This is a genomic window from Allosphingosinicella deserti (assembly GCF_003012735.1).
GTDB lineage: Bacteria > Pseudomonadota > Alphaproteobacteria > Sphingomonadales > Sphingomonadaceae > Allosphingosinicella > Allosphingosinicella deserti.
Genome location: NZ_PXYI01000005.1, coordinates 55,454 through 286,139, shown reverse-complemented (window position 1 = coordinate 286,139; position 230,686 = coordinate 55,454). Strand labels below are relative to the sequence as shown.

At 66.0% G+C, this 230,686-nt stretch carries 189 protein-coding genes, 2 tRNA genes and 2 pseudogenes (2 of these 193 cut by a window edge); 101 read left to right on the top strand and 92 right to left on the bottom strand.

The window, feature by feature from the left end; genetic code table 11:
- The 7 genes in view from C7I55_RS16685 to C7I55_RS16660 are tightly spaced (at most 11 nt apart) and all read right to left on the bottom strand, a layout consistent with a single transcriptional unit that may run on beyond the window.
- Window positions 1-1,202, bottom strand: partial view of an FAD-dependent oxidoreductase gene (locus C7I55_RS16685; protein ID WP_106514144.1) — the 5' portion only. Its footprint begins 409 nt before the window's first position; 1,202 of the gene's 1,611 nt are visible here — the first part of the coding sequence; the start codon lies at window positions 1,200-1,202; the stop codon falls past the left edge of the window.
- Window positions 1,192-2,724, bottom strand: coding sequence for a polyamine aminopropyltransferase (locus tag C7I55_RS16680; RefSeq protein ID WP_106514143.1), 1,533 nt, complete (start codon window positions 2,722-2,724; stop codon window positions 1,192-1,194). The genes C7I55_RS16685 and C7I55_RS16680 overlap by 11 nt, the downstream gene beginning before the upstream one ends.
- Window positions 2,717-2,929, bottom strand: coding sequence for a DUF350 domain-containing protein (locus C7I55_RS16675; protein WP_106514142.1), 213 nt, complete (start codon window positions 2,927-2,929; stop codon window positions 2,717-2,719). The genes C7I55_RS16680 and C7I55_RS16675 overlap by 8 nt, the downstream gene beginning before the upstream one ends.
- A 10-nt stretch (window positions 2,930-2,939) precedes the next feature.
- Window positions 2,940-3,086 (bottom strand): hypothetical protein, encoded by a 147-nt coding sequence (locus tag C7I55_RS28540; RefSeq protein ID WP_199192856.1) that lies wholly within the window; start codon window positions 3,084-3,086, stop codon window positions 2,940-2,942.
- Window positions 3,086-4,435, bottom strand: coding sequence for a DUF4178 domain-containing protein (locus tag C7I55_RS16670; RefSeq protein ID WP_158266459.1), 1,350 nt, complete (start codon window positions 4,433-4,435; stop codon window positions 3,086-3,088). The genes C7I55_RS28540 and C7I55_RS16670 overlap by 1 nt, the downstream gene beginning before the upstream one ends.
- Complete coding sequence (locus C7I55_RS16665; RefSeq protein WP_106514140.1) at window positions 4,425-5,096, bottom strand: DUF4178 domain-containing protein; 672 nt, start codon at window positions 5,094-5,096, stop codon at window positions 4,425-4,427. The genes C7I55_RS16670 and C7I55_RS16665 overlap by 11 nt, the downstream gene beginning before the upstream one ends.
- Before the next feature lie 11 nt (window positions 5,097-5,107).
- Complete coding sequence (locus C7I55_RS16660) at window positions 5,108-6,106, bottom strand: SPFH domain-containing protein (protein ID WP_106514139.1); 999 nt, start codon at window positions 6,104-6,106, stop codon at window positions 5,108-5,110.
- Window positions 6,107-6,212: 106 nt separating this feature from the next.
- Between C7I55_RS16660 and C7I55_RS16655 the strand changes: the two genes are divergently transcribed.
- Window positions 6,213-6,518, top strand: a complete 306-nt coding sequence (locus C7I55_RS16655) for a YciI family protein (protein WP_199192855.1) — start codon at window positions 6,213-6,215, stop codon at window positions 6,516-6,518.
- Between the two features lie 7 nt (window positions 6,519-6,525).
- Here C7I55_RS16655 and C7I55_RS29270 read toward each other — a convergent pair whose 3' ends face one another.
- From C7I55_RS29270 to C7I55_RS16635, 4 genes are all read right to left on the bottom strand, one after another.
- A complete protein-coding gene (locus tag C7I55_RS29270; RefSeq protein WP_158266458.1) occupies window positions 6,526-6,759 on the bottom strand; it encodes a serpin family protein in 234 nt (77 codons plus the stop codon).
- Complete coding sequence (locus tag C7I55_RS16645) at window positions 6,756-7,832, bottom strand: serpin family protein (RefSeq protein WP_106514136.1); 1,077 nt, start codon at window positions 7,830-7,832, stop codon at window positions 6,756-6,758. Before C7I55_RS16645 ends, C7I55_RS29270 begins: the two co-directional genes overlap by 4 nt.
- Window positions 7,833-7,903: 71 nt before the next feature.
- Window positions 7,904-9,208: a Coenzyme F420 hydrogenase/dehydrogenase, beta subunit C-terminal domain gene (locus C7I55_RS16640; protein ID WP_233222256.1), complete on the bottom strand. Its 1,305-nt coding sequence runs from the start codon at window positions 9,206-9,208 to the stop codon at window positions 7,904-7,906.
- A 94-nt stretch (window positions 9,209-9,302) separates the two neighbouring features.
- Window positions 9,303-10,388 carry a polysaccharide pyruvyl transferase family protein gene (locus tag C7I55_RS16635; RefSeq protein WP_106514134.1) on the bottom strand — a complete coding sequence of 362 codons (1,086 nt, stop codon included), beginning with the start codon at window positions 10,386-10,388 and terminating at the stop codon, window positions 9,303-9,305.
- A 145-nt stretch (window positions 10,389-10,533) separates the two neighbouring features.
- Here C7I55_RS16635 and C7I55_RS16630 point away from each other — a divergent pair, with 145 nt between their 5' ends.
- The 3 genes from C7I55_RS16630 to C7I55_RS16620 all read left to right on the top strand — a co-directional run bounded on the left by C7I55_RS16630 (window position 10,534) and on the right by C7I55_RS16620 (window position 15,686).
- Window positions 10,534-13,875, top strand: coding sequence for a PAS domain-containing protein (locus C7I55_RS16630; RefSeq protein ID WP_106514133.1), 3,342 nt, complete (start codon window positions 10,534-10,536; stop codon window positions 13,873-13,875).
- 315 nt (window positions 13,876-14,190) lie between these two features.
- Window positions 14,191-14,445 (top strand): hypothetical protein, encoded by a 255-nt coding sequence (locus C7I55_RS16625; protein ID WP_106514132.1) that lies wholly within the window; start codon window positions 14,191-14,193, stop codon window positions 14,443-14,445.
- Window positions 14,446-14,651: 206 nt separating this feature from the next.
- Window positions 14,652-15,686, top strand: a complete 1,035-nt coding sequence (locus tag C7I55_RS16620) for an alpha/beta hydrolase (protein ID WP_106514131.1) — start codon at window positions 14,652-14,654, stop codon at window positions 15,684-15,686.
- On the opposite strand, the gene C7I55_RS16615 is transcribed toward C7I55_RS16620, so the two are convergent.
- Window positions 15,607-16,647 (bottom strand): DUF2332 domain-containing protein, encoded by a 1,041-nt coding sequence (locus tag C7I55_RS16615; protein ID WP_106514130.1) that lies wholly within the window; start codon window positions 16,645-16,647, stop codon window positions 15,607-15,609. The genes C7I55_RS16620 and C7I55_RS16615 overlap by 80 nt on opposite strands.
- A gap of 187 nt (window positions 16,648-16,834) precedes the next feature.
- Window positions 16,835-18,541 (bottom strand): methyl-accepting chemotaxis protein, encoded by a 1,707-nt coding sequence (locus tag C7I55_RS16610; RefSeq protein WP_233222255.1) that lies wholly within the window; start codon window positions 18,539-18,541, stop codon window positions 16,835-16,837.
- Between C7I55_RS16610 and C7I55_RS28535 the strand changes: the two genes are divergently transcribed.
- Window positions 18,540-18,719 carry a hypothetical protein gene (locus tag C7I55_RS28535; protein WP_199192883.1) on the top strand — a complete coding sequence of 60 codons (180 nt, stop codon included), beginning with the start codon at window positions 18,540-18,542 and terminating at the stop codon, window positions 18,717-18,719. The two genes, C7I55_RS16610 and C7I55_RS28535, sit on opposite strands and share 2 nt — an antisense overlap.
- Window positions 18,720-18,931: 212 nt before the next feature.
- Here the strand turns inward: C7I55_RS28535 and C7I55_RS16605 are convergent, their stop codons facing one another.
- From C7I55_RS16605 to C7I55_RS16580, 6 genes are all read right to left on the bottom strand, one after another.
- Complete coding sequence (locus C7I55_RS16605) at window positions 18,932-21,409, bottom strand: TonB-dependent receptor domain-containing protein (RefSeq protein ID WP_106514129.1); 2,478 nt, start codon at window positions 21,407-21,409, stop codon at window positions 18,932-18,934.
- A 298-nt stretch (window positions 21,410-21,707) separates the two neighbouring features.
- A complete protein-coding gene (locus tag C7I55_RS16600; RefSeq protein WP_106514128.1) occupies window positions 21,708-24,221 on the bottom strand; it encodes a TonB-dependent receptor domain-containing protein in 2,514 nt (837 codons plus the stop codon).
- Between the two features lie 562 nt (window positions 24,222-24,783).
- Complete coding sequence (locus tag C7I55_RS16595) at window positions 24,784-25,197, bottom strand: response regulator (protein WP_106514127.1); 414 nt, start codon at window positions 25,195-25,197, stop codon at window positions 24,784-24,786.
- A gap of 152 nt (window positions 25,198-25,349) precedes the next feature.
- Entirely contained in the window at window positions 25,350-26,000 is a 651-nt protein-coding gene (locus tag C7I55_RS16590; RefSeq protein WP_106514126.1) for a hypothetical protein, read from the bottom strand.
- 130 nt (window positions 26,001-26,130) lie between these two features.
- Window positions 26,131-26,874: a LytR/AlgR family response regulator transcription factor gene (locus C7I55_RS16585; RefSeq protein ID WP_106514125.1), complete on the bottom strand. Its 744-nt coding sequence runs from the start codon at window positions 26,872-26,874 to the stop codon at window positions 26,131-26,133.
- The gene (locus C7I55_RS16580; RefSeq protein WP_106514124.1) at window positions 26,871-28,910 is read right to left on the bottom strand and encodes a hybrid sensor histidine kinase/response regulator; all 2,040 of its coding nucleotides are present in this window, start codon (window positions 28,908-28,910) and stop codon (window positions 26,871-26,873) included. The genes C7I55_RS16585 and C7I55_RS16580 overlap by 4 nt, the downstream gene beginning before the upstream one ends.
- A 303-nt stretch (window positions 28,911-29,213) precedes the next feature.
- On the opposite strand from C7I55_RS16580, the gene C7I55_RS16570 reads away from it, so the two are divergent.
- Window positions 29,214-30,137, top strand: a complete 924-nt coding sequence (locus C7I55_RS16570; RefSeq protein WP_106514122.1) for an AfsR/SARP family transcriptional regulator — start codon at window positions 29,214-29,216, stop codon at window positions 30,135-30,137.
- A 68-nt stretch (window positions 30,138-30,205) separates the two neighbouring features.
- On the opposite strand, the gene C7I55_RS16565 is transcribed toward C7I55_RS16570, so the two are convergent.
- Window positions 30,206-30,281: transfer RNA gene (locus tag C7I55_RS16565), tRNA-Thr, on the bottom strand.
- A 178-nt stretch (window positions 30,282-30,459) separates the two neighbouring features.
- Between C7I55_RS16565 and C7I55_RS16560 the strand changes: the two genes are divergently transcribed.
- On the top strand, window positions 30,460-31,752 hold the full coding sequence (locus tag C7I55_RS16560) for a PAS domain-containing protein (protein WP_106514121.1): 1,293 nt from the start codon (window positions 30,460-30,462) through the stop codon (window positions 31,750-31,752).
- 128 nt (window positions 31,753-31,880) lie between these two features.
- Entirely contained in the window at window positions 31,881-36,542 is a 4,662-nt protein-coding gene (locus C7I55_RS16555; protein ID WP_106514120.1) for an NAD-glutamate dehydrogenase, read from the top strand.
- Window positions 36,543-36,555: 13 nt separating this feature from the next.
- Here C7I55_RS16555 and C7I55_RS16550 read toward each other — a convergent pair whose 3' ends face one another.
- From C7I55_RS16550 to C7I55_RS16530, 5 genes are all read right to left on the bottom strand, one after another.
- Complete coding sequence (locus C7I55_RS16550) at window positions 36,556-36,789, bottom strand: ribbon-helix-helix domain-containing protein (protein ID WP_106514119.1); 234 nt, start codon at window positions 36,787-36,789, stop codon at window positions 36,556-36,558.
- Between the two features lie 106 nt (window positions 36,790-36,895).
- Complete coding sequence (gene phbB, locus C7I55_RS16545) at window positions 36,896-37,618, bottom strand: acetoacetyl-CoA reductase (protein WP_106514118.1); 723 nt, start codon at window positions 37,616-37,618, stop codon at window positions 36,896-36,898.
- Between the two features lie 31 nt (window positions 37,619-37,649).
- On the bottom strand, window positions 37,650-38,657 hold the full coding sequence (gene hemH / locus C7I55_RS16540) for a ferrochelatase (protein WP_106514117.1): 1,008 nt from the start codon (window positions 38,655-38,657) through the stop codon (window positions 37,650-37,652).
- Window positions 38,654-40,870 carry a xanthine dehydrogenase family protein molybdopterin-binding subunit gene (locus C7I55_RS16535; protein WP_106514116.1) on the bottom strand — a complete coding sequence of 739 codons (2,217 nt, stop codon included), beginning with the start codon at window positions 40,868-40,870 and terminating at the stop codon, window positions 38,654-38,656. Before C7I55_RS16535 ends, hemH begins: the two co-directional genes overlap by 4 nt.
- Window positions 40,871-40,957: 87 nt before the next feature.
- Window positions 40,958-42,640 (bottom strand): class I adenylate-forming enzyme family protein, encoded by a 1,683-nt coding sequence (locus tag C7I55_RS16530; protein ID WP_106514115.1) that lies wholly within the window; start codon window positions 42,638-42,640, stop codon window positions 40,958-40,960.
- An 86-nt stretch (window positions 42,641-42,726) separates the two neighbouring features.
- On the opposite strand from C7I55_RS16530, the gene lgt reads away from it, so the two are divergent.
- The 5 genes from lgt to C7I55_RS16505 all read left to right on the top strand — a co-directional run bounded on the left by lgt (window position 42,727) and on the right by C7I55_RS16505 (window position 47,342).
- A complete protein-coding gene (gene lgt, locus C7I55_RS16525; RefSeq protein WP_106514313.1) occupies window positions 42,727-43,587 on the top strand; it encodes a prolipoprotein diacylglyceryl transferase in 861 nt (286 codons plus the stop codon).
- A 10-nt stretch (window positions 43,588-43,597) separates the two neighbouring features.
- Complete coding sequence (locus tag C7I55_RS16520) at window positions 43,598-44,653, top strand: class I SAM-dependent methyltransferase (protein WP_233222254.1); 1,056 nt, start codon at window positions 43,598-43,600, stop codon at window positions 44,651-44,653.
- A 1-nt stretch (window position 44,654) separates the two neighbouring features.
- Entirely contained in the window at window positions 44,655-45,179 is a 525-nt protein-coding gene (locus C7I55_RS16515) for a GNAT family N-acetyltransferase (RefSeq protein ID WP_106514114.1), read from the top strand.
- The gene (pgeF, locus tag C7I55_RS16510) at window positions 45,176-45,940 is read left to right on the top strand and encodes a peptidoglycan editing factor PgeF (protein ID WP_106514113.1); all 765 of its coding nucleotides are present in this window, start codon (window positions 45,176-45,178) and stop codon (window positions 45,938-45,940) included. The genes C7I55_RS16515 and pgeF overlap by 4 nt, the downstream gene beginning before the upstream one ends.
- Before the next feature lie 85 nt (window positions 45,941-46,025).
- Entirely contained in the window at window positions 46,026-47,342 is a 1,317-nt protein-coding gene (locus tag C7I55_RS16505) for a cystathionine gamma-synthase family protein (protein WP_106514112.1), read from the top strand.
- Between the two features lie 42 nt (window positions 47,343-47,384).
- On the opposite strand, the gene C7I55_RS16500 is transcribed toward C7I55_RS16505, so the two are convergent.
- A complete protein-coding gene (locus C7I55_RS16500) occupies window positions 47,385-48,065 on the bottom strand; it encodes an HAD family hydrolase (RefSeq protein WP_106514111.1) in 681 nt (226 codons plus the stop codon).
- A 74-nt stretch (window positions 48,066-48,139) separates the two neighbouring features.
- Between C7I55_RS16500 and C7I55_RS16495 the strand changes: the two genes are divergently transcribed.
- The 4 genes from C7I55_RS16495 to C7I55_RS16480 are packed head-to-tail and all read left to right on the top strand — an operon-like array spanning window position 48,140 to window position 51,667.
- Window positions 48,140-49,249, top strand: a complete 1,110-nt coding sequence (locus C7I55_RS16495) for an MlaE family lipid ABC transporter permease subunit (RefSeq protein WP_106514110.1) — start codon at window positions 48,140-48,142, stop codon at window positions 49,247-49,249.
- Window positions 49,246-50,100, top strand: a complete 855-nt coding sequence (locus C7I55_RS16490; RefSeq protein WP_106514109.1) for an ABC transporter ATP-binding protein — start codon at window positions 49,246-49,248, stop codon at window positions 50,098-50,100. Before C7I55_RS16495 ends, C7I55_RS16490 begins: the two co-directional genes overlap by 4 nt.
- Window positions 50,100-51,080, top strand: coding sequence for an MlaD family protein (locus C7I55_RS16485; protein ID WP_106514108.1), 981 nt, complete (start codon window positions 50,100-50,102; stop codon window positions 51,078-51,080). The genes C7I55_RS16490 and C7I55_RS16485 overlap by 1 nt, the downstream gene beginning before the upstream one ends.
- Window positions 51,081-51,085: 5 nt before the next feature.
- A complete protein-coding gene (locus C7I55_RS16480; RefSeq protein WP_106514311.1) occupies window positions 51,086-51,667 on the top strand; it encodes an ABC-type transport auxiliary lipoprotein family protein in 582 nt (193 codons plus the stop codon).
- A 370-nt stretch (window positions 51,668-52,037) separates the two neighbouring features.
- Here the strand turns inward: C7I55_RS16480 and C7I55_RS16475 are convergent, their stop codons facing one another.
- Window positions 52,038-54,440, bottom strand: coding sequence for a beta strand repeat-containing protein (locus tag C7I55_RS16475; protein WP_106514107.1), 2,403 nt, complete (start codon window positions 54,438-54,440; stop codon window positions 52,038-52,040).
- Window positions 54,441-55,296: 856 nt separating this feature from the next.
- Window positions 55,297-57,882, bottom strand: coding sequence for an aminopeptidase N (gene pepN, locus C7I55_RS16470; protein ID WP_106514106.1), 2,586 nt, complete (start codon window positions 57,880-57,882; stop codon window positions 55,297-55,299).
- 173 nt (window positions 57,883-58,055) lie between these two features.
- Between pepN and C7I55_RS29265 the strand changes: the two genes are divergently transcribed.
- The 7 genes from C7I55_RS29265 (at window position 58,056) to C7I55_RS16435 (ending at window position 66,092) form a co-directional block, all read left to right on the top strand.
- Complete coding sequence (locus C7I55_RS29265; RefSeq protein ID WP_269845221.1) at window positions 58,056-58,178, top strand: hypothetical protein; 123 nt, start codon at window positions 58,056-58,058, stop codon at window positions 58,176-58,178.
- A gap of 77 nt (window positions 58,179-58,255) precedes the next feature.
- The gene (gene gyrB, locus C7I55_RS16460) at window positions 58,256-60,778 is read left to right on the top strand and encodes a DNA topoisomerase (ATP-hydrolyzing) subunit B (RefSeq protein WP_106514104.1); all 2,523 of its coding nucleotides are present in this window, start codon (window positions 58,256-58,258) and stop codon (window positions 60,776-60,778) included.
- 298 nt (window positions 60,779-61,076) lie between these two features.
- Window positions 61,077-61,991, top strand: a complete 915-nt coding sequence (gene cysD / locus C7I55_RS16455; RefSeq protein WP_233222253.1) for a sulfate adenylyltransferase subunit CysD — start codon at window positions 61,077-61,079, stop codon at window positions 61,989-61,991.
- Window positions 61,991-63,910, top strand: coding sequence for a sulfate adenylyltransferase subunit CysN (gene cysN / locus C7I55_RS16450; RefSeq protein WP_106514102.1), 1,920 nt, complete (start codon window positions 61,991-61,993; stop codon window positions 63,908-63,910). Before cysD ends, cysN begins: the two co-directional genes overlap by 1 nt.
- Window positions 63,911-64,050: 140 nt before the next feature.
- Window positions 64,051-64,455 carry a GFA family protein gene (locus tag C7I55_RS16445; protein WP_106514101.1) on the top strand — a complete coding sequence of 135 codons (405 nt, stop codon included), beginning with the start codon at window positions 64,051-64,053 and terminating at the stop codon, window positions 64,453-64,455.
- Between the two features lie 313 nt (window positions 64,456-64,768).
- Window positions 64,769-65,794 carry a creatininase family protein gene (locus C7I55_RS16440; protein ID WP_158266457.1) on the top strand — a complete coding sequence of 342 codons (1,026 nt, stop codon included), beginning with the start codon at window positions 64,769-64,771 and terminating at the stop codon, window positions 65,792-65,794.
- A 109-nt stretch (window positions 65,795-65,903) separates the two neighbouring features.
- Window positions 65,904-66,092: a hypothetical protein gene (locus tag C7I55_RS16435; protein WP_106514099.1), complete on the top strand. Its 189-nt coding sequence runs from the start codon at window positions 65,904-65,906 to the stop codon at window positions 66,090-66,092.
- 81 nt (window positions 66,093-66,173) lie between these two features.
- On the opposite strand, the gene sciP is transcribed toward C7I55_RS16435, so the two are convergent.
- Window positions 66,174-66,473 carry a CtrA inhibitor SciP gene (gene sciP / locus C7I55_RS16430; RefSeq protein ID WP_106514098.1) on the bottom strand — a complete coding sequence of 100 codons (300 nt, stop codon included), beginning with the start codon at window positions 66,471-66,473 and terminating at the stop codon, window positions 66,174-66,176.
- Between the two features lie 107 nt (window positions 66,474-66,580).
- Complete coding sequence (locus C7I55_RS16425) at window positions 66,581-66,844, bottom strand: hypothetical protein (protein ID WP_106514097.1); 264 nt, start codon at window positions 66,842-66,844, stop codon at window positions 66,581-66,583.
- A gap of 104 nt (window positions 66,845-66,948) precedes the next feature.
- Between C7I55_RS16425 and mnmA the strand changes: the two genes are divergently transcribed.
- Complete coding sequence (gene mnmA, locus C7I55_RS16420) at window positions 66,949-68,055, top strand: tRNA 2-thiouridine(34) synthase MnmA (RefSeq protein WP_106514096.1); 1,107 nt, start codon at window positions 66,949-66,951, stop codon at window positions 68,053-68,055.
- The gene (locus tag C7I55_RS16415; RefSeq protein WP_106514095.1) at window positions 68,055-68,903 is read left to right on the top strand and encodes a pirin family protein; all 849 of its coding nucleotides are present in this window, start codon (window positions 68,055-68,057) and stop codon (window positions 68,901-68,903) included. The genes mnmA and C7I55_RS16415 overlap by 1 nt, the downstream gene beginning before the upstream one ends.
- A 7-nt stretch (window positions 68,904-68,910) precedes the next feature.
- Here C7I55_RS16415 and C7I55_RS16410 read toward each other — a convergent pair whose 3' ends face one another.
- Window positions 68,911-71,568 carry a TonB-dependent receptor plug domain-containing protein gene (locus tag C7I55_RS16410; RefSeq protein WP_106514094.1) on the bottom strand — a complete coding sequence of 886 codons (2,658 nt, stop codon included), beginning with the start codon at window positions 71,566-71,568 and terminating at the stop codon, window positions 68,911-68,913.
- A 177-nt stretch (window positions 71,569-71,745) separates the two neighbouring features.
- Between C7I55_RS16410 and C7I55_RS16405 the strand changes: the two genes are divergently transcribed.
- The 4 genes from C7I55_RS16405 (at window position 71,746) to C7I55_RS16390 (ending at window position 74,452) form a co-directional block, all read left to right on the top strand.
- The gene (locus C7I55_RS16405) at window positions 71,746-72,069 is read left to right on the top strand and encodes a polyhydroxyalkanoic acid system family protein (RefSeq protein WP_106514093.1); all 324 of its coding nucleotides are present in this window, start codon (window positions 71,746-71,748) and stop codon (window positions 72,067-72,069) included.
- Window positions 72,070-72,154: 85 nt separating this feature from the next.
- Complete coding sequence (locus tag C7I55_RS16400) at window positions 72,155-73,474, top strand: FAD-dependent oxidoreductase (RefSeq protein WP_106514092.1); 1,320 nt, start codon at window positions 72,155-72,157, stop codon at window positions 73,472-73,474.
- Between the two features lie 145 nt (window positions 73,475-73,619).
- Window positions 73,620-73,696 (top strand) — tRNA-Pro (locus tag C7I55_RS16395).
- 63 nt (window positions 73,697-73,759) lie between these two features.
- Window positions 73,760-74,452, top strand: a complete 693-nt coding sequence (locus tag C7I55_RS16390) for a Crp/Fnr family transcriptional regulator (RefSeq protein ID WP_106514091.1) — start codon at window positions 73,760-73,762, stop codon at window positions 74,450-74,452.
- Here the strand turns inward: C7I55_RS16390 and C7I55_RS16385 are convergent.
- The 5 genes from C7I55_RS16385 to C7I55_RS29260 form a co-directional block, all read right to left on the bottom strand.
- Window positions 74,445-76,019, bottom strand: coding sequence for a TRAFs-binding domain-containing protein (locus C7I55_RS16385; protein ID WP_158266456.1), 1,575 nt, complete (start codon window positions 76,017-76,019; stop codon window positions 74,445-74,447). The genes C7I55_RS16390 and C7I55_RS16385 overlap by 8 nt on opposite strands.
- Before the next feature lie 9 nt (window positions 76,020-76,028).
- Window positions 76,029-76,688: a hypothetical protein gene (locus C7I55_RS16380; protein WP_106514089.1), complete on the bottom strand. Its 660-nt coding sequence runs from the start codon at window positions 76,686-76,688 to the stop codon at window positions 76,029-76,031.
- A 59-nt stretch (window positions 76,689-76,747) separates the two neighbouring features.
- On the bottom strand, window positions 76,748-78,445 hold the full coding sequence (locus tag C7I55_RS16375) for a toll/interleukin-1 receptor domain-containing protein (RefSeq protein ID WP_106514088.1): 1,698 nt from the start codon (window positions 78,443-78,445) through the stop codon (window positions 76,748-76,750).
- Window positions 78,446-78,585: 140 nt separating this feature from the next.
- A complete protein-coding gene (locus C7I55_RS16370; protein WP_106514087.1) occupies window positions 78,586-87,237 on the bottom strand; it encodes a beta strand repeat-containing protein in 8,652 nt (2,883 codons plus the stop codon).
- Window positions 87,238-87,529: 292 nt separating this feature from the next.
- Entirely contained in the window at window positions 87,530-94,285 is a 6,756-nt protein-coding gene (locus C7I55_RS29260) for a tandem-95 repeat protein (protein ID WP_106514086.1), read from the bottom strand.
- A 427-nt stretch (window positions 94,286-94,712) separates the two neighbouring features.
- Between C7I55_RS29260 and C7I55_RS16360 the strand changes: the two genes are divergently transcribed.
- Genes C7I55_RS16360 through C7I55_RS16350 form a run of 3 tightly spaced genes read left to right on the top strand, consistent with a single transcriptional unit; the run spans window position 94,713 to window position 96,416 of the window.
- Window positions 94,713-95,240 carry a phage tail protein gene (locus C7I55_RS16360; RefSeq protein ID WP_106514085.1) on the top strand — a complete coding sequence of 176 codons (528 nt, stop codon included), beginning with the start codon at window positions 94,713-94,715 and terminating at the stop codon, window positions 95,238-95,240.
- A 56-nt stretch (window positions 95,241-95,296) separates the two neighbouring features.
- Window positions 95,297-95,839 carry a phage tail protein gene (locus tag C7I55_RS16355; RefSeq protein ID WP_106514084.1) on the top strand — a complete coding sequence of 181 codons (543 nt, stop codon included), beginning with the start codon at window positions 95,297-95,299 and terminating at the stop codon, window positions 95,837-95,839.
- 28 nt (window positions 95,840-95,867) lie between these two features.
- Window positions 95,868-96,416, top strand: a complete 549-nt coding sequence (locus tag C7I55_RS16350; protein WP_106514083.1) for a phage tail protein — start codon at window positions 95,868-95,870, stop codon at window positions 96,414-96,416.
- A 292-nt stretch (window positions 96,417-96,708) separates the two neighbouring features.
- On the opposite strand, the gene C7I55_RS16345 is transcribed toward C7I55_RS16350, so the two are convergent.
- The 6 genes from C7I55_RS16345 to C7I55_RS16325 all read right to left on the bottom strand — a co-directional run bounded on the left by C7I55_RS16345 (window position 96,709) and on the right by C7I55_RS16325 (window position 104,221).
- Window positions 96,709-97,245: a DUF4240 domain-containing protein gene (locus tag C7I55_RS16345; protein ID WP_158266455.1), complete on the bottom strand. Its 537-nt coding sequence runs from the start codon at window positions 97,243-97,245 to the stop codon at window positions 96,709-96,711.
- A 605-nt stretch (window positions 97,246-97,850) separates the two neighbouring features.
- Window positions 97,851-101,369: a tandem-95 repeat protein gene (locus C7I55_RS16340; protein ID WP_106514081.1), complete on the bottom strand. Its 3,519-nt coding sequence runs from the start codon at window positions 101,367-101,369 to the stop codon at window positions 97,851-97,853.
- A 232-nt stretch (window positions 101,370-101,601) separates the two neighbouring features.
- Window positions 101,602-102,144 (bottom strand): 2OG-Fe(II) oxygenase, encoded by a 543-nt coding sequence (locus C7I55_RS16335; RefSeq protein WP_106514080.1) that lies wholly within the window; start codon window positions 102,142-102,144, stop codon window positions 101,602-101,604.
- Between the two features lie 343 nt (window positions 102,145-102,487).
- Complete coding sequence (locus C7I55_RS16330; RefSeq protein ID WP_233222252.1) at window positions 102,488-103,168, bottom strand: sigma-70 family RNA polymerase sigma factor; 681 nt, start codon at window positions 103,166-103,168, stop codon at window positions 102,488-102,490.
- Between the two features lie 51 nt (window positions 103,169-103,219).
- Window positions 103,220-103,357, bottom strand: a complete 138-nt coding sequence (locus C7I55_RS28530; protein ID WP_199192854.1) for a hypothetical protein — start codon at window positions 103,355-103,357, stop codon at window positions 103,220-103,222.
- Window positions 103,358-103,426: 69 nt separating this feature from the next.
- Window positions 103,427-104,221: a response regulator gene (locus C7I55_RS16325; protein ID WP_106514079.1), complete on the bottom strand. Its 795-nt coding sequence runs from the start codon at window positions 104,219-104,221 to the stop codon at window positions 103,427-103,429.
- Between the two features lie 303 nt (window positions 104,222-104,524).
- On the opposite strand from C7I55_RS16325, the gene C7I55_RS16320 reads away from it, so the two are divergent.
- Window positions 104,525-104,734: a NepR family anti-sigma factor gene (locus C7I55_RS16320; protein WP_233222251.1), complete on the top strand. Its 210-nt coding sequence runs from the start codon at window positions 104,525-104,527 to the stop codon at window positions 104,732-104,734.
- Between the two features lie 27 nt (window positions 104,735-104,761).
- Complete coding sequence (locus C7I55_RS16315; protein ID WP_106514078.1) at window positions 104,762-106,351, top strand: sensor histidine kinase; 1,590 nt, start codon at window positions 104,762-104,764, stop codon at window positions 106,349-106,351.
- 50 nt (window positions 106,352-106,401) lie between these two features.
- Here the strand turns inward: C7I55_RS16315 and C7I55_RS16310 are convergent, their stop codons facing one another.
- Window positions 106,402-106,590, bottom strand: a complete 189-nt coding sequence (locus C7I55_RS16310; protein ID WP_106514077.1) for a hypothetical protein — start codon at window positions 106,588-106,590, stop codon at window positions 106,402-106,404.
- A gap of 544 nt (window positions 106,591-107,134) precedes the next feature.
- Between C7I55_RS16310 and C7I55_RS16305 the strand changes: the two genes are divergently transcribed.
- Complete coding sequence (locus C7I55_RS16305) at window positions 107,135-107,260, top strand: entericidin A/B family lipoprotein (protein ID WP_106514076.1); 126 nt, start codon at window positions 107,135-107,137, stop codon at window positions 107,258-107,260.
- A gap of 73 nt (window positions 107,261-107,333) precedes the next feature.
- Here the strand turns inward: C7I55_RS16305 and C7I55_RS16300 are convergent, their stop codons facing one another.
- Entirely contained in the window at window positions 107,334-109,340 is a 2,007-nt protein-coding gene (locus C7I55_RS16300; protein ID WP_233222250.1) for a putative bifunctional diguanylate cyclase/phosphodiesterase, read from the bottom strand.
- Between the two features lie 248 nt (window positions 109,341-109,588).
- On the opposite strand from C7I55_RS16300, the gene C7I55_RS16295 reads away from it, so the two are divergent.
- Window positions 109,589-109,939 carry a hypothetical protein gene (locus C7I55_RS16295; RefSeq protein ID WP_106514075.1) on the top strand — a complete coding sequence of 117 codons (351 nt, stop codon included), beginning with the start codon at window positions 109,589-109,591 and terminating at the stop codon, window positions 109,937-109,939.
- 249 nt (window positions 109,940-110,188) lie between these two features.
- Here the strand turns inward: C7I55_RS16295 and tatC are convergent, their stop codons facing one another.
- The 6 genes from tatC to C7I55_RS16265 all read right to left on the bottom strand — a co-directional run bounded on the left by tatC (window position 110,189) and on the right by C7I55_RS16265 (window position 114,907).
- Entirely contained in the window at window positions 110,189-110,989 is an 801-nt protein-coding gene (gene tatC, locus C7I55_RS16290) for a twin-arginine translocase subunit TatC (RefSeq protein WP_233222271.1), read from the bottom strand.
- Window positions 110,989-111,564, bottom strand: a complete 576-nt coding sequence (tatB, locus tag C7I55_RS29490) for a Sec-independent protein translocase protein TatB (RefSeq protein WP_106514073.1) — start codon at window positions 111,562-111,564, stop codon at window positions 110,989-110,991. The genes tatC and tatB overlap by 1 nt, the downstream gene beginning before the upstream one ends.
- 18 nt (window positions 111,565-111,582) lie before the next feature.
- Window positions 111,583-111,846 carry a twin-arginine translocase TatA/TatE family subunit gene (locus C7I55_RS16280; protein ID WP_106514072.1) on the bottom strand — a complete coding sequence of 88 codons (264 nt, stop codon included), beginning with the start codon at window positions 111,844-111,846 and terminating at the stop codon, window positions 111,583-111,585.
- A 309-nt stretch (window positions 111,847-112,155) separates the two neighbouring features.
- Entirely contained in the window at window positions 112,156-112,785 is a 630-nt protein-coding gene (scpB, locus tag C7I55_RS16275) for an SMC-Scp complex subunit ScpB (RefSeq protein WP_106514071.1), read from the bottom strand.
- Entirely contained in the window at window positions 112,782-113,546 is a 765-nt protein-coding gene (locus tag C7I55_RS16270) for a segregation and condensation protein A (protein WP_106514070.1), read from the bottom strand. Before C7I55_RS16270 ends, scpB begins: the two co-directional genes overlap by 4 nt.
- A 356-nt stretch (window positions 113,547-113,902) precedes the next feature.
- Window positions 113,903-114,907, bottom strand: coding sequence for a glycoside hydrolase family 5 protein (locus C7I55_RS16265; protein WP_233222249.1), 1,005 nt, complete (start codon window positions 114,905-114,907; stop codon window positions 113,903-113,905).
- Between the two features lie 289 nt (window positions 114,908-115,196).
- On the opposite strand from C7I55_RS16265, the gene C7I55_RS16260 reads away from it, so the two are divergent.
- Window positions 115,197-116,270 (top strand): alpha/beta hydrolase, encoded by a 1,074-nt coding sequence (locus C7I55_RS16260; RefSeq protein WP_106514068.1) that lies wholly within the window; start codon window positions 115,197-115,199, stop codon window positions 116,268-116,270.
- 88 nt (window positions 116,271-116,358) lie between these two features.
- Here the strand turns inward: C7I55_RS16260 and C7I55_RS28915 are convergent, their stop codons facing one another.
- Window positions 116,359-116,901 carry a hypothetical protein gene (locus C7I55_RS28915; RefSeq protein ID WP_233222248.1) on the bottom strand — a complete coding sequence of 181 codons (543 nt, stop codon included), beginning with the start codon at window positions 116,899-116,901 and terminating at the stop codon, window positions 116,359-116,361.
- A gap of 12 nt (window positions 116,902-116,913) precedes the next feature.
- Here C7I55_RS28915 and C7I55_RS28910 point away from each other — a divergent pair, with 12 nt between their 5' ends.
- The 5 genes from C7I55_RS28910 to C7I55_RS16235 are packed head-to-tail and all read left to right on the top strand — an operon-like array spanning window position 116,914 to window position 119,713.
- A complete protein-coding gene (locus C7I55_RS28910; RefSeq protein ID WP_233222247.1) occupies window positions 116,914-117,591 on the top strand; it encodes an AraC family transcriptional regulator in 678 nt (225 codons plus the stop codon).
- Window positions 117,592-117,603: 12 nt separating this feature from the next.
- Window positions 117,604-118,317 carry a CPBP family intramembrane glutamic endopeptidase, BDIM_20840 family gene (locus C7I55_RS16250; protein ID WP_106514066.1) on the top strand — a complete coding sequence of 238 codons (714 nt, stop codon included), beginning with the start codon at window positions 117,604-117,606 and terminating at the stop codon, window positions 118,315-118,317.
- Between the two features lie 14 nt (window positions 118,318-118,331).
- Window positions 118,332-118,544 carry a hypothetical protein gene (locus C7I55_RS16245; RefSeq protein WP_106514065.1) on the top strand — a complete coding sequence of 71 codons (213 nt, stop codon included), beginning with the start codon at window positions 118,332-118,334 and terminating at the stop codon, window positions 118,542-118,544.
- Between the two features lie 45 nt (window positions 118,545-118,589).
- Window positions 118,590-119,264 (top strand): hypothetical protein, encoded by a 675-nt coding sequence (locus C7I55_RS16240; protein WP_106514064.1) that lies wholly within the window; start codon window positions 118,590-118,592, stop codon window positions 119,262-119,264.
- A gap of 5 nt (window positions 119,265-119,269) precedes the next feature.
- Window positions 119,270-119,713 carry a DUF4952 domain-containing protein gene (locus C7I55_RS16235; protein WP_106514063.1) on the top strand — a complete coding sequence of 148 codons (444 nt, stop codon included), beginning with the start codon at window positions 119,270-119,272 and terminating at the stop codon, window positions 119,711-119,713.
- Window positions 119,714-119,860: 147 nt separating this feature from the next.
- On the opposite strand, the gene C7I55_RS16230 is transcribed toward C7I55_RS16235, so the two are convergent.
- Together C7I55_RS16230 and C7I55_RS16225 are read right to left on the bottom strand one after the other, a co-directional pair.
- Complete coding sequence (locus tag C7I55_RS16230; protein WP_233222246.1) at window positions 119,861-121,240, bottom strand: alginate export family protein; 1,380 nt, start codon at window positions 121,238-121,240, stop codon at window positions 119,861-119,863.
- 402 nt (window positions 121,241-121,642) lie between these two features.
- A complete protein-coding gene (locus tag C7I55_RS16225) occupies window positions 121,643-122,512 on the bottom strand; it encodes a LysR family transcriptional regulator (protein ID WP_106514062.1) in 870 nt (289 codons plus the stop codon).
- Between the two features lie 226 nt (window positions 122,513-122,738).
- Here C7I55_RS16225 and C7I55_RS16220 point away from each other — a divergent pair, with 226 nt between their 5' ends.
- From C7I55_RS16220 to C7I55_RS16210, 3 genes are all read left to right on the top strand, one after another.
- The gene (locus C7I55_RS16220) at window positions 122,739-123,650 is read left to right on the top strand and encodes a TolB-like translocation protein (RefSeq protein WP_106514061.1); all 912 of its coding nucleotides are present in this window, start codon (window positions 122,739-122,741) and stop codon (window positions 123,648-123,650) included.
- A complete protein-coding gene (locus C7I55_RS16215; protein WP_199192853.1) occupies window positions 123,640-124,095 on the top strand; it encodes a RidA family protein in 456 nt (151 codons plus the stop codon). Before C7I55_RS16220 ends, C7I55_RS16215 begins: the two co-directional genes overlap by 11 nt.
- 132 nt (window positions 124,096-124,227) lie before the next feature.
- The gene (locus C7I55_RS16210; RefSeq protein ID WP_106514060.1) at window positions 124,228-125,826 is read left to right on the top strand and encodes a hypothetical protein; all 1,599 of its coding nucleotides are present in this window, start codon (window positions 124,228-124,230) and stop codon (window positions 125,824-125,826) included.
- 36 nt (window positions 125,827-125,862) lie between these two features.
- Here C7I55_RS16210 and C7I55_RS16205 read toward each other — a convergent pair whose 3' ends face one another.
- Window positions 125,863-126,768, bottom strand: a complete 906-nt coding sequence (locus C7I55_RS16205) for an alpha/beta fold hydrolase (RefSeq protein ID WP_106514305.1) — start codon at window positions 126,766-126,768, stop codon at window positions 125,863-125,865.
- Between the two features lie 284 nt (window positions 126,769-127,052).
- On the bottom strand, window positions 127,053-127,421 hold the full coding sequence (locus tag C7I55_RS16200) for a putative quinol monooxygenase (protein ID WP_233222245.1): 369 nt from the start codon (window positions 127,419-127,421) through the stop codon (window positions 127,053-127,055).
- Between the two features lie 266 nt (window positions 127,422-127,687).
- On the opposite strand from C7I55_RS16200, the gene C7I55_RS16195 reads away from it, so the two are divergent.
- The 4 genes from C7I55_RS16195 to C7I55_RS16180 all read left to right on the top strand — a co-directional run bounded on the left by C7I55_RS16195 (window position 127,688) and on the right by C7I55_RS16180 (window position 130,517).
- Window positions 127,688-128,206: an alpha/beta fold hydrolase gene (locus C7I55_RS16195; protein ID WP_106514058.1), complete on the top strand. Its 519-nt coding sequence runs from the start codon at window positions 127,688-127,690 to the stop codon at window positions 128,204-128,206.
- A 577-nt stretch (window positions 128,207-128,783) separates the two neighbouring features.
- Window positions 128,784-129,536 (top strand): hypothetical protein, encoded by a 753-nt coding sequence (locus C7I55_RS16190; RefSeq protein WP_106514057.1) that lies wholly within the window; start codon window positions 128,784-128,786, stop codon window positions 129,534-129,536.
- Window positions 129,533-129,991: a hypothetical protein gene (locus tag C7I55_RS16185; protein ID WP_106514056.1), complete on the top strand. Its 459-nt coding sequence runs from the start codon at window positions 129,533-129,535 to the stop codon at window positions 129,989-129,991. The genes C7I55_RS16190 and C7I55_RS16185 overlap by 4 nt, the downstream gene beginning before the upstream one ends.
- Before the next feature lie 10 nt (window positions 129,992-130,001).
- Window positions 130,002-130,517, top strand: a complete 516-nt coding sequence (locus C7I55_RS16180) for a hypothetical protein (protein WP_106514055.1) — start codon at window positions 130,002-130,004, stop codon at window positions 130,515-130,517.
- Window positions 130,518-130,962: 445 nt separating this feature from the next.
- Here the strand turns inward: C7I55_RS16180 and C7I55_RS16175 are convergent, their stop codons facing one another.
- Complete coding sequence (locus C7I55_RS16175; RefSeq protein ID WP_106514054.1) at window positions 130,963-132,570, bottom strand: pentapeptide repeat-containing protein; 1,608 nt, start codon at window positions 132,568-132,570, stop codon at window positions 130,963-130,965.
- A gap of 478 nt (window positions 132,571-133,048) precedes the next feature.
- Here C7I55_RS16175 and C7I55_RS16170 point away from each other — a divergent pair, with 478 nt between their 5' ends.
- Together C7I55_RS16170 and C7I55_RS16165 are read left to right on the top strand one after the other, a co-directional pair.
- Window positions 133,049-133,603 (top strand): DUF4262 domain-containing protein, encoded by a 555-nt coding sequence (locus C7I55_RS16170; RefSeq protein WP_106514053.1) that lies wholly within the window; start codon window positions 133,049-133,051, stop codon window positions 133,601-133,603.
- 498 nt (window positions 133,604-134,101) lie between these two features.
- Window positions 134,102-134,467 carry a hypothetical protein gene (locus C7I55_RS16165; RefSeq protein WP_106514052.1) on the top strand — a complete coding sequence of 122 codons (366 nt, stop codon included), beginning with the start codon at window positions 134,102-134,104 and terminating at the stop codon, window positions 134,465-134,467.
- A 256-nt stretch (window positions 134,468-134,723) separates the two neighbouring features.
- On the opposite strand, the pseudogene C7I55_RS29485 reads toward C7I55_RS16165, so the two are convergent.
- Both C7I55_RS29485 and C7I55_RS16155 read right to left on the bottom strand, forming a co-directional pair.
- Window positions 134,724-134,933 (bottom strand): annotated as a pseudogene (locus C7I55_RS29485) (Imm53 family immunity protein); the annotation flags it as partial.
- A gap of 433 nt (window positions 134,934-135,366) precedes the next feature.
- Window positions 135,367-136,107 (bottom strand): SDR family NAD(P)-dependent oxidoreductase, encoded by a 741-nt coding sequence (locus C7I55_RS16155; RefSeq protein WP_106514050.1) that lies wholly within the window; start codon window positions 136,105-136,107, stop codon window positions 135,367-135,369.
- A gap of 89 nt (window positions 136,108-136,196) precedes the next feature.
- On the opposite strand from C7I55_RS16155, the gene C7I55_RS16150 reads away from it, so the two are divergent.
- From C7I55_RS16150 to C7I55_RS16140, 3 genes are all read left to right on the top strand, one after another.
- On the top strand, window positions 136,197-136,823 hold the full coding sequence (locus C7I55_RS16150) for a TetR/AcrR family transcriptional regulator (protein ID WP_233222244.1): 627 nt from the start codon (window positions 136,197-136,199) through the stop codon (window positions 136,821-136,823).
- A gap of 256 nt (window positions 136,824-137,079) precedes the next feature.
- On the top strand, window positions 137,080-137,832 hold the full coding sequence (locus C7I55_RS16145; protein WP_106514048.1) for an SDR family oxidoreductase: 753 nt from the start codon (window positions 137,080-137,082) through the stop codon (window positions 137,830-137,832).
- Window positions 137,833-138,063: 231 nt separating this feature from the next.
- Window positions 138,064-138,399: a hypothetical protein gene (locus tag C7I55_RS16140; protein WP_106514047.1), complete on the top strand. Its 336-nt coding sequence runs from the start codon at window positions 138,064-138,066 to the stop codon at window positions 138,397-138,399.
- 361 nt (window positions 138,400-138,760) lie between these two features.
- Here C7I55_RS16140 and C7I55_RS16135 read toward each other — a convergent pair whose 3' ends face one another.
- Both C7I55_RS16135 and C7I55_RS16130 read right to left on the bottom strand, forming a co-directional pair.
- On the bottom strand, window positions 138,761-138,964 hold the full coding sequence (locus C7I55_RS16135; RefSeq protein WP_106514046.1) for a hypothetical protein: 204 nt from the start codon (window positions 138,962-138,964) through the stop codon (window positions 138,761-138,763).
- An 870-nt stretch (window positions 138,965-139,834) separates the two neighbouring features.
- Window positions 139,835-140,098: a DUF6980 family protein gene (locus tag C7I55_RS16130; protein ID WP_106514045.1), complete on the bottom strand. Its 264-nt coding sequence runs from the start codon at window positions 140,096-140,098 to the stop codon at window positions 139,835-139,837.
- An 830-nt stretch (window positions 140,099-140,928) separates the two neighbouring features.
- Here C7I55_RS16130 and C7I55_RS27775 point away from each other — a divergent pair.
- Window positions 140,929-141,402 carry a hypothetical protein gene (locus C7I55_RS27775; protein WP_146151046.1) on the top strand — a complete coding sequence of 158 codons (474 nt, stop codon included), beginning with the start codon at window positions 140,929-140,931 and terminating at the stop codon, window positions 141,400-141,402.
- 1,891 nt (window positions 141,403-143,293) lie between these two features.
- Here the strand turns inward: C7I55_RS27775 and C7I55_RS29255 are convergent.
- Together C7I55_RS29255 and C7I55_RS16105 are read right to left on the bottom strand one after the other, a co-directional pair.
- Window positions 143,294-150,217 carry an autotransporter outer membrane beta-barrel domain-containing protein gene (locus C7I55_RS29255; protein WP_146151045.1) on the bottom strand — a complete coding sequence of 2,308 codons (6,924 nt, stop codon included), beginning with the start codon at window positions 150,215-150,217 and terminating at the stop codon, window positions 143,294-143,296.
- A 139-nt stretch (window positions 150,218-150,356) separates the two neighbouring features.
- Entirely contained in the window at window positions 150,357-151,214 is an 858-nt protein-coding gene (locus C7I55_RS16105; protein WP_158266454.1) for an AraC family transcriptional regulator, read from the bottom strand.
- Between the two features lie 311 nt (window positions 151,215-151,525).
- Here C7I55_RS16105 and C7I55_RS16100 point away from each other — a divergent pair, with 311 nt between their 5' ends.
- From C7I55_RS16100 to C7I55_RS16090, 3 genes are all read left to right on the top strand, one after another.
- On the top strand, window positions 151,526-152,185 hold the full coding sequence (locus C7I55_RS16100; protein ID WP_106514039.1) for a peroxiredoxin: 660 nt from the start codon (window positions 151,526-151,528) through the stop codon (window positions 152,183-152,185).
- A 6-nt stretch (window positions 152,186-152,191) separates the two neighbouring features.
- Window positions 152,192-153,241 (top strand): MBL fold metallo-hydrolase, encoded by a 1,050-nt coding sequence (locus C7I55_RS16095; protein WP_106514038.1) that lies wholly within the window; start codon window positions 152,192-152,194, stop codon window positions 153,239-153,241.
- Window positions 153,242-153,860: 619 nt separating this feature from the next.
- The gene (locus C7I55_RS16090) at window positions 153,861-154,844 is read left to right on the top strand and encodes a DUF5681 domain-containing protein (RefSeq protein ID WP_106514037.1); all 984 of its coding nucleotides are present in this window, start codon (window positions 153,861-153,863) and stop codon (window positions 154,842-154,844) included.
- Window positions 154,845-155,247: 403 nt separating this feature from the next.
- Here the strand turns inward: C7I55_RS16090 and C7I55_RS16085 are convergent, their stop codons facing one another.
- On the bottom strand, window positions 155,248-155,586 hold the full coding sequence (locus tag C7I55_RS16085) for a DUF952 domain-containing protein (RefSeq protein ID WP_106514036.1): 339 nt from the start codon (window positions 155,584-155,586) through the stop codon (window positions 155,248-155,250).
- A 211-nt stretch (window positions 155,587-155,797) separates the two neighbouring features.
- Window positions 155,798-157,618, bottom strand: coding sequence for a translation elongation factor 4 (gene lepA / locus C7I55_RS16080; protein ID WP_106514035.1), 1,821 nt, complete (start codon window positions 157,616-157,618; stop codon window positions 155,798-155,800).
- A gap of 738 nt (window positions 157,619-158,356) precedes the next feature.
- Here lepA and C7I55_RS16075 point away from each other — a divergent pair.
- Entirely contained in the window at window positions 158,357-159,316 is a 960-nt protein-coding gene (locus tag C7I55_RS16075; protein WP_158266453.1) for a cytochrome D1 domain-containing protein, read from the top strand.
- A gap of 118 nt (window positions 159,317-159,434) precedes the next feature.
- Here the strand turns inward: C7I55_RS16075 and C7I55_RS16070 are convergent, their stop codons facing one another.
- Complete coding sequence (locus C7I55_RS16070) at window positions 159,435-160,082, bottom strand: D-Ala-D-Ala carboxypeptidase family metallohydrolase (protein WP_106514033.1); 648 nt, start codon at window positions 160,080-160,082, stop codon at window positions 159,435-159,437.
- A gap of 386 nt (window positions 160,083-160,468) precedes the next feature.
- On the opposite strand from C7I55_RS16070, the gene C7I55_RS16065 reads away from it, so the two are divergent.
- On the top strand, window positions 160,469-163,597 hold the full coding sequence (locus tag C7I55_RS16065; RefSeq protein WP_106514032.1) for a hybrid sensor histidine kinase/response regulator: 3,129 nt from the start codon (window positions 160,469-160,471) through the stop codon (window positions 163,595-163,597).
- Window positions 163,598-163,811: 214 nt separating this feature from the next.
- The gene (locus C7I55_RS16060; protein WP_158266452.1) at window positions 163,812-164,600 is read left to right on the top strand and encodes an IclR family transcriptional regulator; all 789 of its coding nucleotides are present in this window, start codon (window positions 163,812-163,814) and stop codon (window positions 164,598-164,600) included.
- A gap of 99 nt (window positions 164,601-164,699) precedes the next feature.
- Here C7I55_RS16060 and C7I55_RS16055 read toward each other — a convergent pair whose 3' ends face one another.
- From C7I55_RS16055 to C7I55_RS16040, 4 genes are all read right to left on the bottom strand, one after another.
- Window positions 164,700-166,823: an outer membrane protein assembly factor BamB family protein gene (locus C7I55_RS16055; protein WP_106514030.1), complete on the bottom strand. Its 2,124-nt coding sequence runs from the start codon at window positions 166,821-166,823 to the stop codon at window positions 164,700-164,702.
- 286 nt (window positions 166,824-167,109) lie between these two features.
- Window positions 167,110-167,670 carry a DUF3237 domain-containing protein gene (locus tag C7I55_RS16050; RefSeq protein WP_106514029.1) on the bottom strand — a complete coding sequence of 187 codons (561 nt, stop codon included), beginning with the start codon at window positions 167,668-167,670 and terminating at the stop codon, window positions 167,110-167,112.
- Window positions 167,667-168,179, bottom strand: a complete 513-nt coding sequence (locus C7I55_RS16045) for an SRPBCC family protein (protein WP_233222243.1) — start codon at window positions 168,177-168,179, stop codon at window positions 167,667-167,669. Before C7I55_RS16045 ends, C7I55_RS16050 begins: the two co-directional genes overlap by 4 nt.
- The gene (locus tag C7I55_RS16040) at window positions 168,176-168,520 is read right to left on the bottom strand and encodes an ArsR/SmtB family transcription factor (RefSeq protein WP_199192851.1); all 345 of its coding nucleotides are present in this window, start codon (window positions 168,518-168,520) and stop codon (window positions 168,176-168,178) included. The genes C7I55_RS16045 and C7I55_RS16040 overlap by 4 nt, the downstream gene beginning before the upstream one ends.
- Window positions 168,521-168,675: 155 nt before the next feature.
- Between C7I55_RS16040 and C7I55_RS16035 the strand changes: the two genes are divergently transcribed.
- Window positions 168,676-169,428 (top strand): hypothetical protein, encoded by a 753-nt coding sequence (locus C7I55_RS16035; RefSeq protein ID WP_106514028.1) that lies wholly within the window; start codon window positions 168,676-168,678, stop codon window positions 169,426-169,428.
- Window positions 169,429-169,489: 61 nt separating this feature from the next.
- Complete coding sequence (locus C7I55_RS16030; protein WP_106514027.1) at window positions 169,490-169,948, top strand: hypothetical protein; 459 nt, start codon at window positions 169,490-169,492, stop codon at window positions 169,946-169,948.
- A 21-nt stretch (window positions 169,949-169,969) separates the two neighbouring features.
- Here C7I55_RS16030 and C7I55_RS16025 read toward each other — a convergent pair whose 3' ends face one another.
- Window positions 169,970-170,275, bottom strand: coding sequence for a hypothetical protein (locus C7I55_RS16025; RefSeq protein WP_146151044.1), 306 nt, complete (start codon window positions 170,273-170,275; stop codon window positions 169,970-169,972).
- 327 nt (window positions 170,276-170,602) lie between these two features.
- On the opposite strand from C7I55_RS16025, the gene C7I55_RS16020 reads away from it, so the two are divergent.
- Entirely contained in the window at window positions 170,603-171,319 is a 717-nt protein-coding gene (locus C7I55_RS16020) for an SDR family NAD(P)-dependent oxidoreductase (RefSeq protein ID WP_106514025.1), read from the top strand.
- A 9-nt stretch (window positions 171,320-171,328) separates the two neighbouring features.
- On the opposite strand, the gene C7I55_RS16015 is transcribed toward C7I55_RS16020, so the two are convergent.
- Window positions 171,329-172,207, bottom strand: coding sequence for an aldo/keto reductase family oxidoreductase (locus C7I55_RS16015; protein ID WP_106514024.1), 879 nt, complete (start codon window positions 172,205-172,207; stop codon window positions 171,329-171,331).
- A 91-nt stretch (window positions 172,208-172,298) separates the two neighbouring features.
- Here C7I55_RS16015 and C7I55_RS16010 point away from each other — a divergent pair, with 91 nt between their 5' ends.
- The 15 genes from C7I55_RS16010 (at window position 172,299) to C7I55_RS15940 (ending at window position 186,096) form a co-directional block, all read left to right on the top strand.
- Complete coding sequence (locus C7I55_RS16010; protein WP_106514023.1) at window positions 172,299-173,234, top strand: LysR substrate-binding domain-containing protein; 936 nt, start codon at window positions 172,299-172,301, stop codon at window positions 173,232-173,234.
- Between the two features lie 405 nt (window positions 173,235-173,639).
- Complete coding sequence (locus C7I55_RS16005; protein ID WP_106514022.1) at window positions 173,640-174,815, top strand: hypothetical protein; 1,176 nt, start codon at window positions 173,640-173,642, stop codon at window positions 174,813-174,815.
- On the top strand, window positions 174,812-175,405 hold the full coding sequence (locus tag C7I55_RS16000) for a peptidylprolyl isomerase (protein WP_106514021.1): 594 nt from the start codon (window positions 174,812-174,814) through the stop codon (window positions 175,403-175,405). The genes C7I55_RS16005 and C7I55_RS16000 overlap by 4 nt, the downstream gene beginning before the upstream one ends.
- Window positions 175,395-177,185 carry an OmpA family protein gene (locus C7I55_RS15995; protein ID WP_106514020.1) on the top strand — a complete coding sequence of 597 codons (1,791 nt, stop codon included), beginning with the start codon at window positions 175,395-175,397 and terminating at the stop codon, window positions 177,183-177,185. The genes C7I55_RS16000 and C7I55_RS15995 overlap by 11 nt, the downstream gene beginning before the upstream one ends.
- A complete protein-coding gene (locus C7I55_RS15990) occupies window positions 177,182-177,667 on the top strand; it encodes a hypothetical protein (RefSeq protein WP_106514019.1) in 486 nt (161 codons plus the stop codon). Before C7I55_RS15995 ends, C7I55_RS15990 begins: the two co-directional genes overlap by 4 nt.
- Window positions 177,668-177,682: 15 nt before the next feature.
- Window positions 177,683-178,444 (top strand): hypothetical protein, encoded by a 762-nt coding sequence (locus tag C7I55_RS15985; RefSeq protein ID WP_106514018.1) that lies wholly within the window; start codon window positions 177,683-177,685, stop codon window positions 178,442-178,444.
- Between the two features lie 105 nt (window positions 178,445-178,549).
- A complete protein-coding gene (locus C7I55_RS15980; protein ID WP_106514017.1) occupies window positions 178,550-179,119 on the top strand; it encodes a hypothetical protein in 570 nt (189 codons plus the stop codon).
- A gap of 2 nt (window positions 179,120-179,121) precedes the next feature.
- A complete protein-coding gene (locus C7I55_RS15975) occupies window positions 179,122-180,126 on the top strand; it encodes a hypothetical protein (protein ID WP_106514016.1) in 1,005 nt (334 codons plus the stop codon).
- Window positions 180,126-180,779: a hypothetical protein gene (locus C7I55_RS15970; protein WP_106514015.1), complete on the top strand. Its 654-nt coding sequence runs from the start codon at window positions 180,126-180,128 to the stop codon at window positions 180,777-180,779. Before C7I55_RS15975 ends, C7I55_RS15970 begins: the two co-directional genes overlap by 1 nt.
- Window positions 180,776-181,891 carry a hypothetical protein gene (locus C7I55_RS15965; protein WP_106514014.1) on the top strand — a complete coding sequence of 372 codons (1,116 nt, stop codon included), beginning with the start codon at window positions 180,776-180,778 and terminating at the stop codon, window positions 181,889-181,891. Before C7I55_RS15970 ends, C7I55_RS15965 begins: the two co-directional genes overlap by 4 nt.
- A 19-nt stretch (window positions 181,892-181,910) precedes the next feature.
- Window positions 181,911-182,555, top strand: coding sequence for a PASTA domain-containing protein (locus C7I55_RS15960; RefSeq protein WP_106514013.1), 645 nt, complete (start codon window positions 181,911-181,913; stop codon window positions 182,553-182,555).
- A gap of 57 nt (window positions 182,556-182,612) precedes the next feature.
- The gene (locus C7I55_RS15955) at window positions 182,613-183,521 is read left to right on the top strand and encodes a LysR family transcriptional regulator (protein WP_106514012.1); all 909 of its coding nucleotides are present in this window, start codon (window positions 182,613-182,615) and stop codon (window positions 183,519-183,521) included.
- A 156-nt stretch (window positions 183,522-183,677) separates the two neighbouring features.
- Window positions 183,678-184,940: an MFS transporter gene (locus C7I55_RS15950; RefSeq protein WP_233222242.1), complete on the top strand. Its 1,263-nt coding sequence runs from the start codon at window positions 183,678-183,680 to the stop codon at window positions 184,938-184,940.
- A gap of 59 nt (window positions 184,941-184,999) precedes the next feature.
- Complete coding sequence (locus C7I55_RS15945) at window positions 185,000-185,365, top strand: cupin domain-containing protein (RefSeq protein WP_106514011.1); 366 nt, start codon at window positions 185,000-185,002, stop codon at window positions 185,363-185,365.
- A 101-nt stretch (window positions 185,366-185,466) separates the two neighbouring features.
- Entirely contained in the window at window positions 185,467-186,096 is a 630-nt protein-coding gene (locus C7I55_RS15940) for a hypothetical protein (RefSeq protein WP_106514010.1), read from the top strand.
- A 25-nt stretch (window positions 186,097-186,121) separates the two neighbouring features.
- On the opposite strand, the gene C7I55_RS28205 is transcribed toward C7I55_RS15940, so the two are convergent.
- From C7I55_RS28205 to C7I55_RS15910, 6 genes are all read right to left on the bottom strand, one after another.
- Window positions 186,122-186,271 carry a hypothetical protein gene (locus tag C7I55_RS28205; RefSeq protein ID WP_158266451.1) on the bottom strand — a complete coding sequence of 50 codons (150 nt, stop codon included), beginning with the start codon at window positions 186,269-186,271 and terminating at the stop codon, window positions 186,122-186,124.
- Window positions 186,272-186,437: 166 nt separating this feature from the next.
- On the bottom strand, window positions 186,438-186,563 hold the full coding sequence (locus tag C7I55_RS15935; protein WP_106514009.1) for an entericidin A/B family lipoprotein: 126 nt from the start codon (window positions 186,561-186,563) through the stop codon (window positions 186,438-186,440).
- Between the two features lie 156 nt (window positions 186,564-186,719).
- Complete coding sequence (locus C7I55_RS15925) at window positions 186,720-187,229, bottom strand: DUF3618 domain-containing protein (RefSeq protein ID WP_158266450.1); 510 nt, start codon at window positions 187,227-187,229, stop codon at window positions 186,720-186,722.
- Window positions 187,219-187,662: a phage holin family protein gene (locus tag C7I55_RS15920; protein WP_106514007.1), complete on the bottom strand. Its 444-nt coding sequence runs from the start codon at window positions 187,660-187,662 to the stop codon at window positions 187,219-187,221. Before C7I55_RS15920 ends, C7I55_RS15925 begins: the two co-directional genes overlap by 11 nt.
- Before the next feature lie 328 nt (window positions 187,663-187,990).
- The gene (locus C7I55_RS15915; RefSeq protein WP_106514006.1) at window positions 187,991-188,518 is read right to left on the bottom strand and encodes a Dps family protein; all 528 of its coding nucleotides are present in this window, start codon (window positions 188,516-188,518) and stop codon (window positions 187,991-187,993) included.
- A gap of 319 nt (window positions 188,519-188,837) precedes the next feature.
- Window positions 188,838-189,155, bottom strand: coding sequence for a UrcA family protein (locus tag C7I55_RS15910; RefSeq protein ID WP_106514005.1), 318 nt, complete (start codon window positions 189,153-189,155; stop codon window positions 188,838-188,840).
- 102 nt (window positions 189,156-189,257) lie between these two features.
- On the opposite strand from C7I55_RS15910, the gene C7I55_RS15905 reads away from it, so the two are divergent.
- The 5 genes from C7I55_RS15905 to phoB all read left to right on the top strand — a co-directional run bounded on the left by C7I55_RS15905 (window position 189,258) and on the right by phoB (window position 194,783).
- The gene (locus C7I55_RS15905) at window positions 189,258-190,196 is read left to right on the top strand and encodes a LysR substrate-binding domain-containing protein (protein ID WP_106514004.1); all 939 of its coding nucleotides are present in this window, start codon (window positions 189,258-189,260) and stop codon (window positions 190,194-190,196) included.
- Between the two features lie 212 nt (window positions 190,197-190,408).
- A complete protein-coding gene (locus C7I55_RS15900) occupies window positions 190,409-192,745 on the top strand; it encodes a GH92 family glycosyl hydrolase (RefSeq protein WP_106514003.1) in 2,337 nt (778 codons plus the stop codon).
- Between the two features lie 221 nt (window positions 192,746-192,966).
- Window positions 192,967-193,248 (top strand): SEL1-like repeat protein, encoded by a 282-nt coding sequence (locus tag C7I55_RS15895; RefSeq protein ID WP_106514002.1) that lies wholly within the window; start codon window positions 192,967-192,969, stop codon window positions 193,246-193,248.
- A 134-nt stretch (window positions 193,249-193,382) separates the two neighbouring features.
- Window positions 193,383-194,090 carry a phosphate signaling complex PhoU family protein gene (locus C7I55_RS15890; protein WP_106514001.1) on the top strand — a complete coding sequence of 236 codons (708 nt, stop codon included), beginning with the start codon at window positions 193,383-193,385 and terminating at the stop codon, window positions 194,088-194,090.
- Window positions 194,091-194,783 (top strand): phosphate regulon transcriptional regulator PhoB, encoded by a 693-nt coding sequence (gene phoB, locus C7I55_RS15885; protein WP_106514000.1) that lies wholly within the window; start codon window positions 194,091-194,093, stop codon window positions 194,781-194,783. It begins immediately after the preceding gene.
- 117 nt (window positions 194,784-194,900) lie between these two features.
- Here the strand turns inward: phoB and C7I55_RS15880 are convergent, their stop codons facing one another.
- The gene (locus C7I55_RS15880) at window positions 194,901-196,355 is read right to left on the bottom strand and encodes a CYTH and CHAD domain-containing protein (RefSeq protein ID WP_146151043.1); all 1,455 of its coding nucleotides are present in this window, start codon (window positions 196,353-196,355) and stop codon (window positions 194,901-194,903) included.
- A gap of 243 nt (window positions 196,356-196,598) precedes the next feature.
- Between C7I55_RS15880 and C7I55_RS15875 the strand changes: the two genes are divergently transcribed.
- Window positions 196,599-197,267: a DUF4893 domain-containing protein gene (locus C7I55_RS15875; protein ID WP_158266449.1), complete on the top strand. Its 669-nt coding sequence runs from the start codon at window positions 196,599-196,601 to the stop codon at window positions 197,265-197,267.
- 70 nt (window positions 197,268-197,337) lie between these two features.
- Window positions 197,338-197,862, top strand: a complete 525-nt coding sequence (locus C7I55_RS15870; RefSeq protein ID WP_106513997.1) for a phosphoribosyltransferase — start codon at window positions 197,338-197,340, stop codon at window positions 197,860-197,862.
- Window positions 197,863-197,880: 18 nt separating this feature from the next.
- On the opposite strand, the gene C7I55_RS15865 is transcribed toward C7I55_RS15870, so the two are convergent.
- Both C7I55_RS15865 and C7I55_RS28200 read right to left on the bottom strand, forming a co-directional pair.
- A complete protein-coding gene (locus C7I55_RS15865) occupies window positions 197,881-198,264 on the bottom strand; it encodes an acyl-CoA thioesterase (protein WP_106513996.1) in 384 nt (127 codons plus the stop codon).
- A gap of 194 nt (window positions 198,265-198,458) precedes the next feature.
- Complete coding sequence (locus C7I55_RS28200) at window positions 198,459-198,605, bottom strand: hypothetical protein (RefSeq protein WP_158266448.1); 147 nt, start codon at window positions 198,603-198,605, stop codon at window positions 198,459-198,461.
- 143 nt (window positions 198,606-198,748) lie between these two features.
- Between C7I55_RS28200 and C7I55_RS15860 the strand changes: the two genes are divergently transcribed.
- The 4 genes from C7I55_RS15860 to C7I55_RS15845 all read left to right on the top strand — a co-directional run bounded on the left by C7I55_RS15860 (window position 198,749) and on the right by C7I55_RS15845 (window position 202,572).
- Window positions 198,749-199,432 (top strand): HAD family hydrolase, encoded by a 684-nt coding sequence (locus tag C7I55_RS15860; protein ID WP_106513995.1) that lies wholly within the window; start codon window positions 198,749-198,751, stop codon window positions 199,430-199,432.
- A gap of 163 nt (window positions 199,433-199,595) precedes the next feature.
- The gene (locus C7I55_RS15855; RefSeq protein WP_106513994.1) at window positions 199,596-200,717 is read left to right on the top strand and encodes an 8-amino-7-oxononanoate synthase; all 1,122 of its coding nucleotides are present in this window, start codon (window positions 199,596-199,598) and stop codon (window positions 200,715-200,717) included.
- The gene (bioD, locus tag C7I55_RS15850) at window positions 200,714-201,325 is read left to right on the top strand and encodes a dethiobiotin synthase (RefSeq protein ID WP_106513993.1); all 612 of its coding nucleotides are present in this window, start codon (window positions 200,714-200,716) and stop codon (window positions 201,323-201,325) included. Before C7I55_RS15855 ends, bioD begins: the two co-directional genes overlap by 4 nt.
- Window positions 201,322-202,572 (top strand): adenosylmethionine--8-amino-7-oxononanoate transaminase, encoded by a 1,251-nt coding sequence (locus tag C7I55_RS15845; RefSeq protein ID WP_106513992.1) that lies wholly within the window; start codon window positions 201,322-201,324, stop codon window positions 202,570-202,572. Before bioD ends, C7I55_RS15845 begins: the two co-directional genes overlap by 4 nt.
- A gap of 81 nt (window positions 202,573-202,653) precedes the next feature.
- On the opposite strand, the gene C7I55_RS15840 is transcribed toward C7I55_RS15845, so the two are convergent.
- Window positions 202,654-203,412, bottom strand: a complete 759-nt coding sequence (locus C7I55_RS15840; protein ID WP_233222241.1) for a competence/damage-inducible protein A — start codon at window positions 203,410-203,412, stop codon at window positions 202,654-202,656.
- Window positions 203,413-203,519: 107 nt separating this feature from the next.
- Between C7I55_RS15840 and map the strand changes: the two genes are divergently transcribed.
- From map to C7I55_RS15825, 4 genes and pseudogenes are all read left to right on the top strand, one after another.
- On the top strand, window positions 203,520-204,344 hold the full coding sequence (gene map, locus C7I55_RS15835; RefSeq protein WP_106514301.1) for a type I methionyl aminopeptidase: 825 nt from the start codon (window positions 203,520-203,522) through the stop codon (window positions 204,342-204,344).
- Window positions 204,345-204,441: 97 nt separating this feature from the next.
- Window positions 204,442-205,119 (top strand): hypothetical protein, encoded by a 678-nt coding sequence (locus C7I55_RS15830; RefSeq protein ID WP_106513990.1) that lies wholly within the window; start codon window positions 204,442-204,444, stop codon window positions 205,117-205,119.
- A 128-nt stretch (window positions 205,120-205,247) separates the two neighbouring features.
- Window positions 205,248-205,319: pseudogene (locus C7I55_RS29480) on the top strand (zinc-ribbon domain-containing protein); the annotation flags it as partial.
- A gap of 99 nt (window positions 205,320-205,418) precedes the next feature.
- On the top strand, window positions 205,419-205,958 hold the full coding sequence (locus C7I55_RS15825) for an OB-fold putative lipoprotein (protein ID WP_233222240.1): 540 nt from the start codon (window positions 205,419-205,421) through the stop codon (window positions 205,956-205,958).
- A gap of 21 nt (window positions 205,959-205,979) precedes the next feature.
- Here C7I55_RS15825 and C7I55_RS15820 read toward each other — a convergent pair whose 3' ends face one another.
- The 3 genes from C7I55_RS15820 to C7I55_RS15810 all read right to left on the bottom strand — a co-directional run bounded on the left by C7I55_RS15820 (window position 205,980) and on the right by C7I55_RS15810 (window position 209,058).
- Complete coding sequence (locus C7I55_RS15820; RefSeq protein WP_106513988.1) at window positions 205,980-207,002, bottom strand: hypothetical protein; 1,023 nt, start codon at window positions 207,000-207,002, stop codon at window positions 205,980-205,982.
- Between the two features lie 183 nt (window positions 207,003-207,185).
- Window positions 207,186-207,695, bottom strand: a complete 510-nt coding sequence (locus C7I55_RS15815; RefSeq protein ID WP_106513987.1) for a hypothetical protein — start codon at window positions 207,693-207,695, stop codon at window positions 207,186-207,188.
- 13 nt (window positions 207,696-207,708) lie between these two features.
- Window positions 207,709-209,058, bottom strand: coding sequence for a LysM peptidoglycan-binding domain-containing protein (locus tag C7I55_RS15810; RefSeq protein ID WP_106513986.1), 1,350 nt, complete (start codon window positions 209,056-209,058; stop codon window positions 207,709-207,711).
- A gap of 167 nt (window positions 209,059-209,225) precedes the next feature.
- On the opposite strand from C7I55_RS15810, the gene C7I55_RS15805 reads away from it, so the two are divergent.
- Window positions 209,226-209,960, top strand: coding sequence for a DUF6683 family protein (locus C7I55_RS15805; RefSeq protein WP_106513985.1), 735 nt, complete (start codon window positions 209,226-209,228; stop codon window positions 209,958-209,960).
- A gap of 40 nt (window positions 209,961-210,000) precedes the next feature.
- Here the strand turns inward: C7I55_RS15805 and C7I55_RS15800 are convergent, their stop codons facing one another.
- Window positions 210,001-210,990, bottom strand: a complete 990-nt coding sequence (locus C7I55_RS15800; RefSeq protein WP_106513984.1) for an SDR family oxidoreductase — start codon at window positions 210,988-210,990, stop codon at window positions 210,001-210,003.
- Between the two features lie 180 nt (window positions 210,991-211,170).
- On the opposite strand from C7I55_RS15800, the gene C7I55_RS15795 reads away from it, so the two are divergent.
- From C7I55_RS15795 to C7I55_RS15780, 4 genes are all read left to right on the top strand, one after another.
- Window positions 211,171-213,792, top strand: a complete 2,622-nt coding sequence (locus C7I55_RS15795; protein WP_106513983.1) for a glycosyl hydrolase 115 family protein — start codon at window positions 211,171-211,173, stop codon at window positions 213,790-213,792.
- 399 nt (window positions 213,793-214,191) lie between these two features.
- A complete protein-coding gene (locus C7I55_RS15790) occupies window positions 214,192-214,530 on the top strand; it encodes a P-II family nitrogen regulator (RefSeq protein WP_106513982.1) in 339 nt (112 codons plus the stop codon).
- A 152-nt stretch (window positions 214,531-214,682) separates the two neighbouring features.
- Window positions 214,683-216,095 carry a type I glutamate--ammonia ligase gene (gene glnA / locus C7I55_RS15785; protein ID WP_106513981.1) on the top strand — a complete coding sequence of 471 codons (1,413 nt, stop codon included), beginning with the start codon at window positions 214,683-214,685 and terminating at the stop codon, window positions 216,093-216,095.
- A 220-nt stretch (window positions 216,096-216,315) separates the two neighbouring features.
- Window positions 216,316-219,138, top strand: a complete 2,823-nt coding sequence (locus C7I55_RS15780; protein ID WP_106513980.1) for a M16 family metallopeptidase — start codon at window positions 216,316-216,318, stop codon at window positions 219,136-219,138.
- A gap of 36 nt (window positions 219,139-219,174) precedes the next feature.
- Here C7I55_RS15780 and C7I55_RS15775 read toward each other — a convergent pair whose 3' ends face one another.
- The 5 genes from C7I55_RS15775 to C7I55_RS15755 form a co-directional block, all read right to left on the bottom strand.
- Window positions 219,175-221,889, bottom strand: a complete 2,715-nt coding sequence (locus C7I55_RS15775) for an EAL domain-containing protein (protein ID WP_158266446.1) — start codon at window positions 221,887-221,889, stop codon at window positions 219,175-219,177.
- Between the two features lie 78 nt (window positions 221,890-221,967).
- Window positions 221,968-222,396: a PilZ domain-containing protein gene (locus C7I55_RS15770; RefSeq protein ID WP_106513978.1), complete on the bottom strand. Its 429-nt coding sequence runs from the start codon at window positions 222,394-222,396 to the stop codon at window positions 221,968-221,970.
- A 76-nt stretch (window positions 222,397-222,472) separates the two neighbouring features.
- Window positions 222,473-226,690, bottom strand: a complete 4,218-nt coding sequence (locus C7I55_RS15765) for a translocation/assembly module TamB domain-containing protein (protein ID WP_106513977.1) — start codon at window positions 226,688-226,690, stop codon at window positions 222,473-222,475.
- Window positions 226,690-228,714: a BamA/TamA family outer membrane protein gene (locus tag C7I55_RS15760; RefSeq protein ID WP_106513976.1), complete on the bottom strand. Its 2,025-nt coding sequence runs from the start codon at window positions 228,712-228,714 to the stop codon at window positions 226,690-226,692. The genes C7I55_RS15765 and C7I55_RS15760 overlap by 1 nt, the downstream gene beginning before the upstream one ends.
- Before the next feature lie 45 nt (window positions 228,715-228,759).
- Window positions 228,760-228,966, bottom strand: coding sequence for a hypothetical protein (locus tag C7I55_RS15755; RefSeq protein ID WP_106513975.1), 207 nt, complete (start codon window positions 228,964-228,966; stop codon window positions 228,760-228,762).
- Between the two features lie 137 nt (window positions 228,967-229,103).
- Between C7I55_RS15755 and C7I55_RS28525 the strand changes: the two genes are divergently transcribed.
- Window positions 229,104-229,274 carry a hypothetical protein gene (locus C7I55_RS28525; protein ID WP_199192850.1) on the top strand — a complete coding sequence of 57 codons (171 nt, stop codon included), beginning with the start codon at window positions 229,104-229,106 and terminating at the stop codon, window positions 229,272-229,274.
- Between the two features lie 18 nt (window positions 229,275-229,292).
- Here C7I55_RS28525 and C7I55_RS15750 read toward each other — a convergent pair whose 3' ends face one another.
- Both C7I55_RS15750 and C7I55_RS15745 read right to left on the bottom strand, forming a co-directional pair.
- The gene (locus C7I55_RS15750) at window positions 229,293-230,216 is read right to left on the bottom strand and encodes a hypothetical protein (RefSeq protein WP_106513974.1); all 924 of its coding nucleotides are present in this window, start codon (window positions 230,214-230,216) and stop codon (window positions 229,293-229,295) included.
- Window positions 230,216-230,686, bottom strand: partial view of a TIGR04063 family PEP-CTERM/XrtA system glycosyltransferase gene (locus C7I55_RS15745; protein ID WP_106513973.1) — the 3' portion only. Its footprint extends 732 nt past the window's final position; only the last 471 of its 1,203 coding nucleotides appear in the window; its start codon lies off the right edge, out of view; its stop codon occupies window positions 230,216-230,218. Before C7I55_RS15745 ends, C7I55_RS15750 begins: the two co-directional genes overlap by 1 nt.

Below are 230,686 nucleotides of genomic sequence, written 5' to 3'. Positions count from 1 at the left end.
TAGCCGAGCGACTCGCTGGTGGCGGAGACATTGTCCCAGGCGAGCTGCGCCCCCTTCCCCGTCGGCAGCCGGTCGACCGTGATATTGGCGACGAGCCAGGGGGCGTAGGTGAACGCCTTGTCGGCGCGGACCTCGCCCGGTGCGACGCGGGCGGCGACGAAGTGAGGCATTGCGAGTATCGCGGCGGTCGCGGTGGTGCGGACCGTCTCTTCGCGGGCGACATCGAAGCTGTCGATCCACATGCGATCGCCGTCCCGCGCGACAGCGTGGACGATCCGACCGCGGCGGATACGGCCCGGGACGCGCGCCGCCATCGCCCGCGCGAGCCGCGCATTGCCCTCGGGCCAGGTCAGCACCTTGTCGCCGGCACCGTCGGCCGCCCAGCCCCGTCGGCCGGCGAAATAATGGATCCCGGCCCACGCCGACACATGGTCGGGCTCGGTGCCGTAATCGTCGCGCATCGCGTAGCGCAGGTGCGCACGCAGCACCGGCGAATGCCACTCTCTATCGTCGAGCCAGCGACCGAAGGAGATCGTGTCGAGCACCAGCAGATCCGGATCGCGCGAACTGTAGGCGGCGGGGATGGTGAAGGCCGGACGGCCGTCGCGGCCGCGATGCGCCGCAAACGCGGTGACGGCCGCGTCGAACGCCGCGAGGTCGGCGCGATCCTGCGCACCGATCCCGTTCCGCGGGATCAGCCCCTCGTGCCAGCGCCCCTGATGGAACAGACGCTCTTCGAGGTCGGCGCAGATCTGATAGGGATCGTAGACCGGCAGCCCGCCCTTCTCGCCGACGATGATCCCGAGGCGGGTAAGCAGATGGCGCAGCGCTCTTGCGTCCTGATTGGCCACCGGCAAATAATGGGCGCCGAGCGGGTAAGCCGAGACGGCATTGCGCCCGGCGCGGGCATTGCCGCCGGTCTCGTCCTCCAGCTCGAACAAGGTGAAGCCGTCGAACCCGGCCTCGGCGAGGGTCCATGCGGCAGAAAGGCCGGCGACACCGCCTCCGGCGATCACGACGCCGGTCTCTTCGAAGCGGGTCGGGGCCGGGAACCCGCCTTTGGCGAGCCGGTGGCCGCGGGCCAGATCGGCACCGGCGAGCGTGCCGGGCGGCTTGCGGCGGCGCAGGGCTGCCCAGCCTCCGCCGGCAAGCACGGCGGCGCCCGCTGCGCCGCCGACCAGCGCCCGGCGGCTAAGCTTCATAGCGGCTCCACTCTTCGTCGAAGAGGCGGACAAGGGCCTGGTTGTCGAGCCGGTTCACCGGCGCCGGCCGACGCGCCATGTCCGGCGGAAAATCGAACATTCGGTTCGCAGTCGCCTGATCGAGGAAGCGGCCGGTGAGAACTGGCGCCGAGGGCGCGATCGGGCCGTTGGCTGCGAGGATGAATCCCCATTCGCCGAAGCTCGGCACATAGGCATGATAGGGCCGGATCTGCAGGCCGGCCGCCTCGAGCGTGGTCGCCACCGTCCAGAACGCCCGCGGCGCGACCAAAGGCGAGGTGCTCTGGACCGCCGCGATCCCGCCCGGCGCGATCAGCCGCTTGAGCTCACGATAGAAACTTTCGGTGTAGAGCTTGCCGACCGAGAAATCGACCGGATCGGGAAAGTCGACGATGACGGCGTCATAGCGCGTCCTGGCCTCGCGCGCCCAGCGGAAACCGTCTGCATTGATCACCCGCATTCGGGGATCGGTCAGCGCGCCGCGGTTGAGCGCCGTCAGCATCGCGGTTTGAGAGAACAGCCTGGTCACGTCCGGATCGAGATCGACCAGGGTCAGGCTCTGCACGCCGGGGTGACGCAGTACCTCGCGCGCGGCAAGGCCGTCGCCACCGCCGAGGATCAGCACGCTGCGGGGATTGGCGACGCGGGCGAGCGCCGGCTGCACCAGCGCCTCGTGATAGCGATATTCGTCGCGCGACGAGAATTGGAGATTGCCGTTCAGATACAGCCGCAGATCGTCACCGCGGCGGGTGATGACGATGCGCTGGAAGCGGCTCGAAACCGCATAGACGACCGGCTCCTGATAGCTCGCGACCTCGGCCCAGCGCTGCAGCCTCTCGGAGGCGATGAAGCCGGCGCCAAGCAAGGCGAGGACGAAGATCGCGGCCAGTTTCTCGAGCCGGAAGCGGCCGGCGTCGCGCATCACGAACAGCAAGGCCAGCGCCACGGCGGCATTGGCGATCCCGAACAGGAACCCGGTCCGGACCATGCCGAGATAGGGCATCAGGACGAGCGGAAACAGAAGCGAGGCGGCGAGCGCGCCGACATAATCGAAGGTGAGGACGCTCGACACGACTTCGCGGAACTCGACATCGCGCAGGATCCGCATCAACAGCGGGATCTCGAGCCCGACGAAGAAACCGATCGCGAGGACGAGCGCATAGAGCGCCACCCGGAAGTGATCGATCACCGGGAACAGCAGGAACAGCCCCGCCGCCGAGCAGCCGCCGATCAGAGCGATCAGCAGCTCGACCCTGACGAACAGGCGCAATTCGTTCTGCCGGACGTAGCGCGAGCACCAGCTGCCGATGCCCATCGCGAACAGATAGGCGCCGATGACGGTGGAAAATTGGGTGACGCTGTCGCCGAGAAGGTAGGAGGCAAGCGTGCTGGCAAGCAGTTCGTAGATCAGGCCGCAGGTCGCGACCACGAAGGCCGAGGCGAGCAGGGCCACGGCGGGAGCCGAGGCGCTGCTTGTGCTCCTCGGCCGGCCGGCATCAGCCATGGATTGCGGCGGCGACGATGATCGCGAGGCCGAGTGCAACGAGGCCGGCGAAGATTGCGACCGCATTGTTCTGCCTCTCGTTGATCTGCTCCCACAATTTCCCCGGGGTCAGCAGATCGAGGATGATGAAGCCGACGACGAAGACGACGATTCCGATTCCGGCGTAAAGCAGGGTGTTCAAGAGCACCGGCAGGGAGGTGACCATGTTCGTCTCCTTATTTGTGGGTGGGGCCGTAGGCGCCGACACGCGGCCCGACCCGGCCGCCGTCGGCGAACGGGGACCAGGCGTAGAAACCGGAGGCAACGAAGATGCCCGAAATCGCGAGGCACCAGAGGGCGTAGGCAAAGAAGCGGCTGCTCATCAATCGTCGTCCGAGCTGGTGAAAAGTCTTGCCATACCGGTACGCCCGACGTCGCTCTCATCCTGCCGGGCCTGCTCGAACTTCACGTGACGGTGCAGGAAGAACAGCAATGGCAGGAACAGGAGAATGAGCGCGATGAGGGCGTTCGAGCCGAAGAAGCTGCCGGAGCTTACGCGCACCGAGATCTCGCGTTGGTCTGGGGTGAGCGCCGAGACGAACCCGGTATTTGCCGACAGCCCGCTGTTCCAGCGCTGCGCCGAATAGTCGACGACGAGGTCATAGGTGCCGGCGGGCACGGCCGCGAGCTTGACCTCGGCGCTGCGGCTGCCTTCGCTCCAATCGCCATCGGAATCGCGCCCGGAGTAGCGCTCGGCGAGACCATAGGCTTCGTAGGAGGCCTGGGTCTTGCGGTCGACCAGCGCATAATCGAGGTCGACCCAGGCATTGTCGAGCTGCGGCACGTGCGCGTTGATGGCAATCGCCTGGTAAGGACGGGTGGCGGTGATCGGGCCAAGCGTGGCGGTTCGGCTGGTGCCGTCGAGCGCGTAGGGAAGATTGCCGCGCAAGAGCGTCGATCCGCTGCCCATCACGACCAGCAGCAGAAACACGAAAAGCGCGGTACCGACGCCGGTCCAGACCAGCTTCTTCATGTCGCCCGCATAAGGCGAAGGCTGGTGCGGGAGCGGCGGCCACGGCTTGCGCGGCGGCCGTACCCCGAACGCGCCGCGTATCTCTCTGGGCGACAGAAGCTCGGATACCGTCCAGCTCACCTCCTGCGCGTTCTGCTCGCGCGACAGCATGAAGCCGGGACGCACCCAGTCGTCGGTGACGACTTCCTCGCCGACGCGCACCCGCCAGTAGAATTCGCCGAGCACGTAATCGACCTGCGCCCGCCCCCCGCGGAAGAACGGCGCGTAGCCGTGGCCATCGAGCACGAGCGAGCCGTGGCCGGCGCCCGGCGTGCGGGTCAGCATTTCGCCGAAGCTCCAACCGCGGCCGTTTGTGATCAGCCAGCGATAGCCGTGATAGGGGTTGAACAGCAGATATTCGGACCAGGGATAGGCACCGCCCTCGGATCGCTCGACATAGCCGATCGCTTCCCATTCGACGCCCTTCAGCCGGCCGCGGGTGCCGAGGGGAATCTCGAGTTCGGCGGCCTGCCGGTGATATTCGGTGATCAGGCGGACATCGTCGTTGGCAACATCGAGAATGCTGCCGCAATAAACACAGGCGATGCTGACCGTATAGCCGGCCGCCTTCAGGCTGAGCGTGCCGCCGCAGGACGGACAGGACAGGGCCTTGGCCGCGGGCACCTCCGCCGCGGCCGAGATGATGGCTTCACTGGCCATAGGTCGGAACCTGCCAGCCTTCGATCCGGCGCAGCCCGGTCGGCGCCAGCTCGGCCAGGCTGACGTAGCGGCCGACATAGAGATCCGCCTGCTCGCCATCGCGCTGCAGGCTGGCGACGCTGCCGTCGGTACCGCGCAGGTCGACGCTGTAGATCGTCCAGTTGGCCGGCGCCGTGTACGGAAGCTCGCCCTCTGCGGCGATGCAGGTGGCGTCGCGGGCGTCGACGATGGTGAGCGGCCGTCCGTCCAGTTCGCCAGAGGTGCCCGCGGGCAGCCTTTCCCCGGCGGCGAGACGGCGGATCATCTGTGTCTGCACCCTGTCGAGCGGCCATTCCCGCAGCAGCAAATATTGGCCCATCGCCTCCCCGAGCCACGCATTGGAGCCGTCGCCGAACAGCAAGAGCCACTCGTTCCAGCTGCCGTCGGTCCAGCCCCAGCGCACGCGGCCGATCACCTCGAACGGCCGATCCTCGAAGCGCCCGCGCGTGCCGATCATGATCGGGCTGACGTCGAACGGGAGCACCGCCGCCTTGCCGAGCGCGTTCAGCGCGTCGCCCCTTCGCACGATCATCGACCGGCAATGATCGCAGATGCGAACCGGCAGCGCCGGCGAACGGAACGACACGTCCGCGCCGCAATTGGGACAGGCGAAAGTCTGCATGCGGGGCCGCCTTAGCGGATGCGCCCCATCAGCTCGGCTTTCTTGGTGTCGAACTCTTCCTGGCTGATGGCACCGATGGTGAGCAATTTGTGCAGCCGCTCGATCAGCGCGAACGGATCCTCGCCCTGGTGACCGCCGCCGGTCTGCGGCGCGGCGGCGCCGCCAAGCCCGCTTGCCATCGCCTGACCGATGGCCACCCCGGCGGCGGCACCGGCGCCGAGGCCCGCAATCCCGCCGGGCTGGGCCGCCGCGGTGCCGATCGCCTCGGCGGTCTGGAACTTGGCGTATCGATCGAGATCGCCGAGCACCCGCATCGAGCTGCCCTTGTCGAGATGCTTCTGCACCTCCTCGGGAAGCGACAGGCTCTCGACGAAGAAGCTGTGCACGCCGAGACCCCATTGCGCGAAGACCGGCGCCACTGCGGTCTTGATCGCTTCCGAGAGCTTGGTCTGATTGGCGGCAAGATCGAGGAACGCGATCTCGCCGCCGCCGAGCCCGGTGGCGATCGCGGTGGCAACGGCGGCGCGAAGCTGAGGCTCGACATCCTCGACGCGCAGCCGCTCGAGCGTGCCCATCAGCCGCACCGCGAACGCACTGACGTCCTCGATCCGGAAGGAATAGGTGCCGAAGGCGCGGATTCGAAGCGGCCCGAACTCCTTGTCGCGCACCGTGACCGGCTGCGAGGTGCCCCACTTCTGGTTGATCTGTTCTTTCTGCGAGAAGAAATAGACATCGGACTTGAACGGCGACCGGAAGGCCTTGTCCCAATTCATGAGGGCGGTGAGCACCGGCAGGTTGGCGGTGTCGAGCGTGTGAAGGCCGGGCCCGAAGATGTCGGCGACCTGGCCCTCATTGACGAAGGCCGCAACCTGCCCTTCCCGCACCGTCAGCTGCGCGCCGTTCTGGATCTCCCGGTCCTGCATCGGATAGCGGATGCCGAGATCGCCGGGCTGCTCGACCCAATCGATGACGTCGACGAATTGCTTCGAAAGGAAATCGAACATGCCCATCGGAATATCCCCACGTGGTGTGCTAGCATCCTAACACGGCGCGCACCCGGATAAACCTGTTTTTTGCGCGCGGGGCGGCTCGCGCGTACAACCCGGCGGAATGAAGATGGAGACAAAGATGTACGTCGTGCTGCTGGAGGACGATCCCGCTTTCGCCGATGCGCGCGCACGGCTGATGGAGGAGCATTTGCAATTCTTGGAGCGTAATGGCGACACCATCCGTAGCGCGGGACCTCTCCGCGACGAGATCGCCGACGCGGGGGCCGGCGGTCTCTGGATCGTCGACGCACCGGATCGCGAGACCGTTCAGGCGCTGGTCGAGGCCGATCCCTTCTGGCCGACCGGTCTCCGCAAGAGCGTCTCCATCCTGAGCTGGCGTCAGGTCTTCGCGGACGGGCAGAGACGGATCTGAGACCCGCTCATACGGGTGGAGGCCCGGCGTAGCGTCCGATGAACAGGATCGCGCCGGTGCGGACATCGCGCACAAGCAGCAGGAACGGATGATCGGCGCGAAAGACCACCGGCGGTGGCGGTGGCGGCCTGCGGCTCGTCCCGGTCACGATCACTTGGACCACTGCGGTGGCGGCCGCAGCTTCGGATCCAAATTCATCGACGTCCAGAAAGGTCTGGTGGATGATGGGCCCAAGCTTCACCGGATGATCGTTGGATCGGCGCTGTTCGTGTCGACCACTTTCATGGCGGAAAAATCCGCGGCGTCGGACAAGGCCACTTTGAGCCCGAGCGATGTGAGCACCGGGTTCAGTTCTCCTTTCCATTCGATCCGGAACTTAGGGAGAGTCAAAATGGTGTCGCGCGGAGATGCCTCACCGAGTTTGACCAGACAGGCCGCCAATGTGTCCGAGCCAAGCCGCTTCTCGACATGGGGCAGCCCTGCCGGGGACGATGGTAGAAGCACCAGCATCTCGAGCTCCCCGGGCTGGAACGGGAGCGAGGCAAGCTGCGCACCTTCGCACGAGGTGGTTTGGAAGATTGCGCGCTGGCGCATCAGCGGCGCCTGACGAATCGCGCCGTCGGCCAGCGTGAACGGGCCCTCTCTCGTATCGGCCTTGCTGAACTGCGAGGCCCATTGCGCCTTGAGGTAGATGGTGTTGACCAACACGGCCTTCGTGCTTTTCGAAACCGATCCTTGCGGGATCAGGTCACGGATTCGGTCAGCAGTCTGCTGCTCGACCCACTGGTTGATCTCCGCCCTCGCAGCTTCGGCGTCGGCTTCGAAGTCGACCCGCCCGAGGCCGGCGGAATAATGGCGCTCCATCTCTTCGACATATCCAGCCGATAGCCGCAGCCCGTTTTGGATCCACAGCCGGTTCGCGACGGACAATGTGCGGCCGGGCGCATCGATTCTCATCGTCCGCAGCACTTCGCCGTTCACGGCTGCGAACGCCGCCGGCGGCAGGGGGTAATGGAGGACCTTGCGTATCTCGTCCGCGGTCGCTCCGGCAGCCCCTCGATATGCGAGGCCGATCGCGGTCGAGACGCTCGCCGGCGAGAGAAAGAGATTGCCGTCACCCGCCGCCGAAGCCTTGTAGAAATCGAGCGAAAAAGCGTTCAGCCCGGCAATCGCGGCCTGGCCCTCAGGCCCGAGAACCGCCTCAACCGGCCAGTCGCCCTTCTCGACCGCCGCGAAGGACGGATCCTGCGCCGATGCGGCTGCGCCTGCTGCAAGCAGCGCCGCGCCTATCACCATTTCGAAGCGTTTCGCCATCCCGCCCCTCCAGAGGCGAGTTAACCGGCGAAATTGTCAAGGAGCGGTAAATGGAGCCGTATCAAGACGCCTCAGCGCTCCGGTCCCGATGCAAACGTCCGCTCGATGCGGTCGATTGCCGCGCCGATCCGCCCGCGCGAATAGGTCAGGCCCTGATAGAGCGCGAGCGTCGCGCGGCCCCACCCAATGTAGAGCGACGGCCGCTCGATCTCGCGGGCGAGGAAGAATATGCGGTGGCTCCAGGCGCTGATCCGCGCGCGCATCCAGTAGATGAGCTTGCGGCGGCGGGGCAGACCCGTGGTGGCCGCAGCGACTCGCTTGCGCGGCTGGATGCCGCGGCGGCGATGCGCCAGCCGCCAGGCGAGGCCCTCGCGGCGCTGGCGAAAGCCGGCGGCCTGCGTGCCGACGATGAAGTCGGCGTCGACGGCCTTGAGTTCCAAGCGCCCAGCGACCAAGGCCTCTTCGACGATCGCCTGCAACTCGGCCGAGCGGACCACGACGACATTGGTGCCGCGCCCGTCCGACGAATAGGGTTCGACCCAGGCGTCGCCGAACGAGATGTCCGCCGTCTCGGCGACAACGTCGTCGCAGAAATTGCACGCCGAATTCTGGAAGTAGCCTGCGCCCCAATCGCCGTCGACGAGATGCCACCAATCCTGCCAGACCTGCCGTCCGTCCTTCAGCGTCAGGTGGGCGGTGTACCAATTGGCCGGACGGTCGGCATTCTTCATCCGGTATTCGACCGCCTTCACCTCGTCTCGCGGCACGTCCAATTGCCACGCAAAGCTCTCGACGAAGCGGGCACTCTTCATGTGGCCGCAATAGAGGCCGAGGGTGTAGGCGATGCGATCCTGCAGCACCGGGTCCTCGGCGCGGAGCAGGTTCACGCTCTTTATGAAGCACGGAATGCCGACCACCGCATAGCGCCCCGGCACCGCCCGGATTTCGTCCAGAACCTGCGACAGTTCGATCGGATAGTAACGCGACTTGGCTCCGGCGCGGACGTCCGCGTCGCTCCGCGAGATGCGATAGCCGAAGAAGCGTCCTTCGGAATCGGGGTCCGTGGCCGGCGCGACGTGGGCGACGCCGTCGACGAGGCCGCGACGGAGAAGCTCGGCGGCGACCCATGTCACCATCCCGCCCGAACTGCCGGCCGCGCGAAAATCGGCTTCCGCGACGGCGCCGACATAGGCCTGCTCGAAACGACCGATGCGTGCGTCGACGACCCGCGCGTCCGGGTATAGTTCGCCGGCAATCCGGTCTTCGTCCCGGGCATCGGGCGAGAAGGGGCACAGGCGCGCGAACGTGGTGCTGCGCCGTGCGTACCAGGCGTCGGGCCCGGTAGGCTTCAGCTGGCCGTAGCGGTCCCATGCCATCGTCGCGCCCGACGACGTGGCCCCCGCAACGCAGGCGCCGCAGCCGATGCAAAGGCCCGAGGATACGATGTCGCGCGGCGCGAGCGGCCGTGCGTCAGGCGAGCGCATGCGCAAGATAGGCGTCGGATTGCTGTCGCAGCCCGACGATCCGCCGGCCGATGGCGGGATCGAGCGGCGTGCCGAGCAGGTCGCCGATGCGCGGCGCGTCTTCCGGATCCATGGTGAGATGCGGCTCTGCCCCGACGGTCCGCATCAGATCGCGAACCTTGTTCGATCGGTAAGCGGACGAGACGGCGGCGAACGGGCGGTCGTGAAGCAGAGCAAAGACGCAGCCGTGGAAAAAGTTGGTGGCGACTGCGGCGGCGCGGCCGATCAGCCGCGAAAAGTCCTCGGGCCCGGCGTCGATCGCCTGTTCGTCGGCATAAGCGCTTCGGTAGCCGATGCTGACGATCCGATACCCCCTGGAATCGGCCCAGGCACGCACCGCTTCACCATACCATTGGGGGAAATTGTGGCCGTAGAGCGCCACATAGGGGCGCTCCGTTTCCTGCTCTGTTTCGGGTACGACCGGCGGGAATTGCAGGCAGGGATCGAGCACCAGATCGGGCTCGACGCCGAGCGCGTCGCGCAGCAGCGCACGCGAATTGTCGTCGCGCACCGAGATCGCCGAGAAGCGGCGCAGCTTGTCGGCCCAGGCCGCGTCCAGCCCGTCCGACGCATCGTGGTTGCCGAAGCTCGCCGCATAGGATGCGAGGCGCTTGGCCTGAATGCCGGCACCGTAGAAGATCGGCTTTCCGCCATACCAGGGGTGACGCATGTTCCAGACTTCGTCGCTGCCGACGACGACGAGATCGTAACGCTCCATCGCGTCCGGTGCGTGTAACGAGAATCGGCGGGAGCGCGGCAGCCGGTCGACCGCATCGATGATCTTTCGCGCCTTCTTCTTGTACAGCGGGAAATCGCTGCGCGCCGAGCGCTCCGGCAGAAGCGGCTGAAACGCGCAGCGCCACTCCACGCGATTGACCTGTTCGCAATGATGATCGAGCAGCACGGCATCGTGGCCCCGGGCTCGCAGACCTTCCACGAGCGCGCGCGCCTGCCAGTAGGAGCCGTAATTGATGCAGCGATGGAAGGTGAGGATGCCGATCTTGGGAACAGCGGAAAGGGGTCGATCGGCCAAGCAGAACCTCGATGAGGATGGGAGGATATGACGGCGCGCCAATGCGCCGGCCCGTCCTTGGTTCCGCCGCTGTCGAACAGCTTCCCGCAGCGGCGTTTTCGTGTCAACAGGCAGCGGCCCTGACTGGGTTGGAGACGTCCATCGGATGAAGTCGCTGCGTCAGTATCTCGTTTCGGTCGCGATGTTCCTGGCTCTGCTGGTCTGCGCTGCTGCCGCGGCGTTGCTCTACCAGACCGATCGCTTCGGCCGAGCGCAGGCGGAGCGCCAGCTGCTGGACACGACGCGAGCCTTGTCGCTCGCGGTCGACGGCGAGCTCAAGCGCTACGAAGCGACCTTGTTCGCGCTCAGCAAATCGGACAGCATCGCCAGGGACGACTGGCGCGCCTTCGACGCCCAGGCACGCGCGCTGATCGGCGACCGAAACGCGTGGATCGTCGTTGGCGATCGATCCGGGCGCCAATTTGTCAACACCCGTTTGCCGCTCGGCACGCCCCTTCCGCAGGGTGGGCCTGCGCCGGCGATCTGGTCCGGCCTGGAATATGGCCGAAGCCGGATCTGCGATCTCGTGCGCGGCCGGCTGGAGCCGAACCTGATCTGCGTCGACGTGCCGTATCTCCGGAACGGACGCGTTCTTTATCACGTCTCGGCTATGCTGCGCCCCGAGCAGCTGCGGTCGGTGATCGGTCCCCAACGTGTTGCTGCGGGCACCTACAACAGCGTGCTCGACCGGCGCGGCATCGTCATCTGGCGCAATGTCGAACCCGAGAAATATGTCGGCACGCCGGGGACCCGCAACCTGGTGGAGGCGATGCGGACCAGGTCCGAGGGCGTCCTTGAAAGCAAATCGCTCAACGGGGTGCCCACTCTCGCCGCGTTCAGCCGATCGCCGATGTCCGGCTGGACCTTCGTGGTCGGGGTTCCTCGAAGCACGATCGGCGCGGGCACGGCCCGGGCGCTCGCCTACGGATCGCTTACCGCGCTTGCGCTCCTCCTGCTCGCCGGCGCGTTCGGCATCTACGCGGCGCGGCGTATCTCCGGGGCCGTCGGCACTCTTTCCGATGCCGCGGGCCGGATCAGGAGCGGCCACGCCCCGGGTTTCCGCGCCAGCGGGATCCTGGAGATCGACGAGGTCGGCGTGGCGCTCGAAGACGCCATCGAGGCCCGCGCGCTCAGCGACGAGCGCTTCGCTTTGGCGCAGGATATCGGCGGCATCGGATCGTTCGATTGGGACGTTCCCAACGACGAGGGCCACGTCTCCGAATCCTACAAGAGCATGCACGGGCTCTCGGCCCATTCCGGTCCGCTCAAACTGGCGCAGGTCCTCGCCGTGGTCCATCCGGACGATCTGTCGGCCTACCAGCACCGGCTGGAGCTCGCCCGGCGGAGCGATGGCGCATCGACCAGCGAGTATCGCGTGGTCCATCCAGACACGTCGGTACGCTGGATCTCGGCCAAAGGACGGGCGCTTCACGACGATCGGGGCCGCTATGCACGCGCCGTCGGCATCGTCCGCGACGTCACGGCCGAGCGTGAGGCGGACCGCGCCCTGCGGGAGAGCCAGGAACGATTGGCGATCGCCACGGAGGCCGCCGAAGTCGGCGTGTGGGACCTGGATCCGGCGAGCGGGGCGCTGCTTCTGATGCCGCGCGCGCGATCGATCCTCGGCCTCGATCCGCGCGCATCCTACACAACGGAGGCGATGCTCGCGCGCGTTCATCCGGATGATCGGGAGCGGATTGCCGGGCGCCTGCGGGATGCAATGGACCCTGCGCTTCGCGACACGCGCCCCTTCGAGTTTCGAGTGCAGCATTCGAGCGGCGAATTGCGCTGGGTCCGGGCGCACGGCCGCGCTACCTTCGAAGGCAAAGCGGGCTCGGAACGGGCGGTTCGCTACACCGGCGCCAATCTCGACATCACCGACCGGGTCCGTGCCGAAGAGAATCTGGTGCGCCTTAGCGAAGTCCTGCAGGAACGGGTGGAGGAACGCACCGCGGAACGCGACCGGCTATGGGCACTTTCCCCGGATCCGTTCGTCATCTCCGACGATCGCGGGATTTGGCTCGCCGCCAGCCCGGCCTGGACCGCCCTGCTCGGCTGGCCCGAGGAAGAGCTGGTCGGCCGCACGTCGGAATGGATGGAACATCCTGATGATCGCGCCGCAACCAAGGACTTGCGTCAGCGCCTGAGCGAGGGCGGCGACGTTACGGAGTTCGTCAACCGCTTCCGCACGCGCGACGGCAGCTATCGCTGGTTGCAGTGGACGGCCGTGGCCGAACCTGGCCGGATCTACAGCATCGCCCGTGACGTCACCGCCGAGCGCGAGCGCGCGGAAGCGCTGCGCAAGGCCGAGGATGCGCTTCGGCAAAGTCAAAAGATGGAATCGATCGGCCAGATCACCGGCGGTCTCGCCCACGATTTCAACAATCTGCTGTCGCCGATCCTCGGCACCCTCGATCTCCTGCAAAAGCGCGGCCTGCCCGATCCCCGCGCGGAGCGGCTGGTCGGCGGCGCGCTGGAGGCCGCCGAACGGGCACGGATCCTGGTACAGAGGCTGCTTGCCTTCGCAAGGCGCCAGCCGTTGCAGCCGGGCGCCGTCGATGTGGCGGTGCTCGTCCATGGCCTTCGATCTTTGCTGGAAAGCACGATAGGGCCGCAGATCGCGCTCCGGATCGAGGCCGAGCACGACGTTCCCGCGGCCCTTGCCGATCCCAATCAGCTTGAGCTCGCGTTGCTCAATCTCGCAGTCAACGCCCGCGATGCGATGCCCGATGGCGGCCAGTTCGAGGTCAGGATCAGCCACGAAACGTTCACGGCGGAAAGCGGCGGCGCGGCGGGGAACGTGGTGATAAGCGTGACCGATACCGGGGCCGGCATGCCGCAATCGATCCTTGAGCGTGCGATCGAGCCGTTCTTTTCGACGAAGGGTAGCGGCCGGGGGACCGGGCTGGGCCTGTCGATGGTACACGGTCTCGTTGCCCAGTTGGGGGGAACCATGGACATCGACAGCGAGGTCGGACGCGGCACCGTGATCCGGCTGAGCCTGCCGGTCGCGCCGCTCCGCGCTGCGGAGCCTGCCGATCCCGGTACGAATGAGCGCGGAGTCGATCCCGATGCCGCGCCGGAGGGTCTTGCCCTTCTCGTCGACGACGAAGCCTTGGTCCGCTCCAACATTGCCGCCATGCTGGCGGATCTCGGTTACGCGGTCATCGAAGCGGCGTCGGCGGACGAGGCGCGGCAGATCCTGGATCATCGGTCCGGCGTGGATATCCTGATCACCGATCACCTTATGCCGATCACGACAGGTACCGAACTGGCGCGCAGCGTTGCAGACATCTTCCCCGACATGCCGATCCTGATCGTCTCCGGCTATTCGGACGTTGCGGACATCGCGCCCGATCTGCCCCGCCTTGCCAAACCCTTTCGGCAATCCGAACTGGCACGGGCCGTCGCCGTCGCGCGGCAGCGCAAGGCCCCGGGCAACGCATGACCCTGCCCCTCTCTCTGGCAACATCGACCCCTTCGGGACGCTCGGGCAACCAACCTGGCGAGCACCATTTGATAAGAACAGCGCATGGGCAGACGAGCTCTGTCCATGCCCGCGCAGAGACTTCGGCGACGGAACGCACAGGGTGATTCCGACACAAGAATCGTCTTGCCTGCACAACATGGCACCGAAATGGATGGATCCTGCGGTGAACCGAAACCTAAAAATGATGGGGCGATGGACCCAAAATCAATAAACGTCGTTGAGCTTCACTGGTGACCGCGCTACCGAGAGCCGCTCACCAAGGGGAGAAATTGAATGAAGTCGAGATACCTGTCTGCCATCGTGGCCAGCGCCCTGGTCCTGGCGCCGACCGCAACCCTCGCGCAAAGCGCGGCGCCTGCTCCCGCAGTCGAGACCGTCTCTGCCGATGAGGGCAGCAATCTGCTCGGCGGTGGCGGGATGGTCCTGGCCGGCGTTTTCTTCGCCGCGCTGCTGGCGCTCATCCTCCTCGAGGACGAAATTTTCGGTGACGACGGTCCCCTGAACCCGGGTACCCCGGTCACGCCGTAAGCCTTGGAGCCTTCGGCCTTTGGACGAAGGCGTCCACGCTGACATGGCACGGCACGGTTCGATCCCTGGATCGGATCGTGCTTTGTCGTGCCTACCCGTTTTATCGTGCCTAGCCGCTTTGTCCTGCCTGCGGATGACCCGAGCGGCGTCTCAGCCGGCATCTTCCGGCCCGCTTCGCTTCGATGCACCCATGTCTGGATCCGCCCATGTCGCTCGACATCACCGCGGCGGATGAAGAAGCGGCACGCCGCGTCAATCGAATGCTTGCGCGAGCTCCGCGGTTCAAGATCCGCAATCGCTTCGATCCCCTGCTCTACCAAAGCCTGCTTCGGGTCAGCCAAGTCGGCGCCGATTGGCGCATCCGCCGGAAAGGGATCGTTCCGAGCACGCTGAGGGTCGGTTCCGGTACCCGCCCCGTCAGCCTACGCCTGCTGCAGCCCGCGAAGCCCGTTCGAGGCGTGGTCCTGGATATCCACGGCGGCGGTTGGGCGATCGGCAATGCGATCCTTGATGATCGGCTCAACGCCGGCTTGATCGCCGCCTGCGATGTCGCGGTCGTTTCCGTCGACTATCGGCTGGCCACGAAGGCACCGCTGCGGGGCCTGCTCGACGACTGCTTCGAAGCGGCGGTCTGGCTGCTTGGCGAGAGCGAGCTGTTTGCCGGATTGCCGATCATCCTCGTCGGCGAATCAGCCGGTGCGCACTTGGCGGCGGCGACCCTGCAGCGGCTGAGGGCTTCAGGCCGTTCTCTCGATCGAATCGCCGGTGCGCTGCTTTACTACGGGGTCTACGATCTTGCCGGGACGGCAAGCGTCCGCAATGCCGGGCGCGACACCTTGATTCTCGATGGTCCCGGCATGCTGGACGCGATGCGCATGCTCACCCCGGCTATGCACGATTCCGAGCGCCGCCATCCCTCCTTGTCACCGCTCTACGGGGAGCTCGCCGGGATGCCTCCAGCCCTGCTTTTCGTCGGCGACCGCGATCCGTTGCTCGACGACACCGTGGCGATGGCGCAACGGTGGGGGGACGCCGCACCGGCAGAGGTTCACGTCGTCCCGGAATCGCCCCACGGCTTCATCCGCCTGCCGACGCCGATCGCTACGAAGGCGCTCAGGAGGGCGCATGGCTGGATCGATGAACGTCTGGAGGCGTGGAGCGTCAGCCCCGCCAGTCGATCCACTCACCATAAGGATGGCAGAGCGCCAGTACCTTGGTCTCGCCCGTCGGCCAGCAGGTGAGCGACAGCCGGACCTCGCTGCGTTGCGATGTCCATTCGAATCCGATCCATGCGAGCGGGCGATCGAGGGTCGCGCGGGCGCCGGCTCGAGCGATGCCGTCGACCACGGTGAGCCGATCTTCCTCAGTCAGATATTGGAGCACCATCGAGTGGAAGACGACGCGGCACAGACCCGCCTGCTGCGGCGAGTCCAGGCGCTCGGTGAGCCAGGACGCGGCATCTGCCCGGTCGATCTGCGGCGGAAAGCGCCGCGCCAGCGCCAGGGCATATTGCAGCCGCCGCGCGCGCTTGGGCTGGTCAGCCCAGACGAACGAGAGCAGACGCTCTCGGGTCTTCTCGTCGCCGGCATCGAGCGGCTTCAGATCCACGCCGCGCGCTGCGACGACGTCGATCGGCGCGGAAGCGGGGCGGGATCCACGCCAATCCGGCGCGATGCGAACGGGCGAATCCAGGCTCCCGGCAGACATCCCGCCGAGATCGTAGGCGTAGCGTGCGAGATTGAGATTGAGGCCGCAGCTCGAGCCGAGCTCGAACAGCTCGAACGGCAGGCCGAACTTGCGCCGCGCGACCATCAGGGCGGCACCGATCGCCGCTGCCCGCCCAACCTCGTTGGTCTGGGGCGGGTGGCCCATCCAATCCGCGATGAACGCGTCCTCGGCAGCGAGCGCAGCCCCGATCGCGCCATCATAATCGTCATGCTCCCGGCGATACAGCGCCTTCAGCGCGGGCGGCATGCCCCGTCTGGCGAGGGCGTGCAGAGCCCCGTTGAACCGCATCGCCAATGCCGCGGCCGACGGATCGCTCGGCCAATTGGCGAAGAGATCGGCGGTTCTCGGCGCCTTCCGCAACTGGCGGTCGCCAGCCTCCAGAACCGCAGCGACGAAGGGCGAGCCGAGCTCACGCGCAATCCGCGCCTGACGGCAGAGCTCGCTCTGCTCGACGATTTTCGCCATCATATTCATGTCGATGTTCCTCGCCGACAGCGCGGACACGCTCCTGCTGCGGCAATAATCACGTTGATCGCGCCATGATCCGGGTGGCGAACGATCGCTCCGGCCGTCAGGTGCGCTCCGCACGTCGAGGGCTCACAGCGAAGTTTCACCGCTGCGAGCCCTGCCGTGGCATGTCTGCCAATCGTCCGACCTGCGCTTAGCGCGCGCCCACCGATCGCAGCGTGCGGGCGGGTGCCGTGCGCGAGGCGCGTCCGGCATCGGCACCGGTGTTGAAGCGTCCCACCAGACTGGCAAGGCCGGTGGCCTCGTCGGACAGGCTGCGCGCGGCGGCGTTGCTTTCCTCGACCATCGCCGCATTCTGCTGCGTGACCTTGTCCATCTCGGTGATCGCGGTGTTGACCTGGGCGAGCGCGGAGCTCTGCTGGTCGGCCGCCATCGCGATCTGGCTGACAAGCCCGGAGACCTCGTCGACCGAACCGATGATCCGGGTGAGCGCCTTGCCGGCTTCGCCGACGAGACTGACGCCGCCTTCGACCTGCTTGGAGCTGTTCGAGATCAGAGTTCCGATTTCCTGCGCGGCATCGGCCGAGCGCTGGGCGAGTGCTCGAACCTCGTTGGCGACCACCGCGAAAGCGCGTCCCGCTTCGCCGGCATGCGCCGCTTCCACCGATGCGTTGAGCGCGAGCAGGTTGGTCTGGAAGGCGATCTTGTCGATCACTTCGATGATCTTGGTGATCTCTTGGCTGCTCTTCTCGATCTCGGCCATTGCGGCAACGGCATCGCCGACGACCTTGCTGCTCTCCTTCGCGTCCGCCTGGGTGGCACGAACCAGCTTGTTCGCTTCGCCGGCTCCGGCCGCGCTGTTCTGCACCGTGGCGGTGATCTGCGTCATCGCCGCGGCGGTCTCCTCGAGGGAGGCGGCCTGCTGCTCGGTGCGGCGCGACAGATCGTCCGACGCCTGGCTGATTTCGCCCGAGCCGCCATGGATGTTGCCGGTGGCGAGCGCGATCGAGCCCATCGTTTCGCGCAGAGCGCCGAGCGCCGCGTTGAAGTCTTCCTCCAGCTTGCGATATTCGCCGGGGAAGTTCTTCAGGGTAACAGTGAGATCGCCCGCCGACATCTTGCCGAGCGCGGCGGCGAGATCGGAGACGACCTGCTGCTGCGCAGCTTCGGACCGAACCTTTTCGGCAGTCGCCTTTTCCTGCGCAACGGCAGCGTCACGGAAGACGAGGACGGCCTTGGCCATGTCGCCCAGTTCGTCGGCGCGATCGGTGTCCGGCACGGCGATGTCGTTCTTGCCAGCGGCGAGATCAGCCATCGTTCCGGTTAGACGGGTCACCGGGCGAGCGATCATCCGGGTCAGCATCATCGCAAGCATGATCGCGATTCCGATCAGCGCGATCGCGCCGAGGACGAGGACGATCCTGGCCGTGCTGATGGCCGATTCCTGGCGCGCCGAATTCTCGTCGATCAACTTGACCTGTGCCTCGCGGATGTCGCGCAGCGGCAGCACGGCAGCGCTGGTCAGCACCGCCTTGCCGGCGGCACGCACTTCCGCCTGCGCGGACTCGCGCTGGCCGGATTTCACCGCGGCAATGAGGCGATCGCCCCATTGCTTGCGCCACGCCAGCGTTTCCTCGCGCGATTTGAGCAGAGCGTCCTTCTGGGCCGGCTCGGTGAGCAGCGCCTCGAGCTCGGTCGAGGTGCGGTCATATTCGTCCCGGCCCTCGTCATAGGATTTCAGGTAGGTCGCGTCCCCGGTCACCAGGAAGCCGCGGAACTGGCTGTTCTGACGCAGAATCGAGGTCTCGAGCGCCAATGCCTTGGCATGGATCGACTGGCTGAGATTGTTCCGATCTGTCGACGTGCTGATCATCGTGATGTTCACGAAGAACACGATCATGACGATCGCCGCCGAGGCGCAGATCATGAGGAAGGAGAGGCCAAGCTTCCTCGGGATCTTCATGGATTTAAACATCATAGCAACTTTCGATTTGGAGCCCGAACTGGAAGGTTCGGGTGCGCGCACCGCCGGGACGGCACGCGACGCCCGGTTCAACTCAGAAGGAGAAGCGAGGTGATCTTGCGACCGCCCGCTCCTGGAAACATCAGGTCCATTATAGAGCGGCGGGATCGCTCCATTTCGCGATCTGCCGAATAATCTCTCGCTCTACCGGGCCTCTTCGAATTTCGCCCCGCATCGACAATATCAATGGCGACGTATCGGGACGAGATTCGGACAGGGAAAATGGGCGGCCGGAGCCCGAAAGTGCGTCCGGCCGCCTTATCTGGTTCAGAAGGAAAACCGCACCGAGGTCGACACCGTGCGACCGGTGAGCACGTGGCCACGCGCCACGCCGCCCGCCGGCAGCGTCGGATCATCGATCGCCGTGATGGCGAGCGTGTCGAACAGGTTGCTGGCGTTGACCGAGAGCGTCACGCGATCGGTGGGACGGAATTGCACGAAGGCGTTGGTGGTGACGAAGCCCGGCACCTTCAGCAGGTTTTCATCCGTCGCGTAGCTTCCGGTCGTCCCGATGAACACCGCGCCGATGCTGAACCGATCGGTGGTATATTGCGGAGTCGCCTGGAAGATCAGCTTCGCCTGGTGATGCGGGACATTGCCCTCGATCGCCGGATTGACGAAGTCCGAGATGATCTCGGCATCGGTGTAGGTTGCACCGGCGGTCAGGCTGAACGGTCCCTTGCGGAAAGCGCCTTCGAACTCGGCACCCATGGCCTTGTAATCGCGGACGATCGGCTGACCGTTGGTGGTGTCGATGTTGGTCTCCGCGGCCTTGGCCCAGAAACCGGTCACGTTCAGGGTCAGGCCGCCCTTCCGGTACTTCACGCCGGCTTCGGCCTGCTTGACGCTGTCGACCGCCAGCTGCGGGAACAGGATGTCGCCGTCGGTTCCGATCACCGGACTGAACAGCAGCCGATCGGCATTGGCGCGGCCGCCCTTGCTGTAGCGTGCGAACACTGCGAGCGGCTCCGCGATGCGGAAGTTGATGCCGGCCGAGTAAGACAGATAGTTATAGTCGTAATCGAGCGGAGCCGGCGTCGAGAGCGGAAGCACGGACACCTGCTGCTCGGCGATCGAAATGACGCCGTCGCCGTTCATGTCACGCGGGGCGAGGCCGACGCGGCCGCCACCGAGCTCCGAGCCCTGGACCGAACCCTTGGCACTGCCGAAATCGTACCGAAGGCTGCCGCCGATGGCCACCTTGCCGATATGGTAGTTGACCGATCCGAACGGCGCATTGGTGGTGTAGCCGAGATCGTAGCTGCGGCGCAGACCTCCGCCCAGGCCGCCATATTGGAACACGCCGTCCTGGGTGATCTTGGCGCCCGAGGCGGTGACGATGTCGAGCAGGTGCGAATCGCCATTGCCGTTGATGTCCGAGAACACCGTCGACCACAGCCAGTCGGTGTCGATCGTCTGGTGCGAGCTGTAGAAGCCGGCAGTGGTGGTGAGGTCGCCGCTACCGAGTTCCCAAACGCGGCTCGCGCGGATGTCGTTGGTGACGTTGTTGACGCTGTTGAGGTCGGTGTTGGCGATCATAAGCAGGGCGGCGAGGCCGTTGCCGTTGAGCGTCGTCGGGTTGCCGATCGATTGGCCGACGTTCGCGCCGTTGGCGAAACGGGCAGTCGCACCGGGCCCGCCGAACGCCATCGGCAGCACCGCCGCGGGCATGAAGCCGGTATAAGCGATACCGACATATTGACCGGACATGTCGGCGAAGCGGAAGCGCTCCGTCACATCCCAGCCGGCCAGCTCGAACTTGGCTTCGAGACCGATCGTCTTGGCGACCGCATGCTGGCGCATGTCGGCGTTGCGGACATTGTTGTTGCCGTCGAGCGTCAGGTAATCCTGGTAATTGCGCGAATAGAGCGTGTCGTGGCGCGCGTCGAAACCCGGAACGTTCTTGTACTCGGGATCGGAATTGGTCCCGGTCACCGCGAGCGGCACGGCATCATAGCTCGGTGAACGATCGTTGAGATACTTGGCGTAAAGGCGGATGTGGCCGCCGTCGAATTCCTTGGTGATGTTGAATTTGACCTGACCGCCCTCGGTGGTGTTGAAGCCGGTGCGACGCACGCCCTCGCCCTGGCGGTAGAAGCCGCCGATGTGGAACCGCACCGTGTCGCTCAGCTTGGCGCCGTAGTCGAAGTCGACGCGATATTGCTCGTAGTCGAGGCCGGCGGTCAGTTCGACGTTGCCGCCTTCCGTTTCGCCGGTCTTCGAGATGAAGTTGACGATGCCGCCCGGAGAGTTGGACGCGAAGGTGGAGGCGGAGCCGCCGCGGATCGCTTCGACGGCGGCGAGATTGAGGTCGGCACGCAGGAAGGTGTCGGCGGTGGCGAAGCTGATGTCGCCGAATTCGAATACCGGCAGGCCGTCTTCCTGCAGCTGCAGGAACTTGGCGCCGCTCGACGCGAGCGGCAAGCCGCGGATGGTGATGTTGGCATTGCCCTCGCCGGTCGCCGCTTCGGCGCGGATGCCGGGGATGTTGCGGAGAATGTCCGCCACCGAGCGCGCGCCGATCTTGACGATCTCGGCCTCGCGCAGCGAACTCGTCGAGGTCGCGCTGTCGAGGCGATCGCGGCCCTTGGCGACGCCCGTGGAGAAGACTTCCTTGTTGGCGTCCGCTTCGGCGGGTGCCTCGGCGCCGGACTGGACGGCGGCCTCGGCCGCTACCGTCTCCGCCGTTGCGGGGGCGGCCAAAGCAAGTGGCGCAACACTGATCATCAAAAACAACTTACGCATTCGGATTATCCCTGAACCTTTTTTTCGACTGCCGGCCGCGGAAGTACAATCTTACCGCCGTCACAGGACTGTCATTTTCATTACAACAAGCAGAGACGAAATCCGTAAATCAGAGCGTTGGTATTTTTACTTATGGTCGATTTCGAGAATTACCGGCGGCCGGCAACGAAGACACCCGCCTGACGCGAAGCACCGGCGGGTGTTGTTCGTTATTCGGCTGGCCCTGGGCCCCGACTGGGAAACGCCGGATCCGGTGGAGCGGACGGCCGGCGCGAACCTGCCGGCCGACCAGCCCGGATCAGAAGGCGAACCGAAGCGACGTCGAGATGGTGCGGCCGTTGAGCGCGCGGGCCGTGACGATGCCGCTCGCCGGGATCGCAGCCTGGGTGACTTCGACGAAGGCCGTCTTGTCGAACAGGTTGTTGGCGTTGAGCGACAGCTGCACCCGCTCCGTCGGGCGGAACTGCAGGAAGGCGCTGACCAGGGTGTAGCCCGGCAGCTTCAGCTGGTTGCTGTCCTGCGCGTAGCTGCTGGTGGTGCCGACGAAGTTCGCTCCCACCGTGAACATGTCGGTCGACACCTGCGGAGTCGCCTGGAAGATGAAGTTCGCCTGGTGCCGCGGCCGGTGGCCGATCACCGTCGGGTTGAACTCGTCGTCCTTGATCTCGGCGTCGGTATAGGTCGCGCCGGCCGTCAGGCTGAACGGACCGCGGCGGTAGCCGCCCTCGAACTCGACGCCCTTGGCCTGATACTTGCGGATGATGCGCTCGACCTGCACCGCGCCGTTGGCCGCGGTGTTGATCTGCAGGTTGCGCTCGCCCGTATCGGCAAGGAAGCCGGTGACGTTGACCGTGAAATCCGATTTGCGGAACTTCAGGCCGAGTTCCGACTGCTTCACCGCATCATAGGCATTCTTGGGATCGGTGAGGCTGCCGTCGACCGGGCTGACGGCCGAGGTGAACAGAATGCGATCGGCAGCGGCACGACCGCCGCGGCTGTAGCGCGCGAACACCGCCAGCGGTTCGGCGATGCGGAAGTTGATGCCCGCCGAATAGCTCACATAGTCATAGTCGTAATCGACCGGTGCCGGGCTGGTCAGCGGCAGGATGCCGGTGCGGCTTTCGGCGGCCGAGATCACGCCGTTCTGGTTGATGTCGAACGCGGTGATTCCGACGCGGCCGGCGCCGAGTTCGGAGCCGTACAGCGATCCGTTCACCTTGCCGATGTCGTAGCGGATGCTGCCGCCGACCGCGATCTTGCCCTTGTGGAAGTTGATCGAGGCATAAGGCCCGGACACATCATATTCGACGTCGTACTTGCGGCGATAGCCGGTCGTCACGGGCACGGCGCTGTAGGCGAAATAGCCACCCTGGGTCTGGCGAACGCCATTTGCGCTGGTGACGTCGATCAAGGCCGCGTCCCCGTCTCCGCGCACGTCGGTGATGATCGAGGCGAACAGCCAGTCGGCGTCGAGCGACTGCCGCGATTTGTAGAAGCCGGCGGTGGTGGTGAAATCGCCCCCGGCAATGTCCCAGACGCGGCTCGCGCGGATGTCGTTGGTGACGTTGTCGGCGCTGTTGAACTTGAAATTCTGCAGCAGCGAGAGCGAAAGCAGGCCATTGCCGTTGATCGACGCCGGATCGGTGATCGCCTGGCCGGCATTCGGCCCGGTGGCGTAGCTCAGCCGTGCACCCGGGCCGCCCAACGAGAACGCAAGGGCGGCGGCAGGCGCAATCGATGCCGGGAAGTTCTGAAGGATCTGCGCACGGTTGTCGGCATAGCGGAACTTCTCGCTGATCGACCAGCCGGCGACGTCGAATTGCGTCTCGAGGCCGATCGTCTTCGACACGGCGTGCATGCCGTCGCGGGCATCGTCGCGATACAGAGTGTTGTCGCCGTCGAGGCCGATCACGTTGGTGATGTTGCGCGACAGCAGGCTGTCCTTCTTGATGTCGAAATTCGCGAGGCTCTTGAAATCCGGATCGGAGTCGGTGCCGCTCACCCCCACCGGCGCCTGCAGATAGGCCGGCGTGCGATCGTCGAGCAGCTTGGCGTACAAGCGGACATAACCGCCTTCGAACTGCTTGGTGACGTTGAATTTGACCTGGCCGCCCTTCCACGCCGTGTAGCCGGCCTCGCGCGGACCTTCGCCCGAACGATAGAAGCCGCCGATGTGGAAGCGCAGAGTGTCGCTGATCTTGGAGCCGTAATCGAAATCGACGCGGTTCTCGCCGTAATCCAGGCCCTTGGTCACCTGAACCGCGCCGCCTTCGACGTCGCCGGTCTTGGAGATGAAGTTGATCAGGCCGCCCGGCGAATTGGACGCGAAGGTCGAGGCCGATCCGCCGCGAATGGCTTCAACCGCACCGAGATTGAAGTCGGCGCGCAGGAACAGGTCGGAGGAGACATAGGACATGTCGCCGAATTCGAGCACCGGCAGACCGTCTTCCTGAAATTGCAGGAACTTGGCGCCGCTGGACGCGAGCGGCAGGCCGCGGATCGAGTAGCTGGAATTGCCCTCGTTGACCGCTTCGGCGCGGATGCCCGGAATGTTGCGGAGGATCTCGGCGAGCGAGCGCGCACCGAATTTCTCGATTTCGCCGGCACGCAGCGAGCTCGTCGAGGTGGCGCTGTCGAGACGGTCGCGGCCCTTGGCGACGCCGGTCGAGAACACTTCCTTTTCGGGTGCCTTTTCGACCGAAGTCTCGGCTGAGTCTTCGGATGTTTGCTGGCCGGAGGCGGCAGTCGCGGCAACGGCCGGGGAGACGAGCGCGAACGGCGCTGCGGTGAAGAGAAGCAGATACTTACGCATGAAATCCTACCCTGACTGGAATTGGGCCACGAGATCGATCCGGTGCCGGATTGCGGCAGATGAGGATCAGTCCGCAGTTCGGTCCGCGGGCGGGAGGAGGTTGCCGCGCACGTCTCCTGCGGCTGCGGCAGGTGCTGCAGCCCGTGCAGGTTCCGTATCTGGCAAGAGCGTCCTTGATCGGTCCGCTCGTTCACGATGCGGGTCATGACCTGACGGCCGATTACCCTCTCGAGAAGATCCCCCGCCCCCGGCGAGCTTGGTGTTCGTCGTGCATTGTCTTTCTGGAGAGGATGAGGTCACACCCGTTCACAGCCTACTATAGTCGCCTCACCGCAAGGTCGGGGCGTTGCGGCGCAAATATTTCGCCGCGGCGCAAAAGCTTGGCGGATTGCGACAGCCGCCGGACATCAGCCGCCCAGGCTGTTCGAGCGCTATTTCCTCGGCTTAGCCGCAACTGCTCATGATCGATCGCATCTGCCGCCGCAGGGCGGCGGGCTCCTGCGTTCTCAAGCGCCAGAGTACAGCGGCGCCGCACGTCGGAGGCAAGACCCGCCTTCCGGCGTCAGTTCGCCTCGGCGGGAGCAGAATTGATCGTGCTGGGCGGACCGATCAGTCGTACGGCCGCTTCGATCAGCTTTCGCTGGGTGACCGGCTTCGAGATGAAGCACGCGTCCTGGACCGCGAACGGGGTGGCAGCGGACGCGACTTCGCCGCTCAGATAGATGACCGCGATGCGATCGTTTCGTGTACGCGCATGGCGTGCGACATCGAAGCCGGTCGTTCCTTCTCGAAGATTGATATCGGTGATCAGAAGATCGATCTGAGAGCCACCGATGTCGAGGATTTCATATGCTCCGCGGTCGGTCTGCGTCCAAAGCACATCCGCTCCATTCTCCTCGAACGCGCTTTGCAGCATCATTCCGATGAGGAGCTCGTCTTCGACGATGAGGATGCGCGCACCGTTCAGATCGGTCATTGGCGGAGCTTCCGACGAAGCCGCACCGAAGCGCCAACAGAGAAATACGAAACGCGCACGAACACACCCCACGCCCGGACGATGGACCTAAGTGCGACGGCAACGTGTTCCGGTCCGGTCGGGTTCCAACCTTTTCACCTGAACCGCTCCCGTCACGCACTCTCCCAGACGGGAGAGACATTCGGAGACACTGTCTCCCACCCGACGACCGAAGCGCCCCTCGAGGCCGGCGGAACGATGACGGTCGCCGCTCCCGCAATTGCGGATGAAAGCGCAGGTTCGCCCCGTATCGCTGCACCGGGCAGGCTCCACCGCCCCGCATAGACGTTCCGGAGACGCTGCTCCCAAAGCGAACCGAGGAACATGTCGATGCGCCGAACTTCGTAGACGTTGAGATCGGCCGCCGCGGCCCGTCCGCTGCCCGCGCGTCCCAGCCGCTCTCGCCAACCGGCATGCGGATCGACCGCCACGGCGAGCGGCGTTTCGACGAGAGTCCGACCGTTCACGTTCAGCCGAACCATTGCGAGCTTTCGACCGAGCACGCCGATGCCGATCGACAAGTGGATCAGCGTGTCTTCGGGAACGGCGTTCCAGCTGGGAACCGGAAGCATATGTTCCTCGCCGCTTCTTTCGCGGAACACCAGAGCGAAGAGCCCCTTGCGCTTGCTGACCAGCGACAGCTCGCCTCCGCCGGCTTCGCGGCACGAGAGGATGCCGCGCGGGGCCAGACCTTTGTGCTCCCGAAGGCGCGCGATCATGTGGATCGTGATCCCCGGCGCATCCGCAACGGCGCAACGTCCCATCTTCACTCCCCGCCGGCCCCCACCGGTCATCGACGTGAAGCGCTAAGGCGCCGATGTGGCACTCAGACGTCGCGCGCCCCGCCATTGTGTTTCAATTGTGTCATCGTCGGTGCCGACACCGGCATGCGGGTCAGCCCGGAACCTTGAGCGCGGCCATGACCGTGCCGAGGTAAAGCGGGCCGACCGGCACGACCGAGCCGTTTTCGAGCAGGATATTGCCGCCCCGTGCGGCACGCCGGAACGTCCGCACGGCGGCAGGCCGGACGAACGCGGAGCGATGGACGCGCAGCAGCTCGGCAGGGTCGAGCGCACGCTCCAGCGCATCCATGGTCGTACGCAGCATGTACGAACGGTGTCGCGTGTGCAGCATCGCATAATCGCGATCGGCGCGGATCAATTCGATGTCGCTGACCGGCACACGGACCATCGTACCGCGATCCTGAACCCACAGCTCCTGATCGAACACGGGCTCCGGTGCGCTTTCGTCGCCACCCGGAGCCGGGGTTTGCGCGCGTCGAAGCACCGCCCGGACCCGCGCCAGAAGCTCACGCAGCTCGAAAGGCTTGCCGATATAGTCGTCCGCGCCGAGCTCCAGGCCGACGACCCGGTCGATGAGCTCCGTGCGCGCGGTCAGCATGATGATCGGCGCCGTCGTGACGGCACGGAGCCGGCGCGCGATGCTGAATCCATCCTCGCCAGGCATGTTGACGTCGAGCAGGATCGCATCCGCGGGGTTCGCTGCCAGCAGGGCGTCGAGAGCCGCGCCGCTTTCCGCCTCCGCGGTGTCGAAGCCGTGCGCGTGCAGATAGGATGCGACCGATTCCCGGAGATCCGGTTCGTCGTCGACGATGGCGACACGGGGCTTCTGCGTCACGCCGCGCTCTCCAGCGCCAGCATTTCGCCGAGCAAGTGCTGCAGACCGGCCCGCGTGAACGGCTTTTCCAGGAACGGACGACCGGCGCGCGCCAGGAAGCGAACGGCGGACGGACTGAGCGTGTCACCTGTCGAGAAGGCGAAGCGGCGGGCAAGATCCGGGCGATCGCGCTGCAGCCACGTGAACAGGGCGGCCCCGTCGAGATCCGGCATCCTCAAGTCGCTGATCACCAGATCGTAGCTTTCGGACCGCAATCGCGTCTGCGCTTCCATTCCGCCGCCTGCCACAGCGCAGCGATAGCCTTCCAGCTGGAGCAAGGCGGCGAGCGCTTCGGCGATGTCCGCCTCGTCGTCCACGACCAGCGCGGTCAAGCCCTCGTCCGTTCGCGCGGTGAGCGCAATGCCCTGCGGGGCCGCGGCTGCGATGTCGCCGATCGGCAAGATCATGCGGAACGTCGCCCCGCTGCCATGATCGTGCACTTCCAGCTTCCCGCCATGAGCTTCGACCAGACCTTGCGAGAAGGACAGGCCGACGCCGGTGCCCATTTCCTGGGGCTTGGTGGTGAAGAACGGCTCGAAGATTCGGCGGCGGAGCTCGATCGGCACGCCGGGTCCGGTATCGGCCACGTCGACCTTTACGGTGCCGGGATCGTCGCCGCGCGCCGTCGATACGTAGAGCGCGCGAAGACCGGATTGTCCCTGCATTGCCTGCTGGGCGTTGACGATCAGGTTTACGATGACCTGATGGAGTTGATCCGCGTCGGCCATCAGCAGCGGCAGGCCGCAGGCAAGCCTTCGTTCCAGCTGCACGCCGTTCGAGCGCAGCCCATATTCGGTGAGGTCGAGCGCCGCGTTGACCACGTCGTTGATCGAGACCGGCGCATGCTGAGGACTGCGCTGGCGGGCCATGGCGAGGAAAGTTTGGACGATGCGCGCGGATCGCTCGGCGGCGCGTCGAATCTTGCCGGCGCGCCCGGCCGCGTCGGTGCCTGCCGTCTGAAGCTCGAGCAGCTCCGCCTGGGCGAGGATGATCGCGATCGGGTTGTTGAGCTCGTGGCTCACGCCGGCAAGCAGCGACCCCAAGGCGTTGAGCTTCTCCGACTGGTAAAGCGCTTCACGCGACCGTTCGAGCTCCCGCTCGGCGCGCTTCAAGGCGGTGATGTCGACGTCGAAGCCGGCGAGCCGCAACGGGGCATCCGCATCGATCTGCACGGGGAACCGCATGGCGAGAGCGGTCTCGTCGCCGCCGAGACTTTGCTCGACCACCTTCAGCCTGCCGCCCGCAAGCGCATCGCGGTCGAGCCGCGCAATGTCCCTTGCCATAGCAGGATCGAAAAGATCCGCCGCACCCCTGCCGACCAGTTCCGACGGACTCCGCCCCAGCCTGCGTGCCACTTCGGGATTGGCGAGGAGATATCGGCCGCTCTCGTCCTTCAGATAGATGCCGATCGGCGCATGGGTCATGATCGCGGAGAGCAAGGCGTCGCTCTCGCGCCGCGCCGCCTCGGCCTTCGCACGCTCGAGGGTCGCCCAGGTACGCTCGGCGACCTCGGCAACGAGATCGACATCGGCATCGGACCAGGCACGGGCATCCTTCTGCTGCACGGACAGGATCGAGACGAGCTGGTCGTTCTTGATCAGCGGAACCGTGATCGCCGCATCGATGTCGTACGCGGCGCAGGCGGCGCGGCCGGCCTCGTCGAGCCGCGGATTGTCGCGCGATTCCTGGATCCAGATCTCGCCCTTGCGATGGGACGTAGTGATCGCGGCGCCGAAGGCAGGGAATGAGAAACGGCCGACCATCTCGACCACGCTTCCGTCCGTCCAGTGGCTGCGGGCGACCATTTCCGAAGCGCTGTCGTCGAACTCCATATAGCCGACCCGGCTCGCGCCGAAATGCACGCCCAGCCGCTGTGAGGTCTGATCGAGGATCACATCGCTATCCACTTCATTGCGAAGGTGATCGCGAAGAGCCGCGAGGAAGCCCTCGTGTTTCTCCGACGCGGAAACGGCAGCGTCGGGCAGTGTTTCGGGCATTCTCTACATCTCCGGCCGAGCAACTGTTCAACAAGTGCAGGCCGCCACCGTCAAGGCAGCGGCAAACCGCCCGATGGCGGCGATCGGCACCGGATTCCAGTTCCCGGCGACCGCAGCGCCGCGCATTCGACCGAAAGCGGATCGGGCGCGACGAAAAGCAGGCGCGGGCCCTCGTCGTCCCGGGCGTGTTCCCGATCGTCTCTCCATCGCCGGTGTCGAAGGGCGCGTGCGCGGCCGGCGGAGCGGAATAGACGCACGCCGATCCGGGTGGAGCCACCCGCTTTCGACAGGGGAAATTCGATCATGAGCGCATCTTCGCATTGGGATCTGCGCGTGCTGGACGGTTTCCAGCTGTCGCGCTTGGAGGAACCGGTCGTGATCCGGGTGCGCAAGGCGGCCGCCTTGCTCACCTACCTCGCCCTGCAGAGAAACCGAACGGCCCGCCGCGAAGTCCTTGCCGCCTTGCTGTGGGAAGACGCGGCACCGGCCCAGGCGCGCGTAAGCCTGCGCCAGGCGTTGAGCGCCATCCGGAAGATCGAGGGCGCCGGACCGTCCCTGATCGAAGCGGATGCGCATAGCGTGCGTCTGTCGGGCGATATTGCCATCGACGCCGACCGGTTCGAGACGATGGCGGAGGGTAGATGCGCCCAACGCGCCGCGGCCGCCGACGCCTACCGTACCGATCTCATGGCAGGGTTCGTGCTGCGCGATGCACCGGCATTCCACGAATGGCTCGCGGTCGAGCAGGCCAGGCTGCGCCACCGCGCCGTGACGCTGCTTTGCGACCTGCTGGAAGCCGATCTCGTCGAGGGTGGCGACCTCAATCGCGGCGCCGCCACGGCGCTGCGGCTGCTGTCGATCGATCCCTATAACGAGCTTGGCCATCGCGGGCTGATGCGTCTCTATGCGCGGCAGGGGCGCGCGTCCCTGGCGATCCAGCAATATCGCAGCCTCGCCGCATTGCTCAGGCGAGACCTGCAGATCGCGCCGGAGGCGCAGACGGTGCAGCTTTACGATTGCCTGGTTCAGCGCCGGCGGCAGCTCCCGGGGACACTGCCCGCCGCCAGGCCGGCGGAGAGCATCCCCGTCGGCGCACCGCAGCAGCGTAGCGACACTGCCCCTGCCACGCCCGCGCGCCGCATTTGGCTGACGCCGGCAACGCCTTTGGCCGTGGGAGGCCGGTTTCTGAAAGCGCTTCTCGTCCGCAACGCTCCGCTGCGGAGCTGACGGCAGCAGGCACCACCCGCGCCGCTGATTCGCGCGTCGGAGGCCGATCGATTGCAAAGGACTGAAAATGGTGCCGCTTAGGTGACTCGAACACCTGACCCCATCATTACGAATGATGTGCTCTACCAGCTGAGCTAAAGCGGCGCTCCCGAAGGAGCCGGCCCTCTAGCAACGCGGAACCCGCATGACAAGCGCCCCATCTCTCCTTTGGCCGCAAGTCGCGGCATCGGCCCGCACGAGTGACAGACTTAACCCATTCTCAACCACGCATCGTCCATGGTCACGGCTGAAGTTTTCGCCACGAGGGGCTCTGGGACCGCTGATGGACAGCCTGCGCGCATTCGAGGACGAGCCGGACTATGGCGCGTCCCATGACGACGAGGTCGCGATCGAAGCGCCGCCGGAGATCGGTGTCGACGAGCGCCGCATGCACGTGCGCGCCTACAATTACTGGGTCTCGCTGCTGGACGGCAGGCCCTATCCGTCGATCAACGACCTCGATCCCGCAACGCTCGGCGATTTCGGCCCGCACAGCGTGTTGCTCGATTTCTCGGAAGGCGGCGAGGATCCCGGGGTAGCCTGGCTCGGCCGGGCGCTTCGCGAGGAGTGCGATCTGGTCGGCGACATCCGCCGAATCAGCGAGGTTCCCAAGCGCTCGCTGCTGTCGCGCCTCACAGATCATTATCTTCAGATCATCGCCAATCGCGCGCCGATTGGATTCGAGGCCGAATTCGTCTCCCAAGGCGGCCGCAACACCATGTATCGCGGCATCCTGATGCCCTTCTCGTCTTCGGGCGAGACGATCGACTTCATCTATGGTGTCATCAACTGGAAGGAGATCGCCGGCGATGCGGTGATTGCCGACATCGCCCGCGAAGCCGGACGCGCGCTCGCGGCCGGCGTGCCAGCGATCGAATCGAGCCCGGTCTGGGCGGACGGCCCCAACGCCGAGCCGCTGCTTCTCTCCGAAGTCGTGCCCGAAAGCGAAGGCCGGGACGAGCCGCTGAACGACAATGAGGCCGAGTTCGATCCGCAAGCGGGCCTCGCCGACCGCCTCGACGCCGCCCGCGCCAGCGCCGACGCGGCACGCAGTGCAGCCAGCCGGAGCCGCATCTCGCTCTATCGGGCGCTCGGCCTTGCTTATGCGTTTGCACGCGCGACGGAGGTTGACCGGGAGGGCTATTGCGAACTGCTTGAAGATGCCGGTCTCAAGGCCCAGGCAAGAGCGCCGATGACCCCGGTGGTGAAGCTCGTCTTCGGCGCCGACTACGACAAGGCGCGGCTCACCGAATTTGCTGCAGCCTTGTCGTGGGGACGACGCGAATCGGTGCCGATTGACGGCTTCCGCGCCTATCTCGAATCGTTCACCGGCGGCCTCAAGGGCGTCGTTCAGGCCGAGCGTCAGGCCCGCCGCCCGGAGCCGAAAGCGAATGGTGGCGAGGTTGCTCGCGAAACGCTGCGGCGCGCTCCGGCGCTCGCTCATCTCGAATTGGATACAGCCGAGGAGTTCGTTCTCATCCTCGCGCGCCGTGAGACACGGGGCCGGGTCGCCGTAATCGGGACGTTGTTGGATCCCGCGCTCACCGATCGGGCGATCAAGAAGGCCGCTGCCTGATCGAGCCGCTTCGGCAGCGATGCCGATGCGCGGCGAACCCGGGGTTGCCCGCTCGATTTGCCCGGAGCATAGGGACCGCACTCATCCCGCGGCCCAACGAACGGTCGCTTGTACCCGGGAGCGACAATATGAACTCGGAGAGCAACGTCGCGGATCACGCCGCCGACGTTCGGATTCTGGAAGCCCTTTCCCTCGCCCTCGTCGAAGGCGCGCTGCCGGGAGAGATTGCCGATTTCACCAGCGAGGACCGCGACAGCGCCGCCCGCTTCATCGCGTCCTGCGCGAGCAGCCGGTCGCGGGGCACCGCCCTCGTCCGCTTGGAATCGATCGGCGGCGCGGTCGGGCAGCGCAGGATGCGGATCGGCATCGTCAATGACGACATGCCGTTCCTGGTCGATTCGGTTGCCAACACGCTCGCCTCGCGCGGTTTGATCGTCCACCGCCTGCTGCATCCGGTGGTCTGCGTCGATCGTGACGCAAGCGGCCGGCTGCTCGCGGTCGAGCCGCTCTGCGAAGACAGGGACCGCCGCGAATCGATGATGTATCTGGAGGTCGATCGCGCCGACGCGCGCATCCGGCGGGACGTCGTCGCCGATCTCAACCGAGTCCTTGCCGATGTCCGTGCCGCCGTCGAAGACTGGCCGGCAATGCAGGCGCGGATGCGCGCCGACGCCGATGCCGCCGGCGACGGGGAAGGCGCGGCATTGCTGCGGTGGTTCGCGGACGGCGCGATGACCCTGCTCGGCTACGAGGTCGAACGGCCGGACGCGCCGCCCTCTGAAGCCTTGGGGGTGTTCCGCCTTCCGGGCGACCCTACGGATCCCGACGGGTCGCTGGGCGCGATCCGCTATTTCGAGGAGGGCGGATCGGTTCCGTTGCTGGCCAAGGCCGAGCGCCGCTCGTCGGTGCACCGCCGAGTCCCGCTCGACCTCGTCGTCGTTCCGATCCGCGAGGGCGACAAGGTCGTCGCGATCGGCGTGCATGCAGGCCTTTGGACCAGCGAGGCGCTGACCGCCCATGTCGAGGACGTGCCGGTGCTGCGCCAGCGGCTGCGCGAGTTCGACGAGGAATTCGGCTTCGACGCGTCCGGCCACAGCGGCAAGGCGCTACGGCACGCGCTTACCGCGCTTCCGCATGATCTGATCGCCAGCCTCAGCATCGATTCGGTGCGCGAACTGGTGACCACCGCGATGTCGCTAGCCGATCGGCCCCGCCCGACGCTGGTGCTGGCGCGGTCCGTTCTCAAGGGCAACATGTTCGCCTTCGCCTGGCTGCCGCGGGACGAACTGACCACCCGCCGCCGACTTGCGATCGGCGCGATGATCGAGCGGGCGTCGGGCGGGCGGATCTCCAACTGGTCGGTGGAGCTCGGCGACGGCGATCTCGCGCTGATGCGCTACACGCTCTATGTCGGGCCGGATACGCCGACGCCGGACGTTGGCGCGCTCGATCGTCAGTTGGACGAGATGGTCCGCGGCTGGGAACCGGCGGTCGAGGAAGCGCTCGGGGAAATCGTCGGCCTCAACAGGGCGACGCGCCTCGCGCTCAGCTACATGAGCGATCTTCCCGAGCTCTACCGGGCACAGACCGCACCGGCGGAAGCGGGCCAGGACATCCTCCGGATCAGCGAGCTGCACGATGCCGGCGACCGCGATGCGCGCCTTTATCGCCTGCCGGGCGATGCTTCGACGCGCCTGCGGCTCAAGACCTATCGCCTGGCCGGACTGATCGCCCTGTCCGAGGCCGTGCCGGTGTTCGAGAATTTCGGATTCCGGGTTCTCGAGGAATTCCCGTGGCCGCTCGACGAGGGTCGGCTCGGCTACATCCACGAATTCGTACTCGAGCTGCGTGGCGGCGGCGACGCGAGCCATGTGCTCGCAAGAGCCGGACTGGCGGAGCGGGCGATCGCCGACGTACTCGAAGGGCGGGCCGAGAACGATTCCTTCAACCAGCTGCTGATCGCCGCCGATCTCGATCGCCGCGACGTCGTCCTGTTCCGTGCCTGGTTCCGCTATCTGCGCCAGGTCGGCCTGTCTTATTCAATGCTGACGGTCGTCGAGGCCCTGCGCCGTGCCCCCGCCGTGACTCAGGCGCTGATCGCCTTGTTCGACGCCCGGCACGATCCCGACCATGGCGAAGACCGCGGCGCTGCTGCGGAAGCCGCCGAAGACGCGATCCGCACCGGCCTCGCCGGAGTGGCCGCCATCGACGAGGATCGTATCCTGCGCCTCTTCCACGGCGTCATCGCATCGATGCTCCGTACCAACGCCTTCAGCCCGGCGAGCGAGGAGGCTTTGGCCTTCAAGCTCGAAAGCGGCAAGGTGCCGGGCCTGCCCGCGCCGGTGCCGTGGCGCGAGATCTGGGTCTATTCGCCGCGCGTCGAAGGCATTCACCTGCGCGGCGGCCCGATCGCCCGTGGCGGCCTGCGCTGGTCGGATCGGCGCGATGATTTCCGCACCGAGATTCTCGGCCTGATGAAGGCCCAGTTGGTCAAGAATGCCGTGATCGTGCCGACCGGCGCCAAGGGCGGATTCTATCCGAAACAGCTGCCGCCGATCGCGTCGCGCGATGCCTGGGTGGCGGAAGGGACCGAAAGCTACCGGATCTTCATTCGGGCGCTTCTTTCGGTCACGGACAACATCGTCGACGGCAAGGTCGTCCATCCGGACAGCGTCACCATCCGCGATTCCGAGGACCCTTATTTCGTCGTCGCCGCCGACAAGGGCACTGCGACCTTCTCCGACATCGCCAATCAGATCGCGCTCGATCGCAAATTCTGGCTCGGCGACGCCTTCGCCTCGGGCGGCAGTCAGGGCTATGATCACAAGGCGATGGGGATCACCGCCCGCGGCGGCTGGGTTTCGGTCCAGCGACATTTCGCCGAGCTTGGGATCGACGTGCAGACTCAGCCGATCCGGGTCGCCGGTGTCGGCGACATGTCGGGCGACGTGTTCGGCAACGGCATGCTGCTGTCCAAGGCGCTGAAGCTGGTCGCGGCGTTCGACCACCGCCACATCTTCATCGATCCCGATCCCGATCCGGCAAGAAGCTGGGAAGAGCGCGCGCGGATGTTCGCCCTGCCCCGCTCGTCGTGGGAGGATTATGACAAGAGCCTGATCTCGCAGGGCGGCGGCGTCTTCCCGCGCAGCCAGAAGACGATTCCGCTCAGCCCGGAGATGCGGGCGATGTTCGGTCTGGAGGGCGAGTCTGCCGATCCGGCCGCCCTGATGACGGCAATCCTCAAGGCACCAGTCGACCTGCTCTGGTTCGGCGGCATCGGAACCTATATTCGCGCACGTTCGGAGGGCAATTCCGAGGTCGGCGATCCCGCCAACGATGCAATCCGCATTACCGGCTTCGACGTGCGCGCCAAGGCGATCGGCGAAGGCGCGAACCTGGGCGTGACCCAGGCGGGTCGGATCGAATTCTCGCAGGCGGGCGGCCGCTGCAACACCGATTTCATCGACAATTCGGCCGGCGTCGATTGCTCGGACAACGAGGTCAACATCAAGATCCCGCTGAACCGGGAGATGATCGAAGGCCGCCTCGCCTTCGAGGACCGCAACGCGCTGCTGGCCGAAATGACCGACGAGGTCGCGGCAATCGTGCTGGAGGACAACCGTCTCCAGACGTTGGCTCTTTCGATCGCAGAACGCGGCGGCGCGGCCGATCTGCCGCCGCTGATCCGCGCGATGGAAGTGCTGGAGGAAAGCGGGCGCCTCAACCGCAAGGTGGAAGGGCTGCAATCCAACGAAGAGCTGATGCGCCGCGCGCAGGACAATCGCGGGCTTACCCGCCCCGAGCTCGCAGTGCTGCTCTCGACCTCCAAGATGGCGCTTCAGGCCGCACTCGAGGCGGGCCGGATCACCGAGGATCCGACGCTCGCTCCGGAGCTGCTCGCCGCCTTCCCCAGGACGATGCAGGAACGCCATCGCGACGCCATCCTCTCGCATCGCCTGCGCCGCGAGATCATCGCCACCCGGATCGCCAATCGCTTCGTCAATCGGCTCGGCATCACCGCTGTCTTTACCCTCTCGGAGGAGGAAGGCGCGAGCTTCGGCCAGGTTGCGGCGGCCTTCGTTGCCGCCGAGCGCCTGTTCGGCATGGAAGCCCTGTGGCGGGATCTCGACACGATCGACGTCCCGGAGCAGCTTCGTCTCGAGCTTTTCGATCAGGCATCGAACGCGCTTCAGCTGCACATCGCCGACATCCTCAGGAACACCAGCGCGTCGGCCAAGCTGACCGAGGTGGTGGAGGCGCTGCAACCGGGAATCGACACGCTCAGCGCAACCGTCGGGCGTTTGCTCCGCAAGGAAGTCGCCGGCGATGCGGCGATGCGCCGCGCCCGCCTGAACGAGATCGGAGCGCCGCCGGAGATCGCCGACCGCCTCGTGCGCCTGTTCGAGCTCAACGGCGGCGTCGGCATCGCCGCTCTGGGGCGGCGACTCGAGGTCGATGAGATCACGTTGACCAATGCCTATACGCGGCTCGGCGAGGCGCTCGGCCTCGATTGGGCGCAGGGCGTCGCCAACGCCTTCCAGGCGAGCGATCAGTGGGAGCGCCTGCTGACTGCCGGTCTTGCCCGCGACTTCGAGCAATTGCGCCTCGATTTCCTGCAGCGCGCCCGCGCCGGCGATCCCGTCCAGGCGGTCGAGACCTGGGTGGAAGCGCAGGGTCCGCGCATCGATCAGTTCCGTCGCCTGGTGGATCGCGCGAAGAACGCACCGACGACGACATCGCCGATGCTCGCCCAGATCGCCACCCAGGCGCGCGTACTGCTCGCGCGGTAAGCCCGGGCCGGTCTCAGGGAAAAGGCGTCGCGCGGGCCCGTTCGAACAGCCAGACGCGGATCGCACTGGCCAGGTTGGACGGCACGTCCGCCTCGATCCGCTCGGCGTCGATCCGCGCGACCAGGGCATTGAGCGGGATCGCCTCGGCATCAGCGGCGTCGCGAAGAGCGTCCCAGAAGACCGGCTCGAGGCTGATCGAGGTGGCGTGCCCCGCGATCATCATCGATCGTTTGACGGGCCCGCTCACGGCCGAGTCCGGGCGTCACCGGTGAGGACGCGCAGACATCGCTCACCGGCCGATGCGCGCCGCGCCGCGGCAAGGTTCGGCGTCGCCTCCGATCCGCCCGGCCGCATCAATACATGTGCTGGCCGCCGTTGATCGACAGGGTCGATCCGGTAACGAAGCCGGCATCGTCGCCGACCAGGAAGGCGACGCCGCGGGCAATCTCCTCGGCCTTGCCGAGCCGGCCGACCGGGATCTTGGCGACGATCTTGGCGAGCACGTCCTCCGGCACCGCCGCGACCATCTCAGTATCGATATAGCCCGGCGCGATCGCGTTCACGGTGACGCCGGAGCGCGCACCTTCCTGCGCAAGGGCCTTGGTGAAGCCGTGGATACCGGATTTGGCGGCAGCGTAATTGACCTGGCCATATTGACCGGCCTGTCCGTTGATGGAACCGATGTTGACGATGCGACCGAACTTGCGGGCCTGCATGCCGTCGAACACCGCCTTGGCCATGTTGAAGCACCCGCCGAGATTGACGTCGATCACCTCGTCCCACGCCTGGCGGGTCATGCGCTTCATCGTCCCGTCGCGGGTGATGCCTGCATTGTTGACCAGCACGTCGACCGGGCCCAACTCGCTCTCCACCTGCTGGATTCCGGCGATGCACGCATCGAAATCGGAGACATCCCACTTGAAGGCACGGATGCCGGTGCGGTCGGTGAAATCCCGGGCCTTCTCGTCGTTCCCGGCGTAATTGGCTGCGACGGTCATGCCCAAATTCTTGAGCGCCACGCTGATCGCTTCGCCGATGCCGCGGGTTCCGCCGGTCACGACTGCAATACGTGCCATCTTCCCTCTCCTTTATTATGCGGCCCGGTGCTTACGGTGCGGCAATCCATCCTTCAAGTTCGCGGCGAAGAATGTTGCGCAACATCTCCATTCCCGCATCACTGTCGTTCAGGCACGGGAGGTAGGCAAAGTGGCTGCCGCCGGCTTCAACGAAGGTTTCGCGCCCCCGTATCGCCAACTCTTCGAGCGTTTCAAGACAGTCGGCGGAAAAACCGGGCGCAACGAGGGCTACCTTCTTGATGCCCTTGCCCGGCAGCGCCGCGAGCGTCACGTCGGTCGCGGGCTCCAGCCACTTGGCGCGGCCGAAGCGCGATTGGAAGGTGACGATGAGCTCGCGTCCGAGCGCCTCGGCCAGCAGGCGCGCGGTCTTCCGGCAATGGCAATGATAGGGGTCGCCGAGGTGGAGGGTCCGCTCGGGCATGCCGTGGAAGCTTGCGAGGATCGCATCCGGCACGAAGTCGAGCGCGTCGAGCGATCGCTCGACGCTTACCTTCAGCGCGTCGATGTACAGCGGATCGTCATGATAAGGGGGGAGCGTCCGCACCGCCGGTTGCCAGCGCATCCGGCGGAGATGCGCGAACGCCTCGTCATTGGCAGTCGCGGTCGTCGCCGCGCAATATTGGGGGTAAAGCGGTGCGATCAGGATCCGTTCGCAGCCCTGTTGCTTGAGCGCGTCGATGCGCTCGCGGATCGCGGGGCGCCCATAGCGCATCGCATGGTCGACGACGACCCCCGACCCGAACGCGCCGGCCAGCCCGCGCGCCTGGCGTGCGGTGATCGCCGCGAGCGGCGAGCCTTCGTCGGTCCAGACCTGGCGATAGGCATGGGCGGATTTCTTCGGCCTGGTGTTGAGGATGATCCCGCGAAGGATCGGCTGCCAAACCAGTTGCGGGATCTCGACCACGCGGGGATCCGACAGAAACTCCTTCAGGTACAATTTCACCGAGCCGGGCTCAGGGGAATTGGGTGTGCCGAGATTGATCAGCAGGACACCGATCCTGGGCGGCAGGATCGGCGGATGGTCGGCGGGCGGGATCATGCGCCGAGCACCAACGGCAGGCGGCGGTTCCTGCGGCCGGTTAGCGCGAACAATGCGTTGGCCATCGCAGGAGCGGCGGTCGGGACCGCAAGCTCGGTCACGCCACCCGGCGCTTCGTCGCTGTCGATCAGCTCGACCGTGATCTCGGGGGCGGTCGCGAGCGACAAGGTGCCGAGGTCGCCGAAACCACGCGGGATCGGGCGACCGCCGGCGAAGTCGATCGGATTGCCGCTCGCAGCGGCAATGCCGAACAGCAAGCCGCCTTCGATCTGCTGCTGGACAAGGTTCGGGTTCACCACCCGCCCGCAATCGACGGCGCTCACCGCCCGCAATACACGCACGCCACGCCCAGCTTCCACTTCGATCTCCAATACGGTCGCGATATGCGACCCGTAACCGCTGAATGCGGCGATGCCCTTGTTGCTCCCCGGCTGCCCGCCGTCCCACTCGCCATGGGCCGCCGCCGTCGACAGACATCGCGCCAGGCGGGGATTGTCGCCCAGCATCTGCATCCGGAACGACAATGGTTCGATACCCGCGAGACGGGACAGCTCGTCGACGAAGCTCTCAGTGAAGAAGGTGGTGTAGGCGTTCGCGGCCGAGCGCCACAAACCCGCCTGCACCGGCACGTCGGCGGGCAGAAAGTCCACCGCCACCGCAGAAATCGCGTAAGGCGGCACCGCACCCGCCGTCGGATCGGCGAGCCCGGCGAGCGCATCGCTGCCGAGGCGCGCACGCAGCTGCGGTGTGATGTCCGGGGCCGATATGCGGGTCTGCCAACCGAGGATCGCGCCGGCCGGACCGAGCCGCGCGGTCAGCATGCCGCGCGCGGGCGGCCGCACGGTGTCGGCCGCGCTTTCTTCGGCGCGGGACCAGACGACCTGCACCGGTTTGCGCGCCTTGATTGCCAGCACCACTGCCTGCTCGACCGCGCGAACCTCCGCCTTGCGGCCATAGCCGCCGCCGACCGGCATTGCGTAAAAAGAGACGCTGTCGACCGGAAGGTTCGCGGCGCGCGCGGCGGCATCGCGTGCAATGGCAGGCACCTGGCTAGGCGCCCAGACCTCCAGAAGATCGCCCGAGAGGCGCGCCGTCGCAGTCAATGTCTCAAGCGGGGCGTTGGCGGCCGCCCCGGCGAAATAATGGCCGCGGACGACATGTCCGCCGGCATAAGCCGCGGCGATGTCGCCGCGTTCGAACAGGCGGTGCCCTTCGTCCCGGGCAAGCGCGTCCGAGAAAGCGGCTTCGATCGTCTGGCGGTTCGGCTCGGGGCCGGTCCGCCACTCGGCGTTCATGGCACGCAGCGCACGATCTGCGGCATGCCAGTTGGTTGCCAGCGCAGCTATCCATTCGGGGCTGTCGAACAGACGGACGAGGCCCGGAACGGCTTTCGCCGCCTCGCCGTCGAAGCGCAGCAGGCGGCCTCCAGGCGGCGCCGAACGCACCGACGCGAACAGCATCTCGGGCAAGCGCACATCGGCGGCGAAGCGCGCGGTGCCGTCGACCTTCGATGGAAGGTCCAGGCGCGGCAGCGACTGGCCGGCAAGGCGATTGTCGACCCCGCCGCGCATCAGCAGAATCTCGGGGAGCGTTTCGCCGACCGCGGCCTCGGCCAACTCGGCGAAGCGCAGCCGCTGCGCACCGTTGATGACGAAGCCGCCGACCGTGTCCAGGCTCTCCCAGTCGACGCCCCAGCGCGCGGCCGCCGCCTTCATCAGCAAGGTGCGCGCGCCGGCGCCGGCCTCCCGCATCTTCTGTTCGAAGGCGCGGATGGACGAGGAGCCGCCGGTCACCATCACCGCATCGCGCATCGCCACCTCCCCGGCACGCCAGCGGGCGATCCCTTGCAGAATGGACGGGGCGGCCGCCGCAGCGCGATCCTCGGCGAGCAATTGGTTGGCGTATAGCGGGCCGATCGGCGCGGGCTCGACGGCGATCGTCTCCCAGGCGGCGCCGAGCTCGTCGGCAAGGATCTGCGGCAAGGCCGTCCAGCTCCCCTGGCCGAGCTCCGCCTGCGGTACGGCGACGATCACCCTGCCGTCGTTGCCGATCTTCAGAAAGGCGTTGAACAGATGCTCGCCCGGCCCGGTGCGAAGGGTCGCCGTGTAGGTGCGCGGCCAGAAACTCCACGCCAGCACCAGCCCCGCCCCGATGCCGCCGCCGACCAGCAAGGTACGGCGGGTCAGCAAGGGAGCGTGATCAGCGTCGGCCATGGCCCGCCTGATAGAGAGAGGAGGACGGGTCAGCCAGCGCGAACACTCGATCACACAGATCGAGCGCAGGCACCGAGGGTCCGCCGATCAGGAAGCCGGTTCCTGATGGTAGCGCTCGCGCAATGTCTTCTTGTCGATCTTGCCGGTGCCGAGCTTGGGCAGCGGCGCGTCGTGGACCCACACGCGCGAAGGCAGTTTGTAGGCGGCAAGGCGATCCTTGAGGAAGTCCGCCAGACCCTCCTGATCGAGACAGCGATCATCCTCACAGTAGATGACGGCCGCGGGAACCTCGCCCAGACGATCGTCTGCGACCCCGAACACCGAGGCTTCGGAGACGGAGGGATGCGCATAGATCGCCGCCTCGACCTCCTGGCAGCTGATATTCTCGCCGCCGCGGATGATGATGTCCTTCTTGCGGTCGACGATGAACAGATATTCGTCTCCGTCGAAATAGCCGATGTCGCCGGTCTTGAGATAGCCATCGGCGGTAAAGGCGGCGGCGCTCGCCTCCGGATCCCGCCAGTAACTGCGGATGTTCGCCGCCGATCGAATCGCGATTTCTCCGGTCTCGCCCACGGGCAGATGGCGGTCGCCCTCCCCCAGGATCGCGACGTCGACGAACGGGCGGTGCGGCCGGCCGGTCGACGCCGGCTTGTCGGCATAATTCTGCCAGACGTTGCCGCAGCCGACGGCATTGGTCTCGGTGAGACCATAGCCGAGTGCCGGCTGCGCCTTCGGGAAGCTGTCCTGCAGCCGTTTGACATGCGCCACCGGCCGCGCCGCACCGCCGGCGGCGATGTCGGTGAGGGTGGAGAGATCGTGTTTGTCGCGGTCGGGATGCTGCATCAGCTCGAGGCTCATCGTCGGCACGCCGACGAAATAGGTGACCTTCTCGCTTTCGATCAGGCGCAGTGCCTCGCCCGGATCCCATTTCGCCATCAGCACCATGCCACGTCCGATGACGAAGCTGTTGAGCAGGACGGGAACCTCGCCGGTGACATGGAACAGCGGCACGTTGACCAAGGTGCGCGGCGGATTGGCGGGCGGGCGGCCCTCCGATTCCAGGATCCCGAGCAAGGTCATCAGGCTGATCGAATAGGTGTAGACGCCGGTCGTCACCGCGCGATGCGTCGACACCGCGCCCTTGGCGAGGCCGGTCGAGCCGGAGGTGAAGAGGATGGTCGCATCATCATCCTCGGTGACAGCGGGGAGCTCCGAAGTCTCGCCACCGCGGGCCAATAGCGGGGCCAGCGCTTCGGCGATCGGGCGCTCGATCGGCAGCGTCACCGTGTCGATCGTCAGCCCCGTCGCTTCGATGCGCTTCGCACGCGGACCATCGGCGAGGACGAGGCGCGGCTCGGTCAAGGCGAGGCCGTGGCGCAGTTCTTCGGCCTGCCACCAGCCATTGACCAGGGTGGCGACACCGCCTGCCTTTGCGATGGCGATGTAGGCGACGATCCAGGCGGGGCAGTTGCGCATCGCGATCGCCACGCGGTCGCCCTTGCCGATGCCCCACCCGCCGGCGAGGCATTTGGCGAGCCTCGTCGCCTGTTCGTTGATCTCGGCGAAGGTCAGGCGCTCGCCGTCGGCGATCACGCCGATGGTCGCGCCGTTCAGCGTGCAGAATGCGTCGAAGAATCCCGGAAGCGTCGCCGGAAAATTGGTTACGATCGCCCGTCCCTCGGCATCTTCGCCGATCACGACCCGGCCGCCCGGACCTGTGACGGCCGCCAGCACCGCATCGAACTTGCGATCAAGCGCACTCGGCATCCGACTCTCCCTTTTTCTTTTCGTTTCCTCTCGCCCCCCGGTAATAGGGTCCGGAGAGTGAGGGGATAGCCTTGATAGAGCCGTTACTGACATCTTTGGCAACAGCCGCTTCGCAGCCGATCGAGTGGAACAGCCTGGGTCTGGACCCGATCGTCTTCGAGATCGGCGCGTTCAAGCTGCGTTGGTACTCGCTGGCCTATCTCGCCGGCATCCTGATCGGCTGGTGGTACCTGCTGAAGCTGCTCGCGCGTCCGGGCGCGCCGATGGCACGGCGCCATGCCGACGACATGGTCTTCTACGGCACGCTCGGCGTCATTCTCGGCGGTCGGATCGGCTATGTGCTGTTCTACCGGCCCGATTTCTACTTTGCCAATCCGGGCGAGATCCTGCAGATCTGGGATGGCGGCATGTCGTTCCACGGCGGTGCGATCGGCACCAGCGTCGCGATGTTCTACCTCGCCTGGCGCAACAAGCTCAGCGTGCTCCGAGTCCACGATTATATCGTCTGCGTGGTGCCGATTGGCTTGTTCTTCGGACGCCTCGCCAATTTTGTGAATCACGAGCTTTGGGGGCGCCCCACCGACGTGCCGTGGGCAGTGGTCTTTCCGGACGGCGGACCCGTCGGCCGCCATCCCAGCCAGCTTTACGAAGCCGGGCTCGAGGGCATCCTGCTCTTCACGATCCTCAACCTGCTCTTCTGGAAGACCGAGGCCCGCTACCAGCCAGGCAAGCTGGTCGGCACTTTCCTGCTCGGCTACGGCCTCAGCCGATTCTTCGTCGAATACTTCCGCCAGCCCGATCAGGGCCTCGAGAATCTGTCCTGGGGCCTGACCATGGGACAGACGCTGACCGTGCCGATGATCCTGATCGGGCTGTTCCTGATCGCAACCGCGAAGAGCCGACGCGAGCGGGTGGAGCCGTTTGCGGGGACGGAGAGCGTCGCCTGAGGATCTGCCGGTGCCACCCGAAGCGACATTGACCGAAACGAGCCTCGCCGACCGGCTCCGCCGGCTGATCGCGTCGGGCGGACCGATCCCGGTGAGCGTCTACATGGCCGAGGCGAACGCGGCTTATTACGGCTATCGCGACCCGCTCGGCCGCGACTTCATCACCGCGCCGGAGATCAGCCAGATGTTCGGCGAATTGGTCGGGCTGTGGATTGCCGATCTCTGGTCCCGCGCCGGCGCACCGTCGATCCGCTACGTCGAGCTTGGCCCGGGCCGCGGCACGCTCGCCGCCGACGCGCTGCGGGCGATGCGGGCGGCGTCGCTCGCGCCCGAGGTGCATTTCGTCGAGACCAGCCGGACCCTGCGGGCGGCGCAGGCGCAGCGAGTTCCCACGGCAACGTGGCACGACCGCTTCGCCGACATTCCCGGTGACGAGCCGCTGATCGTCGTCGCCAATGAATTCTTCGATGCGCTGCCGATCCGCCAGTTCGTCCGCGGCCGCAGCGCCTGGCACGAACGCCTGGTCAGGATCGAGGGCGACAGCTTCGTGCCGGCCGCTGGGCCCGCAGTGCCGGCGGGCGCGATCCCGGCGTCGCTCGGCGATGCCATAGAAGGCAGCATCCTCGAGATCGCACCGACTTCGGCAGCGGTCGCCGGTGACGTCGCCGACGCCATCGCCGTCCGTGGCGGCGCGGCCCTGGTCTTCGATTACGGCCACGTGCGAACCGGCTTTGGCGACACGCTGCAGGCGATGGCGGCCAATCGCTATGCCGATCCGTGGGCGGCGCCCGGCGAGCAGGATCTCACCGCCCATGTCGATTTCCAGGCGCTCGGCGAGGCCGCCGGAGCAAGCGGGGTGCGGCTGTTCGGTCCCACCACCCAGGGCGCCTGGCTGGGGGAACTCGGCATCGACGTCCGCACCGAGGCGCTGTCCCGTGCTGCGCCGGACCGGGCACCGGAAATCGCCTCCGCCCGCGACCGCCTGGTCTCGCCGCGGCAGATGGGCAGTCTGTTCAAGGCGATGGCTTTCGTGGCAGAGGGCTGGCCCCACCCTGCCGGATTCTGACGTGCCCAATTTCCACTCTCGCACCGCCACTCCCGCCGACGCACCGATCCTTTCGGACATCGGCCGCCGCACCTTCGTCGAGACGTTCGGCCACCTGTATCGTCCGGAGGATCTCGCTGCCTTCCTGCTCAACCATGACGCAGACGTCTGGGCGGAAGAATTGAGTGACCCAACTCTGACCGTGCGTCTGGTCGAGGATGACGGCGTCGCCGCCGCCTTCGCCAAGGTCGGCGACCTCAAGCTCCCGGTCGAAACCGAACGGCCGGCGGCGGAGCTTCGGCAATTCTATGTCCTGAAGCCCTGGCAGGGGGCTGGGCTTGCCCCCGGGCTGATGGCGTGGGTGCTCGACGAGGCCCGCGCCCGCGGCGCCGAGGAACTCTATCTGTCGGTGTTCAGCGAGAATCACCGCGCGCGCCGCTTCTACGAACGCTACGGTTTCGAGTTCGTCGCCCCTTACGCCTTCATGGTTGGCGAGCAGGCCGACGAAGATCATATCCTGCGCCTCTCGCTCAAGGATCAAGCATGAGCATCGAGACGATCCGTGCCGGCGCGCTCGGCGACATGCCGCATGGCTTCCTCGGCCGCCGCGGCGGCGTCTCGACGGGGTTGTGCGCGGGCCTCAACGTCGGCCTCGGGTCGGAAGATGATCCGGTGGCGGTGCGCACCAATCGCCGGCTTGCCGCCGAAGCGGTGATGCCCGGTGCGGCGCTGGTGACCGTTCACCAGATCCACTCGCCCGAAGTCGTGCATGCGGTCACGGCCTGGCCGGACGATGCGCGCCCGCGCGCCGATGCGCTGATCACCGATCGACCGGGCCTGGTGCTTGGCATCCTCACCGCCGATTGCGCGCCGGTGCTGTTCGCCGACAAGCAGGCCGGGGTGATCGGTGCGGCCCATGCAGGCTGGAAGGGCGCTTTCTCCGGCGTGGTCGAGGCGACGATTGCGGCGATGGAGAAATTGGGCGCCGATCGCGGCCGGATCGCCGCCGCCGTGGGGCCATGCATCGCCCGCAAATCCTACGAGGTCGACGAGGGCTTTCTGCGCCGCTTCACCGAGGCGGAACCGGAGAATGAGCGCTTCTTCTCGCTGGGACGGACGGGCCATCACCAGTTCGATCTCGAAGGCTTCGTCGTCGCCCGCCTTGCCGACGCCGGGCTCGGCCGGATTGAAGCGCTCGGCGAGGACACTTATTCGCAGCCCGATCGCTTTTACAGCTTCCGCCGTGCGACCCACCGCCAGGAGCCGACCTATGGGCGGCAGATCAGCCTGATCGCCCTTCCCGCCTGACAAGCGGCGGCGGCGCGGGGCGCGCGCCACTGGCGGGCCGGCCCCGAAGTGCGTTAGGGGCGGGCAACGATTTTGGAGAGTCCGCATGCAAGAAGACGAATCCGACCTGACCGGCACGACGCCGCGCCGCCGCCCGAAGAATGCGGTGCGCGAAGTCGGCGGCCGTCGCCTCCAGCCCGCCACCCTGATGATGGGCCACGGCTTCGATCCGGCTTTGTCGGAAGGCTCGCTCAAGCCGCCGATCTTCCTCACCTCGACCTTCGTGTTCGAGAATGCGGCGGCCGGGAAGCGCTTCTTCGAGGGCGTGACCGGCAAGCGTCCGGGCGGTGCCGAAGGCCTCGTCTATTCTCGCTTCAACGGCCCCAATCAGGAGATCCTCGAGGATCGCCTCAGCCTCTGGGAAGATGCCGAAGACGCGCTGACCTTCTCGTCGGGCATGTCGGCGATCGCCACCCTGCTGCTCACCTTCGTCCAGCCGGGAGACGTCATCGTCCATTCGGGACCGCTCTACGCGGCGACCGAGACGCTGATCGGCCGCGTCCTGGGCCGCTTCGGAGTCCAGTGGCTCGATTTCCCGGCCGGTGCCGAACAGGCCCAGATCGAGGAGGTGCTCGGCCGCGCCAAGGCGATGGGCCGGGTGCCGCTCATCTATCTCGAAAGCCCGGCCAACCCGACCAACGCTCTCGTCGACGTCGAGGCCGTGGCTGCGGCGCGAGCCGCCGTGTTCGGTGACGAACGTCCGCCGATCGCGATCGACAATACCTTCCTCGGCCCGCTGTGGGCGAAGCCGCTCGAACAGGGCGCCGATCTGTCGATCTACTCGCTGACCAAATATGCCGGCGGCCATTCCGATCTCGTCGCCGGCGGAGTCGTCGGCGCGAAGGCGCTGCTCGACCCGATCCGGATGATGCGCAACACGATCGGCACCATCACCGATCCGAACACCGCCTGGATGCTGCTGCGCAGCCTCGAGACGCTGGAGCTGCGCATGACCCGGGCCGGCGAGAATGCGGCCAAGGTCTGCGCGTTCCTGCGCGATCATCCCAAGGTCGAAAGCGTCGGCTATCTCGGCTTCCTCCAGGATGGCGGCGACGCGCGGCAGGCGGACATCTACCGCCGCCACTGCACCGGTGCGGGATCGACCTTCTCGCTTTACCTGAAGGGCGGCGAAAAGGAGGCGTTCGCCTTTCTCGATTCGCTGAAGATCGCACATCTCGCGGTCAGCCTCGGCGGCACCGAGACACTGGCCAGCGCGCCTGCGGCAATGACCCATTTGTCGGTGCCCGAGGCGCGCAAGCAGGCGCTCGGCATCACCGACAACCTCGTCCGCATCTCGATCGGCGTCGAGGATCCCGACGATCTCATCGCCGATTTCGCACAGGCGCTCGACTCGATTCGCTGAGCGCTTCTCGCAATGGGGTGGCGGGAGAAGGGGCCTGGGCCCTTACTCCCGCCGCCAGTCGGCCACTTCCCAGCCCTCCGCCCGCGCGAGCTTGACCAGTCGCGAATGGGCGTTTGCCGCCACCGGCTCGTCGCTCCAGCGATGGACGTGGTGGTCGGAGACATGGTCCGAATAGAAACGGATGTGAACGGCGTCGCGGGTCAAGCCCTCGCGCGCCATCCATTGCTCGATCATGTCGAGCTTGGCGGCGCCATAGCAATTGTTTCCCTCGATCCGCGCGACGATCCGCCCCTGCGCATCCAGCCCGGTTTCGGTCGCGACGACGTCGTCGAAGCCGAGACGGTGCGCGATCGCCGCCGCATAGAGGCGGTAGGAGGCGGTGGCCATCACCAGCCGCCGGCCGGCGCCGCGATCCGCAGCGATGCTCCGGCGTGCCCCCGGCATGATGTTGCCGGCGATCTGCCGATCGGCGAAACTCTCGATCACCGGCTCCAGCCGCGCGGCGGTGACGCTGCGGCCGACCAGAAGATTGTAATTCCATTCCTTGAGCGTGCCGCGCGGGATCAGCCGCAGCACATAAGCAAGCATGGTCGTGAGCACGAATGGGAACAGCAGCAGCCGCCACGGCGCGAGCCGGGTGGCGGCATGGATCAGGAACGGCGTATAGGTCGCGCGCCGCGTGATCGTCCGGTCCATGTCGTAAATTGCGAGTTGCGCCTTCATGGAACTCGCGCAAGCATAGAAACGTAGCTTTTGTCCAGCTTGCCCAGCGCGGAGAATTGAAGCATGTCGCACGCATGAGCACAGTCGCCCGTTGCAACGAAACGACAGAAAACGGACGGCGGGTGCTTCGCTTCGCGGGCGATCTCACGCTCGCCCGGCTTGGCGTGCTGCCGACCAAGCTCGATCGCCTGAAGGGCCGGGACTTCGCTGTCGACCTTTCGGGGGTCGGCCGGATGGACACGATCGGAGCCTGGACGATCCATCGCCTTGTGCGTGATCGCGGCGGCGAGGTGATCGGCGCGAGCGAGGCCAATGCGTCGCTTCTGCAAACCATGGCCGAGGTCGATCAGCCGGTGAAGGTCCGGCCCGATCCGCCCCCCGCTTTCGCCCGGGTGCTCAACCAGCTCGGCGGTGCGACGGTCGAGGCCGGGCGCACCATGCTCGGCCTGCTGGGATTCTTCGGCGCGATGCTGATCGGAGTCGCCAAGGTGATTCGCGAACCGCGGCGATTCCGGGTCAACGCGGTCGTGCAGCGCTTCGAGGTCGTCGGAGTCCACGCATTCGGAATCATCGGCCTGATGAGCTTTCTCGTCGGCATCGTCATCGCCCAGCAGGGTGCCGTGCAACTCCGGCAATTCGGCGCCGAAGTGTTCACGGTCAATCTGATCGGCCGCAGCGGCGTCAAGGAATTGGGCGTGCTGATGACCGCGATCATGGTCGCGGGGCGATCCGGCTCGTCGTTCGCGGCACAGCTCGGATCGATGAAGCTCGCCGAGGAAGTCGACGCGATGCGCACCATCGGAGTCTCGCCGATGGAGGCGCTGGTCCTTCCCCGGGTGTTCGCGACCGTGATGATGATGCCTTTATTGTCGTTCTACGCGGCGATGGTGGTGGTGCTCGGCGGCGGCATCTTCTGCTGGATCGGCCTCGACATCCCGCCGATCACCTACATCCAGCGCATCCGCGAGGTCGTGCCGCGGAGCGATCTCTGGCAAGCGCTGATCAAGGCGCCGGTGTTCGGACTGATCATCGCCCTTGCCGGCTGCTATCAGGGCATGCAGGTGGAGGCAAATGCCGAGGAGGTCGGCCTCAGGACCACGACCGCGGTCGTTCAGGGCATCTTCCTGGTGATCGTGCTCGACGCCTTCTTCGCCGTCTTCTTCACCGAGATCGGCTGGACATGAGCGACCCGGCAAGGAACGGCATCGACGCGGAGCGCGAGAACATCATCGAGGTTCACGGCCTCCGCAACGTCTTCGGCGAACAGATCATCCATGAAGGGCTCGATCTGGAGGTCCGTCGCGGCGAGATCCTTGGCGTGGTCGGTGGATCCGGCACCGGCAAATCCGTGCTGATGCGCTCGATCATCGGCCTTCAGGAGCCCGCCGAAGGCGACGTGTCGGTGTTCGGCACCCCGATCCGTCGGGCGAACGAGGCGCAATTCCAGGCGATTCGCAAGCGCTGGGGCATCCTGTTCCAGGGCGCTGCCCTGTTCTCGACCTTGACGGTGGCCGAAAACGTTCAGGTGCCGCTGCGCGAATTCTACCCCAGGCTGTCGGATCGACTGCTCGACGAGATCGCGGCCTACAAGATCGTCATGGCCGGGCTGCCGGCCGACGCCGGTCCCAAATATCCCGCGGAGCTTTCCGGCGGCATGAAGAAGCGCGCCGGTATCTCGCGCGCGCTGGCGCTCGATCCGGAGCTGCTGTTCCTCGACGAGCCGACGGCCGGGCTGGACCCGATCGGCGCGTCCGCGTTCGACCAACTGATCCTCGACCTGCGCGAGCGGCTCGGCCTCACCGTGTTCCTGATCACCCATGATCTCGACACGCTGTACGCCATCTGCGACCGTGTTGCGGTTCTGGCGGATCGCAAGGTGGTTGCGGTCGGAACGATTCCGGAACTCCTGGCTTTGGACCACGAATGGATCCAGGAATATTTCAGAGGGCCGCGCGGACGTGCGGCCGAGGAGGCGGTCGAGGCCGAAGAGGCCAGGCAAGACGCCGCGATGCACGACGGGGGCGGTAACGGCTGATGGAAACGCGTTCCAACCATATCCTCGTCGGCAGCGTCGTGCTGGCAATGATCGTCGCCGTGCTCGGCTTCATCGTCTGGCTGAGCCAGGCGTCCGGCAATGCCGACAAGCAGTTCGATATCTTCTTCAACCAGGCGGTCGACGGGCTTGCCGAAGGCTCGGCAGTGACCTTCTCGGGGGTTCCGGTCGGACAGGTGCGCTCGATCAACCTCGAACCCAAGACACCGCAATTCGTGCGTGTCCGGATCGCCGTTCGCGACACCACGCCGGTGCTCGTCGGCACCACCGCCACGATCAAGGGCGTCGGGTTCACCGGCGTCTCCCAGATCCAGCTCGATCCCCCCGAGCGCGATCCGAGGCGCCCGGCCGGTAACCAGCGCGAGATCACCTGCGCGGTGACCCAATGCCCCTATGACGCGCCGATCATCCCGACCAAGCCGGGTGCGCTCGGCCAGCTGCTCAACAGCGCTCCGGAACTGCTCGATCGCATCACCACTCTCACCGCGCGGCTGACGGAATTGCTGTCCGATCGCAATCAGGCGTCGATCGCCTCGATCCTTGAGAACGTCCAGGTGATCAGCCGCAACCTTGCCGAGCGTTCGGGCGAGATCGCCGCGACCATGGCCGAAGCCCGGCTCGCCATCCGCCAGGCAGGACAGGCTGCGGAGGAGTTCGGCCAGCTTGCCGACACCAGCGACCAGATCCTGCAGAAGGATGCGCGTCCGCTGATCGCCGATCTTCGGCAGACGATCCGTGCGGCGGAGACCAGCATGAAGAGTCTTGACTCGGTCATCGGCGAGGCCAAGCCCGGCGTCGAGACCTTCTCCACCCGTACCCTTCCCGAAGTCGGCCAGCTGATTCGCGATCTTCGCGCGACCAGCCAGTCGCTCCGCAACATCAGCGAGCGCATCGACCAGCGCGGCATCGGCGGGGTCGTCGGCGGCGAACGCCTGCCCGATTATGCGCCGAACAAGAGGTGATGACGATGAACCGCACCAACGCTCTCCTCGCCGCGGCGGCCTGTCTCTCGCTCTCGGGCTGCCTTGGCGGCCCCAAGGCTCCGTCCGAGTTGCTGACCCTGACATCCACCCAGGTCCGCGCGCCGGGCGACGCACGGGCTGCGGAACAGGGCCGGGTGATCACCGTCATCTCGCCGACGGTGCCGCAAGCGATCAGCAACACGCGGGTTCCGGTCTATCTCAGCCCGACGTCGATCCAGTATCTCAAGGACTCGCAATGGATCGAGAAGCCCAATGAGCTCTTCCGCCAATTGCTGTCCGAGACGCTGGCCGCGCAGACCGGCTGGGTCGTGCTCGATCCTTCCGTCTACACCCAGGTTCAGGGGGTGGTGCTCGGCGGACAGCTGCTCACCTTCGGCTTCGATCCCAACCGGATGGAGGCGGTGGTCCAGTTCGACGCCAATCTCGCCCGCCCGCAGCAGGCAGTGGCAACCCGTCGCTTCGAGGCGCGGGTTCCGGTCACGGCAGCGGACCGTACCCAGATCGCGCCGGCCCTGAACCAGGCCGCCAATCAGGTCGCCGCCGACGTCGCTGCCTGGGCCGGTTGAGGCCGAAGCGATCGCACCAACGGAGCCGTGCTTGAACGGGATGGTCTCAGAGAACGAGTCCGTTCCCACCCATGCAGTGGCGCTGCGGTTGGCGAGCCGATCGAAACGTGGCCCCTCGACGAGCGTGCCGCAGAGCCTGGTCATCTCAAGTTGGGGCACGCTTGCCAACTGATGCTCAGGATCGCGCCGCCAGGTGAAAAGCGGCCGCTTCCACCTGGCGCCCGAGGCTGCACACCTCAGGTTGAAGCTACCTGAAGGTGTGCATCAGGCTTTGAACCAGTGAACAGAGCATGTTCGTATCAGGCTGATTAGCTTGGTACGAACATGCTTTAGTCCATCCTGAGCTCTCGGCGCCGCCTCTTGTCGATCCTCAGACGAAGTAGGCAGCCGTGAGTCCGAGCGGCGTGATCGGGTTCACGAACTCGAACACATAGTCGGCGCCGACGGTGTAGGCGCCGTCGCCGTCTCCATCCACCACCGCGAACGTGCGTCCGGCATATTCGCCGCTGTCCGGGGTGAACAACACGGCCGAATTGGCCTGCAACGGTGCGTTCACCGCCGCCGCGAGATCACCGTCGAAGGTCGCGACGGTAAGCGCGCCGCCCGCAACATTTCCGGTCCACCCGGTCACCGCGGTCGGCAGATCGATGACGTCGCGCGCAGCCTCGAACCGGTCGATCCGGTCGAAATCGATGCCGGTCGATTCCGCCGGGAGAAGGTAACGGAATGTGTCCCAACCGCTACCACCGTTGACCGTGTCGCTGCCGAGCGCGCCATAGAGGATGTCGTCTCCCGCACCGCCATAGAGCGCATCGTTGCCGGCGGCGCCATTGATCTGATCGTTCCGCGTACCCCCAACCAGGATGTCGTTGCCTGCGCCGCTGTTCACGACGTAACGCCCATCGGTTTCCGCCATGGCGAGGAAGGTCAGGGTCTCGCCGGCCACGAGATCGCTGGCGTTGATCGTCATGAGGCCACCGGGGACGACATTGCCGTCGCTCATCGTCAGCGCATAATCATTGCTGCCGCCACTGCTCGCCAGCCGGACGATCTCGATGCTCTGCAGGCTGGTGGCGCCGAAGGTCAGGCCGGCATAATTGCCGTCGAGGATCACGCTGTCCGCGCCGTCCTCGCCGATCGCCGTGTCGGTGCCAGTGAAGTTCGCGCCGAAATAGAAGCGATCATTACCGCCGCCCCCCCACGCCATGTCGGAGCCGCCATCCGCAAGCAGGAACAACTCGTTGGCGCCGCTGCCCACGATCGCGTCGTTGTCGTTGCCGCCATTGTAGGTCACCGGGCCCCCGGTGAGAATGCCTGCGAACGTGGCGCTTCCGCCGGCAGCGTCCGCATCGGGGCTGTCGACGACGACACTGACGGACGGTGCGTTGATCGTCGTGCCCCCGGCCTGGAAGACGCCGTTCGCCGCGAACAGCGAGAGACCTGCCGCCGTGGTGATGTTCGCATTGATCCAGAGGTCGGTCCCTCCTTGGAGCAGCATCTGCCCGGCCGCGCGCGTGAGCGATCCGACCACCGACGTGAACCCGCTGCTGGAATTGCCGACATAGAGCCCGGACGTGGTGATCCGGTCCATCTCGGCATCCGAAAGTTCGAGGTCGGTTGCGCCATCGGCTGCACTGCCGACCAGAATATTGCGGCCCGCCGTTGCCGTGCCAAGATGGACGGTGCCGCTGCCGGTCGTGGTGATGCCCGAATCACCCTCGATCAGAATGCGATCGGCATTGGCGAAGACGTCTCCTCCATTGGCGAAGAGAGCGGCGGTCGAATTGGCGGCGAGTTCGAGCGTCCCTCCCGCTCCGGTCGTGAGAACGAGATCCCCGGTTCCGGTGCTCACGCCGATGCTTGCGTCGACGCCATTGTCGTCGCTGACGCTGATGTTGCGGCCGGCCGTGATGCTGACCCCGCCGTTGCTGCCGGTACCGAAGTCGTTCGACGCCATGTCCGAGAAGCCGTCGATAACGAAATCGCGGCCAGCGGTGATGGTGATGCTGCCTGCGGCACGAACGTCGTTGTCGTAATCCGTGCCACCGGTTCCGAGGAGGATGTCGCGCGCGGAATTGAGGACGATATTTCCGCCGCGTGCCGCCAGCGAGTCGAAGGAGGAAGTGCTGCTGATGTCCTGTGACGCGCCATAAGAGGTCAGCGAAATGCCGCCGGCACTGTCGACACCCGCCGTTCCGTTCGTGTCTGCGAGAACCACGCTGCCGCCGACGAAGGTGATGTCGCCCGAGGTGACGGTGCGCAAACCGGCAAGATCCGCCGTGGCGCCGCCGATCGTCGTCGCGGTGTAGCTGAAGATGTTGATGCCGCCAGTGTTGGATTCGGCTTCGAGAGTTCCCGCTTGGATCCGAAGCTGATTGCCGACCCCGATGCCCGTCCCGGCACGCATGAGGAGGGTTCCGGTAAGCAGGTCCTGCACCCCATCAGCGCCGAACTCGCCGATCGTCGTGTTCGCGGCGAGCGTGATCGTGCTCGAATTTTGCAGGAAATTCACTGCGATCGCATCGGGTCGCACCGCTGCATTGGTCAGGCTGCCGATCGTGAATGTCGCCGCACCGAGCGCGTCGGTAACGTTCACGTTCACGTTCTGCCCGGCGCGGCTGAGAACGGTGATGCTGTCCGCCGGATGGGCGAAGGTGGTGAAGACGGTGCCGTCGGGGGCGCGAACGATGGATGTCCCATTGCCGCCGATGCCGTCGTCCTCGATCGTATAGTTTCCGTTGAGACCGCCTGAAAGATCGATCGTGATTGCCATTTAAATAACCTCCTGTTGAAAAGTGATGATGAACTAATCAGCCTCGACCACTCCTTGGGGCCGCTGCTTTTCGATCGTTGTTCAGCGATTTAGAAGAATAGCATTGGCTCATCGGGGAAGCTGAAGCGACGCAGGCACTCGAGGCTTCGCCAAGCTCCAGATGTGATTTCGGCGGATCCGCCTCTCAAGCAGATGCGCGGCGGAGCAACGGCGTGACCAGCTCCGAGGAGCGGCGTCGCCTCCCTTCGCGGTTCTTGACGGCTGTTCCGGCGTAATCAACTGGCTCGTCACTGCATAAGGCGCCCATCTCCGCGAAGGTGCGGCGCCGAGGCGCAACTGCGCACACCTGATCGTAGTTGCCATGCGCCTCCTCCCCCATCCAAGCGTCTGGATCGATGCGCCGCCACTTGGCTACACCCCGGAACCAGCAATCATTGAGACTCGGATACGCTACGATACCAGCCTCATGACACAAAGCGAGCATGCAAGCAAAGCATCTTGCGCAGGTTTCAGAAGAAGCGACTTGCGGCTTCGTGATCTAATAGCAGATATCCGGTGGGCTAGATTTCGGTTTTGGAGTACAACCTGAAACGAGATTGAGCAGACACGGCTTCATCACGCGGAACTGCAAGAGCAAGGATTGCGCCCTCTGCTGCGGCAGGCACGCTGGGACGGCATCTTATGCCGCTATCGATGACGGGCGCGTGATGAGGGGGCGACACGCGTTGGTCTCCGCCAAGCGCGTGCGGCGGAGGCGCGACAGGGCGCCTGCGACGACGCCTGCATCTGCGCGAGATAGAATCGCGACGACGCCGGTGTCCGTGCGTCGCCCACTACGTCGATCGCTGCGCCCCGATTAGATGAGGCTTTTTGAAACCTGCTCGAACACATCTTTCGAGAGACCCGGGGACGCGACGATCCGCTCGAGCGCGCTCTTCATCCGCGCGGCCCGCGCGGGATCGAACCGCCGCCAGCGGCCGAGCGGCGGAACCAGGCGCGCGGCAGTCTGCGGGTTGAGCCGATCGACGGCGAGGATCATGTCCGCGAGGAATGCGTAGCCGCGCCCGGACGGATCGTGGAACGCCCGCTGATTGGCGGCGAAGGCACCGACCAGCGACCGCATCCGGTTCGGATTCGACAGCGTGAAATCGGGATGCGAGGCGAGCGCTTCGACGGCATCAAGAACGTCGTCGCGGGTCGAGAGCGCCTGGACCGTGAACCATTTGTCGAGGACGAGCGGATCGCCGCGATAGCGATCGTAGAAAGCGGCGAGCGCGCCATGCCGCTCCGGTGCGTCGGAACTCACCAGAGCCGCAAGCGCCCCCTGCCGATCCGTCATGTTGTCGGCCTCACCATATTGCCGCATGGCCAGCGCCGGCGCATCGGCCGCGCCCGCCGCCATCAGATAGTTGAGCGCGACGGTGCGCAGTCGCCGCTGGCCCTTTCCCGCCGGCGAATATTCGAAGCGGTTCGCGGAATTGGCGGAATAGGCTGCCCGCCACTGCGCCTCCAGTGCCCGGCCGATCGCGCTGCGGAGCTCTTCGCGGGCAGCGCGCACCGCCTCCGGATCGACGATCGCCATGTGATCGCCGACGAAAGCTTCGCTCGGGGGCAGCACCGCTTCGGCGACGAATGCCGGATCGAGCGCCGGATCCGCCAGCGTCTCCCGAACCGCCTCGATCACCGGAGCGTGATCCGCCTCGGAGCCGGCGATCGCCGACAGCAACGTGTCGAGCATCAATTGCTGGGTCGCTTCGTAGCGCGCGAACGGATTGTCGTCGCGCGCGGACAGGAAGGCGAGATCGGCGATGGTTCGGTCCGTCTCCACCACCACCGGCGCCGAGAAGTCGCGGTTGATCGACAGGATCGGTCGCTCGCCGAACGCGTCGAAGACGATCTCGTGCGCCGGGCCATCGAACAGGACCAGCCGCTCGTCGAGCTTCGTCCCCGATTTCTCGCCGAACAAGGCGATCTTGAGCGGGATCGGCATCGGCTGCTTCTCGGGCTGGCCGGGCGATGGCGGCACGTCCTGGGAAAGCTGCAGAATGAAACGCTCCTCGCCGCTGCGTGCCAGAGCGGCCCGCACGCGCGGCGTTCCCGCCTGGCTGTACCAGAGGCGGAACCCGGACAGATCGATGCCCCCGCCCTCTTCCATCGCGCGGACGAAATCCTCGCAGGTCGCCGCTTCGCCGTCGTGGCGGTCGAAATAGAGGTCCGTGCCGGCACGGAATCGTTCCGCGCCGAGCATGGTATGCATCATCCGAATGAGCTCGGCGCCCTTGCTGTAGACCGTCGCCGTGTAGAAGTTCGAGATCTCGATATAGCTTTCCGGCCGCACCGGATGGGCGAGCGGCCCGGCATCCTCGGGGAATTGCGCGGCGCGAAGCATGCGGACATCCTCGATCCGCTTGACTGCGGCGGACCCCATGTCGGCCGAAAATTGCTGATCGCGGAAGACGGTGAATCCTTCCTTCAGCGACAGCTGGAACCAGTCCCGGCAGGTGATCCGGTTGCCCGACCAATTGTGGAAATATTCGTGGGCGACGACTCCTGCGATCCCGTCGAAATCCGTGTCGGTCGCAGTGTCCGCATCGGCAAGGATGTAGCGCGAGTTGAAGACGTTGAGACCCTTATTCTCCATCGCCCCGAAGTTGAAATCCGACACGGCGACGATGTTGAACACCGCCAGGTCATATTCCCGCCCATAGACATCCTCGTCCCATTTCATCGACGCCTTGAGCGCGGTCATGGCATGGTCTGTCTTGGCGAGGTCCGGTTCCCGAACCCAGATGCCGAGGTCCACCTTGCGGCCGGAGCGGGTGACGAAGCTGTCGCGATTGGCGACGAGATCGCCGGCGACGAGGGCGAAAAGATAGCATGGCTTGGGAAACGGATCGTTCCACTCGGCCCAATGGCGGCCGTCCTCGCTCTCCCCCGAACCGACCGGGTCGCCGTTCGATAGGAGGATCGGATAATCCGCTCGATCCGCCGTCATCCGCACCCGGTAGCGGGTGAGGACATCGGGACGATCGGGAAAAGGCGTGATCCGGCGAAAGCCCTGCGCCTCGCACTGGCTGCACAGGATGCCCCCCGATTCATAGAGGCCCATCAATTGGGTGTTGGTTCGCGGCGCCAGATCGACCACGGTCTCGACCGTTGCAGAGGCCGCCGCGAGCGGCACCGTCAGCAGATCGCCTTCGTAGGAATAGTCGACGGGGCTGCCGTCCACCGTCACGCCAACGATGATCAGCGCCTCGGCGTCGAGCACGAGCGGTCGATCGTGAACGCCGTTCCGTCGGACCTCGAGGGTCGACCGGACCCGCGTCCGCTCCGCGCCAAGATCGAAATCGAGCGCAATTTCCGGCACCTGCCAGTCGGGCGGACGATAATCCTCTCGGCGGATCGTGATCGGGGCGGCGGGAGCGTTCTGGGCGTCGAGCATGGTTCGGGACTTAAGAAGGCGCCCCACCCGGCGCAATGCGGCAAGACGAACAAATCGGGCCGGCCGCCCACGCGAGACGCCACGGAGCCGCAGGGTCCGCGCCGCGTTCTCCCGTCATGCGCCTTGAACAGAAAAATCGCCGCTCGTGCATTCTCCTCCTCGCAGCCCTGGCCGTGCTGATCGGAGTCGTCATCTGGATGGCGCTCGGCGGCGTCTCCAGCCAGAGCCTCGGCGACGACGTCAAGGCCGATTTCCAGGCGCCCGCGCCCAGGCCGGTGGGGCGGCCCGGCGGCTGATCCCGCAGGACGAGAAAGCGGCGCGGAGCAGTGCTAAATTCCTTGGGTTCCGCGCACTCCGTCGCTATATCCTCGGCATGGCAACATCTCCGAGTGAAAACAGCTACGGCGCCGATTCCATCAAGGTGCTGAAAGGTCTCGACGCGGTCCGCAAACGGCCCGGCATGTATATTGGCGACACCGACGACGGATCGGGCCTCCACCACATGGTGTTCGAGGTTTCCGACAACGCGATCGACGAGGCGCTCGCCGGTCATTGCGATCTGATCCGGATCACCCTCAACCCCGACGGCTCGGTTTCGGTCGAGGACAATGGCCGCGGCATCCCGACGGGCATCCACGCCGAAGAAGGCGTGTCCGCCGCCGAAGTGATCATGACCCAGCTCCATGCGGGCGGGAAGTTCGAGAATACCTCGGACGACAATGCGTACAAGGTGTCCGGCGGTCTTCACGGCGTCGGAGTCTCGGTCGTGAACGCTTTGTCCGAATGGCTGGAGCTCACCATCTGGCGCGACGGCGAAGAGCATTGGATGCGGTTCCGCCACGGCGACGCCGAGGCGCCGCTCAAGATCAATGGCCCGGCAGAAGCAGGCAAGAAGGGCACCAAGGTCACCTTCCTCCCCTCTCCCGGCACGTTCAAGATCATCGAGTTCGACTTCGACAAGCTCGAGCACCGCTTCCGCGAGCTCGCCTTTCTAAACTCGGGCGTTCGCCTGATCCTGACCGACGCGCGCCATGAGGAAGAAAGGCAGGTCGAGCTCTATTATGAAGGCGGCATCGCGGCCTTCGTACGCTATCTCGATCGCACCAAGGCGGCGCTCATTCCCGATCCGATCTCGGTTACGGGGCAGCGCGACGATATCGGCATCGATGTCGCGCTCGAGTGGAACGATTCCTACTACGAGCAGGTCCTCTGCTTCACCAACAACATCCCGCAGCGGGACGGCGGCACCCATCTCGCGGCCTTCCGCGCGGCGCTGACCCGGACGATGAACGGCTACGCCGAGAAATCGGGCGCGCTCAAGAAGGAGAAGGTCTCGCTCACCGGCGACGACATGCGCGAGGGCCTCACCGCGATCGTTTCGGTGAAGCTTCCCGATCCCAAGTTCAGCTCGCAGACCAAGGACAAGCTGGTCTCGTCCGAGGTGCGCCAGCCGCTCGAAAGCCTGATCGCCGACAAGATGGCGGAGTGGCTCGAGGAGAATCCGGCCCATGCGCGCACGATCATCCAGAAGATCATCGACGCCGCCGCAGCGCGTGAGGCGGCCCGCAAGGCGCGCGAGCTCACCCGCCGCAAGGGCGTGATGGACATCGCGTCGCTGCCGGGGAAGCTCGCCGACTGCCAGGAGCGCGATCCCGCCAAGTCCGAACTGTTCCTCGTCGAAGGCGATTCCGCCGGCGGTTCGGCCAAGCAGGGCCGCGACCGAAGCATCCAGGCGATCCTGCCGCTGAAGGGCAAGATCCTGAACGTCGAGCGGGCGCGTTTCGACCGGATGCTGTCGTCAAAGGAGGTTGGCACCCTGATTCAGGCGATGGGTACCGGCATCGGCCGAGACGACTTCAACATCGAGAAATTGCGCTATCACAAGATCGTGATCATGACGGACGCCGACGTCGACGGCGCCCACATCCGCACTTTGCTGCTCACCTTCTTCTACCGGCAGATGCCGGAGATCATCGAGCGCGGCCATCTCTACATTGCCCAGCCGCCGCTCTACAAAATCTCCAAGGGCCGGTCGGAAGTCTATGTGAAGGACGACGGCAAGCTCGACGATTATCTCGTCGATGCCGGGATCAATGCGATGCTGCTCGAGACTGCCGAAGGGCCGCGCTCGGGTGACGATCTGCGCTCGCTTGCCGATCATGCGCGGCGGGTGCGAACCCTGATGCGCTATGTGCCCAAGCGCTACGATCCGGCGATCATCGAAGCGCTCGCGCTCGGCGGCGCCTTCGATCCGACGCTCTCCTCGGATCAGCGCGGCGAGGCGATCCTGCGCGCCGCGACCTGGCTTCAGCGCGGCGACGAGGAATCGACGTGGACGGGCGAGCTCGGCGCGGACGGCGATTATGTCCTGCGCCGGCTGTGGCGCGGGGTGACCGATCACCATGTCGTCGACCACAAGTTCGTCGCCTCGGCCGAAGCGCGCAAGCTCCACACGCTGACGGCAGAACAGGCTCCGGCCTACGCGCAATCCTCCCGTCTCATCTCGTTGAAGTCTGCGGCGAGCGCAGCGGCCGCCGACGACGAGACTGTGCAGGAAGCGAATACGCCGGGCGCTGCGCTCGACACCGCGCCGCCGGAACGCGCACCGGACGCCCGCGGAGTCCTCGTCCGCCGGCCGACGGAATTGCTCGAGGCGATCCTGGCGGCGGGCCGCAAGGGCATGGCGATCCAGCGCTACAAGGGTCTGGGCGAGATGAATGCCGATCAGCTCTGGGAAACTACGCTGGATCCGGCCAATCGCAGCCTGCTCAGAGTCGAGGTCGCCCAGGCGGACATCGCGGACGAGATCTTCACCCGGTTGATGGGCGACGTGGTCGAGCCGCGCCGCGACTTCATCCAGGAAAATGCCTTGAACGTGGCTAATCTCGACGTCTGATCCCCCGTTCGGTGAGAGCGCGCACGTGCGGCGCATGATCGACTAGTGCCGATCAAGGAGGGCCGGCAGCCGTCACTGCCGGCCCTCCGAGCCTGTGCTGTCCCGGTTGCGAGCTGATGGTGCTGCGGGTGACGATGGCGCGCGATCCGGTGACGCCGCGCGCGAGATTGCCTTGCCCGATCGGACCCGTATCGGCGATGAGTGCAGCGCGCGATACGCAGGATGGAAACTGCGGCACCACTTGCGCGGGCCTCGCACCGGAGCACGCCGGCAGCGGATGAAGGAAGATCGACGGCGAATGTCCACGCGGATGACCCATCTCGAGCGGCTGGAAGCCGAGAGCATCCACATTCTGCGCGAAGTCGTGTCCGAAACCGAGCGCCCGGTCATGCTCTATTCGGTGGGCAAGGACAGCGCGGTGATGCTGCATCTGGCGCGGAAGGCCTTCTTCCCGTCGCCACCGCCTTTCCCGCTCCTGCACGTCGACACCGGCTGGAAGTTCGCGGCGATGTACGAATTGCGCGACCGCATGGCCCGCGAAAGCGGGATGGAGCTGATCGTCCATCGCAATCCCGAAGCGGCGGCGCGCGGGATCAATCCCTTCGATCACGGTCCCCTGCACACCGATATGTGGAAGACCGAGGGCCTCAAGCAGGCGCTCGACAAATATGGTTTCGACGCAGCGTTCGGCGGTGCCCGGCGGGACGAGGAGAAGAGCCGCGCCAAGGAACGGATCTTCTCCTTCCGAAGCGTCACCCATAGCTGGGATCCCAGGAAGCAGCGGCCCGAGCTGTGGAATCTCTACAATGCCCGCAAGGCGCGCGGCGAGACCGTTCGAGTCTTCCCGATCAGCAATTGGACCGAACTCGATGTCTGGCAATATATCCGGCTGAACGACATCCCGGTCGTCCCGCTCTATTTCAGCGCGATGCGGCCGACCTACGAGCGTGACGGCCAGATCTTCATGGCCGATGACGTCGAGCGGCTCGAGAATGTCCTCGGACGCCGCCCGCACATTGTCGAGCGCGCGATCCGCTTTCGCACGCTCGGCTGCTGGCCGCTCACGGGCGCGATCGAGAGCCGGGCGCGAACCCTGTCCGAGGTGATTCAGGAAATGTTGCTGACCACCACGTCCGAGCGCCAGGGCCGGGTCATCGACAAGGATGGCGGCGACGCCAGCATGGAGAAGAAGAAGCGGGAAGGCTATTTCTGATGAGCGAGATCGGCACGACAGCGGACCCGGCCTTCGCTACGGACGCGCTGATTGCCCGAAATATCGAGGCGTATCTTGATCGGCATCAGCACAAATCCCTCCTCCGCTTCATCACCTGCGGATCGGTCGACGACGGCAAGTCCACTTTGATCGGGCGGCTGCTCTACGATTCGAAGATGATCTTCGATGATCAGCTCGCCGCCCTCGAAGCGGATTCCAGACGGATCGGTACCCAGGGCCGGGAGATCGACTTCGCCCTGCTGGTCGACGGGCTCACTGCCGAGCGCGAACAGGGCATCACCATCGACGTCGCCTACCGCTTTTTCGCAACCGAGACGCGGAAGTTCATCGTCGCGGACACGCCGGGGCACGAACAATATACACGCAACATGATCACGGGCGCCTCGACGGCCGATCTCGCCGTGATCCTGGTCGATGCGCGCAAGGGCGTGCTCACCCAGACACGCCGGCACGCTTTTCTCACTCAGCTGATCGGAATCCGCCGGATCGTGCTGGCGGTCAACAAGATGGATCTGGTCGGCTACGACCAAAGCGTGTTCGAACGGATCGTCGCGGACTATCGCGAATTCGCCGCGTCGATCGGCATTGACGCGTTCACCCCTGTCCCGATCTCGGCGTTCAAGGGTGACAATATCGCATCGCGGTCGTCGAACATGCCTTGGTATGGCGGGCCCTTGCTGATCGAGCATCTCGAGACGGTTGAGATCGACGGCGATGCGGATCGGGCGAAACCGTTCCGGATGCCGGTGCAATGGGTCAACCGGCCGAACCTCGACTTCCGAGGCTTTTCCGGACTCGTCGCAGCCGGAGAGATCCGGACCGGCGATCCGATCCGGGTGGTGCCTTCGGGCCGGACATCGACGATATCGAGGATCGTCACCCTGGACGGCGATCTCGATCGCGCGGCGGCCGGCCAGTCCGTGACCTTGTGCCTTGCCGATGCGATCGATTGCGCACGCGGTGACGTCATCGCGGCCGCGGACGCGCCGCCCGAGGCCGCCGATCAGTTCGAGGCGACGATCGTGTGGCTCGACGACGAACCGCTGGTTCCCGGTCGTGCTTACTTGCTGAAGCTCGCCACGCAGACCGTGTCGGCGCGCATCCAGACGCCCAAATACGTGATCAACGTCAACACGATGGAGCATCTCGCCGCCAAGACGCTCGAACTCAACGAGATCGGAGTCGCTGCATTCTCGACCGAGCGCCCCGTCGTGTTCGAGCCCTATGACCAGAACCGTGCGCTCGGCGGCTTCATCCTCATCGACAAGATCACCAACGCCACCGTCGCTGCCGGCATGCTCCACTTCGCCCTCCGCCGCGCACAGAATATCCATCTGCAGCCGCTGACGGTGGACCGTGAAACCCACGCCAGGCTCAAGAACCAGAAGCCCGCCGTGCTGTGGTTCACGGGTTTGTCCGGCGCGGGCAAATCGACGATCGCCAATCTGGTCGAGCAGGAACTGGTGCGGATGAACCGGCACACCTTCCTGCTGGACGGCGACAACGTGCGCCACGGGCTCAACAAGGATCTCGGCTTCACCGAGGCCGACCGGATCGAGAATATCCGCCGGATCGGCGAAGTCGCGCGACTGATGGCGGATGCCGGCCTGATCGTGATCACCGCCTTCATCTCGCCCTTCCGGGCGGAGCGGCAGATGGTGCGCGAACTGATCCCCGCCGGGGAGTTCATCGAGGTCTTCATCGACACCCCGCTGGCCGAAGCCGAAGCGCGCGACGTCAAGGGCCTTTACCGGAAGGCGCGCGCCGGCGAGCTCAAGAATTTCACCGGGATCGACAGCCCCTACGAGGCGCCCGAGGCGCCGGAAATCCGCATCGACACGTGCAGGACGTCGCCGGAGGAAGCCGCCCGTTTGATCGTCTCGAAATTGATCCCCTGAAGCAGCCCTTCGTGCCGGCCGCCCGGCCCGATCGTCTTCCGGAAAACTGTCTGTGTGATCGGATCCGCCGTCATTGCTGACAGCACGTTGTCAGCAGGGCCCCGTTACGACGGCTCTACCAATCATCAGGGAGACGACCGGTGCTGAAGACGTATCAGGGCAGCTGCCATTGCGGCGCGATCGGGTTCGAAGCGGACATCGATCTCGCGGCCGGGACCAACAAGTGCAATTGTTCGATCTGCACCAAGCGTCGGAACTGGAACGTTCTCCTGAAGCCGGACGCCTTCCGCCTGCTGCAGGGCGAGGATTCGATGAGCAGCTACGCCTTCGGGTCGATGCAGGGAGAATGGCTGTTCTGTTCGACATGCGGCTGCGCCCCCTTCTCCAGAGGCGACGTGGCGGAGATTGGCGGAGCGTTCGTGTCGGTCGCCGTGACCTGTCTCGACGATGCCTCCCCGACGGAGCTGGCGGAGGCGCCGGTTCGGATCGGCGACGGCCGCAACAATGCCTGGTGGCAGGAGCCTGCGGAGACACGCCATTTGTGATACCGGGCCCACAGCCCGGCGCAATGCAAATCCGATGCGGGTTCGATGCCGCCGTGACGTCATTGCTGCAGACCTTGTCTTCGGGAGGGAGCAGTGGTGGAAAAGCGCCTGATCATCGGCATGCTCGGAGTCACGATCGCAACCCTGACGTTGCTGGTCGCCCAACTCGGACTTGCGGCCCCAAGAGCCGCCGGCGCAGGTGGCGAACGGACCTTCTTTGCATCGCCAGAACACGTGCGATAGCGTTGGGGGAAACGCAGGGTCACGACCGGTTCGCACCCGTGACCGGCCGCCGCTAGGAGGAATGCGCAAGATGGTCGCTCAGGCTTGGCTGCTTGCCCTCTTCGCCGGCGTCTTCCTCGCGCCGTCCGCTGCTGCTGGAGCGCCGAGCCCACCTCCGGATGCGCCGTCGATCCTGGCAGGGACGGCGGCCGACCTGACCTGGCTCGAATTCGAGGCGGCGGCAAAGTCCGGTGCGGTGATCCTCTGGGCGATCGGCTCGATCGAGGAGCACGGCCCGCATCTGCCGCTCGCCACCGACACCTATGTGCCCGCGAACGAACTCGCCCGGGTGCAGCGTACGCTTTCCGCCGAGGGTGTGAGCAGCATCATCCTTCCGCCATATTATTGGGGCGTCAACCACGTCACCGGCGCGTTTCCCGGATCCATCCACATCCGTCCCGAGACGATGTCGGCGCTGCTTCAGGATGTCTTTCAAAGCGTCGGCAGATCCGGCTTTCGCGACCTCTTCCTGATCACCGGCCATTATGATGCCGCCCATAATCGGGCGATTTCGGATGCGGTTCGCAAGGCCCGTCTCACGCAAGGGCCGAACGTGACCTTCGTGGTTCCGGCGGCGCTCGGGACGCGGATCGGGCTCACGCGCGGCGAACCGGGTTTCGCCTTTGCCGATCTCCCGGCAGCGGACCCGAATGCTCCGCCCGATCTTCACGCCGGCAAGACGGAGACGTCGATGATGCTCGCCGGGGCGCCTGCCACCGTGCGGACGGGCAAGATCGCAAGGTTGCCGCCCACACGGCTCGACGCCGCCGAGCTCGCCGTATGGCGGCGGGGCCAGGAGCATGCGAGGGCATTGACGCCCGGCGGCTATCTCGGTGCGCCTGCGCAAGCGTCCGCAGCGCTGGGCGAGACGGTGCTTGCAGATGAGGCGGCAGCTTATGCCCGGGCCATTTCGGCCGCTCTCGGCACGCGACAGGAGAAGGCGCGTGATACATCGTCGCGCACTCAGCCGAACCACGGACGAACGGCGAGCCGCAGTGAGGCAAGCGGCGGCTTTGCGGCGGTCGCCGAGGCACGCACCCCGACCCTTCAGGATTGATCAGGATCGGACGTAAAAATATCTGTTAGCGATACCAGCTTTGCGTTAGGATCCCATTTGACTCGAGAGTCCCCGATAAGGGCCCGAATCGAAGGGGAGAGGTGAAAAAATGCATCCCATTGGACGCAAGGAGCGCGGGTACCGGGCGCGGCGCTTCAATCAGAAAGCAGCACCGATCCACCCCATCCTGTTATGGCTTGCCGAAGCGGCGCATGAGAGCCGGAGCATCGAGAATGCTGTTGCCGAACCGGCCGCCAGCGTGAGCGCCGTCACCGCAACCGGCCATTATTGCGGTTGAAACGAAAAGCCCTCCCGCCGCCGGAGCGGAGGGAGGGCCGTACAGGCCGTCGACCCGGCCGATGCCGGGCTCCGGCGGCAATCAGAACTTCTGCTGGCGCTCGTAAAGCGACTTGTAATGCTGGATGCGGGTGACCCGAAGGCCTGGCATGCCGGAACGATCGACCGCGCGCTGCCAGCTGGCGAATTCCTCGAGGGTCAGCCCGTAGCGGTCGCAGGCCTCGTCGACCGACAGCAGCCCGCCATTGACGGCGGCGACGACCTCGGCCTTGCGACGGACGACCCAGCGCGAGGTGCCGGCGGGTGGCAGCGAATCCAGTGTGAGCGGCTCTCCCAAGGGACCGATCACTTGCGCTGGCCGGATTTTCTGATTCTCGATCATTCCCACCTCAAACTCGCGAAACCTGAAACTCTTGCTCCCCCGCGTATGGGCTTAAGCCCACAGCCTTGAAGGAAGATTGAAACCGCAAGGTAAACGCCGCGGTCATTTCAGTTACCATCGCCTTCCGCGGCCAGGCCGCTGTTGAAGGAACCGCGCTGTGCCGAGACGGCACGACGCCATTCCGAACCGCCAAGGACGATCTCCGCAATCGGATCGGACACTTTCGGCTCTTCCCGCAGCGCCTCGGCGTGCGCGGCCGCCGAGGCGGCAAGCTGCGCCTGCAGCAACGCAGTGACCACGCCCGGATCGGGCGTGACCGCAATGCGGCTTGCAAAGCGCTGTTCGGCGCGGCGAAGAAATCCAAGATCCATCCGGCCCTGTTACGCGAGGAAGGTTGAAGACCGGGTAAAGACGCGGCCCAAGATTGAAGCGGGGGTGGGTTTTCACCGCCGCTGACCTTATGTAAGCGCCCGATATGCAGGTAGATTTTCAGCTCGGCCGGCCCGCGGAGGGATCGCGGATCGTCGTCGCCATGTCCGGCGGGGTCGACAGTTCGGTCGTCGCCGCGCTCGCTGCGCGCAGCGGGGCCGAAGTGATCGGCGTGACGCTGCAGCTTTACGATCATGGCGAAGCGATCGGGCGCACCAAGACCTGCTGCGCCGGACAGGACATTTATGACGCGAAGACCGTCGCCGACCGACTTGGCATCGCGCATTATGTGTTCGACTATGAAAGCGCGTTCCGCGACAGCGTCATCGATCGCTTTGCCGACGAATATATGAAGGGCCGCACGCCGATACCCTGCGTGTCGTGCAATCAGAGCGTGAAGTTCACCGATCTGCTCGGCCTCGCCCGCGACCTCGGCGCGGATTGCCTCGCCACCGGCCATTATGTCCGGCGGATCGTCGGTCCGAACGGCACCGAGCTTCACCGCGGCGCCGATCCGGCGCGCGACCAGAGCTATTTCCTGTTCGCCACCACGGCGGAGCAGCTCGATTATCTGCGCTTCCCGCTCGGCGACCTGCCCAAGCCGTTGGTGCGCGAACTCGCCCGCGACCTCGGCCTCGTCGTCGCGGACAAGCCCGACAGCCAGGACATCTGCTTCGTTCCGGGCGGGGATTATGCCTCGGTGGTGAAGAAGGTGCGGCCGGAAGCGGCGGAGGAAGGCGATATCGTCGATCGCGCCGGCCACGTCCTCGGCCGTCACAAGGGCCTCATCCATTTCACCGTCGGCCAGCGCCGCGGCCTGGAACTCGGCGGCCAGGCCGAGCCGCTCTACGTGATCCGCATCGACGCCGCCGCACGCCGGGTCGTCGTCGGTCCGAAGAGCGCACTCGCCGTCCGCTCGGCACGCTTGTCGGCGATCAACTGGCTCGGCGAGGGGCAGCGGGACGGCCTCAGCGCCAAGGTCCGCTCGATGGCACGGCCGGCGCCGGTGCGCTTCGATGGCGGGTCCATCCACTTCGAGCGGCCGGAATATGGCGTTGCCCCCGGCCAGGCCGCAGTGCTCTATCAGGGTGACCGCGTGCTCGGCGGCGGCTGGATCGAAGAGACGGTCGCGGCCGAGCTCGAGCCCGCCTGATGCGCAGCCGTCAGGTCCTGCGCCTGCACGCCGCACATCGCGACGACATCGGCGATCTCGTCACCCGGCGACCCTTGCCGGGGCCTGGGCTTGCCCATCTCGATCCGTTCCTGTTCCTCAACCATCACGGACCGCAAGTCTATCCGGCGGGTAATCGCGGCCTGCCGTTCGGGCCGCATCCCCATCGCGGGTTCGAGACGGTCACCTTCATCCTCGAGGGCCAACTCTCCCATCGCGACAGCGGCGGCCATGAAAGCGTGATCCGTGCCGGCGGCGTTCAGTGGATGACTGCCGGCAGCGGCCTTGTCCACGCCGAACTGTCGCCGGAAAGCTTCAAGCGCAGCGGCGGCCCGCTCGAGATCCTGCAGCTCTGGATCAACCTCCCTGCGCGTCTCAAGATGACGAAGCCGGCTTATGTCGGGCTGGAGGCCGGTGACGTGCCGAGCGTGGCCTTCGAAGGCGGCACACTTGCGCTGGTTTCGGAACGATGGGACAGCATCGAAGGCCCGATCAGCCCGCTTGCCGACATTCGCCTGATGCTGGTCCGGCTGCGCGCGGGCGGAGCGATCGACATTCCAGTCGCGGCGGGACGCACCATCTTCCTCTACTCGGTCACCGGGAAGGCGGAGGTCGGCGGAACCCTGGTTCCTGAGCATCACCTCGCCGAACTTGGCGCCGATGGCGACGGAGTCTCGATCCGCTCCGCGACGGAGACTCTCATCCTGTTCGGCCACGGCGCGCCGTTCGGTGAGCCGATCGTCTCGCACGGCCCGTTCGTGATGAACAGCCGCGAAGAGATCGTCGAGGCCGTCCAGGATTATCAGGCCGGCCGCTTCGGAGGCCTCTGAGCGATCTTCAGAAGCGGACGGACATTCTTCCATAGACGAAGCGGCCGTTGAACCCGAACGGCGAGAAGGACGAGAACGGCGTCACATAGCTCGACGTCGGATAGAAGACGTTCGCGCCGGCCGCCGTGGTGCCCGCAAGGCCGGCGGGGATTCCGGTGGGATAGATGTCGAAGACGTTGTTGGCGCCGAGCGCGAATTCGAACATCTCGCCGGCGCTCGCCCGCACTTCGAAGTCGGTGATCCACTTGGCCTCCATCGCGACATCGTTGAAGATGCCGCTGCCGGCCGGCCCGAGTTCGCCGCCCGCGGCAAGCACCTCGCCGTAGCGGTTGGTCCGCGCCGTGAACGCAAGCCAGTCATGCTCGTAGTCGATCGAGAAATTGACCTTGTCGCGCGGCTGGCCGTCGGTGAGGCGCAATTGCTCCTGTCGCCCGAACAGGACCACCCCGGGCACCGCTGCGAGCGGCCCGGGCGCGGCGAGGATGCGCTGCAGCTTGGTCTTGTTGTAATTGTAGCCGGCGGTGAGCGTGAGGCGGCCGGTCGCGCCGATGTCCATGCGATAGGTTCCGACCACGTCCACCCCGCGGGTGCGGGTGTCGAGCCCGTTGACGAAGAAGCGCGCGGCGTTGGTCGTGGTGAACCCGGCGTTGTTGAGAATGGTCGCGATCGCCCGGCCCGGATTGGTGCCGGTCGGGTTTCCGGCTGCATCGCGGGTGGCGTTGAGATTTTCGGTGACGACGATGCGGTCGTCGATCGTGACCTGGTAGACGTCGACCGTGACGTTCAGTCGCGGCACCGCGTTGAACACCAGGCCCGCCGAATAGGAAACCGACGTTTCCGCATCGAGCGGCGTCGCGCCAAGGGCGATGGCGATCGGATTGTCGACCGGTAGGGTCACCGTCTCGAGCAGCAGGCCGTTGACGCTGTTGGTCGCCTGCGCCGCGAAAAATTGCTGCTGCAGCGATGGCGCCCGGAAGCCGGTCGAGGCGGAAGCCCGGAGCGCGATCCCGTCGACCGGCTCGAACCTCGCGGCGATCTTGCCGTTCCAGTCGGATCCGAAATCGGAATAATCCTCGTAGCGGCCGGCAATCTGGAGATTGAACCGCTTGGTGATGTCGGCGTCTATCTCCGCATAAGCGGAGACATTGTGCCGCGCCCGCTCGCGGTCGACCTGCTGACCGCCGATGATCGGCGCGAATCCGGGGAATCCTTGCGCGCCCGACGCGCCGCCGAAAGCGCCGCCCTGATAGCTGGCGGTTTCGCCGGGGCGGATGCGGAACGTCTCGCGCCGATATTCGAGGCCGCCGGCGATCGTCGCGCTGTCGACAAAGCCGATCCCGAGATCCTTGCTGACGTCGAGATTGGCGAGCGTCTGCGAATAGCGCAGCCCGCCGGAATCGAAGCGGGTGGGCGAGGTCGGCCCGAACGAGCGGTTGAGCGTGTTGGAAATCAGGAAATCGAAATCGTTCTTGGCATGGCCGCCGGAGAGATCCCAGCGGAAGCCGCCGATCTCGCCGCGTAGACCGATCGTCCCGGCCTTGTCGTCCAGCACTGTGTTGATCAGCGGCAGGAAGCCGTTCGGGTAGATCGACTGGATGTTGCGGGCATCGCTTGCGAGCCGGTAGAAGGCCGCGCTCTGGCCGTTGCGACGGCCGTAGCTGGCAAAGGCGTAGAGCTCGATATCGTTACCGAGCGGCAGCCCGGCATTGGCGAACAGCAGGATATCGCGCGTATCGGGATCGCCGTAGCGGTGGCTCAATCGGTTGAAGGTGAATTCGCGCGCATCGACTTGCCCGCCGATCAGATCATATTGGCGCCGCGGATCGTAGCTGGTGCGGTTGGTGCTCTCGCGATCCTGATATTGGGCGGAGAGGGTGAGATGGCCCTCGGCGCCGATCGGCAGGCCGACGATGCCGGCAACCGTAACCGTCTGTCCGTCCTCGACGTGCCGATCCTTGCCGGTAGTGGCGAGGTTGTAGGTGCCGTCGATCGCGGTGGTCGGCTGCCCGTTGGCGCCGGTGACGAGGCCGGTGACGCGCTCGTCGCCCTGCACGTTCGAAATGTAGGTGCCGTAATTGACCTGGACTCGGCCGCCGCTGCGACGGTCGGAGAGCTGGAAGTTGATCACCCCGCCGATCGCGTCGGAGCCATATTGGGCCGCGGCACCGTCACGAAGCACCTCGACGCGGCTGAGCGCGATCGACGGGATGAGATTGATGTCGACCGCCGCGCTGCCGCGTCCGACCGACCCGTTGATGTTGAGCAAAGCGGTGGTGTGGCGGCGCTTTCCGTTGACGAGGACGAGGGTTTGATCGGGGTTCAGTCCGCGCAGGGTGGCGGGGCGCACGACGTCGGTGCCGTCGGTGATCGCCGGCTGGGGGAAATTGAACGAGGGAACCTGCTGGTTGAGCAGCCGGTTGGTTTCGGTGAAGCCGCTGTGCGACAGGGTTTCCGCCGATACCACGTCGATCGGCACCGGGCTGTCGGCTATGGTCCGGTCGCTGCGGCGGGTGCCGGTGACGATGATTTCCTGCTGGGTGTCGGCGGGCTCGGTCTCGGCGGCGTCGCCCGGGGGATCCTGCGGCGTCTGTGCGATCGCGGGGGCAGCGAGAAAGGCCAAAGACGAGAATGAGGAGAGCCAGACAGAGCGCGAGAAACGAGTCATGGAATTCCCTTTTGTGCAGCTGACACCGTCTTGTGTGAGGAAAGCTGATCCAATTCCCGTAGGTTGAAAACGCGTTTTTTGTTGCGGTTCGAGAATGTTGCAGCACTGTGGTCGCGACACCACAGAGTTGAGTCAGTACGCCAGCGAAACGAAGTCCCCTCACTGCCAGGAGTGCTTATGGCCAGTCCGATCATCGTAGATCTTCCCCATTCGCTGGGCGCGGCGGAAGCCAAGCGCCGGATCCAGAACGGCATCGGGCAGCTCACCGATCATTTGCCGGCGGGCGCGCAGGTCGAGAAGAACTGGTCGGGAGACCGGATGAACTTGAAAGTCACCGCGCTCGGCCAGGATGTCAGCGCATCGCTCGACGTGCAGGAGAAACTGGTGCGGGTCGAGGTGACCCTTCCCGGCATGCTGTCCTTTTTCGGCAAGCAGATCGAAGGGCTGCTCCGCCGCCACGGGCCCGAGCTGCTCGAGGATCGCAGCGGCCGCAAGCCCTGACGACGAGCCGATACCGGCCAACGCGGGTTGCCAAGCCGGGATGCGGCGCTAGCATTCGAGGGCACACAGGCCCGGGAGAGCGCGGATGCGGCACATAGCGATCATCGGCTCCGGCCCCGCCGGCTTCTACAGCGCCGAGGGGCTGCAGAAGCAATTCGGCGCCGGCGTCAGGATCGATCTGATCGACCGCCTGCCCGTGCCCTACGGTCTGATCCGCTCCGGCGTGGCGCCCGATCACCAGTCGATCAAGGCGGTGTCGAAGCGCTACGAGAAAGTCGCTGTGGCGGAAGGGGTCCGCTTCGTCGGCAATGTCCTCGTCGGCCGCGACGTATCGGTCGACGAGCTTCGCGACCTCTATGATGCGGTAATCGTCGCCACCGGCGCGCCGGCCGATCGTCCGCTCGCCATTCCCGGAAGCGACCTGCCGGGCGTGATCGGCTCCGCGGCGTTCGTCGGCTGGTATAACGGGCACCCCGATTTCGCCGATCTCGATCCGCCGCTCGACGGAACCGGCGCGGCGGTGATCGGCAACGGCAATGTCGCGCTGGACGTCGCCCGCATCCTTTCCAAGACCGAGAAGGAGTTCGAAGGCTCCGACATCGTCGGCCACGCGCTCGACGCGCTCGGCCGTTCCGCCATTCGTGTCGTGCACGTGCTTGGCCGGCGCGGCCCTCACCAGATCGCGATGACTCCCAAGGAGCTCGGCGAGCTTAGCCACCTCGAGGCGGCGGCGCCGCACGTCGATCCCGCCGATCTGCCGCCCGAACCGGAGGATGCGGCGCTGGAGCCGGGCGTTCGCAAATCTGTCACCCATTTGCGCGACTTCGCGGCCACCGTTCCCGAAGGCGCGGCGGGCGGCAAGAAGGTGATCGAATTCGAATTCTTCGCGATGCCGGTCGCGGTAGAGGGCGACGGCAAGGTCGAGCGCCTGATCTTCGAGCATACCCGCCTGACCGACGACGGCCGCGCGGTCGGCACCGGCGAGCGCCACGCGATCGACTGCGGCCTGATCGTCACCTGCATCGGCTACCAGACGCCGCCGATCGAAGGCATACCCTACGATCAGGCGCGCGGCCGCTTCGCCAATGACGAAGGCGTGATCGGCGACGGCGTCTATTGCGTCGGCTGGGCCCGGCGGGGGCCGACCGGAACGATCGGCACCAACCGGCCCGACGGCTTCGAGGTCGCCGAAAAGATCTTCGCGCGCTTCGGCACCGGCGACGGCGGCAAGCCCGGCGGGAGCGGGCTCGACGCGCTCCTCCAGGCCCGCGGCGTGTCTCCCGTCCCGTTCTGCGACTGGCAGCGGATCGAGGCGGCCGAAGCCGCACGTGCCCGCACCGGGAGTCCGCGGGAGAAGTTCGTCAGCATCGCCGACATGCTCGGCAGCCTCGCCCCGCCCTCCTGAAAACCGCCTCCCGGCCTCGCGCGGAGACCTCCCCCGCCCACGCTCTGAAGGCCGCAAAAGATCACCAAGAGACCGCTTGCGCTGCCGAAAACCGCCCCCTATAGGCTCGCTCCTGCCTTCCGGTCGGCGCAAGCCGGTATCCGGTCGGGGAGTAGCTCAGCCTGGTAGAGCACTGTCTTCGGGAGGCAGGGGCCGGAGGTTCGAATCCTCTCTCCCCGACCATTTTCTTTGCTCCAGCCCGCGCACGCCGTTGCGAATTCTTGGAATCTCGGGTCTGATCCCCTCATGGAAAGGGGCTCCAATGCCGGCGATCCGCAGGGCCACGCCGCGCACGATCTCATCGCGCGCATCTTCACCTGCTCCGCCGAAGTCGCCGCCCAGGTCATGCGCCGGGGCCGGGTCTGCGCTTATGCCGGGAATGCTACGATCCTGCGCCAGGGCGATTGGCTGAGCACCGCCTTCCTGCTCCTATTCGGCCGTGCCCAGGCCCTGCTCTACAGCGCCGACGGCCAGATGGTGCTGCTCCACGAATATAATCCCGGCGACCTGTTCGGTGCGCTCGGCGAGCTCGAGCCGGTGCGGCAGGAGGCGGATGTCCGCGCGCTCGAGGATGCACGTGCGCTGGTCCTCGAAGCTGCCGAATTCGCCCTGCTCGCGCAGCAGCACGGCTGCATCAGCCTTGCCCTCTCGCGCATGCTGCTCAAGCGCCTGCGAAAGACAACCGAGCGGATGTACGAGCGCGCCGCCATCTCCGCCATGGGGCGGGTCTATGCGGAACTGCTGCGGCAGGCACGCGCATGCGCTGATCTCACCATCCGGCCTGCTCCCGTGGTGGCGGAGTTGGCGCTGCGCGTTGCAACGACCCGCGAAACGGCGTCACGCGCGGTGAACGGACTCGAGCGACGCGGGATCATTCGCCGCAGTCCGGATGCTCTCGTCATTGTCGCACCGCGGCGGCTGGAAGCGTTGATCATGTAGATCGCGGCCTCAGCACGAAGAGCTCGATGGCCGCGCCCGACGCGCGCAGTTCAAGTTCCCCGACGAGTTCGCTCGTCGGCCCGGCGTGGCCGGAAACGGCCAGAGCGGCCGCGAAATCGTCGGTGACGCAGGCAGTGCCGGCTGGGGTTGAATTCGCCGCAGCTTTGGCCGGTCCGAGGGAGGCGATCGGGAGCCGCTCGCCACCCGAGAACGGGTCGGTAAACGGCACCACCGCGATGTAATCGCCGCCGACCCGCCACCCTGCATCTGCCAATCCCAAGGCAGTGTGGGCGGCTTCAGTTGCATCCTCGAAGGCGAGCAGGACCTGATCATCCGCCAGATAAGGCGGCACCGCGGCACGCGTATATTCCGAGAGATCTGCCTTCGCGCGACTGAGCGACACGGCCGGGCCATCCAAATCGTCGAGCTGGATACATAGCACTGCGAGAGCACGCCGGTGCGCCACAGGTGCAAGCTTACCCGACAGATCGGGCGCAATCGCTTCTCGCGGCGCACGAATCAGATGCTGGCGCCACCCGCCTGCTGCCCATTGAGCCAGAGCGGCACCGGTCGAGCCACCGGCTGCCGCAGCATCGGTGTCGATGACGAGGATCTGCACTGGCTGGCTCTCGAGCCTGCTGGCATTGATCAACGCCGCTCCCATCGCAACTTCGTCGGCAAGTCGGATTGTTTCCACATCGGGTGCGATATCGATCGGCCGGATCGACCTGATCGTTTCCGCCTGGGCAAGCGCCCTGTCGAACCGTTTACGCCAGTCCGCTCCGAATGGATCGACGGAGCAGGCCGCGAAGGCGCCGGCGCCTCCAGGAAGTACAAGGTGCAGCGCGCCACCACGCTCGAGTAACGCTTCCGCGATGAGGATGTCCGCGCCTGCCGCGAGGGCGCCAAACCCGAAGCCGACCCGCTCGGCTTCGAGAGTTGCAGCAATCGCCTCCACAAGCCGTCGTCGGCCACCGACGGCGGCCTCGAACGACATGTGACCACCGAAATGTAGCGAGCGGGGCGGGCGGTAGGCATTCAGCCACGAGGAATCCTGCCGTTGCTCGGAAAGGATCAGTTCGAACTGCCGCAAGGTGGAGGCATGATCTTCCCAGGCGGACGGCGCGAGCGCAATCGCCTCGGCAAACGCGTCCTCCGCGGCACTGCGCTGGTTAAGCAGCAATAGCGCCTCCGACTTCGTGGCCGCTCGGTAATAAGGTGTTTCGGGTTCCTCTGGTGCATCTTCGATGCGCTGGAGAACACGCAGCGCCAGTTCCCGCGCTTCTGCAGGTTCACCGCTTAGCAACGCCAATGATGCAGCATTGATGAGCGGATAGGTCGATTGCTCCCCTCGACCCGCTTCGGCGTAGGCATCCGCGGCCTCCCGATAGAGCGCGCGACGCGCGTGCCCGGTCGCTCGGATCGCATTATCCTTGAGCAGGCGGCCCTTCAAACACAGAGCCGGCGGGCGATGATCGCAATCATGCCCGCCGGCCCGGAACAGGTTCCACGCTTCGTCCAGAGCACCGGCTCTCGCAAAGGCGAGAATCTCCTGAAGTGAATGCACGATTCGTCTTTACCGGTACATCGCCTGAAGCACCTTGTGCACCTCGCGCCGGATATGCTCTGCGAGCCAGAGCGACGGCGGCGGCACAGGTCCACCCATGTTCGTTCCACCAGAATCCTCCAGCAGCCTCAATCTGCCACCGACGAAGTTTACCTGGACCGAGAAATTCTCGTATGCATAATCTTCAAGGTCTTCGCCATTTTCCTTGCAGAGATGATTTTCATAACATGCGAAATTTATCTTTTTTGGCCTATCGTCTAGAATGAGTTCGATAGAGAATTTCTCCCCGTTTTTAAACGTATAATTCGCGGATCTCCCACCGATCTTTGTAAAGGTAATCGGCTCTCCCTCGAAGTCAGCGCCGTCGTCGCGCGCTACAATGTAGTAGCTTTTCCGCTCCATTTTCATTTTTCGATGGCTAGATGAGAATCGCGGGGGATCCCTTTCGTCTTTCGCGGCGTTCAAAAACAGCTTTTGCGCGATTTCTCGTCTATCAAAGGGATGGTAAATGTCGTAATATTCGTACGGAGCTATGTCATATACGTTATCAATCCCTTTGCGATAGTAAAAGAAGTATGCCGCGTGAAACTGCGGCTCACCCGCGACCGCGGTCGCAACGTCCACTTCTGCAGGATTCTTGAAGCTGACTATCTCGGCATGCTGATCCATGATCAATCTCCTCTTGCTTCTACGCCTTACTTACCCGAGTTGATGCGGTGGGACAGTGACTAGGCGCCTTTTCCCAGAGCATTGAGACAGTTTGCAAATTCCGCGACGCGGGGATTGCGCTGCGCGCGCATGGTAGAGGCAGCCCCTCTCAGTTCGCTGCGGACCCAAGCTCGCGAGACGTTGTCGGGCGGTCCAAGCTTGCCGAATATAATGTCGCATGCAAGAAATACGCGGAGCAGTAGCCACTCGGAGTTGCTCGGATCGCGGGCCGTGAGAGCGCCCGAACGAGCCCAGGCGCGACTGAGGAACGACCGTCCCTCCTCGGCGCGGCCCAGATTGCCCAGCATACGAGCAAGTCCGCGATCGGCAACCGCAAGGCGGAACAGTTTTTCAAAGCTCGAGGAGTCGGCCTCGTGCAGTCCGCTTACAATCTCATGCTGACGAAGTCGTGCTTCCAGCCCGTCATTGCGAAGATCCTGCGCCCAATAGCTCTCGGCGAGCCAGCCATAAGCATTCGCCAACGCGAGGCGGGTGTTCTCATCCGACCGGTCGGCCTGAGCGGCATTGGTGAACCAACGGACCGCTTCTCGATAAGAGAGCTGCGCAGCCGCGGCATCCCTGGCGCCGTTGAGCTGCAGATTCCCCAGATCGATCGCCGCCCAGGCGACCTGCTTCATATATTCGGGATTGTGGGGATCGCTGGCAATCAGGCTTTCGGTGGATACGCGGAAACGGCGATAGTGCACCTCGGCCAGCCGCCATTGCTGGCGCAGCTCGTAAACTCGGCCAATCCAATATTCGCTGCGGCCGTGCACGAAGAGCGCTCCCGGATCATCCGCCGCACTCTCCATGGCGGCAGCACTGTTCGTGTGGGCCTGGCGAAAAAATCGAAGAGCGGTCTCCAGATTCCCCCGCGTGAGCGCGTCTTCGCCAGCCGTCTGATTGAGGCGAGCGCGATTGGTGAGATCGCCTCGAGACCCTGCGGCTCGCTCGCGTTCTCGGTAGAAACTCATGGCGCGATCGTTGACGGTTGCCATGATGTCGAGGCGGCCCACCTCCCTCAATTCTCGGCGCAGATCGGTCAGCATGAATTCAACCAGTCCCTCCGCCTCGGCACGTTGGCGTTCGGCCTCCGCTCGGGCGTTGAAGGCGAAGATCGCCAATGCGGTGGTGACTAGCATCATCATCAGCGCACCCATCGTGACGGCCATCACGCGGCGGATTCGGCGCTGGGCGTCCCGCTGGACGAGGGCGTCGAGGCCGGTACCGGCAAGGCCGGCGACCAGTTTCAGCAGACCCAGGCGGCGGCCATCGCCCTGCTTGCGCAGATCGGCGGCGAGCGGCTCGGCACCATTGGCGCCGAGCGGGGGCGGAAAGCATTGCGCCGGCTCGCCGTCGAGGATCGCGGCTAAGATCGGCCTGCCGGGATGGAGCTCCCGAAAGGTGTCGATCTCCTTCGCCACCCATGGCGACGCCGCGGCATTGGGCGAGCAGACGACGATCAGGCTTTGGGAGGCCGCCAGCGCCGCACGTACCTTCTCGGACAGATCGCCTGCCGCCGGCAACTCCTCACGATCGCGGAAGATCGGCGAAAGTCGTGCGGGGACGATCCCGCGGTCGCCCTCCTTACCGGCGAGTCGTCGCGGAATTCGATAACCTTCGAGCCGGCGATGAAGCCAGCGCGCCTGCTGCCCATCCTTGTGATTATAGCTCAGGAACGCGCGATAGCGCGCTCCTTCCTCCTGCCCCGCCACCATGTCTGCTCCCCGAAGGACATGGAATTATTGGAGAGGCTGCCACAGTGCGCGCGACTCAACAAGTAGGCAGCGAGCGCGACCTTGGTCTTATTTCGAAGGCCGGCTTCCATGCGTGCGAGCTCTTCAAATTTTCACAGCGCTTACACGAAGTAGACCGAAGTCGCGTCAAGCGACGCCACCGGCTGGGCGAACTCGATCACATAATCCTGGCCGGCCTGGTAGGATCCGTCGCCATTGCCGTCGATCACTGCGAAGGTGCGGCCGGCGGAATCGCCGCTGCTGGCCGTGAACAGGACCGCCGAGTGGCCGTTGAGCGAAGCGTTCACCGCCGCCGCGAGGTCACCGTCGAAGCTGGCGGTGCTGAGCCCGCCGGTGCTGACGGTGCCGCTCCATCCGGTGACCGCGAACGGCAGGTCGATGCGGTCGACAAAGGTACTGAACTTCTCGATCGTGTCGAAGCCAAGGCCGGTGGACTCCGCCGCCGACGCATAGACGACCGTATCGCCGCCGCTGCCGCCGTTCAGAATGTCACGCCCGAGACCGCCGCTGATCCGGTCGTCGCCGAGCCCGCCGTAGAGCGTGTCGTTGCCGGCGCCGCCATCGACGACATCGTTCTGCCTGCCCGCAACGAGCAGATCGTCGCCGGCGCCGCCGAGGATGCGGTAGCGGCCGTTCGCTTCCGCCATGCCGAGGAAGGTCAGCGTCTCTCCGGCGACCAGGCTCGTCGCATCGACCAGCAATTGCTCGCCGGCCGCGACATTGCCGTCCGCCATGGTCAGGTAATAGTCGAAATCCGCGCCCCCCCCGCTGCCGAGCCGCAGCCGCTCGATCGAGATCATCTGGGTCTCGCCGAACGCATAAGCGTAGTCGCCGGCGAGCTGCAGCGCATCCTCGCCGCCGCCGCCATCGACGCTGTCGCCCGACTCCCACTGGTCGCCGAAATAGAAGCGATCGTTGGCATTGCCGGGGCCGCCGTCGCCATGATCGTGGCCACCCTGCTGAAACAGGAACTGGTCGGCGCCGCTGGTGCCGGTCGTCGTGTCGTCACCGGCGCCGCCATCGACGAAGCCGTCGGTGGCGAGGCTGATCGTGATCACGTCCTGATCGGTCCTGGTGCCGCCGGTGCCGGCGACGCCGAGATCGCTGGTCGTCACCGTCAGCGAGTCGACCCCGTGATAGTTGAGCGCGCCGCGATAGACGAGGCCATCGAGCGCGGCGTTGATCGCCGCGGCGGTGCCGCTGAACGTCATCGTCGAGTCACCGGTGCCGTCGCCGACACTGAAGCTGAGCCCCGCTAAGCCGGACAGGGTCAGCAGCCCGTTGGCAACGCTCAAGCTGACTTGCAACGTGCTCGCCTCGGCATCCGACACGGTGATCGCGTTCCCGTTCGCCGTTGAGAAGACCAGGTTCACATCCTCGGTGCCGGCCTGGGTCGGCGTCAGGCTGTTGATCGGGGCGTCGTTCACCGCGGTGATTCCGACAGTCACCAGCTTCACGTCCAGGTTGGTCGCGCCGTTGCCCTGCCCCTGCCCCGGCGAACCGTCCGTGAACCCGTAGGCAAGATCGATCGAGAGCGGCGGTGTGTCGCTGGCGTTGAGATACCGGACCGACTGGATCACTTGATCCGCCAAGGCCGAGGTCGCGATCGTTTGGCTGCTGGTGAAGCTGATCTGGATGAACCCGGTCGGGCTGATCGAGAAGGTGCCGAAGACCAGTCCGCCCGCCTTGAGCTGGTTGCCGTCGATCGTGAACCCCGAACCCGCAACGAGGCTGAAGACGTCCTGCGCATCGGCCCCCGGATTGCGGTTCAGGCTGAACGTCGCGCCGGCATAGTCGCCGAGCCCGCCATTCTTCTGATCGAGATCGACATCGGCGACGGTCACGCCCGAAAGCACGGCAATCGCCGTCTGCTCGGTCGCGGAAACCGGGGCAGCGGCACTGAGAGTCGGTGCGTCGTTGACCGCAGTCACGTCGATGGTGAGCGTGTTCGGGCTGGCATCGCTGCCGCCGTCATCGTCGGTGACGGCGAAGCTGATGCTGCCCAAGCCTGCACCATTGGCGTTGGATGTCGGCACGAAGCTGACCCAGCCGCCGGCGAGTTCGGCGGCGGTGAACACCCGCGGCAGCATCACATCCGTTGCGAGCGCCGGTCCGACCCCATCCGCATCGAAGAAGATCCTGCCGCCGCTGACGGAGCCGATCGTCACGCTGGCGAAGCTGCCGTCGACGTCGCTGAAGCCGAAATCGGCCGCGCTGAGCGTGCGCGCGGCATCCTCGTTGATGACGATCGTGCTGCTGGCCCCCGCCGGCAGATCGTTGATCGACGTCACTGCGATCGTCGTCGTGGCGGCGGGACTGTCGTCGACGCCGTCATTCACCGTCCAGCTGAGGGTTCGTGACGTGCCCGGCGCCTCGCTGATCGAGTCGAAGCCGACCTGGCGGAGCACCGCCTGATAGGTGGCGAGCGTCGCGGTGCCGGTCAGCGTCAGAACGCCGGTCGTCGCATTATAGGCGATCGTGATGCCGTTCACCGTGCCGGTGATGGCCCCGTTGACCGTGAGCCGATCCTGTCCGGCGATGAGACCGCCGGTGATCGTCACCCGCGCGCTCTCGATGTCGGTATCGTCGGCGTCGGTGATCAGCGCCGCCGGGGCGAGCACCAACGCGCCGCCGCCCTCGCTGTAGCTGCCGCTATTGTCGATGCCGGCAGGCGCGCCGTTGAGATCGAGTGCCGGCGGGAGGTTGTCCGGATTGACGTCGATCGTGATCGTGTTCGGCGTGGAATCGAGATCGACTCCGCCGTCGGTGGTGCCGCCGTCGTCACGCACCTGGAAGGTGAAGCTGGCGTAGTTATCGCCGGTTTCATCGGGACCCGGCACGAAGCTGAGCAGCCCGGCATTGATGTCCGCCCGCGAAACCGCCTGACCCGCAGTGACCGCAACGCCGTTCAGCAGCAATTCGCCATTGCCCGGCAGGGTGGAGATGATGACCTCGGCCCAGTCGTGCCCTTCGGCGTCGCCGAAGCCGAAATCGGTGAGGAAGAAGGCGTAGGGATCGTCCTCGCTGACCTCGATGGTCTTGTCGAAGCCGACCGGTGCATCGTTGACGGCGAGAACCGCGAACGAGTTCTGAAGAATGATCGTGCTGGTCTCGCCAGGGCCGCTGCCGTCGCCATCCGCCAACGTGTAGGTGACGGTGCGCGAACCGGCCGCCGGATCGTCGCCCGTGTTGGAGTATTGAACGGCGCGGATCACCTCATGAACCCGTTCCGACGTGGCATTGGCGTTGAGGGCGATGAAAAAGCCGAAATTCGGCGGTGACGCGACCGGAAAGAGGGTGCCGATTTCCACCCCGGCAACCGACACCGCCAGGGTACCGCTGTCGACGGCCACCGTTCCGGGCGCGAGCGAGAGGGCATCGTCGCCAACGGCGTTGATCGTGATGGTCAGCGTGCCCAACTCGAAATTGAAGCTGTCGACGTCGGTGACCACGGCATTGCTGCCGACATCGAGCAGCAGCGGCGCGCCATTCTCCGTATACCCCGCAGTGTCGCCGTTCAGGTTGGAGATCAGGGGCGCATCGTTGAGCGGTGTGACGTTGAACGTGAACGTGTTCGGCGTCTGATCCGTATCGGCGCCGCCATTGGCGGTGCCGCCATTGTCCCGCACCCGGAAGGTGAAGGTGTCGAGGGCGGTCCCAACCTGATCGTCATTCGGCGTGTAGGTGACGAGCCCGCTCGAGATGTCGGCTGCCGACGCGAAGCCGCCGGCGCTGATCGCGACCCCGTTGATCCTGATGACGCCATTCGCCGGGAGCGTGGTGAACATCACCCCTGCGAAGCCGTTGCCGTCGACGTCGCTGAAGTTGAAGTCCGCGGCGCTGAAAACGTGGGTCGAGTCCTCCGCGATCGTGGCGCTGTCGTCCTGACCGCTCGGCGCATCGTTGACCGCGCTGAGCGTGACGGTGGTGGTGACATTCGTGTCGTCGTCGCCGCCATTGGTGCGGCCGTCGCCGTCCACCAAAGTGAAGCTGACGTTGCGGGTCGCGATGCCTGGATCGATCTGGTTGGTGTTGCGATAGCCGAGCGCACGAACCAGCTCCTGAACGGCCGAAGGTGTCGCATCGGCGTCGAACGAGAAGACCATCGACAGGCCGGTGCCGGCGAGCGTCCAGGTTGCGATCTGGACGCCGCCCACCGACACCGTGCCCGACGCATTGCCGGCATCCATCGTCGCGCTGACGGCGCCGCCGGTCCTGATGACGATGGCATCGTCGTCGAGCGGATCGATGACGGTAACGGTCAGCGAGCCGCCGGCGAAATCCGGGCTGTCGCTGTCGGCGATAGTGGCGTCGAGGGAGGCATCGAATCCGACGGTGATACCGCCTTCGATGAAGTCGACGCTGTCCCCCTGAAGATTGCCGATCACCGGTGGCTGGTTCGGAATCTCGAACCCGACGTCGAGCGTGGTGTTGGTGTCGAGCGCCGGGCCGGTCGGCCCGGCCAATGTCTCGGTGCCGTAGGCGAGCGTGATCGCGCGCGTCGCAACGAGGCCGGAGAGCGGCTGGCCATTATTGTCGTTGTCGACATTGTCGTCCGGATCGTTGGCGCTCGCGCTCACGACGCGGCCGTTCAGCGCCCCGCCTCCGGAAAAATTGCCGGCGCCGATGACGACGATATAGTCGCCCGGCGCGAGATTGGCGAAGCTGTAAAACCCGTTCGCCAGCGTGGCGGTGGTCAGCGCCGTGCCGGTGCCGCCCGGCGCCGGCGTGTCGATGCCCTGCTGATAGCCGGCGCCGCCGCCAAGTTCGTTATAGCCGACATAAAGGTCCCCGGCGCTGAAGACGCCGTCATTGTTGCTGTCGGCATAGAGCGTGAGTGTCACGCCGCTCGGACCGGCCTCGCCGGGGTCGAGGATGCCATCCTTGTCGAGATCGATGAAGATCTGGCCGCCGAGCGTCAGCCCGTCGACGGCGGTGACGTTGGTCGCGCTGCTCTGCGGTGCGGTCTGATCGGAATCGACGGTCGCGCTGCCGGATACGCCGGCAACCAGGCCGTCCTCTCCGGAAGCGTTGACGATGTGGCGGAACTCGATGGTGACGCTCTGACCGGCCGGCAGATTGCCAATGTTGATCGGCGCTAATGCGAATGCGCCGACCACGGCATTGCCATTGGCCGACTGAACCTCCTCGCTGCCCGGCAGGCGCCGTTCGCCGGGATTGATCGTGCCGAACATCAGGTCGGCGCGGTCGCCCATCCCATATTCGTCGCCGAGGCCGATCTGATGGCCGAGCTCGTGCATCACAACGGTGAGGAGGTCGATGCGCGTGCCGGCGGCGGCCAGCGCGTCCACCGCGGAAAGCCGGCCGCCGGCCGCCTGATATTCGGCGTCGTCACCGGGCGTCGCGTCGACGAACCAGCTGAAGCCTGCGCCATTGTCGTCGATCCGGATCGTACCGCCGCCGCTTTCGGCGAGCTGCAGGCCGGCGAGCGTGTCGATGGACACGGCAACCCCGCGCATCGCGGCGAGCTGGGCGTCGGTTGCGCCGGCGGCCGCCCAGCGGGCGATCGCCGCGTCGACGATCAGGGCGAGCTCGGCCGGCGTGAGATTGCCGTCGTCGACGACCGCCGGGCCGGGCGCGGGCGCAACCGGCGCCGGCGCATTGCCGCTGGTTTCGGGGTCGCCGTCGTCGCCAGTCTGCGGGGCGGGAGCGGCATTCGACTCGACGGGCGGCGCGACGGCGGCGAAGATCGGCAGCGGATTGCTCGGCGTCTGCGCCGTGCCGGCGCTCGGCCCCGTCGCGGTGCCGCTGAGGCTGACCGCGATGTTGCCGGTCGTGCCGAGCGGCGTGTTGCCGTTGAGGTTCCAGGTCGCGACAGTGTCGTCTTCGATGCCGGCGCCGGCCTCGACGAAGCCCTGCAGGAAGATGCGCGGATTGTGGCTGTCGTCCAGCTCCGACACCCGCAGTCGCAGGAGATTGGGCCCGCCGGGCACGTTCAGATTGTTGTTGATGATGTTGGCGTAGATCTGGTTGGTTTCGATGTTGCTGCTCGACGACGAGCCGCTCTGGAGGTTGATTGCGGCGAGCATGCTGGGGTCGGCGGCGATGATGCTGTTCCCGGCCAGCGTCAGATCGAGGCGCGCGCTGCCCTCCCGCGCGATCGCATCGACCGCGGAGCTGTTGTTGCCCAGCCCCTGGGTCAGCGTGTTGCCGGACGCCTGGACGATCGCGCGCGAATTTTCCTGGGCGAGCACGCGAATCCCGCTGCCGTAGGCGCCCGTGATTCCGGGATTCTGGCTGTACGTCTCGATGTCGGCATTGTTGTTGATCCGGCCCATCACGGTCGCGTTCAGGAACGAGGTGATGTTGACAGCCGAACCGCCGCTCGATCGGATGGTCGGATTCGAATTGATGTTGAAGGCGACGTTGGCGTTGTCGTTGCCGTTGATGTCGATCCCGGTCCCGATCTCGGTGCCGCTGTCGATCACATTGTTGACGATGTCGACGCTGACCGTGGAATCGTCCTCGCCGATCACCTGGATCGCCTGGGTGCGCAGCCGCAGGAAATCGCTGTCGAGAATGTCGATGTTGGTGACGGGCGCACCGGCGGCATTGCTGAAGCTGCGGAACTGCAGCCCGCCTTCGCCGATTCCGCTGCTCTGGGTATCACGGAAGACGACGTTGTTCAGCGTCAGATTCAGGTTGACGTCGGTGTTGACGATGTCGAGGCTGTTGGTCTCGGAAAGGGCAATCTCGCTGTTGGTCAGCGACGAAGTGCCGGACAAATTGTTGAACTCGATGCCGCTTTCGTTGGCACCATTGCCGGCATTGTTGATCACGCTGTTGTTCAGCTGGAAGTTGCTGACATTGATGCCGGTGATGCCGTTGTCGAGGATCGTGCCGGTGATGTTGATGTTGTCGAACACTGCGCCGCTGACATTGCTCATGTAGACCGCGCCATTGGCGCTGGTGAGCGTCAGGTCGTTGCCCACTGTGTCGTTGGCATCGTTGGCGTTGGTCAGGTTTAGATTTTTGATGTTGACGTTCGCCGTGCCGATCAGCTCGATGCCACGGGCGTCTGTGTTCTGGATCGTGCCGCCCGATCCGTCGGTGGTGCCGGTGCCGGTGATGGTCAGGCCGGCCGTATTGCCGGTATTGTTGAGGACGATACCCTTGGCACCGCCATTGGCGCTGATGCTCTCGAAGGTAAGGCCGCCGGTGCCGATCGTGGTGGACGAAACATTGAGGGCGGTACCGCCGCTCGAGGTGATCGTGTTGCCCGAACCTTGAATGACCACGGTGCCGCTGTTCACCGCGCTGAATCCTGTGCCGGTGGTGGTGGTCAGGTCCATTCCGGCCCCCGCCCCGCTGAAGGCGATGGTGCCGCTGTTGTTGGTGAGCGAAACAGCGGTGCTGGCGCCGCTTTCGACGAAAATTCGGTTGTTGAAACTGATCGCGCCGGCATTGCCGTCGGCGATGATCCCAGGTCCGGAACCATCGGTGAACACGCCGGTGAAGGTGACCGTTCCGCCGGTGCGGTCCTGTATTTCGACGAGCGCCAGGCCGTTGCTGGAGATCGATCCACCATAAAATATGTTGGCGCTGCCCCCGGAACTGGCAGCGCCGCCGCCCGCCGCCCCGATCAGGAAGCCCTGGTTGGTGGCGGTCTGGATAACGCCGTTGGCGGCTCGAAACGAACCCGTCAGCAGGTTCGCGGCGGTACCCGCGAGATGCACGCCTTCGCTGGCGCCGCTCGCGTGCAGCAAGTTGATGTCGACGTCCAGGGCGCCGCCCTGGTCGATGTCGATGGCCTTGCCGGATCCGGTGATGGTAATGGCATCGATCTTCAACGCGCCGACGGTGCCACCGCCATCCTGAATTCCGACGGTGGAGGCGTCCCCGGTAACGACATTCACGCCGAGCACGCTGTTCCCGGTTGCGAGCGTGACGACGGTTCCGCCGGATGCCGTGATCGTCGCGTTGCTGCTCGCCGCGGCGAGATTGAAGCCCCCGACGGTGAGCGCCGCGCCGGTGCCGACAAGTTGCTGATCGGTTTCGAGCGCGATCGTGCCGGTGGCGCTGCCCTTCAGGTAGATGACGTCCCCATTGCCGTCGGGATCGCCCGCGCCGCCGATTGCGGCGAGCGTGTTGAAGGGGTTGTTCGACGTGCCGGTGCCGCCGCTTGCGGCGGCCGTGTCGACGTACCAGACCTCTCCCGACAGCGTGATCGTGACCGTTGCGGTGCTGGTGAGGTCGTCCGCATTGTTGGCGATGCCGTCCAGGCCATTGTCGCGGATGGTGTAGGTGAAGCTGTCGGTGCCCGTGTCACCGGCCTCGTTCACGTAGTTGAACGAGCCGTCGCTGAAGATGTTGAACGTGCCGCCGCCGGCGCTGACGCCGTTGCTGACCGTGACGATCGAGAAACCGGGCGCATCGTCACCGGCGATCGCAGACGGTCCGCTGCCGACGTCGTTGGCGAGCAGATTGCCAGCCACGACCGAGGATGGGCCGGCACCGATGTTGCCGGCGCCGCCGACCCGCAGCACCGTGTTGCCGACGGCGGTGAACGAATCGTTGAACGCGATCGGGGAAATGTTGAGCGTGCCCGGAACCAGCGTCGAACCGCTAAGCGAGTCGGCAATTGAGACGCCGGTTGCAAGGTCTGCCGGCGATGCGGACGCATTGGTCACGACGATCCAGGTGCGAAGCGTATCGCCGGGATCGACGACGCCGGTTTCATCCTGGTCGTGGAACAGATTCGTGGTACGCGTGATCGTGAAACTGACAGCCATTTCTACCCTCCCCCCGGAGATAGAGTCGGAAACGGCGCCATTTGTACGCACGCGACTCCCCGGCAACGGGATGACATAGAAAAGCGCGCGGAGCTAGGCCGACGATCATGCGACAACGATTTTCTCGTGCGCTCAGTCTCCGAAGAGCCGGCAACAATCGCAGCCTATTCGGCTAAAGCCGACAGATCCCCAATCTAGGAACTTACGCTCTGGTCGGAGATTCTTGAACGACGTTCCGCCTGGCAACGACATGGTCGAGGTGGAAGCCTGAAAGAGCGTCCACCTCGATCGCTCAGAGGAAGTAGGCCGAAGTTGCGTCGAGCGGCGCCACCGGTTGTGCGAACTCGATCACATAATCCTGGCCGGCCTGGTAGGATCCGTCGCCATTGCCGTCGATCACTGCGAAGGTGCGGCCGGTGAAATCGCCGCTGCTGGCCGTGAACAGGACCGCCGAGTGGCCGTTGAGCGAAGCGTTCACCGCCGCCGCGAGGTCACCGTCGAAGCTGGCGGTGCTGAGCCCGCCGGCGCTGACGGTGCCGCTCCATCCGCTGACCGCGAACGGCAGGTCGATGCGGTCGACGAAGGTGCTGAACTTCTCGATCGTGTCGAAGCCGAGGCCGGTGGACTCCGCCGCCGACGCATAGACGAACGTATCGCCGCCGCTGCCGCCGTTCAGGATGTCACGCCCGAGGCCGCCGCTGATCCGGTCGTCGCCGAGCCCGCCATAGAGCGTGTCGTTGCCGGCGCCGCCATCGACGACATCGTTCTGCCTGCCCGCAACGAGCAGATCGTCGCCGGCGCCGCCGAGGATGCGGTAGCGGCCGTTCGCTTCCGCCATGCCGAGGAAGGTCAGCGTCTCTCCGGCGACCAGGCTCGTCGCATCGACCAGCAATTGCTCGCCGGCCGCGACATTGCCGTCCGCCATGGTCAGATAATAGTCGAAATCCGCGCCGCCGCCGCTGCCGAGCCGCAGCCGCTCGATCGAGATCATCTGGGTCTCGCCGAACGTATAGGAATAGTCGCCGGCGAGCTGCAGCGCATCCTCGCCGCCGCCGCCATCGACGCTGTCGCCCGACTCCCATTGGTCGCCGAAATAGAAGCGATCATTGGCATTGCCGGGGCCGCCATCGCCATGATCGTGGCCGCCTTGCTGGAACAGGAACTGGTCGGCGCCGCTGGTGCCGGTCGTGGTGTCGTCACCGGCACCGCCGTCGATGTAACCATCGGTGGCCAGCGTGATCGCAATCGCGTCCTGATCGGTCTTGGTCCCACCGGTGCCGGCGACGCCGAGATCGCTGGTCGTCACCGTCAGCGACTCAGCGCCGTGATAGTTGAGCGCGCCGCGGTAGACGAGGCCGTCGAGCGCGGCGTTGATCGCCGCGGCGGTGCCGCTGAACGTCATCGTGGAGTCTCCGGTGCCGTCGCCGACACTGAAGCTGAGGCCCGCTATGCCGGACAGGGTCAGCAGTCCGTTCGCGACGCTCAAGTTGACCTGTAACGTGCTCGCCTCGGCGTCCGACACGGTGATCGCATTGCCGTTCGCCGCCGAGAAGACCAGGTTCGAATCCTCGGTCCCGGCCTGCGTCGACGTCAGACTGTTCAGCGGCGCATCATTCACTGCGGTCACTGCGATCGTGGTCGTTGCGGTGACGCTGCTGGCGGTGCCGTCGTTCACCGACCAGGTCAGCGTGCGGCTCGTTCCCGGTGTCTGACTGGTCGATTCGAAGCCGATCTGACGCAGCACGCTCTGGTAGACGGCGGCCGTGGCGCTGCCTGTGAGTGTCAGGATTCCCGTGGCCGCACTGTACCCGATCGTCAGGCCGCTGATCGTGCCCGCGGTCGCGCCGTTTACCGTCAGATAATCCTGCCCGGAAATCAGACCGCCGCTGATCGTGACGGTGGCGCTTTGGAGTGTCGCATTGTCGGCATCGCCGACCAGCAGACCGGCATGAAGGAAGCCGGACGCCGCATTTTCCGTGTAGGTGCCGGTTCCGTCGACACCGGCGGTCGCGCCGTTGAGATCGAGGGTCGGCACATCGTTCACCGCCGTGACGATCACCGAGCTGGTGTAGCTCGCCGTGTCGGCGCCGCCGTCTCCGTCGACCAGGGTATAGTGAACGGTGCGCGTGCCCGCCGTCGGCGTCTCGCCCGTGTTGGTGTAGGACAATCCGCGGAGAAGCTGCTGGATCAGCGCCGGCGTGGCATCCCCGTTCAGCGTAACCGTGAAGCCGATCTGCGGGCCGGAAATGGTCGGGGCATAGGTGCCGATCACGACACCGGACACCTCGACCTCCGCTGTCGTCTCATCGACGCTGATGCTTGGATCGAGCACGATCGCGTCGTCGCCGACCGCGTCCATCGTGATGGTGACCGATCCGCCGGCGAAGTTGGTGCTGTCCACATCGGCGACGATGGCGTTGTTGCCGTCATCGAGCTGCACCGGTGCGCCGTTCTCGGTATAAGCGACACTGTCGCCGCCCAGACCCGAGACCGTGGGCGCGTCATTCACCGCCGTGACGGTGAGCGAGGCCGTCGCAGTGGCCGTGTTTCCGAAGCCGTCGCTGATCGTGTAATCGAACGAAGCGGCGCCGACGAAATTCGTCGAGGGCGTGAACGTGACCACACCGGCCGTGACGCTCGCGGTCCCGCCGACGAAATTCGACACGCCGACGATCGTGAGGGTGTTGTTCTCCGCATCGGTGTCGTTGCCGGTGAGCTCGGTCGACAATTGGATCGGAGTGTCCTCGACAACGGTGAACGGCCCGTCATTGTTGGCAACCGGTGCGATATTGTCCGCGAGCACGTCGATGGTGATGGTGTTCGCCGAAGCATCCGTATCGACGCCGCCACCGGCCGTCCCGCCATTGTCGCGAACCTGGAAGTTGAAGCTGGCATAGCCGGCGCCGAACGCGTCCGGAGCGGGCACGAAGGTGAACAGCCCGCCGGTAATGTCCGCCGCGGTGATGAACTGGTTGAGCGTGACGTCGACACCGTTGAGCTTCAACGTTCCGGCACCCGGCAGGGAGCTGACCACGATTCCGGCAAAAGCGTTGCCGTCCGTATCGCTGAAGCCGAAATTGGACGTCAGGAAGACATAGGGATCGTCCTCGCTGCCGGTCACGGTGGCATTGGTGCCGGCGGGCGCATCGTTCACGGCGGTGACGTTGACGGTCGCGGTGACCGTGACGTCGTCGTCTCCGCCATTGGTGCGGCCGTCGCCGTCGACCAGCGAGATCGAGACCGTGCGCGCGGCCACCGCCGGATCGACACTGTTCGAATTGGCGTAATTGAGCGCCGCGATCAGCGTCTGGATTCGCGCTGCGGTGGCGTTCGCGGTGTCGAAGGTGACGACGAGATCGCCGCCGTCGGCGCCGCCGCCGCTGAGCGTGCCGATCGCCTGACCGCCGACCGAGACCACGCCGGCCGCGACGGCGACGGTGCCGCTGGTGTCGACCCCGAGCACGTCCTCGCTCCCCACCTTGTTCGCGGTGATCGAGACGGTGAGGCTGCCGCCATTGAAATCGACGCTGTCGGTGTCCGCGACCGTGACATTGCCGGTCGGATCCAGCTTCACGGCGGCGCCGCCTTCGACGAAGGTGGCGGTGTCGCCCTGGACGTTGCCGATCGTCGGGGCATCGTTGACCGAGATCACCGTCACGTTGGCGGTTGCCGTTTCGGTGACGCCGCCCGACGTGACCGTGTAGGTGAAGCTGTCGGCGCCGTTGTAATTGCCGGTCGGCGTGTAGACGACATAATCGTCAGCGGTGTTGCCCGCCGTGCCGTTATTGTTGATCGACACCGTGCCGTGAAGCGCCGAGCCGACCGCCGTGATCGCGCGTCCGGCATTTTCGAAGCCGTCGTTGCCGAGCAGATCCAGCGTGTTGGCGCCGCTATCCTCGAGCACGTTGATCGTGTCGTTGGCAATGTCGGCCACCGCGGACACATTCACCGTGACGGTGGCGGTCTCGGTCACGCCGCCGGACGTCACCGTGTAGGTGAAGCTGTCGGTACCGTTGTAATCGGCGGTCGGCGTGTAGACGATGTAATCATCGCTGCCGACGCCGGGCGTGCCGTTGTTGTTGATCGTGACAGTGCCGTGGGCGGCGGTGCCCACCGCGGTGATCGCGCGCGTCGGATCTTCGAAGCTGTCATTGGCGAGAACGTCGAGCGTGGTGGCGCCGGCGTCTTCGGCGATGTTGACCGTGTCGTTGGCGATGTCGGCGACCGCGGAGAGCGTGACGTTGACCGTCGCGGTCTCGGTCGCGCCGCCCGACGTCACGGTGTAGGTGAAGCTGTCGGTGCCGTTATAATCCGCATTGGCCGTATATTGCAGGAAGTCGTCGGCGAAATTGCCGGCCGTGCCGTTGTCGTTGAGGACGACGGTGCCGTGCGCGCCCTGGGTGAACGCAGTGATGGCGTGGCCGGGATTCTCGAACGTGTCGTTGGCCTGGACGGTCACGCTTGCAATCGCCGCATCCTCGGCGATGTTCAGCGCGTCGTTGGCGATGTCCGCGACGGCCGTGACGGTGATCGCAACCGTGTCGCTGTCCTGCTCGCTGGTGCCGGTTCCGGTCAGCCCCGGATCGTTGCCGTTGAGGCCGAGATCGTTGGTCGTCAGCGTCAGCGTGTCGGCGCCATGATAATCGAGGGTCGGCGTGTAGACGAGGCCATTGAGCGCCGCGTTGATCGCGTTGGCGGTGCCGCTGAAGGTCATCGTCGCATCGCCGGACCCGTCGCCGACGCTGAAGCTCAGGCCGGCGATTCCGGACAGCGTCAGGGTGCCGTGCACGACGGCCACCGTCACCTGCAGCGACTGGCTGCTTGGATCGGCGTCTACGTCGGAGATGCTGATCAGATTGCCGTTGGCGCTGTTGAACGTCCGCGTGCCGTCTTCGGCAAAGCTCTGTGCACCGGACACGCTGTTGACGGGCGCGTCGTTGATTCCGGTGATCGTGACGCTGTTGCTGATCTCGTCCGAATAGAGCAGGCCGTCGAACACCGAGGCGGAAATGGTACGGGTGCCCGCCGCGCCGAAAGCAGTGACGTTGTCGCCGCTCGTCGAGAAATTGACGAGGGCGATCGCCGCTGCATATTCGGCCACCGTCGCAACGCCGCTCAGCGTCATCTGGCCGTTGGCCTGATTGTAGCTGTAGGTGATTCCGGAGCCGGCGATGGTGCCGCTCTGCGTGCCGTTGATCGTCAGGATGTCCTGATGCGTCGCACCCGACTGGAAATTGCCGGACACGCGGACCAGCGCACCGCGCAGTTCGTCGCCTGAATTGGGCGTGTCGATGTCGGAGGCGGTGAGGCCGGTATAAAGCCCGACCCGCGTCGTCTCGCCTGAAGCCGGCGCGTTGCTTGCCTCGGTGACCGCAAGGCTGGCGATCGCGGTGCCGACCAAAGTCGGTGCGTGCTGGATTTCGAGCCCCTGCGGGCCGAGGCCGTTGATGTTGCCGACGGTGGCGAGCAGGGTCGGCGTGCCCGGCACGGTGAGGCTGCCGCGATAAACGCCGCCATCGCCGACCTCCGCGTTCGCGCCGGTCTCGTCGATCACATAATAGCTGCCGGTCGCGTTATCGACCTCGATATAATAAAGCAGGCCGAGCGGTCCGGTGCTGCCGTTCTGGGTATAGAGATTGGTGACCGAGCCGTTCGACGGATCATAGACCCAGACGCCGCCGCGATAGGTGGTGACGCCGTTGCCGTCATTGTCGAGGTTGACGGTGCCGGTGACGATGTAGAGCCTGCCGGTGATCGGATCGACGTCGACGCCGCGGATCGATCCGCGCTCGACGGGCCAGCTGTCATTGCCGAGTTCGCCTCCCTCGCCGCCGACCGAAGTGTCGCCATTGGCGCCGAAGTTGATCTGGCTGAAGCTGAGCGAATTGGCGGCGTTGGATCCGGTGAGCCCGCTCGCCACGAACACCCGGTTGGTGTCGATCACGTCGGTGCCGAACACGCTCGTGACGCTGCTGCTGCCGAGATAGACGGTGCCGGTCGCGTAGTTGATGGTCAGCTGGGTGATGAACGAGTCGCTGGAGAGCGTGGTCAGGATCGTACCCGTCTGCGCAGCCGCATTGTAGTCGATGCGGACGAGGCTGTTCTCGACGTCGAAATAGATCTTCTGCGTGGCGGGATCGATCGACAGGGTGCGCATGCTGCCGGTCGGCCCGGTGCCGACATTGCTGTACAGCACGGTGAAATTCGGCACCGCGCCCGGATTGGCCAATAGCTCGCTGATGCTGCCCTGGATGATGCGGTTGTTGCCGTTCAGGTCCGCGTCGACGAAGAAATATTTGTCGTTGACGGTGTCGAGCGTGATGTCGCTCGGGTGGAAGAGCTGGGCTGCGTTCTGGAACGCCTGGACCACCTGATAGCCGACGCTCCCGGACGAATAGGTGCCGTCAAGATTGATGGTGACGATCGCCTCGCCGGCACCGGATCCAGCGACCCAGATCTGCGCGTCGGGCGCCGTCGCGGCCGGTCCGCCGGTGGTTCCGTCCTGCGGGCTGTTGTCGTTTTGCACCCAGTCGGTGTTGTTGTTGATCTGGCTGAACAGCTCGCCGTAATTGATATTGTGGGTGCGCGTGCCGAATTCGGCATTGTCGACCGCGATCGAAACTGCCGAGACACCGTTGGTCAGGCCTGTGTTGAGCAGCTCGTTGCCGTCGAAGCCGACGCTGCCGTCGGCCACGTCGACTGCATGGAGGAATCGGGACGGCGTGTTGATCCCGCCCTGATAGGCGTAAACCGTTTCCCCGGCGTCGGAGAGATCGATTCCGGCGGCGAGCAACTGCGCCTGGGTGATCGTGACCACCGTCCCCGCCGGAAGATCGACCCCGGCTGTGTAGGTGAAGGTGCCTTCGTTGCCCCCGGCACCCGCGAATACGCTGCCGTTCCAGCTGCGATCGGAGAAGAAGATCTGGGTGCCCGAGCCGATCGGCGCCAGCAGCATGAAGGTGATGGCGTCGCGCTGCGGATTGCCGTTGTCTTCGGTGTTGACGCCGATGATGGCGATCTGGCCGACGCTGAGGGTCGTAGCAACCATGTCAATATTCCCCACAGGGCAAGCGCCGCACCCCCCACAGGCACCGGTCCGCGATAACAGCCCTATCGCGCCTCCATGACATAGAAGAGGTGCACTTGCTAGTGGATTGCCCCGATTGGTCCGAAATGGACCGAGCGGCGAAATCCAGTTTCTACAAACAGTTATTGCTTGGCGCCGCAAATTCCACAGACTCTCGCAAGTGATCGCAAGAAGCCTCTCAGATCGCGTTTGACAGCCACGCGGGTTACGATCACATTGCAACCGAGCGGGGGGAATGAATCAATGGTCGACTCTTTGAGCCGCGGTGAAGGCGTATCCACCGTTGACGCTCGAGGCCTGGGCATCACGCGCCAGGAGTTCACCCCTTCCACCCTGACGCGCAACGCGGCCCCGGTCGACGCCGGACGTCCACAGAAAGGGATCAAGCATGGCGCAGCCCTATGTCGGTGAGATTCGCATGTTTGCGGGAAATTTTCCGCCGAACGGATGGATGTTCTGCAATGGCAACCTTCTTCCGATCTCGGAAAATGAAACGCTCTTTCAGTTGATCGGTACGACTTACGGCGGCGACGGCCAGGAAACCTTCGCCTTGCCGAATTTGCAGAGCCGGGTGCCGATCCATTTCGGCAATGGCCCGAACAACATAAGCTACCAGCAGGCGGAAGCCGCCGGCGTTGAAAGCGTGACTCTGACCGTCCAGCAGATACCGTCGCATACGCACCCGATGGCGTCGACCACAACATCGCAAACATTGTCGCCGCAAGGCGCCAAGTTTGCCGACATCACGAGCAGCACGGCCGGGGTTACGGCCTATGCGACGGGGAACGCGGCAACGCCCCTGCTGCCGCAACTCATCGGTCCGGCCGGCGGCAGCCAGCCGCACGAGAACGTGCAACCCTTTCTGTGCGTGAATTACATCATTTCACTGTTCGGGATCTTTCCGTCGCCGACGTGAGTGGCTCTGCGTGATCGTTTCGCAGCAACTTTCTTCTATCTTCCCGGAGTGGTGATATGGCAGATCCGTTCGTGGCCGAGATCCGGATGTTCGGATTCAATTTCGCACCAAAAGGCTGGGCATTCTGCAACGGGCAGCTGATGCCGATCTCGCAGAACACGGCCCTGTTCTCCTTGCTCGGCACCACCTACGGAGGTGACGGGAAGTCGAATTTCGCGCTCCCCGATCTGTCCGGCAACGTGGCGATGCATCCCGGCCAGGGCCAGGGGCTCAGCCTGCGGGATCTGGGGGAGCAATCGGGAACGCCGACGGTCACCCTGCTCCAGTCCGAGATTCCGGCCCACAATCACATGATGCAGGCGTTGAACGCCAATGCGTCCACCGCCGTCGCCAGCGGTAATGCGCTGGCCAAGGGGCGCTATTCGACGGGGCCGACGAACGGCGCGATCGCCTTCTACAACACCGTCTCGACGTTCGTGACGATGGATCCGTTGGCGATCGGAATCACTGGCGGCAGCCTGCCGCACAACAATATGATGCCGTATCTCGCGCTGAATTTCTGCATCGCCCTTCAGGGCGTCTTCCCGCCGCGCCCCTAGCCCCCCTGGACATCGAGGAGCATCGAACATGAGCGAGCCTTTCCTGGGGCAGATCCAGATCTTCAGCTTTGATTTTCCGCCGAAGGGCTGGGCATTCTGCAATGGCCAGCTTCTGCCCATCAACCAGAACCAGGCCTTGTTCGCTTTGCTCGGCACAGCCTATGGTGGCAACGGGCAGACCGTTTTCGCATTGCCCAATCTGCAGGGACGCGTCCCGCTCCATTTTTTCGGATCGCCCTATCCGCTTGGAAACGCCGGCGGCGAAACCTACCACACGATCACGATCGACGAGTTGCCGCAGCACAATCACAGCATGAGCGCGCTGCCGGGAACCGGATCGGCGGATGTCCAGGGCATCACGCCGGGGGCGACCAAGGCTCCGGCCCAGGCGCTCGTCTCCCTCCAGGGCGGCGGAACCAATCAGGCCCAGCTCTACGGCACCGGCGCGACGAACGGCGCGATGACGCCTACGACGATCACCAATGTCGGCGGCAGCCAACCGCACGAGAACCGCCAACCGTATCTGGTGCTTAATTTCTGCATCGCGCTGCAGGGCATCTTCCCAAGCCAGAATTGAGCCGGCGCCAGGACTTCCGCCGGGCGAGCATCGTCTGGAGCGTGATCGGATCAGGCTGAATAGCCCCGATCCGTGAATCATGCTCGCGTCCCTGGTTTGAAGCGTCCGGTAATCGGGCGGAATCGCCCGTGCCTCGAAAACCGCTCCAATCCAGGAAGCTAGAGCGGGCGCTCCGATCCGATCGGGACGCAAACCGTTCTGAATTCAAAGGCATTCATCCGGCGGCGTGACAGCGAGCAAGCGCCTGTCAGCCCCCGCCTCGAATCCACCATGCCGACGCGCACCGGGGCTTTCACATCCCCGCGCTCGTGAAACGCCGCCACAGATGCGGATATTGCCTGGCGAGCAAAGCGTCGTCTTCCCGGAACGGCGTGCCTTGCGGGCCGCTCTGGACCTCGGACCCCGGATCGAACCGGATCATCTCCGCGGGGCTCTTGCCGGTTTTCTCACTCCAGATCTCCGGAGCGACATACAGGATGTGTTCGAATTCCATCGCGTCTGCGTCGTTGGGGGCGATGTCGGCAAGACTGTCGGGCGATCCCAGCACACGCTCGAACGCGTCCCGCCCCTGCGCGATCAGCCAGGCGCGGAAATATTCGAAGCCGTCATCGGACGCGCCGCCCATCGCCACGAAGGCAGCCCCCCAGAGGTCCCAGCGATAGCTTCGCCACATCTGCCGGTCGAATTGCGCCTGGAAGCGCTGGATGTCGTCAGGCTCCAGATCGGCGAGCGCCGCGCGCAAGGCGGCCAGCCGCGCCTCCCGATCGGGACGGCCGAATTGCTCGATCAAGGCCCAGAAGCGCGCCTCGTCCATGCCGTTCGTCACCATCGCCCGCTCCTTCTGGTCCGCTGCCGGCGCTTCACTGGCCCCACATGGCGTCCCGCAGAGGATCGTCAACATCGCCGCCGCGCGAACGTGATTTCGCATCAAGTCCCCCTGCCCCCCAGCCGATCAGCGCCTGATCGATCAGACCGACCTTGCCATTCCTCCGCTAGGCAGCACCAGTGAATAGGGGTCCTGCTTTCTTTCGAATGCCTGCGGCCGAGGGTGAGCCCGGAGCCGTGAAGCGCGATACGAGACGGCTGTTTGCCGAGGGCACTCCGGAGATCGGATCCGTCGCAGGGCGCAGCGAACGCGATCCTCGATGGTCGGTACCGCCTGATCCGCTCTTCCGAACCGGGCCGGCAGGCTGGTGCGGCCCTCGCGCCGGACCTGCATACCCCGCAACGCCACTTCCCGAGGATCTCCCGATGCGTCCGTCCCTGTTTACCTGGGAAATTGTATCTCGACGAGAAGAGCCGCGTAACGGACTGGCAAACGGCGACCCGCACCCGGCCCTGCGCCGCCGCCGAGGTGACGAAGGTGGGCGGTGCGCGCGCCGCGTGACGCAGGTGGAATGACGCAGGTGGCGGGGCCACCCGCGTCATCCTGGCTCAGGGTACGAACACGACGTCGGTCGAGTGGACGGTTCCCGGGCCCTGGATCGTCACATATTCCGTGAAGCCGTGATCGTTGATCTTCCAGACGTCGCCGCCGACGTGGCTGAACGTCGTTCCCGCCGCATAGCCCTGCAGGACGATCGAATCACCGGCGAACCTGCCGTTGCCGTCGAAGTCGGTGATCAGATCGCCATGCGCTTCGCCCTTGCGGAAGACGAAGACGTCGTTGCCCGAGTCTCCGGTCAGATCGTCGGCATCGTCGCCGCCGTCGATCCGATCGTTGCCGGATCCGCCGAGCACTTGATCCTGGCCGCTGCCGCCGTTCAGCTGGTCGTTGCCGCCATTGCCGGTGAGGATGTCGTTGCCGGTACCGCCCGAGAGGATGTCGTTGCCGTCGGAAGCAGTTTCGAACAGGCCGTTGTCGCCGGCGATGATGTCGTTGCCGCCGCCGCCGGTCAGTGTGTCGTTGCCGAGGCCGCCAACGAAGATGTCGGTCTCGATGCCGCCGACCATCGTGTTGGCCGTGCCATCGCCGATCACGAACTCGCCATGATCGTCCTCGACTCCGACGACCATGTCGAATTGCGATATCCCACCCTGATTGTCGTTGACCTGCACTCGAATGGTGTGGCTGCTCTGCTGCTCGTAATCGATCAGCAGTCCGTTCTGCACCGTCACGACGCCGGCGGTGCTGATGTCGAACCGGCCGCCGGCGTCGTTGACCAGAGTGTAGGTGAAGCTGCTGCTGTCCGGGTCCTGGGCGACCACGGTGCCGACCACCGTGCTGTTGTTCGGGAACTCTTCCACCGACAGCGTGCCGCTGACGCCAGTCGGCGCGTCGTTTGCCGGGGTCACCGTCACCGCGATCGCCTGCTCGACGATGCCGCCCTGTCCATCGCTGACGAGAATCGTGAAGCTGTCGCTGCCATTGTAATTGGCCGCCGGCGTGTAGATGTAGGTCCCTGCAGCCTGGTTGAAGCTGACGCTGCCATGCGCGGCGCCGAAGCCCGGCTTGACGCTATAGGTGAGCGTGTCGCCGTCGACATCGGCCGCATTGACCGCCTGTGCCGCGGATGCGGTGTCCTCGGCGGTGGTCACCGCGCCGGTCGTGGGCGCGGTCGGTGCGTCGTTGACCGGCGTCACGGTGACGGAGACGACCTGCTCGGCGGTGCCGCCCTGGCCGTCGCTGATCAGGATGGTGAAGCTGTCCGGGCCGTTGTAATTCGCGCCCGGCGTATAGGTATAGGTCCCATTGACCTGGTCGAAGCTGACGTTGCCGTGCGCGGCCCCGAAGCCGGGCTTCAGGGAATAAGACAGCGTGTCGCCTTCGATATCGCTCGCGCCGATCGCCTGGGCAGCCGATGCCGTGTCTTCGGCCGTGGCGACCGCGCCCGCGGCGGGTGCCGTCGGCGCGTCGTTGACCGGGGTCACCGTCACCGACACCACCTGCTCCGCGGTGCCGCCCTGACCGTCGTCGATCAGGATGGTGAATCCGTCCGGACCGTTGTAGTTCGCGCTCGGCGTATAGGTGTAGGTGCCGCCGGCCTGGTCGAAGCTGACGCTGCCATTGGCCGGGCCGAAGCCGGGTTTCACCGAATAGGTCAGGGTGTCGCCGTCGGGATCGGCCGCGCCGATCGTCTGGGCCGCCGAGGCGGTATCCTCCGCCGTGCTGACGGAGCCAGTGGGGGGGGCGGTCGGATCGTCGTTGATCGAAATGACGGTCACGGTGATCACCTGCTCCGCCGTTCCGCCTTCACCGTCCGAGATCAGGATGGTGAAGCTGTCGGTGCCGTCGAAATTGGGGCTCGGCGTGTAGGTGTAGGTACCGTTCACTTGATCGAAGCTGACGGTGCCGTTGGCAGCTTCGAAGCCGGGTTTCTGCGCATAATTGAGGCTCAGGCTGTCGACGTCGATTGCGCCGATCGCTTGGGGCACGGCGGGAGAGCCTTCGAGCGTCGAGACCGATCCGGTCGCCGGCGCGGTCGGGGCGTCATTGATGTCGACGACGTTGATCACCGCGTCGGTTTCGTCGCTGAACAGCAAGCCGTCGAACGTCTGATAGGACAAAGTGCGGGTTGGGCTCGCGCCGTAATCGTCGGGATTGTCGCCGCTGATCGAGTAGGACACGAGCGACAGCGCGGCTTCGTAATCGTCGAAGCTGCCGATACCGGTCAGCGTCAGTACGCCGGTCGCAGCGTCGTAGCTGAAGCCGATGCCGTTGACCGTGCCGCTGGTTGCGCCGTTGATCGTCAGCAATTCCTGCCCGGGCGCAGAGCCGAAGCCCGCCGAGATGCGGACCCGCGCGCCCGCGAGCTGGTCGGTCTGTCCGGCCGTGTCGAGATCGTAGACATCGAGGGCACCGAGCGCGGCGGCGGCGCTGCTCTGTCCGGATCCGGGGCCGGCCGCCTCGGCCGTCGCCGCACCGGTGGACACGCCGGCCAGGGTCGGCGCGCTGACGAGCTCGAGGCCTTGCGGGATCATGCCTGCGGGTAGGGTTGCGAACAGGGTCGGCGTGCCGCCGGCGGTGCTGCCCTGCCAGACTTGGCCGTTGGTCTCGTCGACGACGTAATAGACGCCGTCGGCGCCATCGACCTCGGCATAGTAAAGCTGGCCGGTCGGGCCGTTGACGCCGTCCTGCTGGAAGACGGTCGTGTAGGCGCCGGCCGGGTTGGCGGTAACCGCGTAGGAGAAGATGCCGCCGGGATAAGTGGTGATCTCGGAAAAGTCCTGATCGGTGCTGCTATCGACGTTGACCGTGCCGGTGGTGATGTAGAGCGTGCGGGTCACCGGATCGATGTCGATCCCGCGGATCGTGCCATGCTCCACTGGAAAGCCGCCCGGGATCGGCGGGATGTCGGGGTCGCCATAGGCGCCATCGTCGGGTTCGAAGACCAACTGGTTGAATGCGAGGCTGCTCGACGACGCGGTGAGCCCCGTGGCTTGGTAGACGAAATTGTCCTGGACGAAATCGACGCCGAAGAAGCTGTCGACGACGCTGCTCGCCAGATAGACTTCGCCGTGGAGGTAATCGATGGTGACCTGGGTGATGTAATTGCCCGGCCCCAAATCGGCGAGCACAGTCGCGGTCTGCAACGGTACGTCGTAGACGATCTTGTTGAACGTCGTGCCGTTGTCGAAATAGAGGATGTCGTTCTCGGTATCGACCGAGAGGGTGCGCATGCTTGCGTCCGCGTCGGTGCCGTTATCCTCGTAGAGGATGGTGAGGGCCGGAGCGCCTGGGTTGGCCAGCACCTGCGAGATGCTACCCTGATAGATACGGTTGTCGCCGCTGCTGATGTCGGAGTCGACGAAGAAGAACCGATCGTTGACCGTATCGAGAACGATGTCGCGGGGCGCGTTGAGGTTCGGATTGCCTGCAAGTATGTTCGAAAGGCTGTAACCGGAAGTACCGCCGCTGACCGTCGAGTCGCCGTTGGCGATGATGATCGCCTCGCCGCCGCCGGTGCCGGCGATCCAAAGTTGCTGATCTGGAAAGAGACTGGACGAAGGCATGTTTCTAACCCCCCATAGGATTACCGCTCGCACATCGTACGAGTCCCCGGTGGGCTATTGATGTCACGGAAACGCGGAGCCGGATAGTCGTTTTCGAAGAACAGGTGCAACGCTTAAGCCGTTCAAATAACTATTATCTTGCGCATGACTCGGTGAGGATTACTCAGTGGCATTGAAAAACCTTGCAGCGACTCGACTGCGCTCGCGCCGGTCACGTTTCCGGACGCCACCATCACGCAGAGCCGGTCCAGTTGACCAGCGCCCAGCGTGTGCCGCGAGTGACCGGCGTGACGCGGTGCAAGGCCTGGGAGGGGAAGATCCGCGCAGCGCCTCGGCGCAGCGGACGGGTGCGTTTGAGGGCATGCGGAACGATCTCGAGATCGCCGCCGTCATAATCGCCGGCCTCCGACAACTCGATCGATATCGACAACGTCCGCGCTCCGTGTAGATCGTGGCCGGCATCGCTGTGCCACATCTGGAAGTGGTTGCCCGGACGATAGCGCAGGATCTGGAGATCCTCCCGCATCGGCGCCACGCTCACCCCCATGGCCTGTGCCGCTTCGGCGAACAATCCGTCGACGATGTCGAACAGCCAGCCAGTTTCGCTGCTGCGTGCATGGAAAGACGTATCGACCTGCCGCACCGACGGGTTGGGTGCGTAGCCGTCCTGCCCGAAGACGAGCGCCGGCTGCAACAGGCCCGCCTGGGCAAGCGCAATCGCTCGGTCGCACTCTGACCCCGCGAGCGCATCGGCACGGTCCCAGAAGGGCTGCATCGGATCTCCTGCGCGCGTTCGGGCAAGCGGACCTCCGGATGCGCGCTCTCCAGTGGCTGCTCCGCCGGCCGTCGCCGGGCACCGCGTACGACGCTTCGGCGCTCAAGTGACCGGATGAACCGGCACCAGGATGCCCGACTGCCTCCGCACAGTCGAGCCGGGTTTGTGCGGCGGGTAAAGATCGAGCGCTAGCCGGCCATGCCCCTTGCGGTGCCCAGGGTGTCAACGCTCGATGGACAATCGGGCGACGGGTGCCCTTGCACAAGGCCGGGCCGGAGCGCGCGATCACGGCGCGGAAAGAATGCGGCGGCCGCAGGGGCCGCCGAACCCGGCTCAAGCCGCTTTAAAGATCACGATCGCGGCTGAGGTCGTCGACTTCGCTCATGATGCTCTGCAGCGCCGAATTGCCGTCGGTCTCATGCTCGCGCCGCGACGGCAGCTTGCCCTCGGCGAGCAGATTCTCGAGCGCAACGCGACCGCGCGCGACGCGGCTCTTGATCGTTCCGACCGCGCACCCGCAAATCTCGGCCGCTTCCTCATAAGCAAAGCCGCCGGCGCCGACCAGGATCAGCGCCTCTCGCTGCGGCTGGGGCAGATGGAGCAACGCGCGTTGCATGTCTCCAAGCTCGACATGGCGATCCTGGCTTGCCGGTGCGGCGAGCATCTTGGACGCGGTGATCTCGTCCCACTCGCCCTTGAAGCGGGCGCGCCGCATCTGGCTGAGGAACAGATTCCTGAGGATGATGAAGGTCCACGCGCGCATGTTGGTGCCGGCCTGGAAACGCTTGCGCGCCGCCCATGCCTTGAGCAGCGTTTCCTGCACCAGATCGTCCGCCAGATCGCGGCTTCCGGACAGCGACCGCCCGAACGCGCGGAGATGCGGGATGACCTGCGCAAGCTGGTCCTTGAACTCGTTGTCGGGAAGCGGAACCGGCTCCGGCCGAACTTCTTCCACCTCGTCGATTGATTCAGGCTGATGGCTCAAGCTGGCCCCGTCATGATAGGATGAACTGAAATCGGTCATGCCGCTCAGGCGCGCAGATGCACGCCTCCCTTAAGCTGAGAAGGTAAGCGCTCAGCGCCAGAGAAACAACAGGAGCGCGAAGAGGATCACGACAAGACCGAGGGAGATCGGCAGGATGTACCGCGTCATGTGCGGCGTGGCACCCTGCCGCGCTCGTGTCGTATCGATGTGCGGCTCACCCTCGTCCATAGTCCCTCGGTTCCATTCGTTACAGGTAGGCAACGCCTGCTGGACGAGGGGGTTCCGCGACTATTTGGATCAGGCGGGGATCGTCGCCTGATCGAAGAACAAGGCTTGGGCGATCGCCGCCTTGACGGTCGAGCGCTGGAAAGGCTTGGTGATCAGGAAGGTCGGCTCCGGGCGCTCGCCGGTGAGCAGCCGCTCCGGGAAGGCGGTGATGAAGATCACCGGCACTTGGAATTCCTGCAGGATGTCGCGCACCGCGTCGATTCCGGAGCTGTCGTCGGCAAGCTGGATATCGGCGAGAACCAGGCCTGGGCGACGCGCCATCGCCTGGGCGACCGCTTCGTCGCGGGTCACCGCGACGCCGGTGACGGAGTGACCGAGATCGCGGACGATGGTTTCGATGTCCATCGCAATGATCGGCTCGTCCTCGATGATCAGGACTTCGGCCCGGGTCTGACGCTCGATCTCCGCAAGCGCCTCGGCGACCAGCCGCTCGACCTCGTCGGGCTGCGCGCCGATCAGATAGCCGGCATCTTCCGGAGTAAAGCCTTCCATCGCGGTGAGCAGCAAGGCCTGCCGGGACAGCGGCGTAATCCGGGCCAGCCGCGCCTGGGCGATGCTCTCCGGATCGGCGCCCGATCCTGCGCCCGGATCCTCTTCGATATTGGCCGAAGACCAGATCGCGTGAAAGGTGCGATAAAGGCCGAGCCGCGGATCGACATCCCGCGGAAAGTCGCCCGGCGCGGCGACGATCGCTTCGAGCGTCGCACGCACGAATGCATCGCCATGGCCCTGGCTGCCCGTCAGGGCGCGGGCATAGCGCCGCAGAAACGGAAGGTGGGGGGCGAGATCCTGACCAAGCGACATTCGTTACGACTCCTATTCGATTCCCCGGGGTGTATTGAGAGTGTGCAACGTGCTTTGCAACCCCGCCCCGGAACAGGCACGAGCGCGGGGCGGCATGATAAGAATGCCGTTGGCCCGCCTCGCTTGAAGGGGTGGAACCAATGGCGGAGTTTTTTGTTTCCAACGCCAATCGTGCGCGATTAACTCGCGCGCGGTTCGGGGCTTGCCAGATCCAGTCGCCCGACACACTTTGTGAATGGGCCCTTGTTCGGGCATGCTCTTTTTATCTAGGCAGCGGGCGCGGCGTCCGGCCGTGAGGGGTAATTGATTTTGACTTTCGCAGACGAACAGGATGGCGAGCGCCGGCGCAAATCGGCGTCTTCACCGGATAGCCAGGGCGCCCACGAGACCAAACCGCGAAAGAAACGTGCCAACACGCCCGAGGTCGGCCACGCATTGCGTGCGGCCTATCAGCAGACGATCAACGAAGACATCCCGCCGGATCTGCTGGATCTGCTGGGGAAGCTTGGCTGAGCCTCGCCGCACGCGCGGCCGAACATCGTGATCACGACACTGAAAAGCTGGTTCTCCTACCGCTTCGCGCGCCTGTCGACGGGCGTGAAGATGCTGCTCATCCTCAGTGCCTTCCTGCTTCCGCTCGGCCTCATCGCGATTTGGGCCTCGATTCAGAGCGCCCAGCAGAAGACGCAGGACCGTACCGAGCAGACGCTGGGCCGGCTCGAGGTCAAGGCGCAGCGGATCAACGCCACCCTGGTGCGCGGGATCATCACCATCGGCACGGCAAGCGGAGCGATCGCGCTCACGCCCCAGAATTCGCGCATCTGCGAGTCCACGCTGAAGCGGCTCGAACATGGCCCGCTCCCCGGACGCTACGCCCTGTTCGCCGATGCCGTCCAGCCGCGCTGTGCCAGCCCGGGCTTCGCCCCGGTCCGACGCGGCAGCGATAATCCGCGCGCGCACAGCATCGCCGAGATCACTCCGGACGGGCAGGCGCTGCAATTGTACGTCTTCGGCGAGAAAGGAAGGCTCGAGGGCGTTGCCGAATATTCGCGCGAGACGCTGTCGCGGCTCACCTACATACCCGGCACTCCGGCCGCCTTCGATCTGACGCTCAATCAGGAAGGCGGCGGCGGCACGATGGTGCTGCGCGACGAATATGAGGAAGGGCCCTTCGTCCGCACGGTCAACGGCAGCCACCCGGTTGCCGACCGGCAGCTCCGCCTGGATCTCGCCGCAAGCGCGGTCCCGATCACCTTCCTGGAAGCGCTCACGATCCTGTTGCCGGTGTTGATGTGGCTCGCTGCGTCGGTAATCGGCTGGCTTGTCGTCGACCGCTATCTGGTGCGTCCGCTCCGCCGCATGCAACGTCTCGTCTCCGCCTACCAGCCGGGCGACCGCGATTTCGGCCTGCCGCGGGTCAAGTCGCCGGCGCGCGAGATCGGGGAGCTTGGGCTGGCCTTCGAAGGAGTCGCGCAGACCGTCGCTCGCCACGAAGCCGAGCTCGAAGCCGCGGTCGAACGGCAGACCCGCCTGGTCCGCGAGGTCCATCATCGGGTGAAGAACAACCTTCAGGTCGTCGCATCGTTGCTCAACATCCATTCGCGAGGGTCGTCGAACGAGGCCGCCGCCGCGGCCTATGCCTCGATCCAGCGGCGGGTCGACGCGCTCGCGGTCGTGCACCGCAACCATTATGCCGAGCTCGAAGAAAATCGCGGAGTCGCGCTGAAGCCGCTGGTGTCGGAGCTTGCCGCCAATCTCCGCGCGACCGCCCCGGCTTCGGCTGCGAACATGACGATCAGGGTCGATCTCGAACCTTATTACGCGACCCAGGACGTAGCGGTCTCGGTAGCCTTCCTGGTTACTGAGGCGGTCGAGTTCGCGATGTTCTGCGGCGCCGCGTCGGTTCAAATTTCGCTGACTGGCGAAGGGGCGGCGCTCTCGACCGCGCAGCTCGTCCTCGAATCCGACAGCCTTCGCGGGCAGATGGACTGCGACGAGAAGGTCACAGATCGCTTTGAGCGGATCGTCACCGGATTGTCCCGTCAGCTGCGGACCTCGATCGACCGGAACACGGACATCGGCCGCTACGCGCTGGCCATCACCGTAGTCGACAAGGCTGATCGCGGCTGACGATCGCGCCGCAGTCCGAATAATGCGCCCGCTGCTGCAGACGGTGCCGCTCAGCGGCTGCGCTCGTCCAATCCCGGATCGTCGTCGTTCGACTCGGGACGCGCGGCATTCTCCTTCTTGGCGTCGGCAACGGTGCCGGAATCCTGACCGGCCTCGATCGCGCTGTCGACGTTTCGCTTCTCGTCCCGATGCACGCCGGTCATGTCGCTGTGAGGGGTCGATTTGGGCGGCTGAGCCACGGATATTCTCCTTGTCGGAGGCGGGTCGCACCGGCGGTCTGACCTCTAACCTCTCTGTGATTGTCCGGTGAACTGGCGGACCCGATCGGGGGTTTCCTAAAAAGTTCGGCGGCTAACGTTTTTTTTCATTCTGTGCGGAACCGGGGCACTGCTTCGTCGTTGAGCACTTCGGATAGTGACCTTTTGCCCCCCCGCTCTCGCTATCCAGAACATGAGCCCGGACGCGCCAACCTCCCCCCCCCCCGGTGGCGCCTCCGGGCTCAACACATTCCAGAAAGCTTCATCTGAGCCGCTCCAATTCGGGGCGGCTTTTCGTTTGGGCGTGCGATGGACATGAAGCGATGTTGCTGCGACCGGGCTCTGGCGAGAAGCGTGCGGCACCAAAGGCTTATCCGGGGCAGGCCCATGCCCCGCAGCAAGCGGGCTCTGCTGGGACGGGCGGCGTCACCGCAGCGCAAGGAACCATCCGTTTTGGTCGGGCTTTTAAGGCACACCAGCAAGCCGGACGCACCCAACGCGCTTTGGCAGCCCCAGGAGACGTGACATGGTTCGTAAGCTTCTTTGCCTTTTCGCCGTGACCACCAGCCTTGCGCTTGGTGCCTGCAACACCGTCAAGGGTGCCGGCGAGGACATCAAGTCGGTCGGCGAGGCCGGCGACAAAGAAATCTGAGAACGGATTTCCGGTTTCGAGAAGGGCTGCCCTCGGGCAGCCCTTTTTTTTCGCGCCTGGTGCCGATTCCGCCTTAGCGCGCGGCGGAAATCCGCGCGGGTCCATCGCCGCAGCCGCGGAGCAAATCCCGCACCTGCTCGATGGACAGCGGCCGTCCGAGATGAAAGCCCTGGCCAAAAGCACAGCCGAGCGCGCCAAGCTGCTGCACGGCCGCCTCGCACTCGATCCCTTCGGCGACGACCGGCAGGTCGAGGCTGCTGGCAAGGCTGGTGATCGCCCGGACGATCTTCAGCGAATCGCCGTCGCTATCGAGTGCGTGCACGAACGAGCGGTCGATCTTGATCTTGTCGAAAGGCAGCATTCGAAGGTGCTGCAGCGACGAATAACCGGTCCCGAAATCGTCGAGCGCGACCTTCATCCCCTGGTTCTTCAGCGATTCGATCGTTCGGCGCGCATTGTCGGCATCGACGATCAGCGCGTTCTCGGTGATCTCGATGCCCAGGCGTTGCGGTGGGAAGTTGAGCCGGGTCAGGGTCGCCAGGATCTTCTCGGCAAGCCAGGGGTCCTTGAGCTGAACTGGCGAGATGTTGATCTCGATGCTCAGCGCCGCATCCCATTCGAGCGCCTCGCGGCAACCGCGATCGAGCAGTTGCAGCATCAGCTCGTTGATCAGGCCGCTTTCCTCGGCGATCGGGATGAACTGGTCGGGGCCGATTTCGACCCCGTCGGCGCGGGGCCAGCGCGCCAGCATCTCGAAACCGACGATCCGCCCGCTCGCGAGCTCGACCAGCGGCTGGTAGTAGGGCCGGAAGCCGTCGGCGAGCATCGTCTCGCGCAGCTCGCGCTCGATCACCGACCGCCGCTTGATCTCGGCGTCCATCAGCGGCTCGAAGCAGCGATGCTGGCAGCGGCCGCCTTCCTTCGCCCGATAGAGCGCGATGTCGGCTCGGCGCATCAATGTCTCGCGGTCCGCCGCGTCGGCGGGGAAGAGCGAGATGCCGATACTGGCGCCGATATGGTGGACGAAACCGCCGATCGCGAACGGCTCGCTCATTCCCCGGACGATCCGGCGAGCGATCCGCCGGGGCGCGTCCGCGTCCTCCCCCGCGATGTCGACGACGATCGCGAATTCGTCGCCGCCGAGCCGGAACGCGCGCGCCTGATCGCCGGTCAGGTCGCTCAGCCGACCCGCCACTTCGCGCAGCAGCTGGTCGCCGGCAAGATGGCCGTGAACGTCGTTGATGCTCTTGAAGCGATCGAGATCGACGATCAGCAAACCGAACGACTTCGCATCCGCCGTGGCCGCCATCGCTCCTTCGAGCAGGTCGCTGAGCGCCCGCCGGTTCGGCAATCCGGTGAGCGGATCATGATAGGCCAACTGGTGGGCACGCTGCTCGGCGTCGCGTGCGCGCTCGCGCTCGGCGAGAATCTCCGAGCGCGACGAGATGACCTCCAGGAATCCGCCATAATTGGTGCTGAGCATTCGCAGGATCAGGGCCATCACGACAAGCAGATCCACGCCGAGGCCGATCAGCAGCCATTGGTTGGACAGCAGCAGGCGCACCGTCATCGGCGCCGCGCCGCAAAGCAGGACGAAGCGCGCCGACCCGGGCAGGCATTGGAGGCAATAGGCGCAGCTGGTCGCGCCGATGAAGATGTAGAGCGCGATGCAGGTGCGTTCGGCGAGATCGGCATCCTCGAACAGCAGCATGCCCCAGCCGCCGAAGCCGAAGCTGAGCACCGCCGACGTGATCAAGGTGACCTTGAGATAGCTTCGGATCTTCTCGGGAGACATGTCTTCGCGTCCGCGCCGCAGCCACAGCAGCGTCCGCACCATCGCCGCGAAGCACAGGATTGCGGGCACGCCCAGGCTTTGGATCGACGATACGTCGCGGTACATCGCGAAGCTGAGGAAGCAGGCATCGACGAACATCAGCGCATACATGAACGGGATCTGCGCGGCGAGCGTCCGGAACTGCTCACGCAGCAGCGCGCGTTCGCTCGCCTGGTCGGTTCCGACCAGATCGAACGCGCGCCACACAGAAGCAGACACCCGTTTCAGCACATTCTTCCCCTTCACCGCTTCCCCTGCGGCAGGCCCAATCCTGATCCCTGATGTCCCACCGGGTTTAACATGCCGTGGGAACGCGGTAGGGGAGATTGCGTACGCCGCAGGAATGCGACGGCACGCACGGGAGGATGGGCCTGGAACGCCGATTTGGGCGACAGCGCCGCCAATCCTGTGGCAATGCTCTCGCGAACGCGCCGCAAACGGTCGGTGAACTGCGCGGCTCGCTTCGCGTTCGGTACGACAGGAGGAACTCGCACGTGAACAGGATCATTGCGCTCGGCCTCGGCCTCACCATCGGGCTCGCCGGCTGCGCGGGCGGCGGCGGCGATCGGCCGCAGAGCGCCGCGTCCGTCGCCGGGCGGACGATGCAGGTCACCGCCGCCAACGGCCAGGTCTCGACCCTGAGTTTCGACGGCGGCGGCGGAGTCCGTGCCAGCTTCGGAGGCCGCGACGTCTCCGGCCGATGGGCGATGGAGAAACAGCGGCTTTGCTTCACCTGGGCCGGCAATTTCCGCGAATGCTGGCCCTACGCCACGCCCCTCCGCCGCGGCGAAACCCGCGCCATTACCAGCGACCGCGGCAACGTCGTGAAGGTGCGCCTGCAATAAGCGCCGGCACCCGTTCACCCTGCGTCGGTGCCGGTGACACCTCCGTGAGCCTCTTCACCAGCTTCGATGATCAGGCCCGCCATGCCGCGGGCATGGCGGGGCTGATCATCCCCGTCCCATCAGCCTCGCGGCTGACAGGGAGGATAGCACAGGATCATGCTCGGGATCAGTTCGACGAACGAGGGGTGGGGCCGTTCCGGCCGTGATATCGCGACAACAAGGCTTTGAATTTGGGAGCGCGGGACCGGGCTAAGCCTGAGTCCCCGTTTCCGTCGTCTGCGCCTCGACGGCCGAGCCTGCGTCTTTCGCGCGGCGGCGTTCGGTGAACCAGATCGCGATCAGCGAGGCTTCGTAGAGCAGCCACAGTGGAATCGCGAGCATGAACTGGGAGACGACGTCCGGCGGCGTCGCCACGGCGGCGATGACGAAGGCGATGAGGATGGCGTAGCGGCGGCCCTCGACCAGCTGGGTGCGGGTGACGATGCCGGCGCGCTCCAGCAGCATCAGCAGGATCGGCAGCAGGAAGGCGACTCCGAAGGCGAAGATGAACTGCATCACCATCGAAAGATATTCGCCGATCGCAGGCAGCGCCTCCTGCTCGATCCCGCCGAGATTCCCCTGATATTTCAGGAAGAAGCGGAATGCCGTCGGCATCACCACATAATAAGCGAGCGCACCGCCCGCGAGAAACAGGATCGGCGTGGCGACCAGGAAGGGCAGGAACGCCCTCTTTTCCTTGGCGTAGAGACCCGGCGCCACGAACAGCCAGATCTGCATCGCGATGATCGGGAAAGCGATGAAGAAGGCGGCGAACAGGGCGACGCGGACTTCCGTGAAGAAGGCCTCGTACAGCTTGGTGTAGATGAGCTTGCCCTGTCCGGCGCCGAACGCCTTGACCAGCGGCTGAGCGAGAAACGAGAGGATCTTGTCGGCGAAGTAGAAGCAGCCCGCGAACGCGACGCCGAGCGCAGCGAACGACCAGATCAGGCGGCGCCGCAGCTCGATCAGATGCTCCATCAGCGGCGCGCGGCTGTTGTCGATGTCGCGGATCACGGCAATTCCCGCCGCGCGTTGCCATCCTGCGGACCGTCGCTCCGCGGCGACGGATCCGGCAGGAAGCTATATTGGCCGGCCTCGGGCCGGGGCGGCTCCGCCGTGGCGGCAGCGTCCTTGGTGAGCGACGGGGTCGCGGGCGTTGGCGCCGGCACCGGCACGCTCGGCAGCATCTCAGCGAGAGGATCGGAAGCGACCGGAGCGACATCGGCCGCATCGGACGCGGTCACCCCACGCTCGCCCTGGTCGTCGCCTTCATCCGGAACCCACGCCGCGGCCGGAGCGGTGCTCGGCGGCGGTGCGGGAAGCGCGGGCGGATCGTCCCAGCTGGTGCCGAGCGGATGCTCGCGCATGATCCGCTCATTTTCCTCGCGCCACTTCTTCTCCATTTCCTCGAGCTCGGACTCGCGGATCATCGTGTCGATTCCGGAGCGGAAATGGCGCGCCATGCCGCGCGCGCGGCCGACCCACTGGCCGACGGTGCGCATCACCCGCGGCAGATCCTTGGGGCCGATCACGATCAGAGCTACGATCGCAACGACCAGCAGCTCCGAATAGCCGATATCGAACATGCCGCGCCGGCTTTGAGATCAGGGCTCGCGGCGGGTCGAAGTGCCGTCCAGGTCGCGGGTGCGATCGGCGGGCACTTCCAGCGTGTCGTCGCGAAGCCGCGGCGGCGGGCCGGCGGCGGGCGGCGGCGTCCGGGCCGCGTCGTCATCCTCCGACATGCCCTTCTTGAAGCTCTTCAGCCCCTTGGCGACGTCGCCCATCATGTCGGAGAAGCGGCCCTTGCCGAACAGCAGCAGGATGATGATCCCGACGATCAGCCAATGCCAGATGCTCAAACCACCCATGGGACGTCTCCGAAAACCGTGCATTCAAGATAGGGATCGAAGCGGCCCGGCTCAACGGTCCATCTTCCCTGCCTCCGACGGACCCGGAGCATGATCGTGTCAGGCTGGATCAGCCTCATACGCGAATCATGCTCTCGACACTGGTTTCGAGCCTGATCGACACCTCGTCTTGGAGCTAAGCGCTCCTACCCAAGATGATCAGGCCCTGACGCCGGTCCACCCGCGCCCCGCCTGTAGCCCCTGTTCGCCGCAGCGCAAAGCGTTTCGCGCCGAGCGGCGCTCGTGCGCGGGGGCGGAGGGGGCGCGGCGTCAATCGCCTTCCGGCCCGGTCTCCAGCACCAGTTGCTCCATCGCCGCGTCGATCGGGTCGAGCAAGCCGGCAGCCCTCAGATCGTCGATTCCGGGCAGATCGCGGCGGCTCTCCAGGCCGAAATGGGCGAGGAAGTCGGCGGTGGTGGCGTAGGTCAGCGGCCGACCCGGCACCTCGCGGCGTCCGGCAGGACGCACCCAGCCCGCCTCCATCAGCACGTCCAATGTCCCCTTGGAGATCTGGACTCCGCGGATCGCCTCGATCTCGGCGCGGCTGACCGGCTCGTGATAGGCGATGATCGCAAGGGTCTCGACGGCGGCGCGGGAGAGCTTGCGGCTTTCGTCACGCTCGCGCCGGAGAAGATGGGCCATGTCGGCGGCGGTCTGGAAATGCCAGCGCTTCGCGCGTGCGACGAGATTGATGCCGCGACCGGCATAATGCGCTTCCAGCACCGCGAGCGCTGCCTTGACGTCGATCCCGGCGCCGACATGCTCCGAGATATCGTCGACACTCATCGGCTCGGCGGCCGCGAACAGCACGGCTTCGATGGCGCGCAGATCGTCGGGCAGTTCGGCGAACAGCCCCCTGCTTCCACCATGGTCGCCTGCGCTCGAGCCGCCGCTGCTCATGCGGAGCGCACGTAAAGCGGCGCGAACGCATCCTGCTGCTCGATCTCGAGCTTGCCGCGCTTGGCGAGCTCGAGCGCCGCGACGAAGGACGAGGCGAGCGCCGATTTGCGATATTCGCCATCCTGCGTCTCCGGCAGGAACGCCTCGAGCCGCGTCCACTCGACGTTAATGCCGAGCATTCGCTCGACTCGCGTCAGCGCCTCGTCCAGGGTCATCACCGGCCGCCGCCCGACGACATGGACCGCCGGCACGTTGCGCGCCCGCATCGCGCCATAGGCGGAGATCAGATCGTAGAGATCGACCTGCCACTGCGCCTTCCTGATCACCCGCAGCCCTTCGGGCGCGCCGCGCAGGAACACGTCGCGGCCGAGCCGATCCCGCGCCATCAGCCGCGCCCCGGCCTCGCGCATCGCGCTCAACCGTTGCAGCCGCAGCTGGAGCCGCATCGCCAGCTCCTCCGGCGACGGATCCTGCTCTGGATCCTTTGGCAGCAGCAGGCATGATTTGAGGTAGGCGAGCCACGCCGCCATCACCAGATAATCGGCGGCGATCTCCAGCTTCAACTTCTTGGCGTCGGCGATGAACGCCAGATATTGCTCGACCAGCGCGAGGATCGAGATCTTGGCAAGATCCACCTTCTGCGACCGGGCCAGGGTAAGCAGCAGATCGAGCGGCCCCTCCCACCCGTCGAGATCGAGCGTCAACCGATCCGCCGACCCGATCTGCGGCGTGTCCTCGAACAGGGAGTCGGTCTCGTTCATCGGACGGAGCGTAGCAGGGCTTGCGGATATGCGCACGCCCTCGCCCCCTCAGCGTCTCTCCCCTTCAGGGGAGAGGTCGGAAAGAGGGGGAGTCGGAGTCAGCACCGGCGGTGCCGGGATGCACCCGCAATCACTCCCCTCCTCCCAGGGAGGGCCCTGGGGGTGGGTGCGTTCCTGGCCCTCGATGGGGTCAGGAACGCCTCACCACGCCGCCGCCAGAGGCGCGGCTGCGCCGCGCACCCCCCCTGGCCCCTCCCTGGAACGGAGGGGAACAAGCGGCTGTCGAACGGCCCTGCCGAACCGCGTTTCCCACGCCACTTCCGTGTCCTCATCAAAGTACCACTTTGATGGCATGGTTATTCCCCGATGAGCGCCGCGCGGATCGGCTCGACCCAGCCATCCTTCTTCATGTCCCACGCCAGGAAGTTCGAATCGAACTGCCAATAGGCCCAGGGGATTCCGGCCGCTTCCGCTTCCTCGCGGATCGCCCTGGTGTAGGCGATTCGCTGGTCGATCGGCGTGCCGGACATGTCGTAGGCGCCGAACTCGCCGAGCAGCACGGGCCGCCGGTTCGCCTTCGCCCAGGCGGCGACCGTTGCGAAATCGCGCCGCGCCTGCAGCCGCCCCTCCTCGCTCCATTGAACGCCCTTCACGTCCTTCATGTCGCCGGCCCAGCTTGCCCCCTGATGGGTGAAGCGGAACGGCTCGTAATAATGGAAGGTGACGAGGATGTTGCGGTCCGCCTCGGGCAGGTTCAGCGTCTTGAGCTGGCCGAAATTGTTCCACTGAGTCGGGCCGATGATCACCGTGCGGGTCGGGTTGGTCGCGCGGACGATGCCGAGCAGCTCCGCCGACATCGCGTTCCAGGTATCGGCATCGAGCGGACCATAAGGCTCGTTCAACAATTCGAAGGCGACGCTCGCCGGCGCCCGGCGGTAGCGCGGCGCCACCTGCCGCCAGAAAGCCGGAAGCTTCACCTTGCAGGCCGGCAGATCCTTGGCGCAGGCATCGAAATCATGTTCGTCCAGGATCACGCCGAGCCCGGCCTCCCCGGCCTCGCGCACCACCCAGTCGAGCCGCTCCAGCCACTTCGGATCGAGACGATTACGCGCGTCCATATGCTCGAACGCGAACAGGTTGACGCGGACGAAATCGAAGCCGCCGCGCCGGATCTCCGCGAAATGCTTCTCCTGGAACCGCGCCTTGGCCGGATCCTTCCAGATCGGATCGTATCCGATGATGTTGACCCCGCGCCTGAACTGCGAGGGCGCGGGCGTGTCGGCGGGTGCCGCCGCGGCCTGCCCGAACCCGCACAGCGCCAGCAGCGCCGCAAGTGCCTTCATGTGTTGAAACGCCTTCATTCCCTGTCCTCTCCGCCTCTTCCGGGCGCGGCGATGGTAACGCATCGCGCCGGAAAGGGAGACGGGTTTCCGATCTGTGAGCAATGCGACGGCCGGAGCGTCGCGCACGACCCCGGAACCAGGGGCAAGGTCAGCGACCGCCAAGCCCGCGGCACTCATGGTCGCTATGGTCCCGTTGCGGCACCCCCTGCCCATTGGGGTGAGCATATGGATCGCCCGCGCCAGTCACCGCTACGCTCTGGCCATGACGTCATGACGTGCTACCCTGCGCGCGCCGTCCGGGGGGAACATGATGAAGAACCGCAATATCGCCGCCATTGTCATGCTGGCCGGCCTCACCAGCGCCGCGCCCGCCCAGCGCTCCGCGATCCCGGCCTTGCCTTATGTGCTCGATTTCGAGCGCGGCGCCCCGCTGCTGACCGGCGGCGGCCCGGCCACGCCGCCGCTGCGCGGTACCGCCAACGTACCGCGGCCGCCCCATTTCGATGCCGCAACCGTCGATCCGCCGCGCGATGCCGCCCATCCCGCCGCCAATCGCCAGCTCGTCATCGCCTCCCGCGGTTCTGAGATGAACGCGCTCTTCCTGCTGGCGAGCGGCGCCGGGCCCAAGCCGACCATGCTCCTCCTCCACGGCCTGCCCGGCAACGAGCGCAATCTCGATCTCGCCCAGGCGGTCCGCCGCGCCGGCTGGAACGTGCTCACCTTCACCTATCGCGGCGCCTGGGGCAGCGAAGGCACTTTCTCGATCCAGAATGCGCTCGAGGACGCGCAGGTCGCGCTCGCCTTTCTGCGCGCGCCGGAAACGGCTCGGCGCTACGCCGTCGACCCCTCCCGCCTTGTCCTCGCCGGCCACTCGATGGGCGGATTCGCCGCCGCTTGGGCTGCCGCCAACGACGCCGCGCGCGGCGACCGTAGCCCCCGTCCGGGCTTCGTCGGCGACCCCGTCCCGCTCGCCGGTCTGATCCTCCTCGACGCCTGGGACATCGCCCGCGATGCCGAGCGGCTGCGCACCGGCGCCGACGCGGCCCGCGCCGAGCTGGTCGGGGCCTTTGACGACATCGGCCACAGTCTCGGCCCGATCACCGCCGCCGACCTCGTCGACGAACTCGCCCGCCGCGGACGCACTTGGTCGCTCGGGGCGCTCGCGCCGAGGCTGGCGACACACCCGACTTTGTCGGTCTACGCGACCTTCGGCGGCGCCGACCCGAACAAGGCCTTCGCCGACACCCTCCGGCGCCAGAACGGCAGCCCGGTCACCGCCGTGGAACTCCAGACGGACCATTCCTTCGCCGACAAGCGGGTGACGCTCGCGGCCGCAGTCGTGCGCTGGCTCCACCGCCTGCCGAGCGGGGCCGATCATTGATCGACAAACCGCTCCTCCGCGGCGCCCCCGATCCGAACGGTGCCACCGTGCGGACCGCCAATGTCGCCTCGCCTGACCGGCACTACGATCACGAACGCCGCCACGGCCGCTCGCATCGCAGGCGAACGCCTGCACCTTCGCTCTCTCCGATGCTCGTCGGATGAACCTCGCACAAATCGATGCCATGGTGCGGGCCGGAGCCGTCGCGACCCTCCTGCTGCTGGCGTGGCTTCTTCTCCGCGATCGACGGCGAATGGGCTTGCCTGCATCTCTGTTTCCGCTCCTCGCGCTGTGTCTCTCCGGCTTCGTCGTCGGCAACACACCGCTGGCGTCGCTGCGCCCTGGCGGGATCGCCGGCGATCTCGCCCACATTACCGGCGGGTTCACGGTCATTTTCCTGTGGTGGTTCTGCCTCTCCTGCTTCGACAACCGGTTCAGGGTGCGTGGCAAGGAACTCGGCATAGGCCTGCTCTGGTCCGCCATCGCCGCCCTGGATCGCGGACTCGCCGGCGAAGTGTTTGCCGGCAAGGGTTTGTCGCACCTGCTGGTCCCGCTGGGTTTCGCGATCGTCGGCGACATGGTCTGGCGCCTCGTCGCCGAACGTAGGGGCGATCTGGTCCAGTGGCGCCACGATGCGCGGATCATGGTCGCGATCCTGCTCGGCGGAATGCTGTTCATCGATCTGAGCGCCGACGCGCTGTTCGGCTTCGCCTGGCGCCCGCTGGCTTTCGCCATGACCCAGAATGCAATGGTGCTCGGCTTTGGCCTGTGGCTCGCCGGGAGGCTGCTGACCTTTCAGCCCGACGCCCTCACCTTCGGTGTCGCGGACGCGCAGCGTCGGGCAGCAGAGCCGGTTTTGCAGTCCGGGCGACAGCCTGACGACAGGCTGCATCGCCGCTTGTCCACGCTGATGGAGACGGACCGCATCTTCCTTGATCCCGAGCTTGATTTCGCAGGCTTTGTCGAGCGCATGGGTGCGCCGGAACGCGCCGTGCGCGCCTTGATCATTCACGACCTCGGCTACGATCATTTCCGCATCTTCCTGAACCACCATCGCATCGCTGAAGCATGCCGGTTGCTGGAGGATCCGGGGCGTTCACAAGACAAGCTCATTGGCGTTGCGCTCGACAGCGGCTTTGCCTCGCTCGCCAGCTTCAACCGGGCCTTCCGGTCGATTCAGGGATGTGCGCCGGGCGCGTATCGAGCCGCCGTTCGGCAGGAGGACGGCACGAGCCGGCAAAGCCGCGTTTTGAGACGCGAATGGCCATGTTCTGAGGAGGCCCGCCGCTTTCCGGAGGGTAGAATCTTCCCCGGCCGATAGGGGGATGGACGCATGAACGGAGTGATCGGGGCGGCGGCAACAGTGGTGCTTCTGCTCATGCTGGGATCGGCAATAGGGTATCAGGATCGCAGCCGCTTCGTGCCGCACTGGCTGATGATCGCGGCGCTGCTGGTGGCGGTCAACGATGCACTTCTGACCCGCCTCTACGGATTGCTGCCCGATCTGATCGGAGGCACGTGGAACTGGCAGGGGAAGCTGCTCGCGCTCGCCGCCACGCTCGCGATCGGCGCCTTGCCGGGGTTCGGCTGGAGCCGCTCCGGTCTCACGATTTCGCAGGAGCCCGGCAGCCTGAGAGCCGCGCTGCCGGTCGCCGCTTTATATTGCGCCTTCTTCGTCATTATCGCGGTCGCCTTCCCAGGCGGCAAGCCGGACGGCGAAGAGACCGCATTCCAATTGACGATGCCCGGCCTGGAGGAGGAGCCCTTTTCCCGCGGCATCCTGTTGCTCGCCCTCGATCGGGCGTTCACCGGCCGCAAGCGGCTGCTGGGCGTCGACTGGGGCTGGGGCGCCGTCCTGTCCTGCTTCCTGTTCGGCATGGCGCATGCCTTCGGTTTCTCCAACGGCCACTTCTCCTTCGATGCGCTGACGATGGCGCTGACGGCGCTCCCCGCATTCATCGCCGTCTGGCTGCGCCTGCGAACCGGCAGCCTGCTCCTCCCCATCCTGCTCCACAATTTCGGCAATTCGTTAGGGCTGATCGCTTAGCAGCGCACCAGAGCATGGGTCGTGGACAAGTCGAAGACGCCGGCCATGTCGCGTCCTTCGCGTCGCGCGGTCCGCGATGGCAGCTTGATTGGCTCGCCCCGCCGCCCCCGTCGCTGCCGCTGCCCAGTGCCGGCGCACGCCATGGCGGCAGCGCCATGAACCGCCCGTTCGCCGACGGCTTCGCCGCCTTCCGGGCGGAGCCCGGCCGCGACGTTGCGTATCACTAATCCTCTGTATACTTCCGTCACGAACAAAAGAGAGAGGCACGTCGTTTGGCGGACAAATTTACGCGACGCGCCGATGCCTCCGGCTGGCTTTCGGTCCGGCTTACCCGCAGCAACACGCTCGCTTCGCTATGCGAGTATACGCGCGTGACCAAGCTGCGCCAAAGCGGCGGGCGAACCTATTTCACCATTGCCGACGGCTTTGTCTCGGTAGGTGAGGAGGCGTCCCTCGCCGACGCGAACGCGGCCAGATACCTCTCCGATACGGGGCCCGGCGGTGCGGCGGCGCTCGTCGTGCAGTATAATGGCAAGGCCGAAGAGACTTCGCCGTTCCAGGGCAGACGAGTGCAGCAGTGGGCGACGCTCAGCTTCGGTATGCAGACGGCGCGGGTGACGCTCAACAGCATCTGGAACAGCAGCTACCAGCCGATCACCCCCGGGAAGCACACGATCCTGGGGCCCGATTACTCGCACAAGAACATCTCCACCGAGGGCTATGTCCAGGCGACGCCGGGGATGGTCGGAAACGATGTTTGGTTTCCGATCGGACTGATGGGATCGACGGCGAACAGCAGCCGCTACATCCATGTCGGCCACCTCTCGGAAGGGTGCGTGACGGTGCACCAGCTCGAACGCTGGACGGCGCTTTATCAATATCTGATTTCACGTCGCGTGCCGGGTTCGAGCGGCAAGCGGATCGGCACGATCGAGGTGCGCAAGTGAAGTGGATGGCGCCACTCTTTGCCACCGCGGTGCAGGCATGTGCGCCGGCTGCCCCGCCCGATGCGCCGACACGGGCTGCCGTGCAGGCTCAGGCTGTACCCGGATGCGGGGATTTCCTCGCGGCGACCGGAAAGAAGCCCCCACAGGCCGAGTTCGTCGACTGCATCTCCGACCCCGGGCGGCAGGGCAAACCTCTGCACGCGCGCTATCGGGTGCCGAGCAAGGACGCTGCGGCAGTGGAGGATTATCTGGTTGAGGCAGTTGGGCTGATACGTCTGCAACGGTCGTGCTGCCGCTGGGATGGGCCGGCGGCCTCCTTCCGCGACGAGTCCGGCCGGGATTATTCGCTTCTCCTGCTCTCCCCCGAGACGCCCGCCCGCGATCGTCGCGAATGGCCGGGTTCCCCGCCGTTCGAGATCTGGGTGGACATGTTCACCGAGGAGATCTGAGATTCGTACCGTGCGCGATGGTCATCAGAAGATGACTCGGCTTCTGCCGGTGCAGAACCGGTCCCGGCCCTCTTCGCTCAACACCCGCGCCCACAATGCCGACCCGTTCAGGACGGAGCACCCTCTCAGTCCTGATTGGCACAAGGATCAGAAATGCGCCTGCGTCGAGATGGCGACGTAGATCGTGTCGCCGCTCGCCGGCGCGTTGGGGGCGTCCCGCAGCAATCGCCCCTTGCCGAGCCAGACCGCGTTGATCTCGCCGCGCAGCAGCTTCGGAACGATCCAGGTGCGGACCCGCGCATCGATCTGGTGGCCGGCGAAGCTTCCGGATGCGCCGGAGGGATCGCGCACCCCGCTGTTGGAGAAGGCGTCGCGGCGCTCGGCGGCCCACAATGCCCGGTAGGCCAGAAAGCCGTCGGTCGCCTTTCCCGCCGTCGCCTCCAGGCGAAGGCCCGGGCTGCTGATGTTGGTGCGTCCGGTCGCGGCGTAGAGTCCTGCCGGGGCGAAGTCGGCGCGGCGCATCCCGTACAGTGTATCGAAACGGCCGAATTTCGCGCCCGGGCCGTCTCCGCTCGCACGGTCATATTCCAGCGACAGGCGCGGCTTCCAGGCTCCGCCGAACGAATAGCCCGCTTCGAGGTGGACGAAGCTTGCCGACACGTCGAGGCGGTTTGCGGCGGGCGCGAGCGAAGCGCGGACATGTCCGAACTGCCGGATTCCTTCCGCCTCGACATCGAAGCGCCCGGCTGCGGGATCTCGAACGATGCGCACGGCGACATTGTGGAGCTTTCGGTCGCGCGTCGGCCGCCCGGCCGAATCCCGCTCGTCGAAGCCGACATAATAAGGTTCGATCAGCAGGTCCGGCAGCAGCCCGCCGAGCCGCAGGAAGCCGCCCCAGAGCCTGGTGTCGAAGCTCTCGCGGTCGAGGCCGGGCTCGTTGTCGAGAAGCGACGGGAGATCGTCGGGCAACCGCGCTTGCGGAAGCACGGCGAAGAGGGTGGCGCCGAGCCGCTTGCTCGGGGCCACGTCGAGCTTCACGCCGGTATAGCCGTTGGTCGTGTTGCGATAATCGTCGGCAGCGATCAACCGCCGCGAGCCGAGGTTGAGCGTGAACCGGCCCGCCTGGACGCTCGCCGCGCCCGCCGGCCCGAGACCGCCTTCGAGGAGCAGATAGGCCTGGACGAGCTCGAGGGTGTTCACCTCGCCGGTCCCGAGCGGCGTTCCGCGATCGGCGCGATAGGCCCGGCTGTCGTAGAGCTCGGCCCCGAAGCGGACGGGGCCCGCATCATATTCGCCGAAGACGGTCGTCCGGACGCTGAACAGGTCGTCCGATTCGTTGAAGCCGGGCCGGACCTGCCCGTCGATCGCCTCGTAGCGGAGCCGCACGGTGCCGCCGATCTTGAGGCCGGCGGGAGACCCCATCGTCTCCTGCAGCGGTCCGTAGGCCTGACCCTGGGCGCGCAGCGGCGCCGACGCTCCGCACAGCAGCAGAAGACAGAGGCAGCGACGGAGGCGGCGAGCGGCCATGAGACTTCCTGAGCGAGAGCGGGGAAGGCCTCCGGCGGTCCGGTCGGCGGTGCGGGTCGATGCCGCCAAGGACTGCGGCGCCTCAGCGTCGAACGAAGCCGCCGGCATGTCAATCCGGCGCTGTCCGCCTTCGGCGCGCCTCTTGCCCGCCGCGCGGCGGTGATCGAACGGGCCCGCGGGGGCGGCAGCGGAGCGTGGGTGTGGGGGGGCCGGGGCGATGATGTCTTGGGGGAGACTAGGTGTCCAGCGCCCCGGCCCTGTCGACGGAAGCAGGGGGTTGGCTTCCGGAACGCCCCGTTTTTACGGCACCCGAACCCGTCGCGCCAAGCTGTGGATTCCACTGTGAGCACAAAGGCGGCCCGATCCGCCGCGGCCTCCCCGCCCAGCCGATCGCATGCAGGGTCAAAGACCTGTCTTCCGGCTGGCCTCGACGAGCCAGGCGCGGAACGCCAGCACCGAAGGCCGCCGGTCATGGTCCGAGATCAGCACCCAATAGCCCGCCGGTCCGTGCAGCATCGTCTCGAACGGCCGCACGAGCCGCCCCGCGCCAAGGGCATCGGCAAACAATCGGGGCGACAGCAAGGCGATGCCGGCGCCCTCGAGGACGGCCGCTCCCGCGAGGTCCTGGGTCGGATAGCGGACCCCGGAGCCACCGATCGCGTCGCCAGGCACATCGACACCGGCTGCCTCGAACCACGCAGGCCATGCGTCGCTCGGGAGGCGCGCGCAGTCGACGAGGTCCCGTGGCGCAGCCAGTGGAGCGGGGCGGTAGAGCTGCGGATTGTAGAGCGGGGTCGCTTCGATCGGAAACAGGAGGGTCGCCTGGAAGCCTTTCCAGCGGCCGAGGCCGCTGCGGATCGCCACGTCGAAGCTGCCGGGCGCACGGAGGTCGCTCGCAGCATCGATCGTGATCCGGTGCGTGCGGCTTCCCGCGAAGCTCGCCAGCCGCGGCGCCAGCCAGCGCGAGGCGAAGGTCGGCGCGGCGCTGACCCGGATCGTGTCGCAATCCCGGCACGACTGAACGGCCGTGCCGAGGATCGTCAGCGCTTGCCCGACCTTGCCGGCGAGCTCCTTCCCGCTGTCGGTCAGCGCAATCCGCGGACCGCGGCGATCGAACAGGGGCGCGCCGATGTCGGCCTGAAGATGCCGCATCCGCTGGCTCACCGCCGCCGGGCTGATGCCGAGTTCCTCCGCCGCCCGCGTGTAGCTGCCATGCCGCGCACAGGCGTCGAACACGCGCAGCGATTCCAGGGAAGACGGACCAAGGCTCACCCCCCGATCTTAAGCCAGGATTGAAATTGCCGCCAACATCATCGTTATGGCCGATCGCCCGCCGCCCCTAGCATCGGCGCATGACAGCCAGCGTGCCTTCGTCGACCCCTGATCCTGGCCCGGACGTCCTGCACGATGCGACGGCCGCGCGCGTCCTCCCGGAACAGCGGGTCTGCCGCGGGCGCGCCGGCCCTTCATGCCGCGTCCGCCAACCGGGAGCTGCCGATTGAGGCCATGGCTCCCCGCCCTGCTGGCCGGATCCCTGAGCTCCGCTGCCCTGATCGCCGGGATCCCGCCCGCAGCCGCGGACCGGCCGAGCGGACCGGATCTCTGGACTCCGCCGGCGCTCTCGACCGCCGGCTACGAGTCGACGCCGACCTTCTCGCCCGACGGCCGCGAGCTCGTCTACATGGCGGCCGACCCCTCCTTTACCCGCTGGCGACTGCAGATGGTCCGCTGCGAAGACGGCCGCTGGACGGCGCCGCGGCCGCCCGCCTTTGCCGCCGCGCCGCCGGATGCCGAAGCCGATCCCGGCTACACGCCCGATGGCGCGGGCCTCTATTTCGTCTCCGCGCGACACGATCCGGCCAATGAGGATCTCGACATCTGGTACGTCGCTCGGTCGGCGGCGGGGACATGGGGCAAGCCCGAGCGGCTGCCCGCGCCGGTCAATTCCCCGCACGCCGAGCTGCTGCCGCGTGCCGACCGCCTAGGAAATCTCTATTTCGGATCGAGCCGGCCGGGCGGGCACGGCCAGAGCGACATCTATGTCGCCACGCGAGGCCCGGCAGGCGCATGGCAAGTGCGCAACGCTGGCCCGCCGGTCAGCACCGCCGCCAACGAGTATGAAGCCGAGATCTCCGCCGATGGACGGACCCTGATCCTGGTCGCGGACCGCGGCGACCGATCCCACCTGTATCGCTTCGAACGCGCGGCGACGGGTTGGCGCGAGATCGGACGCGTGCCTGCGGACCCGGACGTGTTCCAGGTCGGGCCGCTGCTGTCGCCGGACGCGCGCGCATTGCTGTTCGCGCAGGCCCACCCTGATCGCTCGGGAGAGATTTACCGCATCGACCTGATGCCCGGCGGCGCAGCGGGCTGGCCGAGGCCCTGTGCGGAGGGCGAGCATGGCGTCTGACGAGAGCTCGATGACGCGCCGGACCGCTACGGCGGCCATGCTGTCCTTGGCAGGCGCCGGGAAGATCGCGGCGCTGCCCCCGGGCCGGCCGCTCGAGCCGAGCCCTGCCGCCTACGCCCAGGCCTGGCTCGTCGAGCAGCCGACCCGAATCCTGTTCGTCAGCGGCCAGACTCCGACCGATGCGAACGGCGATGCGCCGTCGGAATTCGCCGCCCAGGCACGCCTGGCGTGGCGCAACGTCGAGGCACAGCTGCGTCGAGCCGGCATGGAATTCGCCAATCTCGTCAAGGTCACCATCTTTCTCGGCGATCGCCGCCACCGTGCCGAAAACACCAGGATACGCGCAGACATGCTCGGCGCCGCCACGCCCGCGATCACGGTGATCATCGCCGACATCTTCGACGAATCATGGATGATCGAGATCGAAGCCATCGCCTGCGCCTGATCTCGGCTCCCCACGCGCGGCAGCTTTGGGGCAGTCACCCGAACATCGCGCCCGCCGCCCGGCTCGTCGCTCCGCCCTTCCCGACGGCCCCGTAACGATTACAGCGCCGGGTAGCGGACGGGGGAATGGGTGATGAATCTTCGGCAGGTTGCACTTTTGGGCGCGGCCGCGGGCCCGATCCTGCTTCCCGCTCCCCTCGCGGCACAGCCGGAGACCTGGCTTCGCGAAGCCGTATCGTTGATCGGCGCCGACGTCGCCGGCGAGGCGATGGTCCGCCATTGCGAAGCGGTCGCGCCGCCCGCCGGGGCGGCGGCACGAGCGCGATTGCAGCAATGGCGCGACGAGGCGCAGCTCGCGACCGTCGAGGCCGTCCTGGAGCCACAGCGTGTCGCCTCCGCCCGCAGTTCGATGGCCGCCGTCGGCACCAAGGCGGTGGCCAAGCTCAAGACGCTCGGAAACTCCGCCTGCTCGCAAATCCCCGACTGGCTGCAGCAGCCGCCGTTCGATCCGCGATCCGGCTATCCGACCCTCTATGCGGCGCTCCCTGCGATCGAGCGCGCACGCGCGAATGCTTCCGGCGTAGCGGCCGCGGCGGCAAAGCCGAGCGCAAGGTCGGGCGCCACCGTGTACAGCGTCGCCCAGATCACTGCGCTCGTTCGCCAGTGGTGGCCGAAGGACGGCAGCCACGACGCCGCGGTCCAGGCGATGCGCGCGGCCGGCCGGATCCACATCCAGGGCAAGGTCATCCAGGCGAAGGACAGCTATTTCGTGGTGACGGAGCGGGACGGCTTCCAGTCCGATCTCTGGCTGAGCACCGGGCTGTCGACGGCGGAAATGGCCGCCCACAAGGGGCGCACGGTCACGGTCGAGGCACGGCTCCGGGAACTTCCCTCCCGCGTCATCTTCGTCTCCGATGCGCGCATCGTCGATGCGGCGGGACTGGTTCCCTCCGACCTGCCGGAAGAACCGGGCCTGTCGCGCACGTCCGTGGCCCCCGCGCAGATCGTCGCGGCCGCAGGCCAGGGGCTCAAGCCTCAGGCGGTCCACGGCCTGCTCCACAATGCCTATATGGCAGCATCGTTCGTCGAAGAGGTGCTGCTGCTGTTGAAGGACGGCACCTATTATCGCGGGGAGGCGGTCTCGCCCGACCAGCTCGACGTCGCCGCCTCGCGTCGCCTCGAGCCCCAGCTCTGGGGGAAATGGCGCGCCGTCGCCGGCGGATTCGAGATCATGCCGAACGATGATCATGGCCGCGCGAGCGGCACGTGGAAGAAGCAGGGCGGAATGCTCGCACCCGCCTGGAAGGCCGGCGAGCGCCTGTCGGGCAGCTACACGAGCAAGAGCTTCACCGGCAGCATCGCGACCGGCGGTGTCTACCGCTCGACCACCTACGCGTTCCGCCCCGACGGGAGCTTCGAGATCATCGGCTATGCCCAAGGCGGATCGGGATCGATGGCGGCCGCAAACGGCTTTTCCGCCAGTTCCTCCAGCCTGACCAGCAAGGAGGGAACGACTTCGTCGGCAGGCGGCGGAAATGCGGGCGTGTTCGCCGGCAGCAGCAGCCGCACGAACGACGGGGCAGGCAATATCGGCCGCTACCATCTCGACGGCTATACGCTGACCCTCGAATATGCCGACGGCCGGCGCGAGAAGCGCCTGTGCGCGCCGTGGAGCGCCGATCGGCAGCGTCTCTACATGCTCGGCGAAACGTTTACCCGAGCCGGCACATAGGATTTACGACGCCAGGCACGTCTACCGGCTCTACGGTCATCTCGCCGGCAACCCTGCCGCCTGCGCCATCCGCCTCGCCGTCAGCACCGCGTCGGCGAAGGCGCCCGGCGCCTCCTGCGGGAGATTGTGCCCCGCAGCGATCGTTCGATGTTCGTGCAGGTTTGCGAACATGTCGGTCTGGTCGGCGGTCCCGCCGGGCTTGAGCGGATCCTCGGCGCCGTCGAGCGTCACCGCGGGAACCGTGATTTTCGGCTTGGTCCGCAAGCGGGCCTCGAGGGGCTCGAGAGCCGGGTCGCCCGGTGCGGTGCCGAAGTCGAAGCGATAGGAATGGATGACGACATCGACGAAATCGGGATTTTCGAACGCTTCGGCGGTGCGCTCGAACGTCGCCGCGTCGAACTGCCAGCCCGGCGACCATTGTTCCCACAGCAATCGGCACAGGTCGCGTCGATGCCGATCGAGGCACTCGCGTCCGCGCTCCAGCTGGAACAGATGCTGGTACCACACAACGCATTCGAGGCTCGGCGCGAAGCAGTGGCCGAGCCGTTCGACATCGATCACGTCGTAGCTCGCCAGCGAGACCAGCGCCGACACGCGCGCGGGCCACAGCACCGTGGCAACGCAGGAGGCGAGGCCGCCCCAGTCGTAGCCGGCGAGCACGGCACGCTCGAGACCGAGCGCATCGAGCAGCTCGACGAGATCCCGGCCGAGCGCCGCCTGCTGTCCGCTCCGCATCGTCTCGGGGGATCGGAAGCGGGTCGGCCCGAAACCGCGCAGCCAGGGCATGATCACGCGCGCGCCCGCCTCCGCCAGGATAGGCGCGACCTCGGCATAAGCATGAACGTCGTAGGGAAAGCCGTGCGAGAGGATGACGGGCCAACCGTTCGTCGGTCCGGCCTCCAGATAGGCGATGCGCAAGGTTGGAGTATCGATCGTCTTCATCTTCTTCTCCGCTCCGGAAAGCCGATGGCGCGGCCGCTCGCCCATGCCCGGCCGGCCGCGCATGGGCCCGGGGAGCCCGACGTGCCGGGTCCGCGAAGGTTCACGCGGCTTGTCGCCTCCGAATGGCCCGTCGTCGCGTTCCTGCATCGACACCGCAGGCGCTCCGCCGAAGGAAGCGGGGGACGTCACGGATCATGCTGTGTCGTCCGGAGCATGATCCACAACCGAGGCCGGAGCAAGGCGCTCCGGCTTGAGATGATCAGCCTCAGAAGCGAATGGAAGGATCAGGCCACGAAGACCGGGTCGAGCGTCACCGCGATGCGCTCGGCGAGATCGCTGATCACCGACAAATAGCGCTGGAAATGCGCCGACGCGCGGTGCGCTGCGACCGCATCGTCGTCGGCATAGAGCTCGTCGAGGACGAAACGCGCCGGATCGCTCTGGTCCCGCCAGAGGTCGTAGCGCAAATTGCCCGGCTCGGCCCGGCTCGGCGCGAGCATGGAGTCGAGCAGCGCCTTGAGGTCGGAAGCCTTGCCGGGACGGGCGGCGAGGATGGCGACGATCTTCACGGGATTGGACATTGCGATCTTCCTTTTTCGGGTGGGCGCCGCGGCGGGACGCCCGAGCGCCCCGCCGGTCAGGTGCGTGCTCATGCGCGCGCTCATGCGCGCACGCCATCGAGCGCTTCGATCAGCGTGGCGGCAAGCGGGTGATCCCAGGCTTGTCGCTGATGATGTGATTCCCGCCGTCAGGGAGCGCAAGCGCTGGTCAATCTTGGTAAAACCGGGTGCGCGCCACTCGTCACACGCGTCTTTTCCACTAGACCGCGCCTCGGGCTGCAAATCTACCGGATATCGCGGAGCAAGGAATGAGAAAGAGCGCTGTTTGGACGCGTCGCGCGACTTTGAGAGCCGGCGCGATGCTCATGGGCACGGCCGCTGTCGGCGGGGCTTTGGCGCGTGTCACCGACCCTCCGGCCTCCGAAGGCTATGCCGCCGTGCCCGGCGGCAAGGTTTATTGGCGCCGGTTCGGGTCAGGCGGCAAGACACCCCTGCTGATGCTGCATGGCGGACCGGGGGCGGCACACAATTACCTCCTGTCGATGAAGGCTCTGGCCGATGAGCGCCCGGTGGTCTTCTACGATCAATTGGGATGCGGCAGGTCCGATGCCCCGACCTACGAAAGCCTTTATACGATACAGCGCTCGATTGACGAGGTCGACGCCGTGCGCCAGGCGCTCGGTCTATCGCTCGCCCGTTTCGTCCAGGGCGGCGTGAAACCCACTTCGACGAATGCGCTGCTCTCGGAACTCCACCGCACCTGGGCGCGCCCCGAGGCGGCCGATCTGGCGCAGCTCTACGGCCTCGTCGCGCCGAACTACGCAGCCGTGATCGAAAGCTATGTCCGGGCACAGCAAGCCGTCAAGATCCCCGTTTGACCGCGCAGTCGCGACGTCGGGTGCTACGACGCGGTCCGACCCATACCCGACCTGGCCTGCCCCGGTGAGCAGCATTCGAGCCGACGCACGGCAGGCCGCGGGCCGACATTGCAGCCGCCACCTATGTTACTCTATCCCCCCCGCAATGTAACATGGGACTGGTCAGCGATGTACATCGCGGATGCCGCAATCGTGCTTGCACCAGCCTACGCGGCCTTGGTCCAGAAGGGTTTCTCGGTTCGCAGCTCCGCTGGGCCCCGGAGCTTGGTCATGCAACCGCTTCGGGCCTGAATTTGCGTTGGGGTTTGGTGCCGCCTTTCAACTCTGTTCCACCGTCCCGGCGCAATCGCCCGCCGCGGCAGACGTCCGCTCTCGCGCGGCAGGCTGCCTTCCACCGGGCCTGCGCCGGATCGGGAGCTACGACGTGCTCCGTTTCATCGCGGACATTGCCACTGGTCATTCCCCACGGTTGATCCCGTAGTGGATCGAGGTTCAATTCGGCAAAATCTCGTCCGGGTTCGGCCTTCCTTGACACCCCGCCTTTCTTCGCTTCCGCTGCCTTGCGCGGGAGGGCCTCATGGCGATCGACTGGAAAGAGCGAAGCGAGATCATCAAGAATCTGGTCTCGACGGCGGCCGTAGTGGTGGGTGGACTGTGGGTCCTCTATCAATGGGATACCGTGTTTCCGAAGACCCGAGCAGATGTACAGGCGGCCGCCGCCTCGGTCCGAACAGATGTGTCGGGCGCTTTCAATGTGCAGCTCGACATGAACGACGATGGTTCGCCGCCACCCTTCCGAGAGGACGCCGCCGCGGCTGATCCTGGAGATCTCCAGGCCTACTGCATGTCACATCCGGGCGCGGTGCTCGTGCAATCTACGCCGGTATTCGGGCAATTGATGCTCAAGAGCGCGAGCGGCATTCCGGTGCGTGCGGAGGTCGAGCAGGTTGCGGTCTCGACCGCGCCCATCAGTTCGCCAGTCATTCATCCGCCCGCTGGTCAGACTCCGAGCATCGCCCCGATGACCATCACCGATGTGGCCACGCTCACGGACGATCGCATGTTCATCGGAGGCCTGCGGGCGAACCGCGTCGAAAAGGGTCAGGAGGTTCAGGTCGCGGTGATGTTCGACGTCAAGGTGCCGGTTCAATGCGCTCATCTCGAACGGCTCGTCTTGTTCAAGGCGCAGGTGGCTCTCACTGCGATCGACCCGGCGAAAGACCGGCCGATCGGGCCGCCCGTGCCGAAGATCTTCGTGACGACCTGCCAGCTGAATCCACGTACGGCGCCTGCCTGCAACATTAGCGGTATCGAGGCGCGGGGACAATGATGCGGCTTCGCCGGCTGCGGCCGAGCGGCAGGGTCGATGCGGTCCCGGCCGACACCACCGAAGCTGCCGTGACGGCCATGGTACCCGAAGCGAACACTGCGGACCTGCCCAGCCGCATTGCCGCCTTCGATTCCAGCGCGCCTGCCGCTGCGGCCCGCCAGGTTAAACCCGCCGCAGCCACTCTCCCTGGGATTGCCGACGCCGCCTTGCCCAGCAAGGAGATTCCGCCTGAGCGGTTTCACGGACGCTGGATCGTGGGACGGGTCGCCGCCGATGCTACCGCGCCCCGGAGGTTCGCATCCGACCGGGGCTGGATCGGCAGGACACTACAATTGGGCGAGGAAGCGGTGGGTTGGATTGCCGGGGGTGAATTGACCGCCGATCGACTCGGTGTGGAGCCCGACCTGGTCGATTATCTGGACCGCCGCAATCGTCCGGCAGTTCGCGGCATTTGAGGAGAGCGTGATGCGTCATTGGACTTTGTCGGCGGCGATCGGAGCTGCCATCTTGGTCTCCAGCTCAGGCTCAGCTTGCCCGGCGCAATCCTTGATTTCAGGTAGCTACGACCGCGTGCCAGAGCGGAGCGACGCCGCCTTTCAAGCGATCGAGAGCGCTATTGCCGGCCTTTCCAGCGCCAAGCGCCCTCTCGCTCGCATGGTCCTGCGCAAGTCCATTGCTACAAGTAGATTTAGAGTCTCGTGTGCAGGAAGTCGGTTCTCGATCAAGTACGATGCCAAAACACCTATTGTCGTTTGGATTGGCGGAGAGTCGGTCAAGTGGAAGCTCGTGGAAGGGCTTGTTTTCGATGTGTCGGCAAAAGCGAGTGGTGAAGCCGTATCGCTGACATTCCGTGGGGACGACAGCGAGCGGACCACGGTGTATCGTAGCGTCGGGCAACAGTTGGTGGAGGAGACTACCATCATCAGTCCACTGCTCTCTACGCCGATTGTCTATAAGCTCGCCTATAATCGAGAGAACTGACAGGATCTACGAGTCGGACTTTCTGGTGAGAAGCCGTTGAACGGTCTTCGTCTCGCAGATGCGGAGGCCGGTCCAGATGATCTCTCCAGTGTCTGCTTTGAGGCGTGCTACGATCGTGAGCGAAAGGCGACAAGCGGGCGGAAGCGGAATGGCAGTTCATAGGAGGGCACGGTCAAGACCGGACGCTTACCCGCAAGCGTGAGCAGCATTGTTATGTAGAGCAAGGCCGCGTTCTTCGATGGAGGCCTTGGGGCATGTCTGTGGAGCCTGGAATTGAACCAGCACCCATATTGGCGTTTGCGGGATAGGGACGACATGCGGTCGTGACGCCGAGGCGGCCAGATTGGGACGGTCGATCAGATCCGCCCCATAGCCGTAGCGTGGGCCGAACTCGACAAGTCAGGGATTTTGTGAAGGAGCCCGCGAGCTCCAGCATTGCTCAAGACTATTTCTCGCGGGCGCCAGGGCGAGTGACCCGGAACAGTTCAGCTAACCCTTGTTGTCGACCCGCCTCGGCTGCGGCCGCGCGCATAGCCTCATTCACCGATTTCAACGTCTGCAGCGCGGAGTTCGCGCCCGAGCCAGATGAGAATGAACCGCGCGCGGTGTTGGCAACTGTTGCAGACGGCCTAGCGTCCTCCTCGGCACGCGCCTGGAGCGGTGCCATGACCATGCCAGTCCATCCGTTCTCCGCCCAAATTCGGGCTATCTTGATCCGGTCGGCCGAGTCCTGGTCATTCAATGCGAAGCCGTTCCCGGCGCTCGCCCGGTAGGACAAGTCATCTGGCATACGAAAGCCACGCTCGATGGGCCGACGTCCCCTGCTCATGTCGCGCACCGCCTGCCCTTCCGCTTGCGAAATAGCATCTCCCTGACTTTCGCGGAGACCCGCGCGCCCGGCAAGGGCCGAACCCGCTAGATTGTCGATCATAGTCTGATTGAACTTCGCGCCGGAGAAATCAGCGGCGCTGAGGTCGCCTTCCTTATAGAAAGATGCATGGTCGAAATCGGCGCTCGAGAAGTTCGTTCCCTCGTATGAGGGGCCGGCGGTCGGGACCCGCTGCGTGACACCGGCTCCGGCAGGCGCATCATTGAAGTGGGCTCCGAAGAAATCGAAGCCGCTGAAATCGAGGTTGGACATATTCGTCAGGCCGAAGCCCGAAAATTGTGCCTGACGGATCACTCCCGACAGATTCGCCGTCGTAAGATCGGTCAACGTAAAGCCGGTGTGATTGAATGAGGATCCAGCAAAGCGGGCACCTTCCAGGATTGTGTTCGAGTATCCCTTGCTTCGCACGACCATGTTGGTCATGGCCGAGCCGCTAACGTCGCTATCTTCAAAGCTGACCGATGACCCGCCGAGGTGATCGAAATTCGCGTCGCGGAGTGACGCGTTCGACAAATACACCGAGTCCATTTTCGCACCGCCGAAGTCGGCATGGTCGGCCGACACGTCGTGGATTCCTAATCGCCTCAAATGAGCGTTCTGGAAGTTGGATCGGCTCAAGTTGGCATCTTTCACCGACATCCAGGAAGCCTCAACAAGGCTGTCGCCCTTACCGACAGCACCGAGGTACGCGCCGCTAAAGTTGCTATCTGAGAAGTCGCCGCCGCTCATCGCGGCGTTAATCAGGGTCGCGTCTCGAAGATCCACGCGTTGTGCCAAAACATTGGTGAGGATCGTACCATTGAGAGTTGCACCCGAGAGCTTCGCGTCTGACAGGTTTGCACCCGACAGGTCTAGACCACTTAGATTCATGCCCGACAGGTCGGCACCGCGTAGATCGGCATCTTTGAGGTCAAGCGCTGTGAGATCCACGCCGTGGAGATCTTGGCCGCGCAAGTCTATGCGCGCTCCAGATACGTGTTTCTCTGCCGCTTGCTCCGCGAGAAGGGCGGCGGCGGTGTCCGAAGCCAAGGATGCCCGCCGCGGGTCGGCGAAAGGTGTCGGTGTCGCTTCCGGAACGCCCTCATGATTATCGCCTCCGGAGGCATTTGCGGCCGGAAGCGCCGGCAGGGGTGAGGCGGTCCAAACGGAGTTGATCGTCGACATAGTATATCCCTGCAGATGCAAGCCGCTGATCCTCTATTATAGCCGTCCACTGACTTGGTGCATGACACGCATCCGGCATTTTGTTGCTCGCTTGATCGATTGAGCGGCGGTGAAGATGAGGCTCGCACCATTTTTCGTCCGCTTTCGCTGATCGTTTCCCGACAGCAGTCTGGCGGCTAGCCACCGACTTTCGCCACAGCCGCTAGGTCCGTTTTCATTCCCGGGGCGATCTCCAGGCGATCCTGCGAAGGTCCGCTTACGCGCGGCACCCTGACCTTCGCCGTCGGCATGCGCGATGTTGGGACCGAGGACCTGCTCCGACCCTTGACGGACATTTGATGCGGACATCCTGCTCATCGTGCGCGGCCTACGCACGGATCTCATCCCCCGAGCGCCCGCGGCTCCGGCTTTTCGCAGTAGGAGAGGCCGTATAAGTCAATGGCAAAAGCTGCGGTGAGCAGGAACCCGGAGATAGAGATTGGACGAGTATAAGCGGCACGTGAAAGAAACGTTCGAGAAAGATGGTTCAGGCTTTACCGTCTTCATGGGGTTGGACGCCGCGCCAAGCTATCTCGTTACCTATGGCTTCTTCGCGACCTACGGATTGCCCGAGATAATCGTGTTCGGCGACAAGTTTATGCTCGACACCCTTCTGCGGCTCTACAACGAGATGATCGACGCGCTGGAAAACCTCATATCATTTCGTGACGACCAGCACTGGCCTATGAAGTGCGACGGCCACCATGTGGTGGGGCGCTTCGTCGAAGCGTCCAACGTTACAGCGGACCGGTTCGGGGACGCGCAATTCTGCCACCAGTTGGCCGGTATCTCAAAACCAATACCCGCCTATCAACTCTTCTGGCCGGATGAGAATGGACGCTTCCCTTGGGAGCGAGGATGCTCCGAAGTCTGCCGGTCCTTGCAACCGCTTTTGAGCAATCGTCTGTATGAGGTCCCAACCCGCAGACATTCGTTGCGGTCCCGGCTTGAAGCTATCATCGAAACCTTCAGAGTGAGAGGGCCTCGTCGCTAGACCCGAATTCCCTCGCTTCGTATCCGATCCCTTGCGATGGTAGGGCACTAGACGCCCTGTACCATCTCTTTTTTGCCAAACCGGTCCAATATCCAATTTCCACGACAGTATTGAAAAACTCCGGTGACATATCTTCCTCCGGAGCGAGGGGCAAAATCGTAGAAGGTTCTTCCACAAACGAGCGTCATTCGCTCATAGGCGGAGCCGCGCGCGGCGGCTGGAATATTCCTCTCGGCGCGCCGCTGAGCCGCGGTTCGGCTTTGCTCTGACTTTTTCAACAATATCTACCTTAGCAGTCATAGGCCCTTAGCCCGGCTTTCCGGGAAGCAGAACAGCTTCGCGCGTGCGATCACCGGGGGGGCAATGGAGCCAGCGAAGGGTCGCAGGACTGCGCCGGTGAGACGGAGCTCGATCAGAGGAGTGGGCCATATAGGCGCCGCCATCGTCAACCGTTCATGAACACATCCAAGTGTAGGTAGCCTTGCAGCGGAGACTATGATGTATCGTATACACGTTGATGCTGCTCGGTCGATCGTCGAGGTGACCCTCGGCGGGTTGATGTCTGTCGCAGAGGTCGACACGTATATCGCAGACCTGAAGCAGGAATTCATCGCCCACGGACTGCGCGACTACGCCATGATCATCGATGTATGCGCGTGCCCCATCCAGCCTCAGGAGATGATCCGACGCATGGGCGAGCACATGGCGACGATGCCGAAGGCGCGGGCGCTGGCGGTCGTAACGGGGAGCTCGCTTGCCCGAATGCAGATCCGCCGGCTGTTCACCCAATCCTATGCCCGGATCGTGGCCACGCCCGCGGATGCACGCGCTTGGGTCGTCTCGGGAACGGAGCCGTTGACCTGACGCATACCAGGGCCAAGCACGACGGCAGCTCACGACGAGGGCCGAAGGCCAACTAACCCATCCGGCTGCTCCGAACGCGATCGCGGGCTGCGGAGGCGAACGTCCGGTTCTCCGCGATAGGCCGACGATCGCAATCCATCGAGATCGCCCATCGCCTACAGCCGCCTGTGACCCTAAGCGGACCTCAATTTGCGGCAGGAGCGCTAGCCCACTCGCGGAATAGGCCGATGACGGCAGAGAGATCATGGACGCCGCGTCAGGCTTCGAACCTGTTGCTCACGACATGGCAGCGGTGCCGGCGGGTAGAGGGGTCTCCCTCGGCCGAACCTACATTCACTAAAACGGTCTCGAACGGTCGCCCGTCCAGGCCGGTGTCAGTCGGGTCGATCCTGACGAGCCAACCTGCACTGTCATGCGTGTCGATCTCTACTCCGTGAACATGCTCCCATTCGCCGCCACACCGAGACGCGTACCACTCCGAGGAGCCAGGTCAGATGGTCGCGCGTATAGTCGGCCATGCCATGATGCTTGCGAAAACGGCCGGGAGTTCCAACGGCCGCTCTCCGGCCTGCCCCGCTGTTCCTGCGGGAACCGCAGGGTGGGCCCGCGAACGTCCGCTCTCGCACTGCAGCCTGACGTCGGTGCCGAGACACCTCAGGCCGGGCGGTCGACCAGGTCCGACCGAACGCGGACAGTTGCGAGTTCGTCGAGGCTGCGCATCACGGACACTCCGACGGACGCGGATCGCGACGAACTCGAAGCTCGAGTAACCGATGTGACGTATGGAGTTGACGATTATCTTCGCCTTGAAGACGACCACACAATAGCGTGGGGGCCCCACAGGCGGCAGTCTGATCGGCGCCCATCGTCCGATGGGCGCCGATCCGGAACGTAGCGCCTCAGGTGAGGGCACCCCCGTCCACGTTGAGGATGGTGCCGGTGATCTGACGGGCGGCGGGAGTTGCGAGGAAGGCGACGGCGGCAGCGACATCCTCTGGTTGGCCGAAGCGGCCCAGCGGGATGAGACTGCGCTGGTAATCCGCGCTTTCGCCCCCCTCGGGGTTCATGTCGGTGTTCGTCGATCCCGGCTGCACCAGGTTCACGGTGATGTCCCGTGGCCCGAGCTCCTGGGCAAGTCCCCGCGTGAGCGACTGAAGCGCGGATTTGGTCATGTAGTAGACCGTGCCGGGCGCGCCCACGATGCGATCGGCGCCCGCGGATCCGATGTTGATGATGCGCCCGCCTCCCGTGAGATGCGGAATGGCCGCCTTGGACGCGAGCACCGGGCCGCGCACGTTCACCGCGAGCAGCGCGTCGATGTCCTCTACCGCGAAGTCGGCAATAGTGTTGTAGCGGGCGATACCGGCATTGTTGACGAGAATGTCGAGGCCACCGAGCACGCGCGCCGCTTCGTCGACCGAATGCTGGATCGCCGCCGGGTCGGCGCTGTCGGCCTTGATGGCGGCGGCCCGGCGTCCTTTGGTTTTGATGGCATCGACCACCTGGGCCGCTCGGTCGGCGGACCGGTCGTAGGTTATTGCGACATCCGCCCCCTTCTCCGCGAGAGCAAGGGCAATCGCCTCGCCAATGCCGCGGGACCCTCCAGTTACCAAGGCGCGTTTGCCCGACAATTCCTGCATCGTCCATTCCTTTCTGTGTCGTTCGATACAGATCAGATGTGGACGTTGCGCTCGCCTGTCAATGAATTATATATCGATCGATGCAGAAAATGGACACAGAAGCCGATGCTTCCCCCCCGGGCCGCGGGCGTGGCAGGCCACGCGCCTTCGATCGCGGGGCGGCGCTTACCGCAGCGATGCATCTCTTCTGGAAAAAGGGGTATTGCGCGACCTCGATCTCCGACCTCACGGAGGCGATGGGGATAGGCTCGCCGAGCCTCTATGCTGCTTTCGGATCAAAGGAGGCCCTCTATGCCGAAGCGCTTGGCCACTATCGCGAGACGCACGAGGCGATCGTGTGGAGCCGGTTCTCCAAGGCGAACACGGCAACGGAAGCCGTGGAGGCGTTCCTGCAGGACTCCGCTGCAGGACTGAGCCGAACTCCGAACGGATGCATGGTGACATTGTCTGCGGTCGGCTCTGAGGGTCAGACGGCTTTGGGTGCACTCGTCGCCGCGGCGCGCAACGTCACGCTGGAGCGGCTCGTCGCCCGCTTCGAGCAGGCCGTCGCGGAGGGAGAAATCGCGGATACATTGGATATCCATTCGCTCGCCCGCTTCGTGCAGACGGTCCAGAATGGCATGTCCCTTCTTGCCCGCGACGGCACGAGCGCTGCCGAATTGGCAACCGTAGCGGAGACGGCGATGTTGGCCTGGCATGCCCGCATTGCCTCCTGAAGGTCTTCATCACGCTTGGAGCTACGCTCTGTGTAGGCCGCAGGGCTTTTCGGAAGTTCAAGGACAATCGCGCCTCCTCGAGATCGCCTGGGCTCCTACAGCCGCCCGCGAGCCCTAGCGGACCCCGAGTCTAGAAGCGGATGTCGGCACGGAGCCCTCTGCCGGCCAGATAAGTTGTGAGGTTTGGCGACAAGGAATGGGACGTGCCCGGCTGCGGCGTGCCTTAGCCACCCGGCTCCACCAAAGGAGCTGAACAATGAGACTGCTAGACGGCAAAGTGGCGATTATCACGGGTGCCAGTTCAGGGATTGGCAAGGCGGCCGCGCAACTCTTTGCGGCGAACGGCGCATCCGTCGTGCTCGTCGCCCGGCGAGAAGAGTGCCTGAAAACAGCGGTTCAGGAAATCGAAGACCAAGGTGGCCGAGCCATCGCCGTGGTTGGAGATGTCAGCGAGGAGCGCACGCACGATGAGGCTGTGGCTGCCGCCCGAATGACGTTCGGCGGCTTGCACATCGCCTTCAACAATGCGGGGCTAGTCGGCGCCATGGCGCCGCTGGCCGAAATTCAGCCCCGACAATGGTCCGAAGTGCTGGCCGTGAATTTGACTGCAGCCTTTCTCGGCGCGCGCGCGCAGATCCCCGCCATGCTGGAGTACGGCAAGGGTGCGCTCATCTTCACCGGCAGCTTCGTTGGGAACAGTGTGGGCCTACCGGGAATGGCTCCTTATGGGGCGGCCAAGGCGGGGCTACTGGGGTTGGTCCGGGGAATAGCGGCAGACTATGGCGCAAACGGCATTCGCGCGAACGCTCTTCTCCCCGGGGGTACGGCTACTGATCTGGCCGGCAACGCTGCGCAGCGCGAATGGGCTGCGGGTCTCCATGCCATGAAGCGGATCGCTCACCCCGAAGAAATCGCGCAGGCAGCACTGTTTCTCGCGAGCGACATGTCGAGTTTCGTTACGGGATCGGCTCTTTGGGCCGACGGGGGCAACGCGGCGGTGAAGCTCTAGCGGCGGGTGACCGGCAGCGTTCAAGCTGACCCTGGATTAGCTGCCGGTCCGCTAAACCAACCGATTCTCCTGGTTGTGCTTACGTCCGGGTTCCAGGCGATCGCCAGGCAACCCTGCGAAGGTCCGCTTCTGCGCAGCACCCAGACCTTCGCCGCTGGCGTTCGCCATGTGGGGACCTGGGACGTGCTCCGACCGATTGCAGTCATCCATCCATGGTGTCAGACAGTTCCCATGAAAAACGTCCAGATCATCGATGGAGCGCTGAACGCGACTTTCAGCGTGTTCCAGGCCACCGAAGAGGAGTTCGCCGCGATCTTTCCGAACGGCCAGGACATAGAAGTCATCGAAGACTTCGTTGATCGCCTCGGCGATCAACGTGCAGGAGCAATCCTGTCCCAGCTGTGGGAGCGTCCAATCTTGAAGCGCGACGCACAAGGCATCCACGGAACCCTTTTCTACGACTGGAGCGAGCGCCGCGACCACCTTCCCTCGACCAAACGCGAGGTGGATTGTGATGAGCGCTCCATCAACGAGGCGCAGCGCCGTCTCTTCCGAGCAGCTCGATAAGGGCTGCTGTCCGCCCGTTTCGGCTGTTTCCGATGCAATCGGAAGCTGCGGCGGCGAACGTCCGGTTCCGCGCGATAGCCTGACGATCGCGCCACGCCGAGGTTGCGCCGGCTCCTACAGCCGGCTGCGACCCATAGCGGCTGTCCGAACTAACCACCCAGTTTGACGTCGACGGTTTCAAAGACGCGAAATCGCGCGAAGGCCGTGCGGAAACGTCCGCTTCGAGCGAGTGGTCAATGGCTTCAGGGTCGCTTCCCAAGGCTGGCGTTAGCAACCGCATCTCGCCAAGGCGGTGCCGCTATCCACTCCCCGGGGAATTCGTCCCATTGGCTCCGAACGCGGCGATGCACCGTCACCCAAATCAATCTTCGCGTAATTGCCCGGAGCCTTGCTCTCGTTTTTTGAAGCCAAGGAACTCATCCAAGAAGAAAGAGCAAACGAGAACATAGGCAAACATGACGTAAAACATGAAATCCCAGCGAAAGAACCTTTCCGCTGCATAGATGCTCGCGAGGATCAGCGCGAGCGCAACTCTGCGGGCTACATATTTCCAACGAATGCGCATCTTTCATCCCAATTCGCAGCCACAAGGATACTTTGCTGACCCCTTAGGAGACCGATAGACTCACCCACGGAGAGGTGACCGTGTACGAGCCCTGACTCTCCGGTGGGTTGGCTCGTGCCAGAGCAGGCTGACCTTGCACCGGATGAGCAACTGCACCAAAACGAGCGAGGCGAACGACGTGAAGCAATCATAAACTGGAGGCGGTTAATGTCCACCTTCCACCCTGCCCTGTCATTCCCGTGTCGATCGCCTGGCGGTCTCACGAATGTCAGGTTCCGAGCGGTGGCCAGACGTTGGCCGGCGGCGTGCGCCAGACCGAGACGTAGGACGTGCTCCGACCCTTTACGGATATCGCCCAAATAGAACATAATCGGCTGATGAAGCTCCCATCGCTGGCAGCCCTGTTCCTGATGCTGGCGAACTGCGGCCAGACGCAACCACCTTCCCAACTCATTGCTGGCCTCGAAAGCCTAACGATCGACGACGCACGTCGTGAGCTCGGCCGCAGGCTGGAGGAGCGCTTCGCGCCCGGCATATCCGAGACAAAGTTAAAGGGTGCATTGGAAGCACAGGGCTTCCAAGTTGGAGGACGGACACCTTTATGCGACGAAGCTCGATGCGCCTCCCTAGAGCGCTGGCCAGACCGCACTGGCGGCTTGGCGTAGAGCGTGCGCTGGACGGCTGACCAGGACGGAACGGTTACAAGTGTCGCGTCCGGTGCCGCCCTGCTGAACTAACTTCGCTTTTCCACCCTCTTCGGCTATTCCTGGTGTGATCGCAGGCCGCGGCGGTGAATGTCCGCTTCCGCGCGATCGGCTGACCATCGCACGTCGCCGAAGTGGCGCCACCTCCCAGAACCGGCTGCGACCCCTAGCTGCCCTTCTCTGTCACGGCGCAGCGCGTCCACCACTCGGAGGTGCGATAGATTGCCGGTACATTGTCGAACAGCGGGTCAGGGTATCCGAGCGCTTCCAGTTCATCGAACCAGCGGTCGCGCTTTGACTCTGGCAAGGGGACGCCGCACCACGGACAGAAGAAGAGGCACTGCCGCGCAGACCCTGCCGCTATCCAGTATTCATCGAAGCGCGGGTCATAGTGGATCGACTGCCAATCATTTTGCGGATGCCGATCCATGTGGCCGCATCGGGAAGCTCTCGTGCCAGCGCCCGAGGCGCCCTGATCCGATGTTTCGCTCACGTCGCACGGTTAGCAGAGAAGGCGGATGCGTGGAAACCGCCGAGGCTGTGTGAAAACACCGCGACGCCTTGACGCGGTAGAAGATTTTCCTGAGCGAACGCGGCGGCCCGCCGCATTGAAGAGTTTGCCACCCAAGAGAGCTGGTTTTGAATGCTTCAAAGCGGCTGCCGCAAGCCAAGCACTGCGGCGAATAGAAGATTATTCTACAGCGCGCGGTGCGGAGCGAGTTTTCACACGGCCTGCACCCTCCCCGGCCGTTCCCGGCGCGATTGCCAGACGCCCCTGCGGAGGTCCGCTTCCGCGCGGCACCCTGCCGTTCGCCGCCGGCGTGCGCTTGGTGAGGACCCAGGACGTGCTCCGACCCACAGCCGACATCGACTTCTCCTTACAAGGGAGCTAGCATCGATCGGGCGGCCGAGGAGAAGAGCGATGTTTCGAATCTGGGTGTACGTGGCCGTTGCCTCGCTCATTGCAGGTCTCGCCTTCGCCTTGGGGCAAATCGCACCAGGCCTGGGCACAAGCTTCGCGATCCTCGCGTCTACCTTGTGGGTCTCCTATTCGGTGTATCGCCAGAGCCAGCATCAGCGTCGCTGCTCCGAGGCCAGCTAACCACCCTCCCCGGCTGTTCCCGCCGGCAACTGACGCCCGTCCGCGAACGTCCGCTCTCGCGCCGCAGCCTGACGTTCGCCGCCGGCGCACGCCGGTTCGGGACGTTAGACCGGGTCCGACCCATTGCTGCCCTTGCGCTCATAAGGCAGTCATGCATCATGGAAGCAACCTCATCATTTTACGCGCTGGCAAACAGCCTATCCGGCCAGCCCGTAAGCTACGTGTGGCGCGGTTACGGGTCTGCGGTCTTCATTGAGTTTGGCAAGCTTACGCCGAGGGCAAATCGCGATGGCTCTCCTGGTCATCCTAAGGGAGAGGTCTCGCTCGGCGTGAAGTGGAGTTGGCGGATCGAAGACGAGACCGGCATCCTCTGCGGTAGTTGGAGCGACGAGGAGATTTGGGAGGGAAGCCTGGCTCGGCTCCGCGACAGACGTGTCAAGGGCTTAGCGCTGTTCAGCAGGTTGCCTGAGGTTGAACTTGTAACCGAGGATGACACCCACTTCCTCTCGTTCTCAACGACTGAAGGCCAGCCTCAGTGGCACCTTGTGGATCGCCGGACCGATCCCGCTCTGTGGTTCACAGTTCGGGCAGGACAGCTACACCTCGGGGACGGGAGCGAACCTGCATTCTGATACGATGTCGCTTTTCGACCCTGGCCGGCTGTTCCGGCGGGAATCGAAGAGCGGCTCGGCCAATGTCCGGAATTGCGCGACAGCCTGACATCGATGCTGGCGTGCGCCGGATCGACACGGTTGGTCGGCTCGCGACGCAAGACGGTCATTGACGAGTGACAGCGCAAGTTGTGGGTTGCGAAAGGAGGTTCCCGAAGTGATCGGCTATTGGCCACCAACGGCAAGAAGATGGTGGTGCCAGTCTGCGTCCGGGACGATCGCAGCCGCCTCTTCGTTGTCCAGGGCTCATGCTCCCGATGGGTGGAGCCGCCTCCACCATCATCATATCATGATCTCGATGGTCTTCGGAGGAGAAGCTAGTGACGTCGATCGGCATGGGTCCGTCCATTGCAGCTGCGCCATTATCTAGAATGTTAGGAGAAAATAAACCAAAGGCCCCAGCCGTAGAATGAGATCCACCAAAGTATGATCCCGACGGAAACACCCGCGACTAGGCCGGTAAGGACGTTCCATCGCCGCCCCGCGAGCGCCGCAACCAAAACAGCGCACGTCATGATGATCGCCTCCGTCGCAAATCCTACTAGTACAGCTTCGTCCATCTTGGCGGCTCCCTAACAACCATTCTCCCAGTCCTGGATCCCTCGCATAATCATGAACGGGTCTCGCGGCTATGTCGCCTTTCCACCCTCCCCGGCTGTTCCCGACGTTGTCGGCGGCCGCGACGGCGAACGTCCGGTTGCGCGCAATAGACCGACCATCGTGCGTCGTTGAGGATGCGGGAGCTCCTATAGCGGCTGCAACCCTTTTCCGACATTTCTGTGGTGCGCGTCTGAGGTTCAACTTGGAGGTTACTCACCGTCAACTCCGCAGTGTCTTTCTATGTCTCGCTACAGCTTGCTCGTATTCGCAAGGAGTCGACGCTAGCTCAAACTGGAGGAGAAAGCGGGGGATCACGTCGTGTTGCGCCCAGCCCGTCAGGGGTGAAGTCTACGGGCTTCTACAAGCTCGATCCCTCGCGCGCCGACGTGCGTCGTCATCGGTGATCGTCCCGGTGACCTGAGATCCTACGATGGTCGCGCTGCGTCGCTGCCATCGAAGTCGGTCCCTGTTTATAGCGTCTCAGTGATCGGATGTCTTTGCAGAAGCCTGCGCTCGCACTGCGATGCGCTCCAAACAGATCGCACCCGAGAATGCCAGAAATACGATGATCGTCACGGAAGCGCCCCTAAGAAAGTATTCCTGAAGGGGATTGGCGTGGCCGACGCAGAGCGCCGGGTCCGCGACACAAGCGGATCCTGCAGAAACGTCCGCGCAGCCGATTATCATCGCTCCTAGCAAGACTGACAGAAGCCTAAGATATGTTGCCGTCTTTTTGACACAACAGAAAATATAGAAATCGTTGATCCTGAGACAGCTAGCGCACGACCTTCGCTTGACAACCAGATCAGAAAAATAACACAGAAAACTAGCAACCCAGCTGTCGCAAATAATTTCCAGATGATAGCAAACATCTGCGCAGGTCTATACATTCGGTATCTTCTCTAACCTCGGCTTGGTTCTGGAGGCGGGCTGCCTTTAGCCGAACGTCGTATTCCCACTCGATTCAGCTCTTCCGGTCCGGAGCCGGCGGCGCCCCGGGCTACGTCCGCTTTCGCCAGGCAGCCTGACGGTCGCGCCGCCAGAGGCAGGATCATGGCGCTACAGCGCGGATCGACCCATAGGAGACATTGCGCTCATCGAGTATCTCGCCGAAACCACGGCCATGATAGACGCCAGAAGTAAGACTGTTCATGGCGGTCTGGACCGTTTCGTCGCCCGCGACAATCGGAGCATGTTCGCTGCGCCGCGCCTTGAAGTTCTGCGCGCGGTGAGGCAGTCATGGGGCTGCGATCTAGAAGCGCCAAGCGAGAGACGCGCGTGCGCCATGGTCGTTGATCCTCTTCCCATGATTGCCCGTGTAGCTGATGCTCACCACCAGATTTTGAGTGAGGTCCGCCTCTAAGCCTCCATCGATCGCGATGCTGTTCCGCTCGATGCCAGCGCCGATGACGCTGAAAGTCGATCCGCCCGTGAGTGCAAGATCGACGTCCGGCGAACGATCGCCGAAGGCGTGACGGAGGGCGACTGAACCGGCAAAGCGCAGGCCAAGGCCGTTCAGACCGATATCGGCTTTCGTCCGAATTCCGAGATTGCCCCAGGTCACCCGGGCAGTGCTCTTGCCGCCGCGCAGCGCCGCGCCGCCGCCCTGTTCACGGATCTCTGCGTCAAACAAACGGACATGCGCGAGGCTTAGAAACGGTTGGAGGATGATGCCGCCAAGCTCGCCTTTGAACGCTGCTTCGCCGAACGTCTGCAAGGTGCGCGCACTATAGTCACCCGATATCGTCTGCTCGAAGGTTCCGAACGCCACCCGACGCGACGCCTGAACCTCATTCCAAGCATAAGCACCTCCAACCGCGAGTGAGAATGCTCCGAAGGTGCCCATAAGGTACCCGCCGGCATGATAGGATTGGATCTCGTGGCGACCACTCTTCCCATGAATGTCCGACTTCGAGTAGCCAAGCGCCACCCCGGCCCGCAGGTTCTCGCCCAGCCCCCCATCGAAGCCGGTCAGCAATCCTTCGAGATCACGCTCGTAGCCAGGCGCGTCGCGGTTAACCTTGCTTGTGGCCCAGCTTCCCAGCACGCGACCCCATAACGTCATGCCGGCACCACGCACCACGCCTTCGCGGGCAACCATCGCGTCCCGCACGAAACGGCTGTCTTCGAGCAATTGGCTGCGAACGCTGGCATGCCCCGAACCTGAAAGCTGATCGAAGGCATCTCGGGCTTCGGATGCCGTGAGCGCAATCACGGCGTCGTACACGTCACTGCCCGGGCCGAGCGCCTCGACGGCTGGGGCGATTTCGATCTGATTATGGGTCTCGCCAACCGTGGCGAAGTCGACACTGTTGCGACGCAGATTGAGAGTCACCGCATTGGCTGAATAGTCCAGCGTTGGGGTGAGGAAGGCGAGGTTGGACGTGACGGATGCGAACGTGCCGGTGACGCCTTGGCCTGCGGTCAATATCGTATAACTGGTTTTGGGCGCGTAGTTCCCGTCTGCGGCAAGCACGTTGACGGCCGCATTGCTTCCGATCGACGCAGTGCCGCCGACGATGATGCGGTCGCTCGCGCCGGACGCGTCTGCCTCCACCTCGTAGACGCTGCCGGGCGCAAGCGCCAGATTGCCGCTGAAGGTGAGCGTGCCGATCGAATTGCCGGGCGCGATCGTTCCTGTGACGTTGGCCGACCCGGCCGTTCCGCTACCTTGCAGGCGAGCCGCCGCAGCAATGTCGAGCATTCCGCCCAGAGTGCCGTTGATCGATAGCAGCTGCCCCCCGGCGACATTCGTCGTGCCGAGGAAAGCCGAGCCATTGCCGGTGAACGCTATCGACCCGCCACCACGTACGGCGATTGTTCCGTTGCCGACAATGGTTCCGGAATAAGTCCCCGCTGCGGCTTGATCGAACACGAGGGCGGCCCCCGCCTTCAGATCCACGTTGCCCGCAAAAAGCTTGGAGGTGGTGATCAGGCTCCCCGCGGAGACCTGCCAGTTCGTAGCATTCGCACCGGCAAGCGTCAGAGCTCCGGCGCCCGACTTGATCGTCGCACCGGCGCCGGTGACCGACCCGCCGAAGGTCCCGTTCGCGGCAACATCGAACACCAGCGTTGAATTATTGGCGATGTCGCCGTGCAAAGAATTAAGATCACCAACGAGGGTGCCTGCCTCCACGAGGGTGCCGCCGGTGTAGCTGTTGGCTCCGCTGAGGACGAGCGTGCCCAGGTCGGATTTGACCAGCGCCGCCTGCCCGGTCAGCGAGGCTGCGAGCGTCGCGCGCATGCCGGCGCCTGCCGCGCTGCCGTCGCCGACGCGGATCACCGCACGCTCGCCGGCGAGCGCAATAGGGCCTCCCTCGAGTGTATAGCCATCCGCCGCGAACTGCATGCCGGTCGCGGTGACCTGGCCCGCGGTATTGTCGATCTTCACCGTGCCGGGGCTTCCCTGGAACACGGCAAAGCCCGGTTGCGGCGTCATCGCGCTGTTCACGCCGCCATCCACCGTGGTCCAGTTGGCGCCGCCGGTGCTCCAGGTGCCGCTTCCGCCGTCGACCGCCCCATTGTTGTGGATAGCGGCAGCGCCGCCGTCCCAGAATGCGAGCGTCACTCCTGCGGTGTTCACTAGATTGACGTGTCCGGCACCGCTCTGAACCGAAAGGCCGGCACCAGACGCCCCCGTCACAGCGCCGAGTTCCAGCCCATTGTCGGTGAGCGCACCTCGATAGTCGAGCAGGCGATAGATGCCGGCGCCGAAGGCAGGGCCGGCGCTCACATTCACCGTGCCGTCGAGCGTGAGGTCCCCGCCGATGTCGAACAGAGCAACACCCGAAGGTGCTCCAAGGGTCACATCGAGTTGCGATCCCGCGCCGAGCCTCAGGGCGCCGATCGACAGGCTGCTGCCCTCGATGCCATTGAGATGGGCGCCGTCGGCGACGACCACTGCCCCGTCGATCGTTCCGGTGCCCTGGAAGATGCCCGCGGCGATCGTGACGGTGCCGCCACCAGTGATCGTGCCGCCAAACGTCGAGCTGGTGCCGGCCGCGCCGATCGCCAGCGTTCCGCCGCCCAGCGCAATGCTGCCGCCGCCGTCGAGCGCGTCGAGCGCCAAATCGAACCCGGCCGCATCGAGGCTGGCACCCGTCGCCTGGTACAGGCGCGTGACGCCGGACAGCGCGCCCGTGAGCGCCACCGTGCCGTTGTTCTCGATACTGCCCCGAAGCTGCCCGGCGAGGTTGGCGGCGCCCTGGTTGACGAGGCTGCCATCGAGAGTGCCGGTCGAAGCGAAGGTCCCGGCGTTGGTTACCGGTCCGTTCACGGTGCCGGCATTCGAGAAGCTGGCGTCGTTCCGGACCGCTCCGGCAATCACCCCCCCTGCGGAGAGCGACAGGGCTCCATCACTGATGATGGTATCCCCGGTGTAGCTATTGGCTCCGCTGAGGACGAGCGTGCCCAGATCTAATTTGACCAGCGCCGCCTGTCCGCTCAGCGAGGCTGCGATCGTCGCGCGCATGCCTGCGCCTGCTGCACTGCCGTCACCGACTCGGATCACTGCACGCTCGCCGGCGAGCGCGATAGGGCTGCCCTCGAGTGTATAGCCATTCGTCGCGAACTGCATGCCGGTCGCAGAGACCTGACCTGCGGTGTCGTCGATCGTGACAGTGCCGCCGCTTCGCTGGAACACGGCGAAACCCGGCTGCGGCGTCATCGCGCTGTTCACGCCGCCATCCACCGTCGTCCAGTTGGCGCCGCCGGTGCTCCAGGTGCCGCTTCCGCCGTCGACCGCGCCATTGTTGTGGAAGCCGACAGCGCCGCCGTCCCAGAATGCGAGCGTGGCCCCTGCGGTGTTCACTAGATTGACGCGCCCGGCACCACCCTGAATCGAAAGCTGGTAGCCGGTAGCGCCGCTTACGGCGCCGAGTTCGAGGCCATTGTCGGTGAGGGCGCCTCCATAGTCGAAAAGCCGATAGACGCCTACGCCGAACGCAGGACTGGCGCTTACATTTATCACCCCGTCGAGCGTGAGGTTCCGATCGATGTCGAACAACGGGGCGGTCGAGGGCGTGCCGAGCGTCACATCGAGCTGCGATCCCGCTGCTAGCATCAGCGAGCCCACCGATAATGTGGTGCCTTGAACGCCGTTCAGATGGGCGCCGTCGGCAACGACCATAGTCGCGTCGATCGTTCCGGTGCCCTGGAAGCTGCCCCCGGCGATCGTCACGGTGCCGCCACCGGCGATCGTGCCGGCAAATTCGGAACTGCGCCCTGACGAGCCGATCACCAGCTTTCCACCGCCCATGGCGACGCTGCCTTGGCCATCCAGCACATCGAGCCGCATCTCGAACCCTGCGACGTCCAGGCTGCCAAGCTCCCCCTGGCTCAGGCGCGTGACACCCGACAACGCGCCCGTGAGCGCGATCGTACCGTGATTCTCGATCCGGCCCTGCACCTGGCCAGAGAGATCGGCGACGCCCTGGTTGATAAGGGTGCCGTTCAGCGTTCCGGTGGAAGAGAGAGTGCCGACGTTGGTCACCAAGCCATCAACTGTGCCCGCGTTCGAGAACGACGCCTCGTTGTGCAGCCCGCCCGCAATCTGCCCGCCCGTGGCAAGCGACAGGCTCCCCGCGCTTACGGTGGTGCGGCCGCTGTAGCTGTTCGCGCCGCCCATGGTCAGCGCGCCTGCACCCGTCTTGGTGAGACCGGCACCACCCGCGATGGCTGTGTTGATCGTCGTGGCCGCGTTCACCTCGATGATCGAGAAGCCGCCGGTGGTCGCGAGCGCTCCGCCTTCCAGCACATAGCCTGCGGTATCGAACCGCAGGCGCTGGAAGCTCTGCGTACCCTCTACGGTTACCGTGCCGCCAGCGACGCCCGCGAAGACGCCTGCCTGCCCCGCCCAGCCGTCATTGACTCCGAAGCCGCTCGCTGCGGTCCAGTTGGTGCCGGCGGCGCGCCACACGCCGGTACCACCGTCGCCATTCACAGCCGCGGAGCTGCCGGTTGCGTCGGCGCCGTCCCAATATTGTACCCGCTGCGCGCCATCGTTGAACAGGATGTTGACCTGTCCGGCTATTCCCGTCTGCACCGTGCCGGTGAAGCCCGCCGGCGTCGTGCCCACCGCCAGCTCGTTGTCGGTCAGCGTACCGGCATAATCGATCAGGCGATAATAGCCGGCGCCGAAATCGGGCAGTGCGGTCACCTCCAGACTGCCGTCGAGCGTGAGATTCCCGCCGACGACGATGAGGTCATTGGTCCCGCTTCCCACCACACCGGGTTGGCCGAGCTCATATCTGAGGACAGTCCCTGCCCCCAGCGTGTAATTGCCTGCGATCGTGAGCGTTCCCGGGCTGCTACCGGGGCCGACGATGCCCCCGTCGGCAACGGTGACGTTGCCGAGGAATGTTCCGCTGCCTCCCAGCATTGCGCCAGCCTCGACGCGGAGTTGGGCCGTCTTGCCCGCACGATCGCCGACCGTGCCGTTCAGTACCAGGGCGCCGCTATCCACCTGCACCAGGCCGGTGAACGTGTCGCCGGGCGCTGGGACACCCGTCATCGTCATCGCACCGGTGCCGGTTTTGATGACCACGCCGTCGCCGGAGAGGATTCCGCCGTAAGTGCCGTCAAAGGCCTGATCGAAGATGGCGTCGCGATCGCCGTCACTGGTCCCGAAGCTGAGATCCCCGCCGAGGCTGTTGGTGTCGCCCTTCAGCGACCCGCTCGTGATCGACCAGTCCTGATCGCCCGTTCCGGTCAGCGTCCAGTTGCTAGCCCCGATTTTCTCGAACCGGTCGAAGCCGCGATATTGTCCAAGCTCCCCGACCAGCGACACGTCCAAGCTGGAACCAGCGGAACCGCCGAGCACCAGCGCATTGTCGCTCCCGCCCGACACGACGACGTTGCCGTCGATTGTCGAACCCGCGCGCAATTCGACTCGGTTTCCGCTGCCGAACAGCGCGATCGCGTCGGATCGCACTGCGTTCCGGCTGTTCAGCCCGCCGGTGATCGTTCCGGAATTGATGATCGAGATGTTGCCGGTTGCGGCGCCCGTGACACCCACGCCGCCGGCGCCGACGACATTGTCGCCGTAAGGAGTTGCTCCCGCCGCGCCCCCTGCGATGGTGCCGGAATTGATCAGGCTGGCCGATTGACCATCGCGGAACAGGATGCCGGCGCCGCCGACGCCGGGTTTGCTCGTCTCGCCAGCATTTCGTATGGTGGCACCCTGGCCGCCCGAGATGACGCCGCTTGCAGCATTGTCGATGCTGCCGCCCCACGCGACTGCACCGATGCCGCCGGCCCCGCCGATATACATGGCAACGCCTCCGTCGCCTCCTTTGATCACCGCCTGGTTCGCGATCGTGCCAAGGTTGCTGAGTACCCCGGCGCCACCATCGCCCCCCATGTGCATACCCAGAATTATGCCCCCGCCGTTTCCACCCAGAATACTCCCGGTCTGGTTGACCAGAGTGCCGCCTGCATAGAGGAAGAGGCCCGCGCCCCCGCCGCCGCCGTAATCCGCAAGAGTGCCGCCAGCTCCACCAGCGATAGCCGAGCCGCCAGAGATCGTCAGCGCGCCCCCTTGCAGCAGCACCAGTCCTGCACCGCCGCCACCGGCGACTCCCACGATGCTAGCGCCACCGACGGAAGTGCTTTTTCCGCCGGTGCCACCGGTCACCGCGCGCCCGGCAGTTTCCACGTTGACTTCGAAACCCGTCAGCACCAGGCCACCGCTGCCGCCGCCGCCGCCGCCGCTGCCGCCGTTGCCGCCGACTCCGTTGCCACCGGTCGAACCAAGATGATCCGCGCTCAAGGAGAAAGCGCCGGTCCTCGCTTCCATGTGGCCGCCGGCGCCGCCGGCGCCGCCCGTGCCAGATTGGGGGTCGGGCCCCAGGCGGCGGCCGCCGCCGCCGCCGCCGCCGCCCGCCGATATGTCATTCGGGGTTCCCGCGGGACCGCCCGGCGCCCCGTTCGTGGGGTTCGTGCCATTGCTCCCGGCTTGCGCCAATCCGTCCGGCGTGGTTGCTGCCGAGCCACCAGCGCCCCCCCTACTCACGCCGCCGTCGCCCCCGCCGCCCCCGCGGCCCCCGCCGCCGCCTGCAATCCCGCCCGCAGAATTGCCGCCGCCGCGGGTGATTTGCTGCGCTTGCGCAACCGGCACCGCACCCACGGCGAGCGCAACCGCCAGCGCCGTCAGGGAGGCCGACGTGTATGCTGGCAAGATAGACTGCCGCTTTTTGCGATGGATGGCTGCGCGCATGATAAGGACCCCTCTTCAGAGCCTCCGCGCATAAGGCGGGGTCCGGCGGGGCGGCTATGCAGTTCCGGCAGACAAGCGTCCGGTTTGGAGCTTCAACGGCTCAGCGTCCGCGCCGCAAGGTCTCCGAAGGACGTTCCCCGAAGCGCAGGCGATAGGCGCCCGCAAAACGGCCGAGCTCCCAGAAACCATATTGCATCGCGACTGCCGTCACATGGGTCGTCTCGGGATCGGACGACAGCAGAGTAAGGCGCACCCGATCGAGCCGCCGCCCCCGCGCGTAGCGCACCGCGCTCTCACCAAGGAATTCCTGACAGGCGAGATTCAAGGTCCGCTCGGGCACTCCCAACGCGGCACAGATCGCCGGAAGGGACAGCAGTTCCTCGGGCCGCTCGTCGAGCAGTCGTTCGAAGCTCTCGACGATCTGGCGATGACGCCAGGGCGCCCCACGGTGATGACGCAGCTCGGCGCGTGCAAGGCACAACAGCAGCGCCTCGAGCAGCGTGCCCGCAAGCGCCCGCGCGGGCTCCGCGGCCTCGATGATCCAGGGCACGTCGCGGGTGATCCGGGCTGCGTCATTGGTAAGCGCGATCAGCCGGGACAAAGGACGGCGCTGAACAGCGAATATCCGGTCATTCGGTAACGCGCCCTCGAGGTCGAAGCCTGCCAGTGCTGGAGCATGCGTAGAGAGTACCTCGCCGGGCACGATCAGGATGGCGAATGCCCAGGCCATGCCCACCGGAGATGTCGCCACCGTTTCCGCGTGGGGCCGGAAGTGCATGATGTGATTGCCGCTAAGCTCGCGCCCCGACATGCGGCGGACGAGACCGGGCTCGGTTGCGAAGAGGAAGGTGTGGCCTTCGTTGAGCTCGGCACGCTGGGGCTCCCCCTGCGCGAAACTGCCGACCCCGAGGCTGACGTCGCCGAGCGACGCGCGCGCAAACATGGCGTGGAAGTCCACCGCGCGAGCCTTCATCGGTCGAGGCCCAGGGGCGCGGCGATCCAGACCGCCGATTGCCGACGCCATAAGGTCCGGATCTGTAAACTCGCCGTAGAACGATCGTTTGATCTTAACACCGCTGTGTTCCGACAGCACGGCTGACACTCTCCGCTCCCGAATGTCTGCCAAGAATAGCGCCGTTCGGAGCATCCGCAATGATCGCGGATGATACGCCTGCCTGTCTGCCGGAATCGCATAGCCCCGGATTTCCCGCAAACGTAAGCCGGCACAGCGCCAAACAGACGGCGCGCGCAAACGCGGAGCAAATTTAGATGAATCTTCGCATCAACTCAGTTGCACCGAATTTCAGCGCCACCACGACCGAGGGTGTAATCGATTTCCATGATTGGATCGGCGACTCCTGGGCGATCCTTTTCTCACACCCTAAGGACTTTACCCCCGTCTGCACGACAGAGCTTGGAGAAATGGCCAAACTGAAGCCTGAGTTCGACCGGCGGGGCGTGAAGATCATCGGACTGAGCGTAGACCCGGTCGAAAGTCATGCCCGCTGGGCCCAAGACATCGCCGAAACACAGGGCACTGCGCCAAACTACCCGATGATTGGCGACACCGATCTTGTAGTATCTAAACTCTACAATATGCTTCCTGAAGAGATCGACGGTAGCGCCGACGGTCGTACAGCGACAGATAATGCAACGGTGCGCACGGTCTTTGTCATCGGTCCGGACAAGCGCATAAAGCTGATGCTCAGCTACCCGATGACGACTGGGCGCAACTTTGACGAGATCCTGCGCGCGATCGACTCATTGCAGCTGACGGCGCGGCATCGAGTGGCCACGCCGGTCAACTGGCGCGATGGCAACCGGGTGATAATCGCCGGGTCTGTGTCCGATGAGGAAGCGGCGACTCTCTACCCCGAAGGTTGGGAAACGCCCCGCCCTTATCTTCGCCTCGTCGTTCAGCCGCGGTAGCCGGTCGTGCTGTTCGAAGCCTTCGCGGCGGGCGGTTGCCGATCCTATCTCCTCGCGTGCGAAAGTTCATGTGCCGCCATACTCATCGATCCGGAACTCAGCCTGGTCGATCGCTACCGCGGGCAGCTCCAGCATCATGGTCTCACTCTTCGCTACGTCGTCGATACGCACACGCATGCGGACCATTTCTCCGGCAGCCAGGAACTCGGCCGGCTCCTCGGCGTGCCCATCGTCCTGCACCGGCTGAGTTCGGCAGCCTATACCGACCTTCGGCTTGACGACGGTGACATGCTCGTCGCTGGATCACTGAAGCTGACAGCGATGCACACACCGGGTCATACTGCGGATTCGATGTGTCTGATCATGGAAGACCGGGTGTTCACCGGAGACACTCTTCTTATCGAAGGCACAGGTCGGACCGATCTCCCGACTGGCGACCCGCACGCAATGTTCGACAGCTTGTTTGAGAAGCTTCTCCGGCTGCCTGACGACACGCTTGTCTATCCCGCGCACGACTACAAGGGCAGGACCAACTCCACTATCGGCCACGAACGCACATGCAACCAGCGGCTCCAGAAACCCGATCGAGCCGACTTCGTGGCTATGATGCGCGACCTCGACCTTGCGGCTCCAACCCACCTGACAGAAGCGCTGCGCACCAACATGAGCGGCGGCAAGACCGTAACGCAGCTCCTCTCCGAAGCCGCCCGAAAAGTGCCATTCATGGCGATGGCTGAGCTGCACCGCCGTCTGGACAGCAACCCGAGCGAGCTCACGGTACTTGATCTCCGAGAGAAGGAGGCGTTCGAGGCGGGACATATTACGGGTGCACGGCACCTCCCGCGCGGCCAGCTGGAACTTCGCGTGAACACGGAACTGCCAGACCCCACGGCCAGGCTTGTGACTTGTTGCGAGTTCGGGAAGATCTCCGTCCTCGCGGCGGCCACGCTCCGGGATCTTGGTTTTTCCCGCGTAGCTGCCCTCCAGGGCGGGATCACCGGCTGGCTTGAAGCTGGATACCCTTTGGAATCCGACCTGAAGAACGATACTCTTTAGCGAACCAGAAGTGCGATGGCGATGAGCCATCAGCGCCGCTTCTCCAACGCACACATGAACTGGAACGAAGCAGCGGAATGGTTGGCAGCATCCATCTTGATCGCCGCTCTTTTCCTGTTCCCGAGATGGTTCTCATTTCGTTGCCGCGCCATTGCTGGTGCTATCCTGTCCCTTTAGGATGGGCCGGCATAATCGGCGGCGTGGCATCGGTGATCGGCCATTCTTGAAGGCAGTGGCTTGGACTTGGATCGGGACCAGCGCTCTCGCGATCGTGCTGGCAATCACCCTGCTTGTTCCGGTGCTTTTCGAATGGTGGCGGAAACGTCGCAGGCCACGGCGCACGAGGGAAGCTTGGCGCGCTGGTTACTGGAAGTAGCCGAATGTCGCTTTCCACCTCCCCGGCTGTTCCCGGGGCGATCGCCTCTTCAAGTGGCGAACGTCAGCTTACGCGGGCCCGTCACACAGCGGCGACAGAAAACATGCGCCTTTCGCAACTTTCTTCTTGAACCGGGACGCGCAAGAAGATAGAACAATGCAAGAACGAATGAGACAGCGCGCTGTGCAAGTCGGCCGCCACGACGACGATCCGCCCGCGATGCCGTCTTGCAGGAGATCGAACATGCACGATCGAGCCACCCGCACCGAGAGCGGTCAGTTTCTCCCAGGCCAAAGCGGCAACCCGGCCGGGCGCCCGCGCGGCTCGCGCAATCGCGCCTCGGTGCTGCATGATCTGCTCGAAGAGGGCGAGGCGGCGGCGATCGGGCGCTTGGTGGTCGATCGCGCGCTCGCCGGCGACTGGGCGGCGATGCGGGTCTGCTTCACCCGGTTGTTCCCGCCCGCCAAAGACGCGCCGGTCGATTTCGAAATGCCGGAAGTTCTCTCGGCCGCCGACGCCGTCGCCGCCGGCGCCGCCGTGATCGCGGCAATGGGCGTCGGCGACATCACCCCGAGCGCGGCGCAGAGGGTGATGGCGGTGCTCGCCGCCCACACCAGGCTCCTGCAGACCGGGACCCACAAGGCGCGGGTATCGCCACGGCAGATGCAGGCGCGGCCCGAACCCGGCCTCGGCGACGTCGAGACCGCACGCCGAGCGGCCCGGGCCGCTCCCCCGCAGCGCCAAGACGATGCCACGCAAGCGGCAGCGCCCGCCTGTATTTCCCCTGTTGTTGCGGACGAAAGCACGCCGCGCCGCACGAACCGCGCCGTCGCGCCAACGGCCCCAGCCAGCGCCGCGCCTGCCCGTTCTGACGACCTTGGCTCCTGCACGGACCCGGTGGAGGACCGTGCCCAGCGCCGATCCGCCGCACGCCTGCCGGGCAGGTCCGCAGGAGAGACGCTGTATCCGCCCTGTCTTGCGGATTCGGCGGAGGCCGGAACCGGAGCATTGGCCGGAACTCCGTCGGCGGACGCGGCACGCAATGTAGTCTCCGCGCGGGGGCACGCTTCCGTCGTGTCGCTGCCCGGTTCCGCGCGTCCACGCGTTCCCCGGCGCGCAGGATCCCAGCCGGTGAGATCGATCCGCAGCGGGGCCGCTGCGCGCACGCCGGCCGCGGCGGACGATAAGGCCGCCGGCGCGCCGCAGCGGCTGCGGGAGGTCGCCTGACCTGATCTGCGGGGCCGGCGTCGGGGCACGCCCGACGCCTGTTGCCGCTGCGCCCGGCGCGTTCGAGCCGGATGCGAACGCCGTCGCCACCGGGCCCTGCCCGTCTTTGAAGGCCGCGGACCGAACGAAATGAAGACGGCGTGGCCCCGTCTGCCGCGCCGGCACGGCAGCGGGGCCGCGGCGGCGAGGCCGGACGCCGATCGGCGTCCGACGGTGACCGCGCCGGCCACCACCGACGGACAAGAGCAGCAGGTGAAGCCTGTATTTCACCTGTTTTTTTGAGCCGCACCAGGGCGCAGCGGCATCACGCGCGTCCGGCGCCGACCAGGAACAGGCCCAAACAGCACTAGGCCTTCCACCCATCCTGCAAGTGGACGCGCGGAGCGCGTCCACTTGCAGTTGCTCAGGCCGGGCGAACCACCTCGCCACTGCCGTTGCGGGCAAGCGGCGCATGGGCGAGGACCGCGGAGGGCGGCAGATCGCCATAGACATGCGGGAACAGCGCGCCGCCGCGCGATTGCTCCCAGCGCACTGCGGCGCCGAGCGCGGCGAGATCGATTGCGGCGACGACCAGGTCGCTGCGGCCGGCGAAATGCTTGTCCACCGTCTCGGTCAGCTGGGCGGCCGCCGACAGGTGGATGAAGCCGTCCTGCAGGTCGAGCGCGGAACCGCGCCAGCCGCCGCGCTGCAGCTCCGTCAATTGCTCAGCCGTCAGCACCTTGTAGGCGATGGTCTCCAACATTCCGCTCCTCGCCCGCGGCTCCGTTCGAAGGCGCCGCCATTTGGGTATTTTCCGCGTATTTTACGCTGAACGCTGTCGCACAGCAGCGGCGTGCCTCCGCGTGGTCGGGATCCGGCCCGCCCGGCACAAGGGCCTGATCATCTTAGGTCGGAGCTCTTAGCTCCGGCCCGAGCTGTGTATCAGGCTCTACAACGACGACGGTGCCGACCGCTTACTCCTCGCCCATCCGCAGCGCGGCGATGAAGGCTTCCTGGGGGATGCTGACCGAGCCGTACTCGCGCATCTTCTTCTTGCCTTCCTTCTGCTTCTCGAGAAGCTTGCGCTTGCGGCTGATGTCGCCGCCATAGCATTTTGCGGTGACGTCCTTGCGCAGCGCCGCGATCGTCTCGCGGGCGATGACCTTGCCGCCGATCGCCGCCTGGATCGGGATCTTGAACAGGTGGCGCGGGATCAGGTCCTTCAGACGCTCGCACATGTGGCGCCCGCGAGCCTCGGCGGCGACGCGGTGGACGATCATCGACAAAGCGTCGACCGGCTCGTTGTTGACGAGGATGCTCATCTTGACAAGGTCGCCCTCGCGGTGGCCGATCTGGTGATAGTCGAACGAGGCATAACCGCGGCTGATCGACTTCAGCCGGTCGTAAAAATCGAACACCACTTCGTTCAGCGGCAGCTCGTAGGTGAGCTGGGCGCGTCCGGCGACATAGGTGAGGTTCTTCTGGATGCCGCGGCGGTCCTGGCAGAGCTTGAGGATCGAGCCGAGATATTCGTCGGGCACGTAGATCGTCGCCTCGATCCACGGCTCCTCGATGCTCGCGATCCGGTTCGGATCGGGCATGTCGGCGGGATTGTGGAGCTCGATCGTGCGCGCTTCCGCCTCGCCCGCCGCCTTGGTGAGGTGGATCTTGTAGACCACGCTCGGCGCGGTCGTGATCAGGTCGAGATCATATTCGCGGGTCAGCCGCTCCTGGATGATCTCGAGGTGGAGCAGGCCGAGGAATCCGCATCGGAAGCCGAAGCCGAGGGCGGCCGACGTCTCCATCTCGAAGCTGAAGCTGGCGTCGTTGAGCCGCAGCTTGGAGATCGACTCGCGCAATTTCTCGAAATCGGCGGCATCGACCGGGAACAGGCCGCAGAACACCACCGGCTGGACTTCCTTGAAGCCCGGCAGCGCCTCGGTCGCGGGGCGGCGGACGTCGGTGATCGTGTCGCCGACGCGGGTCTCCGAGATGTCCTTGATCTGGGCGGTGATGAAGCCGATCTCGCCCGGGCCCAATTCGGGCAATTGCTCGATCTTGGGGCGGAAGGCGCCGACGCGGTCGACGAGGTGGGTGGTGCCGCCGGCCATGAACTTGACGTTCTGGCCCTTCTTGATCGCGCCGTCGATGACGCGGATCAGGATGACGACGCCGAGATAGGGATCGTACCAGCTGTCGACGAGCATCGCCTTCAGCGGCGCGTCGCGGTCGCCCTTGGGCGGCGGGATGCGGGTGACGATCGCTTCCAGCACCTCGTCGATGCCGATGCCGGTCTTGGCCGAGGCGAGCACGGCATCGTCTGCCGGGAGCCCGACGATGTCCTCGATCTCCTTCTTGACCTTGTCGGGATCGGCCGAGGGCAGATCGACCTTGTTGATCACCGGCACGATCTCATGATCATGCTCGATCGACTGATAGACGTTGGCGAGCGTCTGCGCCTCGACGCCCTGGGCGGCGTCGACGACCAGCAAGGCGCCCTCGCAGGCGGCGAGGCTGCGGCTGACCTCATAGGCGAAGTCGACGTGGCCCGGCGTGTCCATCAGATTGAGGACATAGGTCTCGCCGTCCTTGGCGGTGTAATCGAGGCGCACGGTCTGCGCCTTGATCGTGATCCCGCGCTCCTTCTCGATGTCCATATTGTCGAGCACCTGGCTCGACATCTCGCGCTCGGTGAGCCCGCCGGTGCGCTGGATCAGGCGATCGGCGAGAGTCGACTTGCCATGGTCGATATGGGCGATGATGGAAAAATTGCGGAGCTTGCTGAGGTCGGTCATCGGTCTTTTCGGGAAGGGTTCGGCGCTGCCCCTAGCAGGGGTGGCGGCAGAATCCAAAGATTGTGGGCCGGTACCGGATCGGTGCCTGCCGCAAGACCCAGCGCCGTGCCGCTGCATCGGGCACATCGCGCCCAAGCCAAAGACGTGAGACCGGACGGCACGTGCGATCCCCATCTCCCATCCACGACTTCGTGGAGGATGTGGCGCCTGGACCGCATCCCGTGCGGTCCTAAGGAGGCGCCGCATGGGTGGCCCTTCTTCCTCGGCACCAAGCCTCCGAAGCCGCTTGTCGACGCGAAGCACGCGATGATCGCGAAGCCGATCCGGACGACCGCCGTGAGCATTCGGACAGTCCTTCTCTTGCCACCAACACCGTCATGCCCCGTGCGCCGACGGATCGACGCAATTGTATGAAACGCACCCTTCGCGCTCTTCGCGTCCTTCGCGCCTTCGCGTCAGAAAGCGGCGCAACCCGCGGCACGGCCTTCGTGGCGAAGCGAGGGCATCGTCATCAGAGCTTGGGAGCTTACAATGCGTCCGCATCAGGATTGCGCTATCACGCCACCGCCACCGCATACCCAGCGCCGAGCGCCCATCGATTCACACTGCGCGGATGCCGCCCGCGAGCGCCCAGGGAACCGCCCCGGACCGGACGCCAGCACGAACAGGAGAAAATATCCCCTCTCCCGCGCCGGCCTGCGCGACGATAGGGTGGCGCCTCTTTCGAAGGACATGCCGATGAAGCTGCTCGCCCTCGCCGCCCTGCTCGTCACCACCGCCATGCCGGCCGCAGCGGAAACGCTGCTCGTCGGCAACAAGGGCGAGGACAGTTTGAGCTTCGTCGATCTCGCCACCGGCAAGGAGCTCGGCCGCGCCGCGACCGGCCGGATGCCGCACGAAATCGCGCTCTCGCCCGACGGCAGGCAGGCGGCGGTGGTCGCCTATGGCGCAGCGTCGATCGACATTTTCGACGTCGCTGCGCGCACCAGGGTCCGGACGATCGATCTTGCGCCCAATGCCGGGCCGCACGGCCTCGTCTGGCTTGCCGACGGCCGCCTGATCGCGACCACGGAGCGCAGCCGCAGCCTCACCATCGTCGACACACGCAACGGCGATGCCGTCCGGACGATCCCGACCGCGCAGGAGGCGACCCACATGGTCGCGGTCAGCGCCGACGGGCAGCGCGCCTACACCGCCAACATGCGCTCCGGCTCGGTCAGCGTCATCGATCTCAAGGCCGGCCGCAAGCTCCGCGACATCCCGGTCGGGGGAGAGCCCGAAGCGATCGCGCTCAGCCGCGACGGCAAGATCCTGTGGGTCGGCGACAACAAGGGCGCGCGGGTCCAGGCCTTCTCGACCTCGGCCGCGGTGCACGATCCGCTCGCCACCGTCGCGACCGGCGGACGGCCGATCCGGGTGGCGGTGAGCCCCGACGGCAAATGGGTGGTGACCTCGGATCTCGAGGCCGGAAGCCTCACCCTGATCGACGCCAGGACCCGAAAGAAGGTGCGCAGCGTCCCGGTCAGCGGCACCGCCGACGCCCAGCAGGTGACGATCCTGTTCTCGGCGGACGGCACCCGGCTCTACGTCGCGGAGACCGGCCGGGATCAGGTCGCGGAGATCGCGTTCCCGAGCGGAAAGGTGCTGCGCCGGCTCGCGGCAGGCAAGGCCGGCGACGGGCTTGGCATCGCCCCCTGAAAGGCGTGCACGGCAGTCGCAGGAAACGCGGCTTCAATTGGCGGCGCTTCGCAAAGTCGCCGGCAGCCGCACGGCAGCCTCATGCCACCGGCGGCCGGTCAGGCGGAGGCGGACGGGCTCAGGCGTAATTGCCGGTGACGCAGGGGCTGGTCGCGCCCTTGCCGTTGGCGCCCCACATCCGGAACCCCTTCGAGTCGACGTGAAAGCGACGGCCCGAATAGAAACCAAGGCCGATCCCGTAATCGGGGCCGCGATATTGATGGATCTTGCAGATGCTGCGGATCATCGCGCTGCGCGACAGTTCGGTCGCAGGGGTGAGATCGAGGGCATAGAAATGGCGGTGCGCGCTCGCCTTGGCGCCGCCCGCGCACTCGTTCAGCGCCTCGTTACGGAAGCCGGACAGCGCCTCGACACGGCCGATTACCGGCTCGACATGGGCTTTGACGAATTCGAGCGTCTCGGAGATGTGGACCCACTCGTTGGTGGGCGCGACCTCGAACCGAGGCCCGCTGCATTCACGCCAGTCGCTTGCGGTGCGGACCAGCTGCCAGGTCGGCACGACATCCTCGACGCCGGCGGCTTCAAGGAAGGATTTGAATGACAGCACCTCGGCGCGGGCGCCGGGATCGCGGGCCAGCCAGGCAAGGTAATCCGCCTTGTTCTGGCCTTCGGCCATGCTCTGGGCGAGCGACGGTGTAGCGAGAAGCGCAGTGAGCGCCAGCGCGGCAAGCCGGATTAGTTTTTGCATATCAAGAAGATAGTGCATGTCCCGTGGCTTTCAACGTTCCTGCGAGTCGTTGCGAGCCCGTGCTAAACACCCCGCACCCTGCGGATCCAGCGAAAGGTTGCATCCCTGTCGGCAGGCCGTGCGTTGGGCGGGACGAAGGGGACCTTCTAGAGATGATAAGCCATATAGGGCTCGGGCGGGCTAGCCCATGAATGCCACGCGGACGCGGTTGGCCCGAGCGTCCGACGTGGCCAAGCGGCTCCGCCAGAGCCACTCTCCTTGCTGCATCTTTGCACCTGCGACGCCAGTCCCTATCTGCCGCGTGACCGCGCCCCGCACCGGCCGCTCCCCTTCGGCGAGACGGACGCGGCGGACGCCACCTCCGCCTGCTCAATCCGATCCTTTCTTCTGACGCGAAAGCGAACATGCTCGCCCAGCCTTCCCGCCTGCTCGATCCGTCCCGACACCTCGATGCGATCATCGACAATACCCAGATGGCCTTGTTCGTCATGGACGAGCGGCAGGAATGCGTGTTCATGAACCGGGCCGCCGAGGCGCTGACCGGCTATGCGCTTGCCGAGGTCAAGGGCCGCACGCTCCACGAGGTTGTCCACTACCTGCATCCCGATGGGCGCCCGTACCCGATCGAGGACTGCCCGATCGACCGCGCCTTTCCGGAACGCAACCGGACTCAGGGGGAGGAGATCTTCGTTCACAAGGACGGCAGCTTCTACCCGGTCGCGTTCACCGCCTCGCCGATCCGGAACGATGCCGGCGAGCCGATCGGCACGATCATCGAGGCACGCAACGTCGCTGCCGAGCGCGCCCGGGATGCCGCGATCGACGAAGCGGAGGATCGCTACCGCCTGGTCGCGCAGGCGACCAACGACGCGATCTGGGATTGGGATCTCGCCACCGATCATGTCCGCTGGAACGAGGCGGTGGAGACCCTGTTCGGCTATGCGGCGGACGCGGTCGGAACGCGTGGAGGCTGGTGGAAGGAGATGATCCACCCCGACGATCGCGCCCGGGTGGTCGAGGGCATCCACCAGGTGATCGACGGCGCCGCCGACACCTGGAGCGGCGAATACCGTTTCCGCCGCGCCGACGGCAGCTATGCCGATATCCTCGACCGCGGCGCCGTGCTGCGCAATGCGGCCGGCAAGGCCTGCCGAATGATCGGTGCGATGTTCGATCTCAGCGAGCGCAAGGCGATCGAGACCGCGCTCAAGGAAAGCGAGGCGCGGCTGCAGGCGGTCGCCGATTCGATCGATCAGATGATCTGGTCGACACGGCCGGACGGCTATCACGATTATTTCAACAGCCGCTGGTACGAATATACCGGCGTTCCCGACGGCACCACCGAGGGCGACGGCTGGAACGGCATCTTCCACCCCGACGATCAGGACCGCGCCTGGGCGGTGTGGCAGCATTCGCTCCGGACCGGCGAACCCTATCATATCGAATATCGCCTGCGGCACCGCTCGGGCGCCTATCGCTGGGTGCTCGGCCGCGCCCAGCCGGTGCGCGACGCCGCCGGCGGGATCACCCGCTGGTACGGCACCTGCACCGACATTCACGATCTCCGGGTCACCCGCGATGCCCTGCGGACGATGACCGAGACGCTCGAGCAGCGCGTCGAGGAGCGCACCGCTGATCGCGACCGGATGTGGCGGCTGTCGACCGATCTGATGCTGGTGGCGAGCTTCGATGCGACCATCTCCGCGGTCAATCCGGCCTGGACCACCTTGCTCGGCTGGGCGGAAGACGAGCTGCTCGGGCGCTCCTTCCTCGATCTGGTCCACCCCGACGACCAGGCGGCGACGCTCGCCGAAGCCGGACGCCTCTCCGAGGGCCTGACCACCCTCAGGTTCGAAAATCGCTACCGGCGTCGGGACGGTTCCTACGCCTGGCTGTCGTGGACGGCGGTGCCGGATGCGCAGTTCATCCATGCCGTCGCCCGCGACATCGAGGCCGAGAAGCAGGCTGCGGAGGAGCTTGCCCGCGCCCAGGAGGCGCTCCGCCAGAGTCAGAAGATGGAGAGCGTCGGCCAACTGACCGGCGGCATCGCCCACGATTTCAACAATCTGCTGACCGTGGTCACCGGCAATATCGACATGGCCAGGCGCGCGCTCGACGCCGCCGGCGCGCCCGATCCGCGCGCCCGCCGCGCCCTCGACAACGCGATGAAGGGCGCCGAACGCGCGGCCTCGCTGACCCAGCGCCTGCTCGCTTTCTCGCGCCGCCAGCCGCTCGCGCCCAAGCCGCTCGATGTCGACAAGCTGGTCATCGGCATGTCCGATCTTCTCAACCGCGCGCTCGGCGAGATCGTCCAGCTGGAGATCGTCACCTCGCCCGGCCTTTGGCGCGTCGAGGCCGATCCCAATCAGCTGGAAAGCGCGGTCCTGAACCTTGCCGTCAACGCCCGCGACGCGATGCCGGACGGGGGTCAGCTCACCATCGAGACCACCAATGCCCGGCTCGACGAGGAATATAGCGCCCAGCATGCCGAGGTCGCGCCCGGCCAATATGTCGTGATCGCCGTGACCGACACCGGCGAGGGCATGACGCGCGAGACCATCGATCGCGTGTTCGAGCCCTTCTTCACCACCAAGGAGGTCGGCAAGGGCACCGGCCTCGGCCTCTCGATGGTCTACGGCTTCGTCAAGCAGTCGGGCGGGCACGTGAAGATCTATTCCGAGCTCGGCCAAGGCACCACGGTCAAGATCTACCTGCCGCGGCTGATGAACGATGCCGGTGTTGCCGACGAGCCGTCGCTGACCAGCGGGCTCGAGGTCAGCCGCGAAGCCGAGACGATCCTGGTGGTCGAGGATGACGACGATGTCCGCGCCTATACGGTCGAATGCCTGCGCGAGCTCGGCTACCGGGTGCTCGAAGCCCATGACGGTCCGTCGGCGCTGCGTCTGCTGGAGCGGCAGGAGCGGCCGGTCGACCTGTTGTTCACCGACGTCGTCATGCCGGCAATGTCCGGCCGCGAGCTGGTCGAGATCGCGCGCGGGCGCGAGCCGGATCTCAAGGTGCTCTACACGTCCGGCTATACGCGCGACGCGATCGTCCATGGCGGCCGGCTGGACCCTGGGGTCGAGATGATCGCCAAGCCGTTCACCTATGCGGCCTTGTCCCAGAAGGTGCGCGACATGCTCGACCACGGCCGCACCGGGCGGGTGCTGGTGGTGGAGGCCGAGCCGACCGTGCGCCTGCTGGCGATGGAGGCGCTGACCGCCGCCGGCTATGCCGCCGAGGAAGCCGCCAATGCCGGCGAGGCGCTCGGCAAGATCCGCTCCGCACAGGGCCGCTACGACGTCGTGCTGATCGATCAGCAACTGCCCGATCGCAGCGGCGATGCCCTTACCGCCGAAATCCGCGCGCTCCACATCGATCTGCCGATCCTGATCACAGCCGCCGACGGCGAAGCGGCGTTGCGCGACCACTTTGCGGCCGATCGCTGCACCGGTGTGATCGGCAAGCCCTATAATGGCGCCAGACTGGCCGACGCCCTGCGCAGCATCGGCGTCCGCTGCGACCGCGGCTAGGAAGGGCTCGACGAGCTCCCCTCCCTGGCAAGGGGTGGGTTGCGGGTGGGTGCGGACAGGCGGACTCGACGCCAGGGCTGTCGCCTCTGATCAGCCTTATCGACCGCTCGGATCCGCCGACGCTGCTGATCACCGCCGCGATTTGTCCCTTTGTCTTTCGCGCCGCGGCCTGCCATCTAGCGATGGCGGCTTCTGCCGGCGTGGAGGGACCAGGGTGGACGATGGTACCGCGATCCAGACGAAAGGCAGGGCATCGGGCAAGCTCGCCCAGCCCAGCGGAACACAGACCCTGCTGCGCGGGCTCGACGTGCTCGAGACGATTGCCGGCGGCCGCGGCTCGATCGCCGAGGTCTGCGCCACCACCGGCCTCGGCCCGGAAATCTCGCGCCGCCTGTGTCGCACGCTCGCCGACCGCGGCTTTCTGACCCGCGGCGCCGCGGGCCTGACCCTCGGCCCCGCTCTGCTCAAACTCGCGCAGGAAGCCGATCGCCAGATCGACCTCATCACCGTCGCCCGGCCACATCTCGATGCGCTTGCCGACGCGACGCTGGAATCGGTCCACCTCGCGATCGAGGATGAGGGCCGCGTGCGCTACGTCCACATGGTCCATGGCCGTCGCCGGCTCGCGCTGCGGTCGATCGTCGGCGAAACCCGGCCGATGACCCGGACCTCGCTCGGCAAGGCGCTGATGCTCGACATGGGCGATGCGGAGCTGCGCCGCCGCTTCGAGGCGGAACGCGGGCCGGACGGGTTCGACGCCTGGCGCGAGACCCTGCGACGCTGCGCGGTGCGGCAGACGACGTTCGACAGCGCCGAGTTCGAGGCCAGCGTGCACTGCGTCGGCGCGCCGGTCCGCGCCGCGAGCGGCGCCATCGTCGCGGCGATCAGCGTGTCGAGCATCGTCGAGGCGCCGACCGACGCGTGGCGCGCGGAACTCGCAGCGATGGTCGCCAAAGCGGCGCGGGCGATCAGCGCGGAGCTCGGCGCTCCGGAGCGGGGCTGATCCAGCGGCGTTCCAGCCGAGGGCCTCCGTGCAATCTGAGGTGCAAAGACGTGAGGACGGGCCACCCTCGAGCCGGCATGAAGTCGTGGACGGACGCTTTCACGGTCCCGCCTGTCCTCCACCGCCTGCCCGCTCGGGCAGCGCGAACGCAACATAGGCGGAGCCTTGGGGCCCTTTCGGGTCGCGGCCGCCGCTGGTGGCGATGACGACATATTGGCGGCCACGGACGGCAAAGGTGATCGGGGTGGCGACGCCGCCATAAGGCAGGATCGTCTGCCAGAGCAGGCGGCCGTTGCGCGCGTCGAACGCCCGGAACTTGCGGTCGTAAATCGTCGCGCCGATGAACAGCAAGCCGCCGGCGGTGACGATCGGACCGCCGTAATTCTCGCTGCCGGTGTCCGCCACGCCGCGCGCGGCGAGCTCGGGATATTCGCCGAGCGGGATCTTCCAGAGATACTCGCCGCTGTTGAGATCGATCGCATTGAGCGTGCCCCAGGGCGGCGCCACCGCGGGATAGCCGTCGGGGTCGAGGAACTTGCGGTAGCCGGTGAAGACATAGCGGGCGGCGTCGCCTTCCGCCCGGGCGGGACCGCGCACTTCCTTGCCCTCGCCGGCGATCAGGTAATCGGCGATGGTGCGGCGGTCGGCGGCGGAGATTTGCGGAAAGCCCGGCATGCGGCCGCGCCCAATCTTGATGATCGTGGCGACCTTCGCGGCGTCCATGCGTGCGCCGATGTCGCTCAGCGGCGGGAAATCGGGCGGCGCGCCTTCGCGCGCGACGCCGTGGCAGGCGGCGCATTGCGCCTGATAGAGGCCGGCGCCACGATCGTCGGTGGCCTTCGGCACGGCGAGGCCGCCCGTCCAAGCGATGTCGTTGCTGTTGACGTAGAGGATGCCGCGGCGGCGATCGACCGCCGAGCCGCCCCATTCGGCGCCGCCATCGAAGCCGGGGAAGACGATCGTCTGCGTGCCGAGCGCGAGCGGCATGAACGGGCCGCCGCTGCGCATTCCGGCGAATTCCCGCGCCGCGGCTTCATGGGCCTGCGGGGTCCGGCGGGTCAATGTGTCGGCCGTCATCGCCTGACGCGCAAAAGGCGCGGGCCGTAGCGGGACGGGCTGGGTCGGCGCGGCGCGTTCGCCGGGCACGTCGCTCGCCGGCACCGGCCGCTCCTCGATCGGGAAGAGCGGCTGGCCGGTGACCCGGTCGAACAGGAAGACGAAACCCTGCTTGCTCGGCTGCGCCACCGCATCGACCGGCCTGCCGTGGTGCTGCACGGTCAACAGCACCGGCGGCGACGGGAAGTCGCGGTCGAGGATGTCGTGGTGGACGGCCTGGAAGTGCCAGAGGCGGCGGCCGGTGGCGGCGTCGAGCGCGACCAGGCTGTTGGCGTAGAGATTGTCGCCGGGGCGATCGCCGCCGTAGAAATCGTCCACCGCCGACCCGGTCGGCACGAACACGATGCCGCGCTGGACATCGAGCGCCATGCCCGCCCAGGCATTGGCGCCGCCGGCCGTTTTCCAGGCATCGCGGGGCCAGGTCTCGTGACCCGCCTCCCCCGGCCGCGGGATGAGGTTGAAGGTCCAGCGCAAGGCACCGGTGCGCACGTCGTAAGCCCTCACGGCACCCGGCGCGGCGGGCGCGCTTTCGGAGGTGCGGAAACCGGTGATGATGAGATCCCGATAGACGATGCCAGGCGTGGTCAGGAAGGCAGCGACGTGTTCGGGATCGCGTCCGAGACCGGCGCGCAGGTCCACTCGGCCGTCTTTGCCGAAGCTGGGAATGGGTTTCCCGGTCCTGGGATCGAGCGCAATCAGTGCAGCGCCGTTGCTGGAGAAGAGCCGGCTCTCCTGCCCGTCCGACCAGAAGGTCAGCCCGCGCACCGGCTGCTCGCCGGGTTCCGTCGGGCCGTGCTGCCAAAGTCGGCGGCCGGTCGCGGCGTCGAGCGCGAACACGCTTTGGTCCGGCGTGACGCCGTAGAGGATGCCGTCGATGACGAGCGGCGACGACTGCAGCCGCGCGCCGCCGGTGTCGTAACGCCAGACTTCCCGAAGCCCGGCGACGTTGCCGGTGTTGATCTGGTCGAGGGTGGAATAGCGGTCCCCGGCCGGGCTGCCGCCATAGACCGGCCAATCCCGATCCTCGGCGCGCTGCGCCTCGGATGCCCCGACTGCGCCTGCCACGACCATGACCAGCGACGCGGCCGCTGCCTTCCATCCCACCATCACACCCCCGCCGCGAAAGCGGTCTCGGGCCGCTCAGCCGCCGATCACATGCACTGATCCGGGCGTCCCATCGCCAGCGCCGAGCGGATCGGCCTCGACCCGTCGACGCGGCGAGCAGGCCGCCACAAGCGACCTTGTAGGCGAGTAACGCCGTGAAGGACCAGAGCGGCGGTGCCAGCGGGATGCCGACCATCGTTTCCCGCGGCGTGAGGCGATCATGAACCGCCCTCACCGGGCGTTCCCTTTCATGTCCTTGCCACGGCCTGACGAACGCAGCGGCGCCAGCTCACTGCACTTCGAAAATGTCGAGTTCGACCCGCTCGGCGTAGCGGGCGGCGCTGCACAGGAACACGCTTGAAGTAAGCCAGGCATGCGGCCCGGGCACCGCCGCCTCGAAGCGCGGACTGGTCCGAAAATAGTAAAGCGCCGGGTCGACCGTTTCGCCTCGGGCGATGCGGGCGAGCACCTCGGCCGGGCCGCGCCGATAGCCGGGATTGGTGACCGAGATCAGCGCTCCTTCCTCGGCTTCGAGCGTGTAGCGCGCCCAGATGTCGGCGACTCCGTCGGACCGGATCGTCTGCCAGTCGGCACCGCCGGGCAGCACCTTCCCGGTGAGCCGCGGTCCGCGGATGGTGCCGCCGGTGATCGGGATCACCCGCTTGCGGGCGCCGTCAACAAGGCCGAGTTCCTGCGGCGCGCCGATCATCACGGTGACGCTGAAGACGTGGACGAGCGCCGGCGCGGCGAAACGCGGCTGTGCGGCGGTGGCGGCGTTTCCGGCCCGGCCGACAGCCGCCAGCAGGGCGCCCGACGCGAGCACGCTTCTGCGATCGACGGTATCCATCATGCGCTGGCCCCCTGCACCCCGCCTTTTCCATAGCGGCGGTCCAGTTTGCCGAGCTGGCTGGTAAAGCCTTCGCGCTGCATCGCGCTGGTCGCGGCATCGTGCATCTGGCTCAGCGTCACCACCATGCGCACGCGGCCATCGCCGGCGGGCAGGAAGTCGACAGCGATTCTGCTTTCGTACGGCGTGACGCCCGGCAGGAAATCGATCAGCTGGGTGAGGACCAGCCGCCGGTGCGGCGCGAACTCGCTGAACACGCCCCGACAGGGCTGCGTGGTCGGCGCATTCATTCCCTGCATCGCCGCGATCGCTTCGGGCGTGTCGGCGATCATGTCGTAATGCACAGTACCACCGAGCCGGGCTTCGATCGTGTGGATTTCGGCACGGAATTGCTCAGGGCCCCACCAGGATTCGAAGCCGTCCTTGGTCGTCCAGAGCGCCCAGAGCTCCTCGACATCCGCTGCGTAGGCCCGTTCCACGACGAGGCTGGATTCCATCGTGTCCGTCATCATTCTTTCTCCTTCGTCTGTTCAGGTTTCTGCCGGCGCGCTTCCAGAGCGGCGCCGAAGCGGTCGAGCCGCGCCTCCCAGAGCGATCGATATTTGGCGAGCCAGTCGTCGATCTCGCGGAAGCGGTCCGGCTTCAAGGCGTAAAGGCGGCGCTGCCCGTCCGCCCGGACGCTCACGAAGCCCGCTTCGTTGAGGATACGCAGGTGCCGGGACACGCCCGATTGATGGATGCCGATCTCGGCCACGAGATCGTTGACCTGTCGCTCCCCGCGACTGAGCGCGTCGACGACGTGACGGCGGGTGGGATCCGCCAGGACTTGGAACGAATCAATATGCATAAACATGTATATGCATCAGGGCGCATAAACGTGCAATAGCGTTCGCGCCGGATTTTCGGCGCACCCGCGCAAGGACCACTCAAGGCGCGGCACCGGCGCCGCTGGAGACCCTTCGTGCCATGGTGTACACTGGGTAGGCAGCCCTTGGGGTGGAGAGCAGGATGACGGTTCCGATGCGAAACGCGGCCCTGGGCCTTGCCCTGCTTTGCGGCGCGTGCGGCGGCGCCCCCAACGAGGCTACGTCGAATCCCGGTGTGGAGATCAGCGGCACGGCGGGCGCCCCGCCGGAGCAAGCGGCCTTTTGCGAAGTCGTCGGAGAAACGGTGACGCCGAGCCAGTGCCGCGCATTCGAGGAGGCTTGGGCGACGCTCAAGCAAGGCGTCGGCGCCATCTCGAAACCCGAGCGGATGCGACGCGGCGAGACTGCGACCGTAGCGCTGGTCCTCGGCCGGGGATCGCAGCCAGGCGGCACCGGTGAGGACCGACTCCGCGATCTGCTCGGCCGCGAGCCCGACGAGACCTTCAAGACGCGAGTCGGCCGCCGGATGGCCGCGCAGCTGAGCGGCGACGGGTTCAAGATCGAACCGGCGGGTCTGGTGACCAAGGACCTCTTCCTCGGCGAAGGCCAGATCTGGGAGTGGAAGGTGACCGCGCTGAAGGGACCGCGCCATGCGCTGCGGCTCAGCGCCTATGCCGTGATCCCGTCCGCCGACGGCCTCAAGGAAAACCTTCTGCGCACGGTTCAGCTCGCGATCCCGGTCGAGCTCACCTGGCAGCAGCGGCTGGAGGACGCCACGGAGAGCCTCTCGGTGCTCGAGAAGCTCCTTCTCGGCCTCGCCGCGCTCGTCACTGCCGGGGCCGCTTTGCGGGGGGCGTTGAAGAAGTTCCGCCCGGTAGCCACGAAGGAAGCGTGAACCGGCCGGCCCGGGCTGGAGCGACCTTGCCCGCCGCAGTGCAAGCGGGCAGGATGGTGATGTGCCCCGCTTTCACCTTCTTCTCGGCGCAACCGGACTTGTCCTTGCCGTTGCCGGCACCGCGGCGCGTCCCGCCGATCCGGCGCAGGACCGGCCGGCGCAGCGCAGCCAGCCACCCGCAGGCGAGGGTGTCTTCTGCTCGATGGCGATCCTCAGCACGATGGCCGAGGTCGGCAGGCGCTGTCTGCCCGGCGAGGATACCGCGTTCCAGACCGAACTCGCACAAGCGGTGGCGCAGATCGACGCCTATGTTCTGCGCAATTCGGCGCTCGGCGCCGACGGCATCGTGCGCTCCAAGCGTGAACAATCCTATCTGGGAGCGCCGGAGGCATCGCTGTGCGAAGGCGAGCTGCCCGCCGTCTATCGGCGATTTGCCGAGAGCGGTGCGGAGCGCCTTCGCGCGGACACGCGGCAGCTCCTCGCGCGTGACGGGGTCCCGACCTGGGGCGACTGCTTCTAGAGCGTGCTCGTCCGCGCCTGCTCAGCGCAGGCGAGAGAGGCGATTGCCGGCCCCTGCGATGGTCACGCGCGGCTTGGCTTCGCCGGGTGCGCGCCAGCGTATCTCGTTGTCGGCGCCCTCGATCCGGATCGGGCGCCTGCGGCGGGATCCATCGTGATGCGATTGCCCGCGCCGACCACATGCAGGCTTGCGCAACGCTCCGGTGATAGCGACGGTATTGCTCGCGCCTTCGATCGTCGCGCTCTTACCGGCGCATTCGAGCCCAAGAGTTGCACCGGCACCGCTGAAGTCGGCCTGCGCCAAAGCGGGCATTGCGACTGACAACATTACCGATTCGAAGATCAGGAGCGCCGCTCGACAGTCTCGCATCCACTCCCCTCCCATCGTTACGCCCCGGGAGAATCCCGCGTGACGATACGGCGAGTTCCACCCATTGAGGCTCAGCAGTTCATGCCGGATTCGTGTCAGCGAACTCGGCATATCGTTGCCGCTGGGTAATCCGCACGGGCGCGCGCTAAGGGTTACCAGCAGGTCAAACGTCGGTTCGTGCACGTCCGTTCTGGCGGGCCGCTCGGCACTCGCCTATCCCGCCGGTGATCCGGGCTTCGCGGCAACCCAGCCCTAGCCGTACGCCGGACCGGAGAGGAACAGGTGATGTCGTCCATCGAACAGGCGGTCGTGATAGGGGCATCCGGCGGCATCGGTGCCGCGCTCGCGACTTTGCTCGCCGACCGGGGAGCGCGCGTGCATGGGCTTTCGCGGCGGGGAATCGTGCCGGATGCGCGATTGCAATCCGGCACGATCGACATCGAGGACGAAGCCAGCATTGCGGCGGCGGCCGCCGGCATCGGCACCGCGGCCCCTGTGGATCTTGTGCTGGTCGCCACAGGCATTCTTCACGCCGAGGGCGTGACGCCCGAGAAGAGCGTACGCCAGCTGAGCGCCGCATCGTTCGAGCGCTATTTCGCGGTCAACGCGACCGGCCCCGCGCTCGTCGCCAAGCACTTCCTGCCGCTGTTGCCCAGGGATCGGCGCGCCGTGTTCGCCGTCCTGTCCGCCCGGGTCGGCAGCATCGGCGACAATCGCCTGGGCGGCTGGCACGGTTACCGGGCATCGAAGGCGGCCCTCAACATGATCGTGCGGACCCTCTCCGTCGAACTCGCCCGAACCAGGCCGGATCAGATCTGCGTCGCGCTTCATCCGGGCACGGTCGCCACCCCGCTCAGCGCACCCTTTCAGAGCGGCGTGGCGGCCGAGCGTCTCTTCGCGCCGGAAACATCCGCGGCCCATCTGCTCGATGTCGTCGGCCGGCTGACCCCGGCCGACAGTGGGCGGATCATAGCCTGGGATGGACTCGAGATCACGCCCTGAGCCTGCCGCCTACGCGACTCCGCCCTGGGCGGCGATGCCATCCAGGGCTGCGATCGAGTCGTCCGGGAGGACCAGCGTCGCTGCCGCCAGATTCTCCTGCAGGTGCGCGGTCGAAGAGGTGCCGGGGATGAGCAGGATGTTGGGCGACCGCTGCAGCAGCCAGGCGAGTGCGACCTGCATCGGGGTCGCGCCGAGCGCCGCGGCGACGTCGGAGAGGGCTGAGGATTGCAACGGACTGAAGCCGCCGAGCGGGAAGAAGGGGACGTAGGCAATTCCGTCCGCGGCAAGCGCGTCGATCAGCGCATCGTCCTGCCGGTGCGCGAGATTATACTGGTTCTGAACGCAGACGATGTCGGCGATCGCCCGTCCTTCCGCCACCTGCGCCGGAGTGACGTTGCTGAGGCCGATGTGGCGGACCAGGCCCTGCTGCTGAAGACCGGCGAGCGCCTCGAGCGGTGCGGCGATCGAACCTTCGGCCGGACCATGGGCATCGAACATGATGCGCAGATTGACGACCTCCAGCACATCAACGCCGAGATTGCGGCGGTTGTCGTCCACGGCCCGGGCCAGTTCGTCGGCAGCGTAGGCCGGGAGCCAGGACGCATCCTCGCCGCGACGTGCGCCGATCTTGGTGACGATGGTGAGAGTGTCCGGATAGGGCGCGAGCGCCTCACGAATCAGCTGGTTGGTAACGTGCGGGCCGTAGAAATCGCTGGTGTCGATATGGTCGACGCCTGCGTCGACGGCTGAACGCAGCACCGAGAGAGCGGCATCGCGGTCGCGCGGCGGCCCGAAGACGCCGGGCCCGGCGAGCTGCATGGCGCCATAACCGAGCCGCTTCACCGTGCGGCTGCCGAGCGTGAACGTTCCTGCCTGATCGATATTCATGGTCGTCTCCTTGGCTTGGAGAACAGGTAGAGGTTGCCGACTGCATCGATAATCCGGCATGATCCGCACGGGCCGTGCGGAAAGACGAACAATGAAACCGGACCTCGGTGACCTGAACGCGTTTCTGGCGGTGGCGCAGTCGCGCGGGTTCCGCGAGGCCGCGCGCAGCAGCGGCAGCAGCGCGTCGGCGCTCAGCGAGGCAGTGCGCAGGTTGGAAACTCGTCTCGGCGTCCGACTGCTCCACCGCACCACCCGCAGCGTCACGCCGACCGAAGCGGGGGGTCGGTTGATAGAGCGATTGGCCCCGGCCCTTGGCGAAGTGCAGGCGGCGCTCGACGTCGTGAACGACCTGCGCGACGCACCCACCGGCACCCTTCGCCTCAACGTTCCGGTCAGCGCGGCGCGGCTCGTGCTGCCCGCCATCCTGCCCGATTTTCTCGCTGCCCATCCCGGCATTCAACTGGAGATCATCGCCGACGACTCTTTCGTCGACGTGCTCGCCTCCGGCTGCGACGCCGGCATCCGCTACGACGAACGGCTGGAGCAGGACATGATCGCGGTGCCGATAGGCCCGAGGATCCAGCGCTTCGCGACTGCCGCGGCGCCCAGCTATCTCGCGCGGCACGGCCGGCCCCAACATCCGCGCGACCTGCTCGGCCATGCCTGCCTGCGCGGCCGCTTCGCCAGCGGTGCGCTGACCAGCCCGTGGGAGTTCGAGCGTGCCGGCGAGATCGTGCGGGTCGAGCCGCAGGGCCGGGTGATCGTCCAGGTCGGTGCCGCTACCGACCTCGTCGTCGACATGGCGGCGGCCGGTGCCGGCATCGTCCATCTGTTCGAGGACTGGCTTCGCCCCCGGTTCGACGACGGGACGCTGGAGCCGGTGCTAAAGGACTGGTGGCAGCCCTTTTCCGGACCATTCCTTTATTACTCCGGCCGCCGTCTGGTGCCGCCGCCGCTCCGCGCATTCATCGACTTCGTCAAGGCGCAGCCGACGGCGAGCCCTGAAGATCCCGTGGCGAGCGACTGACGGAAACGCGCTACCCACCCCGGCTTCGATCATGCCGGATTATCCGATGCAGATCTGCGCAAGGGCAATCCAAGCACTTGGCCGCTTCGCGACTGCCGCGGCACAGGCAATACAAAACCACATCTGCTGCAAAAACATGCAGTTATTATCATCAAATATCCGAATAGACCAGAATTGCGCATTCACACCAATCCGGACCTTTTTTGCGTGTTGCGACTCGCATATGAATGTTAGTCAAGAGGTGGATACACGATTCGCATTAGCAATGACTTGCCGATCATTGTTCGGCTTGCCGAATAGTTAGCAACTCACCGCCATGCGAATCGAACTCAGTCTACGCACCTTCCAATCATTCGGGGGAATGAAAGGGACGCAAGGTCGTAGCGATAATGGGCGGGGATCTGAATGAACTGGACAGAATTCAGCACCGAGTTGTCGGACGTGGACGCACGCGCCGCCGCCGAGTACGCAGGACATGGCGCGGAGAGTGCCGAGGCACTTGCGGACGAAACCGCGCCGGAGCGTGTCGACATCGTCATCCGCGACGTCGGCAGCGCCGTGCCGCGGGCGGCGTCGATCATGGCGGAGCTGTTCGGGCTCCCGATCGAAGCCGTGGTGGCTGCCGTCTACCGGGCCCCGGCACGGCTGGTCGCCGGCCTCGAGCCGCAGCTCGCGCGCAAGCTCGTCTCCTGCCTCACCGATCTCGGGCTCAGCCTCGACATCGTGCCGCAGGGCGATCCGATCGCACCCACACCGACGCTCGATCTCGCCGCGGAGATCGACGATCCGGCGCTGGTCGACGCTGCGACCGCTGTCATCGCCGAGTTTCTTGCCATTCCCACGGACGATGCGCTCGACCTGCTGACGACACCGCCGGGGATCATCCTCGGCAATGTCAGTCGTGCCACCATCGATGCGCTGGAACGACGGCTGCCGGCCGGCGCGCTGATCCTGTCGACGGCCGATCCGACGGAGTCGCGTTACGCCTTGTTCGCCGGCGATCTCGCGCCGGCCGACCGCGCCGCCGTCGAGGCCGTGCTGGATGCCCCATCGGCCGCGGCAGGCGACGGCCTGGTCGCGCTCGGCCTTACCCATTCCGACGCCAACCGCTTGTGGCGCCGCTTCGCCGGTGTTCCCGGCGTGCGGCTGGTCAATCAGGCTTTCCTCCGCTTCGAGATGGTGCTGACCGACGTCTCGGATTCGAACGCGGCCACGGCGCAGGCGCTGGAGGCGCTTGCCGGAATTCCCGCCGAAGCGTTCGCCGATCTGGCGGAGTTGCTGCCGGTCGCCGTGGAGGACGGCATTCCGCACGAGGGGGTCGAGGCGCGGCTGCTCGATTATGCGGCGCATGGCATGACCGTCACCGCGCGGCTCGCGAATTTCGCCCGGCAGGTGCTGGTCGTCGATACCGCGCCGCCCGAGGCGCTCGAAATCCTCGGCGTCGACGCGGCCGCCTTGCCGCTGCGTCTGCCGCCGCTGGTCGCGCCGCGTGCACGGCTGGCGCGGCATCGGCTGGAAGCTGCCGGTGCCGACGTCAGCCAATTCCCGGCGGGAGAGTTTGCAGCAGGGGACTGGGCATGAACGACGCGCCCCCCGATCGTCACCGGCTTCATCTCGGCATCGCCGAAGCGGGCAAGCTGCTCGCGCTCAAGGGCCGCCACAAGGAGGCGCTGCAGCGCTATCGCGAAGCGCTGAAGCTCGCCCATTCGGCCGGCGCACCGCAGCTGTTCGGCCGCCATTATCTGCAATGCGTGCTCGAAAGCCTGGAGCATCTCGGCGATCATGCCGGGCTGCGCGACCTCGCCGGCCAGGCGGCAGCGGCCGCCGAGACCGCCGGCGAATCCCCCTTCCATCGCCGCGATCGCGCCGCCTTGCTCGAGCGGGTCGGCGTCGCCGAACTCAAATCGGGCGACAGTGCCGCCGCGCTCCGCACCTTCGCGCAGGTCGTGGAGCTTGCCGGACCCGAGGGGCAGCCGCTGTCGGCGCAATTGCTCGAATGGATGAAGCGCGGCTTCGACGTCGGCACGACTCGCCTCGCCGAGGCGCAACGCAGCCACGCTTACTGGACGGTGCGTCAGGAGACTGTCGACCCGGTACGGGCCATCGACATGCCGGTCCCGAGCTCGGTCTCGAACCCGGTCCCGAACAAGGAGATTTTCCATGGCGGATGATACCAACCCGATTGAAACGATGACTCCAGGGCAGATCCTCGCCGATGCGAGCGTCGCCGATTTCATCAAGGCGATGGGGCTCAGCATCGCCGAGGCGCAGAAGGCGCTCGACATCAACTCGATCGCGCAGGTCGGCGAATATGCCGAGCCGCGCCCCGGTCTCAACAACCAGTCGCTGCTCCAGCTCGGCCTCTCGCCGCCTTTCTATCATTATCAGCATGCCGATCTCTCGGTCTCGATGCAGCTGACGATGAAAGTCGGCAAGGCGAGCGCGTTCGGGATCGGCGCCAAGGTCGATTTCGGCCTCGGCGCGCGCAGCACCGGCCCCGCCAATGCGCGCGAGGCGCAGATCACGCTCAAGAAGCTCCCCGCCAGCGCGACGGTCGACGGGACCAAGATCGATGCCACCGGCGCCGATCTCGATGCCGCCGGCGAGGCGCTCGCGGCCAAGCTGCGCGCGCCCACCGGCAAGTTCGAGCGCGCCCTCGTCGCAAGCACCCGCAAGGCCCCCAAGGCCGAGCTCGATCCGCCAACCGCCAAGAACCCGATCCTGACTCCAGGCGCGGTCGCCTTTCTGCCGACCGGCGCGAGCAGCGCCGGCATCATCCGCATCGTCGAGACACCGGCCCCGAACCAGAAGGACAGCTATACGCTGGCGGCCGGCAAGACGACGGAGGTGAGCAGCGAAGCGAACAAATTGCTCTACGCCCGCAAAGTCGTCGCCCAAATCAATACGCTGGGCGGCTTCAAGGCGCGGCTCGCCCGCGATCCCGGCGGCGATTCGACGGCGCCGGACGCCCCGGGCGCGCTCGGCATCGCATTGTTCGACACCGACAGCTCGGTGCTGAAGAAGGACGCGCTCGAAGAGCTCAAGCTGACTGCAAGGCTGATCAAGGAAGGCGCGCAGAATGTCGACGTCACCGGCTACGGCGACACCCGCAAGGACGACGATTACAACAAGAAGCTTGGCCAGCGCCGCGCCGACGCGGTCGCCGCGCAGCTCAAGGCCTATGACGTTCCCGCCGGCCAGATCAAATCGGTGACCAGCGGCGGCGAGGCCCGGTGGAAGACCACGCCGGACAATGTCGCCAACGCTCAGTTTCGCCGGGTCGAAGTCACCCTGGTCGGCAGCAGCGATCTGTTCGTGATCGTCGACAGCGACACCACCCAGCTTCAGGCCAAGCCGCTCCCCGATCGGACCGACGGGACTCCCGGTAACGGCTTAATCGTCGTGAAGAGCTTTGCGGCGCAGGCGGTGGACGGCCAAAAGCTCAAGCTCGGCGACGCGCTGACTCCGGTCGATATCAAGCCGGATGCGGTCAACACCGCCGACGACAAGTTCGATGCCGGCACGCCGGAAGCGTTCGCGTTCAACCTTGCCAAGAGCATCAACGACAGCAGCGATACCCACAAGGCCCGCGCCACACGGCGCGGTGCGGTCGTGCTGCTTGCAAGCGTCGACGATGCGGTGACCATCGATCTGCTGAGCCTATCGACGGACGACATCAAGCTCTCCGCCGCCGACGGCGCTTCGATCACCAAGCCGCTCGCGGCGATCACCCCGGCAGGCCCGACGGCGAACAAGGACAAGCCCAACGTGACCCTGGCGGTCGGCGTTGCCGTCGACTACCGCACCAGCCGCCAGTTCGAGCAATCGGTCAACGGCAACAGCGCGATCAGCGCGCGGCTGGTCGCGGTTCCGGCGCCGGTGCAGTTCCTTGACGAGATCAAGAAGTTCCTCGAGCCGACCCCGGCGCCCGCGCCGACGCCGACGCCATGAGCCAGACCGTCTCCGTCACCCAGCAGCTCGTCTCGGCGCCCCTGCCGCAGATCATTGAGCGCCTGGGCATCGCTGTCGCCGATGCGCAGCGCGCGCTGGACGAGAACAGCGTGCGCACCGCCGCCGAGATGGCGACGGCGGCGGTCGAGATCGGCGACGAGAGCTACAATCTGCTGGCGCTCGGCTTCACCCCGACCTTCTATGCCTTCACTGAGGCGACGGTCGAAGCCAAGCTCAGTTTCTCGATTTCCGAGACCACCGAATTCGGTGTCAGCGCCGGCGCATCGGTGGGCGTGAATGTCGGCGTGGTGATGGTCGCCGCGACCGTCAACGTCTCCTACGCGCGCAAATTCTCGGTCAGCGCCGAAGGGACGAGCTCGATCGCGGCGCGACTGGTGTCGCTGCCGGTGCCGGAGCAGCTGGAAAAGATCTTGCGCAAGCTCAGCGAGAACCCGCCGGTTCCCGCCCCGCCAACAGCCTGAGGAAAGGAGACCGACATGGCAATCGGCCAGGAACTACTCAACGTACCCATGGGCGACATGATCCGCCAGATGGCATTCGCCATCGCGGAGGGTCAGGTCCAGCTCGACGCCAGCTCGATAGAGGTGGCGGAGATGATGGGCGGCCTGAAGCTCATTTATGACGAGAAGGGCAATCAGGTTTTCGACGACAGCCGGATCTTCTTCGGCTTCGACCTGATGACGGTGCGCGAGGCCGAAGCCTATATCGCCGCCGACGAAGCGATGACCGGTGGCGACAAGACCGCGCTCACCCAGATCATCAACAGCCAGAAGCCCGGAACCTCGGACACCGATCTGATCCGCGTGCCGACCCGGCTGTCGATGCTGGAGCTCGGCTTCACGCCCACCTTCTACCAGTTCGTCGACACGATCATCGAGGTGAAGATCGCGATCAAGATCACCCGCGAATATACCACCACGACGACGAGCCGGAACACCCAGACCCGCAACAAGACCTTCAACAAGGGCAGCGGCATCTTCGGTGCGATCTTCGGCGGCAAGACCCGCTCCTCGAGCCAGGTTTCGACCAGCCAGGTCGACGCCAGCTATTCGAGCAAATACAATTATTCGGCCGAGGGATCCAGCCTGCTGCGCACCAAGCTGGTGCCGCTTCCGCCGCCGCCGATCCTCGAAGAGCGTATCCGTCGGCAGATGGACGAGGATGTCGAGCGCCGCCGCAAGAAACTCGATGCCGAGCTCGCCAAGTCGGCGCCGCCGCCGCCGCCACCCTCTCCGTAAATCCGGCCCCGGCCAAGAGCCGGGCACGGCGCATGAGGCGCCAGTCTTCACCGTTTGCCTGAGCGCCGGACGATCCGGCCAGGTACCACTTCAGGAGTCTCGACGATGAGTGTTGGAACCGAACTCCTCGCCGTTCCCTTCCCCGAGATGATCCAGCGGCTGGGCGTCGGCGTCGCCGAGGCGCAGCTGCAGATGGACATGGTGAGCCTCAGGATCGCACGCCTGATGGCCGGCTATGACGAGACCGAGGATGACGGCGACGTCGAGGACGCCGAAAACCTGCCCGAGGACGCCGGCGTGAAGTCGCCGCGCTACCTGATCGATTTCGGCGACGGCAATTCCTACTCGCTGCTGGAGCTCGGCTTCACGCCGACCTTCTACCAGTTCGTCGACACCGTCATCGAACTGAAGATGTCGATCTCGATGACACGGACGACCGAGGCCAAGCTCAGCCGGTCCTCGACGACCGCTAAGGCGAAGGGCTTCGCCGTGCCGTTCGCGGCCGGCGGTTCGGTGTCGACGAGTTCGGTGAGCGCGAGCTTCGCGTCGAAATATCAATATAGTGCGGAAGGATCGAGCCTGATGCGAACCAAGCTTGTACCCGTTCCGCCGCCGGCGGTGCTGGAGGAACGAATCCGCGCCCTGCTCGCCAAGCGCGCGGCGCCGGAGGCCTGAGCATGGCGGCACCGTGGCGCGATGCGCTGAAGCGCGGCAAGGCACCGCTTCCCCCGGAACGGCGGGCTGGGGCGGGCGTGGCGACCTCGTCTGCACCGGCGATCGATCCGGCGAGCGTTTCTCCCGGGCTTGCCGCCCTGGTCAAGGAGCGCGAGGCGCTGCAGGCCTCGATCGAGGCGGTTCGCGCCGGCGGCGCGGCGCCAGGCGGCGATCCTCGTTTTGCGGTCGCCCCGCTCGCGGAGCGGCGTGCCGAGATGCGGCGCTGGACGGACTCCCGTGAGGCACGCGGCGCCGGATCTGCCGAGCGCGCCGGGCGGGCGGCACGGGCGCCGACCGATCAAAGCACCGATCGCCCGCGCCACGCGAGGAACTCCGCCGCCGACCAGATACGGTCGATCGCGGGGCGGATGCTCGGCGGCCTCGATCCACGCGCCACCCCGGCACCGCCGGCGCTTCGCGCCACTCCCGGCGAGACTCCGGGCGGAGGCGGAACGCCCGCCGCGACCGACGCCTTCTCCGCGGCACGCGACGCGGCGCGGCCCTTGTTCAATGCCGACGCCGCCCCACGCCGCCGGGCTGCGCCCGAGCCGTCGCGACCCCGCCGCCGCGCTGAGGAGGAGCAATCCAGACCGCGCCGCGCGTCCGGCGATCCAGGCTCGAGCGGAATTCTCGATCGGGCGTTCGACCGCTGGGAAAAGGTGCGCGACAAGCCGCGCCAGGTCGACGCGGCTCTCGATCGGGCGCGCCGCGCGATCCCCGACGAATGGGCCGAACGGGCGCGGCGCGCGGTCCCGGCGCTCGGCAAGGGCGACGGCTATGACCGGCGGATGAAGGCCTTGCTCAAGGTTGCGGTCGGCACGATCGATCAGGTCGGCGAACAATCCGACAAGCTGCGCAACCTCGCCCGCGACGTGCGGGAACTGCGGGCAGCCGACGCGGCGAACGACGAGGCGCGGCGCGAACGCGCGATCGAGCGGCTCAAGGCCAAGCGCGAGGAAGGCGCCTGATGGCGGACGAAACCCGATTGATGGGCAATTCCATCGAGGAATTGCTGGTGGCAATCGCCGAGGGCGTTCGTGAGGCCCAAGCCGCGCTCGACCAGGGGCCGTCGGTGGACGGCAACGGCTTGCCGCTCGCCACCTATCACCTCCCCTATCTGGATTTCACGATCAAGGTCGAGATGACCACCAAGACGGACAGCGGCGGCCGCCCGATCGCCATGCTGATGGCGGCGCCGAAGGGATCGACGAGCAGCGCCGCGCAAAGCAGCGTCTCGGGCCGGCTGATCGCAGTGCCGCCGGGCGAGGGCCTGCCGCTGCCGAGACTTTCGGTGGCAACCGGGGGAAACATCGGCGGCTTCGCGTCCATCGCCGTCACCGTCACCAACAGCGCAGGGGAGACGCTCGCCAACCAGCCGATCGAGCTCAACATCGACACGGAGGCCTCGACGACGCTCTCGCTGGCGCGGGGCGCCCCGGCATTCGCCCGCGGTTCCGGCACGCGGCTGGATGCGGCGGTGCTGACGACCGGTGCCGATGGCGTGGCGACGACGAGACTGCGGATCGATTCAAAGCAGAATGCGCGTCAGGTCGTGGTCATCACGGCGACACTGGGAACCGCGTCTGCGCGGGGCGTGATCCTGATGGAGGAAGTGGGATGACGCAGATCAGCTGGTCCTTGCGTCTGATCGCCGCGGACGGAAATGCAGTGCCCGGCCTGTCCGTACAGCTGCAGGTGTTCGATATGGCCGCGGGCTGGAAGCGGATCGCCGATTCCTCCACCGGCAGCGACGGCAGGATCCGCGGCAAGGCGGACGACGGCGTTGCGAAGCCCGCCATTGCTCCGATGCTCCGGCTGGTCGAGACGGCCAATCCCGCCGCCTTGCTGGGGGGTGTCCCGGGGCTCGCCGCCAGCGCCGCCGGCGTGCTCAATGCCGATTTCGGCGACATCGTCCATATTGCCGAAGCCGCCCGCCCAGCGCCCAGGCGCGGCGGCCTCGTCCGCGCCGGCCTGGAAGCGCCCCAGATCGGCGGGATCGCGGCCGGGATCGCCGCGGCCGCGGCACCCACCACCGCCGTGCAACGCGATGTCGAAGCGCGGCTTGCCGAGCGGGAAACGGAACTCGGCCGGACGAAGAACGAGCGCGACGATCTCGCCGTCCGGCTTGCCGCCGCGGAAGCGAAGAGCGCGGACCTGCAGGAGCGTCTTACACAGTCAGAGATCCGGATCGGCACCGTGCGGGGCCCGATCGGCACGGGCTCCACGCCGGGGCCGGTGCCGCCGCCCGCGCCCGGTCCCGCGGTCGCGACTCTGGCCGTAGGCGCTCTCAGCCTCGGCGATTTCGCCACTCGGCTCGGCGGCGAGATCGACAGTGCGCAGACGGCGCTCAAGGCACGCGGTTTCTCGCTCGGATCGGTGTCGATCAACGCCAAGACGATCGTCGAAGGCGGGTCTTCGCTCGTCTTCCCGGAGACTGCGGAATTGAAGACGGTCCGGCCCGGGTCGCTCTCCGATGTCGCGATCACCTTCAATCCCAACCAGGCGCCGGAGACGGGCGACGGCGGGGTCCAGGTGCCCGATATCCGCTTCTTGACGGAAGGCGCCGCCCGCCGGGTGCTCGCCTCGGTCGGATTGGTGCTCGAAGTCAGCCAGGGGCCGCTCGGCATCAATCCGGACTGCGCGCCGGGTCAGGCGATGCTCCAGGCCCCCGGCGCCGGCAATTCGGCAGCACGCGGGTCGACGGTGCTGGCAGTGTTCGCGGCGGGAACGTGAGTGAGGCAGGGAGCAGGACATGAGTGATCCGCTGAAGGAAGCGATGAGCGACGGGTTCGCTTCCCCGCTGGGCGATGTGATTGCCTCGATCGGGCGCGGCGTCGCCGACGCTCAGGCCGCGCTCGACCACGCCTCGCTGCAGGCGACGCTGAGCCTCTACGAGACGGACGGCGATGCAGGCACGGACATGCTGCGCGAGATCGGCTACCGTCCGACCTTCTACGTCCTTCCCGAAACCAGCTGCGAAGTGCAGGTTTCGATGCGTGTCAGCGGCAGCGGCGCCAGCAACGGCAGTGCCAATGCGGCGCCTGGAACGCCGCGGCTGCTCCAATCTCGCGCCTATGTGACGCCGGTGGATGCAGGTTTCGCCAATCGCTTCGGCTACGAGGCCTCCGCAAGCGCGCGGCTGACGTTCAAGATCGTGCCGGTGCCGCCGCCGATGGCGCTCGACGACCGGCGGCCGGTGCCGGAGCTGACCGGACGCACCGTCGCCGATGGCCAGAGCCTGATCGAGCGCCTCGGCTTCACCGCGACCTTCCAGACCAAGGAGGGCAAACCGATCGACGGGATGCCGAAGGAGAGCGAGGCGATCCTCGCCCAATCCCCGGCGCCGCGGACGCTGGCGCCGATCGGCGGCGAGATCCTGCTCACCGTCAGCGGCTGAGGCGGCACGCGCGGCCTCGGAATTGCCATCCCTCGCCGTAGCGTTCACAAGTCCGTCATGCAGTTCGGCCGCTCCGATCTGGCGGATCTCGCCTACTTCCTGGCCATCGCCAAGCACCGCAGCTTCCGGCGGGCCGGCCTGGAACTCGGCGTCAGTGCCTCGGCGCTCAGCCATTCCTTGAAGGGGCTGGAGACGCGGCTCGGCGTGCGGCTGTTCAACCGCACCAATCGCAGCGTGATGCTCACGGCCGCCGGCGAAGAGCTGCAGGCGGCGATCGCGAATCCGTTCGACACGATCGGCGAGGCGGTGGAGAAGCTCAACCGCTTCCGCGATGCTCCGACCGGGAGGATTCGGATCAACGTTCCCGAACATGCCGGAACCCTGCTGCTCGCGCCGGTGATGCCGGTGTTCGTCGAGCGCTATCCCGACATCGAGGTCGACGTGTCGGTGAGCAACCATCTGGTCGACGTGATCGAACGGGGATTCGACGCCGGCATCCGCTACGGCGGCACCGTGCCCGAGGACATGATCGCGCAAAGGTTGTCCGCGGACATAAAATGGGTGGTGGTCGGTGCACCCGGTTATTTCGCGCGGCACGGAACGCCCGTTCATCCCCGCGACCTCCACGGCTATCGCTGCTTCCGGATCCGGCTTGGCGACGATCGCGTCTACCATTGGGAGTTCGAGCGCGGCGCCGAGACGCTGGAGGTGGATGTCCCCGGCGCGATCACGCTCGACGAGACCCAGCTCGCACTGGCGCTCGCCGAACAGGGTGCCGGCCTGATGTACCTTCCCGAACCGTGCGCCGCCGAGCAGGTGCGCGCCGGCACGCTGCAGACGGTGCTGGACGATTGGTCGCCGATCGGCCCTGGGCTCCACATCTATTATTCCGGGCGGCGTCAGCTCCCCACCGGCCTGCGCCTGCTGATCGATCTCATCCGCGAGGTGCAGCCGCTGGGGCTCTGACCTGCCCCTCGTGGGGCCACTTCGACGATGAGCGGCGTGCAACGCTCCATCGAACACGCTCCGGCTCACATGCGGCAGTCCCCTCGCCTATCTTGCTCGCTGTCGGCGCAAGCTCTGAGCCACGATGCGCAACCTTCATCGAGCAAGGACTATCTCATGATCACCAGATCCGATGGCGCTCCAGCCGACGGCGCGGCGCTCGGCGCGGGTGCCGCAATGCCCTCGGCACGCCAGGGATGGGGCGCGGTGTTCGCGCTGACCCTGTGCGTCGCAACGCTGATCGCGTCGGAGTTCATGCCGGTCAGTCTGCTGACTCCGATCGCCGCCGATCTTCACCTGAGCGAGGGCGGCGCGGGACAGGCGATCTCCGTCTCAGGGATCTTCGCGGTGGTGACGAGCCTGCTCATCGCCTCGGCCACACACGGTATCGATCGCCGCCACCTGCTGCTCGGCCTCACCCTGCTGATGATCGTCTCGGGCCTGATCGTCGCCTTTGCCCCGAGCTTCGCAGTGCTGATGATCGGCCGGGCGCTGGTCGGGGTGGTGATCGGCGGCTTCTGGTCGATGTCGGCCTCGACCGTGATGCGGCTGGTGCGCGAGGACGAGGTTCCTCGAGCACTGGCGCTGCTCAATGGCGGCAATGCGCTGGCGACGACGATCGCCGCGCCGCTCGGCAGCTTCCTCGGCCAATATATCGGCTGGCGCGGCGCCTTCTTCAGCGTCGTCCCTCTGGCCGTGGTGACGCTCGTCTGGCTACTCGCCACCTTACCCTCGATGCCGTCCGACCGTGAGGCGGGTGCGAGCAACATCCTCAAGGTTCTTCAGCGGCCGCGGGTTCCGCTCGGCATCGCGGCCGTGTCGCTGCTGTTCATGGGCCAGTTCGCGCTGTTCACCTATTTGCGGCCGTTCCTGGAGACGGTCACGCAGGTGAGCGTTTCCACCCTGTCGCTGATCCTGCTCGTGATGGGTGGCGCCGGTCTCCTCGGAACCTCTCTGATCGGTCTGCTGCTGCGGGCTTGGCTCGACAGCCTGCTGATCGCGGCTCCGATCGTCCTCGCGGTGCTTGCCGTCGCGCTGGTGGCGACCGGCACGTCGCCGCTCGCGACTGCGGCCCTGCTCGCCGGCTGGGGTCTGGTCGGCACCGCCGCGCCGGTGGCGTGGTGGACCTGGCTCAGCAAGGTTCTGCCCGACGACGCCGAAACCGGTGGCGGCCTGATGGTCGGCGCCGTCCAGCTCGCCATCACCGCCGGAGCGGCGCTTGGCGGCCTGCTCTACGATTTCGGCGGATACCAGGCCGCGTTCTCCGCCGGCGCCCTGATCCTCTGCGGCTCTGCGTTGGTCGCCTATGTCGGGCAGCGGATTGCGGCAGGAGCGTCATCGCGCCGTCTCGGAGTGGATGCCGAGACGCTCCGAGCATGAACGGCGTTCACATCGATGGTCGACATCGGTTATGCGAACGGACCACCGAGGAGAACGCGATGCTTTCCCCTGTTGCGCTGACCGAAGCCTTCGAGCGGGTGACCGATTACTGGTCGCCCAAGGTGATCGGGCGCGTGAACGATCAGTTGCTCAAGGCCGCCAAGCTCAAGGGTGAATTCGTATGGCACGCGCACGAGGGCGAGGACGAGCTCTTCTACATCGTCAAGGGTGCGCTGCGCATCGACTTCGAGGATGGTCCGGTGCATCTCGCCGAGGGCGAGTTCCTGACCGTGCCGCGCGGGGTTCGGCACAATCCGGTGGCGGAGGAGGAATGCTGGGTGATGCTGATCGAGCCGGCGTCGACCAAGCACACCGGTGAAGAGATCACCGCTCGGACCCGCAGCCTCGAAGACCAGCTCAGCTAGTCCCTGCATCACTCCTCCACTGGAACTCGTCGTCCGATCCCGGCATTGGCAGAGCGATCGGCGGTGATGACGGCGGGTGTCGGGCGTGGAGGAGAATGACAATGGCGGAACCTGAGACTCGTTCCCAGGCGGCGGAGGCGGCCGCCATTCGCCGGCGCTGGATCACGCTCGGCGAGATCTTGGCGGTGATCGCGGTGGTGATCTCGGGGCTCACCTTGTGGAACAGCTATACCGAACGCAGCGCCAGTCAGGCCGAGAAGGCACAGGAGAAGCAGCGTCGCGCAGCGCTGTCCAAGGCGCTCGTGCTGAAGGCACAGGGCGGCGGCAAGCGGATGGCGCTGACCGCTCTGGATCCGGCGCATGCGATTCAGAGCCAGACCATCGCTTTTCCCGCGACGCTCGGCGTCAAGACGATCGAGACGTTGATCGAGCCGCGGATCGAGGCCGACTGGATCAAGGATGCCGCGAAGAAGGCGCGCAAGGCCGGTGCCGCCGGCGCCGCAGACAAGGCATCGGGCGACCTGCGCCTGCCGGTGGCGATCAGCACCCGCTTCGTCACCGGTGGCGAGACCTACACGGATGTCGCCATTTACGATGTCGGTTACCGGCGCGAGGACAGCCTGCTCGGCGGATCGGACGTCGAGCTGCTTGGGCTGTCACGGGTTGAAGGCGTGACCGCCGCCAAGGTGCAGGCGCGGCTCGATGCGATCTGGGCCTCCCGACTGAAGTAGTCGCCCCCCTCGAACGGATTGATGATCAAGCTGCCGACGCGTAGCCGCCTTGCCGCGCAGGCGCGATCGCCGGCTGCGCTTTGCGTGTCCCAATGATGCCAGCGGCATCGGCCCCGATGATACAGTTCGCAATGCGGCAATCACGGATGAGGATGTCGTAGCGGGCGATACGCATTGGCCACTTCGTTGCACCGCACGCGGACCTTCGATGACCGGGAGCGGCGAAGGACCTGAGCATCAGATCCCGGGCGTTTGCGGCCGAAACCGGAGTGGAACCATCAGTATCCGTATCGATGGTTTTCCTTTGCCTGACGATCTGCGCGATGCTGTGTCGCTAATGGTCAGGTGGCACGATCGGCCGTTTCTCCGACCGACTTGATGTCTTCGCCGAGGCCTTTCACGGTGTTGCACGCGGACAGAGCCAGCGCGCAGCCGATGACGATCAAGACCAGTATCTTTTGTCCCATTGCCCAACTCCCTTACGCATCGTTTCACCGATCCCGACGGTCAGGTAGCAACGCCGCCGCCGATCCCGATCCCGATCCCGATCCCGATCCCGATCCCGATCCCGATCCCGATCCGGGTGGAATATGGCGGCGACGTTGGGGCGGACAAGATCGCGTTCAGAGCGGTATTGCGCGATCATCCGAGCGAAGTGATCCGGAATATGCGTCCCCGCGCTCGTCGGGACCGAGCAGATCGGCGCGATGCGTTTCGGAAGTGGCCGTCCCGATCGGCTGCCAGGTCGAAGCCGGCTCCTGGGGCGTTCGGGGCGCGGGCGCGGCGTCGCGATAGGGCGAGGCGGTTGCGCCCGCCGCCTGCTGACGCCGTGTCCCACCCTCTGTCCCAGCGCGGGGCCCGAGCAGATCGGCGAGGCGGCTGCCGTTGCGGGTCCGGGCGGTTGCGACCAGCCAGATGACGCCGATCGCGATCAGTGCCACCGGGATCGGGTTCTGCCGTGTGATCTCGAGCGCTTCCCTGGCGATGTCGCTATCATCGCCGAGCAGGGACTTTGCCAGCCGGGGGGGGCTGAGCTGCTCCTCCAATTTGTCGATCGTGTCGCCGATCCGATCCTGGGTGCGGCGGATATCGTCTTCGATGACGTCAGGGTCGGCAGTACGGTTATCGGTCATGGTCGTGTCCTTCATGGCTGTTGCCGGAAAGCGCGCCCGGTGCGCGCTCCAGGGTGCGACGCGTGCGTTCCGCATGGAGCGATCCGGCCTGCATCTTCTTGCGGCCGCCGAGGAAGAGCAGGAACGCGCCGAGCAATGTCGCCGCAGCAACGATCAGGGTGGCGAGCCAGAGATCCATGGCTTCGGCGAGCAGATAGGCGAGGCCCATCAGCAGCACGCCCAGGCCGGCGATGCCGACGACCGCGGCGGCGGCCATCGCACCGATGGCGAGCTTCACGTCGTTCACGGACTCGCGGACCTCCGCCTGCACCAGCGAGACCTGCTGCTGGGCGAGATGGCTGCCCTGCTCCGCGAGTTGCCGGAGCAGCTCCGGTATCGATTCCTGCTGCCCGTCCGTCTGGCGGAAGTTGAACGGGCTTCTGATGTCGCTCATGCGAGCCTCTCCTTCAATATCGCGGCGCGATGGTGTCGGGGGCTGCTAACGATCCGGCGACCAGCGCGTTGCCATCGATCCGCAGGCGTAAGTATCTACGGACGTTAAGCGGTAACGCGCGGTAGGTGCTGGGAATTTCGAGCCTGTTCCGGGCGGGGATGCGCAGAAGAAGGAGGAGGCCCTGGTTGCACTCCATGCCTGACCCGATGGCCGAACGTCGTCCCGCGGCTTTGCGCGCGCGAAGCCGGCCGTCCAGACGGGCGGCTATTCGCCGCTGGAGCAGCCGGCTTCGATAGATCGCGTTCGTGTCGCCGCGACGACGCCATGCTCAGCGGATGATCGTCGAGCGGCAGCTTTCGTAGAGGAACCAGCCGCGGCGTTCGGTTTGGTCGATCCACACTTCGATCAGGCTGGCGGTGGCAACGTCGGAATAGGCGTCGCACAGTTCGTGGACCCGGCGCATCTCGGCGACCAGCTGCTTGTTGTCGCCATGAAGCTCGGCGAGCATGCCCTGCGGATCGACATACTCTTCATTGTTGTCGAGGATGCGCTGACGGCCGGCAATGTCGGAGATCGAGCGGATCGTGGTGCCGCCAATCTTGCGGACGCGCTCGGCGATCGGATCGGTCATGGCGAAGATCTCGTCCGCCTGCTCGTCGAGCAGCAGATGATAATCGCGGAAATTGGGTCCGCTCATATGCCAATGAAAATTCTTGGTCTTGAGATAAAGCGCGAACACGTCGGCCAGCAGACCGGTAAGGCCGGCGGAAATGTCGCGGGTCGCGTCGGCGCCGAGATCGGTGGGCGTACCGAGCTGGCGGCTTGCGAAGGTGCTGGTGATGATGTGATCGGTCATGGTCCGGACTCCCTTGCCATCGGCGTCGCCGACGTACAGGCGAATAGTTCATTCCGGCGACGATCCAATTACACTTCAGGGTATGCCGGCCTCCCCCAGGCGGTGGACATCGCATGGACAGGCCAATCGAAACGGGAAGGACAGCTTCGGGGTCCCACGAGCGATCGCCAAGAAATTCCGGTACTTACCACCTTGCCGGGAGGTCCAGAGCGCCGCCCATTGCCAGGCGGCGCCGGATTCCTGCCAATCTGCATTATAAGCGACGCTTGCAGATCAACAGGATTCCGGCGCCGATCGAACAGCGCTGCACCGTTATGCGTCACCGCGTGCCGACGGCTTGCGGCTCGGCGGCGGCCTGGGCCGCGAGGATGCGGTCGCGCAGCGGCGAAAGGCTCGCGCTGGCGTCCTTGATGCAGCGGCGCGCGGCCACCTTGCGGGCCATGTCGACGGTGCCGCGTTCGTCGGGACAGACCGCCATCACGGCCCGCGCGAGGCGACGGTCGAGCGTCTTGACCCCGGCTTCGGTTTGCAGGTTCAGATCCCCATAGGGTACGCGAGCCTCTGGCCGGGGCTGCTGGGCTGTCGCGCCGGCCGGGATCGCGGCAAGCAATGTGAGAGCGAAAGTGAGCGTTTTCATGTCGGGGCTCCTCGTCTGATGAGGCCCTGCAAATGCGCTCGTCCGGCAGCGAGGACCAACAAATCGCTGTGTTCATCATACAAGCTGTGCTTATGTGAGAAGATGTCCGTACTGCCTCCCCTCGCTGCCATTCGAGTGTTCGAGGCGGCAGCGCGCCACGAGAATTTCAGCCGTGCGGCCGAAGAGCTGGCGATGACCCAGGCCGCGGTCAGCTACCAGATGAAGATCCTCGAGGAGCGCCTCGGCGCAGCCTTGTTCGTGCGGCGGGGGCGGGGAATGGTGCTCACCGACGTGGGGCGCAGGATCGCACCCCAGGTGAGCGGCGCGTTCACGTCGCTGCGGGAAGCCTTTGCCGTGGTTCGCGGGGAGAATGCGTCGGTGCTCTCGATCACCGCGCCGCGCACCTTTTCGACCAACTGGCTCGCCGGCCGGCTCGGCGACTTCCACGTCGCCCATCCGGACCTCACCGTCCGGCTCGACATGTGCGACGAGCTGGTCGACCTCCAGTCCAGCGAGTTCGACGCGGCGATCCGTGGTCTGCCGGAGGCGACGCCAGGGCTGGTCTGCCATCATTTGATGGCGATGCCGGTGACCCCGCTCGCCAGCCCGGGCTTCCTCGCCAGCCACCCTTTGACAAGCCCCGCCGACTTGCTGTCTGTCCCCCGCCTCTCGCCCGAGGATTCGTGGTGGGATCTCTGGTTCGACTCGCTTCCGGGCTTCGAAATGGCTGCACGGTCCAATCGGGGAATCCGCTTCGAATCCCAGGTCCTCGACGGCCACGCCGCCATCGCCGGCCACGGCGTGGCCATCCTCAGCCCGCCGATGTTCAAGCCTGCCATCGATGCCGGATTGCTGGTGCAGCCATTCCCGCACGTGACCGGCTACAAGAACGATTTCTGGCTGGTCTATCCCGAGCACAAGCGCAACGCGCCAAAGGTCCGCGCCCTGCGAGATTGGTTGCTCGCCGCCGTTCGGGAGGCGTGCCGCGACGATCCGGCGCTGCTGACGCCGCGATCTGCCTGGGTGTCGCCGGACCCATGAGGCTGGAATCGCCGCTGACGTCAGCGGCGATCGACGGCGCGCATGCACTCGAGCAGGGCTTCCGCCAAGGGCGACGGCAATTTGCCATTGAGCAGGACGCGGGAGGCGAGACCCTCCCAATCCCGGCCCGCGGCAACAAGCCATGCTTTGGGCGGCCCTCGACTTGCCTTTCGGCGCTTGGAACGTCTCGCCCGCCATGCTTTAAGGCCGCCATGATCATCGGTTCCTGTCGCGTTGCGCTGGCCGCGCTCGCCCTTTCCGCCACGTCGCTCTTCGCGATGTCCGCCAACGCCCAGAGCACGTTCGACAGCGTGGACCCGTTCATCGGGACCGGCGGCGAGGGTCACACCTTCCCCGGCGCCGTTGCGCCGTTCGGCATGGTGCAGTTGAGCCCCGACACCGACACCAGCTGCAAGATCCGCGAATGCTACGGCCATGCCGCCGGCTATCGCTACGACGATCCGACCATCCAGGGCTTCTCACACACCCATTTCTCCGGCGCCGGTCATTCGGATCTCGGCGACATCCTGGTGATGCCGGCAGCCGGCGAGACGGTGACGCTCGAGCCGGGCGACGCCAAGGTGCCGGGATCAGGCTACCGTTCGCGCTTCAGCCACGACAGCGAGACGGCGGAACCAGGCTATTATGCGGTGACCCTCGCCGATCCGGGCATCCGCGCCGAGTTGACCGCCGGCGCGCGGGTCGGCGTTCATCGCTACACCTTCCCGGCCGGCAAGCCGGCGCACCTGATCCTGGATCTGCGCAGCTCCCTCTACGATTATCCGGGCAAGATCCTGTGGTCGTCGCTGCGCATCCGCCCCGACGGCACGATCACCGGCATGCGGGAGACTCGCGGCTGGGCGCCGGCGCGCAAGCTGTTCTTCGCCATTCGGGCGTCACAGCCGATCGCCTCCCACGCCTTTTACAACCGCGAGACCGACATTCCCTATAAGGGCTTCCAGGGCCCGAGCCGCGGCGCCGACGATGCCGCGCAATTGCTCGGACGCGCGCTCGTGGCGCAGCTCGATTTCGGCACCCTGTCGGCACCGCTCGAGCTCAAGGTTGCGATCTCCAGCGTCAACGAGGACGGCGCGATCGCCAATCTGGAGAGCGAGGCCGGCAATTTCGATACGGTGCGCGCCCGCACCCGCGCCGCCTGGCAGCAGGGCCTCGATGCGATCCGCTTCGAAGCGGCGGCGCCGATGCGGACGATGGCGGCGACCGCGCTCTATCACAGCATGATTGCGCCCAGCATCTTCTCGGATGCGGACGGGCGCTATCGCGGGCCCGACGACCAGGTCCACAAGGCCGAAGGATTCACCTTCCACTCGACCTTCTCGCTCTGGGACACGTTTCGCGCCGAGCATCCGCTGCTGCTGCTGACGCAGCCCGAACAGCGCAACAGCGACTTCATTCGCTCCCTGCTTGCCAGCCAGGAGGCGAGCCCGTTCGGGATTCTGCCGGTGTGGCAATTCCACGGCCGCGAGACCTGGACGATGATCGGCTACCATGCGGTGCCGGTGATCGCCGACGCCTGGCTGAAGGGCGTGCGCGGCTTCGACGGGGCACAGGCGCTCGACGCTATGGTGAAGAGCGCGACCTATGCACCTTATGGCGGCCTCGGCGACTACATGAAATTGGGCTACGTGCCGATCGACCGCGAGCCCGAAGCGGCTTCGAAGACCGTCGAATATGCGTTCGACGACTGGACGATCGCCCGCATGGCGCAATCGCTGGGGCGCACGGATGTCGCCGCCCAATTCGACAAGCGCGCCGGCTATTGGCGCAACAGCTTCGATCGCGCCACCGGGTTCCTGCGTGCCCGCAAGGCCGACGGAGCATTCCGGACCCCATTCGATCCGACCGCGATCAATTACGGCAGCGATTATACCGAGGGGAATGCGTGGCAATATAGCTGGTTCGTGCCGCACGATCAGAAGGCGATGTTCGCCCTGCTCGGCGGCGACCAGGCGGCGGTGCGCAAGCTCGACGCGATGTTCGCGTTCGACAATTCCAAGCTCGACTACAGCCACGCCGAAGACATTGCCGGGCTGATCGGCCAATATATTCACGGCAACGAGCCGAGCCATCATGTCGCCTATCTCTACGACCATGCCGGCCAGCCCTGGCGCACCCAGGAGCGGCTGAAGCAGATCGTCGCCAGCCAGTACAAGGCGGCGCCGGACGGACTTTCCGGCAATGACGATATTGGCCAGATGTCCGCCTGGCTGCTGTTCACCACGCTCGGTTTCTATCCGGTGACGCCGGGATCGAACGAATATGCGATCGGCCGCCCGTTCGTCGACCGCGCCACCCTCACCCTGCCCAACGGCAAGACCTTCGTGATCGCCGCCGACGGCCTGTCGGACGCCAATCCCTATGTCGGGCGGGTGACGTTGAACGGGCGCGCGCTCGATCGCAGCTTCCTCCGCCACGAAGAGATCATCGCCGGCGGCGAGCTGCGCTTCAGCATGCAGGCCAAGCCGAACCGGACATGGGCGACATCGCCCAAGGCGCGGCCTTTCTCGGCGAGCGCACGCCTTCGTTGAGACGACCTGGCCGTGAGCGCGCGCTGCGAGAAGTCGCGCCAGGCCGCAACTTTCGACGGGAATGATCCCGCAGAACCGGAGTTGGGACTGCGGCTTCGCCCTGATCTGCGATGTCTGCAGGCCCCACCGCTCTCAGCAGAAACCCGTAAGGACTTGCGCGTAATTGCGAATCCCCTCCCCGAATCGGCAAAAAGAGGTCACCGAACAGAGGGGAATTGATCATGGCCACCAGCCAGAAGACCGCAGATTTCTTTGCCGCCACGCGTATCGCCGAAATGAATCAGGCCGATCCGGAGTCGCTCTTCCAGCTTGGCACCTTGTTCTCGACTGGCGCACAGGGCATCGAAATTGATCTTATCGAAGCCCACAAGTGGTTCAACCTGGCTGCGCTCAAGGGCAGCAGCGAGGCGCATCTCTGCCGTTCCGAAGTTGCCGGCGACATGAGCCGCGCCGAAATCGCCGAAGCGCAGCGTCAGGCACGCGCCTGGCTCGCCGCAGCCTGATCCGCCACGACGGATGCTGACCGGTCCGTCGTCCAAGTAATTCCTCAGATCCGGATGAGACTTAGACAGGTTTCGTCACAGGATTGTCACCATAACCTCTCAGATTGCCCGCTCCAACCATGCCGGAGTAGGGAATGGCGAGCAGCGGAGCGCATACGCTCAAGGCGTTCGACGAAGATCTCGAAGATCTTCGTGCGCAGGTCGCTGCCCTCGGCGGATGGGCCGAGGCCGCCACCCGCGAAGCGATGGAAGCCCTGCTCAGGCTGGATCCGGCGCTCGCGGCCCAATCACTGCATCGCACCGAGGCGCTGCACCAGCTCGCCGCTGCGGTCGAGCGCCGCGGCCTCTGCATCATCGCGCTGCGCGCGCCGATGGCCGACGATCTTCGCGAAGTGCTCGCCGCAATGAAGATCGCCGGCCTCATCGAGCGCGTCGGCGACCAGGCGCGCAGCATCGCCGCCGCCATCCCGGCCATCGACCCTGCCCGCCCGCTCTCCTGCCCGCGTGCGCTCGGCAACCTCGCCCGTACCGCCACCGACGCGCTTCGCACCGCGCTCAATGCCTTCGTCGCGCGCGATCCGGATGCCGCCGACACCCTGTCGGACACGAGCCTGGCGGCCGAAACCCTTTACGGCACCCTTCTGCAAAGCTGCCTCGACGAGATGCGCTGCGACCCGCGCGCGATCGCCAGTGCGATCAACCTGCTCTTCGTCGCCCGGAGCCTGGCCCGCATCGCCGATCAGGCAGCGGATCTCGCCGGCGCCGTCCGCTTCAGCGTGACCGGCGAAGACCAGGACACACCGATATCCCGCCCCCACGCGGATCTGATGGAGCGTATCTGAATGCCACGTAAGCAGCTGTTGTTGTTGGAAGACGATCCCGCGATGGCGCAGCTGCTGCGCTGGCATTTCGAGCGCGAGGAGTTCGACGTCACCCAGACGCCGAGCGGCGAGGAAGGCTTGATGCTCGCCGCGGAGGAATCGCCCGATATCGTCCTGCTCGACTGGATGCTCGAGGAATTGTCGGGGATCGAGGTCTGCCGGCGCCTGCGCCGCAACGCCGACACCGCCAATCTGCCGATCATCATGCTGACCGCGCGCGGCGAGGAAGCCGACCGGGTCCGTGGCCTCGAGACCGGGGCGGACGATTACGTCACCAAGCCGTTCAGCCCGCTGGAGCTGATCGCCCGGGTCAATGCGGTGCTGCGGCGGGTGCGTCCCGCGCTCGCCGGCGCAACCCTGCGCTATGCCGATCTCGAGCTCGACACCGCCAATCACAAGGTCCGCCGCGCCGGCGGATCGATCGTCATGGGCCCGACCGAGTTCAAGATCCTCCGCCACTTCCTCGAACATCCCGGCCGCGTCTTCTCCCGCGAGCGCCTGCTCGATGCAGTGTGGGGCAGCGACGCCGAAATCGAGATCAGGACGGTCGACGTCCACATTCGCCGGCTTCGCCAGGCGCTCAATTCGCGTGGCGGCAAGGAACTGATCCGCACCGTCCGCGCCGCCGGCTACGCGCTCGACGCGGAGGATTGAGGAGATCGGGCCCAGCGCTCACCCGCTTTTGCCGCTCGGGCTGAGCCCGTCGAGGCCTTCTCCTTCAATGATGCCCACAGAACGGGAATGGGCTTCGGGGGCAGCAGGGTTGCACGATCAGCGCCAGTAAGGTCCTGCTTCGCGCAGGCCGTCGGCGGCGCGTTGGGCGTCCGCCAGAAGTCCCTCCACGGCGTGCGCGTCCGGCGTTCCGGGTGCCATGGTACGCGCGGTCTCGAGGTCGTTGAGCTTGCCCAGGCTCTCCTGCAATTGCTCAAGCAGGGCATTGAAATTGCTCCAGCGCCGTGCACTGCCGAGCGCAAGGCCGGCGAAGAATTCCGATCCATAGCGCAATTTCTTGACCTGGATGCGCAACTGATGGCGCGCCTCCGGGTCGAGGCTTTCGATGTGCTTGCCCTGCTTGCGGACCTTGCGCCACAGTCGGCCGAGACGTTCCTCGGCAAAGGCCTCGATGCTGCGCTGCGCACGCGGCGTCCCCCGCCACTCTCCCGATTCCGCCCAGGCCACGAGATCGAGGATCAGGTGCGGCAAATCCTCGCCGCACAAGGTTGCGACCAGCATATCATAGGCGCCGCCGCGCAGTCCCTTGAGCCGCCTGCGCTCCGCCGCGAGCGGCTTCTTCGGCCCCTCGGCGCCGCGCAGGCCCACCAGGGTGACATCGAGGTCGCGCGCGGTTCCAAGCAGATTGGAGAGCGCACCGAAGCCCACTCGCAGCCGATCGAACTCGTCGCTGTCCACGATCGGAGCGAACAAGGTGAAGGCGGAGCGTAGCCGGCGGGTCGCAACCCGCAGCTGATGGACGGCCTCCGCGTCTCGGTCGGCGATCACGGCCGGTTCGTTGCGCCGGAAATGGCGCAGGCACGACTGGACGATCAGCGCAAAGGCATCAGCGATCGCAGTGCCCGGCGGGATATCGACCGGCTCCGCCTTGCGGATCTGGCGCGGGCGCTTGGCGGCGAGACGCTGCCCGCGCTCCGATTTGCTCATCACGCCCATGCGCAGCGGAATGGCGCGGCCGATTTCTCGCGCGAAGGCGAACAATTCGGCGCGGCTGCCGCGCTTCAGCTCCAGCTCGATCTCGCAAACCGGCTCGCTGCGGTCCCCCGAGACGACTTCCCCGACATCGAGGATCAACTCGATCGTGCTGCCGTCGCGCTTCAGCAGCCAGGTGGTGCGGTCGACCCTTGTCTCGGAGACGATGGCGAGCCGGTTGCGCACCTTCTTGCGCGCGAGCAGCGCCGCGACCGGCGTGCTTTCGAGCAGGGTGAGATCGAGTGCGGGACCGGAGATGGCCTGTTCCCACTCCGCACGGGCGGAAAACCCGCCGGCATCGCCGCCTTTTTCCTTCAACGTCTGGACGTGGCGCCGCCCCTTGCGGCGGACGCGCAGCGAAAAGCCGTCCTTGCGCAGATGGCCTTCGGGCGTGTCGAAATAGGTGGAGACCTGTGGGGCGGCGGCATGCGCCGGCGCCCCAAGGAGCGGCAGCGCGCGAAATCGCTCGACGTCGCCGGGAACCAGCTCGAGCTTGAGCTCGACTTCTTCCGTTTCCGTCATGCTGAGCAAGGCAAGCTGCACCCTCCGCGAGTCAATCCAGAGCCACCTCAGCACGCCATCGTGACACTTGCGTGACGATGCAAGGCTGATCTGGAGCAGTGATCGCGATCGTCCGCAAATGCTCTCCGGAAAACTGCGGAGACACTTGCAAACCGTTTCGGATATGCTTGCGCAATGGACCGCCTTGCGCCGCGCTGTCACTCGCCCCTATTTAGCGGCTCCTGTAGCGCGTTCGGAGGTGCCATGTACCGGCTCCTTGGGCTGATCTTTGCCGTGTCCTCCATGATGGCGCTTGGCGGTTGCCAGACGTCGAGGAAAGAGGTGGCCGCACCACAACCTGTGGTGACGGTCGAAGAAGAACCGGTCGAGGTCGAGGCCTGGCGCGGCGTCGCCACCGAGCAGGATGCGCAACTTCTCGATGCCCTTCCGGCCGCCTGGGAGGAAGCGCTTGACGAAGTGAGGCGGCGTTATCGCCGCGCGCTGGCCGCCGAAGGAGAGTTGCTCGATCCGGAAACGCGCCTGAAGCGCCCGGCACCGGCACCGGGGACCTATCGATGCCGGGCGATCAGGATCGGATCGCGCGCGGCAAGGGTGCCGCCCTGGAGCGTGTCGAGAAGCGGCTTTTGCTATGTCGGTGTCTCGGGGGAGCAATTGAGTTTCGCCAGCGAGATCGTCGGCACCCGGATCGGCGGCTATTTGTGGGACGTGAAGGAGGGAGACAATCTCGTCTTCCTCGGCGCCACAGTCCCAGCCCGCACCAAGACGGCACCGCCTTACGGTTCCAATCCCATCCTCGACTGGGCCGGCCTGGTCGAGCGGACCGACGAATTCCACTATAGGCTGACGCTGCCCCGACGCACCGGCGACAACCGCCTCATCGTCATCGAACTGATCGCCGCGCCCGACGCCTGACCCGGACTTCGTTGCGGCCATAGGCGGGGCCGGTTATGCGAAGCGGGCATCCAGACTGGCGGACGAGCGCATGACGGGCGAACCCGAACTTTTCTACATACCCTATGAGCAATTCCTGGACGGAGTCGAAGCGCTCGCCCAGCGGCTCGACACCGATCACTGGAAGCCGGATTTCCTCGTCGGCATCGGCCGCGGCGGCCTGGTGCCCGCGGCCTATCTGTCGCACCGCACCGGGATCGCCATGCTTTCGGTCGATCACAGCTCCGGCGAGCCGGGTTTCGCGGACGAATTGCTGGTCAAGCTCGCCGCCAAGAGCAAGGACGGACGGCGCATCCTGATCGTCGACGACATCAACGACAGCGGCACCACGATCGATCACCTGCGTGCCAAGATCGAGGCGCATGGCGGCGCCGCCGACGAGGTGCGGGTGGCCGTGCTGATCAACAATGTTCGATCGAAAGCGAATGCCGAGTACGCCGCCGAGACGATCGATCGAGAGACCGACAAGCGCTGGTTCGTCTTTCCCTGGGAGGCAGTCGCGCCGCGCGAAACGCTCACCGAAGAAGCGCAGGAAGTGCCCGAGCGGCTCGCCTGAGACTCGCGCGTGCGCGCTCTATTCCGGCAGGAAGCGGCGCACCACGTCCTTGGCGAGGCGTGCCGGGCGCTTGGTCGCGGCATCGAGGCAGCACCAGCTGCTCTTCACCTCGGCGACGACCTCCTCGCCGCGCTTGATCACGGTGCTGAAAAAGGCGCGTGCGCCCTGCACCCCTTCGGCGAACACGTCGGCAACAACGACATCGTCCAAGAAAGCCGGTCTGCGATAGGTGATCTCATGCTTGAGCGCGACCCAGAGATGCGCCGCGACCGCATCGGACGGTGCGACCTTTTCCCAATAACCGACGACGGCTTCCTGCACCCAGCGCAGGTAGACCGAATTGTTGACGTGCCCCATATGATCGATGTCGGCGGGCAGGATGCCGATCGGGTGGCGGAACATTGTTTCCTCCTGAGCGGGATTTGCCTGCGGCCCGCTTACACGAATGTCAACAGATTTGGCACGCCGGAGCGGCCGAGTCGGAAGATATCATTCGGCGACCTGGAACACACGGAAACAAGTGACATCCGGCAGCGGCATCGATCCGGATCGGGTCACCGCTCAGACCCAGGAGCGAGAGCATGATTCGGCGCGACTCAGCCCCATTTCTGGTTGATCACCCAGTGGGTGGCCATAGAGGCCTTCAATATCGCCTTGTCGCGGTACTGGCCGTGCCACACGGCTGCGTCGAAGACGGTGAAGGTCGCGACTGCGATCAAAAAGGCTTTGAGCTGCACGTTCATCGATCTCCGTCTCCTCCCCCGATTGTCTCAGAAGGTGGTGAAAAAAGTGCTGCCGCGCATGGTTTCTCGCTACGGTTCCAGTAGTTTAGCGAAATCGCGCGACGGCGAGCGAACGCTTCGGCCGCGGGCGCGTTGACCGCGCCATGCCGAAACTTCCCAACCCGCTCGACGCCGTCATCTGCGACATGGACGGCCTTCTGCTCGACACCGAAGCCGCCCACCACGAAACGATGAAGGCGGCCGCCGCCGATCTCGGCTTCGATCTTCCCGAAGCGCTCTTCCTCCAAACGGTCGGTGTCCATCGCCCGCAGAACCGGATCACCCTGCGCGAAGCGCTCGGGCCGGATTTCCCGCTCGACGCCTTTTACGCGGATTCGGATGCGCGCTTCGCCGAGATCCTCGCCCACGGCGCGCCCCCGCGGCCGGGCCTGTCCTACTTCCTCGACACGCTGGACCGGCTCGGTCTGCGCCGGGCGGTGGTCACTTCGACCGGAACGCCCCGGGCGCAGGAGCGGCTTCGCTCGGCCGGTATTCTGGATCGCTTCGACCGGATCGTCACCCTGAGCGACGTCACCCGTCCCAAGCCGGCGCCCGACCCCTATCTCAAGGCGCTCGAGGCGCTCGGCGTGTCCGCCGAGCACGCTTTGGCGCTCGAGGATTCGCACAACGGCGTTCGCGCCGCAGCCGCGGCCGGGCTGCCGACGATCATGATTCCGGACCTGCTCGGCCCCACCGAGGAAACCCGACGCCTGACCATCGCGACGCTCGGCTCGCTTGCGGACGTGGCCGATCTGCTGCTCGCGGGTGAGGGCCGTACGGCTTCATAACGATCGGCGAAGCGCGCCCGAAGGAAAGGACTTCGACCGGCTCAGTCCGAACGGGCGCGATCATAGGGATGGAGTTCGGGCAAGGGCGGGCGTGCGGGCACCCACACTTGCGGACGCGGGGCGCTGCCTCGCGCCGCGCTTCGATGTCGGATAGGGACGGCGCATGCTTGCTCTTCCCGAACTCGAACGGAATCTCGAGGCGCTTGCGCGGATCGACCGGCACCGGTCGCTGCGGCCGCGGACGGGCCTCGATTTCGCCTCCAACGACTATCTCGGTCTCGCCGCCGACGCTGCGCTGCGTGACGCCGCTGCCGCGGCGCTGGCGCGTGGCGTCGCGATCGGCTCCGGCGGTTCGCGCCTGCTGCGCGGCAATCACGAGGAGCATGAGGCGCTCGAAGCGGACGCGGCAACCTGGCTCGGCGCCGAAAGCGCCCTCTTCTTCTCGAGCGGCTATGCGGCCAATGCCGCCCTCCTCTCCACGCTGCCGCAGACCGGCGATCTGATCGTCCACGACGCGCTGATCCATGCCAGCGTCCACGAAGGGCTGCGGCTCGCGCGGGCGGCGAGCGTCGCGGCAGCGCATAATGATGCGGACGCCGTCGAGAATGCGATCGCCGCTTGGCGGCGCGGCGGCGGAATCGGTCGACCGTGGATTGCGGTCGAGAGCCTGTACAGCATGGACGGCGATCGCGCCCCGCTCGAGGCGCTCTCTGCCATCGCAGCCCGGCACGACGGCATCCTGATCGTCGACGAGGCCCATGCCACCGGCGTGTTCGGCAACGAAGGCCGCGGGCTCGCCGCGTCGCTCCAGGGTCGTGCCGACCTCATCACCGTCCACACCGGCGGCAAGGCGCTCGGCGTCGAAGGCGCACTGGTCTGCGGCCCAGCCATCGTCCGTGACTTCCTGGTCAATCGCGGCCGCGCGTTCATCTTCTCGACCGCCCCGTCGCCCTTGATGGCGGCCCTGCTCCGCAGCGCGATCGCGCTCGTGCGCAGCGAACCGGCGCGGCAGCAATCGCTGCAGGCGCACGCAGCCTATGCCGAGGCGAAGCTGGTGCCGCTCGGCGCGACCGCAACCGGTTCGCAGATCCTGCCGCTCGTTCTCGGCGACGACGGACCGACGATGGCCGCCGCCGCACGGCTCCAGCAGGCCGGCTTCGACGTCCGCGGCATCCGTCCGCCAACTGTCCCCTCCGGAAGTTCGCGGCTCCGACTGTCGATCACCCTCAATGTCGACGAGGCCGCGGTCGACGCGTTGGCTGATTGCCTGCGGACGATCGTATGAAGCTGGTCGTGACCGGAACCGATACAGGCATCGGCAAGACCCTGTTCTCGGCCGCGCTCGTCGGCGCGCTCGGTGCCGGTTACTGGAAGCCCATCCAGGCCGGGCTGGAGGACGGCTCCGATGCGGGCGCGGTGGCGGCACTCGTCCCCGGCGCGACGATCCTCCCCGAAGCCTACCGGCTCGCCACGCCCTGCTCGCCCCATCGGGCCGCCGAGCTGGACGATGTCGCGATCGACCTTGATGCGCTGGTTCCGCCCGCCGCCGATCCGCTGGTCATCGAAGGCGCAGGAGGCGCGCTGGTGCCGGTCACGCGGACCTGCCTCTACGCCGATCTGTTTGCGCGCTGGCAGCTGCCGGTGGTGATCGTCGCCCGAACGGCACTCGGCACGATCAACCATTCGCTGCTGACCATCGAGGCGCTTCGCGCCCGCGGCGTGCCGATCCTCGGAATCGCCTTTTCGGGTGACGCGGTGGAGGACAGCGAAGCGACCATCGCCGCCATCGGCCGGGTCAAGCGCCTCGGGCGCCTGCCGACGCTCGCGTCGCTGGCGCCTGAGCAACTCGCGGCCGCTTTCGCCGCCGCCTTCGACATCGAGGATTTCCGATGAGCTCGCCGGTGTGGCACCCCTTCACCCAGCACGGGCTCGGCGAGCCGATCCCGACCATCAGCCATGCAGAGGGCGCGGCGCTCTACACGCACGACGGGCGCCGGATCGTCGATGCGATTTCCTCCTGGTGGGTGACGACCCACGGCCATTGCCATCCGCGCATCATGAAAGCGATCGCCGAGCAGGCGGCGCGGCTCGACCAGATCATCTTCGCCGGCTGGACCCACGCGCCGGCCGAGACCCTGGCGCAGCGGCTGATCGAGATCATGCCGGCGCCGCTCGCCCACGTCTTCTTCTCGGACAGCGGGTCGACCAGCGTCGAGGTCGCGCTCAAGATGGCGCTCGGCTACTGGCTGAACCGCGGCGAGCCGAGGCACCGCATCCTGGTAATGGCCGGCAGCTATCATGGCGACACGATCGGCGCGATGTCGGTCGGTGCTCGCGGCGTGTTCAACCAGGCTTATGCCCCCCTGCTGTTCGACGTCGGCACGATCCCCTTCCCGGCCGCGGGAGCGGAACAGGCAGCGCTCGACGCGCTGGATGCGGCCTGCCGCGGCCCGGACAAGCCCGCCGCTTTCATCGTCGAGCCGCTGATCCTCGGCGCCGGCGGCATGCTGATCTACGCCGCCGAAACGCTCGCGGCGATGCGCACGATCTGCGCCCAGCACGACGTGCTGTTCATCGCCGACGAAGTGATGACCGGCTGGGGCCGCACCGGCACCCTGCTCGCCTGCAGCCAAGCCGGGATCGTTCCCGACATCCTGTGCCTGTCCAAGGGCCTGACCGGCGGCGCGATCCCGCTGGCCGTCACTCTCGCGACGCCGCCGATCTACGACGCCCATTTTTCGGAGGATCGGGCGAAGCAATTCTTCCACTCGTCGAGCTACACCGCCAATCCGATCGCCTGCGCCGCCGCCAACGCGAACCTTGCCATCTGGCGCGAAGAGCCGGTGCAGGAACGGATCGATCTGCTCGGCCGGCGGCAGGCCGAACGGCTCGCCGGATTGCGCGGGATCGCCAATGCCCGGCAGATCGGCACGATCGCCGCCTTCGAGATCGAGGATGTGGCGACGGGGTACATGTCGGCACTCGGCCCGCGCCTGCTCGCTTTCTTCCGCGACCGCGACCTGCTGGTGCGGCCGCTCGGAAACACGGTGTACCTGATGCCGCCTTATTGCATCGGCGAGGCGGATCTGGACGCGATCTACGGCGCGATCGGCGAGGCGGTGGAGTGGGTCCGGGGCTGAGCGAGAGGTCTCGGATAATGCGCTGGAGGATCGTTCGGGCGGGTCGTGGCGCTCGAACGGGTGCGGGCGTCGGATCCGAGGCTAGATCCCGCCTTTGACCAACGTGCGCCCATCCGCTTCGAGGCGGGCGATCAGTTCCGCCTCGCAGGCGTCGAGCTCGGCCTCGTCGGTGGAGCGGATCACGAAATTGGCGCCGACCTTGCCCTCGCGAAAGAAGGGATAGCTGCCGATCTGGCAGCCTTCATAGGCGGCCTCGACCTGGCGGAGGATCTCGGCGACCTCGCTCTCCGGCACGATGCCGCCGACGGTACGGGAGATGAGCGGCTTGCCGCCTTCGAGCGTGCCGGAAAGCGCCTCCATCATCAGCACCGCGATATGAGGCACTCCGGCCATGATGAAGATGTTGCCCGCCTTGATCCCGGGCGCGCCGGACAAGGCATTCTCGATTAGGTCCGCCCCCTCGGGCACCCGTGCCATGCGCAGCCGCGCCTCGGTGAGGCCGCCGCGAGTCTCGTAATAGGCCTCCAGCGTCGCGCGGGCGGCGGGATGGACGACCACCGGTACGCCGAGCGCATGGGCGATGGCATCGACGGTGATGTCGTCGTGGGTCGGCCCGATGCCGCCGGTGGTGAACAGATAATCGTAGCGGGTGCGCAACGCGTTCACCGCGCCGGCAATCTCCTCGATAACGTCGGGTACGACCCGCACTTCGCGCAACCTTATCCCCTGCAGGTTCAGCCAGCTGCCGACCTGGGCGATATTCTTGTCCTGGGTACGGCCGGAGAGGATCTCGTCGCCGATCACCAGCAATCCCGCCGTGTAGATACGATCCGTCGCCACGTGCCTCTCCGCCTGCCTGCTGCGACCAACGCCCCTGCGCGAAGAAAAGCTGCCGAGCAACCCGGAGCGCGCTTTGTCGATCCTGCCCATGCGACTATATGGGGCGGATGACGCAATACGAAGCCGTGACCGCCGACGATGTCCCCACCCGTTCGGGCGCAATCCGTCTCCACGGACCCGAGGGCTTCGAGGGCATGCGCCGTGCCGGGCGCGCGGCCGCCGAGGTGCTCGACGCACTCGTGCCGCACGTCCTCCCCGGGGTGACCACCCAGGAAATCGACGACATCGTCTATCGCGAGATGCGCGCTCGCGGCGGCGTGCCGGCGACGCTCGGCTATCGCGGCTTTACGGGATCGTCGTGCCTGTCGATCAACCATGTCGTCTGCCACGGCATTCCGGGTGACCGCGTGATGAAGGATGGCGACATCGTCAACATCGACGTCACCATCCTGCTCGACGGATGGCATGGCGACACCAGCCGGATGTTTCTGGTCGGCGATGTCGGAGTGAAGGCGCGGAGGCTGGTCGACGTCACCTACGAATGCCTGATGCTCGGCATTGAACAGGCGAAGCCCGGCAATCATCTCGGCGACATCGGCCACGTCATCCAGACACACGCCGAGAAGAACCGCTACGGCGTCGTCCGCGATTTCTGCGGCCATGGCCTCGGCCGCATCTTCCACGACGCGCCTGAGGTGATCCATGCCGGCCGTCCCGGAACCGGCCCCGAGCTCAAGCCGGGCATGTTCTTCACGATCGAGCCGATGATCAACATCGGCAAGCCGGCGGTGAAGATCCTCGACGACGGCTGGACTGCGGTGACCCGCGATCGCACCCTCTCCGCCCAGTTCGAGCACTCGATCGGGATCACCGAAGACGGCTGCGAGATCTTCACGAAGAGCCCGGGCGGGTTGGACAAGCCGCCTTATTGATTGACGCAAGCTTGCTCCCACGAGCGGCAAGCTGCGCGGGTCGAATGCGCCTCCTCGCGCGTTCGGCGCGTTGGTTTGGGCTGATGCAGGAGCAAGAATGGGCATCCTCTCGCTGTTCGGCACGGGCATGGCGTTGCAGTTCGAGAAGCAGGGCGAGACTTACGTCTACCGCGCCAACGGGCGTGGCCCCGCACGGCCCGTAACCAAGGCGGAGCACGATCGTTTCGTGCGCCGGGGCGGCATCGATTTTCTCCTCCATTGTGCAGCCTTCGGCCTGTGCGTGATCGCCGCGGCAATGATCACGGCACATTGGTTTCCCGACGGTGGCGAGCCCGGCGGGTTCGTGCTGATGGGCATTCTGCTCGTGGCGATCGTCTATGCGCTCTATCGATCGCTGCACTGGTGGATGCTCGCGCCCGAACGCACGCTTGCCGATCGCACCCCTGTAGCGCCTGCCCGACCCGGCGCCCGGCCCAAGCCCCGTCGGCGCTTCACCCCGCCGTCTTCCGCCTACGCCGATCAGCCCCGCCAAGGCGGGTGCCTGCTCCTCCTTGGCTTTGCCCTCGCCGAACTTGTCGGAGGGCTGGCAGCGGGGTTTGGCGCCTACACGGCACTGGACGCGCTCGTTCGGCTGGTCCTGCCCGGCGGCGGGGCACCGGCGGTGGCACCGATCGGAGCCTTCCTCGCTGGGCTGGTGACCGTGTTCCTGATCGATCGCTGGTGCAAACGGAGAACCGGAACCAGCATCCTCGACGAGATCCCGTACATTCCCTGATCCGGCAGTTGCGTCATCCGGACCAAAGACTGCAGTGCGGCCAAAGCAGCTTCGTCTCCCGCCTCCGGTTCGGATGTGGAACGAACTGCGGGCTTCGGAGTCGTCCATCTGAGTGGACGAGAGGAGCGATGGCGATGGCGTTTTGCAGTGCGTGCGGCACCAACCTTCCCGACGGCGCCCGCTTCTGCCCCGCGTGCGGTGCTGCGGTGGCGACCGCGGCCGCCCCGCCCGCGGGCCCGTCCGCAGTTCCGCCCGATCCAGTTCCAGTGACCCCCTCACCCGTGGCAACGCCTTCAACAATGCACGCTGCCGCCGCCGCAAGCGGCGGCCCCGTTCCCCCCGCGCAGGGCAGCCGGGCGGGCGGGCTGATCCTGCCGCTGATGCTTGCTGTCGGCATTGCGGTGATCATCCTGATGGTCTGGAGCCAGCGCGGCGACGAGCGACAGCGTGCCGCGGAGGAGAGCGGAGAAAGCGCCAAAGCCGTCGGCAGTGCCGGCGGGGGCGAAGCGGAGAAGGAAGGGTCCGGCGCTTCCGGCTCCCGAACGACCGCTTCGAGCCTGGACTCAGCTTTCCGCTCGGACCCGGACGGCGCAAGTGCCCGCTATCCGGGGCCTGTCACCGTCACCGGGACGATCGCATCGATGGTCATGCCGGGTGCCACCCCGGCCATTTCTCTCGAGGGCAGGACGCCGCTCAACTTCGTCGTCGCGAACTTCCCTTCGAATTACCGGGATCGGCTCGCGAGCCTCGCCAAAGGCGATTCCGTCACCCTCTCCTGCGACAGCGTCAAGGCACTCGCCGGCACGACATTGCTGCAAGGCTGCACGCTCGAAGGGTGATGCCGGTCCAAGAACTCCGGTTCAAGGTCGCCGTTCGTAGCGGCCGTCGCCGGGGCCGCCCAGCAGCAGGTCGCCGTCGTCGATGCGCAGACGCAGATCGACGAAGGCGGGCAGCGCCAGCTGATCCAGATCGACCGAAAAGCGGATGATCCCGTCCGTCGCCGGGGGGAAAGCGAACGTGCCGTCCCGTTCCGGAGCCTGGTCGAGGTGCAGAATGGCTCCCACCGCGGCGGCTCCAGGCTTGCCCGCGAGGAAAGCAAATCCGCCCCTGCCCGTGGTCACCGTCTCGACACTGCCGTCGGCGAACCGGAGCGTCACCTGAACGTTGCGCGCGGGCCTGCTCGACGCAGGATCGATCACCTGGACGCCGAGACCAGCCGAGTCGCCGGCCACCTCAGCCTCCGGTAACCTGCACGCCTCCGGCAATGCCGGCTCGGCCAGATCCGGAGACGGCAGACCTGCGGAGTCCGCCGCCGCCACCGCGCGCGACCGCGCCTCGGACCATGCGTCCATCGCGGCCCGTGCGGCCTTGAGGCGCGCTGGATCGGCCGCGCTCCTGGCGGTCCATTTGGCGGCAAGCGCCTCCACCCGGCTGCGCGCCGCCACAGCCTCGCGCATCGCGGCGGCGGCGCGATCGCGAAGCGTAGCAGCGGGGACGGAATTATCTCCGAATAGCGGCGGCGCGGACGTCGCGACCACCTGCAGATCCGGCAGGAAGGGACAGCGCGCGTGAACGGCCGCAATCAGATCCTGTTCGGAACGTTGCGCGCGTTCCTCCACGGCCTCGGCGCTCCAGCCCTCCGTTGCCGCATAGGCGAACAGCGGCGCGTCGCTTGGCTTGAGATCCGCGACCAGCAGGACCGCGTCGCCATCGACTCGCCAGTTCCCCTTGGCCGCCTGATCGATCGCGCCATAGGCCAGTCCCCAATCGAACGTTCCATCGGCGCGCAGCAGCAGCTCCGAACCGACTTCGTGGACTCCGGAGAGGTAATAATGGCCGACGAGCGCGGCCGCGCGGGCCTCCACGGTCGCTGGCTGCGACACGGGCGTCCCTTCCTGCCCGGCGAGCGCCGGGCCCGCTGCTGCCGACCACAACAGGGCCAGCCCTCGTCCGAAATGTTTCATACGCCCCGCACCTGCCGTCTGCCTTTGCCGGCCCTCTCGCAAACGGCGGCGCTGCTGTCACGCGTTCGCGCGAGCGCTTTCAAACTGAGGCGGGCGACCGGGTCAGTCGGCGACCGGCACCTCGTAGGTCAAGCCGGTGGTGCCGATCGGGTAGACTGACGCGCTGAAGCTTCCCTCGACATAGAGGACCTGACCGCCCGGGAGCGCGTTGACGAACTTGCGCGCAAATTCGTCCAAGCGCTCCCACCTGTCGAACGACTCCAGATCCGACTGGGTCATCATACTGGCGTTCACGGCCTCGCACGGTTCTTCCCAGAAGACGGTATCGGCCTCGTGCCCGGCATAGACGAAGCGGATCTCACAGGCCGGATTGCCGCGGAGGGTGAAGTCCTTCTCGCCGAGCACCCGCGACCCGGATTGCGCCGGCTGGCGGGTCGCAGGCGCGGCGGGCGCGGTCGCAGCCTGCCCCCGCCGGGCCTGCGGTTTCGGTGTCTCGGACGAAGCGGGCTGCCCGGTTTCTCCAGCGGTTTCGTTGACGACCGCGGGCGCGCCGGCCTGCGAGCAGCCCGGCAGCAGCAGGCACGCCGCGAAGATTGCAATCCACCTGGTCATGGCGCCCCCGTCATCAATGCGGGTCGAACTCTACATGAAGGTGATTGTTGCTGCGATTGGTGAATGTCTCGAACGCGACATCGTAGCGATCGCCGAGAATCCGCCGCACCTCGTTCTGGAACGCTCGGCCCTGTTCGAGGCTGATATTGTTGCCGCGGAAATCGAGCGCACGATCGGAATAATGAAGCGATCCGTTCATATGGCGACTGTCATTGCCCGACGTGATCACCGGCGTCGGCAGGCCGAGCCGCCTTGCCGCCTGCGCGACTGCCTGGATCGCCGGATCCATCGCGGCATCGAGCCGGCTGATGTGCACGCTCGCATTCTTGACCTCGACGCCATTGGCCGCCGCCACGGCATTGCCGTCGATCCGGCCGCCCGCGGCGTTGGGGGTCGTCGGGGCAACCGCCGCAGTTCCGGGCAGAGCGACCGCAAACTCGCCCGGCCGATAGCGGTCGAGCTCCGGCACGGTGCCGTGGTGGTGGACGGCATCGCCGCGGCCGAGCACCGGCCCGTCCAGTGCATTGATCCAGCCGAGATTGTTGGCGCTGGAGTAATGCGGGTTCGCATAATTGAGATGCGACCCGATCGACGAGGCCTGACCGCCGGCGCGCGCGGCGAGATAGGTGTCGACCAGCGTGTCGACGCGGGCACTGATCCGGCTCTCCGGAATGTCGTCGACCGAGTTGCGGCCGTCGCGGCGCGAGATCGGGCCGTTGATGTCGGAGAATTGATTGTGGCTGTTGACGACATCGGCAACCGTATCGCCCCAGTGGCCGGAGGCCGTGCGGTTGAGGATGGTGTCGATGATGCCGTGCGCCTGGGCATCGCCGGCGCCTTGCACCCATTCCGTCTGCAGCGTCTTCTTGAGATCGATCACGTCCTGCGCGCTGAGCGAAAGGGTTCCGTTCTCGATCCGGGTGGTGCCGCCGACAGCGGCGACGCCGCCGGCCTCACCGACGCCGCTTCGCGCCGTCCCGGCGGGAATGGTAAGGATGTCACCGGGATAGATCCGGTTCGGGTTGGCGATCTGCGGATTGGCGGCGAGCAGCGCGTCGACGCCGATCCCATTCTTTGCCGCGATGCGGCCGAGCGTGTCGCCGCGGGCGATCTCGTAAGATTGCGCCGCGCCTTGCGGCAGTTTGAGCGTCTGGCCTTCATGAATGAGGTTGGGATTGCTGATCCCATTCAGCCGCGCGACGGTACCGACGTCGGAGCCGAAGCGCTGGGCGATCCCGGACAGGGTTTCCCCGCGGGCGACCTTGTGGCTGCCGCCTGCCTGCGGCGGCGAGGCCCCTGCACTGACGCTCGCATAGCTGTTGGTGTTGCTCGTGCTGCTGGTAGCCGAAATCGTGCCGACCATCGGACTCACTCCCGTGTCGCGGATGCTGCGGGATTACCAGTGCCGGGGGATGCCTGTATCTAAACGGATCGATTAGGGATTCGTCGCCCGGTCCGATGATCGTCGGGCGGAGCCTCGGGCGCCTGACAGTCGCGCCGAGGGCGGTGAACATGCCAGGGAGATCGTCGATGCGTCGCTGGAGCCGTGCCCAATTTGTCGCCGCATCGATGCTGCTGCTCGCTGCATCCGGCAGTTCGGCTGTGGCCCAGGAGGGCGTCGACTGGGGCGGCCTGATGGCCGGGATCGCCCATGGCACGGCGATGGACGAGGCGGCGCAGGAATCGGTGGCGACCACGCGCCGCGGCCGTGCGCGCCCGGTGCCGGCGCCGGCCGTGTCCCTGACCTACACCCGCTCGCCGGAGCGGAGCCGCGCCAACGTGGCCCGCTTTCTGGACACGGCGCGCGTGCGGGACAAGCAGGGGGCGGCCGCCTTCGAGAAGCAGCTCGGCGACCCCGCTCTGTTCGACAGGATGGGGCAAGCGCTTTCCGCCTACGGCCTGCGCACCGACAACGTCGCCGACGCCTATGCGATCTACTGGCTGAACGCGTGGCTGGCTTCCCGCGGACGCAACGATACGCCGCCACGGCATCAGATCGCCGCAGTACGCGCCCAGGCTGCGGAGGCAATGGCGACGCTTCCCGAGATCGCGCGCGCGGACAACTCGGCCAAGCAGGACATGGCCGAATCCAATCTCATACAGGCTGCGTTGATCGGCGGCTTCATGGACGGCGCGGAGGGCAAACCGGCGCTGGTCCGCCAGGTTGCCGCCGCGGTTCGCCGAAGCGCGCGCCAATCCGGGCTCGATCTCGATGGCATGGAGCTGACCGACGCGGGGTTCGTGGCGCGGAGCGCGCAGCGGTAGGTGCCGGTTTCAACGCACTGCGTGGCGGAGGCTCCAAGGCTCAGATCGTGCCGAGTCCGCCGTTGGCGCCGAAGATGCTGCCGTCCGTATAGCTGAGTTCGCCGCTCGCCAGCGTCACATAGAGTGCGGCGAGTTCCACCGGCTGGCCGGCGCGGCCGAGCGGCGTATCCTGGCCGAACTTGCCGAGCTCGCCTGGAAGCTGGCCGCCGACGACCTGGAGCGGGGTCCAAATCGGCCCGGGCGCGACTCCGTTGACCCGGATGCCCTTCTTGGCGAGCTGCTTGGCGAGACCCTTGGTGAAGATCGCGATCCCGGCCTTGGTGGTCGCATAATCGAGCAGTTCCTCGCCCGGATCGACTGCGTTGACCGAGGTGGTGTTGATGATTGCCGATCCTGGCCGCATCAGCGGCACCGCCGTCTTGGTGACCCAGAACATGGCATAGAGATTGGTCTTCAGGGTTCGATCGAACTGTTCGAAGCTGATCTCGTCGATCGATTTCTTCGACTGCTGATAGGCGGCATTGTTGACGAGGATATCGAGCCCGCCGAGTTCCGATTGAGCGCGGCGAACCAGATCGACGCAGAAACGCTGGCTGGTGAGATCGCCGGGAATAAGCGCGACCTTGCGCCCCTCGCCGCGCAGCAGGCCGGCGACGTCCCGGGCGTCCGCCTCCTCGTCGGGATGATAGTTGATCGCGACGTCGGCACCTTCACGGGCGAAGCCGATCACCGCCGCGCGGCCGATCCCGGAATCGCCGCCGGTCACCAGAGCCTTGCGCCCCTGCAGCTTGCCGGAGCCGACATAGGAACGCTCCCCGCAATCCGGCACGGGCGTCATGTCGCGCTGCAGGCCCGGCCATTTCTGCCGCTGCTCCGGGAACGGCTCGCTGACATATTTGGTCTGAGGATCGGCGGGAGCCCCCACGGGCCGCGACGGCGCCGCCTGCGACATGGCGGGGGCGGCAGCGAGCACGGCGCCGGTGGCGGCGGCGGCCTGAAGCAGGCTGCGGCGGGTGGGTTGATCGACCATGATATGTCTCCCGGGAAAGGCAGCCTCGGAAGCGCGCCAGCCAGGCAAAGGTTGCTACGGGAAAAAGCCCGCATCTCCCGGCCGGTAGCCGGCTACGATTGACAGACCGGTAGAACGCAGGGCACCAATGTTACCGGTAACACGCTGGTAGGCCAAAAGGCCGCTCGGGAGAGGGCAAGGATGAAGCCAGGTGGCTCACGCGTTTCGCGCTTCAGGATCGCCCGCACCTTCGGGTGCCTGTTCCTGCTGCTGTTCGGGGTCACCGCGGCACAGGCCTGCGTCGATCCCGCTTCCGTCTGCACGCGCGCCGCGGGGGACAGCTTTGCGCTGATCGAGAAAGGCCGTCCCGCAGCCATCCTCGTCGACGCCGGGGCGGACCCTGCCGTCGGCCACGCGACGTCCGGATTCGCCGCAGATCTGGAGCGGGTGAGCGGTCGTCGCGCGGCCCTTCTCACCGACAGCGGAAAGGCAGAAGGGTCTGCGGTGATCATCGGGGTGCTCGGTGAGAGCCCGATCATCGATGGCCTCGTCGCGTCGGGAAAGATCGACGCGCGCGACATTGCCGGCCAATGGGAGGCCTTCCGCCAGATCGTGGTCGACCGCCCCTTGCCGGGGATCTCCCGCGCGCTGGTGATCGTCGGCGCCGATCGGCGCGGCGCGGTGTTCGGCACCTACGATCTTTCCGAGCGGATCGGAGTCTCCCCGTGGCACTGGTTCGCGGACGTGCCCGTCGCCCGGCGCAGCAACGTGTTCGTCACGGCAGGAGGGCGGAGCGATCGACCGCGCGTGAAATATCGCGGCTTCTTCATCAACGACGAGGACCCGGCGTTCAGCGGGTGGGCGAAGCAGCAGTTCGGGGGCGTCAACTCCAAGGCCTATGCAAGAGTGTTCGAGCTGCTGCTGCGGCTGAAGGGCAATTATCTGTGGCCGGCGATGTGGGCGCCCAAATCCTTCGCGCTCGACGATCCCAGAAACATCCTGCTGGCGGACGAGATGGGCGTGGTGATGGGCACCTCCCACCACGAGCCGCTGACCCGCGCGCAAAGCGAGTGGCACCGGCTGCGCGGCGATGGCGTTGCCGGGGGACGCTGGGACTATCGCACCAACGCCGCCAATCTGCGGGCCTTCTGGCGCGGCGGCATCGAGCGGATGGTGTCGAAGGGCGGCGGCGCGGCGTACGAGAATGTGGTGACGGTCGGCATGCGCGGCGACGGCGACGAGCCGATGGCCGAAACGACAGCGACCGAGCTGCTCGAGACGATCGTCGCCGACCAGCGCAAGATCATTGCCGAGGTGACCGGCAAGCCCGCCGACCAGACGCCGCAGGTGTGGGCGCTCTACAAGGAAGTGCAGGATTATTATGATCACGGGATGCGGGTGCCCGACGACGTCACCCTGCTGTTTTCCGACGACAATTGGGGCCAGATCCGCCGGCTTCCGGATCCGGCGAAGGGCGATCTCGCCCGCAGCGGCGGCTACGGCGTCTATTACCATTTCGATTATGTCGGCGGCCCCCGCAACTACAAGTGGATCAACACCAACCAGATCGGCAAGGTCTGGCAGCAGATGGATCTCGCTTACGCGCGGGGCGCGCGCCAGCTCTGGGTTGTCAATGTCGGCGATATCAAGCCGATGGAATATCCGCTCGATTTCTTCCTGAAGATGGCGTGGAATCCCGAGGCGATGACGGCGGAAGCGCTGGACGCCTTTCCGGCCCGCTGGGCGGCGGCGACCTTCGGGCCCGAAATGGCGTCCGAGATCGGCAGCCTGATGACCGGCTACAGCCGGCTGGCCGCGCGCCGCAAACCCGAATTGCTCAACCAGGACAGCTTCGCCCTCGGCGCGATCGGCAAGGACGCGCTCGACGGCGGAGAATACGGTGCCATCGTCGACGACTGGCGATCGCTCGCGCGGCGGGCGGACACAGTCCGCGCCCGGCTACGGCCCGACCAACGGGATGCCTGGTTTCAGCTCGCCGGCTATCCGATCAGCGCTCTCTCCAACCTTTACGAACTCTATTACGCGGCGGCCTGGAACAAGGCCCTCGCCTCCAGCAACGATCCGCGTGCCAATTACTTCGCCGATCGCGTGGAGGCGACTTTCGCCCGAGATGCAGCTCTGACCGCGGACTATCATTCGATCAACGGCGGCAAGTGGGCCGGGATGATGAACCAGGTCCACATGAGCTATGTGATCTGGAACGATCCGACCCGACAGACCATGCCGAGCATCATGCGCGTCGGTGCCGACACGCCGCCGGATGAAAGGGGCGTCCAGCCCGTCTTCGGCAAGGCCGCGTCCGGTGCTGGCGACCGTATCGAGATCGACGCGGCGGACGTGCTTCGATCGAACCCTGCCGGCGGACTCGCGTGGCGGGCGATCGCCGACCTCGGCCAGGGCAAGGGCGCGATCGTTCCGCTGCCTCAGGGACGCCCCGCGACGAAGCCCGACACGGCACTGCGGGCCGAATATGATGTCACGACCGGCTTCAGCGGCGCGGCCCGCATCTCGCTGCGCCTCGCGCCGACCCTGGACACGACCGGCGCCAAGGGCGTGCGGATCGGGGTTTCGATCGACGACCGCCCGGTGCAGATCCTCACCTCAGCCCTGACACCCACCCCAGGCGCGGCGAACACACCGGAACAGACTGCCTGGATTGCCGCCGTGATCGCCAACGCACACGAGGTGGCGGCGGTCTTTCCGAGACTGACGGCCGGACGTCACACGATCAAGATCTGGCGGATCGATGACAATATTGCGGTGGACGAGATCGCGATCGAGCCGGCCAAAAGCGCGCCTTGAAACGCCGCCGGCCGATCGCTCACGCGAGGCGAGGCGCCGTCAGCAATGTTGAACTGCCGCATGTCGCGAGCCATGTTGTAGCCGCTCAGGCATCTAAGCGATAATCCCTGTTCGGGTGGAGAAATATGCCGTGCCCGCTCACGCAGTCACGGAGACTTCGTGCACGTTCCTGCCTTCGCCTCGATATGCCCGTTCGCAACTCCGGCCGCATTCGTGCGTCCGATTGAAAGAGCATGCGCGATCCACCTCGAACAGCAAGTCTGAGGCAGCACGCCACCTTACGCGGCGGGCACATGTCGTGCCATGCTGCCCTGCAGCGTGAAATCTTCACCTTTCGCCTCGCCGGGGTGGACGGGTGCGGGTAATCAGGGGAGAGACTCCGCCAGCCGAGGGATTCGCGTGAAGAAGATCGAAGCCATCATCAAGCCATTCAAGCTCGATGAAGTGAAGGAGGCGCTCCACGACGTGGGCGTCTCGGGTATCACCGTCACCGAGGCCAAGGGCTTTGGGCGGCAGAAGGGGCATACGGAGCTGTATCGCGGCGCCGAATATGTCGTCGACTTCCTGCCCAAGGTGAAGCTGGAGGTGGTGGTCGACGACGGCCTGGCCGAGCGGGTGGTGGAAGCGATCGCTTCGGCCGCGCGCACCGGCCGGATCGGCGACGGCAAGATCTTCGTCACCAATGTCGAGGAAGTGCTTCGTATCCGCACCGGCGAGCGTGGATCGGACGCGATCTGAGTTTCGTGCCGGGCGGGCGCCCGGGACGGGGGTTGGGGCCGCTTGACCAGAAGTGATCCGGCTTGGAGCCGGCTTTGCCTACGGTGGAGCGCGTACATCATCGAACGCGCACCGGCGCTGCCGGGCGCCAAGTGAGCAAAGGACTGACGTAGATGGCCAGCGACGCGGGCAAGATTCTGAGCCGGATCAAGGACGAGGAGATCGAGTGGGTCGATCTTCGCTTCACCGATCCAAAGGGCAAGTGGCAGCACCTTTCGATGGTCGCGTCCGCGATCGACGAGGACCAGCTGACCGACGGCTTCATGTTCGACGGCTCGTCCATCGAGGGCTGGAAGGCGATCAACGAGAGCGACATGATCCTGAAGCCGGATCTGGACGCGGTCTATGTCGATCCGTTCTCGGCGACCCCGATGATGATCCTGTTCTGCGACATCGTCGATCCGGGCACCGGCGAGCTTTACGCCCGCGATCCGCGCTCGACCGCCAAGCGCGCCGAGGATTACCTCAAGACCACCGGCATTGGCGACACCGTGTTCGTCGGCCCGGAAGCCGAATTCTTCATGTTCGACGACGTCCGCTTCGAGGACAGCTACAACAGCTCCTACTATCGGATCGACGACATCGAGCTGCCGACCAACACCGGCCGCGAATATGATGTCGGAAATCTCGGCCACCGTCCGCGCGCCAAGGGCGGCTATTTCCCCGTCGCCCCGGTCGACAGCGCCGTCGACATCCGCGGCGAGATGGTCTCGACCATGCTCGAAATGGGCCTGCCCTGCGACAAACACCACCATGAGGTGGCGGCCGCGCAACACGAGCTCGGCCTTACCTACGGCAAGCTGGTCGAAACCGCCGACCGCATGCAGATCTACAAGTATGTCGTGCACATGGTCGCCAATGCCTATGGCAAGACCGCGACCTTCATGCCGAAGCCGATCAAGTCGGACAACGGGTCGGGCATGCACACCCACATGTCGATCTGGAACGGCGGCAAGCCGCTGTTCGCGGGCAACGGCTATGCCGGCCTGTCCGAGACCGCCTTGTTCTTCATCGGCGGCGTGATCAAGCACGCCAAAGCGCTGAACGCCTTCACGAACCCGTCGACGAACAGCTACAAGCGGCTCGTTCCGGGCTTCGAGGCGCCGGTGCTGCTCGCTTATTCGAGCCGCAACCGCTCCGCATCGTGCCGTATCCCCTACGGCACCGGCGAAAAGGCCAAGCGCGTCGAATTCCGCTTCCCGGATGCGCTCGCCAATCCGTATCTCGCTTATGCGGCGATCCTGATGGCCGGCCTCGACGGCATCCAGAACCGCATCCACCCGGGCGAGCCGATGGACAAGAATTTGTACGACCTGCCGCCGCAGGAACTCGTCCAGGTGCCGACCGTGTGCGGCTCGCTCCGCGAAGCGCTGAACTCGCTCGAGGCCGACCACGACTTCCTGACCAAGGGCGACGTGTTCACCGAGGACCAGATCGACGCCTATATCGAGCTCAAGTGGCAGGACCAGCTTCGCTGGGAAACCACGCCGAGCCCGGTCGAATACGACATGTATTATTCGAGCTGAGCTCGAAGACTCATTCGAGACCACCAGGAAGGCCTCCGTCCGGGACACCGGGCGGGGGCCTTCTTCCGTTTGATGCGAGCGTCTTTGACAGCCGGAACAGACGCACTTGGGCACCGCCGGAAATGCGCCGAGCTGCGGGCGAGAAGCCTTGTGGACTCAGCGGGTTGGACTATCTTCGGAGCGGGTTCGGCGTGACGCCGATGTGGGGAGTTTCCAGAGCATGCGCTACGTTCATCTCGTCGGGACGGCGCTTGCGCTCGCCCTTGCCGCCGGCGGGCAATCGGCGGCGCCCGCGCCGGTGGCGTCGACCGGGGCGGTGGTTTCCGATCTCAAGGCCGATCCCGCCGTGCGCTACGGCATGCTGTCCAACGGCATGCGCTACCAGATCCTGCGCAACGCGACTCCGCCGCACAATGCCTCGCTGCGCCTCAGGATCGACGTCGGATCGATGGCCGAACGCGAAGATCAGCGCGGGCTCGCCCATTTCATCGAACATATGGTGCTGAACGGCACCAGGAACGTGCCCGAAGGCGAGATGATCAAGCGGCTCGAGCGCGCCGGCCTCAAATTTGGCCCGGACACCAATGCGTCGACCGATTTCCAGCAGACCGTCTACATGCTCGATCTGCCGGAAACGGACGCGGAGACGATCGACACCGCCATCTTCCTGCTCCGCGAGGTCGCCGGCGAGGCGACCTTTCTACCATCGGCGATCGACAGCGAGCGCGGCATCATCCTGTCCGAGGAGCGCACCCGCGCGACACCGCAGCTCCGCAACGCCGAGGACGAACTCTCCTATCTGCTGAAGGGCGACATCCTCCCTGACCGCCTCCCGATCGGCAAGACGGAGGTGCTGAAGAGCGTGTCCCAAGCCGCTTTCAAGGAATTCTACGACGCTTATTACCGGCCCGACCGGGCGACCCTGATTGCCGTCGGCGACTTCGACGTCGACGCGATGGAGAAGAAGATCCGCGACTCGTTCGGGAGCTGGACGCCGCGCGGCAAGGCGGGCCCGGAGCTTGCACCGTCGCGCATCGCGGCCCGCAGCGCCGAAAGCCACGTCTTCATCGATCCGGGCGTGCCGAACCGCGTCTCCTTGAGCTGGGTGAGGCCGCCCGATCTCAGGCCCGACAGCCGCGCCGTGCGCACCGAAAGTCTCTTGCCCGAGCTCGGCCTGCGCATCCTCAACCGCCGCTTCCAGCGGATCGGCGCCGAGGCCGAGGCGCCGTTCGTCTTCGCCGGCAGCGGCAAGAGCGAGCAGGCCGAGCGCGCCGAAATCACCCAGGTCGTCGGCATCGCCAAGCCCGGCAAATGGAAGGAGACGCTGGCAGCGCTGGAGAGCGAGCAGCGCCGTGCGGCGCGCTTCGGCTTCACCCAGGCCGAACTCGATCGTGAGGTTGCCGAGATCCGGACAGCCCTGATCAACGGCGCGGCCGGTGCAGCGACACGCCCGTCCAACGCGCTAGCGCAGGCCATGCTTGCCGCGGCCAGCGAGGACACTGTGTTCCAGGCGCCTGCGGACTCGCTGGCCGAGTTCGATCTGGCGGTGAGGGATCTGAGGGCCGAGCGGGTCGCCGCCGCGTTTCGTGCGCAATTCGCCGGCGCGCCGCTCGTGTATCTGACCGCGCCGACCCCTCTGGAAGGGGGCGAGCCCGCCTTGCTGGCCGCCTACCAGGCTGCGGCTGCAACTCCGGTCAGCGCCGGTGCGGTCAAACAGGCGGCGGCCTGGCCATATGAGACATTCGGCAAGCCCGGCGGGATAGCCGAGCGCAAGCAGATCGCGGCGCTTGGCGTGACCACGGTACGCTTTGCCAACGGCGTGCGCCTGACGATCAAGCCGACCGACTTCCGCAGGGACGAAATCCTCGTCGCCGCCCGCTTCGGCAACGGCACGCTCGACGTCTCGCCCGCGGCCACCGTTCCCGCCTTCATGCTCGCCTCCGGCGCCTACGGCCTCGGCGGTCTCGGCAAGATCAGCCAGGAGGACATGCAGGAGGCGCTCAACACCAGGGTATTCGGGGCCGATTTCGCGATCAACGACGATGCCTTCGTGCTCGGCGGACGCACGCGGCCGGCCGATATCGCCACCCAGCTGCAGGTGCTCGCCGCCTATACCACCGATCCTGCATTGCGCCCGGCAGCCTGGGACCGGCTGCGCGCGGTCGGGGATCCGATCCACGACCAATTGCAGAGCACCCCCGGCGGAGTCTTCAACCGCGACTCCGGTGTACTGCTTCACGGCGGCGACAGACGCTGGGCCTTTCCGACGCGGCAGGAAATCGCCGCTGCGGACCTGGCGGGAGCCAAGGCTCTGGCCGCCGGTCCGCTCGCCAGCGGGCCGATCGAGATCATCATGGTGGGCGACATCGACGTCGACACGGCGGTCCAGCAGGTTGCGACCACGTTCGGCGCGCTGCCGCCGCGCAAGCCAGACGCGATGCCGGCCGATGCCGGCAAGATCGCTTTTCCCGCGCCTGGCCTGGTCCGCGCCACCCACAAGGGACGCGCCGACCAGGGGCTCGCCTTCATCGCCTGGCCGACGGTCGATTTCTATGCCGACCAGAAGAAGACGCGGACCCTGAACCTGCTCGGCCAGGTGCTGCAGCTGCGGCTTACCGACGAGATCCGCGAGAAGCAGGGCACGACCTACAGTCCGAGCGCCGGCCACAATGCGTCCGAGACGTTCCGCGGCTACGGCTATCTCGCGGCGCAGATCGAGGCGCCGCCCGAGAAGCTCGACGCCTTCCTCGCCGATGCGGAGAAGATCGCCGCCTCGCTCAGGACCACGCCGGTCGACGCCGACGAGCTCCAGCGTGCACGCAAGCCGCTGGTCGAGAACATCATCCGTCAGAAGGCGAGCAATCAATGGTGGCTGTCGGAGCTCGCCAATGTGCAGACCAACCCGGGGGTCGCTGCAAGCATCGAGCAGGGGCTCGGTCAGTATCAGGCGATCACTGCCGCCGATCTGCAGAAGGCAGCAGAGGCATATCTGACCGACGTCCGGGCCTGGAAGATGGAAGTGGTGCCGGACGCCGCCAAATAGCCGCCTGGTCCGTCTGAGAAATCCGCCGCTGTCCGTTCAGCCCTGGCGCTTGTTCGGAGGTTCGAGATAGCGCGGCATCACCGCTTTTGGCCGCGTCGGCTTAGACCGGGCGAGGCGCGCCAGCTCGAACCGGGCGACAAAGCGCAGCCCGATCTGTCCGCGCTGGCACCAGCGCACATCGGCTTCGAGACGACCGGCATCTTCGAGGTCGAGCTGAACCGGCGTGTCCGGCGACAAGGTCCGATCGCATTCGATCATCGCGCCGCCTTCCGAGATGTTGCGCAGGCGGACCGGCAGGCGCTCCTCGCCGATCTGAAGCGCGCCCATGCGGATCAGGCGGTGGCGCGGCGGACGGGCGAAGCCGGCCTCGCCGCCGCTCGGGTTGCTCGCCGATGCGAGCGCGAGCGCTTGGTCGCACGGGACGGGCTTGCCGAAGATGAAACCTTGGACCTGGCTGCAGCCGAGGCTGCGGATCAAGGTGACTTCCTCCAGCGTCTCCGCGCCTTCCGCAGTGGTGTCCATGCCCAGGCTCTCGGCGAGCACGACGATCGAGCGGATGATGGCGGCGTTGCGGCTGTGCGGAGCGGCTGCGCCGCGGACGAAGCTCTGATCGATCTTGATCTTGTCGAGCGGCGATTCGCGCAAGTGGCCGAGCCCCGACCGACCCGTGCCGAAATTGTCGAGCGCGAGGCGGACACCGAGGCCCTTCAGGGCCTTGAGGATCCGCTCCGGACCCACCCCGTCGGCCGGGAACACCGCCTCGGTGATCTCCAGCTCCAGGCGCTCCGGTGCCAGGCCCGAAGCGGCGAGGGCGTTGGCGACGACCGTGCCGAGCGCTGCATCGGCGAACTGGCTGGGTGAGAGATTGACGGCGATGCGGACATGCTCCGGCCAGCGCGCCGCCTCCGCGCACGCGGTGCGGACGACCCAGTCGCCGATCCGCGGCATCAGCCCGATCTCCTCGGCGAGCGGCACCAGGACCGACGGCAAAAGCAGGCCGCGAGTCGGATGCTGCCATCGCAGCAATGCCTCGAACGCGACCACTTCTTCCGACAGCGATTCGACGATCGGCTGAAAGTGCAGCCGCAACTGGTTCTTGGCGAGCGCCTCGCGAAGCTCGGATTCGAGGATCTGGCGCTCGGCGGCCTCGGCATGCATGTGCGGCGCGAACAGGCGGAACGTGCCCCTCCCCGCCGCCTTGGCCGCGTACAGCGCCAGGTCAGCGTCACGGATCAGCGCGTTCGAATAGGCCTTGCCCGGTCGTGCCACCGCGATGCCGACCGACGTGCCGATCTCGATCCGATGTCCCTCGATCTCGTAGGGTTCGGAGACGGCGTCGATCATTCGTCGGGCGATCTCGGAGAGGCGGCTCTCCTCGGCGATTCCAGGTAGAATCGCCTCGAATTCGTCGCCGCCGAGGCGACCCACCTGCCCGTCGTCCCCGATCACCCCGCCAAGCCGGAGCGCGACCAGCTTGAGCAACGTATCGCCGGCCGGGTGGCCGAGCGTGTCGTTGACCTGCTTGAACCGATCGAGATCGATCATCAACAGTGCGCAACCCTGGAGCCGCTCGGCGGCATTGGTCAGTGCGGCGTCGAGCATCGCCCGCATGGTCGGGCGGTTCGGGAGACCGGTGAGGCTGTCGTAGCGGGCGAGCTTGCTGGTCTCGGCCTCGCTGCGGCTCTGTTCCGAGAGATTCGTGCCGATGCCGCGAAAGCCGAGAAAACGGCCGCAGGGATCGAAATGCGGCGTACCCGACACCGACCACCAAGCTTCCTCGGCGGAAGGTGCGCGGACGGCGACGTCGGCGAACGGGAAGCGTGCGGAAAGATGGAAAGCGAGGAGACGGCGCGCCTCACGCGCCTCAAGCCCGTGTTCCGCATCCCCGGCGTCCTGACCCTCGCCGGGCGCCACCCCTTCGGCCGCAGCGACTCCGACGCGCAGCAGATCCTGCATCGGTCGGCCGACAACATCTTCCGCATCGCCAGCGAGCTGCCGCGCGAACTCGTCCGAGAGGTAGGTGATGCGGCCGTCGGGATCGGTCTCCCAGAACCATCCGCGCTTGCTCTCTTCGAACTCGGCGACGAGACGGAGTGCGGTGTGCGCGACCCGTTCCGCATCGAACCTGGCGCGAATGCCCGAAATCAGTTCGCCAGCCCGCACCAGCCCGAACACGCCCAGCGACGCCGTGGCAGCGATCACGATCCCGATCGTAACCGGGTTGCTGCCGATCAGGGTTACCCCGGCGATGGTGGCCAGACAGCCGGCCGCGAGCAGAGGCGGGATGGTGAACCACGCAGCAATGCCGGTGCCGGCGAGAAGCAGGAAGGCCGCCTTGACCGGCAAGGATGTATCGTCCTGCAGCAGCAAGGCTATGACCAGACAGAGGCACCCCGACAGCAAGGCGTGGCCGAGGACGATCTGGAGGCGGAGATGAGGCCGCCCGCCCGTTCGACGAACCAGCCCCCACAGCAGGAAATCCAAAGCGAGCAGCGCGATCAGGGGAAGCGGTACCATGCCGGCCGGCCGGCCCTGCGCGATCAGCGTCACGAGGAGGACCCCCGCCCAGACGAGGTGCGCGGCGGCAAGGAAGGGGATCGCCGCAGCGATCGTGGCGCCGCGGGCGCCGGCCAGGACCGCTTCGGCTTCGTCGCCGGGTGGGCGCAGATCGATCAGGAAATCGGCGGTAGAGATCGCGCGTGCAGGCTCGACACCCCCCTTGCTTACTCCGGCAAACCGCGCCTGTCGCAAATGCTCGTTCCCATTCTGCCGCATATGCGCGGTGCGGCCTGAGCCTAGCCACCGCCGGGTTAAGGAAGGTCTAGCGGGTCACGCGACGCCCCTCTTGTGAATGGGCAAGGCTCCGACGGCCTTTTGCCGGGTCTGGGCGTCGGCCAATTGCCGCGCGGAGCGGCGCGCGGGCGCACGGTCGACGAGCAACTCGGCAAGTGCATGGCTGCGCTGCGTAAGGGTCCATTCGCAGCGGGAAAGATCGATCGGCACGAAGAACCGCGCTCCGAACTGGTTCGCCTTGCGCCATTCCACCTGGGCTTCGACGGCGCCGATCCCCGGGATGTCGAGCGATATGCCGCCGCCGGGCTGGAGCCTGGCATCGCAGCGGGCGCGAAAGCCAAGCTCCGAAAGATCGAGCATCGTCACTTCGACGTGGCTCCAGTCGTTCGGCCGCAATCGTGCCGCCACGTCGACCGACATCCGCTCGGCCCGGCGACCGCGATCGCCCATCATCTTCGACCCCATGATTCACCTCATGCGTTCGCAGGGTCGAATCTACGCCCGAGGCGTTAACGAAGTGCTGAGCGCTTGAAAAAGCTCGCTAATAGTCCTTCGACACGCGAACGTTGACGCTCTCGCGTCCGATCGTGGAGATGCTGGAGAGCAGGGAAAGCCAACGGGTGATCTGATATTCGACCATCGTCGCCGAATAGCCGCGCGCATCGGTGACCACTTCGACATAGACGCGGCGGCCGAGATACTTGCCGGCGGCGATCGCGGTGCCCTGGCCGGTGGTGATGTCCGCCGGCACGATCCGCAACCGGTCGAGCCCGGTCGCGGCGCGCACCGCGTTGATCGGATCGAGCCCGCCACCGCTGCTGTTCAACGAGGCGACGGCAGCGGCAAGCTGCAAGGCTTCCGGCGCCGACAAATTCGTGATCGAGGTGCCGAACAGCAAACGGCTGAGCAGTTCGTCCTGGGGCAAAGCCGGAGTACTGGTGAAGCCGATTTCCGGCTGCAGCCCGCGTCCGGTGACCCGGATCACCGCGTTCAGCCCCTGCACGCCACCTTCCGCGGTGATGTCGAGCACCGGATTGATCGGAGTTTCGCCGAGGAACCGGATCTGCCCCCGTTCGAGGTCGAACCGCCGCCCGGCGAAATCATAGGTGCCGCGGACCAGATCCGCACGCCCGGTGATCCGCGGCTCGGTAACCGTCCCCGCCATCTTGAGATCGGCGCTCCACTCGCTGTTGATGCCGAGCCCGGTGACGGTCAGCCGCCCCGGCGCATCGACGTCGAGATCGAGGGCCCACGGTGTCAGCCGGCGCGGCACGGGCCGCTCGTCGGCGGGCCGGTTGACCTCGCGCACCGGGAGCCGTGCGACCTGGGTCGCGGCCGCCGCGCTGCCGAGGCGGAAGCTGCCGCTGACCAGGCGGATCTTGCCGGAGATGCTGCCATCCTCGCCATCCGAGCGGATCGCGATCGGCCCCGTCACCTGCGCACGGATGTCGTCGCGGTCGAGCAATTGCGCCGCCTGCGCATCGAGCGTGATGTCCATGCCGAAGCCCTTCGGCCCGGCGAGATCGAGCGTCGCACGGCCGCTGACCGTGCCGCCACGTTTGGTCGTGCCGCTGAAGCTGTCGAGCACCAGCCGCGAGCCGCCGAAGCGGCCGGCAGCACGAACATTGTCGATCACCATGCCGGTGACCGCGCTCTCCAGACGCGCGCCCTCGGCCCGCAGCGAGCCGCGGATTTGCGGATTGGCGAGGGTGCCCCGCGCATCCGCGCCGACCGCAACCGGGCCGCTCAGATCGAGCAGCTCGACCCCGGTCAGCCGCCACAAGGTATCGGCCGGGCCATTGTAGCGGATCTGCGCGAACATCGGCGCGGCAGCCAGGCGCTCGGCGATGTTGCCGGAGCCGCCGATCGGCGACAGCCGCGCCTGGGCTCGCCCGACGGTGCGTCCCTCGCTCACCGCGATCGCACGGACGCCGGCATTGCCGTTCAACAGCCGCGCGACCACCCCGATATCGACCGGCCGCGACGAGAGAACCAGGCCGGAGCGAGTCAGCCCGCGAATGCGCAGATTGGCATCGCCGCTCGGCTGACTGCCGTCCACCGCGAAGCGGTAGTTGAGCGTTCCCGACGCAGAGCCGCCGAGGCCGAGCTCCGGCCAACCGATGTCCAGCACCGACAAGGGCATGGAGTCCATCCGCGCGTTGAGTTCGGTTCCCGAATTGCTCCAGAGGCCGGAGACGGTCGCATTTCCGCCCGCGAAACGCAGCGACGCGTCGCGCAGCCGCCAGCCGTCGCCTTGGCGGCTCAGCAAGGCCGGCCGGGTGAGCGCGATTGCGCGACGATCGACGGCACCGCTGCCGCTCAGCCTGATCTGCCCGGGAGCGAAATCGGCGACGGTCTCGAAGCTGAAATTGCGGCCGCGGGTGCCGGCAATCTGCGCCTTTACCTGGCCGGTGCCGCCGCGCATGCTCCCGGTCGCGCTCAGGCTGGCGATCGACAGCGGCCCGCGGCTGATCCCGCGCGCGCTGAGGCTTCCTTCGAGCGAAGTTCCCGCCGGATCGAGGATCGCCACCCCCTTCAAGCGGCCGCTGCGGATCGCGATCGGCGGCGGCCCGGCGAAGCGCGCATTGGCGGCCGTGAGATCGACGGCAATGCGCTGCCTGTCGTTCCACGGCGAGAAATCGAGCCGGCCGCTCAGGCCGCCGCCGGAAATGTCGAGGCGCCCGGTGAGCCCGCCCGGGTCCGAGCGAAGCGTCCCCAAACCATGTGTATTGGAGGCATGAAGCGCGGCGATCTGCACGACCGCCGGTGCCCCCTTGGGCAACAGGATCGCCCCGGTCGAGGTGAACGGCCCGAGATGCGATCCGCCCTGCGCGCGATAGGCGTAACCCGCAGCATTGGGATCGAGATCGAGCTGGACGTTTGCAAGCCCAAGCGCGTCGTTGGGCCGGGCGAGCTGAAGGGCGATCCTGGGCCGTTCGATGCGACCGTCGAGAACCATCGTGAACGGGCCGTAGGTCGTCTGCCGCCCTCCGCCCTCGAAGTGGAAGGTGCCGTCGGGGCGGCGGAAGGCGGTTCCGGTGGCGCGGATCGACGGCGCGGTCAGCCGGAGATTCCGGAAATGGAGCACTTTGTCGGTGCCGCGCAGGAGATCGGCCTCGAGGCTCGGCAATCCCCCGGCGAGCCCGGCGAGGAAGCGATTGTCGAACCGCCGCACCCAGGCACGGCCCTTGCCGGTGACGATCGAGCCCTTGCCGCCCGGCCCGGGCACCACCCTGAGCTCGCTGGTCACATCGACGATGCCGAGATCGGGAATGTAATAACGGGTGATCCCGCCGGACAGGACCACGTCGTAACGCCCGGTGGCGAGATCGACGTACAGGCTGACCTTGCCCTTGAGCTTGTCCGAGGTGAGGCTGAGCCCCTCTCCGACCAGTGCCTTGGCGGTGAGCTTCAGCACACCCTCGACCCGCAGATTGGCGAGGATGGCGCCGGCGATCGGGCCTTCGCCCGTCACCCGCCGCGCGGCGAGCACGGCGGGGATCGAGACCGGCATCTTCGACCATGTGCCGCGCCCTTCGAGCCGCGCATCGTCGAAGCCCGTATTCTTGAAAGCGACGTGCGGCGAGGTGACCCTGTAGGCGAACTTGAACGTCTCGAACGGACCGTCGAGCAGCAGGGTCAGGCGCACCTTCTGCCCCGTCATCGTGTCGATCAGCGCCGGCGGGCGCAGCAGGTCGGCGCCCACACGCAATTGCCGGAAGCGGCTGCCGGCGAGATCGATGATTCCCGCCCCCTCCATCTTCAGCGCCGCGGAGCGAAGCGAGAGACGACCGGCAAGCTGGCGGTCGGCGAAGGTCGCGTTCGCCGCGATCGCCACGCGCGGCGCGGTCAGCCGTGCCTTGGCCCCGGTCCAGAACTGGCCAGGGGTCGCCCAGCCACCGACACCGTAGCGGCCGTCATCGGCGGTGAGCGCGAGCTCGGCGGTGCGGCGGCCCGAGATGTCGAGCCGGGCCGCCCCACGCCATTTCTTCCAGCGGCCGTCGCCGTCGATCACCAGCGCCAGCGGCCGGTCGGTGCCGACGATCGCACCGATCACGCTTTTGGCCGGCGCCGCCAGCCGGACGTCGACGTCGAACCGGTCACGATTGGGCTCGGCATCGAGACGCAAGGCGAGCCGGTCGCCGCCGGCTTTCACCTCCGCATCGAGCCGCACCAGCGCCCGGCCCGCGCGGATGTCGGCCTCACCCGATATGCGCGCGATCCGCGGCTGCCCGGTCACCGCCTGACCGATGTTCAAGGTGGCGATGTCGAGATGTCCGACATGGATGTCGAAGCCGGGCAGGATCGGTTTCGGCTCGGTCGACGGCCTCAGCTTCGGGAGCCGATGCAGGGTCGCGAGGTCGCTCTTTAAATCGTGGAGGATCAGCCGGTTGGTGATCCAGCCGAGCGGCTGCCAATCGACCTCGATCAAGGCGGATTCGGCGAACAGACCCTGCGGATCGTAAAGGCGCACGTCGCGCAGCCTCGTATCGCCCCAGATCGAGCCTTCGATCCGGCCGATCTGGATTTTCAGCCCCGAATTGGGCGCGAGCCCGGCGATGCGATCGGCCAGGAAACGGTGGCCGGGCCCGGTGTCGAGCAGGATCGCGGCGCTGCCGGCGAGCAAGGCGAGCAGCAGGAACAGCGCGACCAATGCCTTGGCGAGCCGCGAGAGCCAGCGCCGCCGGGGCGTGCGGCGCACGACCGGCTCCACCACCTCCGGCGCGTCCTCGACGATCGGCGGCGCGTCGTCGGCCATCAAAATGCCTGGCCGAGCGACACGTAGACGGCAATCCGGTCATCGCCCGAGCGGCGGTTGAGCGGCGTACCGACATCGACCCGGATCGGCCCGAAACGGGTATGGTAGCGGACGCCGAGGCCGGTGCCGAAGCGAAGGTCGTCGATCTCCGGCAGAGGCGAGGTGTAGATATTGCCGGCATCGAGGAACGGCACGATCCCCCAATTGCCGAACCGGATCCGGGCCTCGATCGAGAATTCGGCGAGGCTGCGGCCGCCGATCGGATCGTCGAACACGGCATCGCGCGGCCCGAGCCGCTGGAAGCCGTAGCCGCGCACCGAGCCGCCGCCGCCGGCATAGAAGCGACGCGACGGTGCGATGCGATCGCGGCTCGCGCCGAAGATCGTGCCGAGCCGCGCCCGGCCGGCGATCGTCACCCGATCCGTCACCGGCCGGTAGAAGCTGCCGTCGAGTTGGATCCGCGAATAGCCGAACGGGCTGCCCTGGAACGAGGCCTCCGGCGAGAAGCGCCCGGACAGGCGGAAGCCGGTGGTCGGATCGAGCAGGTCGTTGGATCCGTCATAGGAAAGCGTCGCAGGCAGCGCGCCTATGAAGAAGGTGCGGCGCCGGGTGGTGCCGGTGTCGACGTCGACATCCTGCTCGTCGGACGCGATCAGTTCGCCGCCCAGCGACCATGTCCATTTCTTCTGCCAGATGATGTTGGTCTGCCGCTCGAGCGAACCGGTGAGATAGAAACTGCGCGCGTCGAAAGCCGCCCGGTCGACGTGGCTCACCGCCATTTGGGCGGTCAGCACCTGATCACGGCGGAGAAAGTTGCTGCGGCGGAGCGTCGCCCCTATCAATTGCTCGCGCGTGCCCGCGACGCCGCGGAAGGTGACCGCGCCTTCCGGGGGGAGCAGATTGCGATGCTGCCAGCTCGCCTCGATCCGGATGCCCTCGCCAGTGCCATAGCCGGCCTCGCCGGCGATCGTCCGCATCGGCGCCGGCTCCAGCGCGACGGCGAGATCGACGGTCTTGCGGTCGGCACTCTCGACTGGCCGGATGGTCACCGCCGAAACAAGGCCGGTGGCGACCAGAGCGCGTCGCAAATCCTCGACCTCCGCCGCCTCATAGCCTTCGCCAGGCTTGAAACGGGCGATGGTCTGAATGTGCTCGGCGCTGAACAGCGGCCGTCCTTCGACGACGATCCGCCCGAACTGGCGGGCGCCGTTCGGATCGACCGGCAGGGTCAGCGTCGCGGTGCGCGCCTCGTGATCGATGGCAATGTCGAGCGTGCCGAAATCGGCGAAGGCATAGCCGCGCCGGCCGAGCTCGGCGCGCAGCGCCGCCTCGCTCTCGGTCACCTGCTCGGCATTGACCGGGTCGTCCACCTTGACGGCGAAGGCGTTGCGCAGCGCCGCGGCATCGCCGGCTCCTTCGAGGCCGGGGAGGCGCACGTCGGCGAAACGGTAGAGCGGACCGGGCTCCGCCTCCAGTGTCACCCGAACCGGCCCGCCAGCCGCAGGCGGCGGCTCCGCACGGGTCTGCACCAGGGCATCGTAATAGCCCTGGCTGCGCAACAATTCGGCGAGCAAATCCGCATCCTCCCGGGCCCTGCGGTCGATCTGCGCCGCATTGGCCGGGTCCTTGCGGTTCTGCACCAGCGTCGAGAGCGCCTCGAAGCGCGGCCGCAACGCCGCTTCGAGCTCCGTTTCCAGTCCGGCGATGTCGACCGTGTAACTGCGCTCCGAGGCCGCGTCGGCGATCCCGGCCTGGGGTGCGTCGGCGATCGCATCGCCCTGGCCCGCCTCCATGTCCGGCCAGTCGACGCCGATATCCGGCATCGCATCGAGCGGCGCGGAAGGATCGAGCGGCGCGTTCAGCGCTTCGAACGGGTCAGGGGCGGCGGGCGACAAGGGGCCTGCGGGCGGGTCCGCTACGGGCGGCGTCGGACTTTGCTGGGCGGCGGCGGGCCCTGGGCACAAAAGGGCTCCACCGGCAGCCACAGCAGCCGCCGCACCCCACCCCGCGGAAAAGCGAAACATGGCTGGAATTTAGCGGCCGAGTGCGGCCGCCGCCAGCCTCTCATTCTACTGGACGGCTCCGGTCACCGCGTCCTCGTCCAACGCGCCGATCATCCGCTCGATCTCGCGCCATCTGCAGAAATGGATGACGTTGCCGAGATCGCGGCTGCGGCTCGCCCGTTTCTTCGCCTCGCGGCCGGCTTCCGCACCATATTCGCTGATGAGATCGGCGGCATCGGCAAAGGCGACGCCGAAAAAGACGTGGTGATTCAATCTTCCCCCCGGGAAATGGGATGGCGGGCGGAGGATCGCACCCACGAACACGGTCTAGCATGGCAGGACTGAGGAAGTTCTGAAACCCTAGGGTTAACGGGCTGGAACTCGCTCCCGACCCCTGCCATTAGCCGAGGATGGACAAGGGTCGTTACACGCAGGCGGGGGGATCGATCCTCGCGATCAGCATCATCGCGGGAACGGTGGCGGGCGTGATCGTACGCCAGCCGAGCATCGGCTTCCTGGTCGGCGCGGCCGCAGGCATATTGCTCGCTCTGCTCTTCTGGCATTTCGACCGAAGACGCTGACGCGCGCTGGGCGCCGCCTCAGGTGCGCGCGGCAAGCCTCTGAAGATCGCTCATCGCAACGCGGAGGCGTTCGGAGATGCTGTCTTCCGCCTGCATGCGCTGCGGTGCGTTCGAGGTCATGGGAGGCTGGGCCATGGGAGCCGCGGCCTGCGCCACCGGGGGAATCGCGGGCGGCATCGGCGCAGGCGCCGGACGCACCGTCTCGCGGCGCTTCAGGCCGGATTCGAGGCGCTCCATCAGGGTCGAGATGCTTTCCTCCGACGGCGGCGGCAGATCGGCACCCAGGTCCGGCGCTGCAACGGTCGGGGCGATCGGCGCCGGCTCTGGTGCCCTGAAGGCAGGCGCATCGACGACCCGCTCGAACCGCGGCGCCGGAAAAGGCTCGGGTGCCGGAGCGGTGACGGGCGCCGGCGGGGCGAGCTCGACGAAATCGACCACCTCCGCCTCGCGGGCGCGGGCCGCGATCGGCTCCGGAGTCAGGAAAGCGGGCAGCGGCGAGGCCGGTTCGACATGCACGGCCTCTAGCACCAGCGCGTCGAGCGGCTCGCCGAGGTCGCGTGCGCCCAACGGCCGCCGCACCGGATTGTCGGGATGGGCGTCGGCGCGGCGGAGCCGCATCGGCAGCGCGTCCACATTCTCCGCGTCCTCGTCGGGATCGGCGGCGGCGCTGCTGCGCGGCGGCAGCCGATCGAGCATGCGCATCAGCAGATACACCCCGCCGAACGCACCGCCGCCGAACAGCAAAGCGGTCGCCATCCGCGCCTTGAGCCCCAGGGGCGGCTGCGCGAAGGACAGGATGTCGGGGACATGGAAGAAGCTCAGCAGCTGGAACAGCCGCCATTCGGGAAGCGCGAAGCCGGCAAAGCCGATCGCCACCGCGGCAAAGCCGGCGACGACGATGTCGAACGTGCCGGCGCGCAGCCGGAAAGGAGCTTGAGCCATCACAACGCCTTGCCTGTCAGCCTCTGATAGGCCGGCATGTAATTGGAAATATTTGAGGACCAGTTACGATCGCGCTCGACATAATCGCGCGCGACGTCGCGGCGTACGTCCCAGGCCCCACGATTGCCGAAGAGGGTGTCCAGCGCATCGGCGAGCGCCGCCGGGTCGCCGGCCGGGAACAGGGTGCCGGTGACGCCGTCCTCGATCAGCTCGCGATGGCCGCCGACGTTCGACGCCACGACCAGCTTGCGCTGCGCCATCGCCTCGAGCGGCTTCAGCGGAGTCACCAATTCCGTGAGCCGCATCTGCTTGCGCGGATAAGCGAGCACGTCGATCAAGCCGTAGAAGCGCTCCACCTCGTGATGCGGAACCCGGCCGACGAAGTGGATTCGCGCGGCGGCCGACGAGCCCTCCGCCTGCGCCTTCAGCGCCGCCTCCATTGGCCCGCCGCCGACCAGCAGCAGATGCGC

What these genes read in the sequence shown, in the direction of transcription:
- C7I55_RS16680 (WP_106514143.1), bottom strand. Translation starts at nt 2,724, where the DNA reads ATGGCTGATGCCGGCCGGCCGAGGAGCACAAGCAGCGCCTCGGCTCCC.
- C7I55_RS16675 (WP_106514142.1), bottom strand. Translation starts at nt 2,929, where the DNA reads ATGGTCACCTCCCTGCCGGTGCTCTTGAACACCCTGCTTTACGCCGGA.
- C7I55_RS28540 (WP_199192856.1), bottom strand. Translation starts at nt 3,086, where the DNA reads ATGAGCAGCCGCTTCTTTGCCTACGCCCTCTGGTGCCTCGCGATTTCG.
- C7I55_RS16670 (WP_158266459.1), bottom strand. Translation starts at nt 4,435, where the DNA reads ATGGCCAGTGAAGCCATCATCTCGGCCGCGGCGGAGGTGCCCGCGGCC.
- C7I55_RS16665 (WP_106514140.1), bottom strand. Translation starts at nt 5,096, where the DNA reads ATGCAGACTTTCGCCTGTCCCAATTGCGGCGCGGACGTGTCGTTCCGT.
- C7I55_RS16660 (WP_106514139.1), bottom strand. Translation starts at nt 6,106, where the DNA reads ATGGGCATGTTCGATTTCCTTTCGAAGCAATTCGTCGACGTCATCGAT.
- C7I55_RS16655 (WP_199192855.1), top strand. Translation starts at nt 6,213, where the DNA reads ATGGAGACAAAGATGTACGTCGTGCTGCTGGAGGACGATCCCGCTTTC.
- C7I55_RS16645 (WP_106514136.1), bottom strand. Translation starts at nt 7,832, where the DNA reads ATGGCGAAACGCTTCGAAATGGTGATAGGCGCGGCGCTGCTTGCAGCA.
- C7I55_RS16640 (WP_233222256.1), bottom strand. Translation starts at nt 9,208, where the DNA reads ATGGCATGGGACCGCTACGGCCAGCTGAAGCCTACCGGGCCCGACGCC.
- C7I55_RS16630 (WP_106514133.1), top strand. Translation starts at nt 10,534, where the DNA reads ATGAAGTCGCTGCGTCAGTATCTCGTTTCGGTCGCGATGTTCCTGGCT.
- C7I55_RS16625 (WP_106514132.1), top strand. Translation starts at nt 14,191, where the DNA reads ATGAAGTCGAGATACCTGTCTGCCATCGTGGCCAGCGCCCTGGTCCTG.
- C7I55_RS16620 (WP_106514131.1), top strand. Translation starts at nt 14,652, where the DNA reads ATGTCGCTCGACATCACCGCGGCGGATGAAGAAGCGGCACGCCGCGTC.
- C7I55_RS16615 (WP_106514130.1), bottom strand. Translation starts at nt 16,647, where the DNA reads ATGAATATGATGGCGAAAATCGTCGAGCAGAGCGAGCTCTGCCGTCAG.
- C7I55_RS28535 (WP_199192883.1), top strand. Translation starts at nt 18,540, where the DNA reads ATGACGATCGCCGCCGAGGCGCAGATCATGAGGAAGGAGAGGCCAAGC.
- C7I55_RS16610 (WP_233222255.1), bottom strand. Translation starts at nt 18,541, where the DNA reads ATGATCGTGTTCTTCGTGAACATCACGATGATCAGCACGTCGACAGAT.
- C7I55_RS16605 (WP_106514129.1), bottom strand. Translation starts at nt 21,409, where the DNA reads ATGCGTAAGTTGTTTTTGATGATCAGTGTTGCGCCACTTGCTTTGGCC.
- C7I55_RS16600 (WP_106514128.1), bottom strand. Translation starts at nt 24,221, where the DNA reads ATGCGTAAGTATCTGCTTCTCTTCACCGCAGCGCCGTTCGCGCTCGTC.
- C7I55_RS16595 (WP_106514127.1), bottom strand. Translation starts at nt 25,197, where the DNA reads ATGACCGATCTGAACGGTGCGCGCATCCTCATCGTCGAAGACGAGCTC.
- C7I55_RS16590 (WP_106514126.1), bottom strand. Translation starts at nt 26,000, where the DNA reads ATGGGACGTTGCGCCGTTGCGGATGCGCCGGGGATCACGATCCACATG.
- C7I55_RS16580 (WP_106514124.1), bottom strand. Translation starts at nt 28,910, where the DNA reads ATGCCCGAAACACTGCCCGACGCTGCCGTTTCCGCGTCGGAGAAACAC.
- C7I55_RS16570 (WP_106514122.1), top strand. Translation starts at nt 29,214, where the DNA reads ATGAGCGCATCTTCGCATTGGGATCTGCGCGTGCTGGACGGTTTCCAG.
- C7I55_RS16560 (WP_106514121.1), top strand. Translation starts at nt 30,460, where the DNA reads ATGGACAGCCTGCGCGCATTCGAGGACGAGCCGGACTATGGCGCGTCC.
- C7I55_RS16555 (WP_106514120.1), top strand. Translation starts at nt 31,881, where the DNA reads ATGAACTCGGAGAGCAACGTCGCGGATCACGCCGCCGACGTTCGGATT.
- phbB (WP_106514118.1), bottom strand. Translation starts at nt 37,618, where the DNA reads ATGGCACGTATTGCAGTCGTGACCGGCGGAACCCGCGGCATCGGCGAA.
- hemH (WP_106514117.1), bottom strand. Translation starts at nt 38,657, where the DNA reads ATGATCCCGCCCGCCGACCATCCGCCGATCCTGCCGCCCAGGATCGGT.
- C7I55_RS16535 (WP_106514116.1), bottom strand. Translation starts at nt 40,870, where the DNA reads ATGGCCGACGCTGATCACGCTCCCTTGCTGACCCGCCGTACCTTGCTG.
- C7I55_RS16530 (WP_106514115.1), bottom strand. Translation starts at nt 42,640, where the DNA reads ATGCCGAGTGCGCTTGATCGCAAGTTCGATGCGGTGCTGGCGGCCGTC.
- pgeF (WP_106514113.1), top strand. Translation starts at nt 45,176, where the DNA reads ATGAGCATCGAGACGATCCGTGCCGGCGCGCTCGGCGACATGCCGCAT.
- C7I55_RS16505 (WP_106514112.1), top strand. Translation starts at nt 46,026, where the DNA reads ATGCAAGAAGACGAATCCGACCTGACCGGCACGACGCCGCGCCGCCGC.
- C7I55_RS16500 (WP_106514111.1), bottom strand. Translation starts at nt 48,065, where the DNA reads ATGAAGGCGCAACTCGCAATTTACGACATGGACCGGACGATCACGCGG.
- C7I55_RS16495 (WP_106514110.1), top strand. Translation starts at nt 48,140, where the DNA reads ATGAGCACAGTCGCCCGTTGCAACGAAACGACAGAAAACGGACGGCGG.
- C7I55_RS16490 (WP_106514109.1), top strand. Translation starts at nt 49,246, where the DNA reads ATGAGCGACCCGGCAAGGAACGGCATCGACGCGGAGCGCGAGAACATC.
- C7I55_RS16485 (WP_106514108.1), top strand. Translation starts at nt 50,100, where the DNA reads ATGGAAACGCGTTCCAACCATATCCTCGTCGGCAGCGTCGTGCTGGCA.
- C7I55_RS16480 (WP_106514311.1), top strand. Translation starts at nt 51,086, where the DNA reads ATGAACCGCACCAACGCTCTCCTCGCCGCGGCGGCCTGTCTCTCGCTC.
- C7I55_RS16475 (WP_106514107.1), bottom strand. Translation starts at nt 54,440, where the DNA reads ATGGCAATCACGATCGATCTTTCAGGCGGTCTCAACGGAAACTATACG.
- pepN (WP_106514106.1), bottom strand. Translation starts at nt 57,882, where the DNA reads ATGCTCGACGCCCAGAACGCTCCCGCCGCCCCGATCACGATCCGCCGA.
- gyrB (WP_106514104.1), top strand. Translation starts at nt 58,256, where the DNA reads ATGGCAACATCTCCGAGTGAAAACAGCTACGGCGCCGATTCCATCAAG.
- cysD (WP_233222253.1), top strand. Translation starts at nt 61,077, where the DNA reads ATGTCCACGCGGATGACCCATCTCGAGCGGCTGGAAGCCGAGAGCATC.
- cysN (WP_106514102.1), top strand. Translation starts at nt 61,991, where the DNA reads ATGAGCGAGATCGGCACGACAGCGGACCCGGCCTTCGCTACGGACGCG.
- C7I55_RS16440 (WP_158266457.1), top strand. Translation starts at nt 64,769, where the DNA reads ATGGTCGCTCAGGCTTGGCTGCTTGCCCTCTTCGCCGGCGTCTTCCTC.
- C7I55_RS16435 (WP_106514099.1), top strand. Translation starts at nt 65,904, where the DNA reads ATGCATCCCATTGGACGCAAGGAGCGCGGGTACCGGGCGCGGCGCTTC.
- sciP (WP_106514098.1), bottom strand. Translation starts at nt 66,473, where the DNA reads ATGATCGAGAATCAGAAAATCCGGCCAGCGCAAGTGATCGGTCCCTTG.
- C7I55_RS16425 (WP_106514097.1), bottom strand. Translation starts at nt 66,844, where the DNA reads ATGGATCTTGGATTTCTTCGCCGCGCCGAACAGCGCTTTGCAAGCCGC.
- mnmA (WP_106514096.1), top strand. Translation starts at nt 66,949, where the DNA reads ATGCAGGTAGATTTTCAGCTCGGCCGGCCCGCGGAGGGATCGCGGATC.
- C7I55_RS16415 (WP_106514095.1), top strand. Translation starts at nt 68,055, where the DNA reads ATGCGCAGCCGTCAGGTCCTGCGCCTGCACGCCGCACATCGCGACGAC.
- C7I55_RS16410 (WP_106514094.1), bottom strand. Translation starts at nt 71,568, where the DNA reads ATGACTCGTTTCTCGCGCTCTGTCTGGCTCTCCTCATTCTCGTCTTTG.
- C7I55_RS16405 (WP_106514093.1), top strand. Translation starts at nt 71,746, where the DNA reads ATGGCCAGTCCGATCATCGTAGATCTTCCCCATTCGCTGGGCGCGGCG.
- C7I55_RS16400 (WP_106514092.1), top strand. Translation starts at nt 72,155, where the DNA reads ATGCGGCACATAGCGATCATCGGCTCCGGCCCCGCCGGCTTCTACAGC.
- C7I55_RS16390 (WP_106514091.1), top strand. Translation starts at nt 73,760, where the DNA reads ATGGAAAGGGGCTCCAATGCCGGCGATCCGCAGGGCCACGCCGCGCAC.
- C7I55_RS16380 (WP_106514089.1), bottom strand. Translation starts at nt 76,688, where the DNA reads ATGGATCAGCATGCCGAGATAGTCAGCTTCAAGAATCCTGCAGAAGTG.
- C7I55_RS16375 (WP_106514088.1), bottom strand. Translation starts at nt 78,445, where the DNA reads ATGGTGGCGGGGCAGGAGGAAGGAGCGCGCTATCGCGCGTTCCTGAGC.
- C7I55_RS16370 (WP_106514087.1), bottom strand. Translation starts at nt 87,237, where the DNA reads ATGGCTGTCAGTTTCACGATCACGCGTACCACGAATCTGTTCCACGAC.
- C7I55_RS29260 (WP_106514086.1), bottom strand. Translation starts at nt 94,285, where the DNA reads ATGGTTGCTACGACCCTCAGCGTCGGCCAGATCGCCATCATCGGCGTC.
- C7I55_RS16360 (WP_106514085.1), top strand. Translation starts at nt 94,713, where the DNA reads ATGGCGCAGCCCTATGTCGGTGAGATTCGCATGTTTGCGGGAAATTTT.
- C7I55_RS16355 (WP_106514084.1), top strand. Translation starts at nt 95,297, where the DNA reads ATGGCAGATCCGTTCGTGGCCGAGATCCGGATGTTCGGATTCAATTTC.
- C7I55_RS16350 (WP_106514083.1), top strand. Translation starts at nt 95,868, where the DNA reads ATGAGCGAGCCTTTCCTGGGGCAGATCCAGATCTTCAGCTTTGATTTT.
- C7I55_RS16345 (WP_158266455.1), bottom strand. Translation starts at nt 97,245, where the DNA reads ATGGTGACGAACGGCATGGACGAGGCGCGCTTCTGGGCCTTGATCGAG.
- C7I55_RS16340 (WP_106514081.1), bottom strand. Translation starts at nt 101,369, where the DNA reads ATGCCTTCGTCCAGTCTCTTTCCAGATCAGCAACTTTGGATCGCCGGC.
- C7I55_RS16335 (WP_106514080.1), bottom strand. Translation starts at nt 102,144, where the DNA reads ATGCAGCCCTTCTGGGACCGTGCCGATGCGCTCGCGGGGTCAGAGTGC.
- C7I55_RS16330 (WP_233222252.1), bottom strand. Translation starts at nt 103,168, where the DNA reads ATGACCGATTTCAGTTCATCCTATCATGACGGGGCCAGCTTGAGCCAT.
- C7I55_RS28530 (WP_199192854.1), bottom strand. Translation starts at nt 103,357, where the DNA reads ATGGACGAGGGTGAGCCGCACATCGATACGACACGAGCGCGGCAGGGT.
- C7I55_RS16325 (WP_106514079.1), bottom strand. Translation starts at nt 104,221, where the DNA reads ATGTCGCTTGGTCAGGATCTCGCCCCCCACCTTCCGTTTCTGCGGCGC.
- C7I55_RS16305 (WP_106514076.1), top strand. Translation starts at nt 107,135, where the DNA reads ATGGTTCGTAAGCTTCTTTGCCTTTTCGCCGTGACCACCAGCCTTGCG.
- tatB (WP_106514073.1), bottom strand. Translation starts at nt 111,564, where the DNA reads ATGTTCGATATCGGCTATTCGGAGCTGCTGGTCGTTGCGATCGTAGCT.
- C7I55_RS16280 (WP_106514072.1), bottom strand. Translation starts at nt 111,846, where the DNA reads ATGGGTGGTTTGAGCATCTGGCATTGGCTGATCGTCGGGATCATCATC.
- scpB (WP_106514071.1), bottom strand. Translation starts at nt 112,785, where the DNA reads ATGAGCAGCGGCGGCTCGAGCGCAGGCGACCATGGTGGAAGCAGGGGG.
- C7I55_RS16270 (WP_106514070.1), bottom strand. Translation starts at nt 113,546, where the DNA reads ATGAACGAGACCGACTCCCTGTTCGAGGACACGCCGCAGATCGGGTCG.
- C7I55_RS16265 (WP_233222249.1), bottom strand. Translation starts at nt 114,907, where the DNA reads ATGAAGGCGTTTCAACACATGAAGGCACTTGCGGCGCTGCTGGCGCTG.
- C7I55_RS16260 (WP_106514068.1), top strand. Translation starts at nt 115,197, where the DNA reads ATGATGAAGAACCGCAATATCGCCGCCATTGTCATGCTGGCCGGCCTC.
- C7I55_RS28910 (WP_233222247.1), top strand. Translation starts at nt 116,914, where the DNA reads ATGGTCGCGATCCTGCTCGGCGGAATGCTGTTCATCGATCTGAGCGCC.
- C7I55_RS16250 (WP_106514066.1), top strand. Translation starts at nt 117,604, where the DNA reads ATGAACGGAGTGATCGGGGCGGCGGCAACAGTGGTGCTTCTGCTCATG.
- C7I55_RS16245 (WP_106514065.1), top strand. Translation starts at nt 118,332, where the DNA reads ATGGGTCGTGGACAAGTCGAAGACGCCGGCCATGTCGCGTCCTTCGCG.
- C7I55_RS16235 (WP_106514063.1), top strand. Translation starts at nt 119,270, where the DNA reads ATGGCGCCACTCTTTGCCACCGCGGTGCAGGCATGTGCGCCGGCTGCC.
- C7I55_RS16230 (WP_233222246.1), bottom strand. Translation starts at nt 121,240, where the DNA reads ATGGCCGCTCGCCGCCTCCGTCGCTGCCTCTGTCTTCTGCTGCTGTGC.
- C7I55_RS16215 (WP_199192853.1), top strand. Translation starts at nt 123,640, where the DNA reads ATGGCGTCTGACGAGAGCTCGATGACGCGCCGGACCGCTACGGCGGCC.
- C7I55_RS16210 (WP_106514060.1), top strand. Translation starts at nt 124,228, where the DNA reads ATGAATCTTCGGCAGGTTGCACTTTTGGGCGCGGCCGCGGGCCCGATC.
- C7I55_RS16205 (WP_106514305.1), bottom strand. Translation starts at nt 126,768, where the DNA reads ATGAAGACGATCGATACTCCAACCTTGCGCATCGCCTATCTGGAGGCC.
- C7I55_RS16200 (WP_233222245.1), bottom strand. Translation starts at nt 127,421, where the DNA reads ATGAGCACGCACCTGACCGGCGGGGCGCTCGGGCGTCCCGCCGCGGCG.
- C7I55_RS16195 (WP_106514058.1), top strand. Translation starts at nt 127,688, where the DNA reads ATGCTCATGGGCACGGCCGCTGTCGGCGGGGCTTTGGCGCGTGTCACC.
- C7I55_RS16190 (WP_106514057.1), top strand. Translation starts at nt 128,784, where the DNA reads ATGGCGATCGACTGGAAAGAGCGAAGCGAGATCATCAAGAATCTGGTC.
- C7I55_RS16185 (WP_106514056.1), top strand. Translation starts at nt 129,533, where the DNA reads ATGATGCGGCTTCGCCGGCTGCGGCCGAGCGGCAGGGTCGATGCGGTC.
- C7I55_RS16180 (WP_106514055.1), top strand. Translation starts at nt 130,002, where the DNA reads ATGCGTCATTGGACTTTGTCGGCGGCGATCGGAGCTGCCATCTTGGTC.
- C7I55_RS16175 (WP_106514054.1), bottom strand. Translation starts at nt 132,570, where the DNA reads ATGTCGACGATCAACTCCGTTTGGACCGCCTCACCCCTGCCGGCGCTT.
- C7I55_RS16165 (WP_106514052.1), top strand. Translation starts at nt 134,102, where the DNA reads ATGTATCGTATACACGTTGATGCTGCTCGGTCGATCGTCGAGGTGACC.
- C7I55_RS16155 (WP_106514050.1), bottom strand. Translation starts at nt 136,107, where the DNA reads ATGCAGGAATTGTCGGGCAAACGCGCCTTGGTAACTGGAGGGTCCCGC.
- C7I55_RS16150 (WP_233222244.1), top strand. Translation starts at nt 136,197, where the DNA reads ATGGACACAGAAGCCGATGCTTCCCCCCCGGGCCGCGGGCGTGGCAGG.
- C7I55_RS16145 (WP_106514048.1), top strand. Translation starts at nt 137,080, where the DNA reads ATGAGACTGCTAGACGGCAAAGTGGCGATTATCACGGGTGCCAGTTCA.
- C7I55_RS16140 (WP_106514047.1), top strand. Translation starts at nt 138,064, where the DNA reads ATGAAAAACGTCCAGATCATCGATGGAGCGCTGAACGCGACTTTCAGC.
- C7I55_RS16135 (WP_106514046.1), bottom strand. Translation starts at nt 138,964, where the DNA reads ATGCGCATTCGTTGGAAATATGTAGCCCGCAGAGTTGCGCTCGCGCTG.
- C7I55_RS16130 (WP_106514045.1), bottom strand. Translation starts at nt 140,098, where the DNA reads ATGGATCGGCATCCGCAAAATGATTGGCAGTCGATCCACTATGACCCG.
- C7I55_RS27775 (WP_146151046.1), top strand. Translation starts at nt 140,929, where the DNA reads ATGGAAGCAACCTCATCATTTTACGCGCTGGCAAACAGCCTATCCGGC.
- C7I55_RS16100 (WP_106514039.1), top strand. Translation starts at nt 151,526, where the DNA reads ATGAATCTTCGCATCAACTCAGTTGCACCGAATTTCAGCGCCACCACG.
- C7I55_RS16090 (WP_106514037.1), top strand. Translation starts at nt 153,861, where the DNA reads ATGCACGATCGAGCCACCCGCACCGAGAGCGGTCAGTTTCTCCCAGGC.
- C7I55_RS16085 (WP_106514036.1), bottom strand. Translation starts at nt 155,586, where the DNA reads ATGTTGGAGACCATCGCCTACAAGGTGCTGACGGCTGAGCAATTGACG.
- lepA (WP_106514035.1), bottom strand. Translation starts at nt 157,618, where the DNA reads ATGACCGACCTCAGCAAGCTCCGCAATTTTTCCATCATCGCCCATATC.
- C7I55_RS16075 (WP_158266453.1), top strand. Translation starts at nt 158,357, where the DNA reads ATGAAGCTGCTCGCCCTCGCCGCCCTGCTCGTCACCACCGCCATGCCG.
- C7I55_RS16070 (WP_106514033.1), bottom strand. Translation starts at nt 160,082, where the DNA reads ATGCACTATCTTCTTGATATGCAAAAACTAATCCGGCTTGCCGCGCTG.
- C7I55_RS16065 (WP_106514032.1), top strand. Translation starts at nt 160,469, where the DNA reads ATGCTCGCCCAGCCTTCCCGCCTGCTCGATCCGTCCCGACACCTCGAT.
- C7I55_RS16055 (WP_106514030.1), bottom strand. Translation starts at nt 166,823, where the DNA reads ATGGTGGGATGGAAGGCAGCGGCCGCGTCGCTGGTCATGGTCGTGGCA.
- C7I55_RS16050 (WP_106514029.1), bottom strand. Translation starts at nt 167,670, where the DNA reads ATGATGGATACCGTCGATCGCAGAAGCGTGCTCGCGTCGGGCGCCCTG.
- C7I55_RS16045 (WP_233222243.1), bottom strand. Translation starts at nt 168,179, where the DNA reads ATGATGACGGACACGATGGAATCCAGCCTCGTCGTGGAACGGGCCTAC.
- C7I55_RS16040 (WP_199192851.1), bottom strand. Translation starts at nt 168,520, where the DNA reads ATGTTTATGCATATTGATTCGTTCCAAGTCCTGGCGGATCCCACCCGC.
- C7I55_RS16035 (WP_106514028.1), top strand. Translation starts at nt 168,676, where the DNA reads ATGACGGTTCCGATGCGAAACGCGGCCCTGGGCCTTGCCCTGCTTTGC.
- C7I55_RS16025 (WP_146151044.1), bottom strand. Translation starts at nt 170,275, where the DNA reads ATGTTGTCAGTCGCAATGCCCGCTTTGGCGCAGGCCGACTTCAGCGGT.
- C7I55_RS16020 (WP_106514025.1), top strand. Translation starts at nt 170,603, where the DNA reads ATGTCGTCCATCGAACAGGCGGTCGTGATAGGGGCATCCGGCGGCATC.
- C7I55_RS16015 (WP_106514024.1), bottom strand. Translation starts at nt 172,207, where the DNA reads ATGAATATCGATCAGGCAGGAACGTTCACGCTCGGCAGCCGCACGGTG.
- C7I55_RS16010 (WP_106514023.1), top strand. Translation starts at nt 172,299, where the DNA reads ATGAAACCGGACCTCGGTGACCTGAACGCGTTTCTGGCGGTGGCGCAG.
- C7I55_RS16005 (WP_106514022.1), top strand. Translation starts at nt 173,640, where the DNA reads ATGAACTGGACAGAATTCAGCACCGAGTTGTCGGACGTGGACGCACGC.
- C7I55_RS16000 (WP_106514021.1), top strand. Translation starts at nt 174,812, where the DNA reads ATGAACGACGCGCCCCCCGATCGTCACCGGCTTCATCTCGGCATCGCC.
- C7I55_RS15995 (WP_106514020.1), top strand. Translation starts at nt 175,395, where the DNA reads ATGGCGGATGATACCAACCCGATTGAAACGATGACTCCAGGGCAGATC.
- C7I55_RS15990 (WP_106514019.1), top strand. Translation starts at nt 177,182, where the DNA reads ATGAGCCAGACCGTCTCCGTCACCCAGCAGCTCGTCTCGGCGCCCCTG.
- C7I55_RS15985 (WP_106514018.1), top strand. Translation starts at nt 177,683, where the DNA reads ATGGCAATCGGCCAGGAACTACTCAACGTACCCATGGGCGACATGATC.
- C7I55_RS15980 (WP_106514017.1), top strand. Translation starts at nt 178,550, where the DNA reads ATGAGTGTTGGAACCGAACTCCTCGCCGTTCCCTTCCCCGAGATGATC.
- C7I55_RS15975 (WP_106514016.1), top strand. Translation starts at nt 179,122, where the DNA reads ATGGCGGCACCGTGGCGCGATGCGCTGAAGCGCGGCAAGGCACCGCTT.
- C7I55_RS15970 (WP_106514015.1), top strand. Translation starts at nt 180,126, where the DNA reads ATGGCGGACGAAACCCGATTGATGGGCAATTCCATCGAGGAATTGCTG.
- C7I55_RS15965 (WP_106514014.1), top strand. Translation starts at nt 180,776, where the DNA reads ATGACGCAGATCAGCTGGTCCTTGCGTCTGATCGCCGCGGACGGAAAT.
- C7I55_RS15960 (WP_106514013.1), top strand. Translation starts at nt 181,911, where the DNA reads ATGAGTGATCCGCTGAAGGAAGCGATGAGCGACGGGTTCGCTTCCCCG.
- C7I55_RS15955 (WP_106514012.1), top strand. Translation starts at nt 182,613, where the DNA reads ATGCAGTTCGGCCGCTCCGATCTGGCGGATCTCGCCTACTTCCTGGCC.
- C7I55_RS15950 (WP_233222242.1), top strand. Translation starts at nt 183,678, where the DNA reads ATGATCACCAGATCCGATGGCGCTCCAGCCGACGGCGCGGCGCTCGGC.
- C7I55_RS15945 (WP_106514011.1), top strand. Translation starts at nt 185,000, where the DNA reads ATGCTTTCCCCTGTTGCGCTGACCGAAGCCTTCGAGCGGGTGACCGAT.
- C7I55_RS15940 (WP_106514010.1), top strand. Translation starts at nt 185,467, where the DNA reads ATGGCGGAACCTGAGACTCGTTCCCAGGCGGCGGAGGCGGCCGCCATT.
- C7I55_RS28205 (WP_158266451.1), bottom strand. Translation starts at nt 186,271, where the DNA reads ATGCGTATCGCCCGCTACGACATCCTCATCCGTGATTGCCGCATTGCG.
- C7I55_RS15935 (WP_106514009.1), bottom strand. Translation starts at nt 186,563, where the DNA reads ATGGGACAAAAGATACTGGTCTTGATCGTCATCGGCTGCGCGCTGGCT.
- C7I55_RS15925 (WP_158266450.1), bottom strand. Translation starts at nt 187,229, where the DNA reads ATGACCGATAACCGTACTGCCGACCCTGACGTCATCGAAGACGATATC.
- C7I55_RS15920 (WP_106514007.1), bottom strand. Translation starts at nt 187,662, where the DNA reads ATGAGCGACATCAGAAGCCCGTTCAACTTCCGCCAGACGGACGGGCAG.
- C7I55_RS15915 (WP_106514006.1), bottom strand. Translation starts at nt 188,518, where the DNA reads ATGACCGATCACATCATCACCAGCACCTTCGCAAGCCGCCAGCTCGGT.
- C7I55_RS15910 (WP_106514005.1), bottom strand. Translation starts at nt 189,155, where the DNA reads ATGAAAACGCTCACTTTCGCTCTCACATTGCTTGCCGCGATCCCGGCC.
- C7I55_RS15905 (WP_106514004.1), top strand. Translation starts at nt 189,258, where the DNA reads ATGTCCGTACTGCCTCCCCTCGCTGCCATTCGAGTGTTCGAGGCGGCA.
- C7I55_RS15900 (WP_106514003.1), top strand. Translation starts at nt 190,409, where the DNA reads ATGATCATCGGTTCCTGTCGCGTTGCGCTGGCCGCGCTCGCCCTTTCC.
- C7I55_RS15895 (WP_106514002.1), top strand. Translation starts at nt 192,967, where the DNA reads ATGGCCACCAGCCAGAAGACCGCAGATTTCTTTGCCGCCACGCGTATC.
- C7I55_RS15890 (WP_106514001.1), top strand. Translation starts at nt 193,383, where the DNA reads ATGGCGAGCAGCGGAGCGCATACGCTCAAGGCGTTCGACGAAGATCTC.
- phoB (WP_106514000.1), top strand. Translation starts at nt 194,091, where the DNA reads ATGCCACGTAAGCAGCTGTTGTTGTTGGAAGACGATCCCGCGATGGCG.
- C7I55_RS15880 (WP_146151043.1), bottom strand. Translation starts at nt 196,355, where the DNA reads ATGACGGAAACGGAAGAAGTCGAGCTCAAGCTCGAGCTGGTTCCCGGC.
- C7I55_RS15875 (WP_158266449.1), top strand. Translation starts at nt 196,599, where the DNA reads ATGTACCGGCTCCTTGGGCTGATCTTTGCCGTGTCCTCCATGATGGCG.
- C7I55_RS15870 (WP_106513997.1), top strand. Translation starts at nt 197,338, where the DNA reads ATGACGGGCGAACCCGAACTTTTCTACATACCCTATGAGCAATTCCTG.
- C7I55_RS15865 (WP_106513996.1), bottom strand. Translation starts at nt 198,264, where the DNA reads ATGTTCCGCCACCCGATCGGCATCCTGCCCGCCGACATCGATCATATG.
- C7I55_RS28200 (WP_158266448.1), bottom strand. Translation starts at nt 198,605, where the DNA reads ATGAACGTGCAGCTCAAAGCCTTTTTGATCGCAGTCGCGACCTTCACC.
- C7I55_RS15860 (WP_106513995.1), top strand. Translation starts at nt 198,749, where the DNA reads ATGCCGAAACTTCCCAACCCGCTCGACGCCGTCATCTGCGACATGGAC.
- C7I55_RS15855 (WP_106513994.1), top strand. Translation starts at nt 199,596, where the DNA reads ATGCTTGCTCTTCCCGAACTCGAACGGAATCTCGAGGCGCTTGCGCGG.
- bioD (WP_106513993.1), top strand. Translation starts at nt 200,714, where the DNA reads ATGAAGCTGGTCGTGACCGGAACCGATACAGGCATCGGCAAGACCCTG.
- C7I55_RS15845 (WP_106513992.1), top strand. Translation starts at nt 201,322, where the DNA reads ATGAGCTCGCCGGTGTGGCACCCCTTCACCCAGCACGGGCTCGGCGAG.
- map (WP_106514301.1), top strand. Translation starts at nt 203,520, where the DNA reads ATGACGCAATACGAAGCCGTGACCGCCGACGATGTCCCCACCCGTTCG.
- C7I55_RS15830 (WP_106513990.1), top strand. Translation starts at nt 204,442, where the DNA reads ATGGGCATCCTCTCGCTGTTCGGCACGGGCATGGCGTTGCAGTTCGAG.
- C7I55_RS15825 (WP_233222240.1), top strand. Translation starts at nt 205,419, where the DNA reads ATGCACGCTGCCGCCGCCGCAAGCGGCGGCCCCGTTCCCCCCGCGCAG.
- C7I55_RS15815 (WP_106513987.1), bottom strand. Translation starts at nt 207,695, where the DNA reads ATGACCAGGTGGATTGCAATCTTCGCGGCGTGCCTGCTGCTGCCGGGC.
- C7I55_RS15810 (WP_106513986.1), bottom strand. Translation starts at nt 209,058, where the DNA reads ATGGTCGGCACGATTTCGGCTACCAGCAGCACGAGCAACACCAACAGC.
- C7I55_RS15805 (WP_106513985.1), top strand. Translation starts at nt 209,226, where the DNA reads ATGCGTCGCTGGAGCCGTGCCCAATTTGTCGCCGCATCGATGCTGCTG.
- C7I55_RS15800 (WP_106513984.1), bottom strand. Translation starts at nt 210,990, where the DNA reads ATGGTCGATCAACCCACCCGCCGCAGCCTGCTTCAGGCCGCCGCCGCC.
- C7I55_RS15795 (WP_106513983.1), top strand. Translation starts at nt 211,171, where the DNA reads ATGAAGCCAGGTGGCTCACGCGTTTCGCGCTTCAGGATCGCCCGCACC.
- glnA (WP_106513981.1), top strand. Translation starts at nt 214,683, where the DNA reads ATGGCCAGCGACGCGGGCAAGATTCTGAGCCGGATCAAGGACGAGGAG.
- C7I55_RS15780 (WP_106513980.1), top strand. Translation starts at nt 216,316, where the DNA reads ATGCGCTACGTTCATCTCGTCGGGACGGCGCTTGCGCTCGCCCTTGCC.
- C7I55_RS15770 (WP_106513978.1), bottom strand. Translation starts at nt 222,396, where the DNA reads ATGGGGTCGAAGATGATGGGCGATCGCGGTCGCCGGGCCGAGCGGATG.
- C7I55_RS15765 (WP_106513977.1), bottom strand. Translation starts at nt 226,690, where the DNA reads ATGGCCGACGACGCGCCGCCGATCGTCGAGGACGCGCCGGAGGTGGTG.
- C7I55_RS15760 (WP_106513976.1), bottom strand. Translation starts at nt 228,714, where the DNA reads ATGTTTCGCTTTTCCGCGGGGTGGGGTGCGGCGGCTGCTGTGGCTGCC.
- C7I55_RS28525 (WP_199192850.1), top strand. Translation starts at nt 229,104, where the DNA reads ATGGACAAGGGTCGTTACACGCAGGCGGGGGGATCGATCCTCGCGATC.
- C7I55_RS15750 (WP_106513974.1), bottom strand. Translation starts at nt 230,216, where the DNA reads ATGGCTCAAGCTCCTTTCCGGCTGCGCGCCGGCACGTTCGACATCGTC.